Raw genomic sequence first — 178,011 nt, forward strand, 5'->3', positions numbered from 1 at the left:
GTAAAACGCTGATCAAGCTCATCTGCCATATTTACGATTTTAGCTAAATCTCCTTCTTTAGCGGCAGTTACCTCAAAACTTTCTCCGTAAATAGATTGTGCAATAATTGCTGCATTATTATCTTTTTGAACCAGATCCATCCAGGAGTCTAATGGCTCAGGAAGTAATGGTTTTGGTGTAAGTACTATTTTTTCAGGTTTGGGTAAAACATTCCCATCACGTAATATGGTGGTTCTGGTAACTATAAATCCTTTTTTATTTGCTTTTTGCCATTCGCTTGGTGAATTAACTGCCCAGCGTATCAAAATCTTATCTTTTTGTGCTCTTGCATTTACCATAACGGTAGCACGTTTCGTTTGTGAATATGATATTGAAATAAAGAAGAATAATAAAAAAAGAAACTTGATTTTAGGCATTAAGATGTAATTTTTTCCATGTTAAAAAAACGCAAAAATAGTATTTTATATCAACTGACAAACAAATATTTACAAAATAAAAATCATAGTAATAGGACAAAAATCTGGAATAGCTTTTTGATTAAAAAAACCAAATTCCTAAACCTCATTATTCTAATTTTTTACGCTTTTTATCCGTTTAAATTCTTACAAATAAGTTATTGGTAATTTAAAATTATACGATTACAATTACTAAAATATAAACTTAAGGTAAATCTTATATTTTAAAACTATTGAATTTTTATCTTTAATTTTAACACTAATAAAAATTAAAAAATGCGCAAAGATCAAAAAGGCCTCTACGCATTCTAAAAAAACAATACTCTAATTAATATCTTATTTTAGAAAATAATCAGCATCGATTAATTTATTTCCTGTATCATCATAAACGGCATAATTAAAACCTCCCTGAACACAGTACGAACCATATTCGCCAGCTTTGTTCAAAGCGATAAAGCCAACTTGAATATCTTTTAAATCTTTGTTTCTGCTCTTGGTCAGTTTTACGATTCTGGCAACGGCTTCTTCGCAGGCTTTTTGAGGGGATTTGCCTTGTCGCATTAATTCTACAACAAGATGACAGCCCGAAATTCGGATCACTTCTTCGCCATGACCTGTTGCTGTTGCAGCTCCAATTTCGTTATCAACATATAAACCTGCACCAATAATGGGTGAATCACCAACACGTCCGTGCATCTTGAAAGCCATTCCGCTTGTGGTACATGCGCCTGATAGATTTCCGTTGGCATCAAGTGCAATCATTCCAATTGTATCATGGTTTTCGATATTGGCAATTGGTTTGTATTTACTGTCTTTCAGCCACTTTTTCCATTCTTTTTCAGATTCTTCAAGCAATAAGTTTTCTTTTTTGAACCCTTGTGAAAGTGCAAATTGCAAAGCTCCGTCTCCAACCAGCATTACGTGAGGCGTTTTTTCCATCACCGCTCTCGCAACAGAGATTGGATGTTTTATATATTCTAAACATGCTACAGAACCTATATTGGCATTTTCATCCATAATACAAGCGTCTAACGTTACACGACCATCTCTATCCGGACGTCCGCCATAACCTACGCTTCTTTCTTTTGGGTCGCCTTCCGGAATTTTAACTCCTGCTTCGACAGCATCCAGAGCGGTTCCTTTATTTTTTAGAACTTCCCATGCAGCTTCATTGGCCTGAATTCCGAATCGCCATGTCGAAAGTACAATTGGCTTTTTTCCTTTTTTTGAAAGTATTACTTTTTCTTCTTCTGAATTTGAATCATTTGAATTAAAAGATTGCAATGCCACAGCAACTGAAGCTATTGCTGCCGTTTTTATAAAATTCCTGCGATTTGAATGTGTCATATTAAAATATTTTTAAAACATATAAGTTATGTAAGATCATTTAAGATGGCTGTTATAGTTACTCAAAATTAAATTATATAAGTAATATTTAGAACATTTCCAGGTATTTATATCTTACTAAAAAATTAAAATCAAATTGTCAAAAATTCTTTTACATGAACTTATATAACTTATATGGTTTATAACTTAGCTGTATAAAGCAAACTTACAGCACCAATTAAAGCTGCGGCTTCATTATCTTTAGAAATAGAAACTGTAATATCGATTCCTGCTTCTTTTACTTTTTTATTGAAAGTTGGAAGAAAAAATTCACTTGCATTTGCAATTTTCCCTCCAATAATAAAACCATCAGCGTCAAATTTTTCTAACCACGGAATCACAATTGATGCTAAATCTTCGCCCATTTCTTCAAATACTTTTACTGCATTTGCATCTCCATCAACAGCCATATTATAGATTTCTAATCCGTTATTGGCATTTTTTCCCGTTAAAGTTTTATAACGTCGTAAAAGACCTCTCGCCGAAACGTAATCCTCTGCAATACTTTCTTTAAAAGCAAGATTATAAATTTCTGCATCTGCAGGCACTGATTCTCCGGTAGCAATAGAAATACCTTTGTCTATAAAACAAGCTCCAAGTCCTGTCCCCAATGTGATTGCCATTACTTTTTTAGACAAATTTTGGGCATCTTTATAAACTTCTCCTTTTCCGAAACAAACGGCATCATTTTCAAAAAGAATCGGAAAATCGCTTGTTAAATTAAGGGTTCCCTGAAATAAATAACGAACATTGAGTCCGTAAAAATGTTCATATTTCGATTGGTCTTTTATCCAGCAAATTCCGTTTTCATAATCAAACGGACCGGGCATACAAACGGACAATCCTATTACATTTTCGACTTTAGAATTTTCGATCGAAGTACGTATTGCTTTTTCCCAAATAGACATTACCTCATCTACAGGTAAATTAGAGTCAAATGATTCTTTATGCAATGAAAAATCAACTACTTTCATATTTTTAACATCTATAATAGCAGTGGTAATATGTGTTCCTCCAATATCAATTCCTACGGCATATTCTTTATTCATTCTTATTTTATTTTGGATTTGAATCACTAAGAAATAAAGAGAAAACTAAATTTACTTTTTAATCTTCAATTCATACCTGACAGGCTTTAATCCAGAGAATTCGGGACTGTCAGGATACTTAATAAACTTAATCTCTTAATGGTAAATTTTATTTTATAGGTTTTTATCTTTTAAAATTTGAGGATAATGAATGCTCGTATGAACAATCATTTCGCCAAATAATGTATTCGCCCATGCAAACCATTTTCTGGTAAACTTGGTTACATCATCTTTATGAAAAGATTCGTGCATAAATCCTGTATCGGCGTTTGTTTTAATCAAATTACTGATACAATGTTTTATTTCATTTTCATCGACACTCGTAATGGCTCTTAAAACAATACTCATTGGCCAGATAGTATCTGTTCCTGTGTGTGGTCCGCCAACTCCCTCGCCTGCTTTTCCTTTATAGAAAAACGGATTGTTTTCTGAAAGCACTACTTTTCTAGTATTCAAATAAAGTTGATTGTCCGGCTCAATCGCGCCTAAATAAGGCAATGATAATAAAGACGGAACATTGGCATCATCCATCATATGGAAACTTCCGTAACCGTTTACTTCAAAAGCAATGATTTTTCCGAATTTGGGATGATCTATGATTCCGTTTTCTTCTAGTCCTTTCTGAACTTGTCCTTGTAATTCTTTGGCTTTAGCTACTAAATTATCATCTTTTAATGCTGGCAAAGAGAAAATTTCCTGAAGATATCCAAGCACTTCGATCGCAAACATATTACTCGGAATTAAATACCCAAACAAAGTACTATCATCACTTGGTCTAAAAGTCGAAACGATTAATCCGCATGGTTTTACAGGATATCCGTAACCGCTTAACGGCACGCCATCTGTAGCCCAGGCAGTAACTCTCTGGAAATTATAAGGTCCTTTATCCGTCCAGCGTTGTTGTTCTTTGAAAGTTTGAATAACCAAAAGCATTGCTTCTTTCCACTTGCTGTCGAACAAACTAATGTCTCCGGTTTCCTTCCAATAGCCGTGTGCCAATCTTATTGGATAACACAAACTGTCAATTTCCCATTTGCGCTCGTGAATTCCAGGCTGCATTTTGGTCATGTCATTTTTCCATTCGCTTACCTGATTAAAATCTTTGTAAAAAGCATTCGCATAAGGATCTAATAAAATACATTTGGTTTGGCGGTTGATTACTCCTTTTACCAATTCAGCCAGTTTTTTATCTTCTTTTACAAACGGAATATACGGCCAAATCTGTGCTGTACTATCACGCAACCACATCGCATCGATATCTCCTGTAATTACATAAGTATCTGGTTTTCCGTCGATAATTTCAAAATCTACGGTGGTATCTAAAGTGTTCGGGAAACAATTTTCGAACAACCAAGCCAATTCCGGATTTGCAATTTGCTTTTTGATTCTTACAATTGCTGCTTCAATAGCTTTACTCGTAAATTTTCTTTCGACTAAAGGTGGTCTTTTGGTAATAAAATCTTTTAAGGCGAAATTGAAAGCATCTGAATTCATTCCGAAAACATCGGTTTGAAGTGCCAATAATCCTGCTGAAAAAATCCCTGTGTTTTTTATAAATTTTCTACGTGATTGCATAGTATTATTTTGAAGTTGAATAAGAATATGGATATGAACTTGCCGAAGTTCCTCTTTGTAAATTAGGTTTGCTGCTCATGTCAAAGTTTAACTCTCCACCTTTTAACACATCAAAGTGATTGATGAAATTTTTGGTATGAGTTGCATTGTTCCACTTTAAATCCTGAACATATTTATTGGTTTCAGAATTATTTGGAGCATTGATCACTAATTTTTTTCCGTTTTCTAATTCTAGCGTTAGTTTCTTAAATAATGGCGCTCCAAGAACATATTCGTCTGTTCCTGGGCAAACCGGATAGAATCCCATTGCTGAGAAAACATACCAGGCAGAGGTTTGTCCGTTATCTTCATCTCCGCAATATCCGTCCGGAGTTGGTTTGTATAAACGGTTCATGACTTCACGAGACCAATATTGCGTTTTCCAGGGTTCACCAGCATAATTGTACAAATAAATCATATGCTGAATCGGCTGATTTCCGTGTGCATATTGTCCCATATTCATGATTTGCATTTCGCGGATTTCATGAATAACTGCGCCATAATAACTATCATCAAAAATTGGCGGAGTGGTAAAAACAGCGTCTAATTTTGCCGTGAATTTTTTCTCTCCTCCCATTAAATCAATCAAACCATGTACGTCATGAAAAACACTCCAGCTGTAATGCCACGCATTTCCTTCGGTAAAAGCATCTCCCCATTTAAACGGATTGAAATCTTTCGGGAAACTTCCGTCTTTATTTCGACCACTCATTAAACCAATTGACGGATTATAAAGATTCTTATAATTCATCATTCGTTTTTCGTATAAATTAATTTCTTTTTTAGGGCGATTTAAGGCTTTAGCCAACTTCCAAATCGAGAAATCATCGTAAGCATATTCTAATGTTCTGGCTGCATTTTCATTGATTTTTACATCATAAGGAACATAACCCAAAGTGTTGTAATACTCCACTCCTTTTCTTCCTACAGCTTCTAATGGACCTTCGTTATTGGCGCCATGCAATAAAGCTTCGTACAATTTATTGATATCGTATCCTCGTAATCCTTTGATATAAGCATCAGCAACTACAGAAGCGGAATTATTCCCAACCATTACATTTCTAAATCCCGGGCTTGACCATTCCGGCAAGAAACCGCCTTCTTTATAATCGTTGATCAATCCTTCCTGCATTTCTTTATTGATCGAAGGATAAACTAAATTTAACAAAGGATATAAAGCGCGGAAAGTATCCCAAAAACCTGTTCCTGCAAACATATAACCCGGTAAAACTTGTCCGTTATACGGACTGTAATGCACGATTTCTCCTTTTGCATTTACTTCATATTGCTTTTGCGGAAAACAAGCAGTGCGGTATAAGCAGGAATAAAATGTTTTTAGTTGTTCTTCACTTCCGCCTTCGGCAGATAATTTTCCTAAAACTTTATTCCATTCTTGTTTAGATTGTGCTACGGTTTCATTAAAAGAAGCTTTTCCTAATTCATTTTTTAAATTCAACTCAGCTTGCTCTACACTTATAAACGAAGATGAAACTTTTACGTTTACGATTTCTCCTTTTTTGGTTTTAAAACCTACAACTGCACCAACATGATTGTCTTTTAATTCTAATTTGTCTTTTTCTAAAACTTTGTCATGCCAAGTATAATTAATAGCAAATGGTTTATCGAATTGAAGTACAAAATAGTTTTTAAAATTCTCCGGAACACCGCCACTATTACGCGTTGTGTATCCTATAATTTTATTTTCTGAAGGAATTATTTTGATGTAAGATCCTTTATCGAAAGCATCGATTACAATAGAAGATTGTTCGTTTTCCGGGAAAGTAATCTGAAAATGTGCTGCTCTTTCTGTCGCTGTAATTTCTGTCGTTACATCATAATCTGCCAGATATACGCTGTAATAATACGGTTTTGAAACCTCAGCTTTATGGCTGAACCAGCTTCCTCTTTCGTTTTCTTCAAAAGCCAATTTTCCCGTTACCGGCATGATCGAAAATTGTCCGTAATCGTTCATCCACGGCGAAGGCTGATGTGTTTGTTTGAATCCTCTAATTTTTTCTGCTGTATAAATATACGCCCATCCATCGCCCATTTTCCCCGTTTGAGGTGTCCAGAAATTCATTCCCCAAGGTCGGCAAATTGCAGGATAGGTATTTCCGTTCGAAAGACTATGCAAAGATTGTGTTCCCATTAAAGGATTTACATATTCTACCGGATCTAAAGTTTTAACTTGTGCGTTTCCTGCAAAAAAGCATTGCATTACCCCTAAAAAAATTAAACTCTTTATTTTCATATTTTTATTTTTTTGCTTTAAGCTTTAAGCGATAGGCTTTAAGCTAAAAACCGTGACTTAACTCATATTTCTTTAATCTAAATCTCGTTCGTCTAAGCTTGAAAACTGCGACTGAAAACTGTAAACTTCCTAAAGCGGTCTATCTTCTTTTTTTACTCCAAAAGTTGTCGATGGTTTACTTCCCATAAATAATTTTAATTCTCCTCCTTTTACAATCATATCGTGTGTGATGTATGATTTTGTATAAGGTTTTCCTTTATATTCTACTTTCTGGATGTAGATATTTGTTTTGCTATTATCAATTGCGTTTACTGTAAACGAAATTCCTTCTTTATGATGAATTGTCGCTGAATTTACTAACGGACTTCCTAAAACATAAATTCCGTTTGCGGGATTAACCGAATAAAATCCCATTGAAGATAAAATATACCAAGCCGACATTTGCCCTAAATCCTCGTTTCCGCATAATCCGTCCGGTTTTGTCGAGTAAAATTTATCATCGATTTCACGGATTAGTTTTGCCGTTTTCCAAGGTTGTCCTGCATAAGCGTACAAATACGGAATATGGTGATTTGGTTCATTTCCTTGTGCATATTGACCAATTAATCCGCTAATGTCCGGTGAAATTTCTTCGCCTTCTACTTTATCTGTGATTAAGAAAAGAGAATCTAATTTGGCTAAAAATTTATCTTCGCTTCCAAACAATTCAATTAATCCATAAGGATCCTGAGGAACCAACCAGGTATATTGCCACGCATTTCCCTCGACATAATCGTCTTTACGGTGCGCTGATGAAAGCGGGTTAAATGGTGTTCTCCAATTTCCATCAGTTAATTTTCCACGCATGAATGTGGTTTCTTTATCGAAATAAAGCTTGTACAAATTGGCTCTTTTGGTGAAATAATTATAATCATCTGTTTTACCTAAAGATTTTGCCATTTGTGCTACACAATAATCATCAATCGCATATTCTAATGCATTACCAACAGATTCTAACATTTTATCAGCAGGAATATATTCTAGTTTTTGAACATAATCCATTCCGTCACGCGTTTGCATAGCTGTTTTTTTGATCGCTTCGTATGCCAATGCGGTATCGTAATCTCTATAACCTTTCATGTAAGCATCTACAATCACGGCAATCGAGTGATTTCCGTTCATCGTATTGGTTTCATTGCCCATTAAATGCCAAACCGGTAATCGACCTTGTTGTTCGTAGATTGCCAAAAACGACTTAACGATATCGTTGATTTTATCCTGTTGCGTAATCGTGTATAAAGGATGCAAACCACGGTAAGTATCCCAAAGTGAGAAAGTGGTGTAATTTGTAAAATTTGCTTTTTCGTAAACTTTTTTGTCTGTTCCTCTATAATCTCCGTTTACATCATTGAAAATCGAAGGTGCAAACATGGTATGATACAAAGCAGTATAAAAAACTTTCATCGTTTTGTCATCTCCTTTGATCTGAATTTTATTTAATTCTTTGTTCCATTTTGAAGTTGCTTCTTTTGCTACAGCATTAAAATCCCAACCCGGAATCTCGGCTTTAATATTCGCGGAAGCGTTTTCATAACTTACCGGAGAAATCCCAACTTTTACTAAAACTTGTTTGTTTTTTAATGTCTTGAAATCCAAAACGGCTTTCATTTTTAAACCTTCTCCTTCATTTCCTTTTACAGCAGTTTTATCATCATATAAAGTTATATTTGAAATTGGTTCAGAGAATTCAATCGTAAAGAAAATACGTTGATCAGCCGCCCAACCCGCAGAATATCTGTATCCAACAAGCGTCGTTTCATTGATTTTTTTTATGAACGTTTTTACTGGTTTATCCCAACCAATTCCGTCTGCAAGATCAAGTAAAACGTGATTGTCTGTAGTAGTATTAAAAGTATATTTATGAAAACCGACTCTTTCGCTGGCAGTTAACTCGGCTTTGATTTTATATTTATCCAATAAAACGCTGTAATACCCAGCTTTGCTTACTTCGTTTTTATGAGAGAAATAAGAACCATAACCGGTTGCCATATCTTCTTTTGTTCCTTTGGTAAGCGGTACTTTTCCTGAAACAGGAAGTAATAAAATATCGTTTAAATCTCCAATTCCTGTTCCGCTTAAATGCGTGTGCGTGAATCCTAAAATGGTATTACTGGCGTAGTTGTATCCGCTGCACCAATCCCAGCCTTCAAAAACATTTACGGGTCCTAATTGTACGGCTCCAAAAGGAACATTTGCGCCCACAAATACGTGTCCGTGTCCTGCAGATCCAATAAATGGATCTACATATTGTGTATAATCTGTACCAGTTTGTTTTAATTTCTTTTCCTGCGAAATTACCGCCAAACTACTTAGCATAATTATAGCGAAAACAATGTTTTTGAATTTTGTAACCATTTTACTTATTTTTTATTTGACTTGTGTAGATGTTGCCCACGGATGACACGGGTTAAACAGATTTACACGGATATTTTTTAAACGTTGAACATTGCAAAGCCCGCAAAGTAGACGCACTGCTGTGCGTCTCTACAGAAAACCTTAGAACCTTAATACCTTGCTAAAACCTCATACAAAGAGTACACTTTTAAAACCGGTTTTTCAATTTTTCCTTCAAATGTGATTATTTTTTCTTCTCCGGGTTTTAAATCGAAATAATTATCGGTCCATTTTCCGGTATATCCTTTTATGGAAACGTTTACATATTTGGCAAATTTTGATGCTTTTAAAACTAATTTATTTCCCTTTACTTCCCAAGTAATTTTTGGATCTTCGAGTGTTAAATTTATTGGGCGCGTCAAATCTATTTCAGGCATTTTATCATCCCGATATGCTTCTTTCATTGCATACCACGCTGCTTTGGGCTGGCGGTCATAATAATCGGTTACGCTCCAGCTTGCTACCGGCCAGCAATCGTTAAGCTGCCAAACCAGAGTTCCCATATTATAAGGTGCTTTTGAGCGGTGGATTCCTATAATATTTTTAAGCGAATAATATTGCAAACATTGTGTGAGGTAACTATAATCCTCGACATTCATTTTCTTTATTTTGGTCGAATCAATAAAGTAACGATTCAAATACGAATCTAATTTCAGGAATCCTTTTCCGGCTTTTTGATGTGCCTGCAAAATATCCGAATATAAATAGCGGTCTTCCGGCAATGTAAATTTTTCTATTGACGAATAAGTTGGCATTGCCTGCATTCCGTATTCGCTCACAAAACGTCCTGTTTTTTTCTGTACGGCTTCTACATCTTCTAATCCCCACCAGGTTCCCCAATAATGGCTGTCACCTTCTGTAATACTGGCTTTTCTGGACCAATGAAATAATGGCGACGAACTAATATACGGTCGTTTTGTATCGACTTCTTTTACCCATTTTGGGATACTGTCCTGAAACAATCGAACATAGTCTTTCCATAATCTGGTGGAATCCTGCTTAGACATTTTCATGCTTTTTTGCCATCCCCAATCTTTAAAGGCTTCATCGATTTCATTATTTCCGCACCATAAAACAATACTTTTATGATGGCGTAAACGTTTTACCTGATACTGAACTTCTTTTTTTACATTATCAAAAAAGGCATCATCTCCGGGAACCATTGTTCCGGCAAACATAAAATCCTGCCAGACGTAGATTCCATTTTTATCGCATAAATCATAGAAATAATCGTCTTCATAAATTCCGCCACCCCAAACACGAAGCATATTCATATTGGCATCTTTCGCCATTCCAACTACTTTTTCGTATTCTTTTTTGGTTACTCTGGATAAAAAAGCATCTGACGGAATATAATTAGCGCCTTTCATATAAACCGGTTTTCCATCAATCTTAAAATAAAATGATTTCCCCAGACTATCCGGTTGTTGTACTAATTCTATCTTTCGATCTAAAACATATGGTTTCTCCGGAGTTTTTTCGTCGTAAGCTTCTAATCTTGGTGTTTTCCAGATTCCGCAAGTGGTGAATTTTGGTCCCCAATCCCATCCAAAATGATATTGCGCTTTACGCACATAAGCACGCGGGTTATCCGGAATCACAAATGGAAAATCTTTTTTAGCAAGGGAATCAACTACATTTTGTGCGGATTTAAAAACAATTACTAAATCATTATTTCCGGATTTAATGAGTTTTTTAACATCTACCCGCCATTGACGGAACATGTTATCCGCTTTCAAAACCAATTGATTGTTGAGGTAAACGGTTGCGTAAGTATCTAATCCGTCAAAAACCAACTCGGCATTTTTCTTTTTTAATGTTGCTGCACTAATCTGAAATGTGGTTTTATATTCCCAATCTTTCTTTTCGATCCAGGCAACTTTTTTTTCATTGTCTCTGTAAAATGGATCCGGAATGACTTTATTATTCAATAAATCAGTGTGGATTTCTCCCGGCACGGTTGCAGGAAACCATTTATCAGTTTTTATTTCTCGATATTGCCAATCTTCTTTTATATCAATACTTTGAGCATTGATTACAAATGAGAAATTCGCAATACAAAGAGATATTACCCAATAAAAGTTTTTTATATATTTCATTTTTTATTTTTTTACTGCAAGTGATATAACACGTATTTGGAAGGATTTCTTTTCTGAAAATCTTTTAATATAAATTTACCGCAAAGTGCGCAATGATTTTTCTTTTGAATGCGAGATTTAACCGCAAAGTGCACAAAGTTTTTCTTTAGCTTTTGAACATAAACGGTTGGCATAAGTTCGCAAAGCTTTGTCTCCCTAATCTTTACTCTTTCTTCTTTACTCTTTTCTTCTTTACTCTTAGAAACTCTGAATCTTTAAAAAATAAGCCGGGCGGTACAGGTATTCCCTCCCGACTTATTTTAACTAACCTAACCAAATTTATTGTTTATCCCACCAGATTCTGGTTGTCATTCTGTCTAATCCCTGACGGCTTATTGCTTGCTGATAGTTATCTGCATTTGTTAAAAGCTCTGACTGATCGTAGATTAATCTTCTCGGAATTGTTCCGTTTGTTTCTCCCGTAGGATCATTTATAGGAACTAAAACCGGATATCCTGTTCTTCTGTATTCTGAAAAAGCTTCAAAACCATTAAACAACAATACAATCCATTTTTGAGTGATAATCTGTTCGATTTTTTGAGCCTCAGTTCCAGCAATTTTAAAAGGATGAGCTGTCATATAAGTAGTGTATTCAGCAGGTGTAACCGCCGGTACTTTATCTCCAAAAATAGTTAATACTTCCATCGCTGCTTTTACTCCGTTATCATAGTATTGTTGTGCACTTCCGCCAACGTTCCAGCCTTTTACAGCTGCTTCTGCCAATATGTATTGAACTTCAGCATATGACATAATTAATGTTGGTGCATCTAAACGTAATACTGTAGAAGTATTTGGGTCTGAGAAAACTTTTTTATCTCCACCCGGAAAATCTTTAGCATCATTAGCAAGACCTTGTTGGTTTGCCGGATTGTTATCTCCTGTTGCTTCTAATTTAGCATAGATTCTTAAACGAGGATCATTATTGTTTTTTAACTGATCGATAAATGTTTTACTGAATTTTATGTTTGATTCTCCTCCGTTCAAATCATTTGTAACCCACGCAGAAGTAATAGGATTAGTCCTAACTCCTTGTGGACCTGAATCATGTTTTAAAACAAGACTGTCATCATTTGAAGCAAAAACACCTTTTGAAACTGCTTTTTCTACATATTCTTTAGCTTTAGCCGGATTTACTTTAGACAAACGCATAGCTACTCTAAGCATTACTGAATTTGCCAATTTTTTCCATTTGGCAACATCACTCTGGTAATATAAATCTGCTGCACCAACAAAACCTTTATTGGCATCTAATGCTGTTCCGGCTTCGTCTAGTTCTTTTAAAAGGTCATTATAAATAGCTTCCTGAGTGTCATATTTTGGAGTAAAAATATTTCCATTATATCCTTTTCCTGCTTCAAAATAAGGAACTTCTCCATAAGTATCTGTTAGTTTTTGAAACATTAAAACTTTCATGATTCTTAAAGCCTGAATTGCATTTGAATTTTCATCAGTGTTTGGCAAAACCGACATTAATTGATAAATCTGATTCAATCCTTTTCCATAAGATTCTCCAAAAAGGGCAGCTGAATATTCAGAAGAATAGGTGTATTTTGAACCCGCTCCTCCTGGTGAAGAAAATTGCTGTACGATTTGTGCGGCATAAATATTATTTCCTCTTGTATTCGAAAAATCCTGACCGTCAACATAAATCTCAGCTAATGTAAACATCGATTTTACTGCAGGTTCTGTTAAGGCATTTGGATTCGTATTCATTTCTTCGAATCCTTTATCGCATGATGCTAATGTCATTGCACTAACAATTGCGACACAAAATATTTTAATATATCTATTTTTCATCTTTTTTATTATTAGAATTTGACATTAAGTGTTATACCATAATTTCTTGTCAAAGGCATAGAAGCTCTTTCAAGTCCCTGAGCATTACTATTATTATAGTTTGACTCTGGATCTATATTAGGCACTTTGTCATAAATTGTCCATAAATTATGAGCAGAGAATGCTAAACTAATCGATTGGAAAGGTGTTTTTTCGATATACGATTTTGGAAAATTATAGCTAAAAGAAATCGCTCTTAACTTTACAAAATCAGCATCGTATACAAAATTTGATGTTACATCGCTATAACTTCTCCAGTAATCGTATGCAGAAACAGTTGTGTTTACAGGATTTCCGTTTGTATCTGTTCCTGAAACGGCAACTCCGCCTTCACGACCAGCAAGTGAAGCTTCAGATAATCCGTAACGCATTCCTAATTGGTTTGTTGCAGAATAAATTTCTCCTCCAAATTTAGCATCTACAAAAACAGAAAGTGTGAAATTTTTATAAGAGAAATCATTTGAAAGTCCCATTGAAGTTGGCGCAACACCTTGTCCTGCAATAATTAAGTTTCCTCTAAGAAATTTACCGCTTGGATCAAGTACAATGTTTCCGTTTGTATCTCTTAAATAATCATAAGCTTTGATTACTCCAAAAGGCTGTCCTTTTTCTAATACTACAGAAGCTCTTGCATCTCTGTTATCATCTAACAATTTTGTTGGAATTTTATCAGAAAGGTTAACAACTTCACTCTCGTTGTAAGCAAAATTATAACCAACACTCCAGCTAAAATTAGGTGTTTTTACTGCTTTTACATTTACGGCAAATTCAACACCCTGATTCAGGATTTCTCCCACATTGATTTTTGTAGTTCTGTAACCAGAAGCTTTAGAAATATCAGCATCAGCAATATCATTTGTTGTTCTTTTTTGGTAAAAAGTCAAATCTGTACTTAATCTGTTATTGAAGAATGTATTTTCAAAACCAAATTCGATTGTACTTACATTATAAGGTTTTAAGAATTTGTTTGGAACCGTTTCTCCATTAACACCCAAAATTGGCTGACCTTGAGAATCTGTTTGTCCGTCTGGCGCAGTATACGTCAATGATAAAGCATACGCATCCGGCAAAGCTCCACCAACATTACCCCAACCAGCTCTAATTTTACCATAAGACATCCATTCCGGTAATTTAACTATTTCAGAATAAATAAAACTTGTACTCACAGATGGGTAAAAAGTACTGTTATTTGCAGGATCTAAAGTAGAAAACCAATCTTCACGACCTGTTAAACTAACATATAAGAAATCTTTATAACCTAAATCTGCTGAATAAAAAAGTGAATTTACTTCGCTTTCAGAAAATAATTTTTCTGTTTTTACAGGCTGAGTGTTTGCATAAAAATACTTGAACGGAACAATAAAGTTATTTCCTCTCATTTTAATACCACTCATTCTGTTATCCTGACGGTTTGCTCCAACAAAAGCATCCAAAGAAAGATTTTTTACGATATCGCCTTTGTATCCTAAGTAACCTGAAGCATTAAACTCAGAACGGTTTTGAACGGTATTTTCATAAGCTCCACCAGGTGCATAGTTAATTCCGGTTGGTTCAATTTCTGTAAATTCATAATTAATATCATCAATACCAACGACAGCTTTTGCGTAAATTTTATCGGTAATATTATAATTTACTTTTGCCGAACCTATAAAACGTTTTCTAAGATCGTTATTCAGGGTTTCCTGTGTTGCAAAATATGGATTTGTCTGATATACATTTGATTGAAAATAATCTGCTTCTCCTCCATTTTCATCATATGCATTGCTGATCCATCTAATATCTGTTCCCGGAGTCATAAAAGTAACCGGAAAAGATGGGTTTCTTGGAGAATCATTCAAATAAGGTCTGTTATGGCTTTTCTCAGAAATATACTGTGCGTTTGTCTCGATACTTACCTTTTTATTTGGTGCCGAATTTAAACTTAAAGTCACGTTATTTCTTCCAAAGTTAGTTCCCGGCAAAATAGATTCATCTTTCGTATTTCCAAAAGACAACCTGAAATTAGTTGTTTCGTTTCCTCCGGAAATTGCTAAAGTATTACTGAAAGAATATCCGGTTCTGTAGAAATTTTTAACGTTATCCTGTCCGTAAGCCTGATATGGTCTTGTAATTCCATCGATACCAAGAGACGGAGTTCCGTCATATTTATCTCCCCAGGCAAAATAGTAAGAATCTCCAAGTTCCTGTGCGTTTGCAAATCTTGTTGCAACACCATTTACAGGCGCTCCCGCTCCGTATTGATCTTGCCAATGTAAAAGAGTTGCCGGTGTATTGAAGGTAGAATTTGTACTAAAATCTACTCCAATTCCTGTTCCGCTTTTTCCTTTTTTAGTCGTAATTAAGATAACACCGTTTGATCCTCTGTATCCGTAAAGTGCAGAAGCCGCACTACCTTTAAGTACTGACATCGAAGCGATATCATCCGGATTAAAAGAAGACATACCATCTCCTTTATCAGCTCCACCGTACATTCCGGCATTTCCTTGCTGGCTATTATCAATTGGAATACCGTCTACAACATACAAAGGCTGATTAAGACCAGAAGCCGATGTTGCTCCACGAATTACAACACGGCTCGAACCTGAAGGTCCTGAAACCGGTGCAGAAACGTTAACTCCGGCAATTTTTCCCTGAAGGGCATTTCCTAAGTTGATTTCTTTATTCTTGGTCAGCTCGTCTCCTTTTAGTTCTCCAACTGCATAACCCAAACTTTTCTTTTGTTTCTTAACCCCAAAGGAAGTTACTACAACATCTTTTAGTTCTTGTGTATTTTCGATCAGGACAACAGCAACTCTGTTTTCATTTTCCTGAAGCACTACTAATTTTGATGCAAAACCAATAGATGATACGTTCAATGTAACCTTTCCTTCCGGAACATTCATTTTAAACCGGCCTTCAGCATCTGTAATTGCACTAAACGGTTTTCCCTGAACCTCTATCGATGCAGCAACAATTCCCTTGTTCTCTGCATCAGCCACTATGCCTGTTATTAATCGGTTTTGGGCAACAGCTCCTAAGCTGCTCAACAATACCATTCCTAACACTGCCAATATTCGTTTCATAAGCATTTTTTTTTGGTTATTTGTTTTGATTTTGTTTTAACGTGATTGTTTTTAAAAATTAATAAAAATTTGAACTCAATTTTAATATGGTATTCTAAGATCTCCATCTTTAAATACTATGTTTTTATAATAATATTTCCTGTTGTTATTGAAGAAATCGATATAGTAAACTGTTCAAAAAAAAACTGATTATCAGTTTGCTTTTTCTAAATTTTACTAAAACGATTTAGTAAAATGAATAAAAAAAAACGAAACGTTTCTTTTCTTTTTTATTCTTCTTAATATCTTAAATTAAACTGACTCTCTAATAATCAATTTCCCTTTTTTAAGACTTTTTTCTACTTCAAATTTTCCCATATCAGTCATCTGACTCATCAATAATTGTATCGATTTTACAGCAATATCTTCAATAGGCTGTGCAATAACCGTTATTGCGGGTGTATGCAGCTTAAAACTGTCATGATCATCAAAACTAATAACTGCAATATCTTCAGGAATCCTGATTCCCATTCCTTTAAAAGCCTGAAGACCTGCTAATCCCATATAATTCGTCAGGAATAAAACGGCATCAATATTTGGATTTTTTTCTAAAAAACGGGCTATTGTTGCAATTCTGGTTTCTTCATTGCTGTAGTAATCCATATGAAGCACAAGTGATTCATTATAAATTCCTGCTTCTTTCAAGGCATCGCGACAGCCATCTTCTCGTAACTTCATCTGAATCATTTCTGACTCATTGTTTACAACGGCAATATTTTTACAACCTTTACTGATTATAAATTTTGTTGCCGTATTCGAGGCTTCATAATTATCCATTACAACATGACTTACTCTCTGACCGGGAAAATACCTGTCGACTAAAACTACTGGTTTTTTCAGTTTTAAAAGAAGATCAATACTGTCTTCTAAATTTTCTGTTGGCGTAATAATAAAACCATCTACGTTTGCCTGCAAAAGACTATGTATCAATTCTTGAGAACGTCCGTCATCTCCACCTGTACTACAATAAAAAACTCTATAATCAATGCTTTTAGCCTCATCTTCAATCACTCTGGCAAGATCTGCAAAGAACTGATTCGAAATATCTTCGACAATTAATCCTATCGATCTCGTCTTTCCGGTTCTAAGACTCGTGGCAATCATACTAGGTCGGTAATTGAGTTTTTCAGCAACTTGCTGTACTTTTTTAATTACCGCCGGGCTGATCCCCATTTTCTCGCCTTTATCATTAATGACAAAAGATACAGTAGATATAGACACTTGCGCCTCTGTGGCAATATCCTTAATAGTAATCTTTTTCATTGAATGAGTTAATTTTTTATTAAGCTGTTATTAATTATATCACAAATATATAGATAAAAATAATTACTAAAACGATTTTGTAATTATTTTTTTAAACATATCATTTTTTTAAAGCTAATTATAAATACAATCATCAGCAATTATAGGTAATTTGAGGATAAATCGTTTTTTATCTTTTTTGAAGACATCTTTCCTTTTAATATGAATTATCTGTTATCCTGCCTATTTATAATAAAAAAGTCGCAAAGCTTTAATTTACTTTGCGACTCTGTATTTAATTTAGAAATCTAAAGTTATCTATTAGTTACGAAATAAATACTTCCAGGATTGACGCTGAACCTTCTAAAACATAACTGCGTATGTCAGCAGGAATCAAAACCGTATCTCCTTTTTTATATTGATACGTTACGTTTCCGTATCTAATTTCAAAAGATCCCTCGATACACATATATACCGTAAAAGTTTCACCGTTTTTATTTGCATCAATCTTTCCGTCAAGCGGAATAAAATTAGTGGTGAAATAAGGACAATCAACTACTACGTTGGATTGATTTACTTCTTTTTCGTATTTTTTATACGTATCTACTTTATTGTAATTGATAGCATCAAGTGCTAAATCAACATGCAATTCTCGTTTATTTCCCTGCGCATCTACCCTGTCAAAATCATATAAACGGTATGTAATATCAGATGTTTGCTGAATTTCTGCAACAACCAATCCTGCACCAATTGCATGGACAGTTCCGGTTTCCAAAAAGAAAACGTCTCCGGCTTTTGCTTTTACATCATCCAGAATAGAAACTAAAGTTTTATTATTTAGATTCTCCAGATATTCTTCTTTGCTTGAATCTTCTTTAAAACCTACAATAATCCTTGCGTCCTGATCTGCCTGCATTACGTACCACATTTCTGTCTTTCCAAAAGAATTATGGCGTTCTTTTGCCAGTTTATCATTAGGGTGAACTTGTATCGACAAATCTTCACGCGCATCAAGATATTTAAACAATAAAGGAAACTGATTCCCAAATCGCTCGTAAACTTTCGTTCCTAAAATTTCATTTGGTGACTCATTGATTAATTCTGTCAATGATTTTCCTTTTAATTCTCCGTTAGCGACTACACTTACATCACCTTCGACAGTAGACAATTCCCAGCTTTCTCCGGTAATATTAGACGTAATTGGTTTATTAAGAACCGTTTTTAATTTTTCGCCTCCCCAGATTCTGTCTTTCAGAATTGGCTCAAATTGTAAAGGATAAATTTTTATGCTCATTTTTTTATGTTTTTTAAATTAATATCTAGTTTGTTTTTTGCCACGAATTACAGGAATTTTCATGAATTATTTTGACTCATTTAAATAATAAATGTGTTTAATCTGTGGCTAATTTTTTCTCTCTCAGATTTGGCAAATTAAGCAGATTTTTTGAATTATTTTTCTCCAACTCTATTTGCAAGAAGACAAAATCTTTTTAATCTTTCTAATCTGTGGCTAAACTTTTTTCTCTAGCAGATTTAGCAGATTTTTTTTCAAACAACAACAGAAAATCCGTTTTTATCCGTGTTTTCGCTTTAACGAATCCGTGTCATCCGCGTACCATTTCTCAAACCATTTATTTTATAGAAATAGCCACACCACCGCTTGAAGCTAATTTTTGTTTTAGTTTCGTTTTACTGTTTACAGTTACTTTTCGAATATTGTAGGATTGCGGATTGGTTTTATAATCTGCCGTTTTTCCGTCTTCATAAATTGTAGCTGTATATGATTTTCCAGCAGGAAGAAAACTAAAATCAATTGTAGCAATCCGTGCATTTTCATCCGTGATTCCGCCTACAAACCATTCTTGTTTTCCTTTGGTTTTTCTGGCAATTGTAATATAATCACCGGGTTCTGCTTCAAGGATATAAGTTTCATCCCAATCCAGCGCAACATCTTTTATAAACTGAAATGCATCATTAAAACGGATATAATTCTCCGGTAAATCAGCCGCCATTTGCAACGGACTGTACATAGTAACATACAATGCCAATTGCTTGACAAGAGTTGTACTCAGCTTATTTTTTTTAGATCCGTAAACCGATAAATCTCCCTGAAAAATTCCCGGTGTATAATCCATCGGTCCGCCCATTAATCGTGTAAAAGGCAAAATTGTAGTGTGATCCGGATGAATTCCCTCCATAGATTCAAACTCAGTTCCGCGCGCTGATTCCTGCGCAAACCAGTTAGGATATGTTCTGTGCAAACCCGTAGGTCGAACTGCTTCATGAGAATCTACCATGATTTTGTGTTTTGCAGCTTCTTTGGCAACATATGCATAATGATTCACCATTTGCTGCCCGTCATGATGTTCTCCCCTCGGGATAATTGGACCTACATATCCCGTTTTTACAGCGTTATAATTATTATCGACCATAAAATTTAAGGCATCATTTAATTGTCGCTCATATTCTGATGTGGAAGATGTTGTTTCATGGTGCATAATAATTTTCACGTTCTTTTTACTGGCATAATCACTAAGATCTTTTACATCAAAATCCGGATATGCTTTTGTAAAACTATAAATGCGTTCTTTTTTAAAGGCCGTATTGTCTTCCCAACCCTCATTCCATCCTTCGACCAAAACGGCATCAAAACCATTTGTTGCTGCAAAATCTATATACTCTTTTACATGTTTAGTATTGGCTCCGTGCGTTTTATTTGGTTTTAATTTAGCAAAATCCGTTGCTCCAATAACCACATCCTGATTGTCTGAATATGCCCAGGTCGAACCTCCGCCAGTAAAATATTCCCACCAAACCCCAATGTATTTAACGGGTTTAATCCAGGAAGTATCATCAAAATTACAAGGTTCGTTTAAGTTTAAAATCATTTTTGAAGCCAGAATATTTCTTGCGTCATCACTTACAACAATCGTTCTCCAGGGCGTAAAACTTCCCGTTTGAATATAACCTTTATTGCCAACCGCATCCGGAACAAGATGAGAACTCAATGAGAAAGTTTTATCATCGACATTAAGGCACATTGCTGGATAATTTTTCAGGGCTGCTTCGTGAATATTGATATAAAGATTATCATTTGTTTTAATCATCAAAGGCGTTTGAGTGGCAAGATTTTTAGTGGTTGATTGTGCTGCAAGCGGAACATGTGTAGCGTTGTAAACCAAAGACTGCATCTTGGATATTTTTGATGTTGTATAACTGTATTCGTTTGTATCATAATCTCCCGGAATCCAGAAAAGTTTATGATCTCCGGTTAAGTTAAACTCTGTTGTTTCTTCCTGAATGATAAAGTGGCGCAAATTATCCTGTATCGGAAATTCATATCTAAAACCCAATCCATCATTAAACAATCGGAAATAGATCGAAAGTTTTCGTTTGCTTTTTCCCTGAACCAGATCAGCACGTAATTCATTGTAGTGATTTTGTATTTCTTTTTGTTCGCCTAAAACCGGTTTCCATGTACTGTTTTCTGACTGAAACTTTGTTGCTGCTATCTCAAAATCTTCATTCAGCAAGATGTCAGACTTTATAACAAAGCCCAATTTGCTTTCTTTAAGCACTTCTTTGTTCTTATAATTAAGAGTATAAATTGGAGTTCCTGCTGCATTTAAATGAAATGTCAAAGTCAAATTTCCATCTGGAGATTTAAGTTCCTGAGCATTTATAAATGCAGTAGAAATAATACTAAAGAAAAACGTTAAGAGTATATTTTTCATAATTAAAGAAAGTTTCAAGAATTGCTAAATCGATTTAGCAAACATAATAAAATTTATGAAATGGAATTATCCAAAGGAGAAAAAATCGGGAATTATGGGTTTTTCTCCACTAAATAGTCAAAAAAATTAGACAAATAATATCTTCCATTTTAAATGAAAACTTCCGATAAACGGATTTATTCAATTCATTATTCCTTTATATTTTGAGAATCGGCAATTAGAATTTCGTTAAGCTCACTTAACAATTCAAACTCATCCAAAGGAAACATTTCAAGTGCAGTTTCTAACATAAGTGCCACGTTTATAGCATTTTTATTTGTATCAGAAATTATATGCGCTTCATGATCTATCGCCAAAATGCATAATTTTAATAAGTCAGTAATGGCACAGCCCAACTCAAAATAATTTAAAAACTTAATCTTAGCCGTATATATTCCTGTTTTATCTACAGATGAATTGACGTTGTTGAAATAACGGGCGTTTAATATTCTTAGATCTTCTAACGTTTTAATTGAATTTGCTTCCATGTTTTTTTTCTGCATAGTTCAGAAGATTTATTCACAATAACAGGAACGTATTTAACTGGATTTATATGTTTTTATATTTTTGACTACTTACTTACAAATAAAAATTATCTGGCAATAAACAATTTAAAACTCTGAAAGAGTCTTAGCAATAGCATGGTGCGAAGCACTATAAAAAAACGATTTCTATTTTAACCCTGAAAGGGTGAAAGTATAATTACACAAGAAACATTCAACATAATCTACATAGTATTTACCTATTTGCTTTTCCCCTTTCAGGGTAATCCAACTTTTAATTTAATTCGTAGTACGATGCACTACGCTACTGCTTTTTAAGCTTTGAGCTTATTTGGTAAAGACTTTAAAAACTTTTGTTTAAAAATCAGGATATTGCTGTTTATATCTGATTGATAAATTTGTTTTGTCATCTAATAAGGTCGAAAAAATATGAAACAAAAAAAAAGACTTCCCAATTAAGAAAGTCTTTTTTAATATTTAAGAAGCGTAAATTTGGCTTAAGCAACAAATAAAGCGCCTTTATTATAATTGAATAATACCAAATCATAAGGAACCAAAAGTGGCGCTACTTTCTCTGAAGAAGCATTGAATTTTATTCCGTTATGCTTTCTAAAAAGATAAATCTCTTTTAAACAATTTGATAAACTCTGATGAATTGATGTTGTAAATATTGGCAACTGTTTATCGCCTTGCAACAAATCTATTTGATAATTAGAGCTGCTTTTAGACAAATTGTTTCCTATAATTCTTATTGTAAATACTGTAGCTTTTCCGTGTTGTTCACCTTGATATTGTACTACCATAATTTTATTATTAAAAAGGTTAGACTATTTATTTTTTAAATTTGAATATTATGCAAATTGAAGAATTAAAGTTATGAAAAAAAAGTAAATCACTAGAAAATACAGCTTAAATTATATAATCTTTTTTTTCTGCCCATATTTAAATTTCAGACCTCAAAAAACCATGATGAATTACTGTTTTAAAATAAAGTAAATCTTTATATATTTTTCTTAAATTTGATCAACTAATCTAAAACCTAATCACATGCAAATGAATTTCTTACCCTTTTTTGCTTCAGCATTAATTACTCTTGTTACCGGTTTTATCTGGTACAATCCTAAAGTTTTTGGAACGATCTGGATGCGAGAATCCGGATTAACCGAAGAGTCGCTTAAGAACGGAAATATGATTAAAATTTTCGGGTTAACTTATATCTTTTCCTTAATGATGACGATGGTTATTTCGGCATTAACAATTCATCAGTCCGGCGCAGTTGGCATGGTTGGCGGACCACCATTAATAGAAACTGCAAAACCATCATTTGCCGCTTTTATGGCAGATTACGGAACCGCTTACCGCACTTTTAAACACGGCGCACTTCATGGTTTTATATCAGGTTTATTTTTCGCTTTTCCAATGTTGGCGATTAATGGCTTGTTTGAAAGAAGATCATGGAAATATATTTTTATAAATGCCGGATATTGGATTTTAACCTTAACGCTTATGGGCGGAATTATTTGTGCATATGCATAATTATAAAAAACAGAAACCCGTTTGACACACAATCTCAAACGGGTTTTTCTTAATAATAACTTAAAGCAAGTGAGTTATTATAAATAATACCTAATTTTGAAAAAATTAGCTCTTACTTTTGAATACAACTTATTCTTTCCAGATTTACAACAGCACGTCATTATTGCCTTTAGAATGGAATTCGCTGGCTGTAGATAATATTTTTTTGACCAGAGAATATCTCGAGGTACTCGAAAACTCTTGTCCGGTAAATATGATTTGTCATTTTATTGGAATTTTTAACGAAGAGAAACTTGTTGGGATTGTCATAACTCAATTTTTATTTGCAGAAAAACTGGAATCTTTTGGAGAACGCGATCAGTGTTTAAAAACTTCTGTGCGTAATTTTGCTTTCAAAAATTTTGCTTCGCATGTATTATTCGTCGGCAACAATATGCTTACCGGACAAAATGCGTTTGCTTTTGATAAGAATATTAAGCAGACTAAAGCTTTTAAAACACTTCATAAAGCAATTAATCAGCTCAAGAAAGACTTGAAAGCAGCCGGAAAAAAAGTTCATATTACGAGTATAAAAGATTTTACGGCAACAGAAATAGAACCGCTTCAAGCTGAATTCAAAAACAATTATACGTTTTCGACCCAACCCAATATGATTTTTGAAATCAATAAAAATTGGCAATCAGAACAAGATTACATTGATGCTTTATCAAAAAAATACAGAGATCAATATAAACGGGCAAGAAAAAAAGCAGACGGAATTCGGAAACAAAAAATGTCTCTAGCAGATATTAAAAAGTATGAAGATGTTATTTATGATTTGTATTTTCATGTGGCTAAAAATGCTCCTTTCAATACTTTTTTCTTAGCCCGAAATCACTTTAGCTTTTTTAAAGAAATAATGAAAGATGATTTCTTATTTTATGGCTATTTCTTAGACGAAAAGCTAATAGGTTTCAATACATTGATTAAAAACGGTACTGTCATGGATACTTACTTTTTGGGATATGATGAAACCATTCAACGTGAAAAAATGCTGTATCTAAACATGTTATACGATATGATTGCGTATTCTATCAATCAGGGTTTCTCTGACATTGTTTTTGCCCGAACTGCGCTTGAAATTAAAAGTTCAGTAGGTGCAAAACCTCTAAAAATGTACGGATTAATAACGCACAGTAACGCTCTTATTAATCATAACATTGCCAAATTATTTAATTATCTCGAACCTAAAACAGATTGGCAGGAACGAAATCCTTTTAAATAAATCAATATCTCTATAAATATTAAGCCCTTCCAGGGCTTTATTTATTTGTCTTCTTCCATAAATATGCAATAAATAACTCCGTTAGGAGTGTAATATTTATAGAAAACAATATGTTTGGGATTTCCAGCCCCATCGGGGCGACATATTAAATTAAACCACAAAACTACGGAATCGCAATTTTCATCTGTTTATGTAAAATATGAATTTCTAACGAAGTTTGGGCACCGCAATATTCTCCATCAATTTGAAAATTAACCGGATAATTTGTTTTTATAGTAGCTTTGTCTGTCGATATAATTACAATATCGTCTGAATCTATAGGCATATTTCCTGTAATGATTTTTCCCAGCAATAATAAATCGAGACTTTTTAAGATCACCAATTCAAATTTACCATCATTCATTGAACCATTCGGGTTGATGGTTACACCAGTTCCGTATTTCTGAGAATTAGCAATTACGATCATTCTTGCCGTATGTTCGACTGTAGTGCCCTTATTTGTAGAAATTGTAGCTACAAAAGGATCATTAGAATCTACCAGTGTATTGTAGGCTTGCAAAGCATAACCCCAAAATCCTCTTAAATTACTTTCTTCATAATTCTTAACCAGATCAGCATTGAGACCAATATCGCTTAAATGAATGCTTTTTTTGCCGTTGATACAAATCATATCCATTTCGATATAACGGCTCAAAAAAGCTATTTTGAGGTTTTCTTCGATAGTTGTAGGCAAATTGAGATCTACAGATAAACCATTTGCTGAACCAGCAGGCAAAATGCCAATAATGACATCAAAATTTTCCATTGCTTCGGCAACCATTTTTATGGTTCCGTCTCCGCCCGCAACAATAATTCGTTCCGGCTGATATTGATTATATAGTGATTGTATTTCTTTTTGATCACTTTTTCCTGTAGTTTCATAAACTTCCAGATCAAAATTATTTGTGGTTGCAAACTCCTGAACAGCTTCGATTAAACTCGTTTTATCAAGGTCTCCGGAAATGGGGTTTACAACAAATATGATATTCTTTTTCAAAATTTTATTTTTAAAGTCAATTAAAATAATTAATTTACAGCATCCATCTATAAATATACGCAATTAATGAAACCAATTTTACAATTATATCGAGGTTATGCCAATGAACAGGAATTAATTGTAATGGGGCATGTTTTTAAAAGAACGTATGACTATGATTTTCAGAAGAAAAATTTAAAAAATGCACGTTCCATTATTAATCAGTTCAGAATAAAAACGCTCGAGAATTTTGATATTTATTTAAAATGCGGCAATCAGGAAATTCACACTAAAACACTCGATGATGGATATTTTAAGTTCTGTATTCCTCTTGAAACAGAAACTAATTTTGGATGGATGGAATACGAAGTAAGTATTAGATATGAAAATGAAACCATAACCGAAAAAGGCAGTTTTATAAGACCTCATAAAGGAAAACTAGGAATTATATCTGATATTGATGACACTTTTTTGATTTCGCATACTCAGAATTTCTTCAAAAAAATCTACATTCTGCTGTTTAAAAATGTAAATGACCGCAAAGTTTTCACAGATGTCGTACCTCATTATCAAGCCTTAAGCTCTGCAGGAAGAAACAATAAGGAAGAAGAAAATGCTTTTTTTTACGTTTCAAGCAGTGAGTGGAATTTGTATCGGTTTATTGTAAAGTTTACTAAAATACACAACCTGCCAAGAGCTGTAATTTTATTGAAAGATATAAAAAGAGGTATCACAGATTTCTTCATGAGCGGACGCGGAAATCACGATCACAAATTTGATAAAATAAAACACGTTTTAGAATTTTATCCAAATCTTAAATATGTTTTATTAGGAGATGATTCGCAACACGATCCAGTTTTATACGAGCGAATCTGCAAAATATTTCCTGTTACCGTAAAAGCTGTCTACATCAGGCAAACCGGTAAACACCAAAAAGAAGCCACTAAAAAAATCATGAAAAACTTAGAAGCGTTGGAAGTTTCAGTTTGTTATTACAAAAATAGCAGCGAAGCGATTATGCATTCTAAAAGTATTGGGATTATTTAAGGTTTGTGTATGTTGGCACACGGATGATGCGGATTTTAACTGGTTTTTGCGGATTTTTTTATCACCTACAAGATTTGATTAACAGCGAATAAGGTTAGTAAATCACTATCTCTTTGTCATCTCGACCGAAGGGAGAGATCACACATGAAACTCCATAAAGATTAGCGATTTTGCATGTGGCATTTCTACTGTGACCTCTCCCTTCGGTCGAGATGACAAACCTTATGTAAACTTGAAACCTGAAACAAAAAAAAACCATTGTCAAAATTTAAAACTTTGACAATGGTTTATGTAAACTGTGACTGAAACTAAAAACTATACTAAGCAGTAAAATTATCAATCTCTTCCTGAACAATTTCCCAGTCAAGAAGCAATTGGTCTAAATCACTTTTCTTTTTGTTATAAGCTGTAAAAAAAGAAGCATCCTCGATATGTTTATCATAATTAGAAGCCAGCAACTTATCGTCGTGCTGAATATCTCTTTCTAATTGTTTGATCTGACTTTCAACTTTGCTTAATTTATTTTGTAGTGCCTTACCTTTTTTCTGATCTTCGTATGACGTTTTGTTGCTTTCTTTTGGAGCAGCAGCTTTAGCAACATCTTTTTTCTCGACTTCACGCATATTCTCAAGATTGCGTTGTTCTAAGAAATAATTGATGTCTCCCAAATATTCTTTGATCTGTTGATCTTTGAATTCGTAAACAATATTCGACATTCCTTGCAAGAAATCCCTATCGTGAGAAACCAATAATAAAGTTCCTCCAAATTTTTGAAGTGCAGCTTTTAGAACGTTTTTAGATTTAATATCTAAGTGATTCGTAGGCTCATCCATCAACAAAACATTGATTGGCTGCAATAGTAATTTACAAAGTGCCAAACGGTTACGTTCACCTCCTGAAAGTACTTTTACTTTTTTCTCTACATCGTCTCCGCGGAATAAAAATGATCCCAACATATCACGAACTTTAGATCGGTTCGTATCCATTGCGGCATCTTCCATAGTTTGAAGAAGTGTAATTTCGCCATCAAGATATTCTGCCTGATTTTGTGCAAAATAACCTAATTGTACATTGTGTCCCAGTTTGATGCTTCCTTCATATTCGAATTCATCAACAATTGCTTTGATAAAAGTCGATTTCCCCTGACCATTTTGTCCCACAAAAGCAATTTTACTTCCGCGTTCTACTAATAAACTAATGTCTTTTAGAATGGTTTTATCACCGTATGATTTAGTAACATTTTCGGCTTCAACTACTACTCTTCCCGGTTCTTTTGAAACTGGAAAAGAAATATTCATAACTGAATTGTCGTCTTCGTCAACCTCAATACGTTCTACTTTATCTAATTTTTTAATCAAAGATTGCGCCATCGAAGCTTTTGAAGCTTTTGCACGGAATTTCTCGATTAGTTTTTCTGTTTCTTCAATTTTCTTCGCTTGATTCTTTTGCGTCGCCAATTGCTTTTCACGAATTTCATGACGCAATTCTAAATATTGAGAATAAGGCTTGTTGAAATCATACGCTTTTCCTAATGAAATTTCGATCGTACGATTCGTAACATTATCAAGGAACATTTTATCGTGCGAAACAATTACAACAACTCCGGGATAACTGCGCAGGAAACTTTCTAACCAAATAATACTCTCGATATCCAGGTGATTCGTAGGCTCATCCAGAAGCAATACATCATTTGATTGTAATAATAGTTTTGCTAACTCGATACGCATTCTCCAACCTCCTGAAAATGTTTCGGTTTGATTGTTAAAAACTTCTCTTTTGAAACCTAATCCTAAAAGAATTTTCTCAGTATCACCTACATAATTGTAACCTCCTAAAAGGTCAAAACGATGTGTATAATCAGATAAGTCTTCAATAATCTGGCTGTATTCTTCACTTTCATAATCAGTTCTGGTAACTAATTGATGATTGATTTCTTCTAATTTTTTCTCTACAACTTTAATCTCAGTAAAAGCTTCATAAGCTTCTTCTAATACCGTTCTTCCGCGTTCAAAATCAATATCCTGGCGTAAAAACCCCATTCGGATATCTTTTTCTTGAGATATAACTCCGGAATCAGGAGCAAAATCTCTTGCAAGCATTTTAAGCATTGTAGATTTTCCAGCACCGTTTTTCCCGACAAGTCCAACCCGGTCTCCGGCACCTAAACGAAAAGTTACCTCTTCGAATAAATAAGTACCACCAAAAGAAACCGATAAATTGTGTATATTAAGCATGTAATGTTATTTTATAACTAATTGATTGTGTAAATTTACACTCCCAATTTAATGGGGTAATTTAATTTTTTGCAAATGTTAAAAAAAGGATCGAAACTAAATAGTATTTTAACAGGAAGTTGTCCAAAATGCCAAAAAGAAAGTATGTATTCAGACAAAAACCCGCTTCATTTGACTAAAGTTCTAAAAATGAACGACAATTGCAGTCATTGCGGATTAAAATATCAAATCGAACCTTCGTTTTTTTATGGAGCAATGTACGTGAGTTACGGTCTAAATGTAGCTGTAGGAATTGCAGCTTTTATTGTATCATTTGTCTTTTTTAAAACCACAATTGAAGAATCTTTTATCGCAATTGTTATTTCCCTAATTGTATTATTTCCTTTTGTTTTGAGACTTTCAAGAAACTTATATATTAATATGTTTGTATCGTATGATCCTAAGGCCGGTCAGAAATAAGAGTTTTTAAATATCTTTTATGAAATCGCTGAATATCAATTTCACGATCCAGAGGGATTTCATTTTCAATTTTATCAAATAAAGCTTGTGCCATCGCAGGTCCTAGCATTACGCCACGTGTTCCTAAACCATTAAGAATGTGAATCGATTTGCGTTCGTGATGCGTACCAATTAAAGGTCTTCTGTCTTTAACCGTTGGACGAACGCCGCCAAAGTGCTTTACAATTTCAAAATCGCAGGTAATAATTTCTTTTATTCGGTCTATTAATTCCTGTTTTCCTTCTTCAGTAGGCAAATCGGTTTTATCCTGCCAGTTGTATGTAGCGCCAACTTTAAATAAATCATTTCCCATTGGTAATATAAATACGCTTGTATTTACAATAACATCCAGATTTAAATCAGGTGCTTTTATTATAAACAATTCACCTTTTGTACCATCTAATGGTAAATAATTAAAAAAAGGATTTCGGTGCATCCCAAAACCTTCGGCAAAAATAATATGACGTGCCTGAATATTTTTATATTGTATTCCGTAATCGAAAAACTCAACATAAATACTATCAAAAAACTCTTCTAACAATAAATTATTCTTTTGCAAATACTCTTTATAAGTATCTAACAATAATGCTGTATTTACATATCCTGTTGATAAAACTTCTCCATAATCGTAAGGAGAATCAATACTGTTGTATTTTTTTGTGATTAGTTTCGTAGATAAAAATGGAGCCAGGTTTTTTTTGTCTGAAGCGGCAAACCAATTATTCTGTTCTTCGATAGAGAAAAACTTTCTTAAAATTGGCATTTGAAAATTGAATCTCGTTTGCAATTTTTCTTCAATCTGTTTGTAAAACTCATTCATTAAAATCAATTGTTCCTGTGCATTCCAAACTTCGCTAAAGCGTTTCAGAATAACAGGATTGTATAAACCTCCCGCAACTCTTGATGAATTTTGAGATTCATTATCAATTACTAAAAAAGTTTTATTGTTTTTAATAGCAACTTCTGCAAAAGAAATTCCAGCCAATCCGGATCCAACGATTAAATAATCTAACATATAAAAAAGGTAATGTATAAAAAAACTCTTATTACAAAGGTAGCAAGAGTTTTTGTTATAATGTAATTTAGACACTTAGTAGTTCCACATATCTTCTTCGAAGTTTCGAATCTTTTCTTTTACTCTTTCAGATTCTAACAATTGACTTTGTGCATTGTCTTTCATGTAATCTTTGATCTCACGATCTCCGTACATATTTTCCTCTTTATAAATAATAGCATTAAAATGTCTCGAATTTAAAATCTGATCAAATGAAATAGGAATTGCAGAGTTCTTATCGTTAAATGCTTTTCCTTCATGCAATACTTCACGCGCATTTGGAAAGAAAACCCAAAACAATTCAATATAATCCTTCTCGTCGCTATTCATTGTATAAACGTCAGGAGTTACAGGACAAATACCCAATAAGCGGTATTTCAAATCACTTTGACGTTTGTCAAAATACCAATATCCTTTTATTTTATATTGAGTAACATCAGCTGCAGTTAAATCTTGTTTCAGGATGTACTCTGCCGGTATTGACCTGGTTGGTCCAACAGTTTCGTCAACATACGTAACAACCTTCTTTTTTCCAGTCCCGGTAACTACTTTTTTCTTTACAACTCGTGTTTTGTAGTCATCCGGATATTGATTGATCAATTCTCTACCAGCATCTGTTGTATCAACACGGGATAAGGCTCCCTGAATGTCTTTTAAAGATTTTTTAGTATTAAAATAACTGTCGCTATATACTTCAGTAATTTTACCGTTTCTAATACCTTTTGTCAAAACGTCGTAAAGCGAACGTCTGTCTGACCCAATATTAGCTGTATCCACTGGAAAATATAAAGGGAAATTGATTTTTTCGTTCAAATCAATAATTTCCCAGGTAGTTTTCCCCATAAGGACATCCCTATCATCTACATAACCATAAGCCAAAGGCTTATCATTATCTGAGATAAGCTGTGCAGGAGTTTTAAGCCCTATCTGACCAGCTGTTTTTGCATTTAGCAAGTTCGATTGTGCATTAGAGCTAAAAGCCCCAACAATCAAAGCAATAACCATTAAAAAATTTTTCCCCTTCATGATGACACTTTTTGCAACAAAGCTAAGGAAATTTTATGTATTAATTTATTATTTTTCTTACAATTTTGCAAAATTGAAAATTAAGAGATAAAATGCTGCTTATCCCAACATAATCAGAACTTATTCAAAGTGAATTAATTACACTTATTTACACTTACAAATGTATCAATTGAGACTTTGTATTAAACTATTTTACTAAAAGCAATGATTTTCAGTTTTGGCCAAAAAAAAACTCTTACTACATTGTAGTAAGAGTTTTTAGTATAATTTAATTTAGATACTTAGTAGTTCCACATATCTTGCTCGAAGTTACGAATCTTCTCTTTTACTCTTTCAGATTCTAATAACTGATTTTGTGCGTTGTCTTTCATGTAATCTTTGATCTCACGATCTCCGTACAAGTTTTCTTCTTTGTAAACAACTGCATTAAAACGTCTTGAATTTAAGATCTGATCGAATGAAATTGGAAGAGCTGAGTTACTGTCGTTAAAAGCTTTTGCTTCATGCAAAGCTTCTCTCGCATTTGGGAAGAAAACCCAAAATAACTCAATATAATCTTTCTCGTCACTATTCATTGTGTAAACATCCGGAGTTACAGGACAAATTCCAAGTAAACGATATTTCAATTCACTTTGACGTTTGTCAAAATACCAGTATCCTTTTATTTTATATTGTGTAACATCAGCCGCAGTTAAATCTTGTTTAAGGATATATTCAGCAGGCACAGATCTTGTTGGACCAACTGTTTCCTCAACATAAGAAACAACTTTCTTTTTACCAGTACCGGTAACAACTTTTTTCTTCACAACACGTGATTTATAGTCGTCAGGATATTGGTTGATTAACTCTCTACCAGCATCTGTTGTATCAATACGAGATAACGCACCTTGAATATCTTTCAAAGATTTTTTAGTATTGAAATAACTGTCGCTATACACTTCAGTTATTTTGCCGTTTTTAACAGCTTTCGTCAAAACGTCGTAAAGAGAACGTCTGTCAGAACCAATATTAGCTGTATCTACCGGAAAATACATTGGAAAGTTGATTTTTTCATTTAAATCAATAATTTCCCAAGTAGTTTTTCCCATCAAGATATCTCTATCATCTACATAACCATATGCCAAAGGCTTATCATTATCAGAAATAAGTTGCGCAGGAGTCTTAAGTCCTATCTGATCAGGTGTTTTTGCATTTAGCAAATTCGATTGCGCATAAGAAGAAAAACCTCCAGCGATAGAAACAACGGCTATTAAAAAATTTCTTACTTTCATCGTGGTATCATTATAAGATATTGAATGTAGTTTGCACTACTAATTTTATTGTATTTCGTAAATTACCGGAGCAGTTCTTGGTAATAAATAACTACCAGCTCCAACAAGTTTAGTTTTAATTTCAGAAATAGTAACCTGGTCTCCTTTTCCAGCTCTTGAAAGAACTGTTTTACATTGTGCATTCAATCTGTTACCAGAAACAACTACAGTAGGTTGTCCAGCAATTTTCATATTAAATCCAACAACATCTAAACCAACTTCGAAATCGAAATCAAGTAATTTAGCACCAATAGTAGCAATTTCTAAGTTAGATTTAGGTCCTTTAACAACACCCATTTCTCCTCTAATTGTTCCTGTTGGTCCAGGAATACCTTTAATTCTGAATGTTTTCTTGTCTGTAACTTTATCACCGTTTGGTAGTGTTCCAGTTACAGAAATTGTAGCTTCAGTACCTTGTCCAGGGCTCATGTTATATTTACCAGGTTTTCCGGCAGAAGATAATCCAGGAGCACTTGCATTAATTTTGTTTGCATCAACACCAGCGAATGATACAGAGATTGGGTTAACAACTCCTCTATAAACAACATTCATCTTATCAGCAGAAATTGTAGCTGAGTTTGGTCTTGGTACTACAACATAAGTTCCTTTAAATTTCAATGGAATGTTTTTACCATCTTCTAAGAAAGTAAATTGTCCATTAATATTTTGCTCACCTACACCACCTGCAGTCAAAGAGATAACAGCTTGTCCGTTAACGATTTGTCCAGGTCCTTGAAATGAAGTTGGTTTTGTGTTTTCGTCATAACGACCTAAAACAACTTTACCAGTTACTTTTTCTCCTTGGAAATAAGCATTTTTATCTAAAACAACAATCGCTTGATAGTTGCTGTAAGAAGCAGCAGCAACAGCCGCTTTTCCTAAAGCACTATTATAAACGTCTGCCTCAGTTTTCTTAACGTCATTTTGCCAAGCTGAAAGTTTAGCAGCTGATGCAATTGCAGGAAAACCTTTAAAGTGATAAGCTAAGTATTTTTCTTTTATACCTTCTTTGTTTTTTACGTCAGAAACATCAAATTTTTTCTCAACTTCAGAAATAATACCAGCATATTTTTTGTCTGTACCTAAAGCAGCTTTAATATCTGATTTGTATTTTTCAATTTTAGCGATAATTTCGTTACCTTTTTTAGTGTAACCGTCTCCTGTAAACCAGTCATCGATGTTATCACCTCTGTCCATAGCTTCGTAAGGAAGTTTACCAGTTTCTTTTTCAACTTCAAATCCTTTGATAGACTGAGTTTTTAAAGTACCAATATAATCGTAAAATTCTTTTGAAATTGTTTCAACTTTATGAGCAGTTACTGCAGCAATTGCGAATTCTCCTTTTGCTTCAGCAGCTTTTTGATCTAAAGATGTTAATAAACTTGCGTTTGTTTCAGATGAACTTGTATTTGCACTTTCAAATTTTTCATTCATCAAACCAAAAGCAGATATTACTTCTTTTGATACGTTCATTGCTAACATTGCGATGAAAACCAGATACATCAGGTTAATCATCTTCTGTCTAGGGGTTAATTTTCCTCCTGCCATTTTTTCTAATTAGTTCTTTATTAATAAATTTAATATAATAGTCAAAAACTAATTATCCTTTGTTACTCATTGCAGAAAGCATACCACCGTAAACGCTGTTTAAAGAAGCGATATTTGCAGTCATAGATTGCATTTGCTCTTTTAATTTAGAAGCATTTTCAGCGATTTCGCTATTTGCTTGTGCGTTTCTTGAAGCACTTTCTAATTGTACTTTGTACAAGCTGTTTAATGATTCCATTTGTGCAGCAGCCATAGACATTTCTTCAGCATATTTCTTTTGTCCTGCAATAGAATCTACTGTTGGAGAAATTGCTTTTGCAGCTCCTTCGAAGTTTTTGATGCTGTTTCCTAAGCTTGCCATTAACTCACCGTCAATTTTAGCTTCTTTCAACATTACATCTAATTTTTGAGATAATAAACCTTGGGCATCAGCCGTAGCTTCAACTTTATCTTCTCTTTTTCTAGCTTGACCATTAGCTAATTCTGGGTAAACAAGAGTCCAGTCTAATTCGTCTTCAACTGGTTCAAAAGCCGAAAGAGCAAAGATTAACGCTTCAGTTAATAATCCAACTGACAACATCACTGTTCCTGTTAATGGTCCAATTTCAAAGTGAGTAATTTTGAAAAGAGCTCCAACGATTACTACTGCCGCTCCCATACCATAAGCGAAATTCATTGCTTTTTTACTTAATAATGCCATAATACTTTTTTTTAGGTTTTAATTTAAAATAGATTTGATTTGGTTATTGAATTTGAATTTAATTATAATTTACTTTTCTTTTTTCCGCTTCCGGTTGTTTGAGTTCCCATGTAATCCTGTACAGTTCTGAAACCAATGTAGCTTCTTGCAGAATCTGCATATTCGTGGTCACGAGTACTTACTTGTAGGAAGTAAGCAACATCTTTCCAAGATCCTCCACGAACCACTTTTCTTTGATTGTTTCCATCAATTACGTTAGGGTTCATTGTAGAAACATATTCGTAAGCATTTGGATTATAAGCTGAATCTGTCCACTCTGAAACGTTTCCTGCCATGTTATATAATCCGTATCCGTTTACTTCATATGATTTTGCTTCAACAGTATATAAAGCTTCATCAGCAGCATAATCTCCTCTGCTTGGTTTAAAGTTTGCTAAGAAACAACCTCTGTCACTTTTAGTATAAGGACCTCCCCAAGGATAAGTTGCAGATTCAAGACCACCTCTTGCAGCATATTCCCATTCTGCTTCAGTTGGTAATCTGAAAGCATTTACTAAATCACGTCCTTTTTTCTTAGATTTGATATAGCTGTTTTTATTTAATGTTCTCCAAGCACAAAATGCTTTAGCTTGTTTCCAGGTTACACCAACTACAGGATAATCTCCATAAGCTTTGTGCCAGAAATAATCATTGTGCATTGGCTCATTATATGAGTAAGCGAAATCTTTAATCCAAACTGTTGTATCTGGATACACACTAACTTGTTCAGTTTTAACGAAGTCTTTTCTTTTTCCAACTTTAGCTTTTGCAGCAGCCTGAATATCCATCCATGAATAACGGAATTTCAATTTATTTACATCAATTGTTCTTAAACCATTATATGATTCTTCAATTGGCAAATACATAGAATCCATTACTTCAGCGTAATATTCATCCGGATAAGCTTTAGTATCTTTAATTAGCTTAACTTTTTTGTTTAACTTTCTTCCAGCATACGGATCATCTTTTGTCCCTACACTATAGTAGTTATCATACATATATTTATCATAAGCCGTCATTTTGTCTGGCTCTGAATCATTAAATGCATAATCTGAGATACTACCACCTTTTTTACCTTTAGCATCACCAGCAGGTTTTTGACCTGTTTCATCAGCTAAAATTGCCAAACGAACTCTCATTGTAGAATCTTTTACCCATTCTACAAATTGACGGTACTCACTATTTGTAATCTCAGTTTCATCCATATAAAACGAACGAACCGTTACTGTTTTAGTCGGAGCATCTTCTACATTAGCTAAATCAGCATCTGATTTACCCATAATAAAAGACCCACCAGGAACTAATGTCATTCCATAAGGTTTCTCAGGATGCCATTTCCCTCCTGTAACACCAACTAACTCACCTTTGTCTCCTGACTTACCACAGCCAATTACCAGTGTTAACATTGCTGCAAATGCAATAAACTTCTTCATATAAATTTGGGATTTCTATTCATTATTATAAGTCCGTAAACGTATTTATTATTTATCTAAAAAACAATACTAGTTGCGAAATTTATTTTACCGTTCAAAAATAATGTTAAATAAAATAAAAAAAAAATATTTGATCGATAAACTAGCAGAAAAAATCGACGTAAAACGTTAAATTTTATACTTTATATTTATTTTCTTACTAATATTATTTAACAATTTTTTTGAAATTTTAAAAATTTATGATTTTGGCTAAAATTTTACTCTATAAAGCATTTTTTCTCTGTGCTTTCCACCACCTTTCTGGCAATTCTTGGTTACAAGCGCTCAAATATTCGTCGTATGAACACGGTAATAACGTATTTCTTTTTAATTTATTGTGACCATTAGATTCGAACGGAATTTCGATCCACCAACGATCTGTTTTGTCACTTTTGTAAAAAATTAATTCTTCCTCTTCCAGAGGAACAATATATTTTAAATACGTTGCCCGACTACCAAACGGATATTCTTTTGAACGATAATGATACCCTTCGATAAAATACCAAACTATTTGGGCAATAATTCCCGCTTCCGGAACTGTACTATTGTGATTAAAAATTCCAAAACATGAAACTTTATCACTAATTCCGGCATATCTTGCCAATGAACATATCTCTTTTCCATTAAAACCATTCGGCTCAAAGGTAATCATATTCGCTGAAGCTGACGACTTTACCGAATTTAAATCAATACTTATTAAATCAGCATCTCTAAATACAGGCTCTGCCAATGCAATTTTATTAGAAATTTCGCCCAAACGATAAGCATCAAAGAACAATTTCTCGATCAAATCTATTTCTTCCTGAGAATTATAATAAGTCTGATACCCTATATTACAATAGTTAAACAAGTTATTAGGCTCATCTATAATAATCTTGGTCAAATAAGAATTAGCTGAAACTGTTTCATTTTCTTTTCCAAAATCAAACCTATTATCTACAGCAACCATGTTTACCATTTGCTCTAAATCATCATATGCACGATATAATGCATATGTCAAATCCTGCGAACCTCCTATAACTATAGGAATGACTTTATTCTTAATTAAAGTAGCTGTTACTTTTTTAAGAGCAAAATAAGTATCCTCTACAGAGTCACCTGCAAGAATATCTCCTAAATCTGCAATCGACGCATCCCAATTACCGGGAAACATGCTGTACAGTTTCTTACGAACTGCGTTCAGGTTAACCTCATTAATCACATTACTATTACGACGATCTTCGAGAACGCCTACTATTGCAATTGTAATTTTGCTAATATCAGGAAACTGATCCTGGGTATGCAAAACAATTTTGCTGCCCAATTCTTGTGAAGACAATGAACTAATGAATTTTAAAATTCCGTCATTAACTGGTTCTAGAAAATCAAATTCCATTTATTATTTCTTTTTAGCAGCCGTTTTTTTAGCTGGAGCTTTCTTGGTGGTTGTTGCTTTTTTTGCTGGTGTCTTTTTTGCCGGTGTTTTTTTTGCAATCATTTCCTGAACTTCAGCCAATGTTAATTTTGTTGCATCAACATCTTTGCTTAATTCAATTTTGATTTTGCCTTTTGTAATAACTGAACGGCCCCAACGTGCCTTTTCAACTAAAATTCCTTCATCTTCCCAATTATGAAGCACCTTATCTATATTTTTTTGTAATTTATCTTCAATTAATTCTTCTACTTCTTGTTGAGATAAGTTATCAAAATTGTATTTCTTACTTACATTGATAAAAATACCGTTCCATTTAATGAACGGTCCAAAACGACCCACACCTTTTTGAACGCCTTCGCCCTTATAAACTGCAATTGGCGCATCAGCAATCGCTTTTTCATCAATTAATTCCTGTGCTCTGTCTTTAGAAAGTCCTAAAGGATCTTCTCCTTTTGGCAACGAAATAAAAACACTTCCGTGACGTACATAAGGACCATAACGACCATTATTTACTTCTACTTCTTCTCCTTTATATTCTCCTAAACTTTTAGGCAGTAAAAATAAATTCAAAGCTTCTTCTAGTGAAATATTTCCAATATTCTGATCAGACATTAAGCTTGCAAACTTTTTATCCTCATCATCTGCTTCTCCAATCTGAGCCATTGGTCCAAATTTTCCTAAACGAACAGAAACTTGTCTTCCGTCAGCATCTTTACCCAGGATTCTTTCTCCGCTTTCACGTTCTGCATTTGCTTCAACTTCTTTTACATTTGGATGAAACTTATTGTAGAATTCCTGCATCATGATTGCCCAGTCGATATTTCCTTCGGCAATTTCATCAAAATCCTGTTCTACTTTTGCAGTAAAATTATAATCCAGAATGTTTCCGAAGTTCTTCACTAAGAAATCTGTTACGATTGTCCCAATATCTGTTGGAACCAATTTTCCTTTATCTGAACCTGTATTCTCTTTTAGCAACTTCTCACCTACTGCACTATTTTGCAATGTAAGTTGTGTATAATTACGTTCCTGACCTTCAAGAGTTCCTTTTTCTACATAATTTCTATTGATGATAGTCGAAATAGTTGGCGCATACGTAGACGGACGACCAATTCCTAATTCTTCTAATTTTTTCACCAAAGATGCTTCTGTATAACGAGCCGGTGGTCTTGAATATCTTTCGGTTGCTGTAATATAATTGTTAACTAGTTTTTCGTTTACTTTTAATGCAGGCAACATTCCTTCTTGTTCTTCCTCATCATCATCATGTCCTTCTAAGTACACTTTCAGGAAACCTTCAAAAAGTAAAACTTCTCCTGAAGCTGTAAAAATTTCGCTGTGATTATTTGCTTCGATTTTTACGTTTGTTCTTTCTAATTGCGCATCGCTCATTTGAGAAGCCAGCGTTCTTTTCCAGATCAAATCATATAAGCGAGCCTGATCACGATCAATATTTACAGAGTGACGTGACATATCTGTAGGACGAATTGCTTCGTGCGCCTCTTGTGCTCCTTTGCTTTTGTTAGCAAAAGTTCTGGGCTTCGAAAATTCTTTACCGTATGATTTTATAATTTCAGCTTCAGCAGCATCCATAGCATCTTTAGAAAGGTTTACACTATCAGTTCTCATATACGTAATAAGTCCTGCCTCGTATAAACGTTGTGCAAGCTGCATGGTAATCCCAACTGGCAAATACAATTTTCTTGCTGCTTCTTGTTGCAAAGTAGAAGTTGTAAAAGGTGCTGTTGGAGATTTTTTGGTAGGTTTAGTTTCTAAATCTGCTACCTTATATTGTGATCCGATATTTTTATTTAAAAAATCTTCGGCTTCTTTTTTTGTATTAAAGTTCTTTGGCAATTTGGCTTTGAAAGATTTTCCAGCCTCATTTACAAATTCTGCTACGATAGAATAACTCGCAACTGCATTAAAGTTTTGAATCTCGCGTTCTCTCTCAACAATCAAACGAACAGAAACTGATTGCACACGACCAGCAGATAATCCACCTTTAATTTTTCTCCATAAAACCGGAGACAATTCATAACCTACCAAACGGTCTAAAACACGACGTGCTTGTTGTGCGTTTACTAAATTATAATCTATTTCTCTTGGATTCTCGATTGCTTTAAGAATCGCAGATTTTGTAATCTCATGAAAAACAATTCGCTTGGTTTTTTTAATATCTAGTTTTAGTTCTTCCGCAAGATGCCAGGAAATGGCCTCACCCTCGCGGTCCTCATCGCTCGCCAGCCAAACCATTTCGGCATTCTTAGATAGTGTTTTCAATTTGCTTACCAAGGCTTTTTTATCTGGAGAAACTTCGTATTTTGGTTTAAATCCATTTTCTACATCTACTCCTATTTCCTTTGATGGTAAATCTGCTATATGTCCGTAACTCGACTCTACTTGAAAATCACTTCCCAGAAATTTCTCTATCGTTTTCGCCTTTGCAGGTGACTCAACTATTACTAAATTCTTTGCCATTGCTCTATTTTTCTGCAACAAAAGTATCTATTTTTTTTAAATATCAACCTTGCTAATTCATTTTTGAAGTATTTTAATGTTATGTTTATTAAAAATGAAGATTTATCTGTATTGCTACCTATTATATATATAGGTGTAAATTTTAAAGGTTTATAATCACTAAATGCTCTTTTTGCCCGATATTTAATAGCCCGAATTGTTGTAAAAAGCCCAGAGTAAAAAATGCAAAAGTTTCTTATGAGGACTTGAAGCGGAAGCCGGAATAGCTACTTAAAAACAAATACTAAAAATTTAACCGCAGAGTTCGCAAAGTTTTTACGCAAAGTTCACAAAGTTAGATTGAGCTGAATATTTCAGATGAAGTTCGCAAAGCTTTGAGAATCATTTTATTTTTTTTTTAATCTGTTGCTATTATTATTTTAGATTTTAGATTCCGTATTCTTTGTTGATTACAACAATCTAAAATCTGAACTCTAAAATCTAAAATTCCAATAATCTTAACTTTAAAATCTAAAATCTTTTCTCTGCCATCTTGTCACATTGACCGCATTTACATTATCTTTGCACTTTGAAATTATACAATGGAAAAGATTATTGAAGAAAGCAAGCAGGGCGAAAGTCTTGTTTTAGAAAATAAGCCTGAGAATACTAAAAAACTTTTTATAGAAAGTTACGGTTGTGCGATGAATTTTTCGGACAGTGAAGTCGTAGCTTCCATTTTATCAATAAACGGATATAATACTACACAAACTCTTGAAGACGCTGATTTAGTTTTGGTAAATACTTGCTCGATTCGAGATAAGGCAGAACAAACTATACGTAAACGTCTGGAAAAATATAATGCGGTAAAGCGTATTAATCCAAAAATGAAAGTAGGCGTTTTGGGCTGTATGGCCGAACGTTTGAAAAGTCAGTTTTTGGAAGAAGAAAAGATAGTTGATCTTGTTGTTGGTCCTGATGCATACAAAGATTTACCTAATTTATTAGCAGAAGTTGAAGACGGACGTGATGCAATTAACGTAGTTTTATCGAAAGAGGAAACTTATGGAGATATTTCGCCAGTTCGTTTGATGAGTAACGGAATTACTGCTCTGGTTTCGATCACTCGTGGTTGTGATAATATGTGTACGTTTTGCGTTGTACCTTTTACTCGTGGTCGTGAACGTAGCCGTGAACCACAAAGTATCATGAAGGAAGTTCAGGATTTATGGGATAAAGGCTTTAAGGAAATTACACTTTTAGGTCAAAACGTTGACAGTTACCTTTGGTACGGTGGCGGTTTGAAAAAAGATTTTGTAAATGCGTCTGACATGCAAAAAGCCACAGCGGTTGATTTTGATCAATTGCTTGAAATGGTTGCGGTTGGTTTCCCTAAAATGCGTATTCGATTTTCGACCTCTAATCCGCAGGATATGCACGAAAGCATCTTGCATGTGATTGCCAAATATCCAAATATTTGCAAACACATTCACTTACCGGTTCAATCTGGAAGTGACAGAATTCTAAAAGAAATGAATCGTTTGCATACTCGTGAAGAATACATGGCTTTGATTGACAAAATCAAAGCAATTATTCCGAATGCTTCGATTTCACAAGATATGATCGCTGGTTTTCCAACAGAAACAGAACAAGATCACCAGGATACAATGAGTTTGATGGAATATGTAAAATATAATTTTGGTTATATGTATTCGTATTCTGAACGTCCGGGAACTTTGGCGGGAAGAAAAATGGAAGATGATGTTCCTGAAGAAACTAAAGCCAGAAGATTGCAGGAAATTGTCGATTTACAACAAAAACACGCCTGGTTCCGCAGTGAGGAATTCGTAGGTCAAATTGTTGAAGTATTAGTCGAAAAAGTTTCTAAAAAATCAACCGAGGAATTCTCAGGAAGAAACTCACAAAGTATTACAGTAGTATTCCCTAAAGAGAATTATAAAATTGGGGATTTTGTAAACGTAAAAATTACAAGCTGTACTAGTGGAACTTTAAAAGGTGAAGCGGTTGGATATTCTGAAATGAATTAAAAATTTGTTTCAGGTTTCAAGTTTCAGGTTATTTCTGTAACTTGAAAAATATTAAATAATCAAATATTCAAGTTATAATTTTAAGAATGGAAAAAGAGATCATTATTGAATACAAACCTAATGCAGACACATTAACTAAAGTTTCCAAATATCTGCTTTTGAGAATGCGTTTCGTGAAATTTATTGTTTTTATTTTCTTTTTTGTCCTTATACAAAACATAGCTCTATCAGCTACACAATCCGTGACTAAAATAAAATGGGACTTTTTTGATCTTTTACCTTTATTAATGGTGGTTCTTGTTTGGATTATCGTCTATTTTTTAATAATGTACAGCATCAAAAAGAATATTCTTAAAAATAAAAAAAATTTAGAGCCTCAAAAAATAACTTTCACAAAAGATTTCTTTATACAAGAAGGCCAAAGTTTTAAAATAGAAAACCTTTGGAAAGAATGTTTTCAAATAAAAGAAACTAAAGATTGGTTTTTAATCTATTTAAATAAAAATTCAGCATTACCCATTATTAAGGAAAATCTGAAAGACAATCAATACAATGAATTGAAACAGCTCTTTAATTCGATCGCCATCAAAAATAGTTTAAAAAGTTAAGGCAAAGTGTAAAACCTGAAACCTGAAACAACAAAAAACTTGAAACAAAAATATACATGGAAACAGTTCAAGCAATAAAACAGCGATTTGAAATTATTGGAAATGACCCAAAATTAAATCGCGCCATCGAAAAAGCCATTCAGGTTGCTCCTACTGATATATCAGTAATGGTGACTGGGGAAAGTGGTGTTGGTAAAGAAAATATTCCAAGAATAATCCATTCGCTTTCGCACAGAAAGCATGGAAAATATATTGCTGTAAACTGTGGAGCCATTCCGGAAGGAACTATTGACAGTGAACTTTTCGGACACGAAAAAGGAGCTTTTACAGGTGCTACAAGTACGCGTGAAGGTTATTTTGAAGTAGCTGATGGCGGAACTATTTTCCTTGATGAAGTAGGTGAATTACCTCTTACGACTCAGGTTCGTTTACTTCGTGTTCTTGAAAACGGTGAGTTTATAAAAGTAGGTTCATCTCAGGTTCAGAAAACCAATGTTAGAATCGTAGCGGCAACAAATGTCAACTTATTCAATGCTATTGAAAAAGGCAAGTTTCGTGAAGATTTGTACTATCGTTTAACAACTGTCGAAATTACTTTGCCGCCATTGCGCGAAAGAAATGAAGATATTCATTTGTTATTCAGAAAGTTTGTTGCAGATTTTGCACACAAATACAAAATGCCTCCGTTAAAATTAGACGATGATGCAGTACAGCTTTTGCAAAAATTCAGGTGGAACGGAAACATTCGTCAGTTACGAAATGTAGCAGAACAAATATCTGTTTTAGAAACTAATCGCGATATTACGCTTGCTACTTTAAAGTCTTATTTGCCAACCGAAGGCACCAATTTACCATCTGTAATTAGCGACAAGAAAAAAGAAAGTGATTTTAGTACTGAAAGGGACATATTATACAAAGTGCTTTTTGATATGAAAAGCGACCTGAATGATTTAAAGAAACTTACTCTGGAATTGATGAAAAACGGTACAAAAGTACAAGATATCAATCCTAACCTGATTCAGAAAATATACGGTTCACAAGAAAATGAAAGCGAAATAGATTTCGAAGAAGAACCACGAACTGCTGTCATGACGCCTGCAACCCGTGAAGATAATTACCAAATGCAAGACGATAACTATTTGTTTGCTGAAACTATTGAAGAAGAGGAAGTGCTGCGTTTGGAACAAAAAGAAATCGAAATGATTAAAAAGTCATTAGAAAAAAACAAAGGAAGACGAAAAGCTGCCGCAGACGAATTAGGCATTTCTGAAAGAACTTTGTACCGAAAAATTAAACAATTTGATCTCTAAATAGAAAATTCCAAAAAATAAATTCTAAATTTCAAATTAGTACATTTGAAATAAAACGGAGTTTATTACTATACTTATTTATGAAAAAAATATATTCTTTATTAGCCTTAATGTGCCTCTTCATGCTAAGTGGTTGCGGTGCTTATAACTTTACAGGAACAGGAAAAATTGACGCCGATACTTTTCAGGTTAACTTTTTTCAGAATAATGCTGATTTGATCGAACCAGGAATCGACAGAACATTTACATTGACTTTACAGGATTTAATTCAAAATCAAACTAATCTAAATCTGGTAAGTAATAGTGGTGATTTAGTTTATGAAGGCGAAATTATAGATTACAGAACAACACCAATGACTGCAACTGCAGATCAGCAAGCGGCTCAAAACCGTTTGACGATTCGTATAAATGTAAGGTTTACAAATAAAAAGAAGGAAACAGATAATTTCGAGAAAACATTCGAATTCTATTATGATTTCCCGGGAACAGGATTACCAACGGGTGCTATATTAAACACAGCCGTTCAGACTATTTTTGAGAGAATTACTCAGGATATTTTTAATGAATCATTAGCTAAATGGTAGTTTTTTTGTTTAACCGGTAAATCGCTGAGTCGTTGAATCGGTAAAAACGATTAAACAAATTTCGATTAAACAAATAAACAATTCAACGATTAAACAAAAAAACATGAATGTAACTGATTATACCTACTTAATGAACAAACCCGATGCTATTACAGAAAAGCAAACGGATGCATTAGGAAGTGTTTTGAATGAATTTCCGTATTTTCAAAGTGCAAGAGCATTGCGATTAAAAGGACTTTACAGTCAGAATAGCTTTAAGTATAATTATGCATTAAAAGTTACAGCCGCTCATACTACAGATCGAGCTGTTTTATTTGAGTTTATTACTTCTGAAACTTTTACATCTATTCAGAACGAATATTATGATCAAAAACTGAAAGATCTTTTAGAAATTAAAGTTTTTGACAGTGAAATTGTTTCATTTGAAGAAATAAAAAAAGTAAATGAGGTTCGAATTGATCCAATTGAGCAATCAATTCTGAATTCTATAAGAGAAGCAACAAATGTAACTTTTGAACAAACGCCAACTACTTTTGAAAAACCTGTAAAAATCGAAGAGACAAAAATCGAACTAATTGATGAACAGGCAATTCTGGATTCTTTTAAAGAAACAACACCAACTATTTTAGCAGAAACTTCTAAAGTAGATGAACCTAAAATTGAGTTAATCGATGAGCAGGCAATTTTGGATTCTTTTGAAGAAGTAACGCCAACAGTTTTGGAAGAACCAGTAATCGAAGAAACTAAAATTGAAGTTATTGCCGAAGAATTAATTTTAGATTCTTTTAAAGAAGTTGCAAAAATAACTTTTGAAAAACCTTCGACAATTGAAGAACCTAAAATCGAAATAATTGATGAACAAGCAATTTTAAATTCTTTTAAAGAAGTTGAATCCCCAACTTTTGAAGAACCACAAAAAATTGAAGAGCCAGAAGTTGAATTAATTGCAGAACAACCTGTTTTAATTGCTACTGAAGAAATAACATCAACTAATTTTGAAGAACCTTTAAAAGCCGAAGAAACAAAAACTGAATCAATTGACGAACCCGTTTTGGTAACACCAAAGAAGGAATTTGGTCATACTTTTTTTGAAGAAATAGTAGATGACGAAGAAATTACAGAAGTAAAAATTCCGGAAGTAAGAGTTGAACCAATCGAGAAATCTATAGTTGATTCTATAAAAGAAGCTACAACCGTAATTTTTGAAGAACCAAAAATAGTAGAAGAACCAAAAGAAATTGAAGTTCCTGAAACTGTAAAAAATGCAGAAGAAAATCTGGAAATAGGAAAACCATTGGATTTTTCTTTCAACGAAAAACATTCTTTTCACGAATGGCTGCAATTATCGCGTACAGAACCTATCGACAGAACAATAGAAGGTCCTCAAGAAGCAGAAGAAGTTAAAGAAGTAAAAAAAACAGCTGAACTAAAAGTAGTAGTTGAAGTAATAGACGAAGAGAAAAAGAAAAAGGCAGAAATAATCGATAAATTCATCGAAACGAACCCTAAAATCTCTCCTATAAAACAAACTCCGATAACTCCAGCAGTACAATTTGATCTAAATTCAGATGATAATTCCTACTTAATGACAGAGACTTTGGCGAGAGTATATTTAGAACAAAAAAAATATACAAAAGCAATACAAGCATATGAAATATTAATTTTGAAATATCCAGAAAAAATTAGTTTCTTTGCAGACCGTATTTCGGATATAAAGATTTTACAACAAAATAACAATAATAATTAAGCAATGAGCACATTTTCAATTTTTTTAGTTTTAATCACAATAGTTTGTTTTCTATTGATCGTAGTAATCATGGTTCAAAACCCTAAAGGAGGCGGATTGTCGTCTACTATCAGCGGAACTCAAATGTTAGGTGGAGTACAAAAAACAACAGACTTTTTAGATAAAAGTACGTGGACACTAGCGACTATTCTGATTGCTTTAATTTTGCTTTCAAGCTTAAGTTTTACAGGATCATTAAGCGATACTGATTCTAAAATCATTGAAAAAACTGAAGCTCCTGCTAATACTCCAGCAGCTCCGGTTCAACAAACTCCTGCTCCGGCAACTCCTGCAGCGAAATAATAATTTTCAAAATAAATATAAAATGCCAGCCTGTCAAAGCTGGCATTTTTTTTAAGAAATAATGTCAGTTTTAAGAGCATGGCACAATTTCTGAAATCCAAATAGAACATAAAAACGTATAACTTATAATAAATATAAAATCATGGCCTTAAACATTAAACCGCTTTCAGATCGCGTACTTATTGAGCCTGTTGCAGCTGAAACAAAAACTGCCTCAGGTATTTTTATTCCGGATACTGCCAAAGAAAAACCACAAAAAGGAACTGTTGTAGCTGTAGGAAACGGATCAAAAGATCATACTATGACCGTAAAAGTTGGAGACACTGTACTTTATGGTAAATATGCAGGAACAGAATTAAAACTTGAAGGAACTGATTATTTGATTATGCGCGAAGATGACATCTTAGCAATTATCTAAAAAAAAATGTATTAAGTTTTTAGTATTAGAAATTAAGACTAAATAACATGAAACAAATCAAACATTAAACAAACTTAATTCAGCAGTAGAAAGCATAAAGCTAAAAGCCTACTGCCTAAAGCAAATAAAAAATGGCAAAAGATATAAAATTTGATATTGAAGCACGTGACGGATTAAAACGTGGTGTTGATGCATTAGCAAATGCTGTAAAAGTAACTCTTGGACCAAAAGGTCGTAATGTAATTATTGGAAAATCATTTGGTGGACCAACTGTTACTAAAGATGGTGTTTCTGTTGCTAAAGAAATCGAATTAAAAGACCCATTAGAAAACATGGGCGCGCAAATGGTTAAAGAAGTTGCTTCTAAAACTAATGACTTAGCGGGTGACGGAACTACAACTGCTACAGTTCTAGCTCAGGCAATCGTAAAAGAAGGTCTTAAAAACGTTGCTGCAGGTGCAAACCCAATGGATTTGAAACGTGGTATCGATAAAGCTGTTGAAGCTATCGTTGCTGACCTTGCAAAACAAGCTAAAGTTGTTGGAAGCGATTCTGATAAAATCAAACAAATTGCTTCTATCTCTGCAAATAATGACGAAGTAATTGGAGAACTAATCGCTACTGCTTTTGCAAAAGTGGGTAAAGAAGGTGTTATTACTGTTGAAGAAGCTAAAGGAACTGACACTTTTGTGGATGTTGTTGAAGGTATGCAGTTTGACAGAGGATATCTTTCTCCTTACTTCGTAACAAACCCGGAGAAAATGGAAGTTGAATTAGACTCTCCATATATCTTATTATACGACAAAAAAGTATCTTCTTTAAAAGAATTACTTCCAGTTTTAGAGCCAGTTGCTCAATCAGGAAAACCATTATTAATTATTGCTGAAGATGTTGACGGAGAAGCTCTTTCAACTCTTGTAGTAAACAAATTAAGAGGTGCTCTTAAAATTGCTGCTGTAAAAGCTCCAGGTTTTGGAGACAGAAGAAAAGCAATGTTAGAAGATATCGCAATCTTAACTGGTGGAACTGTAATTTCTGAAGAAAGAGGTTACACATTAGAAAACACAACAATCGAAATGTTAGGAACTGCAAAAAGAGTTTCTATCGATAAAGATAACACTACTATTGTAAGTGGTGCTGGTGAAGCTGATATCATCAAAAACAGAGTAAACCAAATTAAAGGTCAAATGGAGGCAACTACATCTGATTATGATAAAGAAAAATTGCAAGAGCGTTTGGCTAAATTAGCTGGTGGTGTTGCTGTTCTTTATGTTGGTGCTGCATCTGAAGTTGAAATGAAAGAGAAAAAAGACAGAGTTGATGATGCTTTACACGCAACTCGTGCTGCTGTTGAAGAAGGAATTGTTGCTGGTGGTGGTGTTGCTTTATTAAGAGCAAAAGCTGCATTAGCAGATCTTAAAGCTGACAATGCTGACGAAGCAACCGGAATCCAGATTGTATCTCGCGCGGTTGAATCTCCGTTAAGAACTATTGTTGAAAATGCAGGTCTTGAAGGTTCTGTAGTTGTAGCTAAAGTTTCTGAAGGTTCAGGTGATTTTGGATACAATGCAAAAACTGACGAATATGTAGATATGCTTACTGCCGGAATTATCGATCCTAAAAAAGTAACTCGTGTAGCGTTAGAAAATGCTGCGTCTGTTGCCGGAATGATCCTTACTACAGAATGTGCATTAATTGATATTAAAGAAGAAAGCGCTGGCGGAATGCCAATGGGTGGCGGTATGCCAGGAATGATGTAATCATTCTTAACTTCTTAAAATTTAAAACGCCGGATACTTTATCTGGCGTTTTTTTTTATTAGCCACGAATTCACGAATTATTTTCCCTAATCTTTACGGATATTTTTTAGTCCCGATTATACCAATTAAAAGGATTATAATCTGCGAGAATATTTTAAATCTGTAGTAACCATTTTACACAAAACATTTGTTTAATCAATGGCAAAGTTTTTCAAACGCAAAGATTTGAAAAAATAATTCGTGGAATTCGTGGCAAACTTTTCTTTAGTTTAACATTCTCTTTTTCATTTAAAAATCGTTTATCAGTAAATTTGCAGTTCTATTAAAATTGCAAAATGAGAAAATTTACAACTCCCCTATTATTTTTTACATTCTTACTTCTTAACACTTTTTCCTATTCTCAATCTAATAAAGATGCTTATGTCGTTTTAGTTTCCATGGATGGTTTCCGTTGGGATTATCAAAAACAATTTAATCTTCCAAATTTAAAACAGATTGCAACAGAAGGCGTTCATGCAAAGTCTATGAAACCTTCTTATCCAAGTAAAACTTTTCCAAATCATTATGCAATTGTAACGGGACTTTATCCCGATCATCATGGTATTATCAATAATGTTTTTTATGATTCGGCTATGAATGAATCTTTTTCATTATCATCGAATGCTAAAAATGATTCCAGATTTTACGGTGGAAATCCCATTTGGAATGTTGCCGAACAACAAGGCGTAAAAGCAGCTTCTTTCTTCTGGCCTGGATCTGATTTAGATAAAAGAAGACCTGGATATTATAAAAATTACGATAATAAAATTCCATACGGAGCCAGAATCGACACGGTACTTAAATGGCTTCAGCTTCCTGAAAAACAACGTCCGCATTTAGTAACCTTATATTTTGATGAACCGGATCATACCGGACATAATTTTGGTCCTCTTTCTCCGGAGAATAAAAAAATGGTGATAAAAATGGATTCTATTATGGGAGAATTATCCCGAAGATTAGACCAATTAGCCATTGGAAAACAAATTAATTTAATTATCGTCTCAGATCACGGAATGGCCGCTATCAGCGATGATAAAAAAGTAGCAGTTCTCGATTATCTAAAACCGGAATGGCTGGGTTATAAAGATGTAATAAACCCAATAATGAGTCTTCAGGCAAAATCAGGATATCAGGATTCTATTGCAAAAGCTTTAAAAAAAGTGCCACATATCAAGTTCTGGAAATCAGCCGAAGTTCCTAAAAGACTCCATTATGGCACAAATCCAAGAGTTCATGATTTTGTTATTGAAGCAGATAAAGGATATAGTTTAGTTACTAAGACATCTCAGAATATAAAAGGCGGAACTCATGGTTATGATAATAACGAAAAAGATATGCATGCTATTTTCTATGCAAAAGGTCCCGCTTTTAAAGTCGACAAACAGGTAAAAACATTTCAAAATGTTTCGGTTTATCCTTTAATTGCGCACATTTTAGACTTGAAAATCGATCCCGTTGATGGAAAGTTTAGCGAAGTAAAAAATACGTTAAGAAATTAGAGAATTAGAAAATGTGTCAATTAGAGAATGTGTCAATTAGATAATTAATTCTAAAACTAACAAACCCGACAGGTTTTTAAAACCTGTCGGGTTTGTTAGTTTTAGAAATTGGTATCGATACTCGTTATTAATCACTAACGTAGACGCACTGCTGTGCGTCTCTACGCAAATAATTATCAATAAATTATCTCATTCTCTAATTGACACATTATCTAATTACCAAATTATCCAATTAAAAACCAGTCGAAACAGAAACCTCTTTCCAGTTTTCTAAATCCTTCTGAACGCTTTCTATTTTTTGGTTTGCCATATTATAGGCATCTTCTCCTAAAAACAAATGCAAAGGCGGATTTTGGTCGTGGCTTACTTTTATTAAAGCTTCTGCTAATTTTACAGGATCTCCCGGTTGATTTTGATTGATATCTTCCTTGTGTGCACTTTCAGATTCTCTTACGGCTTTATAATCTGCGATTGGGTTTTGAGGCAATAATAACGAGCTGTCTTTTAAGAAATCAGTTCTAAAATAACCCGGATATACAATACTCGCATGGATTCCAAACTCTTTTACCTCTGCTGCTAAAGATTCTGTTAAACCAGACACAGCAAATTTTGTAGAACAATAGATTCCCCAACCCGGAAAACCTCCGTGATAACCACCAACAGACGAGATATTAAAAATATGTCCTGATCTGCTCGCACGCATATAAGGCACTGTATTTCTGATTACATTTAATAAACCGAATACATTTACTTCATAATTTTTTCTGGCTTCTGCATCAGTTAATTCCTCTAACGCTCCTAATAATCCGTAACCTGCATTATTTACTAAAACATCAATAGTTTTGAAATGACTTACCGCTATTTCAATAGCATTTTTAACGCTTTTTTCATCCACCAAATCCATTTCTAAAGGAAGGAAATTTTCAGATGCGTTCCCTAATATTTTTATTAATGCTTCTTCATTTCTAGATGTCGCGGCTACTTTATAACCCTCTGATAATAATTTTTTAGCTAATTCTAATCCAAGTCCTTTTGAAGCACCTGTGATAAACCAAACTTTGTTATTTTCCATGATTTTTAAATTTTTACATTTTTATTACAAGGACAAAGGTATTGCCGAAGTACTTTCGAAAAATTGAATAAATCAAATCAGAAGTTGCAAAAATCAAACAATTTCAGTTACGCGATAGGCTTTGGGTGAAACCTGGGTGTTTTTCCTGAAGAAATTAATAAAATGAGACAATTCATCAAAGCCAAGACAAAAGGCAATTTCATTAATATTCCAATTGGTTTGTTTGAGTAAAATCATTGCTTCCTGAACTATTCTTTCGGATATGATTTGCGAAGTGGTTTTTCCGGTGGTTTCTTTCAGCGCTTTATTCAAATGATTGACATGAACATTTAACTGATTTGCAAATTCTGAAGGCGATCTGAAATTAATTTGCTGTGAGAGAGATTCTATTGGAAATTGGCGTTCCAGCAATTCCAGAAACAAAGACGAAATTCGTATTGTTGCATTCGACTTACTATATAATGAAGCAGTTACAGTTTGTGTTTTTAGTGCAAGATGAATAATCTCAAACACCAAATTACGGAGTACATCATATTTAAAAGCGTAATCTGAATTGATTTCATCAAACATTTTTAAATAAACCTGCTTTAAAGATTCCGCTAATTCTTTTGAAACCGGAACAACCGGATTTCCACCGGGTTGAAATAGAGGATATTCCTTTAAATTCCCAAACTGACTAAAAAAAGCATCGGTAAAAATGCAGAAAAATCCAGTTTGATTTTCATCAATATGTTCCCAACTGTACGGGATTTGTGGATTCGCGAAGAATAAAGCCTGATCTTCTATCGAAACAACTTTATCAGCATAATGTACTTTGTTTTTACCAATGATCAAACTTATTTTATAAAAGTCTTTTCGGGTATAAGGCAAAGGATTACAAGTAGTTCCTATATAATCATCAAGCTTAAAAACATTAAAATGACCGATTTCTTTTTTAAGATTCTCGGGCATTCCTTTTATTTTTACAGTATAAAAATCTTCGAGTGTTTCTTGTAGTTTCATTTTGCAAAGTTACAAAAATCAAACAAATTAGAGAATGTGATAATTAGATAATGTGTCAATTGGATAATTAGATCAATGATTAACTTGTCACACTGAGCGGAGCCGAAGGGCGTTCCAATTGGCACGTGGGCTTCGACTTCGCTCAGCCTGACAAAACTAAAAAAATTGATTATTAGATAATTAGATTATGAACAGCATGTCACCCTGAGCGGAGTCGAAGGGCGCTCCAATTAGCACGTGGGCTTCGACTTCACTCAGCCTGACAAATTAAAAAAATCTCTAATTTGCTAATTAGGTTATGAACAGCATGTCACCCTGAGCGGAGTCGAAGGGCGTTCCAATTAGCACGTGGGCTTCGACTTCGCTCAGCCTGACAAATTAAACAGTAAAAAATAAATGTTTTGTGCACAACGTTTATCTTCAAAACAACAAACCCGACAGGTTTTAAAAACCTGTCGGGTTTACCGAAATTTAAAAAATATAGACAATGAATATTCGCAATCTAACATTTTCTAATTATCTAATTGGCACATTTTCTAATTTAAGAAACCACTTTATAAGTAGGATCTTCGATTACATTTACTTTAATAACTGCTTCGGCATTTTTAAGCAAAATAATACAATCCGGGCTTAAATGTTCGAGTTCAATTACTTTATTGATTTGATTGTATTTCTTAGTTAAATTATTCAGTGCTTCTATTGCCGACATATCGGCGACACGACTTTCTTTAAAGTCGATAATGACATGATCAGGATCGTTTCCAACATCAAATTTTTCGATAAAAGCAGCAATCGAACCAAAAAATAAAGGACCGTAAATCTGGTAATGCTTCACTCCTGCTTCATCAATAAAATGTCTTGCACGAATTCTTTTGGCGCTTTCCCACGCAAAAACCAGTGCCGAAATAATAACGCCAATCAAAACTGCTAAAGCCAGATTGTGTAATACAATTGTAATGACAGCCACTAAAATACCAACGAAAATATCATGTTTTGGCATTTTGTTTATCACCTTAAAACTCGCCCATTCAAAAGTGGTAATAGCTACCATCATCATAACGCCAACTAATGCTGCCATTGGTAATTTGCCAATTACTGGTGCGCCAAAAAGTATGATCAGTAAGATCGTCAGAGAAGCAATAATTCCGGAAAGTCTGGCTCTTGAACCCGCAGAAAGATTTACTAAAGTCTGCGCAATCATTGGGCAGCCTCCCATTCCAAAAAAGAAACCATTCAAGATATTTGAACTTCCTTGTGCAATACATTCACGATTGCTGTTTCCGCGTGTTCCAGTAATTTCATCGACAAGATTTAGCGTAAGCAAACCTTCGGTCAGTCCAACGGCAGCAACAATTACAGAATACGGAAATATAACTTTGAAGGTCTCAAAAGAAATTGGAATATTAGGGATATGAAACGGAGGAAATCCGCCTTGAACCGATGCAATATCTTCAACCGTTTTGGTTTCTATATTAAAGATTAATACGATTGCAAAAACTACCATAATTGCTACTAAAGAAGCCGGAACTGCTTTTGTAATTTTCGGAAAAAGCAAAACTACACCAATCGTTAATGCAACCAAACCAAGCATAATATACAAAGGTGTTCCTTGCAACCATGAAACTTGCCCGTTTACAACGGTTTTAAATTGCTCAAGTTGTGACATGAAAATCACAACTGCCAACCCGTTTACAAAACCAAACATTACTGGTTGTGGTACCAGCCTGATAAATTTTCCTAGCTTAAAAAGTCCTATGCAAATCTGGACTATACCGCCAAGTGCGACTGCGGCAAAAACATATTCTATGCCGTGAGACTTCATCAAGGCAATCAAAACAATAACGGTTGCTCCTGCCCCGCCAGAAATCATTCCGGGTCTGCCGCCAAAAATAGCGGTAACCAATCCGGCAATAAAAGCGGCATATAAACCAACCAAAGGCGGAAAACCAGCCAAAATAGCAAACGACAATGATTCTGGAATCATCGTCATGGCAACGGTTAAACCTGCTAAAATTTCATTTTTGTAATTGACTTTCTGAGTAAAATCGAAGAGTTGCAATGCTTTTTTCATAGACCACAAATGTAGAAAATAATGCCCAAAAAGAGCCTCATCCTTTTTAAATCTAAAAAAGCATTACAAAATAAAAAAGTATTAAAACAATTAGCTGAATTGTTCTAAAAACAAAAGAAAAAGTGAAAGAATAATACTTATCATAACCTAATTTATTAAGAAGAAATTATTGTACAAAACTATTTATAAAATGGTATAAAAAGCTGCGTATTTATACCTGTTTTACATCTAATTTCTGTCTTATTTTCTATAACACGAACCTTCTAAAAACAGTAAGAATAAAAAAATCAATCTAACCTAATACAAGTATATCCAAGACAATTTACATAATCGATAATATTATCGCATTGCGGCTCAACGGCTTCGATACGTAATATTTTATCGCAATCTTCGAGATCAAAATTAATCTTATAATCCGGAAAATGGGTCTGGATTACCGCTATAACATAATTTTTCTCTGATTCTTTCAGGACATTTGTTTTAAAAACCTCAACAACCATAACTATTTATTTAATATTAGCTACTAATTATTTTCGCTGAAAAAGATTGTATGATACTCCTGCACGAATATATCCTTGCGCATCTTCCTTATGATCATACACATAACGATTGGTACGTTCTCCTTTTTCAGTAATACGCGTGCTTATAACATTGTTGACACCGGCTTTTATAAATGCAATGATTTTGGGCGTAAAGCAATATTCATAGGTAATGCCGGATTTTAATTCCAACTGATTCAGCTCATAAACGCCACTTAAGTTTGAGGTGTTTAAATTTAAGTAAAAACTTTCAGTATTTAACTCTGTTCCAAGTGAAATTCTTCCGTTTTCAGATAATTCCCTTCTAAACAAAAGACGTTGTGGCAAGATGAAATCCATGTCCCATTTTGAATCTTTAAATTTATGGTTTATAGAAAAAAGCGGTGTCACAGGCACAATCGACGACGGATCCAGCAAAGCCAAAGCTCCAACAGTAATTGTCGTACTTGGTGTTCTTTTAAGTACTATAACCGCAGATACAAATCCTTTTAATCGTTGCAAATTATCCTCATTTCCGTCAACACTTACTGTTGCGTTGTAGATTATTGGTTTCTTAAAAAGCGATGACATATAGGTCGCACTTACTGCTCCTGCCCAATAATGAAAATCTTCTGTACCTCTGGTATACGTTTGTGTACTGTTATAATTATAAATATCACCAAAACCATAACTCTCGTATTTATATCGAAGCGAAGTTGTTACAACAAATCTTTTAGAACTGGATGCATAAAACGGCAAATTAAAAGCCGCTTTAAAACGGTTATGATTTTCGATTCTGCCTCTTTCGAATTTATTTCCAAATAATTCCGAATCGTAATTCGAAGGTCCTAATTGTTCATATTGCACATCAAAAGTTCTTGTCGTTGGGAATTTATCAACAATAGCTTTACCAAGGGTTTTCATTCCAGGTTCTTTTTCCTGAGCCATAGTTTGCAAAGAAGTAAATACAACGATTAACGAAATGATTTTTGATTTCATAAACTTGAAAAAATTAAGATTGTTTTTGGAATTTAAGTTGGAAACTCAGGGTCAAAAATACTTTACAACCACTTATTATAATAACATATTTATACCAATGGCGTATCATTTATACGAACGGCGTTTGTATAATTTATAGTTCACAAACTGTTATAAACTATAATATTACCTTAATTTTGCCGTTATGAGGATTCTTAAAATTTATCAAAACTTTTTTCTCCGTAACATTATCGTAAATAGTATTATTTATGCCATTATTCTGGCTTGTGTTTATGATGAAATAAGACTTGACGGTCATAGTTGGACATACATTCTGAGTAAAATTGCAATTGGATATTTTCCTTGTATTATCTGGATTACGATTTTTAATATTTTCATCATCAAGCCTGTTTTATTCCGCAAAAAGTTCAAGCTGTTCTTTACGCTGCTTATAGTATACTGGACTTCTTTTTACTTTTTTATGAACTGGTTTTTTCCAATGGCAGGACTCGGAAACTTAAAAACGCTTCAGATATTATCGCTTATTATAAACGGAACATTTTTTTATTTTATTCATATTGTCATCACAAAAAAAGTCTCTGAGACTAATAAGGAAATTATCAATTTTAAGTCTGAACTTTCTTTTTTAAAACAGCAATTGAATCCACATTTTTTACTCAATGCAATGAATAATTTATACGGAGAATCGCTGTCTGATCCTGATAAATTACCGGATCGAATCCTTAATCTTTCAGACATGTTGCGTTATCAGATTGAAGCCAGCAAGAAAGATTATGTTTTTCTGGAGGAAGAAGTTGCCTTTATAAAAAAATACATCGAATATTATACTTTTCAAAACGAACGTCTTGTGGTGACCCAGAATTTAGAAGGCGATTTTGACAGTATCGATATTCCACCTTTGTTCTTTTTGCCTTTGGTAGAAAATGCGGTAAAATTCTCTGCCGAAACTTCGGAACCTTTTATAAATGTGGATTTAAAGGTAAAATGCAACCAATTGTCTTTTACTTTAAGGAACAATTATCTGGAATCCGGTTCAAGGCTTTCGAGCACCGGAATTGGAATCGAAAACCTAAAAAGACGTCTTGAAGTTTACGGTTTACGACACGAATTAAACTGCAAAAAAGAAAAGAATATCTTTATCGTAAAATTAAGAATATGGCATTTACCTACCGCTGTCTTATCATAGACGATGAATCGCCGGCACATAAGGCGCTTGCATCGCACATCTCTAAATTTGACGATCTGGAACATTCCGGAAGTGCTTTTAGCGGAATGGAAGCGGTAAAAATGCTCAACGAAAACACGTACGATATTATTTTTCTGGATATTAATATGCCTGTAATTTCTGGTGTTGAGTTAATGGAATTGCAACCCAAAAGACCGCTTACGATTGTAACAACTGCTTATTCTGACTTTGCACTTTCGGCATATCAAAACGATGCTATAGATTATTTGCTAAAACCTATTTCGTTCGAGAAATTCTCTAAAGCGATCGAAAAAGCTAAAATTTATTTCTCCGGAAATACCGCAAAAAAAGAAACCGCTACAGATGCAAAATTCCTCTCGCATCGCATAAACGGACAAATGACTGAAATCCCACTGACTGATATTATCTATATTGAAAGTCTGGGCAACTACATGAAACTCTACAGTACGAAACTAAAATCGCCCATTATTATTTACGGTTCGCTTTCTAGCATTTCTGCAGAAATTGATAGTTCTAATTTTATTCAGGTTCATCGCTCTTTTATTGTAAACATTACTAAAATTACAGCCGTAACTTTTAAATCTCTCACAATGTTTAATGGGGAGATTATTCCTGTGGGAAGGAAATATCAGATTTTGCTAGACAATCTGCAAATTAGATAATTTGTAAATTAGATAATTGAAAAGCTCAACTTTTATAGTTGGGCTTTTTTTGTTTATGGATTTCGAAATTTGAAAATAATTTAATCGATTATGGATTTCCATAAAGTATAAAATTATTAAATGATGAGATTTGTTTTGAATTAATACTTCAAAACACTCATGAGCTGGAGTGTGAGTCAGCTTAACTTTAAATTAAATAATATGTCAGATGACTTAGGTAAAAAAAGACCACAAGATTCCAGTAAAATTAGCCTTACAGAATCATGGGAAGTTAATTATTGGTGCAAAGAATTAGGAATCTCTGAAGTTGAATTACGAGAAGCTGTTAAAGCAGTTGGTCATTCAGCAGCAGCGGTGCGAAAATATCTTGGCAAATAATTTGAAAAGCTCAACACTTAGTTGGGCTTTTTTGTTTTTGAAAAACAGGTAGAAATACTTGGTGGTTAATTTTTTATTAGTGGTATAATTGTTTAAAAATAAACTTGTTGAATTATGGTTTTATTTTAACATATAAATTAGGAAAGTATGATTTTAAAAAAAAATAACAAATAAAATTTATGGAATATTTAATCGACTTAAAATTTGAAGACACAAATTATGATGCTTTAGTACATTTTGTTGCCACTTTCAACGTTAACAGCGAAAGTGAGGCAAAATTATTTGTCGACGAATTCAAAGCTGCATTCGAAAGAAAAAAAGTAGTGATTAACTTAATGAGATATTACAGAATTGACAATGATTCCGAACTTCTTAAAAGAAGTCTAAATTATTATGAGTTTTGCAAATCTTTATGTACAGCATCAATAAATATTGAACAGTTTATAATTAAAAATCCAGATCAAACAAAAACTCTTGTAGAGAATATGATGAATAACTTTTTTTCAGGAAAAGATTCAACAGCCTTTATAGGAGAGAAATATAATTTCCCAGTTCGAGTACTAGATAAGGAAACTCGAAATTCTTTATCTAATGACATTTACTATTTTGCTATTGAACATTTAATTCCGAAAATTTAAAAAATAAACACGTACAAAATATTTCTTTTAATTTACTAGTTAGAAACATTTGACATAAACTAATCTAAGCTCCTTAAAATTATTTGCTATCACATATAATCATGAATAAAAAAATAAAAAAATATTTAAGATTTTGGTTTTTAATAGATTTTGTCGGATTAGGCTTAGGAGTATTTTTAGCTGGTTCTTATTTAACTTACTACAAAGATTTTCCTGAAAGTATACAAAATTTATGGAGTAATTTAACTATTGAAATTATAGGTGTTTGGCTAAGTGTAAGAATTATAGATTTTTTAATTCAAAGAAATAAAAATTTTAAACAAACTCGTTTCTATTTACTTAGAAATTTTTCTTATTTTATTGATAATGCTACAGATGTTTTAACATATGGCGTTAGGGAAAAACACATTGAGATTTTAGATCGAGAAATTTTACATTTCAATATTAGATGGGAAAAAAGAAAAAAACAATTTTATTCGAATGAAATAGAACTAATTGAACAATTAAAAAATATAGAGAAAAAAATCATTGAAAATTGTAGAGAACTTTTACATTATTCTAATGAAGGATTTGCGGAAGTCGATTATTTAAAAGTTAAAAATAAATTAAGTCTACAAATAACTGATTTTAGAGTTATTTTAGAAGAACTAAGACAAAATATTTGGGAAGAAAGTCATCCTGATGATTAATTTTATTATTTTGAGAAGCGTTAAAAGCTAATTAAACTTTTCTAAATTTTATATTTTAAACAAAAAAAGAGACTTCTCACAAAGTCTCTCTTTTAGTATATCTTCTACAAAAAATTATTTTACTTTAAATAACTTCTCTAAATACTCTACTTTATCTTTCTCAGACTGAACTAAACGCTCATAAAGTTCTACCACTTTATCAATAGGATTAAATGTAAATTGATCATAACTACCAAATGCTCCATGACTATTAGTAAAAGCCTCAGCATTAAAAGTATTGAAATAATTAATTACACCTTCGTCACTATAATTTTTAATAGCTTCAGCCGAAACGCCTAATGCTTCAGCAATGACTTTTAGCTTTTCTTCATCAACATTTTCACTTCCTTCAATAATAGAAATAGCTTGTTGACTTGTGCCCATTGCCATAGCAAGAGCTTCTTGTTTCATACCTCTAAGTTCTCTGATTCGGCTAATATTTCTGCCAATATGTTTTGGTTTTGTTGCTGTGCTCATAGTTCAAAGATATTTAAAATTCCGTTAGATTTTCGGTTTTTGTAAAATACAACGCTGCAATTGTGAGATACAATTTTCTGTATATTATTTGCTTTTTGTGTATTGAACAAAAATACAATATTGAGACAAGTATATTAATCGCTTCTATTTATTTTTCTTGGGTTTATTTCAAAGAAAGAATCTCAAATATTTCTTTTTGATTTAAATACAATGCTTTAGAATTGATAACTTTATAAACAGTTCTCTTAATCTCATATTTTGTTTCTTTTCCTAATCCAACTTGAAGGGCAGAAATTTTTTCATTATAACTATTTTTATTTGTGTTAAATGACACTTCACTGTTTACAATTAATCTACTTTCATTGTTTCTATATACATGATATTTAAAAGTATTGTCTTTCGAAAGAATTAATTTCTTTTCTAAAGACTGATCATCTTCGGCAGATTTTTTTAATAGATAATTTAAGTTACCTTCTTTATTATATAAAAACTTTATATCCCATTTGTCTAAATAATCTGAAGCCTGTGATCTATACGATTCCATATAAGCTTTTATGAACCTAAAATTCTTATGCTTATATTTTTCATTTGATGATATAAACTTCAAATCTTCAAGATTATAATCTTGCAAAAAATCCTCCAAAAAGTCTATTAGATCAAGAGTGTTCAGATTTTGATTAACACTCTTGTTTAGATATTTATAATACACTTCATTTAGATAAAAAATATCTGTACCATTTATTGTAATTGTTTTTGTTTGGGTATTAAAATTTAGTTTAATTATATTTTCGTAACTATCTCTTTTAAAGCTAAATAACAAAGTATCTTTTGTTTTTATAAGAGAGCATAATGAAGGCATTTTTTTTGTTTCTATCTCAGATCCATAAAAATCATAATACGCTATGGTATCCTTCTTAAAATTGTATGTATAAATTAATTTACTTGTATTAACTTCTTGTTTTTTATTGATTCTTTCCTCATTTACATACTCACCGTTATCAATAATTTTATTGAGAATATATATTGTAGTATACGATTTTGATGATTGTGCTAAAATGTTCATACTAAACGTTAATAGCATCCATAAGACAAAGGCAAACTTTTTCATGATTAAATCATTTATTTTCTAAGAGATGGCATAAGTACATAAAATGATTCACTTTACAGACACGGATTGCGAATCTGCGATATCGAAACAATTTTATTTAGCTTTTTTTATTCTAAATTGTACTGATAATGGCTCGCAACATTTAAATCCTAAATAATAATATTTACTTGTAACTCTTTTTATATAAAGAGTCTTTTCTGAATCATTATATTTTGTGCATTCTTGTCTATTTAAAAATTTTAGAGGAATATCAACCAACGTTTTGATTTTGGTATTTACATCATATATGAATGTTTTATATTCATCATCTTCATCTACATACAAAATCAATTCTTTTTTTAAGTCAAAATCACGTTCAATACCTCTTAAAACTTCATTCCCACTTTCTTTATCATACAACCAAAAATAGAAATGACTTGTGCCTCCTCCATTGCCCTGTAAAGCAAAATAATTAGTAAAATCAATTTTATTAAAATGTCGCATATAATTAGCTTGAAATGTATCAACTAACAAATATGTGTTATCTCTTTTTCCATTGATTAATCTAAAATTAATTATCTCCTTATTATTATCTATAGCAGGGAAAATAATTAATTTGTAGTTTTTTTTCAAATCAAAAGAATAAGACTTAATTGTATCTCCCATTTCATCTATAAAAACAGTTTTTTTAATTATTTGAGCTTTTTCCGTTTTTAAATTAGTTTTATCTGCACCTTTGTTGCAACTTATAAAACAAAAAAGCAGGGCGGGAATTAATATTTGATTTCTCAATTTGCTTTATCGTTTAAACTAATTTTAGAATAAGAATCTAAGACAGTATCGCTCGAAATACTATCTTTAATTATTGTTTTAATTTTGAAAATTCTTTTGTCTTGATAATAATAAGTCCTTTTATAATAAATATGTGCATCAAAATATTTGACCTTTAGATTCATCTCTTGAAACTTGTTTTTTTTATTCTTTAAAATTTCAGCAAAAATTATCTTAGAATTGTTGGGTAAATATTCTAGAGGATTAGATTTTGGCAAAATGAAATTACAATCATTATAAAAATGTTTGTCTCCAGTATTATTTGAGTCTTTACAGTTTTCTTTAATAATCTTTACTATTTCATTATCATTTTTCAGGAAGTCTAAATCGTTTACAGGTACAATATTTATTAATTCAGTTGTATTCTCAGAATATTTTATATCTGTAATCGACGTGTAATAATTAACGTACAATATATTTCCTACTGCAATACGATTTTTTTGTTCCTTATTATATTTGAAATGATTTACTATTAAATCATTATTTTCTTTTGAAAATGTAATTGAATCATTTTCTAACCTAGAACCATATACCCTAGCATATTCATCGTTGCTTTCATGAAAATAGTGACGAATATATAGATCCTTGTCATTTGAATGAATGATCAAATAATCCTGATTGAAAACCTTGCAGGAAGAAACAATAATAAATAAAATACAAACAATTAGTTTAATCTTTTTCATTTGGCTTTTTTTTCAAAATAATGTCCTAACTAATCTCTAATAGTTAGAATCTTTTTAGAAAATACAACTGAAGACAAGATGCCATCATAAAAAGCAAAATTCATATATGCTTTGATATTTTTATTTTTGATGATCAAACTAACACCCGCTGCTTGATCAAAAGAAACTACAGGTAATCCTGAAGCATTTTGATATGAATCTGGGAAAAGACTTTTAAATTGAGACAATTTAAATTTTTCAGATAATATAATTTTTTTGCCTTTATACTTTAAAACAATCTCTTTTTTTGAAACTTCGAAATTAAGATAATAAACAAAAACACTATCTTTAGTTATTAATAATGATACTTCATTGTTTGAAAATTTATTAGTTTGATATTTTTTTCTAGTTAAAGGAATCTCATTTTCGTATTCAGAAGAATTTTCTTTTTTAATTAATTTACCAAAACATTTTTCTAAAGCTCTAATACTTTCATATTTGAAAAAAAGTTGATGCTCATTAAGTTTAATGTCATTAAATAATATTGTGTCATATTTTTTATTTTGAGAAAAGATATTACTCACAATTAGAAACACAATAACTATATAATATTTTTTCATAATTATTTTTTTTATCTCTTCTCAATTAATATGGTGTTTCAGGTTCATTATCAGATAAGAAAACATCAATTAACTTTTCATCATAAAAAGTAAAACATAAATAACCTTTGCTAGTAGATCTAACTATAAAGACTGGTATAAATGCAGCTCTTGATAATGGAGTTGCGTTAATTCCTTTAGCTAGTTTGTATGAATTCGGAAAAGCCTTTCTAAATTCATACAAACTATAATTATTTGAGAAGGTTATTTTTTTATTTTTAAATTTTAAAACTATATTTCCTTGAGATTTTTCAAAATTAAAATAGTGTATGAAAGCACTATCTCTCGTAGTAAATAACATTGTGTTTTTATTTGAGAATTCATTTATAGCAAGTCGTTTTTTAGTTAATGGTATTATTTTTTTATCATTTGAAATATTAACTTTCTTTTCTATTTTCCCCAAATAATTTTCTAAACTAGCCATCTCTTTTAATCTAAAAAATAAGTGATGATTGTTTAGACTAATGTTTTCAAATACTATTGTATCGTATTTTTTGCTTTGACTATTGCAAAAAATAGTTTGAAGTACTAAAAATATTAATAGTTTAATTGTTTTTTTCATTCTTTATTTTCTTTTGGTTTAAAAACCTCAAAATCTTAAAACATAGTAAACATGAAAGCACGGATAGCAAATCCAAGCTACAAATAGTGTTATATAGTTTAATTTAATATCCATAATTTCAACAATATTAATTATCTAACATAACATCACTTAGCTTATTATTTTTAAAATTAAAAAACAGGTATGCTGTTTTTTTATCTTTTTTAATTAATAATTTTAGTTGATATTCTTTGTCATTATTTTCATAGATATTTGGAAAAAACTTTTTTATATCCTGAATTTTTAGATTATCAGTTATCTTTATTTTATTAATACGTAAATCTATTTTGTCAATTATTTTTATACGTTGTATAAAAATATTTTTTGAATCATTAGTGTAACTAAAATCAAAAAAATCTGAATAGATCATATATACATTGTCTTTATCTTTAAAATTTTTAAATGGAATTTTAACATATCTACTTGGTGATACAGTAGCTTTAGTTTTAGTATCGTTAATATATTTTTTTATTTTTTCAAATTTCACATAGAAATTATTTCCATTAAACTTTAAATCATAAAATGAAATTGTATCACATTTTTTGCTTTGACTATTGCAAAAACTAGTTTGAAGCACTAAAAATATTAATAGTATAATTATTCTTTTCATTCTTCATTTTCTTTTGGTTTAAAAATCTCAACATCTTTCCAAAACATAGTCAATCCATACTGAGCGACTGATTTGAGCCTTATTTTATCTTTGTTTTTCATGCCTTTATAGTTATTAACAGCAAATTTTTTCTGTGGTATATTAAAATAAATAGGTCCGAATTTTGAGGATATTATTGATTCCCATTTTTTATACAGTTCGTCTGTTATTTCCCACCCCATTACATTAACTTTAAACATAAATATTCCATTTGAGCTAGAATCTTCGTCTTTTGGTAAATGTGTTTGTTCTGCTCCATCCCACTGTTTAGCTCCATTACTGAAATCTGTGCCTCCAACTAAAGCATTAATTTCACCAGCAATTGCATGAATCATACTAGTTTTATTTCGTTCTTCGTTTGTTTTTTTTCTAAACTTAATAGCTTCTCTATCATTAATCCCGTAAGCTGTTTTATTTCTTTTATGAACACTAGCTATAGCAAACAATTCATTTTTATCGATAATTCCATAACCTATTGAACTTTCAGCATATATAGTTGAAGCAGAAACTATAAACTTTTCATGCACCACATTCACGTCATTCTCTTTCAATAATTTGGTATTATTATAAGTCAAAAGCTCATTTCCGTTTCTGTCTTTTTGAGTAGATTTTCCATCACAAACGTAAACATCATCTACACTTCCCTCATAATCAGGCTCGTTTATCTTACCTTCAAAAGTACCATCTTTATTATAGAAATGTCCGTTGATATAGATAATACGATCTTCCTCTTCTTGCTTAGGTCTGTAATAATAAGGCTCGCTTTCCTTGATTTGGGACACTTGCCAGTAGGTTACAAAATCTTTGAGCGTACCATAATTCTGGATTGCAGGCGAAATGGTTAAAATCGTTTGCATGTTTTCAGAACTCTCAGCATCGAATATTTCTGAAAAATATACGATATAAGCATCATTAAATTTATACTTTTTTGCTGGCATATCTCTTTCTCCTTTGCTGTAAAAATGTATTTCTCCTTTTTCCATTCTTTCCGTTTCCTTATCGACATTTTTTAGCAGGTTGCGCCAGAAGAGTCTCGAATAATTTGTGCTTGTCCAGAGTAGTTCTCGTTCTTCTCCCAGAATAAAAAGTTTGGCTGATGTCATAATAATATTTTTTACATTATTGCATTAGCATAAATCTATAATTAAGGCTACGTATCGCTAGCCTCAATAAATTATTAAAGTATTAGAATAGGGTAATAGTTTAGATATTATCTTTTTAACCTTTTAATTTCATTTAACCATAAATTTTTTCCTCAAAAAAAAACGTTTCGTAAACCAATTTTTCTTACATAAATAATTATATTAGCCCCGCCACTAATCGATAAAATAATTGTAGAAAAAAATGACCATTTTCAATTTCCTTTTTAGTAACAAAAATTTAGAATGCCCAAGATGCCAAGGCAAAGCATTTGTAGATTGGGATGACATACGACGTTTAAACAAAGTGCTAAAATGGGCGCCCGGTCCTTGTGCTTATTGTTATGGTACCGGAAAAATTGACAAAGAAATGCTCTCAAAAGTTGCTGTAGACTACACTTATCTCACCATAGATTTGCCAGAATCTGAGATGGAAAAAATAATAGAAGGCGACGCAGAAACTCTGGAAAAAGGAAGAATACACGAACTTTTTTTAGACAATCTTATAAAATATGTCGAAGATCATTTGAAGAAAAATATGAATGCTGAAGGTATCGCCGACTTATACTTGCGCACTGAAGATGAAAATGCCCTGTTTTCGTTAGAAAGAAAAAATCTTATACAATACATCGAAAAAATAATCGAATTGAAAGAATCTGACCAGAGTTAGTTATAAAACGTTAATGCTTTATATACAATCGCCCAAAAGATTTGTTTTTACATATTTCTACAATCCTAAAACAGATAAGATCAATCAGGAAATCTTGTGATTTTTGTCTTTTTATATCTATTTACTAAAAAAATATCTTACAAAAAAATTTACTTTTTGCACTTTAATAAGTAACTTAGCTAGATCATGCAATGTTATTAATTAGCCTGTATACAATTGCTATACAACACATTGAAGCCTAAAACTATCGAATCGATAAATTCAAATGCCCAAATCAAAATGAATTTAAAAGAAAACACGCACATAAGCAAAACCTACAAAAGCTTACAAAGAGAAATGATCGATTTCATAGAACTTGGCGAAGCTGACTACACTATTGCCGACGTTAATAAATGCTTATCATTACTGGATAATTTCCTGGAAGAAATCTCTAAAACAGATTCAAGAGAAACGGGAATCTTAGCTGTAAAAAAAACAGTTTTAGCGATTAATAATCTTAATGAAAATTGCGAATATGAACTGGTAGAAACGGAACAAAGAGAAAAAATTGCCGACATTATTATTCTCGCCGGACATCTTAAAGGCTATAATCATATCAATGAAGATACAACAGAAGAATGGCGCGAGTGGTAAAACGATAGATTATAGACTAAATAAAATGAACCTAAAATAAGGATTTATGCAAAAACAGGTATAAATACGCGTTCTCAGAACTATATTAAGTGGTAAAATTGCAGTAAATAATTTTTAGTTAAGAGTTAAGTTTTCCCAAAGGGGAAATTAATAACATACTGTCATTTTTTTTGGAACAATTTAGTGAGATTTCTAATCGAAGCCAACGATTAGAGATCTCACTTTTTTTTGTCCTCTTTAAAAAATTAAAACTGTGAATTAATTCTAACCAAACCTTTTACCAAAGCAAGTGCTTTTATACTGGTTATAGGAAACTCTATAGTTTGATGATGCGGGTTCTGAGATACAAATTGCACATACGACTCTCGGTCTGATTGTTTGATGTAGCGGGTAAAAAAGAATTCATTACCATCATTGTTCACATAAATCAGGTACATTTCGCCCCAAAGAATGTTAGTTACCAGATTAAACACCTTTTTGTAGACTACAATATCTCCGCTTTTTAATAAAGGAGACATACTATCTCCTGTTATATACAATGCTCCGTCAAATTCTGAGATTTTGGGAACTCTGATAAAATCAACTGGTCTTTGATCTTCATTGTTGCCAAATAAATCAATAATTCCGGCTGTGGTTTGAATATCATAGAGCGGAATATCCAGTTTTTTTAAATTTTTATCTGTTCTTTTATATAATCTGGCGTCAGTTTCCTGCAAAGCACTCCACTTTATCATGTCTCCATCACCTGTAAAAAGCCATTCCAGATTGATATCTTTATATCTTGTTAAGATATTCTCTAACTTGTCTAAACCTATCGTTTTATTGTTTTTTAGCTGACTCGCAAAAGAACCATTAGACATCCCCACTTCCCGCTCAAACGCACTTACTCTAATTCCCTTGAAATCAATGTACTGCTTAATCCTCTGTATTGTGTTTACTGCCATAAAGCATTTTTTTTAGAAAAAATCCTACAATTATTAGTTACCTAAGAAATATCCTACTATATTTGTATCGTTGATAATACAAACAAAGCGATGGGCAAAAATATAAAAACAAAACCGAGTTATAACCAAGATATCCTAAAGATTATAAAAAATAAGTACGGATATTCTGACGACTACATTCGCAAGTCGATACGAGGCGACCGTGTAGGGCATATTTCGGATATGATTAAGGCCGAATATAACAAACTGAATAATGAGTCTAAAAAAGCGATAGAAAGCAAAGCTGAAGAGTTAAAAAATCAAAAACCATTCTGATTATTCAATGGTGAATCTCAATAAGCCTTGCAATTTGTAAGGCAAAATAAAGTACAGCAATTTTTAATATTCATTGTTTCTTTCTTGCTGTGCTAAAATGAGGGAGATTACTGACTCCCTCATTTTCATATTAGTTTTTTTTTATTTTCCTGAAAAGGAAGTTGAAACACCGTCAAGTCATGCAACGTATTTCCTCAATACTGAGCTTGCTTGCGGTGATTCTTCAAGATATAAATTAGCTTTAAACTATTTAGGAATAATTAAGCAATATTACCAAGTCCGTCCGGAAATGGTCTGTAGGCATAATAATGCAAAACTTCTTCGATTGCTATTTTTAGCGCTTCATTTATGGGTACAATTACAACTCCCATTCTAAGATCGATTTGTGCCAGCTGCATATAATAATTGGTAAAAACAGGTACATATTGTCCTTTTATAATCGCTTTTTCGGCAGCATTGAAGTTTTCTTGCTGTTCTTCTTTTATGATTTTGCAGGTTGCTAATCGCAGTTTTCCATATTTATCAGTATTTGCCGCATAACCAAAAAGTCGGCATATTAAACCGCGATAACGATAGTTGCTGCAACTCCCATTATGATGTTCGAGAATAGAAATTGGTCGGTATAAAAAACAGTTCTTTGTAGTAATATCGTTTAATAATGCTAAAGTTTCTTCGGCTTTTCCGTTTAAAAACAAATGAAATGCCCACGGCAAAAACTCCAAAGGCGATGCATCAATATTGGGCGTCGAACAGCATTTGCCACAACCGGCGTTGCAAAATAAATGAGTCTCTGACTTAAAAGCAGTAATTTCAATTTCTAAGCGATCAAACAATGTTTCAACCTGCCCAACCTTCTCTTCTATTGTCATCCTTTTTTTGGTAAGGTAGGCTAATAGAAATGGCTCTGGCCAGAACTGTACATTTATTATGAATAAAAGAAATTAATCTTCAATCTTGTCACAAACTGCTACGATTAACTTTAATAATCAACTAACTAAAATATTTTCCTTGATTTTATGTCTGATTTACAGAAACAAAATAAAAACGGCAATAAATTACAGTCTGTTGAAGATTTGCATCGTTTATTTCTGAATAAAGAAAATAACTAAATTTTAATATAAAATCAGTCTAAAAATCAAATTTCGGTTGGTATTTTTGCGTTAGAATCAGCAATAAAATTAAAAGCCCATAATCTCTATGACCAGAGAACATTATATTCCGTTTAATAAAGAATTTTTACTTGAACAACAAGTCGCCTCTTTTTCTGAAGATCCAAAAAAAGTGGATGATTTTAAGCGGTTATTTGATATTATCGAGCATTACTTTCATTACGAAGCCTTTAACCTAAACCGAAATCTAAAACAGCATTACGCTTTATTTGATCCGGATTTAAGTTTCAAAGAGCGTGAAGTATTTATGGGTAAAAGCGATTTTAATGTTTTTAAGGCAACCTTGCTTAAAGTTTTAGAGCAAGGCAATTACCGCCGTATTGATCAGGAAACTTTAGACAAAGCCATAAATGATTCTGATTTAATAGGTCTGAAACTTTCTATCGATTTTAATGCTTTTAAGGATTATGAACTTTATGTTCGCGGTCATCATAAAGCCAAAGAAAAGGTCAAGAAATGGATCTTTTGGAAAAAAGAAATTGAGATCGAATATTATGATCGTGTTATGATTTATCTTAATTATAACGAACAGGATTATTTGAGCGAGAATAAAGTCAAATTAGGAAAAATGCCAATTGATCCGGGAACTATTGCCTTAAAAATCTTTAAGCGTGTTCCTAAAAATGATCTGGAAACAATATTTCCAAACGCAATTCCAAGAATGTCTGCCAGAGATAAATTATTTTTCTGGGTTCCGGGTATTGGCGGCGGGATCTCGCTATTAAGTACGACCGTAATTCCGGCTTTAATAGGTATGTATGGCGCTTATCAATCTGGTGAGGCGATCGATTTACTCAACAGTAAAGCATCCTTAAATCAAGGCTTAATTGCTTTAGGAATATTGTCTTTATACTTGTTTCGCCAATACAGCAACTTTGTAAATAAAAAAATAAAATACTCTAAAATACTCTCAGACAGTCTTTATTTTAAGAATCTGGGTAATAACAGCGGTGCTTTTTACTCTTTATTAAATTCATCTGAAGAAGAAGTTCTTAAAGAAACCATATTAGCCTATACTTTTTTATACAGAAGCGATAAGCCATTGACTGCCAATGAACTCGATACACAAATAGAATTGTGGTTTACGGCAACATTGCAAACAGATCTTGATTTTAATGTAAAAGATGCATTGTCTAAATTAAAAAACATAGGTTTGGGGATAGAAAATAACGGTAAATGGGAGGTAATCGCTCTCGATAAAGCGCTTATTACTATCGATGAATTATGGGATAATGTTTTTGAGTATAATCAAAAATAAAGTTTTCGATTGTTATATTATATCGTCATGATAAGCAATGCTATAAACGAAGTAACTGCGGTTAAAATAATCAAGGAACCAAGAAATACTTTTATCGATTCATTTTTATTTTCCGGATTGCTTTTGGCATTATAATAATCGTAACGCTTATAATTTCTTACGGGTATTTTTGCCTCTTTTTCTTTGTTCTCTAAAGTAATATAGAGTACAATAGGCTGCGATTTTTTTAAATCTTCTAAGTCCATAATCTACTATTTAAGGATTGTTTTTAAATCAGAACAAAATTAAATATCATAGCAAAAACAGTTTACCCTAATAAGTTTAAAAAACAACAAAATAGGATATATTCTACTTATGATAGTTTTAAACTTAATTAAAGAAGAATGTGAACTTTCTTTTTTATAGATATTGGTTACATCAAAAATCATTTTGTTTCTAAAACATAATAAAGATTTTTATTACAGAAATCTTAATATAAAAAATAGCATTACTTCGCTGCATATTCTTAATTTTGTAAAAAAAACAGCACAAATATTTAAATCAAATTAAGAAAAATAATTTGTATTTCATTGTAAAAGAAAGCATACCAGAGTACCCCAAACGAATATGTTAATCTAAATGACAACAAAATGAAACTTACAAAATTTTTAAGCGAACAAGGTTATGACATTATCGAAGGCCCTGTTAGAAATCATAAACCATTACAATTATGGCTTAAAAAACCTTTTGACGAAGTGCAGCTTTATTATGCCAGTATCGAACACGCATTTAAGAGTAATGTGGTATTAACCGAGATTGAGAATCCTGCTTTAAGCGTGAATTCGAATCAAAAAGATGATTACGGATTTAATATTGGTATCACACTTTTGCAGGAAATCCTGAAAACACTTGGACTTGGAGCGTTTGAAATCGCCACAAAAATCAAATCCGGAAAAACCGTAACAATCAGTTATGATAATTCTGTTACCAAGGAATATACTATTGGCAACATCGAAGATTATTTTTTCTCTGCAGATTTTCTGCATCCAAATCCGTCGTTGCTAAAAAATGCAAACCGCAATTATATTCTGGTAGTTACAGGAACTGTATTTGCTAAAAATCTTATTGTAGACATCGAAACTGACTTTACATTAGATGATAATTTAGTAGCCAGTCTAAATGAAATTGCGAGTGGAAAATTAGATTTTGCAATTAGCAATACCAACAAACTGCATATGACTTCGAACGCCGAGATTCATTTTCCGGTCGCTGTTAAAGCAAGCAGGATCGATTATGACCGAAGCCGTTTTCAGAAACTTATCCTGATAACAGACACTCAAAATATATTCTGATCTTAAAACTTCTCTATAAATAGAAGTTGATAAAAAATGCGCAAATGTTTCTCTCTTTGCGCATTTCTTTTTAATATTTTTCTGATTCTTAATTCTTAATAAAAAATCCTGCCTACGACCAAAATAAAAGAAATTTTATTAGATTTACGTATATCTAAACCCAAAACAATGAGAACATTAGAACAATGGTTTGACGAATACGCAGTAAGTCATCAAAACCCAAAAAACAAGGCGATACATTATATATGTGTTCCTGCAATTTACTTTTCTATAGTTGGTTTATTAATGAGTATTCCAAGTGATATTATCGCAAATACATTAAAACTAAATGCGCCTATTATTGAAAACTGGGCTGTTGTGGTGCTTATTTTTGTTCTCATTTTCTATATCCGTTTATCTGTTTCTATGGCGATTAAAATTGCCATTTTATCAGCGATTTGTCTTGTGGTAAATTATTTTATAGGGCAACTTGTGCCTTTATGGATATTTTCTATTGGTGTTTTTGTGATTGCCTGGATTGGTCAATTCTACGGACATAATATAGAAGGCAAAAAACCTTCTTTCTTAAAAGATCTTCAGTTCCTGATGATTGGTCCGGCGTGGGTTGTTGAGAATTTATTTTCGAAGAAATAATATACTTATCAAAAGTTATGAAAGCAGATAAAACCAGCAGAACGGCTCAATACATGGCTTTGTTTAGAGCTTTAGAGTCCCGATTGAATAAAAAAGACCGTTTATTTTCAGATCCTTATGCGATACATTTTCTGGATACAAAATTAAGATTCGCTACGCGCCTGTCTAAATATCCTGCTATTAGAAAATATGTCGAAAATACGATACAAAAAAAAGTACCCGGGGCTTTTTCTTCTGGAATTGCTCGAACAAAATATATTGATGAATTGCTGCAAAAAGCTATTTTAAGTGGCGTAAAACAGGTAATTATTTTGGGCGCCGGATTTGATACCAGAGCTCTTCGTCTTGACTTCTTAAAAGATGTTTCGGTTATAGAAATTGATCATCCTAATACATCAAATTTTAAACGTCGAATTTATAAAAACCGACTTGGCAAGGTTCCTGACAATATTGATTTTCTTCAAATAGATTTCAACAAACAGGATCTCGATCAATTAGCGGCACAACACAATATAGACTTTAGTAAACCTACCGCTGTAATTTGGGAAGGGGTTACAAATTATTTGACTGAAACGGCTATTAATAAAACGTTTGCTTTTATTTCTAAATTTGCCAAAAATTCGCATGTTATTTTTACTTATGTACATCAGGATATACTCGAAAATCCTAAATCATTTTTAGGTGGCGAAAAATTATTAAATGACCTTAACGAGCTTGAAGAGCAATGGACATTTGGTTTTATTCCTGACAAATTACCCGATTATCTAAATCAGTTTGATATTAAATTAATAGAAGATTTAGGTGCAAATGAATATCGCGAGAGATATTTACCAAACAGAACCGAAAATGGTTATGAGTTTTACAGAACTGCTATTGGAGTAAAACAATAAAGCTTCGTTTTTAATCACTGAAATTATCCGGTAAACGATGAAAATAAATATAAACAGCGAGATTAAAATTGAAAGTTATGATATTTTCACTTACAGAAGAATCAGGCGTGCGATTGGTTATTTAGGAATTAGTCTTCCGATATTATTAGTGGGACTTTCTTTGATTTCTTTTTTTCAAACCAAAGTTCAGCCTTCTATTAGTGATTATTATTACACGAACTTAAGAGAAATATTTACCGGAACTTTATGCGCCGTTGGATTATTCCTTATTTGTTACAAAGGCAACAGAAATGCTTCATTCTGGAAAAACGATTATTTACTGACCAACATTTCCGGAATTATGGCTATAGGAGTTGCTTTATTTCCAACAAATCCAGAGGATTTTAAGAATAAAATTTATACCCTGATTCCTTTTCCTGAAAAGTGGCTGGGTTGGCTTCATTATGGTTTTGCCGCATTATTGTTTTTGATATTTGCTTTATTAGCGATTAATGTTTTTACGATTGGGCAGGAAAACGAAACGAGAGCGCCGAAGAGTATTTTAAATGAAAACAACATTTACAGAACTTGTGGTTATGCAATTATTGTGTTGGTTATTCTGGTACCTATTTCAGAGTCTTTAAAATTATTTACCTATTCGACTTTGGTACTTGAGGCACTTGCGCTTTTTGCATTTGGAATTGCGTGGTTAATAAAAGGGCGTGCCTTGGGAGATAAAGGTGCAATAGGACAAAAACTATATCAGGAAAATAATCCGGTTGATACTGAAAAAATCTTTGAGGAATAATATTCCTAATTCAAAAACAAAAATATAAAATATAATTATTTTCTTACATTTAACAAATTCTATTTTATATTTTCTATTAGTTGAGTTACTTTTGCAACTTTATTATTATTAAAGTTACTCCCTGTAATCTCATGAAATTATTATTTGTTCTTGGAATTTTTATGTTGTCTTTTTCTATAAATGCCCAATCTGTAAATGGTACAGTTACAAATACAGACGGAAAACCAATTGACGATGTTCTCATTCATAATTTTACATCAAAAACGCATGCTCATAGCGATATCAACGGGAAATTTATAATCGAAAATACAAATCCTCAGGATAGTATTCAAATCTCCAAACAAGGTTTTATTACTCAAAATTTTAAAATTCAGGGTACAGATTTACGATCTATTGTATTAGAAGAAAAACCGTTTTTACTTGAGGAGGTTACCATCACCAATAGTCTTAAATACCTGAATACAATTTCTAAAATAGACTTAGAAATTCAGCCTGTCTCAAATTCTCAGGATCTAATGCGCAAAGTGCCGGGACTTTTTATTGGTCAACATGCGGGCGGTGGAAAAGCAGAACAAATTTTTCTAAGAGGTTTTGACTGTGATCACGGTACAGATATTAGTGTTTCTGTAGACGGAATGCCTGTAAATATGGTTTCTCACGCACACGGTCAGGGTTATGCTGATCTTCATTTTGTAATTCCGGAAACGGTGGATAATATCGATTTTGACAAAGGTGCTTATTTTGCCGATAAAGGCGATTTTACTACCACTGGTTACATTGCTTTTAATACTAAAAAAGCTTTAAAAAACAGTTCGGTATCTTTTGAAATGGGGCAATTTGATACTTTTAGAACGGTTGCTTTGTTTGATTTACTAAATACTGAAAACCAATCGGCTTATTTTGCCGGAGAATACATGATGACGAATGGTTATTTTGATGCTCCGCAAAACTTTAACCGCATCAATTTATTTGCAAAATATTCTGCTAAAATAAAGAACGGAGATAACATTGCGATCTCGTTATCTCATTTTACAAGTCAATGGGATGCGAGCGGACAAATTCCGGATCGTGCTGTAAATAGCGGAATGATTTCGCATTTTGGGGCAATTGATTCTAATGAAGGTGGAAATACCGGACGAACAAATGTAAACCTGCAATATGATTCTAAAATTGACGATTATTCTAAGATTAAAAACACGGCATATTTAAGTAAATATGATTTTGAACTGTTTTCTAATTTTACCTTTTTCTTGAACGATCCTGTAAACGGAGACCAAATCAGGCAAAAAGATAATCGAACCATTGTAGGATTTCAGTCTGATTATGACCGCAAAATAAATGACAAATGGAGTTTTAAATTAGGTGCCGGATTGCGAAATGATAACAATAAAAATATCGAATTATCACATACGGTAAATCGAAAAACTGTTCTGGAATATTTAAGCCTTGGAAATGTAAATCAGACGAATCTTTTCTCGTATGCCAGCGCTGATTTTATATCCGGAAAATGGCTTATTAATACGGGCTTGCGTCTGGATTATTTTAAATTTGGTTACGAAGATCAATTGGCGCCAACTTACAGCAATCAAACACAGACGAAAGCAATTGTAAGCCCTAAACTAAATTTTTTATATACTCAGGATAATACTTTACAATATTTCTTAAAATTAGGAAAAGGTTTTCACAGCAATGATGCGCGTGTTGTAGTGGCACAAAAAGGTCAAAAAATTCTTCCTGAAACTTATGGTGCAGATCTGGGTATTAATTGGAAACCTTTTCCAAGAATGATCGTTAACTCGGCTTTGTGGTACTTATATCTGGCACAGGAATTTGTATATGTGGGCGATGAAGCGGTTGTTGAACCAAGCGGAAAAACAGCACGTAAAGGTTTTGATTTTGGCTTAAGATATCAATTTACCAATTGGTTATTCTGGAACACTGATTATACTTATACACATGCCCGCTCTATTGATGAACCAAAAGGACAGGATTATTTACCTCTTGCTCCTGTTCATACTTTAACAAGCGGACTTTCTATTAAAGATTTAAAAGGATTTTCAGGAAGTTTAAGAACACGGTTTTTAGGCGACAGACCTGCAAACGAAGATAACTCTGTTGTTGCAAAAGGATATTGCATCACGGATTTCTCCGTAAATTATCAAATTAAAAAGATTTCGATTGGGATAAACATTGACAATATTTTTGATACGAAATGGAAAGAAACACAATTTTTAACAGAGACAAGACTGGCTACAGAAACTGATCCTGTCGAAGAAATACATTTTACAGCCGGAACTCCTTTTAATGCCAGGTTAATCCTGAAATATAGCTGGTAGTAATTATTATTTTCAAATATAAAAATTCAGATATTGAGTTTTTTCTATGTTTATTTAATTGAAGTTCCTTTATAATGCTTTACAAGAATATCTTAACTTTGGTCTGGCTGCATAAGACAGTTTTTACTCAAACAGATAGTCCAGATGTTACGACCTTGGCAATTAGAAATTCAGTTAGACAAAAAATCCAATACGGCACTTTATCTTCAAATTGCCGATGCGATTATTTATGCCATAAAATCCGGTAAATTATCTAGTGGCAATGCTTTACCCGGAAGCAGGCAATTAGCAGGTTTACTACTCGTGAATCGAAATACTGTAATCGAAGCTCTTGATGTTTTAATTGCCGAAGGGTGGCTGATTACCATAGACAGAAAAGGAACTTTTGTTGCTGACATACTACCGGAAATACTTCTGGATAAAAAACGCAAAGAGCCTAAAACAGTTGATGATAGTGAAGTAAAACCTCATCTTGTTTTTGATGACGGTCTCCCAGATAGCCGACTTGCTCCTATGACTGATCTTGCCCGCGCTTACAGGGAAATCTTTAATCGAAAATCACGTTGGCAGATCATGGGATACAGTACTGAATTTGGTACTGTAGATTTTAGAAAGGCAATTGCGCAAATGCTAAATTTTAAAAGAGGAATGAATGTTTCTCCAGATCAAATTTGTATTACGCGCGGCAGTCAAATGGCGATGTATCTTGCCGCTCATTGTTTATTTTCTCAGGGCGATTATGTTATGATCGAAAATCCGGGGTATAAACCGGCATGGAAAGCGTTTGAAAATGCAGGAGCAAAATTGCTTCCGGTAAGTATTGATGGTGATGGACTAAATTTAGTTGAAGTCGAAAAATACCTAAAAACATACAGTACTATAAAAGCCATATATGTTACGCCACATCATCAATTTCCAACTACGGTAACGATGAGTCTCAAAAAGAGATTAAAACTTATTGAATTATCCAATCGATATGGTTTTACAATAATTGAGGATGATTATGATCACGAATTTCATTTTGGTCAGCGTCCGGTATTACCTATTTCAAGTTATGAAAATGCTCAAAACTTTATCTACATTGGCACTTTAAGCAAGATTGTAGCGCCGGCATTGCGTATTGGTTATTTGGTGACTACTCCTGAAAACATTCGAAAAGTAGGCGAACACAGGAAAATAATCGATGTACAAGGTGACAATATTATGGAAGAAGCCGTGCTGCATCTTATCAATGAAGGAATTATTAAAAGGCATCTTAAAAAAACGAATCTGATTTATAAATCAAAAAGAGATTATTTTGAGAGTCTCTGTAATCAACATCTTAAAGATAAGATTACTTTCTCTAAACCTGAAGGTGGTCTGGCTTTTTGGATTGTACCCAATTCTAAAATTGACGTCGCATTTGTTTGTCAGCAATTATTAAGCAAAGGCATTAAAATCATAAATCCTGAAAATTTTAGCTTTACAGATTCTATTTCCGGATTTAGATTAGGTTATGCCTCCCTTACTGAGCAACAAATGGAGGATGGAATTATAGCACTTTCAGAATTTATATAAAAAATTAAGGCTGAAAAACCTTTTATTTTTCAGCCTGTAAAATTTTGAATTAAGGTAATTAGTTACAATTTTCCATTTCGATAATAGAAAAACCATTTTCCTTAATCTGATTTTCTACTTCTGTTGGTGCTTTATCAATATGACAAAATCTACATTCTTTTGAGGTTAAAGGCTGACCTTCCTGTGAAACTGTTTTTAAATATTTTTTCCCAAATTCAAAAATCTCATTTTCGTCATTTGTATTCTCGTCTACAAGAATATCAAAATGCATCACTTTTCCGTCTTTTCGGGTAACATAAGTATCCCATACTGCTACTTTCATAAATTGTTCTTTTAGTTTTTATTAGCTGATTGTGCAGTTTATTTAAACACAATCTATTTCTCTTTTTTAAATTAAATCTTTGTCCTGAATATTTTTTCTGGCAGATTGAGCAGATTTTTTTAATCTGTTTAACCTTTTAATCCAATAGCTATCTTGAGTGGCTTTGATTTTTATTAGAACAAATTTACTCCGGTTATTCAGAAGCGGTATAATCCAGTTTTTTGATTTATTGCAAATTACTGGTCTGGTTTCTATTTCATAAAAATGAAACTGGACTATTTTAAAACCTTAAAACTGGATCAGAACTATAAACCAGATAACTTATAATTTTGCATCATGAATGAGATGATAATTTCGAACTTAAAAGAAGTTCATAATAGAATTGAAGCTGCTTGTAAACTTTCGGGCAGAAACACAAATGATGTTCAATTATTATTGGCTACGAAAACTGTTCCTGCCGATAAAATCAAAATTGCCATTGAAGCCGGAGAAACTTTAATGGGCGAGAATAAAATGCAGGAGTTGCGGGATAAAGATTTTGACTTAAAAGGATTAAATATTGAACGTCATTTTATTGGTCATCTTCAAACCAATAAAATAAAAGATGTCCTGAAATATGTTTCCTGCATTCAGTCTCTGGACAGATTGAATCTGGCACAGGAACTTGATAAACAATTACAAAAAGAAGGCAGAAATCTGGATGTTTTTATACAGGTAAATACTTCGTTTGAGGAAAGTAAATTTGGACTTCCGCCGCATGAAGTAATTTCGTTTATAAGAGAAATAAAGAAATACGGTACTTTAAAAATAAAAGGTTTAATGACGATTGGTTTATTAGATGTTGAGAAAGAAAAAATGCTGCCTTCCTTAAGGTTATTGAGAGAAATCAGGGATGATATTTATAATGCAAAAATAGAAGGAACAGGAGATTTAAAACTTTCTATGGGAATGTCTCAGGATTTAGAACTGGCTATTGCCGAAGGTTCTAATCTGGTTAGAATTGGAACTTCGATTTTTGGAAACCGCTTTTTGGGAAAAGATATTTGGAATGAGAATATTGCAGAATAAACTTTAATTTTGCATCAAATAAAAATTGAAATGAATCTATACGAGCTTACCGTAAATGATACCGAAAAAATAGCTTTAGCTGATTTACTTTTTAGTGAAGAAAATAAGGCTGCTTTAATGCAAACGATTAAAGAACATGAATATCTTGAGGAATTAAAAAAATACAATCTTAAAGTAGATAACAAAATATTACTTCACGGACATTCCGGTTGCGGTAAAACGACCACGGCAAAAGCTATTGCAACTGCTTTGAACAAAAATATTGTGATTATTAACCTGAGTACTTTAATCAATGCCCGAATTGGTGAAACATCAAAAAATGTAAAAGCTATATTCGATAAAGCGATTAGAGAAAAGTCGGTATTATTTTTAGATGAATTCGACCAGATTGGCAAAAGTCGCGATAGCGATGATAAAGACGTTGGCGAAATGAGACGTCTTGTTAATACCATTATTCAGCTTATTGATTATTTCCCTACGGATAGTTTGCTTATTTGTGCTACGAATCATTATCATACTATTGATACTGCTTTGTTGAGAAGATTCCAGATTCGGCTACAGTTTGAAATGCCTGTCGAAAGTGAATTAGATATTTATTATGACAAATTATTGAATACTTTTCCTATTCATTTACAAGATATTCCACGTAAGTATAAAATCTCATATGCCGAAGCGAAAGATTATATTCATACAACGATGAAAAAACAAATTATTGCAGAATTGGAACTTCAAAAACTATTAGAAGTTACGGAATAACTGCAATAATTTTCTACCAAATAAAAAGCTTTTATATCAAAAAAAACCATTCGCCTCGACGAATGGTTTTTAATTTTAAATTAAACTGATATTTAATAAATCACTTTTTTAGTCGCGATACGGTTATCATTCAAAACTACTTTAACAACTAAAACCTGATTACTGGATCTTAAGCTATTGATAATTAATTTAGAATCTGATACGCCATCTTTCCTGTAAAGTAAATTTCCTGCTACATCAAAAACAAATACCTGATTTATAGTCTGATTAGTAGTTTCTACATTAATTACCTGATTAAAAGCAGTAACTGTAGTTGCTTTTTCGGCTGACTCTAAATCTGTTCCTGCTGATGCAATTTCTGAAATTGATTTCCCAAATGAAGATAAAACTGTAACAGTAGTTGATTCAGAATTTACAATAAAGCATGTTCCGCCCTGAACAACAGCTCTAAATTGAGTAGTTTCTGTTAATGGTCCTGAAGTATAAGTCTTGTTTTTATTCGCTATATCTGACCATGTAGTAAATGGACTTACAGAAGATTGCCATTTAGTAACACCTCCTGTATTACCTGATAATGTAAGCAAACCACTTGTACTGCCTGAAGTAATTGTAGTACCACCTGTAACTGTTCCTCCAACTAATCCTGTTGTTATTGTTATAGATATTGGATAAGATTGTGAACAAACAGCATTGTTAATTACTAATGTTCCTGAATAAGTTCCTGGTAAAACATTTGGAGCGATGTCAATTAAAATAAAAGTAGTACTTGTTGAAAAGGTAAATGAAGTAGTTGGTTTGTCTTCCAATAAAGCATCATTTGCTGCCACATCCCAATCTATAGAATAACTTGAAGGACTACCACTAGAGGTCGTATATTGCAAAAGCGCACCTTGAGGGTTATTACTTGAACAAACCGAATTAATTATTCCTGTTGTTGTAATTGTAGGGCCCTGATTTACCGTTACTGTAAAACTGTTACCTGAACTCTCTACACCATTTGCATTTTTTACTGTTAGTGTTCCTGTATAAGTCGCTACAGCTGTACCTGCGGGCACATCAATTATAAATGGTGAATTATACACCAGCGTTGCATCTGTAACATCTACAAAATTATTTGCAGGAGATGTATTCCAGACAATACTATAGGTAGTTGGACTTCCTGTAATTGCACCTACTGCTAATTTTGTAGTTTGTGCATTGATATTTGAACATACAAGGTTGGCAGAAGGTGCTGTTTGTATTGTTGGTGCCGGTTCAGTTATCTCTATAGATACAGGTATACTTGTCTCACAAATTTCACCGTAAATCTTCAATCTACCTTGATAAGTTCCTGGTAAAACATCTGCAGATATTTCAATATTATTTAGGATACCGCCATTTGGTGCAAAAGCAAATGAAGTAATAGGCTGATCTGCTAAAGAACGAAGATTTGCCTGATCGTTCCAATCAACAGAATAACTGGTAGGACTGCCAGTAGTGCTATCATAGGTTAAAGTTGTCGTCTGCGGGCTACTGCTTGTATTAACCGGATCAATAGAAACTACGAATCCTGGTGCAGAAATATTAACAAGCTGATTTACTTTTAAAGTAAAAACTGAACCTAAACTTGTATTACCGCTTGCATCTTTTACAGTCAATGTTCCTGTATAAGTATTTGCATTAGTACTTACAGGTACAATAATTGTTATAGGAGAATCTGGCAATTGTGCGTCAGTAATTTGCGAAAGATTGTTTGCCGGAGATGCGTTCCAAACAATACTGTAAGTTACAGGATTTCCTGTTGTAGCACTATAATTTAATGTGGTACTATTTACAAAAAAATGAACGTCTGGACAAATGTCTGCTGCAGAAGATGCTAATTCTATTGTTGGTAAAGCATTTACCGTTATAGTTACAGGAAGAACACCAAAGCATGTTCCATTAATAATATACATTGTGCCTGTATAAGATCCTGGTGCAACATTAGCAGGGATCTCAATATTATTTATAACACCTCCACTTGATACAAAAGTAAAAGGAACATCTTCCTGATTTTCAAATGAAGCACCAAGTGCTTCTAAACCCCAATATAGAGAATAACTAGTAGGATCTCCCGTAACACCTGAATATGTTAATGAGGCATTTTGAGCGCTAGTGCTTTGATTAACCGAATCAATCTGGCCAGTAGAAGTAATTGTAGGACTTTCTTGTATATGTATATCAAAAGAAGAATTAGAACTTACACAACCTGCTGCATTTTTTACAGTTAATATACCTGTATAGGTTCCTGCAATTGTTCCTTCCGGAATCTCAATTTCAATTGGACTATCCGGCAAACTTTCATTAGTAACATTTGCAAAGCTATTATTTGGAGACGATGCATCCCAAACAATACTGTAGGTTAAAGGAGATCCTGTCGTGTTACTATAAGCCAGCTCTATAGGTTGGCTAAAACTATTATACGAACAAGCATTAAACTCAGTTTGTGTTAATGTTATTGTTGGTGATGGATTTACTGTTACTGTAAAAATTGAACCTGGAGTGCTGACAGCGCCATTTGCATTTTTTACTGTCAATGTTCCTGTATAAGTTCCAGCTACTGTACCTGCAGGAATAACAATTGTAAAAGGGCTGGCTGGTATAGCTCCATCTATAACTGTTGCAAAACTATTTGCAGGAGATACATCCCATACAATACTATATGTTGTTGGGCTTCCTGTGAGCGAACCATAACTTAAGTCTGTAGTTTGTATAGTAGAACTTGAACAAACAGTCGTTGCTGCAGCTGCTAATTCAATAGTTGGCAAAGCATTTATGGTTATAGAAATTGATTGAACACTACTACAAAACACACTCGAATCTCCAATAATTAGTTTTCCTGTATAAGTTCCAGCTGGTGTATTTGCTGGTATCACAATTGTATTTATGACACCTCCACTTGATGAAAAATTAAACAAAGTTTCAGATTGATCTTCAATCGCATCAGAATCCCATATAACACTATATCTTACTGGGTTATTTACACTTGCAGTATATGATAATAAGGCATTTTGACTGCTAGTACTCGTGTTAATCTCATCAAGAATTCCTGTTGTAGTAATTGAAGGAGGATCAATCACATTTACGTTAAAAGTTGCTCCCAAACTTACACAACCATTTGCATCTTTTACTGTTACGGTTCCTGTATATGTTCCTTCCCCAGTATTTGCAGGAACAGAAATTTGGATAGATTCCGGAGACAGGCTCTTGTCTGTAACCGCTACAAAACTATTAGGTGGAGATTGGTTCCAAGTAATACTGTAGGTTACTGGACTCCCAGTTGTTGCACTATAAGTAAAGCTTGGGAATCTTTCATCATCATTCGAACAAGAAATTGGATTAGCATCTGATGATATTGTTATAGTTGGTCTCGGGATTACTGTAACCTCTGTTGCTGTAGAATTTAATGCCGCACAAAAAACTCCATTCTGAACAACTGCTCTAAATTGAGTAGTCTCTGTTAATATTCCTGAAGTATAAGTTACTGTAGTATTAGCAATATCAGTCCATGTAGTAAACGGACTTACAGAAGACTGCCATTTAACAATAGATCCGCTATGTCCTGACAAAGTTAATACTCCGCTTGTAGCTCCTGAACAAATTGTAGTTCCTCCACTTACTGTACCGGCAACTGTTGCAGCCGATATTGTAACTACAGCTGTATTATTACTTGTAATATTAGAAGAACAAGATTCTGAAGTAAGCTTAGTAATCGTTATAGTACTGGAACCTACTGTACTTAATCCTGTTGCTATAAAAGTTCCTGTGCCTGCTGTACTAACAGTCAAATTAGCGGTTAAACCTGTGGCACCCGGACTGCTTCGATCATACGTTACTACGTAATTACCAACAGGCAATGAGGCGGGACTCCCCGTTATCGTAACTGATGATGTTGTACCAGCAGAAGCACAAATACTTGTGGCGCTTGTGCCAGTAAGACTAAAATTAGCACAGCTGTAAGAAATAATAACGCGGCCAGCTGCACCGGCACCACCAATTTGTGAAGCACCTAATGCTGAATTTATTGCTCCGCTGCCTGCGCCTCCAGGGGGCGAACCTGCATTTCCGGGTGCATTACTTAAAAGTAAGCCCGAAACGGCAGTACCGCCTAATCCTCCAGAACCTGCTCCGGCACCACCTGCTCCGGAGGAAAGTAATAATCCTAAAAGATTCCATGAATTACCATTTCCACCATTTCCACCAGCGAACTTTACAGTACCTGCAGAAGCTGCAACTGTACCTCCAATTCCTCCCAGAGGTGTACCTCCTGCATTATTTGCAGCTCCGCCTGATCCTCCGGCTGCTAAAATAGAGGTTTCGAAACCGGTAATTGTAGAGTTGCCTCCTGCAGTACCATTCGCAGTAGTAGCTGAGGTCTGACCTGCAACCACAATATTTAAGTTTGTTCCGGGAGTTACTAAAATTGGAGCACTTGCATAAGCACCTCCTCCTCCTCCAGCGGCACCCCTGCCTAAGAGTAATGGTGAGCCACTGGCACCAGCGCCGGATCCGCCTCCGCCCCAAGCCTGAACAAAAATACTAGTCACACCTGCCGGGACATGAAATGTCTCATTGGTTGTGAACGTTTTCATAGATCCAGATTGGGACCACGAATAAGTAATAATTAAAACGAGTAACAAAGATAATTTTAGCTTCATAATAATAAGTTTTAAAAATGAAAAAATCAGTGAATTCCTTGTAGTATGGGAGAAGATGGCGTAGAGTAATGATAATATTGAAATTTATTTTTTTATATCTAAATGCATTAAAAAATGCAAAATATTGACATACAGGTAATTACAGAATTAGAAAAGTGAAATTAACAAATAAATTCTTAAAATATTTATGTTATTATGTATATTATCATGTAGTATAACAGATATATTACACTTATTGTCAGGCAATTAACACATTAGACATCAATAACCCTTAATAGTGATTTATAAGAGTAATATTACTTTCTTATAATAGGTGTAATTAGATTAAAATAGTCAGAATTAGTGATAACTGATTAAAAGAGAATGAGGGGTACTTTTTAAAAAAAATTGAGTACTTAACATAACATATAAAAGATTCATTATAATAATTGATTAATCATGTACCTCCAATTTAAAATTGGTTCATAAAAAAAGGGAAGGAATACAATATGTATCCTTCCCTTTTATTTAATAAACAGATGATTTCTATTTACATTTTATAATTAAGTCCACACTCGAAAGTGTTATTTGCATATGCACCCAACGGACCAAAATATTTAGAATAAGCCAGGAAAATCCCCAGTTTTTCTACTTCAATTCCAAATGCTGTAGAAACAATTTTATTGGTATGGTAAAATGCTGACAAATTCATCTTATAGTCCGGCAAATTAAATCTTGCTCCGGCATCAAAAATGTCTTTATATCCCTTCACCGCTCTATAAGCAATCAGTGGCTCGATATTTAAATTTTCGTCTTGATTTGACAATAATATCTTGTAACTCACTGCTGAATAAAAAGTAGAGCGATCTGCATATTTTTTCACTCCATCATCAGTGTTATAGAAAAAACTATTAAGGTTTGGTAATGATGCCTGAACTGTTAATAGCCTGCTTGTATATGCAATACCCAAATCACCATCAAAGCCAGCGCCCTCATTAAAATTCTGTACTGATATATCATCTGTACTTCCTATAATCTTATTGTAATCAATAGAAGTAAATTTTGCACCAGCAGACAAACCAAAGTTTAACTTTTCATCAACTCCTACAGGTAAGTGATAAGCATAAGTTGCTAATATTCTTGTTGTACTGATTAAACCGGCTTTGTCACTATTAACATTTAGTCCCAGTCCGGCTCTGCTTCCTGAATTGTATTCTAAAGTAGCATTCATTAATACCGGATTTCCCGGAACCTGATCCCATTGTCGCTGGTAACCTATGTTTAATTTTATTCCTTCATCTCTCCCCGCCATAGCAGGGTTGTTTAAATACTGATTTTGAAAATACATTGACTCATATTCTGTCAACTGCGCATTTGCGGTATTTGTTCCTAATATAATCAGGAACATAATTACCTGTATATAGATTGCTCTCATTGATTTTATTTTCATTACATTAATCTCTGTTTGGTTATCCTCTAACCATTTTATTACTCTTGTTTGTTTGCTCTTAAATGTTAGTCCCTAATAATTGAAATGAATCCTTTAATTTTAGGCTGACCGTTTCCAAGATCAATTAGATAGTAATATGTATCCTGAGTAAGTGGAGCTCCATTATAAGAACCATCCCAATCATTGTTATAATTATTTTTAGAGTACACTAATCTCGCTGCTCGGTCAAAAACTTTAACTGAGTTGTTTGAAAATAACTCTATACCCGGAACTATCCAGTAATCATTCTTACCATCTCCGTTTGGAGTAATAATATTGGTAGGTATAATTGCCTGTGGTACAGCATCTGCTCTATCTACAATAACAGTATATGTTTCTTGTGTACCATCTTCAGCAGTAACTACTATTGTAATTACATTTTCGCCTACGTTTAAATCTATTGGTGATTTAGGGTCAATAATTTTTCCATCTACTTTTATTTCAATAGTTGCAGTTGGATCTATTGTTATTGGATTAATAACATATGTATTAATTTCATTTGGTACCTCTACTTTGTAATCGTTTGTATCTGTATTAAAAGCCGGACTTAAAGCACCATCGCTAATAACAATATCAGATAAACCTGCATTATCAGGAGCAGGAGCTTCTTCTCTTGTAACAATTACAGTATAAGTAGTAATAGTTCCGTCCTGAGCCTTCACTACAGTAGTAATTGTATTTTCACCTACTTGTAACGGAATTTGTCCTGAAGCTGTTCCGCTAGGAACTTCTTGTCCATTTACAGTTATTGTTGCAGTAGTATCTGCTGTAACTGGTGTAGCAGCTATACTTGTAACATCATTAGGTACTGTAGCTGAATATGCTGTATTTCCTTCTGTAAAAGCAGGGCTTAAAGTACCTTCACTAAGAGCTAAATCCGTTAAACCTGAATTATTAGAAGGATCTCTTGTTACAATGATTTCATAAGTTTCTTGTGTAATACCATCTTCAGCTGTAACAACTATTGTAATCACATTATCTTCTACTTTTAAATCTAATGGAGATAAAGGATCGATAATTTTTCCGTCCACTTTCATTTCGATTGTTGCGGTTGGATCAACTGGTATTGGATTGATTACATATGTATTAATTTCATTTGGAACTTCTACTGTATATCCTTTTGTATCCGTGTTAAAAGCTGGACTTAATGCCCCGTCACTAATAACAATATCAGATAAACCTGCATTATCAGAAGCTGGTGCTGGGTCTCTTGTAACAATTACAGTATAAGTAGTAATAGTTCCATCCTGAGCTTTCACTATAGTAGTGATTGTGTTTTCACCTACTTGTAACGGGATTTCTCCTGAAGCTGTTCCGCTAAGAACTTCTTTTCCATTAATAGTTAATGTTGCTGTACTATCTGAAGTAACTGGTGTAATATTAATAGTTGCAATATCATTAGTTACTGACGCCGTATATGCTGTATTTGCTTCTGTAAAAGCAGGGGCTAAAATACCTTCGCTAAGAGCTAAATCTATTAAACCTGAATTATTAGACGGTGCTCTTGTAACAATTACAGTATACGTAGTAATAGTTCCATCCTGAGCCTTTACTACAGTAGTGATTGTGTTTTCACCTACTTGTAACGGGATTTCTCCTGAAGCTGTTCCGCTAAGAACTTCTTTTCCATTTATAGTTAATGTTGCTGTACTATCTGAAGTAACTGGTGTAACATTAATAGTTGCAATATCATTAGTTACTGACGCTGTATATGCTGTATTTGCTTCTGTAAAAGCAGGGGTTAAAATACCTTCGCTTAGCGCTAAATCTATTAAAGCTGAATTATTAGAAGGGTCTCTTGTAACAATTACCTCATAACTTTCCTGGGTAATACCATCTTCCGCCGTAACAACTATTGTAATTACATTATCTCCTACTTTTAAATCTATTGGAGATAAAGGATCAATAACTTTTCCATCAACTTTCATTTCGATTGTCGCTGTTGGATCAGCTGGTATTGGATTGATTACATATGTATTAATTTCATTAGGAACTTCTACTTTGTAATCTTTCTCATTGGTATCAAAAGCCGGGTTTAAATCACCATTACTGATAACAATATCTGATAAACCTGCATTACTGGAAGGTTCTCTTGTAACAATTACAATGTATTCTTTAATTGTTCCGTCCTGAGCTGTTACTTCTGTTACAATTTTATTTTGACCAACTTGTAAAGAAATTTCTCCTGAGGCAGTTGCACTAGCTACCGGTACTCCATTTATTTTAACTGTTGCATAAAGATTTTCAGTAACAGGCGTTAATTTTATAGTAGTAACATCATTTTGAACAGTCGTTGCATATTGTAGTTCTGCCACTGAAAAAGCTGGGCTTAAAATACCCTGACTAATCGATAAATCGATCAAACCTGCATTATTAGATGGATTTACAATTAAAATACCTCCAATATAATAAAACTCATAATTATTACTTTCTCCCCCACCAATTGCAATGTTATATATACCTACAATACTGGTTGCATCTGCCGTTGTCGTAGGAACAGGTTTGGTTAGTAAACTATCTGCTGTGTCTTCATTTTGAAATCCACTATATGTAAAAGGGAATGTTGGATTTTCTTCTCCGTACATTTTCGAAATTCCACCATCTACTGTGATTTTCAATAGTGCTTTTGTCACGACACTTTCAGCTATCGGTACATTGATCGTAGTTGTATTATTACTGGTTAAAGTTACCTTTCCCAGAGGATAAGTACCCGCAGCAGTTGTCTTTTTCAATCGGATATAAAGTGGCGCAGACCCAAAATCACCCGCGATACCAATAGTAACTGTCTGAGTATAATTAATACCATCTTTACTTACCTCAAATTCTGCTGATGGAGTAACCAAAATTCCTTCAAGCATAGCTATACCAGCTACATTAAAGATAGTTGGTTCTGATGGTGTTCCATAAACAGTAGTTAATGCCGGTAAACTTTCAGTACTTATTACTATTGTTGGTCCAACATTTACAATACCATTATTAGAAACAAAAAAGGTATTATTTTTATTTACTGCATTTGAAGCTAAGCTTCCCCATGATCCTGAAGATACGGCTGCGTCTCCAAGTTTTATATATTTTGCACTATGTACTAAATTAGGTGCAAGATCTGCAACTACTAGAGTTGCTATAGAAAAAGTCTCATTTATTGTAGTCTTTGCTCCAAAAGTTTTAGTTCCACCTTGTGATAATACAAGATTATTATAAGTAAGTGGTTCTGATCCTAAATTTTGAGATTGTCCGTTAAATTCTACTGTGCCCGTCCCTGGAATAAATACTCCTCCAGTTCCAATAACATTTCCGGAAATTTTAAAAAGACTTGTTCCTCCATTTAATGTTCCCTGAGTTCTGATCCAATCTGTAAATTGATGAGTCAGACTTCTTGTACCATTGCCCAGATTAAGCGTCCCTGAACCACTAATTTCTAACTTCTCTGAACTCATACTTTGAGTAAACGTAGCTATACCTTGATTTTTAGACATAACTACCCCTTTTGATGTAAAGCCATCAATACTCTGAATTTCAGCATCACCACTTATATAAACCAATCCGTCAGATGTTAATGATCCATCGTTCATAAAATCACCTCCTAAAGAAAAATCAGATTGCCCTGAAATTAATAATGATGCTCCATCAGATATTGTAAGCGGTATGTTGTCTCCTAAAACTTTATTAACTCCTGTAATAGTTACAGGTCCTGTACCAACAATTATGATTCCTCCTGCAGCATCGAATAATGATAACCATTCAGGACCAGCTGCGTGTGATTGAATACTATTGTATCGTAACGTTGCTCCTGGACCATACTTTGGCGATGCCGACGTTGTTGCTGTACCTTCCATCGAAAGTATATCTGTTACTGTAGTATTAGATTTAATTGTTTTTGTTCCACTTCCTGAAAGTGTTAAATCATTATACGTGTAATCACCAACTTCCTGAGTTAATGTTTCTCCGTTATAGTTTACTGATCCCGGGCCGGCAACTAATTTACCTCCACTAATTTTGCCGCCGATAGTTATACTTCCTGCTCCCGTAAAGGTTATATCATTTTGAAGGCTTGAGCCATGCATCACAATATCATCTTTTACTATTATTTTTCCTGTACTAATGTATAAACTGCTTCTTCCGATAGCCATCATTTCTATTGAATTTACCGTAAGAAGACCAACTCCGTTTATAGTTAATGAAGTAACTCCACCTGAAACTGAATTTGATAGTTTGATAGAATTACATCTTACATTTGAAGTTATTACTGGTTGAATAGGCACATTCGGAATTAATACATCATCATCTGGTAGCGGTCTTGCGCCAGAGCTCCAGTTTGTAGCCAAATCCCATGCCTGAGTATTTCCTAACCAAGTATTTTGCCCGTATCCAATTATATTAAATAAAAGAAAAGCAAGTACAATAAGTAAATTTTTGTTCATTTTTATTTTAGTTCTATTCATTTTGTTTCATTTTTTTATTAGTTTTTTCTAATTTTTTCCTCATTTAATTGTGTTTTTTAGCTCATTTTTTTTATTTTTAATTTGCTACCTGCTATTTTTTGTCTTCGTTTTCAGTTTAAATTTCAAAACACATGACATTACTAAATCCATTTTTGAAAACTGATGGATTAAAAAGTCAAACCATTCAAAAAAAACTCAAATAATAAGTTTATCATCAGTTGTATTTTCTACAATAAAAAAAATGGAATAATAAGTCTAATACGTTGATTGCAAAATTATTGCGATTAAACTTTAACAAACTCAGCCAAGCATAGTGGTTAGCACTATTTACTTACTCAAATATTGAAGCTTTTAGGATTTATTTTTGCCTTCAAAAGTTTTTAGTTGGACATATTGAGACATTTCTTACAAAAAAGAAAATTAATTAGAGAGCAATGATTATAAAAAAAATTTAAATCACCGACGAAAAATTTTGATTATGGATTTAAAAAAGAGCAGTAAATCAATACAACTGAATAAAAAAAGTAGAATTTTAAATCGAATGAAAATCCTAAAATAAATTATAAGCTTAATAATAGGGATGAATTAAGACTCATAAAGACAGGAGATGAATTTTGATAAAATAAAAAAAGCGGTTAAAATACATATACTGTATTTTAACCGCTTTTTGTGACCACGGAGGGGTTCGAACCCCCAACCCTCAGAGCCGAAATCTGATATTCTATCCAGTTGAACTACGTGGTCTTTATATTTTAGATTTATGATTTTAGTCCCGATAGCTATCGGGACTAAAATCATAAATTTTTATACTAATAACTTCTTAACGATTGTAGAAATAGTTTTTCCTTCAGCAGTTCCACCTAATTGTGCAGCTGCTAATCCCATAACTTTACCCATTGAAGCAATTCCTGAAGCTCCTGTTTCAGCAATAATTTTTGCAATTACAGTCTCTACTTCTGCTTCGCTTAATTGTGCAGGCAAGAATTTTTCGATTACAGCAATTTGTGCCAATTCTGGCTCAGCTAAATCAGGACGGCTTTGTTCTGTAAAAATACGAGCACTTTCTTTACGTGTTTTAACCAGTCTCTGAAGTAATTTAATTTCTTCGTCTTCTGATAATTCTTCTTTAGAACCTGATGCAGTAGCCGCTAATAACATCTCAGACTTAATTGCTCTTAAGGCTTCTAATGCTACAGTATCTTTTGCTCTCATGGCGGTTTTAATCTCGTCCATGATTAATGTTTGTAAGCTCATCTTAGTTTTTTATTTAAATAGGTAATACCTATAATTGATATGAATATTGAAAGTTTATTCCGGACTTCGCTTGAACTAATAATAAGATTAACTTAAAAAGTCTATTAAAGAAGTCAAATTTTAAATTCTGTGCGAAGATAAAAAAAATAACCCGAAAATTAAATCCAATTTTCGGGCTATCTGTAATTATTAGGATTGTAAAATTAATCTACGTTGTCGTGCAAAAATGAATTGTTTGAACGCAATTGCAAATCGTTGTTACTATCTGTTCCAACTGAGATTCTCGAATTGTTATTGTTGGATTGTGAATTAGATAAATCGATTCCTAATCTTTTGTAAGCAGGCTCTTTTTCAAGTTCATCAATTCTGGAAACATTATTATGGAACTTATAATTAAATTCTTTTAGTTTCTTTCTTCTTTCTTCAGCTCTTAAACGTAAAGTCTCCTCGATTGTTAATTCCATAGGAGAAACTTCTGAAGTTGTTGTAAAATGCGCTTCGCTTGCAAAATCAACCTTTTGTTTCATGGTAATATTTAATTCAGCAGGAATTACTTCCTCTACCACTTTATCAACAGGTTTTGATGTCACTAACTCATTCTCAACCTCCATATATTCTTCTAACGAATATTTAATGATTCCTTTATCCGAAACCTCTGTAACCGGCACGAATTGTACTGGATCATTTACTTTAATATTACGGGTTTCATTCGATAATTCGAACAAAATTTTATTTTCCTGTTCTGCAACGGGTTCTTTCTTTACTTCCGGCTCTGATCTAAAAAGAGGCAAATCAAAAGAGAAAGTCGTTTGTTCTTCTCTTTCAAAAGTTCTTTGTTGAACTTGCTGAATTGGTTTTATTTCCTGGAAAGTTTGCATTTCCGGAGATGAAATAGTAAAATCGATATCTGTAATAGGCGAAACGATTTCGAAAGTTACATCAAGGTTTTTAATAAACTCAGACATAACTACTAATTCTTCCTTATTCATTGATGGTGCAACTGCAACCGGTTGAACTTCAGCTGGAGCAACTTCAACTGGAACAACTTGTGTAGCTGTAAACGGAGTTATTGTATCTTCATCTTCCATCAATTCAAAAACAATCTTCTCTTCTGATTTTGCAGTAGGTGTTTCAGCATTTACATCAAAAGAAGTAACCGTTCTATTCGTTAGATTATGAACACTTCTTTGCTCATCTTCTAATGTATGAATGATTTTTTTTGGCTCTGTATTTACAATTTCGTTTTGTTGTTCAACATCAAAACCTGTTGCAATAATAGTCACGGCAATAGCATCACCAAGAGTTTCGTCTTCACCAACTCCCATGATAATATTTGCGTTATGACCTGCTTCTACCTGAATGTGATCATTGATTTCTCCAATCTCATCCAATGTAATTTCGTTTGATCCAGAAACGATAAGCAACAATACGTTTTTGGCTCCTGTAATTTTGTTGTCGTTTAACAACGGAGAATCCAATGCTGAAACGATAGCATCTTTTGCTCTGTTCTCGCCTTCAGCAACAGAAGATCCCATGATAGCCGTTCCGCTGTTTGATAAAACAGTTTTAGCATCACGTAAATCGATATTTTGAGTATAGTGGTGCGTAATAACTTCAGCAATACCTCTTGAGGCAGTTGCCAAAACTTCATCCGCTTTCGAGAATCCTGCTTTAAAACCAAGATTTCCGTATACTTCTCTTAATTTATTATTATTAATTACAATTAGCGAATCGACTTGCTTGCGTAATTTTTCGATTCCTAAAAGCGCTTGCTCCTGACGTACTTTCCCTTCAAACTGAAAAGGAATTGTAACGATACCAACAGTTAAGATTTCTCTTTCTTTGGCCAATTGTGCAATTACCGGAGCTGCACCAGTACCTGTACCACCACCCATACCAGCAGTAATAAATACCATCTTAGTACCACGGTCTAACATTTTTTCGATATCAGCGATACTTTCTATAGCAGATTGCTGTCCTACATCAGGATTTGCTCCTGCTCCAAGACCTTCTGTTAAGTTCATACCTAACTGAATTTTGTTCGGTACCGAACTGTTCTGTAGTGCTTGTGAATCAGTATTACAAACGATAAAATCTACGCCTTTAATACCTTGTTTAAACATATGGTTGATAGCATTACTACCACCTCCACCTACACCTATTACTTTGATTACATTTGATTGGTTTTTTGGTAAATCAAATGAAATACTTCCAAATTCTGAGTTGCTCATCATCTTTTTGGTTTTTGAAATTCTTATTTAATACATTTTTTACTTCTTGACTTGGGGCAAAAAGTAATTCCTTTTCTCTTATTACTCTATTCTGCGTTGTCTAAAAAATCTTTGATTTTATCGACATATCTATCAAAAAATGATCTTCTAATTTTAGTTTCCGTAGATTCTTCCTTAGTTCCATTGTTCCTGATTTCCCTTGAATCTTCAATAGTTTCTACTCTTTCAACGTAGTTTTCTTCTACTTCGTATCGCTGTTGTACAGGTTGTTGTACTTGTGGAGGAACATTTCTGTAAACCACTTTTGGCTGCTCATTTACAATCTCCATTCTAACAGCACTTTGCGTACTATTTTCGATACTGTTCATTACTAAACCAACTGCAGTTGCAAATAACGGACTAGAGATTTCTTCGCTTGAATTTCCGGCTAAATGTTCGTTTGGATATCCAATTCTGGTATCCATACCAGTAATGTACTCTACTAATTGTTTGATATGTTTTAGCTGAGCTCCACCACCTGTAAGCACAATTCCGGCAATTAGTTTCTTGCGCGGATCTTCGTGTCCATAAGCTTTAATTTCTGCAAAAACCTGCTCTACAATTTCTACTACACGAGCATGAATAATTTTAGATAAGTTTTTAAGCGAAATCTCTTTTGGTTCTCTGCCTCTTAATCCTGGAATAGAAACAATCTCGTTGTCTTTATTTTCTCCCGGCCAGGCCGATCCGAATTTTATTTTTAAAAGCTCTGCTTGTTTTTCGATAATCGAACACCCTTCTTTAATATCATCTGTAATAACATTTCCTCCAAACGGAATCACTGCTGTATGACGAATAATACCATCTTTAAAAATGGCCAAATCTGTTGTTCCACCACCAATATCAATCAAAGCAACACCTGCTTCTTTTTCTTCCTGACTTAAAACAGCATCTGCCGAAGCTAATGGTTCTAATGTCAATCCTGACAATTCGATTCCTGAACTCTGAATACATCTTCCAACATTTCTAATAGAAGAAGCTTGTCCAACTACTACGTGAAAACTGGATTCCAGTCTTCCCCCGTACATTCCGATAGGTTCTTTAATCTCAGATTGCCCGTCGATTTTAAATTCCTGCGGCAAAACATGAATAATTTCTTCACCCGGTAACATGGCCAGTTTATTTACCTGATCAATCAAAAGCTGAATATCTTTTTCGCCAATTACTTCCTCCGGATTATTACGGCTGATGTAATCTGTATGCTGAATACTTCTAATGTGCTGTCCTGCGATACCCACAACAACATCTTTTATTTTATAACCTGAATTGTTTTCCGCCTCAAGTATTGCTTGCTGGATAGACTGGATAGTTTGCGTAATGTTGTTCACAACACCTCTCGCAACTCCTAAACTTTTGGATTTACCAATACCCAAAATTTCCAACTTTCCATACTCATTCTTCTTGCCGATCATGGCAACTATCTTTGTCGTTCCAATATCTAGACCTACTGCAATGTTATCTTTTTCCATTTTCTATTATTTTGTGCAAACTACTTGTTCCGTAAACCTAAGGTCAATCTTACTGTATTTATATAACGAACTATCTAAAACCGCTTTTTGAAAAAAGGCTTTATAGTTATTAAATTTCTTATCAACATTCATCGTTCTGCCAAAGTCGATGAAGTAATTATAATTTCTATTAAACATTTTTAGGCTACCATTAGGCATAATTTGTATTGCAATGATGTTTTTTTTCAAAAACGCATCGTCATAAATTGTGCGAAATAAAGTAGCTAAATCTTCGTTATTTTTTCCATTTATTGCCCCGGAAACAAGAGGAACCCGAGCGGTATGATTGTCTGATAAAGGCATTTTATTTCCCTCATAGTCAATATAAAAAGAGGTAACACCATCATAAACTCTCGCTATTGGTGTCTTCTGTTTTACTACCGCTTTTAGAACACCATCAATACTTACAAAAACATCTGACTTTTCAATCATCTCTTGCGTATCAAGGGTTTTCTCAATCTTATTCAAATCTAGCTCATCTTTTCGGATACTGGAAGCATCTTTTTTATTTTCTATCAACAATTTATTAACCGTTTCAGGCTTTACAAACAGCGTGTTTTCTCCTACAAAAACAACCATTGATTTTTTTAATTTTCGATCCCCATTTCGATGCTGGGCAAAAGAATATAAAAAAAGTACAAGCCCTAAAATGAGAATTAATCTAATATTTGTCCAATTAAATATTTTCATTTAGCATTTTTTTGATTGACGGAACCATTTCTCCAATATCACCAGCTCCTATCGTTACAATTATTGGCGCATCACTGGCTTTGATCTCCGCTAATAAATCATTTTTTGCAACAATTTTCTTGTTCGAATTTGTCATTTTACCCAACAGCCAATCCGATGTAATCCCTTCCATTGGTAATTCGCGTGCCGGATAAATATCCATTAAAAACACTTCATCAAACTGTGATAAACTTTCAGCAAACCCATCAGCAAAATCTCGCGTTCTGCTAAATAAATGTGGCTGAAAAATTGCTAAAACCTTGCGATCCGGATACAATTCTCTAACCGCCTGATGAACAGCATTTATTTCTGTTGGATGATGTGCATAATCATCTATATAAACTAGTTTTTCAGATTTAATCTGATAAGAAAAACGTCTTCTGATTCCGTTAAACGAAGCAATCGCTTTTGCAATCGAATCCGTTGGAGTACCAAAAGTTTTCGCCATTGCAATTGCCATCAATCCATTCATTAAATTGTGTTTCCCAGGCAATCCAAAATGCAAGTCTTTTATAATCTCTGATGGCGTCTGCACATCAAAAACATAACTTCCGTCTTCAATACGAACATTAAAAGCTTTATATACAGCATCTTCATTTATAGCACATTGCACTCCTTCAAGAGGCAATTCTTTTGTTATAAAGAGATTGTTTTTATCTTCAACTTTTGATGCAAATTCTACAAACGATTCTTCGATTGCTTCACTTGTACCGTAAATATCCAAATGATCCGCATCCATAGAAGTAATACAGGCGATATCCGGATGCAAATGCAAAAACGAACGATCGAATTCATCAGCTTCTACAACTGTTACCGTTTTTCCGCTTCCAATTAAATTCGAGTTATAATTTTCTACAATTCCACCCACAAAAGCTGTTACATCAGCTCCGCTTTCAAATAGAATATGTCCTAAAATACTGGATGTTGTTGTTTTTCCGTGTGTACCGGCAACGGCAAAACAAAATGTATCTTTTGTGATAATTCCTAAAACTTCTGCACGTTTTTTAACCTGATATTCTCTTTCTAGAAAGTAATTCCACTCAGAATGTGTTTTTGGTACCGCCGGAGTTATAATCACTAATGTATTTTCAGAATAATAATCAGAAGGAATTAAATTAATATTATCTTCAAAATGAATATCGATACCGCTTTCGATTAACTCATTCGTTAACATAGACGGCGTTTTATCGTATCCTGAAACCTGTTTCCCGATATTTTTAAAATAGCGGGCCAGAGCACTCATTCCGATGCCTCCAATGCCAATAAAATAAACGTTCTGTATCTGATTTAAATTCATTTCTATTTAATTTTGAGCTATTTACAAGTCGTTTTATTTTATAAAAAACTAGTACTTAGGCCTTTGTAATTTTATTACTTTAATAACTCAAAACGCTTAAAAATAGCGTTCTAAATTTTTAATTTTGTTCTATAATTTTCGAGAAAAGTTATATTATAACAACTTTTTGATCTGATCTACAATAACTTTTGTAGCATTTGGCATCGCCAGCTTTTTGATATTATCACTTAACTGTTTTTGTTTGCCTTGATCTTTCAGTAAAGCTTCAAAGACAATACTAAACTGACTGTCTAATTCTGACTCTTTCAACAAAATAGCGCCTTTTGCATCAACGATTGCCTGAGCATTTTTAGTTTGATGATCTTCAGCCACATTTGGTGACGGAATAAAAATAACAGGCTTTCCAACAATACATAATTCAGATACTGAAGATGCTCCTGCACGTGAAATAATTACATCTGCTGCTGCATATACAAAATCCATTCTTTCGATAAAATCAACTACCCTTACATGTTGTTGTTGATGTTTTTTATAATCTTCAAAATATAATTTCCCACATTGCCAGATAATCTGAACATCCTGCGAAAGCATATTGTGTAATTCTTTTTCTATTAACTGATTTACTCTTCTGGCGCCCAAACTTCCACCAAGAACCAATAATGTTTTTTTATTAGGATCTAAACCATAAAAAGCAATTGCTTCATCACGTTTACTTTCGATATCTATTAAATCCTGACGAACCGGATTTCCGGTTAGAATGATTTTATTTTTTGGAAAAAATCGCTCTAAATTTTCATACGCCACACAAATAGCGTTGGCTTTCTTACTCAACAATTTATTGGTAATTCCCGGAAACGAATTTTGCTCCTGAATCACGGTCGGAATTCCTGCTCCTCCAGCCGCCTGCAATAAAGGTCCGCTTGCAAAACCTCCCGTTCCTATTACTACATTTGGTTTAAACTGTTTGATAATTCGTCGTGACTCCAGCAAACTTGTTGCCAATTTTAACGGAAACATTAAATTTTGTAACGTTAATTTTCTTTGCAAACCGGCAATCCAAAGACCTTTTATTTCATAACCCGCCTGAGGCACTTTCTGCATCTCCATTTTATCCTGAGCCCCAACAAAAAGAAACTCAGCATCAGGAAATTGTGCCTTTAATTCATTAGCAATAGCAATTGCAGGATAGATATGTCCTCCTGTTCCGCCACCGCTTAGTATGAATTTATAATTTGTCATATTTTTAAAAGTTATTCGCTTTAAAAATTATTTTTTTAATCTTATTTATTTAAAACCGCATTCATTGGATTTCTGGAATTGTCTTCAATCGAATACATTCCTTGTTCCTCATATACTTCTTCAGAAACCAAATCTTCTTCTCCTAATTCTTTATCAATTAAGCGCTGAAGTGCTTCTTTTCTTCTTTCTTTCTCCTGTTGCTCTTCGACAATTTCTTCTTCTTTCTTTGTAACACTAATAATGATCCCAAGAGAGAAACACGTCATCCAGATCGAACTACCTCCAGAACTTATCAGCGGAAGCGTTTGCCCCGTTACCGGCAATAACTCCACTGCAACTGCCATATTAATCATCGCCTGAAATATCATTGGAAATCCGAGTCCAACGACGACTAACTTCCCAAATAGTGTGTTCGCTTTATGCGATGCAATTACAAATCTAAATAACAGCAACAGATATAAAATCAATATTGAAACTCCTCCAACTAATCCATATTCTTCAACAATAATGGCATAAATAAAATCTGAAGATGATTGTGGTAAAAAGTTTTTCTGAACACTTTTCCCTGGTCCTAATCCTCCCAATTTTCCAGATGCAATTGCAATTTTTGCTTTTTCTATTTGATAATCATCTTCATCAGGTTTGTCTGTGGTAAAGTTCGAAATACGGCTTTCCCATGTAGATACCCTGCTGAAGAATCTTGAATCCGGAAAAGCTTTTGCCACTAAAAGAAAAAACAACAGCATTCCGATTCCTGAACCAATGATAAAACCAATATATTTTAGCGGATATCTGCCAATAAAAGTTAACATAATTACCATAGAAAAAATCAACGCTGTAGTCGAAAAGTTAGCCGGTAAAATAAGCACCAATGTTATAAAAACAGGTAACCAAAGCTGTATTAACGACGTTTGAAAAGGTTCATTTTCTTCTCTGGTTTTTGACAAATAACGGGCAACATATATAAATAATATACTTGCCGCCAAAGTCGAAGTTTGAAACGTAATACCTATAAAAGGTACTTGAATCCAACGACTTGCATTTGCTCCGGCAATTACTGTTCCTTTTAGTAATGTATAAAGCAGCAAAAACCACACAACAGGCAAAGCTATTTTAGAAATCGCCCTGAAATAATGATATGGCACTTTGTGTACCCAATAAATAATCAGGAAACCAATACAAACGTGAGCCAGATGTTTTACCAAATAACCCAATGTATTTCCGGTTCCGTGACCTATGTAAGCCAAATTACTACTCGCACTAAAAACAGGCATAAACGAAAACAACGCCAATAAAGCCACAAATGACCATATTACCCTATCTCCTTTTAATTTGTTTACTAGTTCTTTCATTTTAGATTTCTGATTTTAGATTTTAGATTATTTTAAAATCTTATCTTTTAATTTTTATTGTTAATCCTGTTGTTTACTGTTTTTAAACTGCTGACGAAAATGGCGGTTAACTCATTTCCTTCTTTCCAAATTATTTCTAACTCAGATTTTGCAACCCACATTTTTTCTTTAATAATTTCAAGCCAAAATAAAGTTTCATCAGATTCTTCTAAAACTATATTCATTTTAGAAACAAATTCCTTATCACTTCTTGCTCTGCAAACTGCTCTGTAATTTGCTCCAACTGATGTACCGCTTCTCACTATTTGATTAGCAACAACCTTCACAATATATGTAGTTGGCAATTTTTCTGCTAAATCAATTATCATCAAAGAGAACTTTTTTGTTCTCAACTTCATTTCATCCGTCGTCATAATTAAAAGAACTTATATTATATTTTTGAATTCAAAGTTTAGAAAACAATCTAAAATCTAAAATCAGAAATCTACAATTATAAATTGTGTACCGCTTGCTTAAACTGCTTTCCACGATCTTCGTAGTTTTCGAATAAATCGAAACTTGCGCAGGCTGGAGACAATAAAACAGCATCGCCTTTCTCTGTTAAACGTTGTGCTGTTTTTACAGCATCGTTCATGTTGTTTACTTCGACCATAATATCAACTACATTTCCAAAAGCATTAATAATCTTTTGATTATCAACTCCAAGACATATAATTGCTTTTACCTTTTCACGAACTAATGACATTAATTCATTGTAATCATTTCCTTTATCAACACCGCCAACAATCCAAACGGTTGGAACATTCATACTGTCTAAAGCAAAGAAAGTAGCGTTTACATTTGTTGCTTTTGAATCGTTGATATATTGAACATTCTGAATTTTTAATACTTTCTCTAAACGGTGTTCAACACCTTGAAAATTTGATAAACTTTCGCGTATTGTTGCATTTCTAATTTGCATCAATTTTGCTACAGAGCTTGCTGCCATTGCGTTTTTCATGTTATGTTTTCCTTCTAACGCAATGTATTCTGTTTCCATTGTAAACTCTTCTTGGTTGATCTTTATTTCCATTTTGTTGTTATTTATAGAAGCCCCTTCATCGAATGTTTGAGACAATGAAAAAGGAATTAATTTTGCTTTTGTTGTGTTATTTTTTAACCATTCTGAAATTGCTTCATCATCTGCATCGTAAATAAGATAATCGCTCTCCGTCTGATTCATTGTTATCCGAAACTTCGAGTCAATATACTTTTGATATTTATATTCATATCGGTCTAAATGATCCGGACTAATATTCGTAATAATGGCAATATCCGGCCTGTAATCTATAATTCCGTCGAGCTGAAAACTACTTAATTCAAGCACATAGGCATCGTATTTATTTTCGGCAACCTGCCAGGCAAAACTTTTTCCGATGTTTCCTCCTAAACCAACATTTAGTCCTGCTGATTTCAACAAGTGATGCGTAAGCATCGTTGTTGTTGTCTTCCCATTACTACCAGTAATTCCAATTGTTAGCGCTTCGGTAAAAGGTTTTGCGAATTCAATTTCTGAAATCACTTTAATTCCTGCGCCAATAAGCTTTTGTACTATGGGAGATTTCTCTGGAATTCCCGGACTTTTCATTACCACATCAGCATTCAAAATCAGGTCTTCCGTATGTTTTTCTTCTTCCCAGGCAATTCCATTAATTATAAGAACTTCTTTATAGCTTTCTTTTATTTTTCCAAAATCAGATACAAAAACCTCATATCCTTTTTTCTTTCCCAGAATAGCGGTTCCTACCCCACTTTCTCCTCCTCCTAAAACTACCAATCTCATCTATCTAAGTTTTAAAGTAACGATTGATAATATGGCTAACATGATCGCAACAATCCAGAATCTGGTTACAATTTTACTCTCATGATATCCTTTCTTTTGATAATGATGGTGTAATGGCGACATTAGAAAAATTCTTCTGCCTTCGCCGAAACGTTTCTTGGTGAATTTAAAATAACTCACTTGCAAAACCACTGAGAAATTTTCTACCAGGAAGATTCCACACAATAACGGAATCAATAATTCTTTACGAACTGCGATTGCCAAAACAGCAATGATTCCACCAATAGTTAAACTTCCCGTATCACCCATAAAAACCGAGGCGGGATAAGAGTTGTACCAAAGAAATCCAATTAATGCCCCAACAAATGCAGATATAAAAACTGTCATCTCTCCGGAACTGGGGATGTACATAATATTTAGATAATTTGAGAAAATGATATTTCCGGAAACAAACGTAAATATCCCGAGCGCGAGCACAGATACTGCGGATGTTCCTGCGGCGAGACCATCAATTCCATCTGTTAAGTTAGCACCATTTGAAACCGCAGTAATGATGAAAATAACAACCGGAATAAAAATCAACCAAGCCCATTTTTCATATCCTTCACCTGTCCAGGCTAATAACTCGGCATAATCAAATTCATTATTTTTTACAAACGGAATTGTTGTTGCCGTAGATTTTTCCTCTACCGGCGCAGGTAAAACTACCGTTGTATTTGTTGTTGTTCTAAAAACATCAGTTCTGCCTGTATCCGTTCTTACAGTTACAGCAGGATTAAAATAAAGAACTGCCCCAACGATGATACCTAAACCAACTTGTCCTATAACTTTAAAAATTCCTTTAAGTCCTTGTTTGTCTTTTTTGAATATTTTAATATAATCGTCTACAAAACCAATGGTTCCCATCCACAGCGTAGTCACAATAAGCAATACGATATAGATATTATGCAAACGGGCAAATAACAAAACAGGCACAAGCGTTGCAAAAATGATAATCAGTCCTCCCATTGTTGGTGTTCCTGCTTTTTCATTTTGACCTGCTAATCCTAACTCACGAACGGTTTCGCCAACTTGTTGTTTACGCAAGAAGTTTATAATTCTTTTTCCGTAAATCGTTGACAAAAGCAATGAAAGCATCAATGCCAAAGCCGATCTGAAAGTGATATACTGAAAAACTCCCGTTCCCGGTATATCTAATGTTTTGTCTAAATATTCAAATAAATAGTATAGCATATATCTTGGTTTATTTGTTTGATTGTTATTGTGTTGATTCGTTAGTTTTTGATTTTAATTATTCGATTAAACGAACAACCAATTAACCTTGTAAACTTTACTTTCCTAATTGATTTAAAATTTCTTTTACTGTTTCCATATCATCAAAATGGTTTCGAACACCATTTATTTCCTGATACGTTTCATGACCTTTACCGGCAATTAGAATAATATCATTTGGCTGAGCCAATTGACAAGCAGTTTTTATTGCCTGTTTTCTATCGGTAATTCTCAATATCTTTTTATAATTATGAGCTTCAACGCCTTTTTCCATTTCATCTAAAATCACTTCAGGATCTTCGTTTCTAGGATTATCAGATGTTAAAATTGCTTTATCACTAAGATCTGTAGCAATTTTAGCCATAACCGGTCTCTTTGTTTTATCCCTGTTTCCACCGCAACCAACAACAGTAATTAGTTGCTCATTTTTAGTACGGATATCATTTATTGTCTTTAACACATTGTCTAATGCATCAGGCGTGTGCGCATAATCTACAATGGCAGTAATATTTCCTGTTGAAACAATGTATTGAAAACGCCCTGAAACACTTTCTAAATCAGACAGCAAACGCAAAGCCTCCAGACTATCCATCCCAAGTTCTATTGCAGTTCCGTAAATTGCCAAAACATTGTAAGCATTAAAAGTCCCGATAAGTTTTACCCAAACTTCATTTTCATTAACCTTTAACAACAAACCAGATAATTGACTTTCTAATATTGTCGCTTTAAAATCAGCATAAGACTTTAAGGCGTATGTAAATTTTCTGGCAACTGTGTTTTGCAACATTACCGGTCCGTTTTTATCATCGATATTTGATAACGCAAAAGCCGTTTTTGGCAACGAATCAAAAAATGATTTTTTTACATCTCTGTATTCTGCAAACGTTGGATGATAATCTAAATGGTCGTGTGACAAATTCGTAAAAACTCCCCCAACAAAATGCAAGGCTTCTGTACGTTTCTGGTGAATTCCGTGTGAACTCACTTCCATAAAACAATGCGTTACTCCGGCTTCGATCATTTCATTTAAATAATGATTGATTGTAATTGAATCCGGCGTAGTATGTGTTGCTTTATATTCCGTTTCATCCACCATGATTTTTACAGTTGACAATAAACCAACTTTAAAACCTGCTTTTTGAAACAACTGAAACAATAATGACGCAATAGTTGTTTTTCCGTTTGTGCCTGTAACGCCAACTAATTTTAATTTTTCAGAAGGATTTCCAAAATAATTAGCCGCCATAAAAGCCAAAGCCGTATTGGTATCTTTTACTTTAATATAAGTAATTCCTTTTTCGATATTCTCCGGCAATGCGTCACAAATAACAGCAACTGCACCTAACTGAATGGCTTTTTCTATATAATCATGCCCATCAGAAAGTGATCCGCGTATTGCCACAAAAACATCATTTTCTTCAATTTTTCTTGAATCAAAATCAATTTTATGAATACCAATTTCTGTTGAACCTGTTACAGATTCAATAGCTACTTTATATAATATGTCTTTTAGTACTTTCACGATAATTCTAATACTATTGTTGTGTTTTTACTAATATTTTCTCCAGCCTGTAAAGACTGTTTTTTTACTTTTCCCACTCCGTTTACTTTTACTTTCAAGCCTAAATTTTCCAGTAAAGCAATTGCATCCATTCCCGGCATTCCTTTTAAATCCGGAATTTGATTTGATTTTTTATTCGCTTCTGCCGTATATTTATTATAACTGTCATCTTGTTTTGGAATTCTTGAATCCAGTTTTTTAATTTTATTGGTAGAAGGTGCATCTGTAAATATTTTTTGGGCAATTCGTTTAAAAACCGGTCCCGCAACATCTGCTCCGTAATAATTGTTTTTTGCTGTATTAGGTTTATGAACCACTACAATACAAGAATATTTAGGATGATCTGCCGGGAAATAACCCACAAAAGAAGATGCATAATACAATGCCGACTTTCCTTCTTTTCCTCCGTAATTTACCTGAGCTGTTCCTGTTTTACCAGCCATCGAAAAATCTTTCGAATACAACTTTGATCCTGTCCCTTTTTTAACCACATTAAGCAATACTGCTCTTAATTTTTTAATGGTTTCCGGCGAACATACTTTTGGATTAATCACTTCAACATCAAACTTCTTGATGGTTTTGTTCCATTCTTTAATTTCAGAAACAAACTGAGGTTTTACCATTACACCATTATTAGCAACTGAATTGTAAAATGCCAGCGTTTGCATTGGTGTCACCGAAACTCCGTAACCAAAAGCCATCCACGGAAGTGAAACTCCTGACCAGTGTTTGCCTCCGGGTTGTGGTATATAAGGTCTTCCTTCTCCTTTAAAATGCAATCCTAATGGTTTATCTAATCCATAACTTTTAATGTGATTTACAAACTTGGATGGATTATTTTTATAAGCTTCATAAACCGCCTGAACCATTACCGTATTTGACGAAAGTTCAAAACCTCGTGCTAACGAAACTTTTCCATAACCTCCTCTGTGCGAATCAGTAACAGAACGTCCATAATATTTTACTTGTCCGTTGTGACTATCGTAAACCGCACTTGTATCTGCTACTTTATCATCTAAAATAGCCATTAAATCGACTAATTTAAAAGTAGATCCCGGCTCATGAGATTCAGCTACAGCATAATTTGTAGTTTCATAATACGACCCGTCTTCTGCTCTTCCTAAATTCGAAATGGCTTTTACATGACCTGTTTCAGTTTCCATCACAACCACACAACCGTGATCAGCTTCATATTCTTCTAACTGTTTCAACAAAGCGTGGTGCGCAATATCCTGAATAAAAACATCTATTGTCGAAATAACATCAAAACCATCCTGAGGATCAACTTCATTGACATCGCGAATAGGTTTCCATTGTCCTTTTGCAATTTTTTGCTTTAATATTTTACCGTCTTTTCCGTTCAGGTAATTTTTAAAAGCCCACTCGATTCCCTTACCTACTTCTACTCCTGTTGCAGGATCAATACGATCGTAACCAATTGTTCTTTCGGCAATTTTTCCTATCGGATGTTTCCTAACCGTTTCCTGCTCGATAATAATTCCACCTTTGAAAGCACCTAAATTGAATAATGGAAATCCTTTTATCTTTACATATTCCGTATAACTCAAATTACGGGCTATCAAATAGTAACGATTTTTATTCTCTCTGGCTTTTCTTAATTCTTTTTCATAATAACCTCCCGGTCTGTCCAGAACTGTTGCCAATGAATCTGACAATGATTTTACATATTTCTCAAAAGTTTCTGTTTTTGGTGCTTTAGCATCAAATCGAATCTCATAATTAGGGATTGATGTTGCCAGTAAACTTCCGTCAGCAGAATAGATGTTTCCTTTATTTGCCGGAATTACAAAATTTCTAACTGTACGTTGTTTCGCCAGTTTTCTATAATAATCTCCTTCAACCCATTGAATATTGGTTAACTTAACAACAATAGCAATTGCCATCAAAAAGATGAAAACTGCTACGAGGTAAATTCTGTAGGATATATTTTTATCGTCTACTGCCATATTCTTTTAAAGAAATTTTTCTCTTCTTCTTTTTTAACTTCTATTTTCACCGGAGGAACTGTCGACGGAAAAATCTGTTTTTCAAGCATTTTATCCGATATCGTTGATTCCATCTTCAACTTCATTAATTCTGAACGACGATCTACAAACTCAGATCGCAATTCTTTTACTTCATTATTCAGTTTTGCTATTTCAAAAACCTTTTGTTCGTATCGTTGTGTATTGGCAATCATCAAAATAGCGAGCAGAATTATAAAAACAATGAATCTCCAGTTTTTCACTGCATCATCGTTTAAAAGAAACCTTGCTTTTAATATGCCAAATACTCCTCCACTTTTCATTTTTCTCTACCTTATATTATATCTTCTCGGCTATTCTTAATTTTGCACTTCTTGCTCTGTTGTTTATCTTAATCTCAGCGTCGTCCGGAACAATCAATTTTCCTATTGTTTTATAAGGAACAGAAAAGTTTCCGTAAAAATCTCTCTCAGGCTCCCCTTCAAACATTCCGTTTTTAATAAACCTCTTAACTAATCTGTCTTCCAGAGAATGATAAGAGATTACAGAGAATCTTCCGCCCGGATTAAGAATTTCAAGAGACTGCTCGATAAATTCTTTCAAAACATCCATTTCCTGATTTACCTCGATACGAATCGCCTGATAGATCTGAGCTAATATTTTGTTTTTAACTCTTTCAGGTAAATATTTCGCTAAAACATCTTTCAGGTCATCTGTAGTTTTAATAGGCTGATGCTCTCTTGCCTCTACAATTGTTCTTGCTAAAAGCGGTGCGTTTTTCAACTCCCCATAATCAAAAAAAACACGACGTAAATCCTGTTCTTCATATTCGTTAACCACACGGTAAGCATTTAAATCATTTTTCTGACTCATCCGCATATCCAGTTCGGCATCAAATCTTGTAGAGAAACCTCTTTCCGGAACATCAAACTGATGCGATGAAACACCTAAATCAGCCAAAATCCCGTCTACACTTTTAACACCATGAAAACGAAGAAATCTTTTTATAAATCTAAAGTTCTCATTAATTAAGGTAAACCGTTCATCCGGCAACGCATTTGCAAGAGCATCTTCATCCTGATCAAAAGCAAATAATTTTCCGTTTGGACCCAATCGTCTCAAAATTTCTTTTGAATGACCACCGCCACCAAACGTAACATCTACATAAACGCCATCTGGTTTAATATTTAAACCATCAACTGTAGGATGAAGCAAAACCGGATTATGATATTCCATTGTCGTCGTCATTAATATTTCCCATTACTTCTTCGGCCAGATCTGCAAAATCCATATCTTCGCCGCTTATTGATTTTTCATATAAATCTTTATCCCAAATCTCCACAATATTAACCGCAGATGAAAAAACCACATCTTTAGAAATACTTGAAAAAGCTACCAAATCCTTCGGAACCAATAATCTTCCTAATGCATCAATCTCTACCACTTTTACACCGGCAGTAAATCTTCTGATGAAATCATTGTTCTTTTTTACAAAACGATTTAGCTTGTTGATTTTTTGCATCATCAAGTCCCACTCTTCCATTGGATACAATTCTAAACACGGTTGAAAAACAGAGCGCTTCAAAACGAATCCGTTTTGAAGAGAAGAAGCCAATTGCTTTTTTAAGGGTGCAGGCATCATTACCCTCCCTTTAGCATCGACTTTACACTCATATGTTCCAACAATTGTGTTCAAGAAAAATACTTTAATATGTTATACAGCAAAAATATAAAAAATATTACCACATTTTACCACTAAATACCACTTTGTTAATAAGTTTAACCACTTTCCTACCACCTTCCTTAATTTATGGACAATCAATACTTTAGATAATAATTAGCTGATCGACAATAACAGTTAGAGATCAAAAAAATTATGCACTATATTTCTTAAAAAATTAGTTATAATGCATTTTTCTTAACATTTAGGAAACACTCGAAAAACACCCATAAAACCTGATTTTTAATCAGTTAGAAGTTCGACAAAAATTATCTAGTTAAAAAACGGTAGCAAAAATTCATTTTTATTTATTAAACCCTATATTTGTCCAAATTGAAATTGGCATTAAATTAAATGGACAAACACTACAAAAAAGAAGGCAAATACAGCTATTATGAAGCTGGAGAAGGAACTCCTATCGTGATTTTACATGGCTTAATGGGAGGCCTTAGTAACTTTGATGCTGTAGCAGAATATTTCCCAACGAAAGGATACAAAGTTGTTATCCCGGATTTGCCAATATACACCCAAAGTATTTTAAAAACCAATGTAAAAAGCTTTGCTAAATACGTTAAAGACTTTATCACTTTTAAAGGCTTTGACAAAGTTATTTTGCTAGGTAATTCTCTTGGAGGACATATCGCTCTTTATCATACAAAACTATATCCTGAAAAAGTAGCAGGGCTTGTAATCACCGGAAGTTCTGGCCTTTATGAAAGCGCTATGGGAGACAGTTACCCAAAAAGAGGTGATTATGAATACATCAAAAAGAAAGCTGAAGATGTATTTTATGATCCTGCAATAGCAACTCCGGAACTTATTGATGAAGTTTATGCAACGGTTAACGATCGTATAAAACTGATCAAAACCCTAACGATTGCAAAAAGCGCAATTCGTCATAATATGGCTAAAGATCTACCTAAAATGACAGCGGAAACGTGTATCATTTGGGGTAAAAATGACGCTGTAACTCCGCCAAATGTTGCTGAAGAATTTGATAAATTATTGCCTAATTCAACTTTGTATTGGATAGACAAATGTGGGCACGCTGCTATGATGGAACATCCTGAAGAATTTAATAAAATTCTTGAAGAATGGCTCGTTAAAAAGAATTTGTAGCATCTAACTTTCGACTTTAGGAGGTCTTAAACACAAAAAACATGAAAATTAATACCGCCGAATTTATTATCAGTAATTCTGAAGTTGCAAAATGTCCTGCGGACTTTTTGCCGGAATATGCTTTTATCGGCCGCTCAAACGTAGGTAAGTCATCGTTGATTAACATGCTTACCAATCATAAAAATTTAGCCAAAACATCAGGAAGACCCGGAAAAACACAGTTAATTAATCACTTTAAGATTAACAACAATTGGTTTCTGGTCGATTTACCTGGTTATGGTTATGCCAAAGTATCTAAAAAAACAAAATCAGTTTTTCAGCAATTCATTACAGATTATTTTGAAACCAGAGAGCAATTAGTTTGCGCTTTTGTTTTAATCGATATTCGTCATGAAGCACAAGCCATTGATATTGAATTCATGTCGTACATGGGAGAAAGCGAAATTCCGTTTTGCATTATTTTTACTAAAGCAGACAAAATTAGCAAGACAAAAATCGATTCGCATATTGCCGCATACAAAAAGCAAATGTTTGCCAATAACTGGGAAGAAATGCCTCATTATTTCGTGACTTCTGCTACAGAACAAACAGGAAAAGATGAAGTTTTAAATTATATAGACGAAGTGAATCAGGAAGTTTTTAAAAACAACTCTGAGTTTTAAAACATAAATTCCAATTTTTAAACATAAGAAACCCGACAGATTTTAAAAACCTGTCGGGTTTACTATTTGTAGTTATTTATGATTTCGAAAGAGAAAAATTCATTAGAAATTTCATTCTAAACGCGACAATTTTTATCGAATTGCGCGTGTGATTTTTCCTCTGTCGAAATGACAAATGAAATTTAATTATTTAGTCAATTCTAATTTCTCTGCAAAATAATCACAGAAATCTTTCATTGTATCGGACATTTTTTCGTCGTCTGTTGCACGCTTAAATGTATCTGACATTGCTACTAATGTTTGATGAAAGAAAATTTTCATTTCATCGACAGGCATATCTTTCGTCCATAAATCAATTCGCATCGTTTCTTTGGCTTTACTATCCCAAATAGACAACATAATTGCTTTTGCTTCTTCTGCTTGAACTCCACCATCTTGCGCGCTCCATGTTAATTTTTCAGGAACACGGTTTTCGTCTAATTCTATATTGAATCTAATTTCTGAGTTTATTGTATCTGACATTATTTCTTAGGTTTATATTTTGATTTTTCGAAAATTTCTTTTGCATTTATTTTTAATAATTCCGGCAATGTTACATTAGAATTATTCTTCATGTAAGATCGCACCATTTGCCATCCCAGCCAAGCACCAATTCGTCCCGGAGAATCGTTATCTATTTCTAAGTAAAATTTAGAAAACGGAGCAGGCACTATAAATCGTGTTGTTAATTTGGGATCATCGCTGTACAGCATTTCATTTTCGATAAAAAAGCGCCACATATATGCTTCATTTTCCTGACACCATTTTATTTGTTCCGGCGTATAGCCCATTTTTTCATCATCTGTATAATCAGGCAAAAGCAAATCTTTTGCATATAATTGCTTTCCTTCGAAAATCATTTGGGAAATTAAATTTTTATCCTGAAAAGCCGGAATATTTCTGTAAGCAAAACTAGAAACCACATCCGGCATTATTTGTTTCTCTTCAAAATTTTGTTTTAAATAATTTGGAAACTGATAAAACTTATGTTCTTTTCCTAGATATAATTCCAAAGCAACAATAACAAGACTGTCAGCATAAATCGCTTTTGCATTATAATCCATTTCACCAATAACAGTAATTACTTTTGGCGTTTTAGTTTTTGGAAAATAATATTTCACATGCTGAAACAACTTATTGAATTCCAGGCGTACCGGTTCAAAATTTGAGTATTTTTTTTGCACTTCACTATATACTTCTTTCCAAAGCGGATCCTGCATTTTTTTTAGCCAGATGTTATCGTCATTCACTACCGGAAAAAAGAAAGGATATTGTTTTTTTACTTTAGCTAAATCTTCTGGTTTTGTCTCAAAAAACACCTTATCAAAACGTTCAACTTTAATATCAACAGGGATTTCTTCGACTTCTTTTTCTACTTTGGTTTTTTGATCACAGGACAAAAAAAACAAGCACAGAACCACTACAAAGCGATAAATTTTCATTTTATTTTAATTAGATTTGTGTTGCTGGATTTTAAGTAAATACATACTTAAAAATAATTCTGCAAATATACATCCCTGCATCTTAAAACTTGAACTATTATGGCTAAAAAAAGTACCATTCAAACAGAAAAAGCAAATAATCACATTGTAGAGTGGTTAAAAAATTATGCTACCAATGCAAAAGTAAATGGTTTTGTAATTGGAATTTCCGGCGGAGTTGACTCTGCAGTGACTTCAACACTGTGCGCACAAACCGGTTTACAGGTTTTATGTGTAGAAATGCCTATTCATCAAGCACCAAATCAAGTTTCAAGAGGGAGAGAGCATATTGAACAATTAAAAAAGCGTTTTCCGAACGTTTCGAATGTAGAAACAGATTTAACTGACACTTTTGAAGCTTTTAAGAGCGCAGTGCCAATATCAAAAGATTCAACAAAAGTTAATTTATCGTTAGCCAATACTCGTGCACGCCTGAGAATGACCTCTTTATATTATTTAGCAGGAATTCATGGGCTTTTAGTGGCGGGAACTGGAAATAAGGTAGAAGATTTTGGTGTAGGATTTTATACTAAATATGGAGACGGAGGAGTAGATCTAAGTCCAATTGCCGACTTAATGAAATCTGACGTATATGCTCTGGGAGCCTTTTTAACAATTCCTGAATCAATTTTAACAGCTGCTCCAACTGATGGATTATTTGGCGATAATCGTACAGATGAAGACCAATTAGGAGCTAGTTATGATGAACTTGAATGGGCGATGTTGGCCGCGGAGTCAGGAAATACGCCAGCTGATTTCACCGGAAGAGAAAAAACTGTCTTTGAAATTTATAATCGTTTAAACACCAGCAACAAGCATAAAATGGATCCAATTCCGGTTTGTTTAATACCAAAAACGTTAAAATAAAACATTTTAACATTTGTCTGCAATTAATTACAGAATTTATTTATTAATTTTACAGTTCCAAAAACATGAACAATTCTAAAAAAGGTAAAAATTATGATTAAAGTATGTCTTGCAGACAATCATCCTGTGACTCACTTTGGCGTTAAGTCTTATTTCAAAGACCACGATCAAATTTCAATTGTTGCCAACGTAGGCAATTTTTCAATGGTTAGAGATATCCTTCAAACGAAGGAAATCGATATCCTAATTCTCGATCTAGAGCTGGAAGGTCTCTCAAGTATCTTCGAGGTCAAGTCGATCCTGAAAAATTTCCCGAAAACAAAAATTGTAATTTTTAGTGACCTCGCTGAACAAATGTATGCTCCAAATGCAATTAAAGCAGGAGTTTCCGGGTATGTGCACAAAACAGAAAAACTTGAAACTTTAGGTCTTTCTATTATTAAAGTACACGAAGGAAAAATTATCATCAATGAAACGGTACGTAAAAACATGGCACTTATTGCTAAACAAAGCAAAAGCGAACGTTTGTACAGAAAACTTTCAAATCGTGAGATCGAAGTTTTACGTTACTTAAGTGATGGTAAGAAAAACAATGAAATCTCTAAAATCTTAAATCTGAACGAAAAAACGATCAGTACTTACAAATTAAGATTATTGACTAAATTAAATGTTACTAATTTAGTTGACTTAGTTAACAAAGCGAAGACTTTAGAAATTATTTAATGGTACCTCGACATTACTCTTCCTAGTTTTTTCGAGAATGCATTAACTAATTTTGAGTAATCGACGACCATAGACAAAAGCTCTGTATTATCTGAATTTTCAGGTTGTATAGAGCTTTTTAATTCCTCGATGATTTTACCAACCAGAAACCAGCGCATAGACATAATCGTTTCTGTAACATATTGCGCAATTGTTTCGTGTTTCATCTTCGAAAAAATGTTCTGCCCTTCCCAATCGTGAAGTGTCAAGCGTTCATCTTCCATTAAAATATCAGTAACTTCCTGAGCAAAATCAGGCTCTAAACGCATTAGATATTGTTCGAGACTGAATTTTTCATTTTGATTATAAAAGCCAATTAAGTCTGTAAAGATATCTCGGAACAAATTATTAGAAAGTTCTACCTCATCTTCCTGCAAACTCAAATAAATACGCTCATAGACTTTGTATGCTCTCATTTCTGAAACCATAACAACTTCACCTTCATCGTTATTTTTTAAAAGTACATCTTCAAATTCTTCTGTTTTATCTCCATAAAGCAATAAAATCTCAATTACTTTTCTTTCTAAACGATAAAGGATATCTACTTTTTCTGCAGGCTCTCCTACTGGATATCCCGGTTCTCCAGGATAATCATCCGGCGGTCCATTTCTTGGATCTTCAGGATCTCCTCCTGAATAACCTGTATTTTTTGGATTTTGGTTTCTAAAAACTTCAAAAGGTTTTTGTTCCTGTTTCTGCTTTTTATTAACCTCTGCAAGATCTTTTTGAATTAATTGTGCTAAAGTACTCGTAAGTACCTGTTCAGAAATATCCATGATTCTGGCACATTCCTGAATATAAATCTCTCTTTGAATACGATCCGGTATTTTTGAAATACTATTAACCATATCCCGAATCAGATCGGCTTTTTTTATAGGGTCATTTTTAGCATCTTTCATCAAGAGCGATGCTTTAAACTGTATAAAATCTTTACTATTTTCTTCTAAATAAGCAACAAGATCATCTTGCGAAGTTTTTCGTGCAAAACTGTCCGGATCCTCTCCGTCAGGAAAAGCACAAACCCTTACGTTCATTCCTTCTTCCAGAATCAAATCGATTCCTCGAACAGAAGCACGCAATCCTGCTGCATCTCCGTCAAAAAGAACCGTTATGTTTTTTGTTAATCTATTTACTAAACGAATCTGATCGGGCGTTAAAGCTGTCCCGGAAGAAGCCACAACATTCTCGATTCCTGCCTGATTAAACTGAATTACATCTGTATAACCCTCAACCAGATAGCAATTGTTTAATTTAGCGATAGATTGTTTTGCCTGAAAAATACCGTAAAGCACTTTACTTTTATGGTAAATATCACTTTCTGGCGAGTTTAAATATTTCGCTGCTTTTTTATCATTCGTTAATATACGTCCTCCAAAACCCAGAACACGTCCGGACATACTTTCTATCGGGAACATTACACGACCTTTAAAGCGGTCAAAAGGACGATCTTCTCTTGCGATTGTCAAACCTGTACTTTCCAGAAATTCTAACTTATAGCCTTTACCCAAAGCTTCTTTTGTAAGTGCATCCCAGGTTTCGGGTGAATATCCTAAACTAAATTTTTTGATTGTTTCATTGGTAAAACCTCTTTCTTTAAAATACGAAAGTCCAATTGCTTTTCCTTCTTCTGAATTTAAAAGTGTTTTATGAAAATATTCCTTTGCAAATTCTGAAACCAAATACATACTTTCGCGGACATCCGTCATCGCTTTTTCGGCATCTGTTTGTTCCGTTTCTTCAATCTCAATATTATATTTTCTCGCCAGGTATCGAATGGCTTCGGGATAGGTAAATTGCGAATGCTCCATCAAAAACTTGACAGAATTCCCTCCTTTTCCTGTACTAAAATCTTTCCAGATTCCTTTTGCAGGAGAAACCATGAACGACGGAGAGCGCTCATCCGAGAACGGACTTAAGCCTTTGAAATTACTTCCGGCGCGTTTTAAATTGACAAAATCACCAATAACCTCCTCTACACGAGCAGTTTCAAAAACAGTATCAATTGTATTTTGTGAAATCAAAACGTAAAATATTTTTAAAGTTGAGAGCCTGCAAAAGTACACAAATCAATCCTGAAATCTGACGATTTAACACAAAAAAAGTGCCTCTCGCGAAGCACTTTTTCTACTAACTAATCAATTGCATTATTAATTTAAATCAAAACGTAATCCTAATGAAATATTATTTTCTTTTACGACATTATCCTGAAACAGCGGATTTAAATCATACTTGGCATATAAACTAAATTCTTTGTAACCTATATAAGAACTCAATCCGTAAATAAAATTATTTACATTATAATCTCCTTTTATCGTTGTTTTATAATCTAAATCGTCCTGATCGTATTTTAGGATTTGTTTTGATTTTACGTTGATTCCTGCATAACCTCCAATCCCGAAACGGAAACTTTTATGGGTTTTAAAATAGGTTTTACCATTGCTAACCTGGGGTTTAGAAAAATCAAATTCTAAATGCATAGGCAACACGATATAAACATTTCTAAAACGAGATTCGTCTAAATTTATGGCATTTGTTTGCAAAACGGTTTGGTTACCGTTTACCACAAAATTTCTGTTATCTGTAGGGCGAATGTTATTGTACATTAATGAAAGTCCGTATTTTGCATGTAATAAATTATCGTTTTTCATTAATCTTGAGTTATAGGTAAATCCCCATTCATAAAAATGTGAACCAATAAAACTATAATTAGAATCCTGAAGTTTTCCGTCGACCATCATATTGTTTAACCCCATTGCAAATACAAATTGCGAAGTGGTTCTTTTTTCACCATGAATGGAATCTTTGTCAACATCTCTTCTTTTCCAGCTAAAAATATAAGTGTGCGTAGAATCTTGTTCTTTGATTTTTCCGTCAACTTTTTGCTGTACTAAATCATTCAATTCGTTTTGAGCCAAAGTCACTTTTTCTTCAATGATTATTGCTCTTGCTTCGGCTAATTCTTTTTTGCGTTTGTCAGCTTGTTCCTGAGTTATTTTTCCTTCGGATAATTGAACATTTACTGCTTCAACTTCTTCTTTTAAAATGGCTTTTTCTTCTTTTGTAACTCTCTCTATTTTGTTTGCAATTTTCTTCGCTTTTGATTCAAATGTTTCCTGCCCCAGAACTTTGCTGACAAATAAAAAGATTAAGACTACGAGATAAATGGTAAAATTTTTCATGATTGATTGATGATTTTTTTAATGATTAATGATTAATTGTTGATTGTTGATTGTTGATTGTTTACTCTCTTTTCTTTGTTCTTTACTCTTTCTTCTATACTCTTTTTTCTTCTTACTCCTGTTGATTTCGATTTGCCAAAGCCACTTTTACCGTTTGATAATTTTTATTGACTTTTGTAATCATTTTTTCTCTAAACGAAAGTTCTAATTCGCCATCTACCTGATTAAGTAAATCATTAGCATTGATTTTTACTTTTGATTTTGGTTTTACTAAATTCTCAGCAACAACTTTTTTTTCTGCTGATTCTAATAACTGATCTGCATTTTCTGTTTTAGAAGTTTCAGCAATTGAAACCTGAGTATTGATTGATTGTTTTTCTGGATTGTTTTTCTTGATGATTGAAGACTCCGCTATTTGATTTGATTCATTTTTAATGGTTTTATTCGGTTTTAGATTAAGATTTTCTTTCTTGTTTACTGCATTTTGAACTGAAGGTTTTTCTGAAATTGCAACTTCTGTTTTTACAGAATCCACTCTATTAACAGTAGGTTCTACAATTGGTTTTACCAGAGAATCTTTATTTTCATTCTCTTTTACAACTACTGTATTTTTTGGAGTTTCAGGCAAACTTTCCTTCTGATTAAAAAAGAAAGTTCCAACCAATAAAAACCCTACAATACTGGCAGCTATATACAACCATCGTTTTTTGCTATTTGGCTGTTTCTTTTCAGCAACACTCAACATCGCATCTAATCTGTCCCAGGCTTTGTCACTTGGTTCAATTTTGCGTTGATTTAGTTTTTCACGGAAATCCTTTTCAAAATTATTCGGTTCCATTATCTTGTTTTTTTAAGGTATTAATTTGTGTTTGCAACATTTTTCTGGCGTGCGATAATTGCGATTTTGATGTTCCTTCATTAATTCCTAACATCTTTGCAATTTCATTATGTTTAAATCCTTCAATGGCGTATAAATTAAAAACCATTTTATATCCGTCAGGCAAAGCATCTATCAAAAACTGAATCTGATCTATAGAAAATTGACTGTCAATTGCATTAAAACTTTCTTCGACATATATTTCATCTTCAACAAACTTTACTTTTTTCTGAACTCTTAAATAAGAGATACATTCGTTTACCATAATCCTGCGAATCCAGCCTTCAAAACTTCCTTTATGTTCAAACTTATCTAAGTTGGTAAATACTTTCATAAAAGCCGTTATCATTACATCTTCTGCTAATTGAATGTCTTTTATATATTGTCGGCAAACACTTAACATTTTCGAAGAAAACCTGCTATAAATCTGCTGTTGTGCTTGTCGATTATGCTCGACAGCCAACTTTATAATTTCGGTTTCTTCTTGATGTAAATGAATAATTTTCATTAATAAGCTTTCGGTTTTGGTTTAGTAACGATCTTCTATTAGCATAGACGAGTTAAGTTTTAAAATGGTTGCATCTGAGGTAAAAAAAATCAATAAAAAAGTAAAAAAAACATCAGAAAAAAACATAACACACTGTATTACAGATAAAAAAAAATCGATTTTCAAATTAACTAATTTTCAAATTTGCTAATTATTTTTTTCTTCACTCCGGCAAGTTAATCTAATTCAAGCCGAAAGAAATAAAAAAACCTTGCAATATTAGACATATTGCAAGGTTCCTGAATAAATATTTTTGAAACAGCTGTTGGTTTCTAAATGCTACCAACCGCCGCCTCCACCGCCTCCACCTCCGCCGCCGGAACTTCCGCCACCAGAGCTTCCGCTGCTCCAACTTCCGCTGCTTCCGCTGGAACTGCTTGATGAAGAACCTGATGATGCGGGAGGATTTGGGTTAACTGCTGCTGCATTTACCGAATGCCCAAAAGTCGACAAGAACATTGCCGGTTGCCTGTAAAACGTATCGTCGCCCTGATACCACGACGGATCATATTTTGCTAACTCTAAAACCTCTTCAAATTGTTTCCCCCATTCTATTTCAACTCCTAATGCAATAGCATACGGAAATAATTTTTCGAACAATTGTGGGGTTAGTTCTGGAGGATTCAACATATTCATCCTGTTTTTCTCTGCCGTTTTAAGATAAAGTTTAAACCCTTCAAGTCTATGAATCGCTTCAGCACCTTTTTCTGTATACTTTCCTAATGTCTTGACATAGATTATATACATTATGAAAACAACTCCAATAACAATCATTTGAACGGTGCTTAAAAATGGAATCGACATGAAAAATATTGCTACTGCCGGCGCAAAAATAAAGAAGCCCAAAATAGCTCTTAGAATTAGCAAACCTACACCTGTTTCTTTTTTTGTAAACCAATATGTTAATCCTGAAACGGCAACAATCAAACCGGCATAAAAAACATGATTAATATATCCTTTGTTATTGGCTAATAACTCATAAGTGAGTCCGGCAATTAGAAAAACAGCAAAACCAGTCCATTTTTTTTGAGTATTGTTTTGATAGAATTCCTCTAAATTTATTTGCTTCGTTACTGTTTTAAGCCATTTAGAATATGCTTTTTCAAAAATCTTATAATTAGAATCTTCTACTTTTATTTTCTCTTTTTTCGTAAAACCGCTTACTATATCTGATTCTTCAGGACTTAATCCTTTTGATTGTTTATTTAAGACTTCTATCTCATAGGTCTGTTTATTTTTGAAAACACCATTCTCTAACGCAGACAAAATTTTAATAACACCTTTTACCGAAATATTTATAACAGATGACATATAGGTTTTATCCGTAACTTTTTTGTGATATACATATCCAGTGATTGCAGGAGACCAATCAAAAGGCGGCATGAATTCAGGCATCAATGTTTTTTTAACGGGATCTTTACCGTATTTCTTCCAGCTGAAAAAGAAGAAAAGCGCCATTCCTATTCCGTATATAACAGACCACAAACTTGTTTTTATTTGTTTGTAAAAAGAACTTGTTTCCTGCAAAAAAGTGGGAGGATCAACAATTCCTTTAGCAAATGATGCCGCTACGGTTAAACCTTCTTTTGGTCCAAGCTGTACAGCGGTAAAACTTGCAATAGTATGTTTGTCATTTAAGGAATTGGCACAATTAGAATCTGTAGATCCTGATAATCCGGTATAACAATATAAATTTTTGAATTTATTTTCTGTCGGAAGAGAAATCTGGCAAGTTGCTTTATCTATTGGAAAATTCCAGCCATTTCCGGTTACATTCCAATACAACTCATCATATTGGTCAAAATATCCAATCTGAAACGGAACGGTGTAACTAATTTGATAGTCATATATCCCACTTTCCAAATCGACATCTTTATCTCCTATATAAATCTTCCAGTCACCGGATTCTTCTTTTGTAAAATACTTTTCAGTAGCTCCATCTTTTTTTACTGAGTTTACGGTGTATTTCACATCTATTTGTGTACCGTCTTTATCTTGCCTTGTTAAGGGCAAAACTCTCAAAAGTCCGTGTCTAAACTCATTACCTTCAGCATATATGCCTATATTTTCAGTAACATGAATATCACCGGATTTTTCGATTTGAATCTTGACATCAAAATTTAAAATTCTTTCCTGAGCTTGTGCCTGATAGAACAAAATAGAAAACAGAACAAACAATATTTTTCTTAGCAGCATATATCAATACAATTAAAACTGAACTTTAGGCGTTTCTCTCTGTTTTTCGTCTTCGAGTACAAGGAAGTTTTTCTTTGGAAAACCAAATGAATTCGCAACCAAATTGCCCGGAAAAGATTCTACGGCAATATTGTATTCTCTAACTGTTGCATTATAATATCGTTTTGAACGCTCTACTTCGGTTTCGATTTCACTTAATTCTTCCTGTAAGCTCAAAAAGTTTGTATTGGCTTTTAGATCAGGATAATTTTCTGCCAATGCAAAAATGGTTCCCACTGCATTACCCAATTTCTTGTCTAATTGCAATTTTTCATCTGCATTATTAGCATTTAAGGCTTGATTGCGAAGGTTTACAATATTTACCAGTGTTTCTTTTTCGTGAGTTAAATACCCTTTTACCGTTTCAACCAGATTTGGGATTAGATCAAATCGTTTCTTTAAAATAACATCGATTCCGCTTAAAGCTTCTTCAAGCATATTCCGTTTAGACACAAAACTGTTATAAAGTACTATCAGGTAAACACCTAGAATAACAAAAAGCGAAAGTATTATGAGTAGAATAATCATATTTCATTATTAAATTAAAGTCCAATTTAACAATAAAAATATTAAGAATTGATCGTGAGATTATTTTTTTCTCTCAATTACGTAGTTTACCATTAAAGTCAATGCCGCTTTAAATTCAGAATCAGGAAAATTCTCCAGTAATGAAAGTGCTTCTTGCTGAAATTCTACCATTTTATTTTCGGCGTAAGCCAAACCATTATTATTTTTTACAAAGGCAATTACTTCTTTAACTCGTTTTTTGTCCTTATTATGGTTTTTGATGGAGTTTATCAGCCACTTTTTTTCTTGCGGAGTACACGTATTTAAAACATGAATTAAAGGCAAGGTCATTTTTTGTTCTTTAATATCGATTCCGGTTGGTTTACCAATAGCTTCTTCACTATAATCAAATAAGTCATCTTTGATTTGAAAAGCCATTCCGATAAGTTCTCCAAACTTTCTCATGTTTTCGACCTGAACATCATCTTCAATTACAGATTTTGCACCAAGAGCGCAACAAGCTGCAATAAGTGTTGCGGTTTTCTTTCGGATAATTTCATAGTAAATATCCTCTGTAATATCAAGTCGTCTGGCTTTTTCTATTTGAAGTAATTCTCCCTCGCTCATTTCGCGAACGGCGACAGAAATGATTCTTAATAAATCAAAATCACCATTATCTATAGAAAGCAATAAACCTTTAGACAATAAATAATCCCCCACTAAAACGGCTATTTTATTTTTCCAAAGCGCATTGATCGAGAAAAATCCGCGACGGCGATTACTGTCATCTACCACATCATCGTGAACCAAAGTTGCGGTATGAATAAGTTCGATTACTGAAGCTCCGCGATAGGTTCTTTCGTTTACGATACCACCTGAAACCATTTTTGCGGTTAAAAAAACAAACATCGGACGCATTTGTTTTCCTTTTCGGTTTACGATATAATAGGTAATACGGTTTAGCAATGCAACCTTTGAGGTCATCGATTCATGGAACTTTTTTTCAAAAAGTTCCATTTCGTTAAAGATGGGCTGTTTTATTTGAGAAGTAATATTCATTTCGATCCCAAATATACTATTTTAAATAAAAAAACGTTGTCTATTTTACGTTAGTATATGAATAATTTATATAATAATTAAGAAAACACACCAAAAAACATTATCTGCTTAAAGCCTAATTTGAATTCATTAATTAAAAGTAAAACACCTAAAACTATTTATTATGAAAACAAAATTTTTATTTATTGGACTCTTAGCAGTTTTATCTTTTTTTATTAGTTGTAATTCTGATGAAAAAACAAATGACGGAACAACTGCAGCAATTTCAAACAATGAAATCATTACCACTTCTAAAATTGATGCTTCTATAGAAGATGTAACGAATATTGCTGAAGATCAATTTAACGCACAACAAAATAATACACGGAAACCTGGCGGGCCCATAAAAAACTTTCTGCCAAGTTGTGCTACTATAACAACTGTTTTAACGAATAATACCTGGACAAAAACTGTAGATTTTGGGGTTGAAGGCTGCACACTCGATAACGGAAACACTGTAAAAGGAAAAATGGTGATTTCATTTGCCAATGACTTCTCTGCTTCTACCCAAACAATCAGTTATACTTTTGAGGGATTTTATCATAATGGCAAAAAATTGCAGGGAAGCAAAAGTATTGTTAGAACTGTAAAAACAACCAATTTACTTGCAACAGAACATCCGGTTTTGACGGCAACTATTGATATGACGATTACTTTTGATGACGGTGGCGTTTACACCAGAAAAGGTTCATTAGTAAAAGAAATGGTTGCAGGTTATGATACCTGGTTTAATTGGGAAGACAATGCTTTTTTAATAACCGGAAGCGGGACAACGACTTTTCCTGACGGTAATACTTTGTCTGCCGAAATTACTACGCCTTTGGAATTTGAAGCTTCCTGCAGAAAACCATTTGCCGTAAAAGGAATCGTTTCTGTTACTAAAAATGGAGCTGTTGCGGTTATTGATTTTGGAGACGGAAATTGCGATACTCTTGCCAAAATAACAAAAGACGGAGTAACTGAAGAAATTGACCTGAAAAAATAAGCACTCTTTTTGCCCAAAAAAAGCATTAAAAACAAGAATTATTCTCGTTTTTAATGCTTTTTTATTATTTGAAATTGTTCAGAATGTTTTTTCAATCCTAATAAGTATGTTTCATAGAGACACCATATTAGTAGAAAAAAAATTACGATCCTGTTGTTTTTTTTCTTGAGACTATACTATTTATCCCCTTCTTTATTTGCCAATTGTCCACATGCAGCATCAATATCTTTACCACGGCTGCGACGTACTTTTACCACTACTCCAATATTCTCTAAGGCTTTTATATACGCCATAATAGATTCTTCTGAAGCTTGCTGAAATTCTCCATCATCAATTGGATTGTATTCGATTAAATTGACTTTGCATGGCACGTATTTACAGAATTTAACCAAGGCATCAATCGACGCTTTATCATCATTGATTCCTTTCCAGACTACATATTCGTATGAAATCTTATTTTTTGTTTTTCTGTACCAATATTCTAATGATTCCCGTAAATCTGCAAGCGGAAAGTTTTTGCTAAAAGGCATAATTCGCGCACGGATTTCATCAATAGCTGAATGTAAAGAAACCGCCAATTTGAATTTTACATCATCATCAGCCATTTTTTTGATCATTTTTGGAATTCCGGATGTCGAAACCATAATACGTTTTGGCGACATTCCTAATCCTTCCGGTGATGTAATCATATCAATAGCTTTTATGACATTGTTATAATTCATCAAAGGTTCTCCCATTCCCATAAAAACAATATTCGAAAGTGGGTGATTATGGTACAAACGGCTTTCTTTATCAATCGCGATAACCTGATCGTAGATTTCTCCCGGCTCCAGATTTCTCATTCTTTTTAAACGTGACGTAGCGCAAAAATTGCAATCTAAACTACATCCCACCTGACTTGAAACACAAGCTGTTGTTCTTGTATCTGTGGGGATTAAAACAGATTCTACTACTAAACCATCATGTAAACGAACCGCATTTTTTACCGTTCCGTCGCTGCTTCGCTGCATGGTATCAACCTTAATATGGTTGATCACAAAATTATCTTCAAGCATAGAACGAGTTGACTTGGCAACATTCGTCATATCCTCAAAGCTATGCGCTCCTTTACTCCATAACCATTCATAGACTTGATTTCCGCGAAAAGCTTTGTCATTATTAGCTACAAAAAAATCGCGTAACTGGTCTTTTGATAGGGCTCGTATATCTTTTTTCTCAATTTGCATGGCGCAAAGTTACTACTTTTTTTCTTAAAACTTTCTTCGATGTAGTGACGCTTAATCGGTACAAATACCCGGTTTCTTTTTTTAGCGTTAACTATATTAATTGATAATCTGCCTTAAGAAATCATTCTAAATAATTATAGTTATTTAATAAATTTCAAACCATGATTTTTATCATTCTCTATGTTATGTGTTCGCAATAAATTTGATCTAAGAAAATAAAGGAAAGCTTTAAATTTTTACAAAGACTTAATTGAAGTGTAGTTTTCCTTATTGCAAAAACAACTAAATACCATCAAAATGAGAACAATTAAATCAATTTTATTGACAGTGATTTTTATAACATTGTCATTACAGACAAATGCACAAAGAAACTATACTGTGGCAAGATCAAACTTTGAGGTTGCCGGAACTTCAAATGTGCATGATTGGGTAATGAAATCTACAGAAGGAATCGGGACTGCTAATTTAACTGTTATAGATTCTAAATTAGCTGATATAAATAACTTAACGATTACGTTATTAGCAGAAAGCATAAAAAGCAGTAAAACAAGTATGGACGATGTAGCATATGAAACGCTGGATACAAAAACACACAAAAATATTAAGTACGTTTTAAAATCTGCAACTAAATTAAACGAAACAACCTGGAATATAACCGGAACATATACAATTGCAGGAACAAGTAGAGATTATAAAACCCTGGTTAATGTAACCGCTAATAACGGAAACTTCATTTTGAAGGGTTCTAATCAAATTACTTTTTCTGATTTTGGAATGTCACCTCCAACAGCAGCTCTTGGGGTTGTAAGAGCTGGAAAAGATCTTACTCTTATTTTCAACATTACTTTAAATGATTATGCTAAAAATGATAATGTTTTAGTTATTAAGTAGCGAATCAAATACTATTCAATTATTATTTTAAATATTAAAATTAATGTTCATAAAAAGAAGAAAGAATAACTAAGCAAAATTTAATCAGGATAGATTTTAGTCTAAATAAAATGAATATAATACCGCTGAAAAAAAATTATTAGGGAGATCGAAAAAATAAAATTTTTGGCACGAGAATTGTCTTTCTCCAGCAAGAAAGATAATCTTACAAAGAGCTCAATCATTTAAAAATGTGTATCTTTATTTTTCAGCTTTATAACCTTTAAATTTTATCAACCTAAAAAAAATTATTGATCATGAAAAAACAAATTTTAAGCTTAGCTGTTATCGCTTTATTAGCATTCGCTGTTCAATCTTGCGAAAAGAAAGAACCAAAACCGGGAGAAGACGAATTAACTCTTGGAAACAAAGTTGATACTTTAACAACCAACATTGAAGAAGTAAAAGACAGTGCAGTTATAAAAGCCGAAAATGCTGCTGCAAAAGCTAAAGAAGCTTCACAAAATGCCGCTCAGGACGTAAAAGACGCAACTAAAAAAGCCGCTGAAGATGTAAAAGATGCGACTAAAAAAGGTGCTGAAAAAGTAGAAAATGCTGCAAAAGCTGCAAAAGACGGTACCGTAAAAACAGCTAAAGACGTAAATGAAGCTTTGAAAAAATAATTCTGTCAAAATTCAGAATTAAAACCACTCGTTGCAACGGGTGGTTTTTTTATGCAAAAAAGTGAAGCGATATTTTTTGTATTTTTGCTTTTCAAATTTAGAAGATTATAACATGCATTTTATATCACAGGAATTAGAAGATTATATCGAACAACATTCTGAAAACGAACCGGAATTATTAGCAAAACTAAACAAAGAAACCTACCAGAAAATACTTTTGCCACGAATGTTAAGCGGACATTTTCAGGGACGTGTTTTAAGCATGTTGTCTAAATTAATCCGTCCGGTAAATATTCTTGAAATTGGTACTTATACCGGTTATGCAGCTTTATGCCTGTGCGAAGGAATGCAGGAAAACGGACAGTTACATACTATTGATATCAAAGAAGAGCTGGTCGATTTTCAGCGTAAATATTTTGATGCATCACCTTGGGGAAAACAAATTTTTCAGCATTTAGGAGAAGCGGTTGATATAATCCCAAATCTGGATGTAAAATTTGACCTGGTTTTTATTGATGCCGATAAAGAAAATTACCTTAATTATTGGGAAATGATTGTTCCAAAAATGAACAAGGGCGGAATCATTTTATCTGATAACGTTTTGTGGAGCGGAAAAATCCTGGAACCTGTTCATCCAAATGATATTAGTACAAAGGTACTTTTAGAATATAATCTGCTTTTAAAAAACGACCCAAGAGTAGAAACTGTTTTATTACCTATTCGCGATGGTTTAACGGTTAGTAGAGTACTTTAAAAAAAGGTTCTAAGTTTCTAAGGCACTAAGATTCTAAGTTGTGGAATGGAGTATAAAAAAAGACAATTCAAAAATACAAGTAATGAATTATACGAGTGAGATAAATTCCGAAGGTTTTGCAATTATAAATAATGTTTATTCTGAGAAGAAAATCGAAAAATTGATTTCATTAATTGAAGATGTAACCGAAAATGATTCTGACAATACCACCTTTCGAAAATCTCAGGATTTATTCGCTATCAGACAATTTCATAAAGAAGTTCCGGAAACTTTAGATTTTATTTTTAATGAAAATCTGAAAGACATTATCGAATCTAATTTTGGAAGCGGCTATTTTATAACCAAATCTATTTATTTTGACAAACCTGAAAAATCAAATTGGTTTGTGGCGTATCATCAGGATTTAACCATTTCAGTTAATAAAAAAATTGAAATAGAAAATTTTGAAAACTGGACTGTAAAACAGAATCAATTTGCGGTACAGCCTCCAAAGGAGATTTTAGAAGATAATTTTACAATCAGAATTCATATTGATAAAACGACAAAAGATAATGGTGCTTTGAAAGTCATAAACAAATCACATTCAAAAGGTATTTTAAGAATTGAAAATATGGATTTTGAAAAAGAAAAAGAAACCATTTGCGAAGTCGAAAAAGGCGGAATCATGATAATGAAACCTCTTTTATTTCATGCTTCAAATAAAACTACCAATAACGAAAGAAGAAGAGTTATTCATATCGAATTTAGTAAACAACAACTTCCGAAGGGATTAGAATGGAGTGAAAAAACGATTATTGAAGATGCTTCTTTTAGTAAAATGCTTTAATTTTTATTTTGCCATTTCGATTTCTATAATAAAATCAAGTCTTTTTTTCAGGAGCTAATCCCGCTCCCGAAGCCTCGGGACGTTACAATCTTTTGTGGCTCCCGAAGCCTCGGGACCGCCACAAAAGGTTTTCCAATTCTATCGGGGCTAGGGCTGTAATTTTCATAACAGTATTTTCATCTGGTTTTTCATTTCAACATAAAGGAAATTAAACATAAATTCGCCAATCTTGTAGATTTCCGCGTGTGATATCTCCTTCGTCGAGATGACAAATTGGGCTCTTTTTTACTTTTAGAATAGCTTTGTCATTTCAACAATATTGAGGTTAAAATTTAATCACATTAAAAAAGGCTTTAACTAAAACATTACGTTTTTAGTTAAAGCCTTTTATCTTTTTACAGAATAAAATTTCTTTTAAAAATGAGTGCACTAGCCCAGATGGAAACGAAATCCTTTTGTTTTTTTCTTTAAAAAACAAAAGATATAGCGGATCCCGAAACTTCGGGAGGATACTCCAGAAAAATATTATCCCGGAAAATATTGAGGTTTTAGTTTTCGGTATACTAAATAGAGTAATGAACCAAAAAGAGCTCCAAAGAAATAACCTGTTAGAATGTCTCCCGGATAATGCAATCCTAAATAAATCCTGCTGTAAGCAAAAATCAACGGCCATAAAAACAAGAATCCCAAATACTTGAAATGGCGTTTTAGAATCAGGAATAAAAAAGTTGCCACTGCCATTGTATTAGCAGCATGTCCTGAGAAAAAACTATAAGATTGTCTCACTTGAACAACACGAATAATCGAATTGATATCAGGATTATTACAAGGACGTAAACGTTGAAAAGTGTGTTTAAACAAATTAGTTGTCTGATCTGTAAATGCGATCAAAATTGCAATAAAAAGCAATACATATAAGGTTTGTTTTCCGCCTATTTTTTTATAAATAAGATAGAACATTAATAGAAAAAGCGGAGTCCAATTTAACTGATTGGTAATAATAAGCCAAAATTTATCGTATGTTTCAGATCCTAAACCGTTAAGATATACCAATAAATTGATATCTAATTCTTGTATTTTTTCGAGCATTATAGTTGGCGTTTTACAGGTCCTGAGATAGAATCAATATCTTCTTTTACTTTATCTATTTCTGTAGCTGTATCTCCTAATATATTATTAGTTGAATCACTTAATAAGTTTGCTTTTGCATCATTTATTTGTGCATTGATATTACCTGTGATATCTGTCAGGGATCTTGCATCAAGACCATTGGCCTCAGCTCCTTTATGAATTTCACTTTTAATATCATTGGTCGCATTTTTTAATTGCGCCATTGCTTTACCCATTGTGCGGGCAATTTCAGGCACTTTATCCGAGCCAAAAAGCATTAGTACTATAAACAGTATAAAAACTAATTCTCCTCCTCCTATACCAAACATATCTTTTCTTTTTGTGTGACAACAAAGATATTAAATTTTGAAGTGCACAGTTTTAAAATTTACTTAAAAAAAAAGACTCTTTTCAGAGTCTTTTGTATTTGCTTTTAGTCAAATTTTGATTTTTGTTCAACTTTTGGCCATGAATTATTTGTTACATCAATATCAGCAGTCATTAATTTTGGATCTATCTGAATGCTTTTTATCGCTTTTGTAGTTGCATAAACTTTCTTCGCTGATTCGTTGCTTTTTCTCCAGATTTGAGCCGGATATTGATAGTTGTCTTTTGTTCCGTCTTCGTATGTAATCTCAACAAGAATTGGCATAATCATTCCGCCTGGCTTATTAAACTCAACTTCATAGAAATATTTAGGCGCTTTTAATTCTGCTTTTTCCTCAGCTGTAAAAGTCTGGCTTACATAATCAGCCAAAGGTTTTACATCTTCTATTTTTAAGGCTTTTTTGTTTGATGAACTTACCTCAGCATTGTCTCCGGCAACTAAATAAACGAATGGTCCTTTCTCAACACCAAAACGTCCTTTTTTCACTTTTACATCTTTAATATCTGCTGTTGGCGTTTCAGAAACATAATATTGTTTTACGTCTTTGATTCCGATATCTACAAAATCCGTAGAATAAAACCATCCTCTAAAAAACCAGTCTAAGTCTACTGCAGAAGCGTCTTCCATCGTTCTAAAGAAATCTTCAGGAGTTGGGTGTTTAAACTTCCATCTGTTTGCATATGTTTTAAAAGCGTAATCAAACAATTCTCTTCCCATTACAACTTCTCTTAAAATGTTAAGACCTGTAGCTGGTTTTCCGTAAGCATTATTTCCAAATTGGTGAATTGTTTCAGAATTTGACATAATTGGTTCTAAAAACTTTTGATCCCCACTCATGTAAGGAACGATGTTTTTTGCCGGACCACGTCTTGACGGAAAGCTTGAATCTAATTCCTGCTCTGCCAAATATTCTAAAAACGAGTTTAAACCTTCGTCCATCCAAGTCCACTGACGTTCATCAGAGTTTACAATCATCGGGAAGAAAGTATGTCCTACCTCATGAATTACCACACCAATCATTCCGTTTTTAACCTCTTTACTGGTTACTCCGTTTTCATCCGGACGACCAAAATTCCAACAAATCATTGGATATTCCATACCTTGATCTTCTGCAGAAACTGATACTGCTTTTGGATAAGGATAATCGAATGTATGAGACGAATAGCTTTTTAAAGTATGTGCCACAACCATTGTTGATGTTTCTCCCCAAAGCGGATTTGCTTCTTTTGGATAAACAGATTCAGCCATAACTACTCTATTGCCAATTTTTACGGCCATTGCATCATAAATGAATTTTCTTGAAGAAGCAATTCCGAAATCACGTACATTTTTTGCACTGAATTTCCATGTTTTTTTCTTTTCAGAAAAACCTTTTTCAGCTGCTTCAGCCTCGGCTTGCGTTACAATTACAACAGGTTTATCAAATGATTTCTGAGCTTGTTCGTAACGTTTTACCTGTTCTGGCGTAAAAACTTCGCCTCTGTTTGTTAATTCTCCTGTAGCATCAATTACGTGATCTGCAGGAACTGTAATGTTTACGTCAAAATTTCCAAAAGGCAAAGCAAATTCCCCACTTCCCCAGAACTGCATATTCTGCCAGCCTTCAACATCGTTGTAAACGGCCATTCTTGGATAAAACTGAGCAATTACATATAATTTATTTCCGTCTTTCTCAAACAATTCATAACCAGAACGTCCGCCGCCTTCTTTTCTGTAATTATTAACGTTATACCACCATTTTATGGCAAGTGAAATTTTCTCGCCCGGTTTTAACGGAGTTACCAAATTAATACGCATCATGGTTTCGTTGATGGTATATGACATTGGATTTCCTTTTGCGTCTTTTACCTGTTCAATATTAAAACCACGCTCTAAATCTTTCTTTAAATATTTGCTTGAAAATCCATCAAGTGGAAAGACCTGATTGATTTTTTCACTTTCGGCTAATGAATTCTGAGTCTTTGCTTTAGCCTGATTTTGGTCTAACTGAATCCACAAATATTCTAAACTATCCGGTGAATTGTTTGAATAAGTGATAACTTCAGAACCCGTTATTTTTGAATTTTTATCATCTAATTCGATGTCAATTTTATAATCTGCCTGTTGCTGATAATATGCCGGTCCCGGAGCTCCAGATGCTGTACGAAACATATTAGGTGTTGCCAGCAAATCATACATTTGGCTAAATTTGTTTGTATCGTACTTCCCTTGTTGTTTTGGGACAACTGTTTTCTCCTGAGCGATTAAGATTGCAGGAAAAATCAATAATAATGAAAGTTTTTTCATAAATTTTTAATAGTAATTTTGTCAGGCTGTGAAAATAATAATTAAATCAACAATCTTATGTATTCTTTAATACTTTAACACTTCTTTCCTTGAAGATTCTGTAAAAAGAACACTCTTTTTAACACCAAATGCTGAAATATGTGTAATGTTTTGCTGTTCAGCATTCCAATCGACCAGAATCGTATTTGAGATTTCGATTGTTTTAAATTTTTCGATGTCTTTTATTCGGGAATAACAGACTAAAACATCATCTGATTCTACTTCTTTAGATAAAAAAGTAATGGGTTTTGACTGACCATTTATTTTTATAGTAAAATTTTCAGAGAGATATTTTTTCAATAAATCAATATCAGCCTGCGTTTCCTTGTCTGTGCCAACGAAAGTTTTTTGATGATACTTTTTTTCCATTCCATTATTCAAATCATCGATAAAAATTCTGGAAGTAATTTGAATCATTTTTTTCTCAGCGGCATAATTGACCTGAAAAATTCCCATATAAAATTTATGGAATGAAAAAGCTGAAAGCGATAAAAACAATATCCCTATTAAAGGATAAATTAATCTATTTTTCATTTTGCAGAAACATTCACTTTTTTGAATTCTTTGTTTTTAGTAATCAGAAAATCCATTAACTCAAATTTTTGGTCAGGATCAAGATGTCTTTTTGATTCCGGATCATTAGAGCAATACATCAAAAATAATTCTATTTCATCTTCTTTTAAGCCCAAAGTATTGGTAAAAAAGTCAGGTTTGAAATTTGCTCTTGAATATTCAATAAAAGCCATATCTGATATAACTTCTTCTTTTACCTCATCATTTTTAGAGAGAAGCTTTTTCACATCTTTAAAAATTCTAACAAAATCAGTTCCGTATTTAATCGTTTGATCAGAATACATTACTGTGTTTTTAGCGGTAGATTGCTTATCATCTTCAAACTGCATATCTACTATTTTTTGCGATCCGCCACCAAGTGCTTTCACTTTAAGATCTTTATGTACTAAAACCTCTTTTAATTCATTACTCACCAAATTAAGAGAGACTGAAAAAAGAACTTCTGCACAATCTTTCTCTGTTAAAACAATCTTTTTTGACTGAAATGCTAATCCTGTAAATAACAAAGTATCTTTTGGTCGTGCCATAATATCAAATAATCCGTTTGTACCTATAAAGGTTCTGACATTTGCATTGATATTCATTACATAACCGCTTTCGATCGCTAAAGTATTATTAACCGCCTGACCATGTAACGGCTTCCTTGAATTTTGCCCCAGTACAACCTGGCAAATTAAGCATACAACGAGTATTCCTAGTTTATTTTTCATTTTCGAGAATTGTTAAATATTTCCTTGCTAAATCTGTTATTAAAAACATACTCATTGTTTTGTTCTTAGTATCCAAAGATACAGCAAATTCAGCATCATCTACACAATATAATTGAAATCCTTTGATATCTGCCTGAGGAATTTTCAATCTTTCTGTATAATAATTCTCTTCAAAAAGGTATTCTATTTTTCTAAAAAGCATCTCCTTTTTTTCGACATTTACCTCTTTTTTAAGCATTGCGGTTCGTCCGGAAATTTTATTAAGTAACTTATCCACAGAGGTTGAAGTTGCAGTATATACTTTTCTTTCTGCTGGTGTATATTTTTTTTGACCGGACGGAATGATTCCTAAATTTTCGGCTGTAATATTTGCATTTTCATTTACAATTACTTCCTTCAATTCTACTTCTTTAGCAGTCATTTTGATCACAATAGAAGCTAGATTTAAATCTTCGACTGTAATGCGGCGTTTGACAGGATCCAGATTAACCGCTGAAAAAACCAAAACATCACCTTCTTTTGCGACGATAGAAAACATTCCGTTTATATCTGAAACAGTTGTAACCTGAGTGGTATTATTAATAATATTTACGCCTTCAACATTCGATGACTCCTCAAATACTTGTCCTGTAATTTCTTTATAAGCTGTTTTTTGTCCAAAACCAATCTGAACAATCAATAAAAAAAATATAATATGTAATAGGTTATTTATTCTCACTTGCGATTATTTCTTTATATTTTACAGCTAGTTCTCCTAACAAAAACTCTGTAGATGTTTTATTTTTCGAATTCAAAATCACTGTGAACTTATCATTTTCGACTGCATAATATTCAAATCCTTTTACATATTCTGCCGGAATTTTTAATCGGTCAATAAAATGTTCGAGAGTAAACATGCGCTCTAAAAGCTTCATGAAAAACTCTTTTTTCTCGACGGCAACTTCTTTTTTAAGCATTGCCGTACGTCCTGAGAAAAAATTCAATAAAGGATCTGCAGAGATTGAACCTCCAGCCATCGTACCTGCATTTGCACTTGCATTTAATGCCGTGGCGGTATGTAATTTTCTCTCGGCTTCTGTATACGTTTTTTGATCACCAGGAATAATCCCTAAAGAAACTGCATTGATGCCACTGTAATTTCTAACCACGACTTCCTGCAATTGATGCATAACCATATTAAGTTTTACAGTAAAATTAATGTCTGAAAAATTTTCAGGCGTTAGCAAAACTCTGTTTTCTTTGAATTGTATCGACGAAAAAATAAGCATTTCTCCGGGTTTCGCAGTGATAGAAAAAGCACCGGAAGCATCTGTTGTTGTCATAACTTCAGTTTGAGCATTGACAACATAAACACCTTCTAAATCAGAAGCACCGGAAATAATTCGTCCGTTTATAATAGTACTGTCCTGATTTTGAGACCAGCCAATTTGACTCAAAATAACAATCAAAAAACATAAAATTTTAGTAGTCAAAGTAGCAGAAAGTTAGATTTATTCTTAAAAGTGTAAAAATATCTTAATGCACTCCAAATATAGTATTAAGGACTTGGTAAAAATATGTTAATTAAAAGTCATTTGTTCCTTGCAAAAAAAGACTTTTTAATATCTTTAACCTAAACAATCTGAGTTATTTTTTATGAAAAGCATTATTATTGCCAGCACCTCTACACTTCACGAAGGCAGCTATTTAGAATATTTATTACCTACTTTACAATCGCATTTTAAAAACTGCAAAAGTATTTTATTTATTCCGTTTGCAAGACCAAGCGGTATTTCGCACGATGATTACACAAAGAAAGTTGCACAGGCATTTGCCTCAATAAACATTTCTGTAAAGGGAATTCATGAATTTGAGAGTGCAGAAAATGCCATAAAAAATGCCGAAGGAATATTTACCGGCGGAGGAAATACTTTTTTACTGGTTACTCAATTATACAAACACAACATCATGCAAGTTCTTGCAGAAACGGTAAAAAACGGAACTCCTTATTTAGGAACGAGTGCCGGCAGCAATATTTGCGGCTTATCAATGCAAACCACAAACGACATGCCTATTATTTATCCGCCAAGTTTTCAGACTTTAGGATTAATTCCTTTCAACTTAAATCCGCATTATTTAGATCCTGACACACAATCTAAACATATGGGAGAAACCAGAGAAACAAGAATTAAGGAATTTCACGCCTTTAATGCTATTCCGGTTTTAGGATTAAGAGAAGGAAGCTGGCTTGAAGTAAAAGGAGATAAAATCACGCTAAAAGGAAGCTTATCAGCTCGTTTATTTCTACAAAATGAAAATCCGGCAGAATTAGAAACAGAAAACGATTTAAGCAATCTAAAATAATTTTCCTTACCATTAAGATATTAAGTCTATTAAGAACTGAACTTAATTTTCTTAATATCTGAATGGTTCAAAAATATAAAGACAAAAAAAAATCCCCAAACAAATTGTTTGAGGATTTTGAAGAGCGAAAGACGAGGCTCGAACTCGCGACAACCAGCTTGGAAGGCTGGAGCTCTACCAACTGAGCTACTTTCGCATTAACAGGGTGCAAATATAAATAATTAAATCGTTTAAAAAAATAAAAACCAATAATTATTTTATTTTGATTAAAAAACCGAAACAATTAAGTTTCGGTTTCTTAGAGCGAAAGACGAGGCTCGAACTCGCGACAACCAGCTTGGAAGGCTGGAGCTCTACCAACTGAGCTACTTTCGCATTACCGTGGTGCAAATATAAAAAATAAGTTAAGTTCAAAACAAGCTTTTTCGCAAAAAAAATCAATTAAAATCAACAATAAATCATAACGTATTTAAAATTAAAAAGTTATAGAATCTATTATTTTTCAAAAATCATGAATATAATTAAGGAAATACTGTCAAAAGAGACTTATCGCGCTAAATAACCCGTTTCAAGAAAAGAAAAAAGTCTTGGCTAATGCCTATTTAAAGGATAAGATTAGAATCAATAGATTATTTGATCTTTTGCCAATGAAGAATTAATAGGAAATATTTCGTTATTCAAAAAAATCAATACTATATTTGCGGGGCAAAATCAAGATCGAATTTAAGAGATGGCAGTTTTAGAAACGCATCACATACATAATTTGAAAAAGCTTTAGTCAAACATTGCAAAACCTACTGCAATGCAAACAAAGTCGATTGATTTGCTTTAATGCCAGAAACGCAGCCATAGGCTTTTAAAAAACGGAACGCCAACCCCAAAGGTGAGTCCTTTTTAAATTAAGATATTGGCGAGCATTATTTAATGTCTAAAAAATTTAGAATGAAGAAACTTTACTTTTTGTTAGTAATATGCATTTGTATTGGCTGTAAAAAAGATACACCTAAACCTGTTCCAGTTACTATAAAAAAAACCGCTCCGGCAATTATACTTACTGACGAAAGAAAAGTAGAAATTGACACTGCTCTTATAAGTACTTTTAAAAGTGAAACCCTTAAACAATTTTATAACTCATCAGAAAATAAAACGGTTTGGGGAAATCTAAAAAAAAGAACGTACGTTTTATCCCAACTTTCGAATTCAGAAGAATTGGGTTTGAATCCTGAGGATTATAAAGCATCAAAACTTAAAAAATTCGAAGACAAGATCAGTTCTCTAAGCGATACTGATCTGGCTACTTATGATATTTTAATTACCTATAATTTCGAAAAATACCTAAATCATCTTTATAAAGGAAAATTAAACCCTAAAACATTATATAACAATTGGGATTTGGACGAAAAAACTTTTGACGTAAACAACATTCTTATCAAAGCTTTTAATAAAAACAAATTAGACAGCGTTGTTGCTAATATTCAGTCAAAAGCATACACTTATAAACAACTATTAAATGCTCTGAAGATTATTAATACTTTTCCGGAGGATGACATAAAAACTATTGAATCAGCAGCAAAAATTACTTTAAACGATACGAATACAGCATTAATAAACATAAAAAAAAGACTTATCTACTGGCAGGACATGCCTAAAAAAGATAGTCTTACGAAGATTTATGACCAAAAAACTTTTGAATCTGTAAAGAAATTTCAGGAGAGACACGGTTTAGCATCTGATGGCGTTATTGGAGTTGGAACTATTAGTGCGCTTAACTTTTCTAAACAAAAAAGGAAAGAACAAATTATCGCCAATTTAGAACGTTGGAGATGGTATACGAATGATCTGGCAGAAAACTATTTAATTATTAATATTCCTGATTACAGCCTGAATGTGGTAGAAAGCCAGGATACTACTTTAGTTCGAAATGTTGTTGTAGGAACCAGCAAAAGAAGGACACCTATTATTACATCGATGCTAAAAACAGTGGTTTTGAATCCTACATGGACTGTACCGCCAACAATCCTGAAAGAAGATGTTGTACCGGCAATGAAACGAAATCGAAATTACTTAGCCAATAAAAACATTACTATTTATGATACGGCAGGAAATGTTGTTGAACCTAATAACTGGAACGAGAACAAACCCGGGAATTATAGATATGTACAAAGTCCGGGATATAATAATGCGCTGGGATTAATGAAAATTCTGTTTCCAAATCATCATAGTGTTTATTTGCATGACACAAATCATCGTAATAATTTTGGAAGAAGCAACCGTTCTTTAAGCTCAGGTTGTGTTCGTGTTGAAAATCCTTTAGAATTGGCACAACATATTTTAGATGATTCTGAAAACTGGCCAAAAGACAGGATCGATACCATTATTGCTTCTAAGAAAACAACGAGCATTAAGATCACAAAAAAGTATGCTTTATATCAATGGTACTGGACAGCTTGGAGCAAAAAAAATCAGCTCATTTTCAGAGCTGATATTTATAATCTGGATTCGGATTTGTATGCTAAACTAAGAAATTAGTTTTTGCTCCATCTCGAAACTTCTTGATGGATGGTAAATATACAAACACGATTTGTTTTTTATTAGTTCAATTATTTCATCCGTCAATTCGATTGGAAGTGCTGGACAACCCTGACTTCTGCCTAATCTTTTATGATCTCTGATAAAAGATTCAGAAACATAATCAGCGCCATGCATTACAACTCCTCTTTGACGGGCATTACTGTTAATTCCGTTTTCTAAACCGTCTAAACGTAAAGAAGCTCCGTGTTTTCCCTGGTAAATCTCGCCTGTTGCATAAAAGCCTAAACTGCTTTTAAAAGATGAATTTGAATTCGAGAAAGCAGATGCAAATTCTTCTCCGGTATTTCTTCCGTGAGCTACTAAAGAGTTAAATAAAATAGTATTTGTTGATAAATCGATTACCCAAAGACGTTTCATGTTTGATGACAAACTAAAGTCAATTACAGTTAAAATGTCTTTTTGGATCACACCTTTTTCTTTCAATAAGTAAAACCCTTTTAAGGCTTCAGAAAAAGTTCTAAGCTCAGGCAAATTAAAATTGTTAGAATTTAATGTATGATAAATACTTTCAATTTTAGCTTCGACAGTCAAATTCTCAACTTTAGCGATCGTTTTTGTCGTGGCCTTTTTAATTTCGGGGGTGTTATTTGAATCTTTACCAAAAGATAATAGCAAAAACACCAAAAGTGGATAAATCTTGTAAATCATTGAATTTCTTTAGGTTAATAAAAAATTTGGGTATGGCAAAAGTATAAAATTTTATAGGCTGACAAAATAGAAGCCTGAAAATCAGGCTGTTTTTGTTGAAATTTTAACATTATTAACGCAAAAACCATCTTTATGTAAGATTTTTTCTTCTGCTAAAAAACCTAACGTTTAGGTCAATTTTCTTAAAAAAAATAAAAATTAATGGTAATTTTGAAACTTATTCTGTAACAAATAAAACTTAGAACTGTCTATTTTATTGTAACTTTTCGAAATTTCATGAAAAAAATAGCCTTTTTTACCTTTATTTTAATCTCTTTTTTGGGTTATAGCCAAAAAAAAGTTTTACAAGCTCAGCTTATCACAGAAAGTATTTCTATTGATGGAAAGCTAAATGAACCCGCATGGCAAAATGCGCCAATAGCATCAGATTTTGTCATGTATCAACCTGATAATGGAAAACCTATTCCGGAAAATCAAAAAACCGAAGTAAAAGTTTTATACAATAATGACGCAATATATATTGGCGTTATGATGTATGACAATGAGCCAAGTAAAATTCTAAAAGAAATTTCACAACGTGATAATTTTGGTACTGCTGATATTTTTGGGGTTTTTATCAATGGTTTTAATGATGGTCAGCAAAGTTTTGAGTTCTTTGTCTCTGCCGCTGATGTACAAGGTGATTGTATTATGACTGATGTCAACGGTGAAGATTATTCCTGGGACGCCGTCTGGATCAGTAAAGCCGCTATGACGGATAACGGCTGGATTGTAGAAATAAAAATTCCATATGCCGCTTTGAGATTCTCTGCCGAAGACAAACAAACCTGGGGAATTAATTTTTTCAGGGAAATAAAACGAGAAAGAAAAAAATATACCTGGAATTTAATCGACACTAAATTAGGGACATTTACACAACAAAACGGTCTGTTAGAAGGAATTGAAAACATCAAACCTCCTACCCGATTATTTTTGATGCCTTATGCTTCTTATTATCTAAATACTGCTGATCACCAAAAAACATATGCTACCTTAAAAGGCGGAATGGATATTAAATACGGAATCAACGATGCCTTCACGCTAGATGCTATTTTGATTCCTGATTTTGGACAAACAAAATATGATGACCAAATTTTGAATTTGGGTCCTTTTGAGCAGCAATTCAATGAAAACAGATCTTTTTTTACTGAGGGAACTGATTTATTCAACAAAGGAAATATGTTTTATTCGAGAAGAATTGGCGGACGACCTTCTACAGAACCTACTCTAAATGAGAATGAAGAAATACTTGAAGAAGTTCAGAATGTTAACCTCATTAATGCTTTAAAAATCTCGGGACGAACTAAAAAAGGTTTGGGCGTTGGGATCCTAAATGCTATTACTGAGAAAACTTTCACAACTATAAAAGATACTTTATCCGGCGAAACAAGACGTGAAATTGTTGAACCATTAACCAATTATAATGTATTGGTTTTAGATCAGCGTTTTCGTAAAAACTCTTCGGTAACACTTATTAATACAAATGTTACCAGAAATGGTGATTTTAGAGACGCAAATGTAACCGGACTTGCCTGGGATTTAAACACGAAGGCAAATACCTATAATTTATCCGGAAATGTAAAATACAGTATGATTAATGATACCGAAGACAAAAACGGGGTTTTCAGCACACTAAGTTTTGCAGAAACCAGCGGAAATTATCGTTATAGTGTGGGATCTGATTTTGTTTCGAAAGATTTTGATCCAAACGATTTGGGGATTAATTTTTATACCAATTATTACAACTTCTACGGAAACGGAAATTACAGAATCCTGAATCCAACCAAGCTTTTTAATAGTTTTAAGATTGACTATGATATGTATATCGAACTCAATAAAGAATCTGGAAAAGTCCAGGAAAACAAAATAAGCTCTGAAGTAAACATTACAACTATAAAAAACAATTATTACGGATTGGGAGTTGTCTTTTATCCCTTACAATCTAATGATTATTACGAGCCAAGAGCGGAAAACCGCTATGTTATTATTCCTCGAAAAATAGAAACCTGGGGAAGCATTTCTACTAATTACAATAAGAAATTCGCTTTAGATTTAAATCCTTCGATAATTTTTACAGATGAGGCAGGAAGAATGGCTTATGGCGTAGATATTGGTCCCAGATATCGTTTTAATGACAAACTTTTACTGACCTATACTTTTAGCTTTAATAGAAAAAATAACAACAAAGGTTATATTGACAGTATTGACGATGATGATAACGAAAATACTCCTGAGACTATCATTTTTGCAAATCGAAATGTAATCACGTATTCGAACACCTTAAGCGGAAAATATGCTTTGAACAGTGCGATGACTCTTAACCTGGCCGTTAGGCAATATTGGTCTTATGCAGAAAACAAAGAGGACCTTGAACTTATGCCTGACGGTACTTTGACGCCTTATCCACAGTATACAGAAAACAAAAATTCCAGTTTTTATTCCTGGAATACAGACTTGTCTTATTCGTGGTGGTTTGCTCCGGGAAGTCAGCTTTCTATTTTATATCGAAACAATGCTTCAAACTTTGAACGGATTATTGATAAGGATTTCAAACATAACGTAACCGCTTTACTTAATAATGACGCCTTAAAACATATCTTTTCTATAAGCGTAAAATATTTTATTGACTACAATGCTGTCAAAAATAAAGTTCGAAAAAGAGCTTAGTCTGAATTAATTTTAAAAAATATAGAATTCTTCAACAAGATTAATATTTTTTAATACGCTTCATTTTATTAAACATAATTGTAACAATTGCTTTCGTGCACATTTTATAAATGGTTTATCTTTGTAAAAAACAAAAATGATGAACAAAAAAGTAATACTTATGATTTTAGACGGTTGGGGAAAATCTCCTGACCCTAAAGTATCTGCAATAGACAATGCAAATGTTCCTTTTATAAACAGTCTTTACAAAAATTACCCAAGTGCCCAACTTAGAACCGACGGATTAAACGTGGGTTTACCGGAGGGTCAAATGGGAAATAGCGAAGTTGGTCACATGAACCTTGGTGCAGGAAGAATTGTATACCAGGATTTAGCCAAAATAAACTTAGCAGTAGCGCACCAGACACTTGCCAAAGAGCAGGTTCTTGTTGATGCGTTTACTTATGCGAAAGAAAACAACAAAAAAGTCCACTTTTTAGGATTAGTTTCTGATGGTGGAGTTCACTCTCATACTTCTCATTTACGTGGATTAATCGATGCTTCTCAAGAATATGGTTTAGAAAATGTCTTTATTCACGCCTTTACAGATGGTCGTGATGTTGACCCTAAATCCGGGGCAAAATACATTCACGATTTAGAAGATCACATTAAAGATACTCCTGTAAAAATCGCTTCGATCATTGGTCGTTATTATGCAATGGATCGTGACAAACGTTGGGAACGTGTAAAATTAGCCTATGATCTGGTTGTAAACGCAATTGGAACTCCATCTAAAAATGCTGTTGCAAGCGTTCTTGACAGTTATGCACACCATATTACAGATGAATTTATTGAGCCAATCGTAATGGTTGATGAAAATGAAAAACCTCTTGCAACAATTGTTGAAGGTGATGTAGTTATCTTCTTCAATTTTAGAACAGACAGAGGTCGTGAACTTACAGAAGCGCTATCACAACATGATTTTCACGAGCAAAACATGCACAAGCTAAACTTGTATTATGTAACGCTTACAAACTACGACGAAACATACCAAAACGTAAAAGTAGTTTACAATAAAGATAACATTACAGAAACTCTTGGTGAGGTTCTTGAAAAAGCAGGCAAAAAACAAATTCGTATTGCAGAAACTGAGAAATATCCGCACGTAACATTTTTCTTTTCCGGTGGTAGAGAAACTCCTTTTGAGGGTGAATCCCGTATTTTAAGAAATTCTCCTAAAGTAGCGACTTACGATTTACAGCCAGAAATGAGCGCTTTTGAACTTACAGCTGCTCTTGTTCCTGAATTGAACAAAAAAGAAGTAGATTTTGTTTGTCTAAACTTTGCAAACGGAGACATGGTTGGTCATACCGGAATCATGAGTGCGGCAATATTAGCTTGTGAAGCTGTTGATGCTTGTGTAAAACAAGTTATTGAAGCTGCTCTTGAAAATGATTACACAACGATTGTAATTGCCGATCACGGAAATTGCGAAACTATGATTAATCCTGACGGAAGCCCTAATACAGCACACACAACAAATCCAGTGCCGATTATTTTAGTAGACAAACAACTAAAAAATATTCAAGATGGTGTTTTAGGTGACATCGCCCCTACTATACTTGAATTAATGGGAGTTCAGCAGCCAAACGCAATGACTTGTCATTCGTTGTTGTAGAAATACATTAAAAAGTTTTTTAAACCATATAAGTGATATAAGTCATTATAAGCTTTACGCAGCTTTATAAAATGATTTTATATCACTTATATGGTTTTTAATTTTTTGAACTCAAACTGATTTATATTTACTTATATAACTTATATGGTTTAAAATACAAAATAGTGATACGTCCATTCGACACAATAGATTATAATCCCTATTAAACCTCCAACCAAAGTTCCGTTTATTCTAATGTATTGAAGATCTTTTCCTATTTCTAATTCTAATTTTTCTGAAACTTCTTTACCATCCCAACTTTTTACTGTTGAAGAGATTAGTTCTCCAATCACTTTTTTATTATTCAAAAGAATAGAAAGTAAATCGTTCTTGATAAAATTATTAATCTTGTCAATCATTACAGAATCTTCTTTGATTCCGTTTCCAAAAGTTTGAATTAAACCCGAAATACTTTTTTTAATAGACGATTGATCTCCTTTTTCCAAATCATTCGAAATCGATAATTTTATTTCATCCCAGATTCCGTTTATATAATCCTGAACTTCTTTTTTTCCTGCAAAACCCAAAATCATGTTATTGATCTTGATTCTCATTTCTTCAGAGTTTTTTACTTTATCCAGAAAATTATAAACATACTCGTCTATTTTGATTCTGATTTCACTTTGCGGTTTTTTAGCTTCGTCCAGAAATTCGGCTAAACCATTAAAAATTCCTTCCGAAATGCTTTTATCGGCTAAGCCAAAACTCAAAAACGGAGTGGATTCTTTAACTTTTTTTCTAATCAGATCTTTATTATTGCTCAGTTCTGTACTCATAAAATCCAGAATATTTGTTAGCAATTCGTCTTTTACATTTCCTTTTTGTAAAGGTTCTAAAGCTAATGCAACCCAATCTCCAAAATTAATTGCTTCCAGTTTTTCTTTGAACTGAACCTGAATAAATCGCTTTATATCTTCATCTTTTATGGTTTTTAAAATTCCAGGAATAATATTTACTGCAACAAGATTCGCAATTTTATTCGCATTTTCTTCTTGCGACAACCAATCTGAGGCTTTTGTAGCAAAGTTGAATTCTTCTAGCTTAATTTCTAATTTTTCACGATTCAGAAATTCTTCAGAAACAAAATTTCCCAGATTTTCACCAATCTCATTTTTTTTCGTCGGAATAATTGCCGTGTGCCAAATCGGGATTCCTAACGGATGTTTAAATAATGCAACAACCGCAAACCAATCGGCTATTCCGCCCACCATTGCTGCTTCACTAAAAGCCTGCAACATTGGAATTTTAAAATAAATAGCAATTATAAAAAGCAGTACGGCAAATCCTAATAGCGCCAAAGCACTATTTTTCATTTTCCGTAAAGCCTTTTTTTTGAGTATATTTTCCTGATCTATTGACGTTTCCATAATTTAAGTCGTTTTAACTCTTACTAATTTACGTTTTTTCTGTCAAATCGAAACGTTATTCATTGTCGTTTTGCCACGAATTTCACTAATTGACACAAATTATATTTGAATGTTGATTTCCCGAATACTGGGTATTTAATTTTAAGTCGCTACTATTTTAAAGAAAATTCGTGAATTCGTTGCGAAAAAAAATAATTGACGGCAAAAAAAATTAGACAAAAAATAATATTTAAAATCGTACTTTTGCGAACTGAAAATCCGAAATTATGATTATTGTAAAATCACGTGAAGAAATAGAATTAATGCGCGAAAGTGCTTTGATCGTATCTAAAACATTAGGAATGATTGCTTCTGAAATTAAAGAAGGAGTTACCACATTATATTTAGACAAATTAGCCGAAGAATTTATCCGTGATCACGGTGCTGTACCAAGCTTTTTAGGATTATATGATTTTCCGAATTCGCTTTGTATGAGTCCAAATTCACAAGTTGTACACGGAATACCTAATAACACACCTCTAAAAAGTGGTGACGTTATCTCTGTAGATTGTGGTGCATTCAAAAATGGATATCACGGTGATCACGCCTATAGTTTTGAAATTGGAGAAGTTGCTCCTGAAGTTAAAAAACTTTTGCAGGTAACTAAAGAATCTCTATACGTAGGAATCAGAGAATTTAAAGCAGGAAATCGCGTGGAAGATGTTGGAAACGCGATTCAAAAATATACTGAATCTCACGGTTACGGAGTTGTTCGCGAATTGGTTGGTCACGGTTTAGGGCAAAAAATGCACGAAGAACCAGAAATGCCAAACTACGGAAAACGTGGTCGCGGAAAACTTTTTGTTGAAGGAATGGTTGTTGCCATTGAACCTATGATTAATATGGGAACAAAAAACATCAAACAACATAAAGACGGCTGGACAATTACAACTGCTGACGGAAAACCAAGTGCACATTTTGAACACGATGTAGCACTAATTGACGGAAAACCAGAATTATTATCGACTTTTCAGTACATCTATAAAGCTTTGGGAATCGAAAGCAAAGAAGAAGACGAATTCAGAAAAGTGCCGTTAACTCTATAATTAAAATTCAACCCCGAATAAAACCCTGTGAAAAAATTATTCAAATTAGTACTTAATACAATACCGCGTCCATTATTAATTCGTTTGAGTTATGTAGCTCGACCAATTTTGGCATTTTCATTAAAAGGAGATAAATTTACTGATCCGATTGATGGGAAAAGCTTCAAATCGTTTTTACCATACGGATATGGCAAACAACGTAATAATGTGCTTTCGCCAAGTACACTTTCTTTAGAGAGACACCGTTTACTTTGGTTGTATTTAAACGATCAGACTGATTTTTTTACAGCACCAAAAAAGGTACTTCACTTTGCTCCGGAACAAGCTTTTTATAAATTATTCCGCAAGCAAAAAAACCTTGATTACACTACAACTGACTTATTTTCGCCTTTGGCAGATGTAAAAGCAGATATTTGTAATTTGCCTTTTAAGGACAATGAATACGATGTTATTTTATGCAATCACGTTCTGGAACACATTCCGGATGATACAAAAGCAATGCAGGAATTATTCCGCGTTTTAAAACCAGGCGGAATGGCGATTCTACAAATTCCACAAGACTTATCGAGAGCTGTAACTTTTGCTGACGATACTATTACGGATCAAAAAGAACGTGCAAAAATATTTGGACAATACGATCACGTTCGTATTTATGGCCGTGATTATTTTGACAAATTAAGAAGCATTGGCTTTATCGTAATCGAAGAAGATTATACGAATAAAATTACACCAGAATTGGTAGAGAAATATTGTTTGGCAAAAGGAGAAATTATTCCGCTTTGCTTCAAACCAGAAAACTAGATCATTCGGATTTTTTCACCATATAAGTGATATAAGTTCATTTAAAAAAGTTTTCAGAATAGCAGTATTTTGAAAACTTTTTTCAGTTTAGACCACTTCCCAAATTACAACCCAACCTAACCGCCTTATCTTGGATCTTTCAAATTCATTTCAATTTTGCTTTGATATCAGTTTTGAAAAAAATCTGAATCATTATATTCCAACTGCATATATCGTTGAGAATACTGATGACATTAAATATTTAAATAAAAAAGCAACCAAAGATGTACTTGAAAGCTTTTTTATTGTTTTTGACAATTTAGATGCAGAAACAAAGAAAATATTGACCATTTGCGAATCGCTAAAACCAGACTTTATTTTCAAAAAATTTAGTACAAAAATCAAATCGGCAAAAACCATTGCTGATTTGCAAAAAGATTCTAAAATTGAGTTTGCAATTCGTCAGCATTTACAACTAAATTTAAGTTCCTTTTATAGTCTTATTGTTCAAAAACAATTTCCGTTATCTATTAATATGGGAGTTGAAAAGGATTTTTATCGTTCGAGAGTCAATATCGATCCGCTATATTTTGAACCTCAGATTGAGTTTAATAAACATACTGAAGGAATTACATATACGCTTTCGCTAAAAGAAAACGAAACTACATTTTTACCCATGAACAGCAGCATTGAGACACTGCTGGACGAACCAAGCTGGTTGATTATCGATAAAAAACTTGGGCAGTTAAAGGATCTTAATTCTAAAAAACTTTCTCCTTTTTTAAAGAAAAAATCAATCGAAATACCTTCAAAGTTAGTTGATACTTATTTTAAAAATTTCATTCCTGAAATAGCAAAAAAAATAGATATTGAAGCTACTGGTTTTGAAATTGAGCATCGTGATCAAATTATTTCAAGCACGATTCAGCCTGTTTTTGATTTCTTTAAAAACTGTTATTACCTCAACCTTTATTTTGATTATAACGGTTATTCATTTGACAGCAGCAAAACTAAAAAAACACATTCGTTTGTTGATTTTAGTATTGCTAACGAACCTAAAATCATTCAGTTTAAACGCAGTTCTGCCGAAACTTTATATACAGACAAATTACTTGAAATTGGTTTACTAAAAATCAAAAACGAGTTATTCGGATTAAATACTGATGCCGAAAATCCTGATCCTTACATCAATATTCAATTTGTTATTGACCGTAAAGAAGAACTGGAAAGTTTAGGATTTACGATCCAAAATCTAAAACTGGAAAGCAAAGAAATCATTACAGAAAACTACACTATTGCGGCTTCAAAAGAAGAAACAAAAGAAGATTGGTTTGATATTAAAATAATCATTACAATTGGTAGCTACACTGTAAATTTCAGCGAAATTATTCCAAATATAAAAAGCAAGGAAAGACTCTTTTTATTGCCTGACGGAAACTATTTTCTGATTCCTTTAGAATGGCTGAGTAAATATGGTTCACTGGCAAAATTGGCAAAAACAGAGAATGGAAATCTTCTTTTGCGTAAAAGTAATTTTGCTGCTCTGGATGCAATTCCGGAAATCAAAGACGATATCATTCAAAAAGCCGAATATACATCTTCAGATTTATTAAAGGCTTCATTAAGACCTTATCAGATCGATGGTGTAAAATGGCTTTTAGGTCATTTTAATTCCAATCTGGGAGCTTGTCTGGCTGACGATATGGGACTTGGTAAAACATTACAAACCCTGGCCGTTCTGGTTGCAGTTCAGGAACAATTGGGTTTTACAACTAAAACCACGAATTTTGATTTGTTTCAAAATGAAACGACTATCGAAAGACAACCTTTAAAAGCCCTGATTGTTTTACCTTCGTCATTGGTTTTTAACTGGTATAATGAAGCTGCGAAATTTACACCGCATTTTTCGAAAATGCAGTATGTGGGTAATGACAGAAAATTATTAGCAAGCAGATTAGAATCAACTGATTTAATTTTTACAAGCTACAGCATTGTTCATCGTGATATTGCGATTTTAGAAAAATATAATTTCCACTATTTAATTTTAGATGAAAGTCAATACATCAAAAATAAAAACTCTAAGATCTTTAAAGCTATTACTAAAATAAATACGCATCATAAAATGGCGCTAAGCGGTACGCCTATAGAAAATTCATTAGACGATTTATGGTCGCAAATGCAATTTATAAATCCTGATATTTTGGGAAGCTATGATTTTTTTGCTCAGAATTTTAAAATCCCAATTGAGAAAAAACAAGACGAGAATAGTTTGTCTGAATTAAAAAACCTTATCCAGCCTTATATTTTAAGACGAACAAAAGAGCAGGTTTTAAAAGATTTACCAGAGTTAACAGAGCAGATTTATTATTGTGATATGGATCCTGAACAGGAAAAATTATACGAAAAAGAAAAATCTAAGGCGCGTAATTTTTTATTAAAAACTGACGGATCAAGTCCGGACAAAATTAGCATTATCAACACATTGATGAAGTTAAGACAATTGAGCAATCACCCCAAAATGATCGATCAGGAATCTGAAATTGATTCCGGAAAATATAACGCTGTAACTAATTATCTAGAAACTTTAGTAAAAGAGAAACAAAAAGCGATCATATTTAGTTCGTTTGTTACTAATTTGAATTTTTATACAGATTGGTGCAAGGAAAACAAAATATCTTATTGCGAAATTACCGGTGAAACTCCGTCGAGCAAAAGAGAACAACAGGTAAAACTATTTCAGGAAAAAGCAGAACCTTTGTTATTTTTTATTTCGCTTAAAGCGGGCGGTGTTGGTTTGAATATTACCAAAGCCTCTTATGTTTTGTTTTTGGATCCGTGGTGGAATCCTTTTGCTGAAAAACAAGGAGTTGGAAGGGCACATCGAATTGGACAATTAAATAAAGTAAACGTGATCAGGTTTATTTCGAAAAATACGGTAGAAGAAAAAATAATCAAATTGCAGGAAAACAAAAAATTATTATCTGATTCGCTTTTAGAAGAAAGCTATATTAATGATGAAATAGAAGTTAATTTAGATTACATTTTAAGTTCTTAGCAGTTGTTTTTAAAACCAATAAAACGGCATCCTGTTACGTTATATAAAATTGTTATATTTACAAATCTTACACATAATATGATGCTAAAATTTTTGTTTCAAAATCTACTGTTGTTTTTCATTTGTATTTCGGCGACTGCTCAGGAAGTTCAAAATGAGATTGATCCTCCTTATAATATCAAAACCGTTTCGTTTGTTCAAAACGGCAGTAACGTAGTTCCTATATTTGAATTGGGCGATACTTTTACATTTCAGTTTGATGATTTATTTGGTAATGAAGCCAATTACTATTTTGAAGTCATTCATTGTGATTACAATTGGAAACCAACAGACATCCCTAAAACAGATTACATTAGTGGATTTGATAATCAAAGAATTACAGATTATGTTAATTCTTTTAATACGCTTCAGGTATTTTCGCATTACAGATTATCTTTTCCAAATCAGTTTACAACACAATTGCGAATTTCAGGAAATTACATGCTTAGAATCCTGAATGAAGATAAAGATATAGTTTTCTCAAGAAAGTTCATTTTATATGAAAATCATTCTACAGTTACAGCTCAGGTAAAGCGAAGCCGTGATGTTACTAATATTGACTATAAGCAAAACCTGGATTTTGCAGTATTATCTAACGATATTGTTTTTCAGACTCCATTACAAAATGTGAAAATCCTATTATTGCAGAATGGTAATTTTAATACGGGTATTAAAAACATTCCTCCACAATATACAATAGGAAATCAATTGGTATATAAATACAATAAAGAAACCCAGTTCTGGGGCGGAAATGAATTTTTATACTTTGAAAATAAAGACATTCGCGCCGCAAACAACAATGTAGGACGAGTTGGTGCAAACAACGACATTTACAATGGTTATCTTTATACAAATCAAGCCAGGGGCAATCAAATTTATACCGTTTATCAGGATGTAAACGGAAATTTTGTTGTAAAAAACATAAACGCTTCCAATAATGAAATAGAAGCAGATTATGCCTGGATTTATTTTAGTCTTTCGGCACCTACTTTCAGATCATCATCCAAAGACATTTATATTACAGGAATGTTCAATAATTACAGTTTATCGCCAGAATATAAAATGGATTATAATACGGATAAAGGAATTTATGAAAAAGCAGTCATGATTAAGCAGGGTTTTACTAATTTTCAATATACGATTGCCGATAAAAAAGGTGCTATAGATTATGAAAATGCTATTGACGGAAACTTTTATCAAACTGAAAATGAGTATACCATCTTAGTTTATTACAAAGAAAGTACAGATCGTTACCAAAGAGTTATAGGAAAAGGAAATGCGAACTCAATAAACATCATAAATTAAAACATTGTTAAGGTTTTAGATTGGAAGATTTTTTTTTGTAGATTTGCAACTATAACGCACACATATATACTACTTTAGTATGGTTTCTCAGATAACACGAGGCATAAAAATATCTGTTTTGACTAGTTTTGAAGGTACTTACTTCAAGAACTACAAGATTCATTTTGCTTTTAGTTATGTGGTTACAATCGAAAATCACAGCAAAGATTCAGTTCAGTTAACCTCTCGCCACTGGGAGATATTTGACTCTTTAAATGACTTGGAAATTGTTGACGGAGAAGGTGTTATTGGAAAAAAACCAGTTCTAAAACCTGGAGAAAATCACACTTATAGTTCCGGCTGTTTATTATCATCTCCTTATGGAGCGATGAAAGGTCATTTTAATATGATCAATTTTACTACTACAAAAACATTTAAGGTAATTGTTCCTACTTTTAGAATGTGTGCTCCTTTTGCCTTAAACTAAATACTGGCTTAAAAACTACATTTTTTATAGTTATCTTAATCATAATTTTATCAAATTATTAATTTATCCTTTGTACTTTTGTGCCACGTTAGATTATTCGTAACAAATCAAATCATCTAACCCTTAAATTGTCTAATTATCTAATTTTAAATACAATGCTAAAAGGATTCTTTCATGTACCAAAAGCGGTAAACGAGCCTGTAAAAAGCTACGCACCTAACTCACCAGAAAAAGCAGCTGTTCAGGCAGCCTACACAACATTGTGGAATTCTAAAATTGACGTTCCGTTATATATCGGAAGCGAAGAAATCAGAACTGGAAATACAAGAACAATATCTGCTCCTCACGATCACAAACACATTGTAGGAACTTATCACTTAGCGGAAAAACAACATATTGAAAAAGCAATTGCCAATGCACTTGAATCAAGAACAGCATGGGCAAATATGGCATGGGAACAACGTGCTGCTATTTTCTTAAAAGCTGCTGAACTTATTGCAGGACCATACAGAGCTCGTATCAACGCAGCAACTATGATTGGTCAATCTAAAAATATTCATCAGGCAGAAATTGATGCTTCTTGCGAATTGATCGACTTTTTACGTTACAACGTAGAATTTATGACTCAAATTTACGGAGATCAGCCAAAATCTGATTCTACTACATGGAATCGTCTAGAATACAGACCTCTTGAAGGTTTTATTTATGCAATTACTCCTTTTAACTTTACTGCTATTGCTGCAAATCTTCCTGCAAGTGCTGCAATGATGGGTAACGTTGTGGTTTGGAAACCAAGTGATAGCCAGGTTTTCTCTGCAAAAATCATCATCGATGTTTTCAAAGAAGCTGGTGTTCCTGATGGTGTTATCAATGTTGTTTTTGGAGATGCATTAATGATTACTGATACTGTTTTAGCAAGCCGTGATTTTGCCGGAGTTCACTTTACAGGATCAACTCACGTATTTAAAGATATCTGGGCTAAAATTGGTTCAAACATTCACCTTTATAAAACATACCCAAGAATCGTTGGAGAAACTGGTGGTAAAGATTTTATCATTGCACATCCAAGCGCTAACGTAAAACAAGTTGCTACAGGAATTACTCGTGGAGCATTTGAATTTCAAGGACAAAAATGTTCAGCTGCTTCAAGAGCTTATGTTCCTCAAAGTTTATGGCCAGCTGTAAAAGAACAATTAATTGCTGATGTAAAATCGATGAAAATGGGTTCTCCGGAAGATTTTGGAAACTTTATTACAGCAGTTATTCACGAAGGTTCTTTTGATAAATTAGCTGGTTTTATAGATCAGGCTAAAAAAGATGCTGATGCTGAAATCATTGCTGGTGGAAATTATGATAAATCTGTAGGTTACTTTATTGAGCCAACAATTATTGTAACTACAAATCCAAAATATACTACAATGGAAACTGAGTTATTTGGACCAGTAATAACTATATATGTTTTCGAAGATGCAAAATGGGAAGAAACTTTAGAATTAGTTGATACTACTTCTGAGTATGCTTTGACAGGAGCTGTATTTAGCCAGGATCGTTATGCTATTGAAGTTGCAACTACGAAATTGCAAAATGCTGCTGGTAACTTCTATATCAACGACAAACCAACAGGAGCTGTTGTAGGAATGCAGCCTTTTGGTGGAGCAAGAGCTTCAGGAACTAACGATAAAGCAGGTTCTGCATTGAACTTATTACGTTGGGCTTCTCCCAGAACTATCAAAGAAACTTTTGTAACTCCAGAAGATTACAGATACCCTTTCTTAGGATAGTAATTTGTTCAAGTTTAAAAACATTTCAAGTTTCAAGTTAGAAACTTGGTCTATAAAAAGCCGAATCTTTTAATTAAGATTCGGCTTTTGCTTTTTATTTCTATTAGATAAAGACCAAACATTCCCTACTTTCATATCTGGTCTCTCAACAAAAACTGTCTATCACCTACACTTTGACAGTATTTGCCAATATCTTTTTATATTCCTTTTTAGAAAATTGATTACAAAATTTTCTAATTGCGATTAAATCGTAAAAAACAAACAACTCATTTGCAACGTTTTAATAAATAATCCTATTTATTATCTTAATTTATTTCAATAAATATGGTTTTAAAAAGCAAATATTATTTTGTAATACTTTTCTTATTATACTAGTTATCAACATGATACATTCTTAAAAACCCTATTCTATTACTTAAAAAACTTATTGCAATAAAGTAAAAATATTGTGCACCTTAAATTTGCATTAGATTTAATTGCGTGCTGAAATCAAAAAAGTATCATCAAAAATATACTGAAGAGAAGCACTTTTAAATTAAAAAAAAAAAACAGTAAAACATCAGTAAAAAATAAAAAAACAATGAAAAATTTACAAAACACACCTGCAATAATTGTGCAATCAAAAAGTATTGGTCATGTAATTGATTTTAAATGGAATAAAAAAAAGATTGAACAATTTTTAGATCCATTAGAAGGAAATGAGGAACTGGAAAATGAATTATTAAAAATTAATCATAAAGCTGCTGTTGGACTTACAGCCGCATTACTGGAATGGATTTACTGGCGCTATTCAGGATATACAAAAAACAGTACTGATATTCAAAAAAGAATTGAGGCTTTATGGTCTTCTATTGATAATATGAAAAATAGTAAGCCATTAGTTTTTGATACCAATTTTGACATATCAGCATCCGGTCATGTAGACGGACCATTATGGATTGCTCTAATGAATGTAAGGATGATTGATGTTATGTATAGAAAAGGATCTTACGCTCTTCAAAATGAGTTAATTGGACTTGTATTACTAGCACGACATATTACACCAAGAAAAAAAGTTTTTGATAAATGGTTTACCAAAACAATAGCAGTATTAAAAGAAGATTATCCTTGTCAATACAGCGCTGATATTATCGAAAATGAAGATGCTGTTTACGATTCATCACAAGAGCCAACTATTTGTCGTAACTTTTTCTTTGATCCTGAATTTCAATATTCTACTGAAGCATCAGAAAAAGCCATACACGAACTGATAGATAATTTAGATTCTAAAACAAATCCATTTTTGTGTTTCACAAAAAAAGCATCATAATCTATTGATTTGAAATCAAATAACCCGACAATAATTCATAAAGCAATTATTATCGGGTTATTTTATATTGAAGAAAGATTAGACTGTAAACTTCAAAGGCAAATGCACTACTTTTTTGGTTTCAAAAAATTCATCTTCAAAAATTGTAGACAAATCATATAAAGTTGCTTTTGGAAAATCCTTTAATTCTTCGGATAAATCGCCACCTTTAAGGTATAGAATTCCGTTTTTCAAAGTATGCTTATGTTGCTTCTTGATTTTATTTTTAATCCAGGAAACAAAGTCCGGCATATTTGTAACCGCGCGACTCACGATAAAATCAAAATCGCCTTTTACATTTTCGGCACGCAATTGTTCTGCTTTTACGTTCTTTAATTCTAATGCATCAACAACGCCCTGAACTACTTTTATTTTTTTAGCGATAACATCAATCAAATAAAAACGCGTTTCAGGAAAAAGAATCGCCAAAGGTATTCCAGGAAATCCACCGCCGGTTCCAACATCAAGAACAAACGTTCCGGGTTCAAATTTCATAATTTTTGCAATTCCTAACGAATGCAAGACATGTTTTGTATATAAGGCATCAATGTCTTTACGCGAAATAACATTGATTTTTTCATTCCAATCGTGGTATAAAAAGTCTAATTTTTGAAATTGTTCGATTTGAATATCAGTCAAATCAGGAAAATATTTCAATATCTCATCCATTGCTCTAATTTTTTAACAAAAGTACTACTTTACAGTTGAAATATTTAACTCAATTTTGCAAATTGAAAATTTATAATAATTACCTTTGAAAACTATTTAAATCAATTATGAATAACACTGCGCCTACATTTGCTAAGCAAGACAATCTGAAGTTCTTCAGAACACTTAACTCACGAGTAAACAATTACTTCAAGGAGAACAACATTCAGAAAACGGGAAACTGGAAGCTGCACTTAAAAGCTGTTATTCTTTTCGCCGTTTTCCTGACACCTTACTTTTTAATCCTAACTCTTAACATGCCATTTTGGGCACAATTGTTATTAAACATTCTTATGGGAGTTGGAATGGCAGGAATTGGAATGAATGTGATGCACGACGGAAACCACGGATCATACTCTTCTAAATCATGGATTAACAAAATCATGGGCGGAAGTATTTATGTTCTGGCCGGGAACGTTCACAACTGGCAAGTACAACACAATGTACTTCACCACACTTATACAAATATTCACGGTCATGATGAAGATCTTGACGCCGGAAGAATTATTCGTTTTACACAAAATGCCGAATGGCAACGTTTTCATAAATTTCAACATTATTATTCTTTTTTCTTATACGGACTATTGACTTTTAATTGGGCTTTAACAACCGATTTCAAGCAAATGAAAAACTACCTAAAAAGAAAATTATCATACGGAACACCTCAAAGTCCTGCCAAATTATGGACTGTTTTAGTGATCACAAAAATAATTTACGTTTTAATCTGGATGGTTTTACCAATGCTTCTTGGTGTAACATGGTGGAAAGTTATTGTTGGATTCTTCGTAATGCATTATGTAGCCGGATTAATTTTAAGTATTGTTTTTCAATTGGCACACGTAGTAGAGGAAACTTCGAACCCGGTACCTAATGAAGATGGCGAAATGGAAAACACGTGGGCAATTCACCAATTGTACACAACTGCTAATTTTGCTCCAAAAAACAAAATAGTAAACTGGTTTACAGGAGGATTAAACCACCAAATCGAACACCATATTTTCCCGAATATCAGTCATATTCACTACGGAAAAATTGCCGAAATTGTAAAACAAACTGCAATCGAATGCAACTTGCCTTATCATGAATTCAGAACGATGAGAGGAGCTGTTGTCGCACATTACAAGCATTTAAGAGATCTTGGAATGAAACCTGAACTAGCATAAAACTAAAAAAATCTATTAATAATTAACCTTCCTTAATTAAAGTTGAAATTAAGGACATTCAAAAATTTTATAATGAATCATATTCTTTCAGACAGAATCAACAACTTAGCAACATCACAAACCTTAGCAATGGCTGCTTTAGCGCGTGAATTAAAAGCACAAGGAAAAGACATTATCAGTTTAAGTTTAGGCGAACCGGATTTTAATACTCCTGACTTCATCAAAGAAGCGGTAAAAAAAGCAGTCGACGAAAATTACAGTACATATTCTCCGGTAGAAGGTTATTTAGAATTAAGAGAAGCAATTTGCAGAAAATTCAAAAGAGACAATAATTTAGAATACAAACCAACTCAAATTGTAGTTTCTACAGGAGCAAAACAATCTTTATACAACATTGCGCAAGTAATGTTAAACGATGGTGACGAGGTTATTTTACCAGCACCTTACTGGGTTTCTTATTTCGAAATTGTAAAACTTTCAGGAGGAGTTCCTGTTGAAGTTCCAACATCTGTAGATACTGATTTTAAAATTACACCAGAACAATTAGAAGCTGCGATCACACCAAAAACAAAAATGATGTGGTTTTCTTCACCTTGTAATCCATCTGGATCTGTTTACAGCAGAGAAGAGTTAACAGCTCTTGCAAAAGTTTTAGAAAAACACCCAAATATATATGTAGTTGCTGACGAAATTTATGAGCACATCAATTTCTCAGGAACTTTCTGCAGCATCGGTTCAATCCCGGGAATGTTAGAAAGAACAATTACTGTAAACGGAGTTGCAAAAGCATTTGCAATGACAGGATACAGAATTGGTTACATTGGAGCTCCTGAATTTATCGCAAAAGCGTGTACAAAAATTCAGGGACAAGTAACTTCAGGAGCAAACTCTGTGGCGCAACGTGCTACAATTACTGCTGTAGATGCTGATCCAAGTGTATTAAACCACATGGTTCAGGCTTTCCACACTCGTAGAGATTTAGTGGTTGGATTGCTTAAAGAAATTCCAGGAGTAAAAATCAACGTTCCGGAAGGAGCATTTTACGTATTCCCTGACGTTTCTTCTTTCTTTGGAAAAACATTGAGAGGAACAGAAATTAAAGATGCTAATGATGTTTCAATGTACCTTTTGGCCGAGGCAAATGTAGCAACGGTAACGGGAGACGCTTTTGGAAATCCAAGTTGTATCCGTTTCTCTTACGCAACAAGCGACGATATCTTAAAAGAAGCATTACGCAGAATCAAAGAAGCTTTGGCTGCATAACAACATAAACAATTTTACTAAAACGGCTTAAGGTTTAAAGTTTCATCACTTTATACTTTGAGCTGTTTTTTTTTATGACGATATTTTGGGCGTGAGCCTGTCCCGATAGCTATCGGGAGGCTATTCGCTGCAAGTCCTCGCACTTCCTTCGTCAGGCTGTGGGCTTTCCACTTCTATCCCTCACGCAAACCAACATAAAGTAATTAGTGAAAATTTGTGCAATTCGTGGCAAACAATCCTTATTCTTTCAAAATTCCCATTCTACAATCTTATAAATCACTAGTAAAATTCTGTAAAACAAAACCCTTAGTAAAATCCCACCTTTGTATTATACATTAATTAAAAAACTATAATTATGATACATACAGATGAAACCACAGAAAAAGCAGTTAGTACATTAGAAGGATTAATCGCAATCCTGGAAGACGGAAAACTAGGATATACAAATGCCGCTGAACATGTAAGCAGCCCGGCTATTAAAACTGACTTTTTAGATTATGCCCGTGAGCGTGCATTATTCATTGTAGAAATACAAGACGAAATCAACAAATTAGGAAAATCAACAGATACTGCCGGAGGCGGACCATTAGGAGCCTTGCACCGTGTATGGATCGACATCAAATCATCTTTTACAAGCGGAGATACAGAAGCTATCATTAATGCTTGTATTACAGGTGAAGAAGCTGCGATCGAAAAATATAAAATGGCTTTAGAACACAACCATCTTGATGGAAGTCAAATTGCAATTGTTTCGAAACAATTAAACAGTATCGAAAACACTTTGACTAAAATTAAAGCGAAAAAATTGTCTTAATAATTGACACTATTTTTTGAGAAGGAGAACTATCCGGTTATTTAAACTGGGTAGTTTTTTTGTTTTAATAACATTTACATCCCGAAAATATTAAAATTCGCCACTGTAAATTTTACCGAATTTCCACCTCTGATGATACAGAAATCAACAACCTTACATATCATCATTCCATATAACCTAACTATTTCAAAAAAAGTCACTTCAGCATTAGTAATCTCGAATTATTTATAAGAACTTTGCAAACTTTTTTCCGTGAATATCACAGAAGCTTAAAGTTTTAGAAATGAAGAAGAAGATAGAAATATTAGCTCCTGCTAAAGATTTAATTGGAGGAATGGCAGCCATAAATAGTGGCGCCGATGCTGTATATATTGGTGCGCCGCAATTTGGGGCACGTTCAAATGCCAATAATTCCATTGAAGATGTTGCAGCTTTGGTACAATATGCGCACTTATTTAATGCTCAGGTTTTTGTGGTTATGAATACCATTTTGTACGACAACGAACTGGAAACTTGCCGTTCGATGATCTGGGAATTATATGATATTGGTGTTGATGCCCTGATTATTCAGGATATGGCAATTATGGAAATGGACTTACCTCCTATCGTACTTCACGCCAGCACACAAGCCAATAATCGTGATGCCGATAAAATAAAATTCCTGAAAGATGCCGGAATTAAACGTGTGGTTTTAGCCCGCGAATTGAATTTACACCAAATTAAAACGATTTACGACGAAGCTGATGTTGAGTTAGAATTTTTCGTAACTGGTGCATTATGTGTGTCTTTTAGTGGAAACTGTTATATGAGTGTAGCAAACGGAGAACGTAGTGCCAATCGTGGTTCTTGCGCACAAAACTGTCGTTTACCGTATAACTTAATCGACGGGAACGGAGAAACTTTAATCAAAAACAGTCACTTACTTTCAATAAAAGATTTAGACATTTCAGAGCAAATCCCTAATTTGATCGAAGCCGGAATCGTTTCTTTTAAAATCGAAGGACGATTGAAAGATGTAGTTTACGTAAAAAATAACGTATCTTATTTACGTCAAAAACTGGATAGTTATCTGGAAGGCGCAGGAAGCGATAAATATATGAAAGCTTCTTCCGGAACTTGTACATATACTTTTGATTCGTCTTTAAACAGAACTTTCAACCGTGGTTATACAGATTATTTCGTAAACGAAAGACACAGTTCTATTGGTTCTTGGGAAAGCCCAAAATCAAAAGGCCAATATATTGGTAAGTTAATCCGAACTGTTGGAAACGCTTACGAAATCGAAAACGGCGAATTATTAAACAACGGTGACGGACTTTGTTTCATCAACGAAAACAACGAAGCTGACGGAATCTATGTTAATAAAGCCGAAAACGGAAAAATATATCCAAATGTTTTAAAAGAAGTAAAAGACGGAACTTTCATCTATAGAAATAATGACGCCGCTTTTATTAAAATTGTAGAAAGAGAAGATAGCGCCGTTCGTAAATTAAGCACAACGTTATTACTTACCGAAACAGAAACAGGTTTTGAATTAATCGCAACTGACGAAGACGGAAACGTAAGTATTGTAAATTTAGAACACTCTAAAGAGCAAACTAAAACCGGCGAATCAATCGAGGAAAACATCAAAACACAATTAGCAAAAACAGGTTTTACACCTTATACCGCTAATGAAATCAATATTATGTTTTCTCAAAACTGGTTTCTTCCTATTTCAAAAATTAACGAAATGCGAAGAACAGTTTACGATCAACTGACTCAAATACGTTTGGCAAATTACAAACGTGAAGAACACCAAATTGTAAAAACGTCACATCCATATCCTGAAACTAAACTTGATTTCATGTACAACGTTTCGAATAAAACGGCACGTAAATTCTACGAACGTCATGGCGTAACCGAAATCGAAAAAGCATTCGAATTACAATGGGATCCAGGAAAATCTCGTGTAATGACAACTAAATATTGCATTAAATACGAATTAAAAAAATGTCCGATACACCAAAAAGATATAGTTGGTGTCAAAGTAAAAGAGCCTTTGGTTTTAAAACAGGGAGAACTTGAATACAAACTAAAATTCAATTGCAAGCCTTGCGAAATGGAAATTTGGGAAAAAGATGCCGAATTTGAAATCGAGGAAGATCATTTTCATTAAAAAACAAAGCGATACTTTTAAACAGAAGTATCGCTTTTTTATTTTTATTTATTTTTTCTTCGTTGTTTTTGCTTTTGGCTTTGCAGTAGCTTTTTTAACCGTCTTTGCTTTTGTTGTTTTTGCTTCAGCCTTTTGCTCAGGTTCTGGTTTTGGCACTGGCTTTGGCTTTACATTACATAAATTTACAAGCATCTCAATATCATTATATTTATATTCTTTATCTTCTATTTTTTTTGCTATTTCTGGACTATCCTTAAAATAATAAACTCCATATTCTTTAAAAAAAGCATTATATCCCGCAGATAAAGCATTTGAACTTAAGGAAACTAAGGTTGGGTAATCTTCCTGATGTCTTTTCATATAATGATTAACTTCTTTAGAAACGACCTGCATTTTATCTACTTTGATCTTTTCCTGGGTCTTTTCATCTTCTGTCTTAACCTCTTTTATTCCGTATTCTTCACCACCCAAATACAAAGAAATCTTTCCAGTAATTATTTTACAGATCCATCTTTCATCAATAACCTTAAACTCTGTACCCTTATTTTTATACACTTTTGTTTTTGTCCATTCAAAAGTATAAGAAAGCTTTTTATTCTCATCAAAAATCTGAATTGAATCTATTTCTTTACTTGCGTGCTTTTGATTCTTGTCGCCTACTTTAATTTTTACCTTTTTATCTTCAAATCCCGGAAAATTAACTATTCCGCTAATTTGCTGTTTGTCCTTTTTATAAACAATAGCATCAGCTTTTTGTTCTCCCATTCCAAATTTAAATGTAATTCCGGCTGATTGAGCCTGAGCAAGCGATGTAATGCATAAAGCACTCATTATTAAAAAAAAAATTTACTTTCATCTTAAGGGTTAAATGTTATTTGTTAGCCCGCAAATATATAAATATACTCCTACTTATAAATAAAATCTTCAAATAAAATTAACCTGAATTTTCTACAGTTATTTTAGTTGTATTTTATAAATATGCGTTTACAATATTAGCTTGTATATAAGTGTCTTGCGATCTTTAAATGTTATAATTTCCTAAATCTTGCAGCTTAATCCATATAACTATATAAAATATCTAAAAAACAGAATCTGAATAAAAACCATTTTCCTTACTTTTACTACTCCATTTATATTCCAATATTTCAAATATCCCCCTATGAAAATATTACTTTTGGGTTCAGGTGAATTGGGCAAAGAATTTGTCATTGCCGCGCAACGAATCGGGCAAACCATAATTGCTGTAGATAGTTATGAAAATGCACCAGCAATGCAAGTTGCCCATGGTTTTGAAGTCATCAATATGCTCGACGGAGAAGCTCTTGACAGGATTGTAGCCAAACACAAACCAGATTTTATAGTTCCTGAAATTGAAGCTATTCGTACGGAACGTTTTTATGATTACGAAAAGCAAGGCATCACCGTTGTTCCTTCGGCGAAAGCAGCTAATTTTACTATGAATCGCAAAGCAATTCGTGATTTAGCTTCAAAAGAATTAGGTTTAAAAACAGCCAAATATCAATATGCAACCTCTGCCGAAGAATTACAGAAAGCGGTTCAGGAAGTTGGAATTCCGTGTGTGGTAAAACCTCTAATGTCGTCTTCAGGAAAAGGGCAATCGACTATAAAAACCGAAAGCGATATCGAAAAAGCGTGGGAATATGCCGTTGCAGGTTCTCGCGGAGACGTGATTGAAGTTATTGTAGAGGCATTTGTTGATTTTAATTCAGAGATTACGCTTTTAACGATTACCCAAAACACCAATCCAACCTTATTTTGCGCGCCAATTGGCCACAGACAAGAACGTGGCGATTATCAGGAAAGCTGGCAACCGGCAAAAGTTTCTGAAGCTGATCTATATGAAGCGCAGGATATGGCAGAAAAAATTACTGAAGCCCTTGGTGGTGCAGGACTTTTTGGTGTTGAATTTTTCCTGACTAATGACGGTGTTTATTTCTCTGAACTTTCTCCGCGTCCGCATGATACCGGAATGGTGACTTTGGCGGGAACACAAAATTTTAATGAATTCGAATTGCATTTACGTGCTATTTTAAGTCTTCCAATTTTCGAAATTACTCTTGAAAAAGCCGGAGCTAGCGCTGTAATTTTAGCCTCAGAAGATTCTAATAATCCAACTTTTACCGGAATCGAAAAAGTTGCTGCTTTACCAAAAACCGATTTCAGGATTTTTGGCAAACCAACTTCAAGACCGTATCGCCGAATGGGAGTTGTGTTAAGTCACGATTCACTTGTAACTCCAATCGAAGAAGTTGTAGAACGCGCCAAAACGACTTCGAAATTAATAACCGTAAACTCTTAAAAATGAAAAAAATATTGTTCATAGTATTCCTTTTTGTTGGAATCGCAACTCAGGCCCAGAATAAAAAAACAACCGAAAAACCTCAAATAGTAGAAACTGCTTGTGGTGAATGTCAATTTGGACTAAAAGGTAAAAGCTGTGATTTAGCCGTTCGTATTGACGGAAAAGCTTATTTTGTAGACGGAACTACTATTGACGATCATGGCGATGCTCATGCCGAAGATGGTTTTTGCAATAAAATACGCAAAGCCGAAGTTACAGGAAAAGTAGAAAACAATCGTTTTAAAGCCACATCATTCACCTTACTTAAAGAAAAATAATGGCGTTAATTCTCGAAAACATTGCTAAACACGTTTCTTTAACTCCTGAAGAACAAGCTCATTTTTTATCTAAAACCGAAACACATACTTACAAAGCCAAAACAATTTTACTAAGCGCTGGTGAAGTATGCAAACATTCGTATTTTGTTAATTCCGGAATCTTAAGAAGTTTCAACATCAACGATAATATTGTCGAACATGTTCTTTCGTTTTCTTGTGCAGGCTGGTGGATTAGCGATATGTACAGTTTTTTTTCGCAAAAACCGGGACAGCTTTTCATAGAAGTTCTGGAAGATGCAGAAGTCATTTCCCTAACTAAAGAAAATCAGGAACAATTGTATTTGGACATTCCGAAATTAGAACGTTTCTTCAGGATTCTTATCGAAAATTCATTAGTTGCCAATCAGCAACGACTAATGGATAACTTAAGCTTACCTGCCGAAGAACGTTTCGATAAATTCTGCAAAAAATACGGAACACTAGTTCATAAAGTCCCTCAAAAACAAATCGCTTCTTTTATAGGGGTTACGCCAGAATTTTTCAGTAAAATGAAAGCAAGACTTTTAAAGAAGTAAAAAATATTTAGCCACCAATTTCACGAATTCACGCGAATTTTTATTCAATTTTTGCGCTAATTAATTTGTGTAAATTCGCGAAATTCGTGGCGAAAAAAAAATCTTTTAATCTGTGAAATAAGTGGTAAAAAAAAACCAGTTCAATGAACTGGTTTTTCTTTTGAATTAAAATTGCTCAACTTCTGTAGAATGTTTCATTGCTGTTGTGGTTGATTTTCCTATTGTTACCGTATTTTGTACGGCATCGAAATAAGACGTTCCCACAAAAGCCTGATGTTTCACCGCTCTGAATCCGTTTTTCTGTAAAGCAAATTCTCTTTCCTGCAGTTCAGAATATCCTGCCATTCCGCGTTCTTTATACGCTTTAGACAACTCGAACATACTTGTATTCAAAGCATGGAATCCTGCCAGGGTAATGAACTGAAATTTATATCCCATTGCTGCCAGATCTTCTCTAAAAGTTTCCATTTCGGCAACTGATAATTTTGCAGCCCAGTTAAAAGACGGTGAACAATTGTACGCCAACATTTTATCCGGGAATTCTTTTTTCATGGCATCAGCAAACTTTTTAGCATAAACCAAATCCGGATTACTGGTTTCCATCCAAATTAAATCAGCATAAGGAGCGTAACTCAAACCCCTTGCAATTCCCTGATCGATTCCATTTTTTACATAAAAGAAACCTTCGTTGGTTTTTTCGCCTGTAATAAATTTAGCGTCTCTCGGATCTGCATCGCTCGTTAATAAATTAGCCGCATCAGCATCTGTTCGTGCAACAATTAGAGTCGAAACTCCCATAACGTCTGACGCTAAACGAGCTGCAATCAATTTATTAATCGCTTCTTGCGTTGGCACTAAAACCTTTCCGCCCAAATGCCCGCATTTTTTTGCAGAACTCAATTGATCTTCAAAGTGAACTCCTGAAGCTCCGGCTTCAATCATTGATTTCATAAGTTCAAAAGCATTTAAATTTCCGCCAAAACCAGCTTCGGCATCAGCCACAATCGGAACCAGATAATCTTTTTTATCCTCAACTTTATTTACAGTCTGAATTTGATCTGCACGCAACAAAGCATTATTTATTTTTTTAACCACCATTGGCACACTGTTTACCGGATAAAGCGATTGGTCAGGATACATTTCTCCCGCCAAATTTGCATCAGCAGCAACTTGCCATCCGCTCAAATAAATCGCTTCTAAACCAGCATCGACTTCCTGAATCGCCTGATTTCCAGTCAACGCGCCTAAACCAGCAACATAATCCTGAGTTTTTAACTTTCTCCATAATTTTTGCGCTCCCATTTTAGCAATAGAATGCTCAATTTGATACGAGCCTTGAAGCGTAACTACTTCTGTAGCAGTATAAGGACGCTCAACACCTTTCCATCTTGGGTTCGTGATCCAATCGTTAATCAATTCCTGAATTCTGTCTTCTGTTGTTTTCATAAATAGTTTAGTTAAAAGTGGTTAGTGTTTTAGTGTTCAGTCTCTCCCGATAGCTATCGGGATTAGTTTTCAACTTAACTGGACTTATTTTTCTTTGAGTTTAATTTTAACACATAAAGACATAGAATTTCTTTGTGGTTAAAGGCATTTCATTTGTTTAAACAAACATAGCTATGTGTAAAAATCCAGATTTTTTCAAAACTCTTTTTTATTCACATTTTAAACCTATGTTTCTATGTGTTTAAAATAAACTCAGCAATTGTTATAAATATTTGTAGCAAGGAATCGTCAAAAAGTCAACGAAATCAGGATTTACAACCAGTCTTTCCAGAACTTTTTCAGCCAAAGGAAATTGTCTTTTTTCATGATTTTCCTCTCCTAATTCGTCTTTGATTTTCTTGAATTCCTCTAAAGCTAATTCGTGATAATAAGCTAAATCTAATTTTTTGCCGTTATCTAAAACCACTTTATTCTGAAGCCATTGCCACAATTGCGATCTCGAAATCTCAGCCGTTGCTGCATCTTCCATCAAATTATGCAAAGCCGCTGCGCCTTGTCCATTTAGCCATGAAGCCAAATATAAAACTCCAACGTTAATGTTTTTTCGAACACCATTTTCAGTAATGATTCCAATTGGTGGTTCAATTAGATCTGCTTCTGTAATTTTGCGATGTTCTCTTTTTATATGTATCTGGTTTGGAGATGGCATTCCTTTATCAAAAATTTCTTTTGCAATGGCAACTAAATCCGGATGTGCAACCCAGGTTCCGTCGTGACCATTTTTTACTTCACGTTCTTTATCGGTTTTTACTTTTGCAAAAGCAACGGCATTGGCTTCTTCATTATTTTTAATCGGAATTTGCGCTGCCATTCCGCCAATTGCATGAATTCCGCGTTTGTGACATCTTTGAATCACCAAATTCGAATAAGCATTCATAAAAGGCGAAGTCATATTTACCTGATCACGATCTGGAACGATGAATTTTGGATTTTTTCTAAATTTCTTGATGTAAGAGAAAATATAATCCCAACGTCCGCAATTCAAGCCAACAATATGCTCCTTCAATTCATATATAATTTCATCAAGTTGAAAACTCGCGGTTATAGTTTCAATTAAAACCGTCACTTTTATGGTTCCTCTTTCTAGTTTTAAATAATCCTCGGTAAAATCAATTACAGTATTCCACCAACGTGCTTCGAGGTAATGTTCTAATTTTGGAATATATAAATACGGTCCTGAATTGTTTTCTAAAAGTCTTTTATGATTATGAAAAACATATAAACCAAAATCTACCAAAGAGCCTGAAACTTCATTCCCGTCAATTAAAAGATGTTTTTCCGGTAAATGCAAACCACGCGGACGAACGATTAACGTTGCAGTCTTTTCATTTAAATGATATGATTTATGTTTCGTCAGATCTGTATAGGATATCGTTTTATTAACAGCATCAATTAAATTTACTTGACCATCCATCAAATTTTGCCAGGTTGGTGAAGTACTATCTTCAAAATCAGCCATAAATGTTTTTGCACCTGAATTCAAAGCATTAATAATCATTTTGCGATCAACTGGTCCGGTGATCTCTACTCTTCTGTCTAATAAATCTTTCGGAATTTCTCCAGCTGTCCAATTACTTTCTCTGACGCTTTTTGTTTCTGGTGTAAAAACCGGCATGACGCCCTGATCAAAAGCAGTTTGTTTTTGTTCGCGTTGTAACAATAACAGTTTTCGTTGCGATTCGAATTTTCGATTCAAATCAACGATAAAAACAATTGCTTCTTCTGTCCAGATTTTTGGATAAGAAAGCTTCTTTTCGGCTAAAAACTCCATTGCCGTTTCGGTAATTTCTAATTGGTTTTTCATAGCTGTGGATTTTATTTTCATTAGTATCAATTGAATCATTTATATCTTTTTAAGGATATTAAACTTAACTATTTGACATCTAATAATTTCTACACCACAATATTATAAAAAAGTTTTTTACAAAACAAGCGAACGTTCGCTAAATATTAAAAATAATTTTTTGGCGATTATTTTTCAAATGCTTATATTTGATATATGGATATCGAAAAAGACTATATAAAGCTGATATTTGGGCTAAAACTCAAACAAGTCAGAACACAAAAAAATCTTTCTCTTTTTGGCTTAGCCAAATTGACAAATCTTTCAAAATCGTACTTAAACGAGATTGAAAAGGGAAAAAAATATCCAAAAACAGATAAAATTTTGCTTCTGTGCGAACATTTAGATGTTCCTTACGACCAAATGGTATCTTTAAAACTAGATAACAATCTTGCTCCGATTGGTGAAATTTTGAAATCCGGAATTTTAAAAGAGATTCCGCTAGAGCTTTTTGGAATTCAGGAAGCAGATTTAATCGATATTATTGCCAATGCTCCGGCAAAAGTCAATGCTTTTATAAGTACAATTATCGAAATCGCACAACATTATAATCTAAGCCGTGAAAGTTTTTTTCTGGCTGCTTTACGATCTTATCAGGAAGCACACAGTAATTATTTTGAAGATCTCGAAGATAAAGTCATTGCTTTTTCGAAGTCATTCCAGATTAATTTAGATTCTAAAATTACAATAGAAGAACTGGAAGCGATCTTAAAGGAAGAATATGAATATAAAATAAAAGAAATAGGATTTTCTGAACAGGAAGCTTTGGGAGATTTGCGTTCTATTTATGTTCCAAAAAGTAAAACTTTATTACTTTCTACAGAATTAGATTCTCCGCAGAAAGCATTTATTTTAGCCAAAGAAATTGCTTATAATTACTTGAAAATTTCAGATCGTTTATTGACTTTCAGCTGGATTAAATTCGAAAATTTCGATCAGGTTTTACATAATTTTTATGCTTCGTATTTTGCCGGAGCTTTATTATTACCAAGAAAACTGGTGGTTGACAAAATCAATACTTTCTTAAATAACGAGAAACCAAATCCGGAAGAATTTGTAGCGTTAATCGAAAGTTTCGAAGTTTCGCCTGAATCATTTTATCAGAGATTAACCAATTTATTACCGAAAGATTTCCATTTAAAGAATTTATTCTTTTTAAGAATGTCCCATAAAATAGGTTCGGATAAATATCAAATAAAAAAAGAACTACATATTACCAACCAACAAGAACCTCACGCAAACGAAACAAATGAGCATTATTGCAGAAGATGGGTTTCGGTAAAAACCATAGATGAAGCAATCAAACAAAATAAACCTCATTTTTTTGATGCTCAAATTTCAAGTTACGCACATAGCGGAAATGAATATTTAGTTTTTTCATCGGCCACAAAAGATCCTTTTGTAGAAAATTGTATCAGAAGTATTTCGGTTGGAATCCTGATTACGCCAACAATGAAGAAGAAATTTAAGTTCATTGAAGGCAAACCTTTAGTAAAAAGAATCGTTGGCGTTACTTGTGAAACCTGCGATGTAAAAGATTGCCTCGAAAGGGCTGCGCCACCAATTGCATTAGAAAGAAAAAGACGTCACGAGAATACGGATGCGGTTGTACAGCAGTTTATTTCGCAGTATAGTTAAATTTTAGATTGTTGATTTTAGATTTTAGATTTTTTTTATACACAATCTTGTCATCTCGACGGAGGAAGATTACACTAGAAATTCTGATGCTATAATCGTCAATCTTTGTTGATTATGATTGCGTAGAATGGGTTGCGTAGAATGGATTGAAATCCATCCCTACAATATAGTTCGTTCCTTCGGAACTTTAATAAAAAGCGGGAGTATAGATTTCTTATAAAAATAAAAGTTCTCACTTAGCCCCGATAGAAGTGAAAATCCTTTTGTGTCTGCCGCCGCGGACACAAAAGATTGAAACGGATAGCGGGACTTCAGATCTTTTGAAAACCAGAACTTCTGCTCCTAAAAAACACCACAAAGCCATAAAATCTGAGCACCTCAGAACTTCATAACTCAGCATCTTAAAGAACTTAATCTAGGTTAAGTTTGTTTCATTTGCCTTGGTGGTATCTTTGTACTATAAAAATAACAAAACACATCTCATCATGGAAAATATAGTATTACACAAAGCAGAAACAAGAGGAAACGCAAATCACGGATGGCTAAATGCTTATCATAGTTTTAGTTTTGCGAGCTGGTATAACCCGGATAGAATTCAGTTTGGAGCGCTTCGCGTTTTGAACGATGACACGATTGCGGGCGGAATGGGTTTTGGAACTCATCCTCACGATAATATGGAAATTATTACGATTCCGTTAGAAGGTGATTTAGCACACAAAGACAGCATGGGAAATACTGAAATTATCAAAAATGGTGATATTCAGGTTATGAGTGCCGGAACTGGGGTTCAACACAGTGAGTTTAACCCAAATGCAGATCAGCAAACTAAATTATTGCAAATATGGCTGTTTCCAAATAAAAGAAATGTAGCTCCTCGTTACCAACAAATTACTTTGGATGTTGCGGACAGACATAATAAATTATCTCAGATTTTATCACCAAATGCTGATGATGAAGGAGTTTGGATTCACCAGGATGCATGGTTCAATATGGGTAATTTTGATGCCGGAATTGAAACAGAATACAAAATTAAAAAAGAAGGTAACGGCGTTTATGCTTTTATCTTAAAAGGAAACGTAACTATCAACGGTCAGGAATTAAATACTCGTGATGCTGTTGGAATTTCAGGAACTGAGGTTTTAAACATAAAAGCAAATACGGATGCTGAATTTTTATTAATGGACATTCCGATGAACTATTAATTCGACATCATTTTTCAAGCAACAAAACAAAAAACAAATGGACGATTAAAAAGTTATCGTTTTCATTTCTTAATCTAGGTTAAGTGCTAAATGAAGACACTCGAAGTAACTTTGTCCTATCAAAATGAAATTAATTATTTAAAAATAAAAATTATGGCAACTACAAAATGGTCAATTGACCCAACACATTCAGAAATTGGTTTTAAAGTTAAACACATGATGTTTACAAATGTTTCAGGTAAATTTGGAACTTACGATGCAACAATTACTACAGACGGAGATAACTTCGAAAATGCAGATATCCAATTTTCTGGTGATATTGCTTCTATCGATACTGCAAATGCAGACAGAGACGGTCACTTAAGAAGTGCAGACTTTTTTGATGTGGAAAATAATCCAAAATTAACTTTCAAAGCTTCCTCTTTCAAAAAAATCGATGCTGGAGATTATGAAATAACTGGAGATTTAACAATTAAAGGTGTTTCTAAATCTGTAACTTTCCCAGTAGACTTTAGCGGAATCATGACTGATCCATGGGGAAATACAAAAGTAGGTTTAAGCATCGAAGGAAAAATCAATCGTAAAGATTGGGGTTTAAACTGGAACTCTGCTCTTGAAACTGGTGGTGTTTTAGTTGGAGAAGAAGTTCGTTTAAACATCGAATTACAATTTGCAAAACAAGCGTAATTCTTTATAATAGGTTTTAATTTGGTTGGTTAAAAAGCCTGCACTTTTTAGGAAGTGCAGGCTTTTTTTGTTTGCCACGAATTACACTAATTTCCACTAATTTTTTTTCCACAGATTAAATAGATTTTCACTGATTATATTATCGCAATACATAAAAAAAATCTTTTTAAATCTATCTAATCTGTGGCGAAAAATTAAATAATAATTCGTGTAAATTTGTGTAATTCTTGGCCAAAACTATCGTACAGTATTTCGGAATTCTGTTGGCGACATTCCGGTTTGCTTTTTGAAAAATCTGGAGAAATACGAATAATCTTCGTAACCTACTTTAAATGCTACCTCGTTTACTGCTAATTGCTTATCGGTTAGCATTCTTTTTATCTCTAAAACTACACGATCTGTAATAACTTCGGTCGCGGTTTTTTGAAGAATTTCATTGCAGATTCTATTTAAATGTTTTAATGTAATATTTAATTTCTCTGCGTAGAAAGAAGGCAATTTTTCTTGTTTGAAATGTTGCTCCAAAAGCATTTCGAACTTATCGATTTTGATATTGTACGAATGCGTTTGATGTGAATAGGTTTCGTTGTATTTACGTGCAATTTCGATATGGATACAATCCAGCAAATTCAGCATTTTATCGAGTTGATATCTATTCTCCTGATTGTTTTCCTCTATTAGCAGATTAAAATACGGGAGGATTTTTGGGATTTGATTTTCTTCAAAAACCATTTCCGGTCGGTTATGAATCGAATGATAAAAATTATATTCGTTGATGTTTTTTTGTCCAAAATAGAGATTATACAATTCTTGCGAAAAGATTATCACAAATCCTTCTATGTCTTCAGACAAGCTCCAATGATGCATTTGTCCGGGTTGCAAAACGAACAAGCTTCCTTTTTTGATTTCAAATTGATCAAAGTCGACTTCGTGTTGTCCTGAACCTTTTGTAAAAAAAACCATTAAATACGAATCATGCCTGTGCGGTTCTTCGACAAAACTGTGGCTTTTTAGATGTTCTTTGAATGTATTTACATAAAAATCGCGGTGAATATCATTGCAGCTAAAATTCTGAACACTATAAACGGGATATCTTTTCATATGCGATTAAATTGTAGATTGTAGATTGCAGATTTTAGATTTTTGGATTTGTCATTTGGGATTTCAGATTTTGAAATTTTTTCAAAAAAATGTCTTTATTGTGCTATAAGTAGCGAAGATATAAAAAAGACTTTTATCCTGCTCTGAATTACCTTTGTATAAATAAAAAACAACAAGATCATGTCAAGTGCATTAACTCATATTTTAAGCAACGAATGTCCTATTTGTCATAAAGGAAAAGTTTTTAAAGACAAAAATATTTTTCTGAATTTTAGCTTACCAAAAATGAATGAATACTGTAGTCATTGTAATTACAAGTTTCAGAAAGAGCCTGGTTATTTCTTTGGCGCCATGTATGTAAACTACGGATTAACAGTCGCTCAGGGAATTGCCACGTATTGTATCGCACAGTTTTTCTTTGAGAAAAATTTCGATTTAAGAATCATTCCAATTATTGCTGTGGTGATTATTATCCTCACTTCTTTTAACCTTAGATTTTCAAGATTAGCATGGATTTACATGTTTAAGGATTATACGAAATAAAAAAATGTTATTTTTGCCTTTCTATTGAAACTAATTTTCAATTTAAAAAAATTCAATCTTAAATTAGACAAATGAAAGCATACGTATTTCCGGGTCAGGGCGCACAGTTTACAGGAATGGGCAAAGACTTATATGAAAGCTCGGCTTTAGCCAAAGAATTATTCGAAAAAGCTAATGAAATTTTAGGCTTTAGAATCACAGATATCATGTTCGAAGGTACTGCCGAAGAACTAAAAGAAACAAAAGTAACGCAACCGGCTGTATTTTTACACTCGGTTATTTTAGCAAAAACTTTAGGCGAAGATTTTAAACCAGAAATGGTTGCAGGACATTCTTTAGGAGAATTCTCTGCTTTGGTTGCCAACGGAACTTTATCTTTTGAAGATGGTTTGAAATTAGTTTCTCAACGTGCTCTTGCCATGCAAAAAGCCTGCGAAATTACTCCATCTACAATGGCTGCGGTTTTAGGTTTAGCTGATACTATTGTAGAAGAAGTTTGTGCTTCGATCGACGGAATCGTGGTTGCTGCAAATTATAATTGCCCGGGACAATTGGTAATTTCAGGAGAAACTACAGCAGTAGAAAAAGCTTGTGAAGCAATGAAAGCTGCCGGAGCAAAACGTGCTTTGATTTTGCCTGTTGGAGGAGCTTTTCACTCACCAATGATGGAACCTGCAAGAGAAGAATTAGCTGCTGCAATTGAAGCAACTACATTCTCTACTCCTATTTGTCCGGTTTACCAAAACGTAACCGCAAATGCTGTTTCTGATGCAAACGAAATCAAAAAGAACTTAATTATTCAATTGACTGCTCCTGTAAAATGGACTCAATCTGTACAACAAATGATCGCTGATGGTGCTACTTTGTTTACTGAAGTTGGTCCGGGGAAAGTATTAGCTGGTTTGATTAATAAAATCGATAAAGAAGCGGTTACTGCTAATGCGTAATTTTTAGTATTCAGTCTCAGTTTTTAGTTTTTCAGCTTAAAAACTATATTTATAAAAAATCCTCATAACGAAATATTTATGAGGATTTTGTTTTTTACTTTATTCTGAAAAATTATTATTTCCAAGGATAAGCTTTTATTCTTTTAGCCATTTCGTCCTTAAATTCTTCAGGAGTTAAACCTTTTGTAAATTCTGCATCAAAATCAAAAGTCTCGCGATCTTTTCCTGATTTTTGAATTTTATCTTTTCCCCACCATTCTCTGATTCTTCTAATTGATTCCGCTTTTGCATCCTCTAATGTTAATCCTTTTTCAAATTCTCCATCAAAATCAAACTCCCTTTTTTATTTTCTTCTTTTAAATCCATAATTCCTATAGTTCAATCTTACAAATTTACAAAATAAATTAACCCAAAATAAAAACCCCAAACAATCTAATATGACTATTTGGGATTTTTTATTTATACAGTCAATAACTGAAAACTGCCACTGAGACTGCAAACTATTAAGAACGAACCTTCTGTTCCCATTTCCAGGCACTTGCCATTGCTTCGTCTAAACTCAATTCAGCTTTCCAGCCTAAGATATTGTTTGCTTTGTCTGTATTTGCATAAGCTTCGGTGATATCACCTTCACGACGCGGCATAATTTTGTATGGTAATTTTTTATCGCTTACTTTTTCGAAACTATGAATTACTTCCAGAACCGAACTTCCTGTTCCGGTTCCTAAATTAAAGGTTTCTACTTTTTGCAAATTCTTTTTATTAAACAAACGCTGTAATGCAATTACGTGTGCTTTTGCTAAATCTACCACGTGAATGTAGTCGCGAACTGCAGTTCCGTCAGGAGTTGGATAATCATCTCCAAAAACTGATAATTCTTTACGCAATCCTACTCCTGTTTGTGTAATAAAAGGAACTAAATTTTGAGGAACTCCTAATGGTAATTCTCCAATTTCGGTACTTGAATGTGCTCCAACCGGATTAAAATAACGCAATAAAATTGCACTTATATTGGTTACTTTAGCTGTATCTATAATGATCTCTTCACCCATTTGCTTTGTATTTCCGTAAGGAGACATTGCTGTTTGTACGGGAGCATCTTCTGTAATTGGCATTTTTTCGGCTTGACCGTAAACAGTACAAGATGAACTAAAGATAAAACTCGCTTCAGGTTTTTGCTGTAATTCCTGCAAAAGATAGATTAAACTACTAATGTTGTTCTCATAATACAATAACGGATTTTCAACACTTTCACCAACTGCTTTTGAAGCCGCAAAATGAATTACTCCAGTAACATCATTGTGTTTTTTAAAGAAATCCTGAACCGCCGTTTTTTCTCTTAAATCTAATTTTTCAAATAAAGGCGTTTTTCCTGTAATCTTCGTTATTCCTTTTAAAACATCTTCTGTAGAATTCGAAAGATTATCAATTATCACAACTTCAAAGCCTTCATTTTGCAATTCGACTACGGTGTGAGAACCAATAAATCCTAATCCTCCTGTTACTAATACTTTCATTTTTTGGTTATTTTTTTATGTAGTTAATTTATAAGCTTGTCTCGCAATAAGAACCCAGTGATTTCTTTGCTTTTGCCAAACAAGCATTATTCCTATCTTAATATCCCTGTCGATTCCATCATCTTTAGTATGGGCAGACAGGATATGTCTCACTATTGCTACATCATTCTGAATGGTTATAGTTTGGTTTTGAAAATCTATCGATACAAAATCGGATTTCCCGCTAACTATTCCATCTATAAATTCTGCCTGATTTTGAAAATTACCATTCGAATGAACGTAACTTAAATTTTCAGAAGTTAACGCTTTTAATTTCGCTCCATCAGCATCAATCATTGCTTTACGCAAAATTTCTACCTGATTACCAACAGCTGCTTCTTCTTTAATATTCGGTTTTTGAGCAAAAGCCGAAAATTGTAACAGAATCAACAGGATTAAAAAACGGAAACTTTTCATGTTTTATTTATTTAAAAATTCTAAAACCGAATCTGTAATAAATTTAATTTGCTCATCATCTAATTCTGTGTGCATTGGCAAAGCAATAACTTCCTGAACCAATTGATTCGTAACCGGAAATTGCTCTTCTTTATAACGTGTATCTACATAAGCTTTTTGCGAATGCAACGGAATTGGGTAATAAATGGCACATGGAATCGCTTTATCTAATAAATGTTGCATTAAAGCATTTCTGTCTGCATCTACGATTCTTAATACATATTGATGAAAAACGTGATCATTTTCGTTTGCATCAAATTCCGGCGTTATAATGTGTGCGTTTCCTGCAAAAGCTGCATTGTATTTTGAAGCCGCCAAACGACGTGCTTTATTATACTCATCTAAAAGAGGCAATTTTGCATTTAAAACTCCAGCCTGAATACTATCTAAACGTGAATTTACACCCACAACATCATGGTGGTAACGCTCATACATTCCGTGATTTACGATTCCGCGGATAATGTGTGCTAATTTATCGTCATTTGTAAAAATTGCTCCACCATCTCCATAACAACCTAAGTTTTTAGACGGAAAAAATGAAGTTGCAGCAACATGACCAATCACTCCTACTTTGCTTTTTGTGCCTGATTTCGAAATATAATCAGCTCCAATTGCTTGTGCATTATCTTCGATTACATATAAATTATGTTCAGCAGCAATTTCCATAATCGCATCCATATTAGCAGCGCGACCAAATAAATGTACCGGAACAATTGCTTTTGTTTTTGGCGTAATTGCTTTTTTAATCGCATCGATATCGATGTTCATATTTGTAATATCAACATCTACCAAAACCGGAGTTAATTGCAATAAAGCTATAACCTCAACAGTCGCAGCAAAAGTAAAATCAGCAGTAATAACCTCATCGCCTGGTTTTAGATCTAATCCCATCATAGCAATCTGCAAAGCATCTGTACCGTTTGCACAAGGGATTACATGTTTTGCTCCCAAATAATCTTCAAGATTTTTTTGAAATTGATGTACTAAAGGTCCGTTTATATAAGTATTTGTATCTAAAACTTCTTGAATTGAAGCGTCAACGGTAGTTTTTATTTTCTCGTATTGACTCTTTAAGTCAACCATTTGAATTTTTTTCATTTTCAATATATTTTTAAAATTAAAGATCTGTTTCTAAATCAGAATCTCTAAAAGGAGGAACAAAAATAGTTATTTAATACCTTCAAACCAATGAAAATAATCGAAAGAAACGTAATTTAGCCACAAAAATAAACAGATGCTTTTTCTATATAATTTAGTTGTTTCTATTGCGGGGTTTTTTCTGAAAATTGTAGCCTTTTTTAGTCCGAAAATTAAACTTTTTGTCGATGGCAGAAAAGATGTTTTTACCATTTTAAAACAACAAATAAAACCAACCGACAAAACTATTTGGTTTCATTCTGCTTCATTGGGCGAATATGAGCAAGGTTTACCGGTAATCGAAAAAATCAAGGAAAAATATCCTCAGCATAAAATCATTGTTACCTTTTTCTCTCCATCCGGATACGAAGTGCGTAAAAATAATACAGTTGCTGATGTTACCATATATCTGCCATTAGACACCAAAAGAAATGCTCAGAAATTTTTAAAACTGGCACATCCGGAACTGGCCTTTTTTATTAAATATGAATTTTGGCTTAACTACCTAAAAGAACTGGAAACAAACAAAATCCCCACTTATTTAATTTCAGGAATTTTCAGGAACAACCAAATGTTTTTTAAATGGTACGGAGGATTTTACCGAAAAGCTTTAAAAGCATTCACCTACTTTTTTGTCCAGAATGAAAGTTCGAAGGAAAAAATTGAAAGCATAGGATTCCATAACGTTATTGTTTCCGGCGACACTCGTTTTGATCGTGTAAATGCAATTTTAGAAAGAGACAATACGCTTGATTTTATCGAAAATTTCAAAAACAACGCTCCTACTATAATAATAGGAAGCTCGTGGCCAAAAGACGAAGCTTTACTAATTGAATACATCAACCAGGCGCCTGAAAATGTAAAATTTATAATAGCTCCGCACAACATAAAAACTGACCAGATAGCGAGTCTTACATCACAAATCACAAAATCTACGGTCTTATTTTCAGAAAAAGAAAACAAGGATTTATCACCATACAATGTATTTATTATTGATACTGTAGGTTTACTTACTAAAATTTACAGCTACGGAACAATTGCTTATGTAGGAGGCGGTTTTGGAAATCCGGGAATTCACAATATCCTTGAACCTGCAACATTTGGAATTCCGATTGTGATGGGTCCAAATTATTCGAATTTTGCCGAAGCAGTTCAATTAGTTGCACTTGAAGGATGCATTGTAATTTCTAACCATAATGAGTTGAAACAAAATTTGGATCGTTTACTTAATGATGCAAAATTTTTAGAAGAAAAAAGTCGCATTTGCAAATCCTTTATTCAGGATAATAAAGGGGCAACAAATACCATTATGAATATCGTTTCTTAAGCGATTTATTAAAAGCACAAGAGGTTTACGGTCGTAATTAATCAAAAAAGAGCTTAAATAAGCTCTTTTTTAGCTTTCTGCACTTACCAAATAACAACACAAAAACAAAACAAACTGCAAGGAAGCGAATAAAAACAGCCAATTCTCTTATTGAATATTCAACAAAAAATAATTTATACAAAAAATACAATAATATAAGATAATTTCATAGTTTTGGCACATTCTTTGATAAATAAGATAATCGTGAGCAATGAAAATATTTTAAAAAAAAAATAAA

The 178,011-nt window shown here is 33.3% G+C and carries 148 protein-coding genes and 3 tRNA genes (1 of these 151 cut by a window edge); 62 read left to right on the top strand and 89 right to left on the bottom strand.

Annotation, left to right across the window (positions count from 1 at the left end; all coding sequences use genetic code 11):
- The 14 genes from ASF10_RS06365 to ASF10_RS06430 form a co-directional block, all read right to left on the bottom strand.
- On the bottom strand, positions 1–416 hold the 5' portion of the coding sequence (locus tag ASF10_RS06365; RefSeq protein ID WP_056246860.1) for a fibronectin type III domain-containing protein. 1,651 nt of this gene lie to the left of the window's left edge; the window shows 416 of its 2,067 coding nt (coding positions 1–416); the start codon lies at positions 414–416; the stop codon falls past the left edge of the window.
- A 375-nt stretch (positions 417–791) separates the two neighbouring features.
- Positions 792–1,802 carry an isoaspartyl peptidase/L-asparaginase family protein gene (locus ASF10_RS06370; protein ID WP_056246862.1) on the bottom strand — a complete coding sequence of 337 codons (1,011 nt, stop codon included), beginning with the start codon at positions 1,800–1,802 and terminating at the stop codon, positions 792–794.
- A gap of 179 nt (positions 1,803–1,981) precedes the next feature.
- Positions 1,982–2,890, bottom strand: coding sequence for an ROK family protein (locus ASF10_RS06375; protein ID WP_056246864.1), 909 nt, complete (start codon positions 2,888–2,890; stop codon positions 1,982–1,984).
- A gap of 153 nt (positions 2,891–3,043) precedes the next feature.
- Complete coding sequence (locus tag ASF10_RS06380; RefSeq protein ID WP_056246866.1) at positions 3,044–4,504, bottom strand: glycoside hydrolase family 125 protein; 1,461 nt, start codon at positions 4,502–4,504, stop codon at positions 3,044–3,046.
- A gap of 4 nt (positions 4,505–4,508) precedes the next feature.
- Positions 4,509–6,794, bottom strand: a complete 2,286-nt coding sequence (locus tag ASF10_RS06385; protein ID WP_082472391.1) for a GH92 family glycosyl hydrolase — start codon at positions 6,792–6,794, stop codon at positions 4,509–4,511.
- A 129-nt stretch (positions 6,795–6,923) separates the two neighbouring features.
- Positions 6,924–9,188, bottom strand: coding sequence for a GH92 family glycosyl hydrolase (locus ASF10_RS06390; protein ID WP_056246868.1), 2,265 nt, complete (start codon positions 9,186–9,188; stop codon positions 6,924–6,926).
- Positions 9,189–9,337: 149 nt separating this feature from the next.
- The gene (locus tag ASF10_RS06395) at positions 9,338–11,326 is read right to left on the bottom strand and encodes a beta-mannosidase (RefSeq protein WP_241774917.1); all 1,989 of its coding nucleotides are present in this window, start codon (positions 11,324–11,326) and stop codon (positions 9,338–9,340) included.
- A gap of 318 nt (positions 11,327–11,644) precedes the next feature.
- A complete protein-coding gene (locus ASF10_RS06400; protein WP_056246870.1) occupies positions 11,645–13,162 on the bottom strand; it encodes a SusD/RagB family nutrient-binding outer membrane lipoprotein in 1,518 nt (505 codons plus the stop codon).
- 11 nt (positions 13,163–13,173) lie between these two features.
- The gene (locus ASF10_RS06405) at positions 13,174–16,263 is read right to left on the bottom strand and encodes a SusC/RagA family TonB-linked outer membrane protein (RefSeq protein WP_241774918.1); all 3,090 of its coding nucleotides are present in this window, start codon (positions 16,261–16,263) and stop codon (positions 13,174–13,176) included.
- A gap of 291 nt (positions 16,264–16,554) precedes the next feature.
- Entirely contained in the window at positions 16,555–17,565 is a 1,011-nt protein-coding gene (locus ASF10_RS06410; protein ID WP_056246874.1) for a LacI family DNA-binding transcriptional regulator, read from the bottom strand.
- 304 nt (positions 17,566–17,869) lie between these two features.
- Positions 17,870–18,838: a type I phosphomannose isomerase catalytic subunit gene (locus ASF10_RS06415; RefSeq protein WP_056246876.1), complete on the bottom strand. Its 969-nt coding sequence runs from the start codon at positions 18,836–18,838 to the stop codon at positions 17,870–17,872.
- 337 nt (positions 18,839–19,175) lie between these two features.
- The gene (locus tag ASF10_RS06420; protein WP_056246878.1) at positions 19,176–21,278 is read right to left on the bottom strand and encodes a glycoside hydrolase family 97 protein; all 2,103 of its coding nucleotides are present in this window, start codon (positions 21,276–21,278) and stop codon (positions 19,176–19,178) included.
- Between the two features lie 188 nt (positions 21,279–21,466).
- Entirely contained in the window at positions 21,467–21,820 is a 354-nt protein-coding gene (locus tag ASF10_RS06425; protein ID WP_241774919.1) for a hypothetical protein, read from the bottom strand.
- Between the two features lie 497 nt (positions 21,821–22,317).
- The gene (locus tag ASF10_RS06430) at positions 22,318–22,623 is read right to left on the bottom strand and encodes a hypothetical protein (RefSeq protein WP_056246880.1); all 306 of its coding nucleotides are present in this window, start codon (positions 22,621–22,623) and stop codon (positions 22,318–22,320) included.
- A gap of 244 nt (positions 22,624–22,867) precedes the next feature.
- Between ASF10_RS06430 and ASF10_RS06435 the strand changes: the two genes are divergently transcribed.
- Positions 22,868–23,356, top strand: coding sequence for a DUF1761 domain-containing protein (locus tag ASF10_RS06435; RefSeq protein ID WP_056246882.1), 489 nt, complete (start codon positions 22,868–22,870; stop codon positions 23,354–23,356).
- 118 nt (positions 23,357–23,474) lie between these two features.
- Positions 23,475–24,620, top strand: a complete 1,146-nt coding sequence (locus ASF10_RS06440; RefSeq protein WP_056246884.1) for a peptidogalycan biosysnthesis protein — start codon at positions 23,475–23,477, stop codon at positions 24,618–24,620.
- A 163-nt stretch (positions 24,621–24,783) separates the two neighbouring features.
- Here ASF10_RS06440 and ASF10_RS06445 read toward each other — a convergent pair whose 3' ends face one another.
- Entirely contained in the window at positions 24,784–25,656 is an 873-nt protein-coding gene (locus tag ASF10_RS06445; protein WP_056247130.1) for a diacylglycerol/lipid kinase family protein, read from the bottom strand.
- Positions 25,657–25,722: 66 nt separating this feature from the next.
- On the opposite strand from ASF10_RS06445, the gene ASF10_RS06450 reads away from it, so the two are divergent.
- Positions 25,723–26,682, top strand: a complete 960-nt coding sequence (locus ASF10_RS06450) for an App1 family protein (protein WP_056246885.1) — start codon at positions 25,723–25,725, stop codon at positions 26,680–26,682.
- Between the two features lie 320 nt (positions 26,683–27,002).
- Here ASF10_RS06450 and abc-f read toward each other — a convergent pair whose 3' ends face one another.
- Positions 27,003–28,916: a ribosomal protection-like ABC-F family protein gene (gene abc-f / locus ASF10_RS06455; protein ID WP_056246887.1), complete on the bottom strand. Its 1,914-nt coding sequence runs from the start codon at positions 28,914–28,916 to the stop codon at positions 27,003–27,005.
- A 75-nt stretch (positions 28,917–28,991) separates the two neighbouring features.
- Here abc-f and ASF10_RS06460 point away from each other — a divergent pair, with 75 nt between their 5' ends.
- Positions 28,992–29,375, top strand: a complete 384-nt coding sequence (locus ASF10_RS06460) for a DUF983 domain-containing protein (protein WP_055094841.1) — start codon at positions 28,992–28,994, stop codon at positions 29,373–29,375.
- On the opposite strand, the gene ASF10_RS06465 is transcribed toward ASF10_RS06460, so the two are convergent.
- From ASF10_RS06465 to topA, 8 genes are all read right to left on the bottom strand, one after another.
- Entirely contained in the window at positions 29,356–30,429 is a 1,074-nt protein-coding gene (locus ASF10_RS06465) for an NAD(P)/FAD-dependent oxidoreductase (protein WP_056246889.1), read from the bottom strand. The two genes, ASF10_RS06460 and ASF10_RS06465, sit on opposite strands and share 20 nt — an antisense overlap.
- Positions 30,430–30,504: 75 nt before the next feature.
- Entirely contained in the window at positions 30,505–31,494 is a 990-nt protein-coding gene (gldN, locus tag ASF10_RS06470) for a gliding motility protein GldN (protein WP_056246891.1), read from the bottom strand.
- Between the two features lie 281 nt (positions 31,495–31,775).
- A complete protein-coding gene (gene gldN / locus ASF10_RS06475; protein ID WP_055094848.1) occupies positions 31,776–32,765 on the bottom strand; it encodes a gliding motility protein GldN in 990 nt (329 codons plus the stop codon).
- A gap of 45 nt (positions 32,766–32,810) precedes the next feature.
- Entirely contained in the window at positions 32,811–34,352 is a 1,542-nt protein-coding gene (gene gldM / locus ASF10_RS06480; RefSeq protein ID WP_056246893.1) for a gliding motility protein GldM, read from the bottom strand.
- 52 nt (positions 34,353–34,404) lie between these two features.
- On the bottom strand, positions 34,405–35,052 hold the full coding sequence (gene gldL / locus ASF10_RS06485; protein ID WP_055094852.1) for a gliding motility protein GldL: 648 nt from the start codon (positions 35,050–35,052) through the stop codon (positions 34,405–34,407).
- Positions 35,053–35,114: 62 nt separating this feature from the next.
- Positions 35,115–36,524, bottom strand: a complete 1,410-nt coding sequence (gene gldK / locus ASF10_RS06490; RefSeq protein ID WP_055094854.1) for a gliding motility lipoprotein GldK — start codon at positions 36,522–36,524, stop codon at positions 35,115–35,117.
- Between the two features lie 262 nt (positions 36,525–36,786).
- Positions 36,787–37,938 carry a formimidoylglutamase gene (locus ASF10_RS06495; protein ID WP_056246894.1) on the bottom strand — a complete coding sequence of 384 codons (1,152 nt, stop codon included), beginning with the start codon at positions 37,936–37,938 and terminating at the stop codon, positions 36,787–36,789.
- Between the two features lie 3 nt (positions 37,939–37,941).
- Positions 37,942–40,458, bottom strand: coding sequence for a type I DNA topoisomerase (gene topA, locus ASF10_RS06500; RefSeq protein WP_056246896.1), 2,517 nt, complete (start codon positions 40,456–40,458; stop codon positions 37,942–37,944).
- Between the two features lie 581 nt (positions 40,459–41,039).
- Between topA and miaB the strand changes: the two genes are divergently transcribed.
- The 9 genes from miaB (at position 41,040) to ASF10_RS06545 (ending at position 50,792) form a co-directional block, all read left to right on the top strand.
- Positions 41,040–42,485 (top strand): tRNA (N6-isopentenyl adenosine(37)-C2)-methylthiotransferase MiaB, encoded by a 1,446-nt coding sequence (gene miaB, locus ASF10_RS06505; RefSeq protein ID WP_056246898.1) that lies wholly within the window; start codon positions 41,040–41,042, stop codon positions 42,483–42,485.
- A gap of 173 nt (positions 42,486–42,658) precedes the next feature.
- Entirely contained in the window at positions 42,659–43,093 is a 435-nt protein-coding gene (locus ASF10_RS06510) for a YcxB family protein (protein WP_131726514.1), read from the top strand.
- A 56-nt stretch (positions 43,094–43,149) separates the two neighbouring features.
- Positions 43,150–44,403, top strand: a complete 1,254-nt coding sequence (locus ASF10_RS06515; protein ID WP_056246903.1) for a sigma-54 interaction domain-containing protein — start codon at positions 43,150–43,152, stop codon at positions 44,401–44,403.
- Positions 44,404–44,483: 80 nt separating this feature from the next.
- Positions 44,484–44,987, top strand: coding sequence for an LptE family protein (lptE, locus tag ASF10_RS06520; protein ID WP_056246904.1), 504 nt, complete (start codon positions 44,484–44,486; stop codon positions 44,985–44,987).
- 103 nt (positions 44,988–45,090) lie between these two features.
- Positions 45,091–46,734 carry a tetratricopeptide repeat protein gene (locus tag ASF10_RS24315; RefSeq protein WP_056246906.1) on the top strand — a complete coding sequence of 548 codons (1,644 nt, stop codon included), beginning with the start codon at positions 45,091–45,093 and terminating at the stop codon, positions 46,732–46,734.
- 3 nt (positions 46,735–46,737) lie between these two features.
- Positions 46,738–47,076 (top strand): preprotein translocase subunit SecG, encoded by a 339-nt coding sequence (gene secG / locus ASF10_RS06530; RefSeq protein WP_041517492.1) that lies wholly within the window; start codon positions 46,738–46,740, stop codon positions 47,074–47,076.
- 142 nt (positions 47,077–47,218) lie between these two features.
- A complete protein-coding gene (gene groES, locus ASF10_RS06535) occupies positions 47,219–47,494 on the top strand; it encodes a co-chaperone GroES (protein ID WP_012023920.1) in 276 nt (91 codons plus the stop codon).
- A 131-nt stretch (positions 47,495–47,625) separates the two neighbouring features.
- Positions 47,626–49,254 carry a chaperonin GroEL gene (gene groL, locus ASF10_RS06540; RefSeq protein WP_055094868.1) on the top strand — a complete coding sequence of 543 codons (1,629 nt, stop codon included), beginning with the start codon at positions 47,626–47,628 and terminating at the stop codon, positions 49,252–49,254.
- A 335-nt stretch (positions 49,255–49,589) separates the two neighbouring features.
- Positions 49,590–50,792: an ectonucleotide pyrophosphatase/phosphodiesterase gene (locus ASF10_RS06545; RefSeq protein WP_056246909.1), complete on the top strand. Its 1,203-nt coding sequence runs from the start codon at positions 49,590–49,592 to the stop codon at positions 50,790–50,792.
- Between the two features lie 232 nt (positions 50,793–51,024).
- On the opposite strand, the gene ASF10_RS06550 is transcribed toward ASF10_RS06545, so the two are convergent.
- From ASF10_RS06550 to ASF10_RS06570, 5 genes are all read right to left on the bottom strand, one after another.
- Complete coding sequence (locus ASF10_RS06550) at positions 51,025–51,864, bottom strand: oxidoreductase (protein ID WP_056246911.1); 840 nt, start codon at positions 51,862–51,864, stop codon at positions 51,025–51,027.
- Between the two features lie 93 nt (positions 51,865–51,957).
- Positions 51,958–52,866 carry a helix-turn-helix domain-containing protein gene (locus ASF10_RS06555; RefSeq protein WP_056246913.1) on the bottom strand — a complete coding sequence of 303 codons (909 nt, stop codon included), beginning with the start codon at positions 52,864–52,866 and terminating at the stop codon, positions 51,958–51,960.
- A gap of 541 nt (positions 52,867–53,407) precedes the next feature.
- The gene (locus ASF10_RS06560) at positions 53,408–54,937 is read right to left on the bottom strand and encodes a SulP family inorganic anion transporter (RefSeq protein WP_056246915.1); all 1,530 of its coding nucleotides are present in this window, start codon (positions 54,935–54,937) and stop codon (positions 53,408–53,410) included.
- Positions 54,938–55,224: 287 nt separating this feature from the next.
- Positions 55,225–55,437: a hypothetical protein gene (locus ASF10_RS06565; protein WP_056246917.1), complete on the bottom strand. Its 213-nt coding sequence runs from the start codon at positions 55,435–55,437 to the stop codon at positions 55,225–55,227.
- Positions 55,438–55,464: 27 nt separating this feature from the next.
- The gene (locus ASF10_RS06570) at positions 55,465–56,454 is read right to left on the bottom strand and encodes a hypothetical protein (protein WP_056246919.1); all 990 of its coding nucleotides are present in this window, start codon (positions 56,452–56,454) and stop codon (positions 55,465–55,467) included.
- Positions 56,455–56,638: 184 nt separating this feature from the next.
- Here ASF10_RS06570 and ASF10_RS06575 point away from each other — a divergent pair, with 184 nt between their 5' ends.
- From ASF10_RS06575 to ASF10_RS06595, 5 genes are all read left to right on the top strand, one after another.
- Positions 56,639–57,640 (top strand): sensor histidine kinase, encoded by a 1,002-nt coding sequence (locus ASF10_RS06575; RefSeq protein ID WP_056246921.1) that lies wholly within the window; start codon positions 56,639–56,641, stop codon positions 57,638–57,640.
- A complete protein-coding gene (locus tag ASF10_RS06580) occupies positions 57,610–58,323 on the top strand; it encodes a LytR/AlgR family response regulator transcription factor (RefSeq protein WP_056246923.1) in 714 nt (237 codons plus the stop codon). The genes ASF10_RS06575 and ASF10_RS06580 overlap by 31 nt, the downstream gene beginning before the upstream one ends.
- Before the next feature lie 201 nt (positions 58,324–58,524).
- A complete protein-coding gene (locus ASF10_RS06585) occupies positions 58,525–58,701 on the top strand; it encodes a DUF3606 domain-containing protein (protein ID WP_082472393.1) in 177 nt (58 codons plus the stop codon).
- Positions 58,702–58,880: 179 nt separating this feature from the next.
- A complete protein-coding gene (locus ASF10_RS06590) occupies positions 58,881–59,339 on the top strand; it encodes a hypothetical protein (protein ID WP_056246928.1) in 459 nt (152 codons plus the stop codon).
- Between the two features lie 101 nt (positions 59,340–59,440).
- Positions 59,441–60,028 carry a hypothetical protein gene (locus ASF10_RS06595; RefSeq protein WP_056246930.1) on the top strand — a complete coding sequence of 196 codons (588 nt, stop codon included), beginning with the start codon at positions 59,441–59,443 and terminating at the stop codon, positions 60,026–60,028.
- A 114-nt stretch (positions 60,029–60,142) separates the two neighbouring features.
- Here ASF10_RS06595 and ASF10_RS06600 read toward each other — a convergent pair whose 3' ends face one another.
- The 8 genes from ASF10_RS06600 to tssD all read right to left on the bottom strand — a co-directional run bounded on the left by ASF10_RS06600 (position 60,143) and on the right by tssD (position 66,136).
- Entirely contained in the window at positions 60,143–60,544 is a 402-nt protein-coding gene (locus ASF10_RS06600) for a helix-turn-helix domain-containing protein (RefSeq protein WP_056246932.1), read from the bottom strand.
- A gap of 163 nt (positions 60,545–60,707) precedes the next feature.
- Entirely contained in the window at positions 60,708–61,652 is a 945-nt protein-coding gene (locus ASF10_RS06605; RefSeq protein ID WP_131726515.1) for a hypothetical protein, read from the bottom strand.
- A 93-nt stretch (positions 61,653–61,745) separates the two neighbouring features.
- Positions 61,746–62,423, bottom strand: a complete 678-nt coding sequence (locus ASF10_RS06610) for a hypothetical protein (protein ID WP_056246936.1) — start codon at positions 62,421–62,423, stop codon at positions 61,746–61,748.
- Entirely contained in the window at positions 62,420–63,145 is a 726-nt protein-coding gene (locus ASF10_RS06615) for a hypothetical protein (RefSeq protein ID WP_056246938.1), read from the bottom strand. The genes ASF10_RS06610 and ASF10_RS06615 overlap by 4 nt, the downstream gene beginning before the upstream one ends.
- 29 nt (positions 63,146–63,174) lie before the next feature.
- Positions 63,175–63,744: a hypothetical protein gene (locus ASF10_RS06620; protein WP_056246940.1), complete on the bottom strand. Its 570-nt coding sequence runs from the start codon at positions 63,742–63,744 to the stop codon at positions 63,175–63,177.
- Between the two features lie 25 nt (positions 63,745–63,769).
- On the bottom strand, positions 63,770–64,345 hold the full coding sequence (locus tag ASF10_RS06625; RefSeq protein WP_056246942.1) for a hypothetical protein: 576 nt from the start codon (positions 64,343–64,345) through the stop codon (positions 63,770–63,772).
- A gap of 127 nt (positions 64,346–64,472) precedes the next feature.
- Positions 64,473–64,994, bottom strand: a complete 522-nt coding sequence (locus ASF10_RS06630) for a hypothetical protein (protein ID WP_056246944.1) — start codon at positions 64,992–64,994, stop codon at positions 64,473–64,475.
- Positions 64,991–66,136 carry a type VI secretion system tube protein TssD gene (gene tssD / locus ASF10_RS06635; RefSeq protein ID WP_056246946.1) on the bottom strand — a complete coding sequence of 382 codons (1,146 nt, stop codon included), beginning with the start codon at positions 66,134–66,136 and terminating at the stop codon, positions 64,991–64,993. The genes ASF10_RS06630 and tssD overlap by 4 nt, the downstream gene beginning before the upstream one ends.
- A gap of 241 nt (positions 66,137–66,377) precedes the next feature.
- On the opposite strand from tssD, the gene ASF10_RS06640 reads away from it, so the two are divergent.
- Together ASF10_RS06640 and ASF10_RS06645 are read left to right on the top strand one after the other, a co-directional pair.
- The gene (locus ASF10_RS06640) at positions 66,378–66,842 is read left to right on the top strand and encodes a hypothetical protein (RefSeq protein ID WP_056246947.1); all 465 of its coding nucleotides are present in this window, start codon (positions 66,378–66,380) and stop codon (positions 66,840–66,842) included.
- Between the two features lie 279 nt (positions 66,843–67,121).
- On the top strand, positions 67,122–67,475 hold the full coding sequence (locus ASF10_RS06645; RefSeq protein WP_131726516.1) for a hypothetical protein: 354 nt from the start codon (positions 67,122–67,124) through the stop codon (positions 67,473–67,475).
- A gap of 245 nt (positions 67,476–67,720) precedes the next feature.
- Here ASF10_RS06645 and ASF10_RS06650 read toward each other — a convergent pair whose 3' ends face one another.
- Together ASF10_RS06650 and ASF10_RS06660 are read right to left on the bottom strand one after the other, a co-directional pair.
- On the bottom strand, positions 67,721–68,419 hold the full coding sequence (locus ASF10_RS06650; protein ID WP_056246951.1) for a helix-turn-helix transcriptional regulator: 699 nt from the start codon (positions 68,417–68,419) through the stop codon (positions 67,721–67,723).
- 575 nt (positions 68,420–68,994) lie between these two features.
- Entirely contained in the window at positions 68,995–69,603 is a 609-nt protein-coding gene (locus tag ASF10_RS06660) for a YkgJ family cysteine cluster protein (RefSeq protein WP_056246955.1), read from the bottom strand.
- 328 nt (positions 69,604–69,931) lie between these two features.
- On the opposite strand from ASF10_RS06660, the gene ASF10_RS06665 reads away from it, so the two are divergent.
- Positions 69,932–71,161, top strand: a complete 1,230-nt coding sequence (locus tag ASF10_RS06665; protein ID WP_056246957.1) for a TMEM143 family protein — start codon at positions 69,932–69,934, stop codon at positions 71,159–71,161.
- 17 nt (positions 71,162–71,178) lie between these two features.
- Here the strand turns inward: ASF10_RS06665 and ASF10_RS06670 are convergent, their stop codons facing one another.
- Positions 71,179–71,406: a hypothetical protein gene (locus tag ASF10_RS06670; protein WP_056246959.1), complete on the bottom strand. Its 228-nt coding sequence runs from the start codon at positions 71,404–71,406 to the stop codon at positions 71,179–71,181.
- A gap of 384 nt (positions 71,407–71,790) precedes the next feature.
- Between ASF10_RS06670 and ASF10_RS06675 the strand changes: the two genes are divergently transcribed.
- The 6 genes from ASF10_RS06675 to ASF10_RS06700 all read left to right on the top strand — a co-directional run bounded on the left by ASF10_RS06675 (position 71,791) and on the right by ASF10_RS06700 (position 78,695).
- Positions 71,791–72,492: a hypothetical protein gene (locus tag ASF10_RS06675; RefSeq protein ID WP_056246962.1), complete on the top strand. Its 702-nt coding sequence runs from the start codon at positions 71,791–71,793 to the stop codon at positions 72,490–72,492.
- Positions 72,493–72,660: 168 nt separating this feature from the next.
- Positions 72,661–73,125 (top strand): DUF962 domain-containing protein, encoded by a 465-nt coding sequence (locus ASF10_RS06680; RefSeq protein WP_056246964.1) that lies wholly within the window; start codon positions 72,661–72,663, stop codon positions 73,123–73,125.
- Positions 73,126–73,142: 17 nt separating this feature from the next.
- Entirely contained in the window at positions 73,143–74,015 is an 873-nt protein-coding gene (locus ASF10_RS06685) for a class I SAM-dependent methyltransferase (protein ID WP_056246965.1), read from the top strand.
- Between the two features lie 37 nt (positions 74,016–74,052).
- Positions 74,053–74,802 carry a hypothetical protein gene (locus ASF10_RS06690; protein ID WP_056246966.1) on the top strand — a complete coding sequence of 250 codons (750 nt, stop codon included), beginning with the start codon at positions 74,053–74,055 and terminating at the stop codon, positions 74,800–74,802.
- A gap of 131 nt (positions 74,803–74,933) precedes the next feature.
- A complete protein-coding gene (locus tag ASF10_RS06695; RefSeq protein ID WP_056246967.1) occupies positions 74,934–77,138 on the top strand; it encodes a TonB-dependent receptor in 2,205 nt (734 codons plus the stop codon).
- 144 nt (positions 77,139–77,282) lie between these two features.
- Positions 77,283–78,695, top strand: a complete 1,413-nt coding sequence (locus ASF10_RS06700) for a PLP-dependent aminotransferase family protein (RefSeq protein WP_056246969.1) — start codon at positions 77,283–77,285, stop codon at positions 78,693–78,695.
- A 58-nt stretch (positions 78,696–78,753) separates the two neighbouring features.
- Here ASF10_RS06700 and ASF10_RS06705 read toward each other — a convergent pair whose 3' ends face one another.
- On the bottom strand, positions 78,754–79,017 hold the full coding sequence (locus tag ASF10_RS06705) for a DUF2024 family protein (protein WP_056246972.1): 264 nt from the start codon (positions 79,015–79,017) through the stop codon (positions 78,754–78,756).
- A 336-nt stretch (positions 79,018–79,353) separates the two neighbouring features.
- Here ASF10_RS06705 and ASF10_RS06710 point away from each other — a divergent pair, with 336 nt between their 5' ends.
- Together ASF10_RS06710 and ASF10_RS06715 are read left to right on the top strand one after the other, a co-directional pair.
- On the top strand, positions 79,354–80,085 hold the full coding sequence (locus ASF10_RS06710; protein ID WP_056246974.1) for a YggS family pyridoxal phosphate-dependent enzyme: 732 nt from the start codon (positions 79,354–79,356) through the stop codon (positions 80,083–80,085).
- Between the two features lie 30 nt (positions 80,086–80,115).
- Positions 80,116–80,841: an AAA family ATPase gene (locus ASF10_RS06715; protein ID WP_056246976.1), complete on the top strand. Its 726-nt coding sequence runs from the start codon at positions 80,116–80,118 to the stop codon at positions 80,839–80,841.
- Positions 80,842–80,933: 92 nt separating this feature from the next.
- On the opposite strand, the gene ASF10_RS06720 is transcribed toward ASF10_RS06715, so the two are convergent.
- The 19 genes from ASF10_RS06720 to ASF10_RS06810 all read right to left on the bottom strand — a co-directional run bounded on the left by ASF10_RS06720 (position 80,934) and on the right by ASF10_RS06810 (position 109,412).
- A complete protein-coding gene (locus ASF10_RS06720) occupies positions 80,934–85,451 on the bottom strand; it encodes a T9SS sorting signal type C domain-containing protein (protein ID WP_056246977.1) in 4,518 nt (1,505 codons plus the stop codon).
- 595 nt (positions 85,452–86,046) lie between these two features.
- Positions 86,047–86,931, bottom strand: a complete 885-nt coding sequence (locus ASF10_RS06725) for a PorP/SprF family type IX secretion system membrane protein (protein WP_157849050.1) — start codon at positions 86,929–86,931, stop codon at positions 86,047–86,049.
- Between the two features lie 80 nt (positions 86,932–87,011).
- Positions 87,012–91,427 carry a cadherin-like beta sandwich domain-containing protein gene (locus ASF10_RS06730; protein ID WP_056246982.1) on the bottom strand — a complete coding sequence of 1,472 codons (4,416 nt, stop codon included), beginning with the start codon at positions 91,425–91,427 and terminating at the stop codon, positions 87,012–87,014.
- A 670-nt stretch (positions 91,428–92,097) separates the two neighbouring features.
- A tRNA-Arg gene (locus ASF10_RS06735) sits at positions 92,098–92,171 on the bottom strand.
- A gap of 60 nt (positions 92,172–92,231) precedes the next feature.
- Positions 92,232–92,681, bottom strand: a complete 450-nt coding sequence (locus ASF10_RS06740; protein WP_056246984.1) for a GatB/YqeY domain-containing protein — start codon at positions 92,679–92,681, stop codon at positions 92,232–92,234.
- A gap of 203 nt (positions 92,682–92,884) precedes the next feature.
- Positions 92,885–94,915 (bottom strand): cell division protein FtsZ, encoded by a 2,031-nt coding sequence (gene ftsZ / locus ASF10_RS06745; RefSeq protein WP_056246985.1) that lies wholly within the window; start codon positions 94,913–94,915, stop codon positions 92,885–92,887.
- Between the two features lie 83 nt (positions 94,916–94,998).
- A complete protein-coding gene (gene ftsA / locus ASF10_RS06750; protein ID WP_056246987.1) occupies positions 94,999–96,420 on the bottom strand; it encodes a cell division protein FtsA in 1,422 nt (473 codons plus the stop codon).
- 6 nt (positions 96,421–96,426) lie between these two features.
- A complete protein-coding gene (locus ASF10_RS06755; protein WP_056246990.1) occupies positions 96,427–97,149 on the bottom strand; it encodes a cell division protein FtsQ/DivIB in 723 nt (240 codons plus the stop codon).
- Positions 97,136–98,485, bottom strand: coding sequence for a UDP-N-acetylmuramate--L-alanine ligase (murC, locus tag ASF10_RS06760; protein ID WP_056246991.1), 1,350 nt, complete (start codon positions 98,483–98,485; stop codon positions 97,136–97,138). The genes ASF10_RS06755 and murC overlap by 14 nt, the downstream gene beginning before the upstream one ends.
- Positions 98,486–98,638: 153 nt before the next feature.
- Positions 98,639–99,724 (bottom strand): undecaprenyldiphospho-muramoylpentapeptide beta-N-acetylglucosaminyltransferase, encoded by a 1,086-nt coding sequence (murG, locus tag ASF10_RS06765; protein ID WP_056246993.1) that lies wholly within the window; start codon positions 99,722–99,724, stop codon positions 98,639–98,641.
- A gap of 41 nt (positions 99,725–99,765) precedes the next feature.
- Positions 99,766–101,076, bottom strand: a complete 1,311-nt coding sequence (locus ASF10_RS06770) for an FtsW/RodA/SpoVE family cell cycle protein (protein WP_056246994.1) — start codon at positions 101,074–101,076, stop codon at positions 99,766–99,768.
- Positions 101,077–101,123: 47 nt separating this feature from the next.
- Positions 101,124–101,489 carry a four helix bundle protein gene (locus ASF10_RS06775; RefSeq protein WP_056246996.1) on the bottom strand — a complete coding sequence of 122 codons (366 nt, stop codon included), beginning with the start codon at positions 101,487–101,489 and terminating at the stop codon, positions 101,124–101,126.
- A 77-nt stretch (positions 101,490–101,566) separates the two neighbouring features.
- Positions 101,567–102,898, bottom strand: a complete 1,332-nt coding sequence (gene murD, locus ASF10_RS06780; protein WP_056246998.1) for a UDP-N-acetylmuramoyl-L-alanine--D-glutamate ligase — start codon at positions 102,896–102,898, stop codon at positions 101,567–101,569.
- A complete protein-coding gene (gene mraY, locus ASF10_RS06785) occupies positions 102,899–104,131 on the bottom strand; it encodes a phospho-N-acetylmuramoyl-pentapeptide-transferase (protein WP_056247000.1) in 1,233 nt (410 codons plus the stop codon).
- A 97-nt stretch (positions 104,132–104,228) separates the two neighbouring features.
- Entirely contained in the window at positions 104,229–105,692 is a 1,464-nt protein-coding gene (locus tag ASF10_RS06790; protein ID WP_056247002.1) for a UDP-N-acetylmuramoyl-L-alanyl-D-glutamate--2,6-diaminopimelate ligase, read from the bottom strand.
- Positions 105,689–107,698, bottom strand: coding sequence for a penicillin-binding protein (locus tag ASF10_RS06795; RefSeq protein WP_056247004.1), 2,010 nt, complete (start codon positions 107,696–107,698; stop codon positions 105,689–105,691). The genes ASF10_RS06790 and ASF10_RS06795 overlap by 4 nt, the downstream gene beginning before the upstream one ends.
- Entirely contained in the window at positions 107,689–108,039 is a 351-nt protein-coding gene (locus ASF10_RS06800; RefSeq protein WP_055094967.1) for an FtsL-like putative cell division protein, read from the bottom strand. Before ASF10_RS06800 ends, ASF10_RS06795 begins: the two co-directional genes overlap by 10 nt.
- Positions 108,040–108,055: 16 nt before the next feature.
- Positions 108,056–108,964, bottom strand: a complete 909-nt coding sequence (gene rsmH, locus ASF10_RS06805; protein ID WP_198529569.1) for a 16S rRNA (cytosine(1402)-N(4))-methyltransferase RsmH — start codon at positions 108,962–108,964, stop codon at positions 108,056–108,058.
- Positions 108,939–109,412: a division/cell wall cluster transcriptional repressor MraZ gene (locus ASF10_RS06810; RefSeq protein WP_056247005.1), complete on the bottom strand. Its 474-nt coding sequence runs from the start codon at positions 109,410–109,412 to the stop codon at positions 108,939–108,941. The genes rsmH and ASF10_RS06810 overlap by 26 nt, the downstream gene beginning before the upstream one ends.
- A gap of 378 nt (positions 109,413–109,790) precedes the next feature.
- Here ASF10_RS06810 and ASF10_RS06815 point away from each other — a divergent pair, with 378 nt between their 5' ends.
- Both ASF10_RS06815 and yihA read left to right on the top strand, forming a co-directional pair.
- Entirely contained in the window at positions 109,791–110,555 is a 765-nt protein-coding gene (locus ASF10_RS06815; protein WP_056247006.1) for an alpha/beta fold hydrolase, read from the top strand.
- 41 nt (positions 110,556–110,596) lie between these two features.
- Positions 110,597–111,217, top strand: coding sequence for a ribosome biogenesis GTP-binding protein YihA/YsxC (yihA, locus tag ASF10_RS06820; RefSeq protein ID WP_056247009.1), 621 nt, complete (start codon positions 110,597–110,599; stop codon positions 111,215–111,217).
- Positions 111,218–111,403: 186 nt separating this feature from the next.
- Here the strand turns inward: yihA and gldC are convergent, their stop codons facing one another.
- Together gldC and gldB are read right to left on the bottom strand one after the other, a co-directional pair.
- Positions 111,404–111,739, bottom strand: coding sequence for a gliding motility protein GldC (gene gldC, locus ASF10_RS06825; RefSeq protein ID WP_029273283.1), 336 nt, complete (start codon positions 111,737–111,739; stop codon positions 111,404–111,406).
- Positions 111,739–112,698 (bottom strand): gliding motility lipoprotein GldB, encoded by a 960-nt coding sequence (gene gldB / locus ASF10_RS06830; protein ID WP_056247011.1) that lies wholly within the window; start codon positions 112,696–112,698, stop codon positions 111,739–111,741. Before gldB ends, gldC begins: the two co-directional genes overlap by 1 nt.
- Positions 112,699–112,797: 99 nt before the next feature.
- On the opposite strand from gldB, the gene nadE reads away from it, so the two are divergent.
- Together nadE and ASF10_RS06840 are read left to right on the top strand one after the other, a co-directional pair.
- The gene (gene nadE / locus ASF10_RS06835) at positions 112,798–113,604 is read left to right on the top strand and encodes an NAD(+) synthase (protein ID WP_056247014.1); all 807 of its coding nucleotides are present in this window, start codon (positions 112,798–112,800) and stop codon (positions 113,602–113,604) included.
- Positions 113,605–113,697: 93 nt separating this feature from the next.
- Positions 113,698–114,327: a response regulator transcription factor gene (locus ASF10_RS06840; protein WP_026730588.1), complete on the top strand. Its 630-nt coding sequence runs from the start codon at positions 113,698–113,700 to the stop codon at positions 114,325–114,327.
- On the opposite strand, the gene dnaG is transcribed toward ASF10_RS06840, so the two are convergent.
- From dnaG to ASF10_RS06875, 7 genes are all read right to left on the bottom strand, one after another.
- Positions 114,324–116,387 (bottom strand): DNA primase, encoded by a 2,064-nt coding sequence (gene dnaG, locus ASF10_RS06845; RefSeq protein ID WP_056247016.1) that lies wholly within the window; start codon positions 116,385–116,387, stop codon positions 114,324–114,326. The two genes, ASF10_RS06840 and dnaG, sit on opposite strands and share 4 nt — an antisense overlap.
- A gap of 126 nt (positions 116,388–116,513) precedes the next feature.
- Positions 116,514–117,545, bottom strand: coding sequence for a hypothetical protein (locus tag ASF10_RS06850; protein ID WP_056247018.1), 1,032 nt, complete (start codon positions 117,543–117,545; stop codon positions 116,514–116,516).
- 112 nt (positions 117,546–117,657) lie between these two features.
- Positions 117,658–118,383, bottom strand: a complete 726-nt coding sequence (locus tag ASF10_RS06855; RefSeq protein ID WP_056247021.1) for a hypothetical protein — start codon at positions 118,381–118,383, stop codon at positions 117,658–117,660.
- Complete coding sequence (locus ASF10_RS06860) at positions 118,370–118,930, bottom strand: RNA polymerase sigma factor (RefSeq protein WP_056247024.1); 561 nt, start codon at positions 118,928–118,930, stop codon at positions 118,370–118,372. Before ASF10_RS06860 ends, ASF10_RS06855 begins: the two co-directional genes overlap by 14 nt.
- Positions 118,931–119,248: 318 nt before the next feature.
- Positions 119,249–121,165: a DUF2207 domain-containing protein gene (locus tag ASF10_RS06865; RefSeq protein ID WP_056247026.1), complete on the bottom strand. Its 1,917-nt coding sequence runs from the start codon at positions 121,163–121,165 to the stop codon at positions 119,249–119,251.
- Positions 121,166–121,177: 12 nt separating this feature from the next.
- On the bottom strand, positions 121,178–121,732 hold the full coding sequence (locus ASF10_RS06870) for a LemA family protein (protein WP_056247028.1): 555 nt from the start codon (positions 121,730–121,732) through the stop codon (positions 121,178–121,180).
- A gap of 60 nt (positions 121,733–121,792) precedes the next feature.
- A complete protein-coding gene (locus ASF10_RS06875; RefSeq protein WP_056247030.1) occupies positions 121,793–122,770 on the bottom strand; it encodes a polyprenyl synthetase family protein in 978 nt (325 codons plus the stop codon).
- 163 nt (positions 122,771–122,933) lie between these two features.
- Here ASF10_RS06875 and ASF10_RS06880 point away from each other — a divergent pair, with 163 nt between their 5' ends.
- On the top strand, positions 122,934–123,794 hold the full coding sequence (locus ASF10_RS06880; protein WP_056247032.1) for a hypothetical protein: 861 nt from the start codon (positions 122,934–122,936) through the stop codon (positions 123,792–123,794).
- Positions 123,795–123,970: 176 nt separating this feature from the next.
- On the opposite strand, the gene rlmN is transcribed toward ASF10_RS06880, so the two are convergent.
- Positions 123,971–125,020, bottom strand: a complete 1,050-nt coding sequence (gene rlmN / locus ASF10_RS06885) for a 23S rRNA (adenine(2503)-C(2))-methyltransferase RlmN (RefSeq protein WP_056247034.1) — start codon at positions 125,018–125,020, stop codon at positions 123,971–123,973.
- A gap of 297 nt (positions 125,021–125,317) precedes the next feature.
- Here rlmN and ASF10_RS06890 point away from each other — a divergent pair, with 297 nt between their 5' ends.
- The 4 genes from ASF10_RS06890 (at position 125,318) to ASF10_RS06905 (ending at position 128,153) form a co-directional block, all read left to right on the top strand.
- A complete protein-coding gene (locus ASF10_RS06890) occupies positions 125,318–125,911 on the top strand; it encodes a YceI family protein (protein ID WP_056247036.1) in 594 nt (197 codons plus the stop codon).
- Positions 125,912–126,207: 296 nt separating this feature from the next.
- On the top strand, positions 126,208–126,573 hold the full coding sequence (locus ASF10_RS06895) for a hypothetical protein (protein WP_056247038.1): 366 nt from the start codon (positions 126,208–126,210) through the stop codon (positions 126,571–126,573).
- A gap of 112 nt (positions 126,574–126,685) precedes the next feature.
- Positions 126,686–127,327 carry an O-methyltransferase gene (locus ASF10_RS06900; RefSeq protein ID WP_056247040.1) on the top strand — a complete coding sequence of 214 codons (642 nt, stop codon included), beginning with the start codon at positions 126,686–126,688 and terminating at the stop codon, positions 127,325–127,327.
- A gap of 82 nt (positions 127,328–127,409) precedes the next feature.
- Positions 127,410–128,153 carry a phytanoyl-CoA dioxygenase family protein gene (locus ASF10_RS06905; protein ID WP_056247134.1) on the top strand — a complete coding sequence of 248 codons (744 nt, stop codon included), beginning with the start codon at positions 127,410–127,412 and terminating at the stop codon, positions 128,151–128,153.
- A gap of 525 nt (positions 128,154–128,678) precedes the next feature.
- Here ASF10_RS06905 and ASF10_RS06910 read toward each other — a convergent pair.
- The 7 genes from ASF10_RS06910 to ASF10_RS06940 all read right to left on the bottom strand — a co-directional run bounded on the left by ASF10_RS06910 (position 128,679) and on the right by ASF10_RS06940 (position 134,707).
- Positions 128,679–129,242, bottom strand: coding sequence for a phosphatase PAP2 family protein (locus ASF10_RS06910; RefSeq protein ID WP_056247042.1), 564 nt, complete (start codon positions 129,240–129,242; stop codon positions 128,679–128,681).
- Positions 129,242–129,592 (bottom strand): twin-arginine translocase TatA/TatE family subunit, encoded by a 351-nt coding sequence (locus ASF10_RS06915; RefSeq protein ID WP_056247043.1) that lies wholly within the window; start codon positions 129,590–129,592, stop codon positions 129,242–129,244. Before ASF10_RS06915 ends, ASF10_RS06910 begins: the two co-directional genes overlap by 1 nt.
- A 104-nt stretch (positions 129,593–129,696) precedes the next feature.
- Positions 129,697–131,937 (bottom strand): M1 family metallopeptidase, encoded by a 2,241-nt coding sequence (locus tag ASF10_RS06920; RefSeq protein ID WP_056247044.1) that lies wholly within the window; start codon positions 131,935–131,937, stop codon positions 129,697–129,699.
- Positions 131,938–132,003: 66 nt separating this feature from the next.
- The gene (locus ASF10_RS06925; protein WP_056247045.1) at positions 132,004–132,510 is read right to left on the bottom strand and encodes a DUF6702 family protein; all 507 of its coding nucleotides are present in this window, start codon (positions 132,508–132,510) and stop codon (positions 132,004–132,006) included.
- Positions 132,507–133,259 carry a hypothetical protein gene (locus tag ASF10_RS06930; protein ID WP_056247048.1) on the bottom strand — a complete coding sequence of 251 codons (753 nt, stop codon included), beginning with the start codon at positions 133,257–133,259 and terminating at the stop codon, positions 132,507–132,509. The genes ASF10_RS06925 and ASF10_RS06930 overlap by 4 nt, the downstream gene beginning before the upstream one ends.
- The gene (locus tag ASF10_RS06935) at positions 133,249–133,938 is read right to left on the bottom strand and encodes a carboxypeptidase-like regulatory domain-containing protein (protein ID WP_082472392.1); all 690 of its coding nucleotides are present in this window, start codon (positions 133,936–133,938) and stop codon (positions 133,249–133,251) included. Before ASF10_RS06935 ends, ASF10_RS06930 begins: the two co-directional genes overlap by 11 nt.
- A 25-nt stretch (positions 133,939–133,963) precedes the next feature.
- On the bottom strand, positions 133,964–134,707 hold the full coding sequence (locus ASF10_RS06940) for a carboxypeptidase-like regulatory domain-containing protein (protein ID WP_241774921.1): 744 nt from the start codon (positions 134,705–134,707) through the stop codon (positions 133,964–133,966).
- A 187-nt stretch (positions 134,708–134,894) separates the two neighbouring features.
- Here ASF10_RS06940 and pepE point away from each other — a divergent pair, with 187 nt between their 5' ends.
- Positions 134,895–135,602 (top strand): dipeptidase PepE, encoded by a 708-nt coding sequence (gene pepE, locus ASF10_RS06945; protein ID WP_056247056.1) that lies wholly within the window; start codon positions 134,895–134,897, stop codon positions 135,600–135,602.
- 123 nt (positions 135,603–135,725) lie between these two features.
- On the opposite strand, the gene ASF10_RS06950 is transcribed toward pepE, so the two are convergent.
- A tRNA-Gly gene (locus ASF10_RS06950) sits at positions 135,726–135,798 on the bottom strand.
- A 106-nt stretch (positions 135,799–135,904) separates the two neighbouring features.
- A tRNA-Gly gene (locus ASF10_RS06955) sits at positions 135,905–135,977 on the bottom strand.
- A gap of 567 nt (positions 135,978–136,544) precedes the next feature.
- On the opposite strand from ASF10_RS06955, the gene ASF10_RS06960 reads away from it, so the two are divergent.
- Positions 136,545–138,131: a murein L,D-transpeptidase gene (locus ASF10_RS06960; protein ID WP_056247136.1), complete on the top strand. Its 1,587-nt coding sequence runs from the start codon at positions 136,545–136,547 to the stop codon at positions 138,129–138,131.
- Here ASF10_RS06960 and ASF10_RS06965 read toward each other — a convergent pair.
- Complete coding sequence (locus tag ASF10_RS06965; RefSeq protein WP_056247059.1) at positions 138,120–138,842, bottom strand: murein L,D-transpeptidase catalytic domain family protein; 723 nt, start codon at positions 138,840–138,842, stop codon at positions 138,120–138,122. The two genes, ASF10_RS06960 and ASF10_RS06965, sit on opposite strands and share 12 nt — an antisense overlap.
- Positions 138,843–139,118: 276 nt before the next feature.
- Here ASF10_RS06965 and ASF10_RS06970 point away from each other — a divergent pair, with 276 nt between their 5' ends.
- Positions 139,119–141,548 carry a DUF5916 domain-containing protein gene (locus tag ASF10_RS06970; protein ID WP_056247061.1) on the top strand — a complete coding sequence of 810 codons (2,430 nt, stop codon included), beginning with the start codon at positions 139,119–139,121 and terminating at the stop codon, positions 141,546–141,548.
- Positions 141,549–141,687: 139 nt separating this feature from the next.
- Complete coding sequence (gene gpmI, locus ASF10_RS06975; protein ID WP_056247063.1) at positions 141,688–143,205, top strand: 2,3-bisphosphoglycerate-independent phosphoglycerate mutase; 1,518 nt, start codon at positions 141,688–141,690, stop codon at positions 143,203–143,205.
- A 149-nt stretch (positions 143,206–143,354) separates the two neighbouring features.
- Here gpmI and ASF10_RS06980 read toward each other — a convergent pair whose 3' ends face one another.
- Positions 143,355–144,611, bottom strand: a complete 1,257-nt coding sequence (locus tag ASF10_RS06980; protein ID WP_056247065.1) for a DUF445 domain-containing protein — start codon at positions 144,609–144,611, stop codon at positions 143,355–143,357.
- A 266-nt stretch (positions 144,612–144,877) separates the two neighbouring features.
- Between ASF10_RS06980 and map the strand changes: the two genes are divergently transcribed.
- The 7 genes from map to ASF10_RS07015 all read left to right on the top strand — a co-directional run bounded on the left by map (position 144,878) and on the right by ASF10_RS07015 (position 154,431).
- Positions 144,878–145,696 (top strand): type I methionyl aminopeptidase, encoded by an 819-nt coding sequence (map, locus tag ASF10_RS06985; RefSeq protein ID WP_056247067.1) that lies wholly within the window; start codon positions 144,878–144,880, stop codon positions 145,694–145,696.
- Positions 145,697–145,723: 27 nt separating this feature from the next.
- Entirely contained in the window at positions 145,724–146,497 is a 774-nt protein-coding gene (locus tag ASF10_RS06990) for a class I SAM-dependent methyltransferase (RefSeq protein WP_056247069.1), read from the top strand.
- A 130-nt stretch (positions 146,498–146,627) separates the two neighbouring features.
- Positions 146,628–149,531: a DEAD/DEAH box helicase gene (locus tag ASF10_RS06995; protein ID WP_056247071.1), complete on the top strand. Its 2,904-nt coding sequence runs from the start codon at positions 146,628–146,630 to the stop codon at positions 149,529–149,531.
- Positions 149,532–149,612: 81 nt separating this feature from the next.
- Positions 149,613–150,875: a DUF5103 domain-containing protein gene (locus ASF10_RS07000; protein ID WP_056247074.1), complete on the top strand. Its 1,263-nt coding sequence runs from the start codon at positions 149,613–149,615 to the stop codon at positions 150,873–150,875.
- A gap of 79 nt (positions 150,876–150,954) precedes the next feature.
- The gene (gene apaG, locus ASF10_RS07005) at positions 150,955–151,341 is read left to right on the top strand and encodes a Co2+/Mg2+ efflux protein ApaG (RefSeq protein ID WP_041517556.1); all 387 of its coding nucleotides are present in this window, start codon (positions 150,955–150,957) and stop codon (positions 151,339–151,341) included.
- 155 nt (positions 151,342–151,496) lie between these two features.
- Positions 151,497–153,122: an L-glutamate gamma-semialdehyde dehydrogenase gene (gene pruA, locus ASF10_RS07010; RefSeq protein WP_056247075.1), complete on the top strand. Its 1,626-nt coding sequence runs from the start codon at positions 151,497–151,499 to the stop codon at positions 153,120–153,122.
- 580 nt (positions 153,123–153,702) lie between these two features.
- Complete coding sequence (locus tag ASF10_RS07015; RefSeq protein ID WP_056247077.1) at positions 153,703–154,431, top strand: hypothetical protein; 729 nt, start codon at positions 153,703–153,705, stop codon at positions 154,429–154,431.
- Positions 154,432–154,509: 78 nt separating this feature from the next.
- Here the strand turns inward: ASF10_RS07015 and rsmG are convergent, their stop codons facing one another.
- Positions 154,510–155,139 carry a 16S rRNA (guanine(527)-N(7))-methyltransferase RsmG gene (gene rsmG, locus ASF10_RS07020; protein WP_056247079.1) on the bottom strand — a complete coding sequence of 210 codons (630 nt, stop codon included), beginning with the start codon at positions 155,137–155,139 and terminating at the stop codon, positions 154,510–154,512.
- Positions 155,140–155,246: 107 nt separating this feature from the next.
- Between rsmG and ASF10_RS07025 the strand changes: the two genes are divergently transcribed.
- The 4 genes from ASF10_RS07025 to ASF10_RS07040 all read left to right on the top strand — a co-directional run bounded on the left by ASF10_RS07025 (position 155,247) and on the right by ASF10_RS07040 (position 160,576).
- On the top strand, positions 155,247–156,341 hold the full coding sequence (locus tag ASF10_RS07025) for a fatty acid desaturase family protein (protein WP_056247081.1): 1,095 nt from the start codon (positions 155,247–155,249) through the stop codon (positions 156,339–156,341).
- A gap of 72 nt (positions 156,342–156,413) precedes the next feature.
- Positions 156,414–157,604: a pyridoxal phosphate-dependent aminotransferase gene (locus ASF10_RS07030; protein WP_056247084.1), complete on the top strand. Its 1,191-nt coding sequence runs from the start codon at positions 156,414–156,416 to the stop codon at positions 157,602–157,604.
- 355 nt (positions 157,605–157,959) lie between these two features.
- Positions 157,960–158,418, top strand: a complete 459-nt coding sequence (locus tag ASF10_RS07035) for a ferritin-like domain-containing protein (RefSeq protein WP_056247087.1) — start codon at positions 157,960–157,962, stop codon at positions 158,416–158,418.
- 283 nt (positions 158,419–158,701) lie between these two features.
- The gene (locus tag ASF10_RS07040) at positions 158,702–160,576 is read left to right on the top strand and encodes a peptidase U32 family protein (protein ID WP_056247089.1); all 1,875 of its coding nucleotides are present in this window, start codon (positions 158,702–158,704) and stop codon (positions 160,574–160,576) included.
- A gap of 48 nt (positions 160,577–160,624) precedes the next feature.
- Here ASF10_RS07040 and ASF10_RS07045 read toward each other — a convergent pair whose 3' ends face one another.
- Entirely contained in the window at positions 160,625–161,407 is a 783-nt protein-coding gene (locus ASF10_RS07045; protein WP_056247091.1) for a hypothetical protein, read from the bottom strand.
- 328 nt (positions 161,408–161,735) lie between these two features.
- Between ASF10_RS07045 and purT the strand changes: the two genes are divergently transcribed.
- The 3 genes from purT to ASF10_RS07060 are packed head-to-tail and all read left to right on the top strand — an operon-like array spanning position 161,736 to position 163,791.
- Complete coding sequence (gene purT, locus ASF10_RS07050) at positions 161,736–162,896, top strand: formate-dependent phosphoribosylglycinamide formyltransferase (RefSeq protein ID WP_056247093.1); 1,161 nt, start codon at positions 161,736–161,738, stop codon at positions 162,894–162,896.
- A gap of 2 nt (positions 162,897–162,898) precedes the next feature.
- Positions 162,899–163,216 (top strand): DUF6370 family protein, encoded by a 318-nt coding sequence (locus tag ASF10_RS07055; RefSeq protein WP_056247095.1) that lies wholly within the window; start codon positions 162,899–162,901, stop codon positions 163,214–163,216.
- A complete protein-coding gene (locus tag ASF10_RS07060) occupies positions 163,216–163,791 on the top strand; it encodes a Crp/Fnr family transcriptional regulator (RefSeq protein WP_056247098.1) in 576 nt (191 codons plus the stop codon). Before ASF10_RS07055 ends, ASF10_RS07060 begins: the two co-directional genes overlap by 1 nt.
- Before the next feature lie 165 nt (positions 163,792–163,956).
- Here the strand turns inward: ASF10_RS07060 and aceA are convergent, their stop codons facing one another.
- Positions 163,957–165,237, bottom strand: a complete 1,281-nt coding sequence (gene aceA, locus ASF10_RS07065) for an isocitrate lyase (RefSeq protein ID WP_056247100.1) — start codon at positions 165,235–165,237, stop codon at positions 163,957–163,959.
- Between the two features lie 262 nt (positions 165,238–165,499).
- Complete coding sequence (gene aceB, locus ASF10_RS07070) at positions 165,500–167,101, bottom strand: malate synthase A (protein WP_056247138.1); 1,602 nt, start codon at positions 167,099–167,101, stop codon at positions 165,500–165,502.
- A 195-nt stretch (positions 167,102–167,296) separates the two neighbouring features.
- On the opposite strand from aceB, the gene ASF10_RS07075 reads away from it, so the two are divergent.
- The 3 genes from ASF10_RS07075 (at position 167,297) to ASF10_RS07085 (ending at position 170,667) form a co-directional block, all read left to right on the top strand.
- Positions 167,297–168,778 (top strand): helix-turn-helix domain-containing protein, encoded by a 1,482-nt coding sequence (locus ASF10_RS07075; RefSeq protein ID WP_056247102.1) that lies wholly within the window; start codon positions 167,297–167,299, stop codon positions 168,776–168,778.
- 485 nt (positions 168,779–169,263) lie between these two features.
- Positions 169,264–169,980 (top strand): pirin family protein, encoded by a 717-nt coding sequence (locus ASF10_RS07080; RefSeq protein ID WP_056247105.1) that lies wholly within the window; start codon positions 169,264–169,266, stop codon positions 169,978–169,980.
- A gap of 153 nt (positions 169,981–170,133) precedes the next feature.
- A complete protein-coding gene (locus tag ASF10_RS07085; protein WP_056247139.1) occupies positions 170,134–170,667 on the top strand; it encodes a YceI family protein in 534 nt (177 codons plus the stop codon).
- A 237-nt stretch (positions 170,668–170,904) separates the two neighbouring features.
- Here ASF10_RS07085 and ASF10_RS07090 read toward each other — a convergent pair whose 3' ends face one another.
- Entirely contained in the window at positions 170,905–171,768 is an 864-nt protein-coding gene (locus ASF10_RS07090) for a helix-turn-helix domain-containing protein (RefSeq protein ID WP_056247108.1), read from the bottom strand.
- A gap of 180 nt (positions 171,769–171,948) precedes the next feature.
- Between ASF10_RS07090 and ASF10_RS07095 the strand changes: the two genes are divergently transcribed.
- The gene (locus tag ASF10_RS07095; protein ID WP_056247110.1) at positions 171,949–172,311 is read left to right on the top strand and encodes a DUF983 domain-containing protein; all 363 of its coding nucleotides are present in this window, start codon (positions 171,949–171,951) and stop codon (positions 172,309–172,311) included.
- Positions 172,312–172,382: 71 nt separating this feature from the next.
- On the top strand, positions 172,383–173,258 hold the full coding sequence (fabD, locus tag ASF10_RS07100) for an ACP S-malonyltransferase (protein ID WP_056247112.1): 876 nt from the start codon (positions 172,383–172,385) through the stop codon (positions 173,256–173,258).
- A gap of 503 nt (positions 173,259–173,761) precedes the next feature.
- On the opposite strand, the gene galE is transcribed toward fabD, so the two are convergent.
- From galE to ASF10_RS07115, 3 genes are read right to left on the bottom strand one after another with little or no spacing between them, the layout of a single operon-like run.
- Positions 173,762–174,775 carry a UDP-glucose 4-epimerase GalE gene (gene galE / locus ASF10_RS07105; RefSeq protein ID WP_056247114.1) on the bottom strand — a complete coding sequence of 338 codons (1,014 nt, stop codon included), beginning with the start codon at positions 174,773–174,775 and terminating at the stop codon, positions 173,762–173,764.
- 15 nt (positions 174,776–174,790) lie between these two features.
- Positions 174,791–175,231, bottom strand: coding sequence for a nuclear transport factor 2 family protein (locus ASF10_RS07110; RefSeq protein ID WP_056247117.1), 441 nt, complete (start codon positions 175,229–175,231; stop codon positions 174,791–174,793).
- 3 nt (positions 175,232–175,234) lie between these two features.
- The gene (locus ASF10_RS07115; protein WP_056247119.1) at positions 175,235–176,368 is read right to left on the bottom strand and encodes a DegT/DnrJ/EryC1/StrS family aminotransferase; all 1,134 of its coding nucleotides are present in this window, start codon (positions 176,366–176,368) and stop codon (positions 175,235–175,237) included.
- A 136-nt stretch (positions 176,369–176,504) separates the two neighbouring features.
- Here ASF10_RS07115 and ASF10_RS07120 point away from each other — a divergent pair, with 136 nt between their 5' ends.
- A complete protein-coding gene (locus ASF10_RS07120) occupies positions 176,505–177,734 on the top strand; it encodes a 3-deoxy-D-manno-octulosonic acid transferase (RefSeq protein WP_056247121.1) in 1,230 nt (409 codons plus the stop codon).
- Positions 177,735–178,011 lie beyond the last annotated feature (277 nt).

Source organism: Flavobacterium sp. Leaf82 (genome assembly GCF_001422725.1).
GTDB lineage: Bacteria > Bacteroidota > Bacteroidia > Flavobacteriales > Flavobacteriaceae > Flavobacterium.

Bases quoted from the DNA above. Each gene is read 5' to 3' on its own strand.
- ASF10_RS06370 (WP_056246862.1), bottom strand. From the start codon at position 1,802: ATGACACATTCAAATCGCAGGAATTTTATAAAAACGGCAGCAATAGCT.
- ASF10_RS06375 (WP_056246864.1), bottom strand. From the start codon at position 2,890: ATGAATAAAGAATATGCCGTAGGAATTGATATTGGAGGAACACATATT.
- ASF10_RS06380 (WP_056246866.1), bottom strand. From the start codon at position 4,504: ATGCAATCACGTAGAAAATTTATAAAAAACACAGGGATTTTTTCAGCA.
- ASF10_RS06385 (WP_082472391.1), bottom strand. From the start codon at position 6,794: ATGAAAATAAAGAGTTTAATTTTTTTAGGGGTAATGCAATGCTTTTTT.
- ASF10_RS06390 (WP_056246868.1), bottom strand. From the start codon at position 9,188: ATGGTTACAAAATTCAAAAACATTGTTTTCGCTATAATTATGCTAAGT.
- ASF10_RS06395 (WP_241774917.1), bottom strand. From the start codon at position 11,326: ATGAAATATATAAAAAACTTTTATTGGGTAATATCTCTTTGTATTGCG.
- ASF10_RS06400 (WP_056246870.1), bottom strand. From the start codon at position 13,162: ATGAAAAATAGATATATTAAAATATTTTGTGTCGCAATTGTTAGTGCA.
- ASF10_RS06405 (WP_241774918.1), bottom strand. From the start codon at position 16,263: ATGAAACGAATATTGGCAGTGTTAGGAATGGTATTGTTGAGCAGCTTA.
- ASF10_RS06410 (WP_056246874.1), bottom strand. From the start codon at position 17,565: ATGAAAAAGATTACTATTAAGGATATTGCCACAGAGGCGCAAGTGTCT.
- ASF10_RS06415 (WP_056246876.1), bottom strand. From the start codon at position 18,838: ATGAGCATAAAAATTTATCCTTTACAATTTGAGCCAATTCTGAAAGAC.
- ASF10_RS06420 (WP_056246878.1), bottom strand. From the start codon at position 21,278: ATGAAAAATATACTCTTAACGTTTTTCTTTAGTATTATTTCTACTGCA.
- ASF10_RS06425 (WP_241774919.1), bottom strand. From the start codon at position 21,820: ATGCAGAAAAAAAACATGGAAGCAAATTCAATTAAAACGTTAGAAGAT.
- ASF10_RS06430 (WP_056246880.1), bottom strand. From the start codon at position 22,623: ATGGTAGTACAATATCAAGGTGAACAACACGGAAAAGCTACAGTATTT.
- ASF10_RS06435 (WP_056246882.1), top strand. From the start codon at position 22,868: ATGCAAATGAATTTCTTACCCTTTTTTGCTTCAGCATTAATTACTCTT.
- ASF10_RS06450 (WP_056246885.1), top strand. From the start codon at position 25,723: ATGAAACCAATTTTACAATTATATCGAGGTTATGCCAATGAACAGGAA.
- abc-f (WP_056246887.1), bottom strand. From the start codon at position 28,916: ATGCTTAATATACACAATTTATCGGTTTCTTTTGGTGGTACTTATTTA.
- ASF10_RS06460 (WP_055094841.1), top strand. From the start codon at position 28,992: ATGTTAAAAAAAGGATCGAAACTAAATAGTATTTTAACAGGAAGTTGT.
- ASF10_RS06465 (WP_056246889.1), bottom strand. From the start codon at position 30,429: ATGTTAGATTATTTAATCGTTGGATCCGGATTGGCTGGAATTTCTTTT.
- gldN (WP_056246891.1), bottom strand. From the start codon at position 31,494: ATGAAGGGGAAAAATTTTTTAATGGTTATTGCTTTGATTGTTGGGGCT.
- gldN (WP_055094848.1), bottom strand. From the start codon at position 32,765: ATGAAAGTAAGAAATTTTTTAATAGCCGTTGTTTCTATCGCTGGAGGT.
- gldM (WP_056246893.1), bottom strand. From the start codon at position 34,352: ATGGCAGGAGGAAAATTAACCCCTAGACAGAAGATGATTAACCTGATG.
- gldL (WP_055094852.1), bottom strand. From the start codon at position 35,052: ATGGCATTATTAAGTAAAAAAGCAATGAATTTCGCTTATGGTATGGGA.
- gldK (WP_055094854.1), bottom strand. From the start codon at position 36,524: ATGAAGAAGTTTATTGCATTTGCAGCAATGTTAACACTGGTAATTGGC.
- ASF10_RS06495 (WP_056246894.1), bottom strand. From the start codon at position 37,938: ATGGAATTTGATTTTCTAGAACCAGTTAATGACGGAATTTTAAAATTC.
- topA (WP_056246896.1), bottom strand. From the start codon at position 40,458: ATGGCAAAGAATTTAGTAATAGTTGAGTCACCTGCAAAGGCGAAAACG.
- miaB (WP_056246898.1), top strand. From the start codon at position 41,040: ATGGAAAAGATTATTGAAGAAAGCAAGCAGGGCGAAAGTCTTGTTTTA.
- ASF10_RS06515 (WP_056246903.1), top strand. From the start codon at position 43,150: ATGGAAACAGTTCAAGCAATAAAACAGCGATTTGAAATTATTGGAAAT.
- lptE (WP_056246904.1), top strand. From the start codon at position 44,484: ATGAAAAAAATATATTCTTTATTAGCCTTAATGTGCCTCTTCATGCTA.
- ASF10_RS24315 (WP_056246906.1), top strand. From the start codon at position 45,091: ATGAATGTAACTGATTATACCTACTTAATGAACAAACCCGATGCTATT.
- secG (WP_041517492.1), top strand. From the start codon at position 46,738: ATGAGCACATTTTCAATTTTTTTAGTTTTAATCACAATAGTTTGTTTT.
- groES (WP_012023920.1), top strand. From the start codon at position 47,219: ATGGCCTTAAACATTAAACCGCTTTCAGATCGCGTACTTATTGAGCCT.
- groL (WP_055094868.1), top strand. From the start codon at position 47,626: ATGGCAAAAGATATAAAATTTGATATTGAAGCACGTGACGGATTAAAA.
- ASF10_RS06545 (WP_056246909.1), top strand. From the start codon at position 49,590: ATGAGAAAATTTACAACTCCCCTATTATTTTTTACATTCTTACTTCTT.
- ASF10_RS06550 (WP_056246911.1), bottom strand. From the start codon at position 51,864: ATGGAAAATAACAAAGTTTGGTTTATCACAGGTGCTTCAAAAGGACTT.
- ASF10_RS06555 (WP_056246913.1), bottom strand. From the start codon at position 52,866: ATGAAACTACAAGAAACACTCGAAGATTTTTATACTGTAAAAATAAAA.
- ASF10_RS06560 (WP_056246915.1), bottom strand. From the start codon at position 54,937: ATGAAAAAAGCATTGCAACTCTTCGATTTTACTCAGAAAGTCAATTAC.
- ASF10_RS06565 (WP_056246917.1), bottom strand. From the start codon at position 55,437: ATGGTTGTTGAGGTTTTTAAAACAAATGTCCTGAAAGAATCAGAGAAA.
- ASF10_RS06570 (WP_056246919.1), bottom strand. From the start codon at position 56,454: ATGAAATCAAAAATCATTTCGTTAATCGTTGTATTTACTTCTTTGCAA.
- ASF10_RS06575 (WP_056246921.1), top strand. From the start codon at position 56,639: ATGAGGATTCTTAAAATTTATCAAAACTTTTTTCTCCGTAACATTATC.
- ASF10_RS06580 (WP_056246923.1), top strand. From the start codon at position 57,610: ATGGCATTTACCTACCGCTGTCTTATCATAGACGATGAATCGCCGGCA.
- ASF10_RS06585 (WP_082472393.1), top strand. From the start codon at position 58,525: ATGTCAGATGACTTAGGTAAAAAAAGACCACAAGATTCCAGTAAAATT.
- ASF10_RS06590 (WP_056246928.1), top strand. From the start codon at position 58,881: ATGGAATATTTAATCGACTTAAAATTTGAAGACACAAATTATGATGCT.
- ASF10_RS06595 (WP_056246930.1), top strand. From the start codon at position 59,441: ATGAATAAAAAAATAAAAAAATATTTAAGATTTTGGTTTTTAATAGAT.
- ASF10_RS06600 (WP_056246932.1), bottom strand. From the start codon at position 60,544: ATGAGCACAGCAACAAAACCAAAACATATTGGCAGAAATATTAGCCGA.
- ASF10_RS06605 (WP_131726515.1), bottom strand. From the start codon at position 61,652: ATGAAAAAGTTTGCCTTTGTCTTATGGATGCTATTAACGTTTAGTATG.
- ASF10_RS06615 (WP_056246938.1), bottom strand. From the start codon at position 63,145: ATGAAAAAGATTAAACTAATTGTTTGTATTTTATTTATTATTGTTTCT.
- ASF10_RS06620 (WP_056246940.1), bottom strand. From the start codon at position 63,744: ATGAAAAAATATTATATAGTTATTGTGTTTCTAATTGTGAGTAATATC.
- ASF10_RS06625 (WP_056246942.1), bottom strand. From the start codon at position 64,345: ATGAAAAAAACAATTAAACTATTAATATTTTTAGTACTTCAAACTATT.
- ASF10_RS06630 (WP_056246944.1), bottom strand. From the start codon at position 64,994: ATGAAAAGAATAATTATACTATTAATATTTTTAGTGCTTCAAACTAGT.
- tssD (WP_056246946.1), bottom strand. From the start codon at position 66,136: ATGACATCAGCCAAACTTTTTATTCTGGGAGAAGAACGAGAACTACTC.
- ASF10_RS06640 (WP_056246947.1), top strand. From the start codon at position 66,378: ATGACCATTTTCAATTTCCTTTTTAGTAACAAAAATTTAGAATGCCCA.
- ASF10_RS06645 (WP_131726516.1), top strand. From the start codon at position 67,122: ATGAATTTAAAAGAAAACACGCACATAAGCAAAACCTACAAAAGCTTA.
- ASF10_RS06650 (WP_056246951.1), bottom strand. From the start codon at position 68,419: ATGGCAGTAAACACAATACAGAGGATTAAGCAGTACATTGATTTCAAG.
- ASF10_RS06660 (WP_056246955.1), bottom strand. From the start codon at position 69,603: ATGACAATAGAAGAGAAGGTTGGGCAGGTTGAAACATTGTTTGATCGC.
- ASF10_RS06665 (WP_056246957.1), top strand. From the start codon at position 69,932: ATGACCAGAGAACATTATATTCCGTTTAATAAAGAATTTTTACTTGAA.
- ASF10_RS06670 (WP_056246959.1), bottom strand. From the start codon at position 71,406: ATGGACTTAGAAGATTTAAAAAAATCGCAGCCTATTGTACTCTATATT.
- ASF10_RS06675 (WP_056246962.1), top strand. From the start codon at position 71,791: ATGAAACTTACAAAATTTTTAAGCGAACAAGGTTATGACATTATCGAA.
- ASF10_RS06680 (WP_056246964.1), top strand. From the start codon at position 72,661: ATGAGAACATTAGAACAATGGTTTGACGAATACGCAGTAAGTCATCAA.
- ASF10_RS06685 (WP_056246965.1), top strand. From the start codon at position 73,143: ATGAAAGCAGATAAAACCAGCAGAACGGCTCAATACATGGCTTTGTTT.
- ASF10_RS06690 (WP_056246966.1), top strand. From the start codon at position 74,053: ATGAAAATAAATATAAACAGCGAGATTAAAATTGAAAGTTATGATATT.
- ASF10_RS06695 (WP_056246967.1), top strand. From the start codon at position 74,934: ATGAAATTATTATTTGTTCTTGGAATTTTTATGTTGTCTTTTTCTATA.
- ASF10_RS06700 (WP_056246969.1), top strand. From the start codon at position 77,283: ATGTTACGACCTTGGCAATTAGAAATTCAGTTAGACAAAAAATCCAAT.
- ASF10_RS06705 (WP_056246972.1), bottom strand. From the start codon at position 79,017: ATGAAAGTAGCAGTATGGGATACTTATGTTACCCGAAAAGACGGAAAA.
- ASF10_RS06710 (WP_056246974.1), top strand. From the start codon at position 79,354: ATGAATGAGATGATAATTTCGAACTTAAAAGAAGTTCATAATAGAATT.
- ASF10_RS06715 (WP_056246976.1), top strand. From the start codon at position 80,116: ATGAATCTATACGAGCTTACCGTAAATGATACCGAAAAAATAGCTTTA.
- ASF10_RS06720 (WP_056246977.1), bottom strand. From the start codon at position 85,451: ATGAAAACGTTCACAACCAATGAGACATTTCATGTCCCGGCAGGTGTG.
- ASF10_RS06725 (WP_157849050.1), bottom strand. From the start codon at position 86,931: ATGAGAGCAATCTATATACAGGTAATTATGTTCCTGATTATATTAGGA.
- ASF10_RS06730 (WP_056246982.1), bottom strand. From the start codon at position 91,427: ATGAATAGAACTAAAATAAAAATGAACAAAAATTTACTTATTGTACTT.
- ASF10_RS06740 (WP_056246984.1), bottom strand. From the start codon at position 92,681: ATGAGCTTACAAACATTAATCATGGACGAGATTAAAACCGCCATGAGA.
- ftsZ (WP_056246985.1), bottom strand. From the start codon at position 94,915: ATGATGAGCAACTCAGAATTTGGAAGTATTTCATTTGATTTACCAAAA.
- ftsA (WP_056246987.1), bottom strand. From the start codon at position 96,420: ATGGAAAAAGATAACATTGCAGTAGGTCTAGATATTGGAACGACAAAG.
- ASF10_RS06755 (WP_056246990.1), bottom strand. From the start codon at position 97,149: ATGAAAATATTTAATTGGACAAATATTAGATTAATTCTCATTTTAGGG.
- murC (WP_056246991.1), bottom strand. From the start codon at position 98,485: ATGAATTTAAATCAGATACAGAACGTTTATTTTATTGGCATTGGAGGC.
- murG (WP_056246993.1), bottom strand. From the start codon at position 99,724: ATGACAAATTATAAATTCATACTAAGCGGTGGCGGAACAGGAGGACAT.
- ASF10_RS06770 (WP_056246994.1), bottom strand. From the start codon at position 101,076: ATGAAAGAACTAGTAAACAAATTAAAAGGAGATAGGGTAATATGGTCA.
- ASF10_RS06775 (WP_056246996.1), bottom strand. From the start codon at position 101,489: ATGACGACGGATGAAATGAAGTTGAGAACAAAAAAGTTCTCTTTGATG.
- murD (WP_056246998.1), bottom strand. From the start codon at position 102,898: ATGAGATTGGTAGTTTTAGGAGGAGGAGAAAGTGGGGTAGGAACCGCT.
- mraY (WP_056247000.1), bottom strand. From the start codon at position 104,131: ATGCTATACTATTTATTTGAATATTTAGACAAAACATTAGATATACCG.
- ASF10_RS06795 (WP_056247004.1), bottom strand. From the start codon at position 107,698: ATGGCAGTAGACGATAAAAATATATCCTACAGAATTTACCTCGTAGCA.
- ASF10_RS06800 (WP_055094967.1), bottom strand. From the start codon at position 108,039: ATGAAAAGTGGAGGAGTATTTGGCATATTAAAAGCAAGGTTTCTTTTA.
- rsmH (WP_198529569.1), bottom strand. From the start codon at position 108,964: ATGACGACGACAATGGAATATCATAATCCGGTTTTGCTTCATCCTACA.
- ASF10_RS06815 (WP_056247006.1), top strand. From the start codon at position 109,791: ATGGACAAACACTACAAAAAAGAAGGCAAATACAGCTATTATGAAGCT.
- yihA (WP_056247009.1), top strand. From the start codon at position 110,597: ATGAAAATTAATACCGCCGAATTTATTATCAGTAATTCTGAAGTTGCA.
- gldC (WP_029273283.1), bottom strand. From the start codon at position 111,739: ATGTCAGATACAATAAACTCAGAAATTAGATTCAATATAGAATTAGAC.
- gldB (WP_056247011.1), bottom strand. From the start codon at position 112,698: ATGAAAATTTATCGCTTTGTAGTGGTTCTGTGCTTGTTTTTTTTGTCC.
- nadE (WP_056247014.1), top strand. From the start codon at position 112,798: ATGGCTAAAAAAAGTACCATTCAAACAGAAAAAGCAAATAATCACATT.
- ASF10_RS06840 (WP_026730588.1), top strand. From the start codon at position 113,698: ATGATTAAAGTATGTCTTGCAGACAATCATCCTGTGACTCACTTTGGC.
- ASF10_RS06850 (WP_056247018.1), bottom strand. From the start codon at position 117,545: ATGAAAAATTTTACCATTTATCTCGTAGTCTTAATCTTTTTATTTGTC.
- ASF10_RS06855 (WP_056247021.1), bottom strand. From the start codon at position 118,383: ATGGAACCGAATAATTTTGAAAAGGATTTCCGTGAAAAACTAAATCAA.
- ASF10_RS06860 (WP_056247024.1), bottom strand. From the start codon at position 118,930: ATGAAAATTATTCATTTACATCAAGAAGAAACCGAAATTATAAAGTTG.
- ASF10_RS06865 (WP_056247026.1), bottom strand. From the start codon at position 121,165: ATGCTGCTAAGAAAAATATTGTTTGTTCTGTTTTCTATTTTGTTCTAT.
- ASF10_RS06870 (WP_056247028.1), bottom strand. From the start codon at position 121,732: ATGATTATTCTACTCATAATACTTTCGCTTTTTGTTATTCTAGGTGTT.
- ASF10_RS06875 (WP_056247030.1), bottom strand. From the start codon at position 122,770: ATGAATATTACTTCTCAAATAAAACAGCCCATCTTTAACGAAATGGAA.
- ASF10_RS06880 (WP_056247032.1), top strand. From the start codon at position 122,934: ATGAAAACAAAATTTTTATTTATTGGACTCTTAGCAGTTTTATCTTTT.
- rlmN (WP_056247034.1), bottom strand. From the start codon at position 125,020: ATGCAAATTGAGAAAAAAGATATACGAGCCCTATCAAAAGACCAGTTA.
- ASF10_RS06890 (WP_056247036.1), top strand. From the start codon at position 125,318: ATGAGAACAATTAAATCAATTTTATTGACAGTGATTTTTATAACATTG.
- ASF10_RS06895 (WP_056247038.1), top strand. From the start codon at position 126,208: ATGAAAAAACAAATTTTAAGCTTAGCTGTTATCGCTTTATTAGCATTC.
- ASF10_RS06900 (WP_056247040.1), top strand. From the start codon at position 126,686: ATGCATTTTATATCACAGGAATTAGAAGATTATATCGAACAACATTCT.
- ASF10_RS06905 (WP_056247134.1), top strand. From the start codon at position 127,410: ATGAATTATACGAGTGAGATAAATTCCGAAGGTTTTGCAATTATAAAT.
- ASF10_RS06910 (WP_056247042.1), bottom strand. From the start codon at position 129,242: ATGCTCGAAAAAATACAAGAATTAGATATCAATTTATTGGTATATCTT.
- ASF10_RS06915 (WP_056247043.1), bottom strand. From the start codon at position 129,592: ATGTTTGGTATAGGAGGAGGAGAATTAGTTTTTATACTGTTTATAGTA.
- ASF10_RS06920 (WP_056247044.1), bottom strand. From the start codon at position 131,937: ATGAAAAAACTTTCATTATTATTGATTTTTCCTGCAATCTTAATCGCT.
- ASF10_RS06925 (WP_056247045.1), bottom strand. From the start codon at position 132,510: ATGAAAAATAGATTAATTTATCCTTTAATAGGGATATTGTTTTTATCG.
- ASF10_RS06930 (WP_056247048.1), bottom strand. From the start codon at position 133,259: ATGAAAAATAAACTAGGAATACTCGTTGTATGCTTAATTTGCCAGGTT.
- pepE (WP_056247056.1), top strand. From the start codon at position 134,895: ATGAAAAGCATTATTATTGCCAGCACCTCTACACTTCACGAAGGCAGC.
- ASF10_RS06960 (WP_056247136.1), top strand. From the start codon at position 136,545: ATGAAGAAACTTTACTTTTTGTTAGTAATATGCATTTGTATTGGCTGT.
- ASF10_RS06965 (WP_056247059.1), bottom strand. From the start codon at position 138,842: ATGATTTACAAGATTTATCCACTTTTGGTGTTTTTGCTATTATCTTTT.
- ASF10_RS06970 (WP_056247061.1), top strand. From the start codon at position 139,119: ATGAAAAAAATAGCCTTTTTTACCTTTATTTTAATCTCTTTTTTGGGT.
- gpmI (WP_056247063.1), top strand. From the start codon at position 141,688: ATGAACAAAAAAGTAATACTTATGATTTTAGACGGTTGGGGAAAATCT.
- ASF10_RS06980 (WP_056247065.1), bottom strand. From the start codon at position 144,611: ATGGAAACGTCAATAGATCAGGAAAATATACTCAAAAAAAAGGCTTTA.
- map (WP_056247067.1), top strand. From the start codon at position 144,878: ATGATTATTGTAAAATCACGTGAAGAAATAGAATTAATGCGCGAAAGT.
- ASF10_RS07000 (WP_056247074.1), top strand. From the start codon at position 149,613: ATGCTAAAATTTTTGTTTCAAAATCTACTGTTGTTTTTCATTTGTATT.
- apaG (WP_041517556.1), top strand. From the start codon at position 150,955: ATGGTTTCTCAGATAACACGAGGCATAAAAATATCTGTTTTGACTAGT.
- pruA (WP_056247075.1), top strand. From the start codon at position 151,497: ATGCTAAAAGGATTCTTTCATGTACCAAAAGCGGTAAACGAGCCTGTA.
- ASF10_RS07015 (WP_056247077.1), top strand. From the start codon at position 153,703: ATGAAAAATTTACAAAACACACCTGCAATAATTGTGCAATCAAAAAGT.
- rsmG (WP_056247079.1), bottom strand. From the start codon at position 155,139: ATGGATGAGATATTGAAATATTTTCCTGATTTGACTGATATTCAAATC.
- ASF10_RS07025 (WP_056247081.1), top strand. From the start codon at position 155,247: ATGAATAACACTGCGCCTACATTTGCTAAGCAAGACAATCTGAAGTTC.
- ASF10_RS07030 (WP_056247084.1), top strand. From the start codon at position 156,414: ATGAATCATATTCTTTCAGACAGAATCAACAACTTAGCAACATCACAA.
- ASF10_RS07035 (WP_056247087.1), top strand. From the start codon at position 157,960: ATGATACATACAGATGAAACCACAGAAAAAGCAGTTAGTACATTAGAA.
- ASF10_RS07040 (WP_056247089.1), top strand. From the start codon at position 158,702: ATGAAGAAGAAGATAGAAATATTAGCTCCTGCTAAAGATTTAATTGGA.
- ASF10_RS07045 (WP_056247091.1), bottom strand. From the start codon at position 161,407: ATGAGTGCTTTATGCATTACATCGCTTGCTCAGGCTCAATCAGCCGGA.
- purT (WP_056247093.1), top strand. From the start codon at position 161,736: ATGAAAATATTACTTTTGGGTTCAGGTGAATTGGGCAAAGAATTTGTC.
- ASF10_RS07055 (WP_056247095.1), top strand. From the start codon at position 162,899: ATGAAAAAAATATTGTTCATAGTATTCCTTTTTGTTGGAATCGCAACT.
- ASF10_RS07060 (WP_056247098.1), top strand. From the start codon at position 163,216: ATGGCGTTAATTCTCGAAAACATTGCTAAACACGTTTCTTTAACTCCT.
- aceA (WP_056247100.1), bottom strand. From the start codon at position 165,237: ATGAAAACAACAGAAGACAGAATTCAGGAATTGATTAACGATTGGATC.
- aceB (WP_056247138.1), bottom strand. From the start codon at position 167,101: ATGAAAAACCAATTAGAAATTACCGAAACGGCAATGGAGTTTTTAGCC.
- ASF10_RS07075 (WP_056247102.1), top strand. From the start codon at position 167,297: ATGGATATCGAAAAAGACTATATAAAGCTGATATTTGGGCTAAAACTC.
- ASF10_RS07080 (WP_056247105.1), top strand. From the start codon at position 169,264: ATGGAAAATATAGTATTACACAAAGCAGAAACAAGAGGAAACGCAAAT.
- ASF10_RS07085 (WP_056247139.1), top strand. From the start codon at position 170,134: ATGGCAACTACAAAATGGTCAATTGACCCAACACATTCAGAAATTGGT.
- ASF10_RS07090 (WP_056247108.1), bottom strand. From the start codon at position 171,768: ATGAAAAGATATCCCGTTTATAGTGTTCAGAATTTTAGCTGCAATGAT.
- ASF10_RS07095 (WP_056247110.1), top strand. From the start codon at position 171,949: ATGTCAAGTGCATTAACTCATATTTTAAGCAACGAATGTCCTATTTGT.
- fabD (WP_056247112.1), top strand. From the start codon at position 172,383: ATGAAAGCATACGTATTTCCGGGTCAGGGCGCACAGTTTACAGGAATG.
- galE (WP_056247114.1), bottom strand. From the start codon at position 174,775: ATGAAAGTATTAGTAACAGGAGGATTAGGATTTATTGGTTCTCACACC.
- ASF10_RS07110 (WP_056247117.1), bottom strand. From the start codon at position 175,231: ATGAAAAGTTTCCGTTTTTTAATCCTGTTGATTCTGTTACAATTTTCG.
- ASF10_RS07115 (WP_056247119.1), bottom strand. From the start codon at position 176,368: ATGAAAAAAATTCAAATGGTTGACTTAAAGAGTCAATACGAGAAAATA.
- ASF10_RS07120 (WP_056247121.1), top strand. From the start codon at position 176,505: ATGCTTTTTCTATATAATTTAGTTGTTTCTATTGCGGGGTTTTTTCTG.